Genomic DNA, 179,802 nt, shown 5'->3' with positions numbered 1-179,802 from the left:
CCCGGCAGCCGGAAAAAGACCACCAAAGCATCGCAAAAATCTGAAACCAGCCAAAAAACCAGACCACCACACACGGGGGTGCGCAGCAGCCCAGCAAATCAACCAATCAAAAAACAATCGGTATCAACAAACTTGGCACACTATTGAGTTCTCAAACAACAGACACACCCGACACCACCCAACAACCGTCAGGATCGCTCCGGAGCAACTTTCCAAACTTACCCGAACCACGCAACCAAAGCAAATCAGCCACGCACCCGGCCCCCACCCAACAACAACACGCCACAAAAGCACGCCATAACCAGGCCATTTGAAAGGGGGGTTTTCGCCGCCATCAACACACATCAGCGCCGGCGACTCGAACTACTCTACACACACCCACACCCCCACGCAAATCCACCCCCACACCACCCCAAAACCCCCGCACACACCCACCACACGCGAGCCGGCATCGGTACTCACCCAGCGCGTCGGGGAGCAAATGCAAAACGGCGCCGCACCACCCGAAAGGTGGTGCGGCGCCGTCGAACCCTGAAAGCGTCGGATCCTGGAACCAGGGTGCCTCGTCCAACCAGAGACAGTGCGAACTAATGCATCGCCGCGCCCTCGGTCTTGCGCATCATTGCCGAAAGCACCACGGCGATGACGGAGATCACGGTGGCTGTCAGGAAGGCTGCCTGCATGCCGGCCACGAAGCCGGATGAGGCCGAGACCACGGCGAAGATCGAGACGAGCAGCGCTGTGCCCGCGGCGCCGGCAACTTGCTGGAGCGTGCTCATGATCGCGGAACCGTGCGAGTAAAGGTGCGGCGGCAGCGGGTTGAGGCCGGTGGTGAATGACGGCGTGAACAACAAAGCCAGGCCCAAACTCAGCACTGCGTAGAGGACAATCACCCACCACAACTGGCTGGAAGCGGTGAGCTGCGAGAACTGCCACAGCGTGAGCACTAGCAAGAGTGAGCCTGTCACGGTGAGCGGGAGCGGACCGACTTTGTCGAACAGGCGGCCGACCACAGGTCCGAGCAAGCCCATGGCCAAGCCACCAGGAAGGAGGGCCAAGCCGGTCTCCATGGGTTGCAGGTGCAGGATGTTCTGCAGGTAGAGCGGCAGCAGGATGACGCCACCGAAAAGCGCCATCATGGCCACCACCATGAGGAGCGTGGACACGGTGAACATGCGGAAGTTGAAGGCCCTCAGGTCAAGCAAGGGGGCGTCGGACTTCTGCAGCTTGAGTTGGCGGAACACGAACGCCACCATGCACAACACGCCGACAACCAAGGCGACGACCGGCAGGGCACTGGCTCCACCGTTGCCGCCGATTTGGCTCAGTCCGTACACGAGGCCGCCGAATGCCGGCACGGTCAGGATCACAGAGACGAAGTCGAGCTTCACGCTGCCCTGCTCCCCCACGTTGGTGAGGAACTTGGCGCCGATAGCCATGGCGGCCAATGCCACGGGCAGCACGAAGACGAACATGAACCGCCATGAGAAGTGGTCCAGGATGATCCCCGAAACTGTGGGACCAAGCGCGGGTGCCACCGAAATCGCGATGGTTACGTTGCCCATCACGGCCCCGCGGCGGGACAACGGCACGAGCGTCAGGATGGTGGTCATCAGCAACGGAAGCATGATGGCCGTGCCTCCCGCTTGGACAATGCGGGCCAACAGCAAGACTGAGAATCCCGGAGCCAATGCCGCGAGCAGCGTTCCGGTGCTGAACAGGCCGATCGCCAGCAGGAACGCTGCTCGGGTGGTGAGCCGCTGGAGGATGAATCCGGTGGTGGGAATGACCACGGCCATCGTCAGCATGAATCCAGTGGAGAGCCATTGGACAGTGGGCGGATCCACTTTGAGGTCCGTCATGAGCCGCTGAAGTGCAACGTTCATGATGGTCTCGTTGAGGATCACGACGAATGTAGCCACTAGGAGCGTGACGATGACAGTGACGGACTCGCGCGACATTTTGTCGCTGGCGTGCTCTGTCCCCGCTTGCTGCACGGGTTTGCCGTGCGCGTCAGACGTGATGTCGGTAGACATGAGGATCCCTCGGGTATGGGGTGCGGTGTCCGGCGCTCGGCACCGGTAAAGACTGCAACAGTCTAAGCCGCATACGCATTCCCGTCAGTAGGTTATTCCAAACGTTTGGGCGGGCGAACCCGAACGTTAAGCACTACGAACTCAGCGGCAGGTTGTCGATCAATCGCACGGGACCGACTTTCGCGGCGATGATCGCGAGTCCCTCCCCGCGGAACGGCGTGTCCTGGCAGTTTTCGGCGAGGGGTTCAAGCGTTCCGGGATCGACGACGTCGAAATAGTCCAGGCGTACGAGCGGCTGGGATTCAACGAGTGCGACGGCGGAGTCCAGGTCCAGCGGTTCGCGCGCCAGGGCGCGGGACTCGAGGAGGCGAAGTGCCCGGGACAGCACCAAGGCAGCGTCCTGTTCCGCTTCTGAAAGGAACCTGTTCCGGCTGGAGAGCGCCAGCCCCTCTTCGCTGCGCACAGTGGGGACAGCAACGATGTCTACGGGAAAATTGAGGTCGGAGACCATCCGCTTCACGAGGGCGAGTTGCTGGGCATCTTTCTGGCCGAAGTACGCGCGGTACGCGGCAGCACCGCCGTCGAACGCCGGACCGCCGGGCAAGCCGTAATGGAGCAGTTTGGCGACCACCGTCAGGGCGCCGTCGAAGTGGCCGGGCCGCGAGGCGCCTTCCCACTTCTCGCCCAACGGACCCGAAGTGACTCGGACCAGCGGTTCGCCGCCCGGGTAGACCTCTTCCACCGAGGGAGCGAAGACGAGGTCCACTCCTTCGGCGTCCAGGAGGGCCATGTCCGCCTCGAGGGTGCGCGGATAACGGTCGAGGTCCGCGGCCTCGCCGAACTGCAGCGGGTTCACGAAAATGGAGGCCACCACGACGTCGTTCTGTTCGACGGCGGCACGCGCCAGTGCAGCGTGGCCCGAGTGCAGCGCCCCCATGGTCGGGACCAGTCCCTGCGACGAACCCCGCTTTTCGAGGAGCAGGCGGGCGCTTTCGGCCCGCAGTTCCGCCGCGGTGGTCACAAGCTTGATGGCCATGGTCAGTTTCCTTCCTGTATCCCGGCAGGATCGCCGCCTGGACGGTCTTCGCCGTTGTCCGGCGTGCGTGGATCGTTGAGCGCGTCGGTGATGTCGCTGAACTGGTTCCCTTTGAGCAGCCCGCGGTTGAGCGCGCGCCGGGCCGTCGCGTGCGCCATTGCCCGGTAGGCGGCGAGGACGTCGCCGTCGGCTCCGGCGTCGAGCTCGTTGAGTGCCTCCGCGTGCGCGGCCACAGTGCCCACATCGCCTCGGGCCACGGGACCGGTGAGCGCGGATTCGCCCGACGCCAGCGCGTTTTCCAAAGTGGCGCGCAAGAGCGGACCCAACATCCGTTCGGGCGCCTCGACGCCGATCTGCCCCAGGAGTTCGGACGCCTGCGCCACGAGCGTCACCAAATGGTTCGAACCGTGCGCGAGTGCCGCGTGGTAGATCGTTCGGTCGGCCTCGGCGATGGCGACAGGTTCGGCGCCCATCTCCACCACGAGCGCCTGGGCGATGGGCAGCATTGCGGCGTCGGCGGAGACCCCGAAGGTGCAGTCCATCAGGCGGGTCAAGTCGAGGCTCATGCCGGTGAACGTCATGGCGGGGTGGAGCGCGAGCGGGATTGCCCCCGCGGCGCGGACCGGCTTCAGGATCCCGACGCCGAAACGGCCTGACGTGTGCGCCACAAGCTGGCCCGGCTGCCACGCACCGAGCTTCGCCAGCCCCTCCACAAGCTCGCCGAGGGCGTCGTCCGGGACGGCAAGGAGGACCAGCTCGGAACGTTCGACGATGTCCTGGATTTCCAGGATGGGGACCCCCGGGAGCAGCGATTCCGCGCGCTCCCTGCTCGCCTCTGAGACGGCGGAAACCCCGACGACGGCGTGCTCGGCCGCGCGCAGGGCCGCACCCAGGACGGCACCCACCTTGCCGGCGCCGATGATTCCGACGCCGAGGCGTCCTGGCCTAGCCATGGTTCTTCTCCTCCGGGGTTGATGCTGTCCCTGCGACTTGATGGACAGGCGGAAGTTGGGCCAGCCACTGCTCGCTGGTCTGCCGCTTCCGGGCTTCCCGGGCACTCGCTGCTTGTTGGTCGAACAAGGCAACCGCAAGCTCCGTGGACACTTGGTAGAGCCTGGGCGCCACCGGCCCGGGGGTCGTGTGGAGTACGAGATCCGCCACGCGGAACAACCGGTCCAGCGGGCCTTGGTGGAGGGCCATGGACTGCGTCCGCTGATGCGGGACGATCACCAACTTCCGCCACACGCGCCCGGAGCGCAACAGCAACGCAGTATCCGTGGAAAGGAAGCCATTGCGCCGCCAGCCAAGGGGCGCGAGCGGCCAAGCCCGTTTTGGCGTCGTCACGAAACCTGCGTCCGAATCCAGTCCGGTCAGGCCAGCGGTGAACACCCTTTCGGGGTCCGCGATGCCGGGATCGGGCAAAACGAGCGAAAGCATCATCATCACGTCGGCTTTCCGGCCAACCGGAAGGAGCATGGTCCGGTGCTCACCTTCGCTGCGGTGATGTTCGCCGTAACCGGCGACGTTGACGTGGATCCGGAACCAGCCGAGGAGCCGCCACATGGGAGGCTGGGTGACCTTGAGCGCCTGGATCCGCCCCGGCGGCAGCGTCTGGGCTTGGGTATCCAAAAGCCCGTAACGCATGCGGATCCCATCAGGAGAAATCGCGGCGGTGAAGTTGTATCCCTTGTTGAAGGACCTCCAATAAGCGGTGCCTAGGCCGATGATTGCGGGAATTAAGTAGAGGATGAAGGCCCGGGATTCGGTCAGCACCGAGGCCATGACGGAAGCGACCGCACTCAGGACGATGAAGACGCTCTGCTCGCTGAGGATCAGCGAACCGATGAGCCGACCGGGCGGGATGTACAGCACCACCTGCTCGGGAGCCTCTGGTACCTCCACCGTTTCGGTGCCGTCGGCGATGCCCGCAGCGCGGCCGAGGATCGTGGCGCGGAGTTGCTTGGCCTCCCCAAGCTTCAGGTAGGAGAGGCGCACAGCCGAATGGCCGGCGTCGGCGACCTCGAACTTCAACTCCGCAAGGCCGAAAATACGGGGCAGCAAGGGCTGGACGATGTCGATGGCCTGGACTCGGTCCAGCCTGGCCTGGCGTTGCTGCTTGAACAAGAAACCCGTGTTGACCCGGACATAGCCTTCGGCGAGCTGGTACCGCGTGAAGTACCAGCTGAGGACGAACGATCCCAACGCCAACAAGAGCACGACGCCGCCGCCGGCCAACAGCCAAAGGGTGCGCTCGTTGATCGCGGCACCGATGTTGCCGCGGCCCTGAAGGCTTCTTTCGAAAGTGTCGCGGCCGAAGAAGTAGACGATCGCGACGAGCGCCACCCAGCCCCGCACGAACGGCGACGCCGGGTGGACACGGTGCCAGTCGCCGTCGACCGCGGTCTTTTGCGGCGTCACAGTCCGGCCAGCCTCGCTTCGCCGCGAGCCGAAAGCTGCTCGCGCAAGCGCGCACCTTCAGCCGCGGGGAGGCCCGGCAAGTGGGCCATGGTCCCGGCCGATGCGGTGTGTAGCTTGACCGTGCACAGCCCGAGGATCCGTTCGACCGGCCCGACGGCGACGTCGACGTATTGCATCCGGCCGTACGGAACCACCATTGTCCGCTGGAAGAAAATTCCGCGGCGGATGAGGAGGTCGTCGTGGCGTTCCGCGTAACCGATCGCGCGGACCTGTCGCGGGATCAATGCGAGGCGCCACACGGCGAGCACCACGAAGAAGGCGGGCAGGGCGACAGCGAACCACAACGGCGGCCACGTCCACCACCCGAGTTGCACGAAAAGCAAAGGCAAGCTGACCACGGCGACCAGGATCACGTTGCGGATAGCCCACTCGACGAGCCTCACCGTCACGTACTTCGACGAAACGCGCAACCATTCGACGCCCGGAGGATCAATCGCCGCGGTATGCATATTCGCCCTCACCTTTGGCCTCGCCGTGGCGACGGTCTTGCAGGCCTGTTCCGCCTTCCATGTCCTCCGGAGGGATCCGGCAGAACCGCTCAACGACGAGTCCCACGATGGTCATGACGAGCCCGCCGACGCCCATGATGAGCGCGAGCCAAAGAATTCCTTGGTCGCTGCGAAGGGTCCAGATCCGGAGCTGCTCAATCACGATTCCCACGTGCCAGCCAAGCAGGACGGCGCCGGCATAAGCGCAGGCCTGGGCCAGGATGAGGGTTCGCGCCGCGAGGATCGGGCTAAGGAGGGTCTTTTTCTTGCCATTGCGCCACCGCAGCACGCGGATGCCCATCACCAGGGTGAGCACGGCGATGACGCCCATCGTGACCAGCGCGGACGGCGGAAGGACCGGGGTGGCCATGCCGTAGCGCGTGGTGGCAATGGTGGCCAGCCAGCCGGCCGCGGCAAGGACGACGACGATCATCGCCAGCAGGAGGGGACGCATGGCCTTCATGGTCTACTCCACCGCACCCGTGGCAGCTATGGTTCCCGGCTCGTCGAATCCGTCGAACGGCCGGAGCCCGGGAAAGTCTTCCGCCTTGGCTGCCAGGTCCGCCACGCTTTCGCCGTTCAGACTCGCCGCGGGATCCAGCAGGGCCCAGGGATACAGGACAAACGCGCGTTCCGCGGCGCGTGGGTGCGGCAAGGTCAGCGTTTCGTCGTCGCTGGTGACATCGCCGTACACGATGATGTCCACGTCAAGGGTGCGCGGACCCCAGCGGACATCGCGGACCCGATGGTGCTTTTGCTCGACCTCGTGGCAGTGCTGCAGCAATTCGAGCGGCGAGAGCGTGGTTTCAATCGCGATCACCATGTTGAGGAAGTCCGGCTGGCCGGCAGGCCCGCCCACGGCTTTGGTCTGCACTACGGGCGAGACCCCGAGCAAGCGGATTTCCGGGCCGTCCACGAGGTCCGCGACGGCGGTGGACAGGGTGTCGTTACGTTCGCCGAGGTTGCTGCCGAGGGCAAGGATCGATTTCGTGAAGCGCGAAGTCATGTGCGCTCCCGGTGGACGCTTACAGTGACGTCTCCGAAAGGCACTTCGATGGGAGCCTTCGGTTTGTGGACCGTGACGTCAACGGCGGCAACGTCAAAGCCGTCCAGGATGCCTTCGGCGATCCGCACGGCAAGGGCCTCGATGAGGTTGAGCGGCTCGCCGCTGATGAGGGAGGTGATGAATTCGGCAACTTCACCGTAGTGGGCGGTGTGCTGCAGGTCGTCGGTCTCCGCGGCCTTGGTGAAGTCCTTGTACAGCACCGCGTCCACGACGAACGGCTGGCCGTCCCGCCGTTCGAAGTCGAAGACTCCGTGATGCCCGACGGCGGTCACGCCGGTCAGCGTGATCTTGTCCAAACCGGTCCCTCCCCCTTTGCTCACGGTACCTAGTGCCTGACCCGCGCGGCGACCTTGACCGCATCAAGGCTCGGTCCGACGTCGTGAACGCGCACTGCCCAAGCGCCGTTGGCAGCACTGATGGCCGTAATCGCGGCAGTGGCGTGGTCCCGCTCCTCGGGAGCGGCGGCCTTGCCGGCAACGGTCAGGAGGGTCCCGAGGAAGCGCTTGCGCGATGCCCCGATCAAGACCTTGTGGCCGAGCTCGTCGAGCCTGTCGGCGTACTTGAGGAGCTGCCAGTTCTGCTCCTCGTCCTTCGAGAAGCCGAGGCCGGGATCGATGATGACCTGCTCCGGCGCCACCCCTGCCTCGTAGAGCTTGTCGCGGACTTCCTTGAGTTCCGCGATGACTTCTTCGACGACATCGCCGTAGTCAGCCAGGCTGTTCATGGTTTCCGCGTCGCCGCGGCGGTGCGTCAGGACATAAGGCACCTTGGTGCGTGCCACGAGTTCGACCATTTCCGGTTCGATGCTCAGGCCCGAGACGTCGTTGATGATCGCCGCGCCGGCCTCCAGGGCGGCGCCGGCCGTGGACGCGTGCGTCGTGTCGATGCTGACGAGCGCTCCGGCCTTCACCAGTGCCTGGACGACGGGAATGACGCGGCGCTGTTCTTCCTCGGGCGAGACCGCCTCCGCGCCGGGGCGGGTGGATTCCCCGCCGACGTCGATGATGTCCGCGCCGGCGTACAACATGCGCAAGCCGTGCGCGATCGCGGAATCCGCTGTGGGGTGCTTTCCGCCATCGCTGAATGAATCAGGAGTGACGTTCAGAATTCCCATGACCAGCGTGCGGTCGGCCGGCAAGTCCGCGAAGCGTGCGGCTGGGCGGGGTTTGCGGAGGATAGGCAGGGGGCTCGTTGCCGGTCCCGTGCCTGGGGCTGCTGCGAGGGAATCCATCGTGTTCGTTACCTTCCGAGTATGAGGCTCATGGCTTCGGCACGGGTGGCCGGGTCATGGAGCTGCCCGCGAACCGCACTGGTGACGGTCTTCGCGCCGGGCTTGCGAATGCCACGCATGGACATGCACATGTGTTCGCATTCGACGACGACGATCGCACCCCGGGGTTTGAGGTGGGTGACCAAGGCGTCGACGATCTGGGTGGTGAGGCGTTCCTGCACTTGGGGACGACGCGCATAGATGTCAACGAGGCGGGCCAGCTTGCTCAGCCCGGTCACCTTGCCATCATGCGAGGGGATGTACCCGACGTGGGCTACCCCATGGAACGGCACTAAATGGTGTTCGCACGTGGAGTAGAACGGGATGTCCTTGACCAACACGAGTTCCTCGTGATCGAGGTCGAATGTGGTGGACAAAACGTGCTCGGGATCCTGGTGGAGGCCGGCGAAGACCTCGGCATACGCCTTGGCCACCCGCTTTGGCGTGTCCAGGAGTCCCCCGCGGTCCGGGTCCTCTCCCACAGCGATCAGGATCTCGCGGACGGCCGCCTCGATGCGGGGGCGGTCGACCTTGGTGTGGGAGTGGTGGCCTGCCGGGGATGCCTCCGGATCGCCGGCAGGCGAACCGCCGAAGGCATCACTGAAGTCGTCGTCGTCGATGTGAGTCACAGCAGAAAGCTTAGCCGTGATGCGAAACGTCGGTGCCCGCGTCCGGACCTGCGCCCGCGTCGGGACCCGAGAAGGACTCCTGGCTGCTGACTCCCTGGGGGTGCGGAGGCTGGGCATCCAGGGGTTCCTTCAAGCGGGCTGCCTTTGCCTGCTCCTGTGCCTCGCGCTCGGCCCGCTCTGCACGGCTTTCCACCGGTGGAATCGTCTGCACTGGGCGGGATTCCTTGGACAGCCAGATCTCGCGGAAGTCCCGCTTCCGGACATCCCGGAAGATGTCCGCGATCTCGCCCTGGTTCAGGGTCTCGCGCTCAAGCAATTCAAGGGCCAGTCGGTCAAGGATGTCCCGGTTTTCAGTGAGGATCGCATACGCTTCGTCGTGGGCTTGGTCGATCAAGCGGCGGACTTCCTCGTCAACGATGTAGGCTACCGAGTCCGAGTAGTTCCGCTCCTGCGCCATGTCCCTGCCGAGGAACGGCTCGCCGCCGCCTTGGCCAAGCTTCACGGCGCCGATGCGCTCGCTCATGCCGAACTGCGTAACCATCTTCCGGGCAGTTCCCGTGGCCTTCTCGATGTCATTGGAAGCGCCCGTCGAAGGATCGTGGAACACGATTTCCTCGGCGACACGGCCGCCCATTGCGTAAGCCATCTGGTCCAGGAGTTCGTTGCGGGTGATCGAGTACTTGTCATCCTCCGGAACAACCATGGTGTAACCAAGGGCACGGCCGCGGGGCAGGATGGTGATCTTGGTGACCGGGGCCGAATTGCGGAGGGCAGCCGCCACGAGCGCGTGGCCGCCTTCGTGGTACGCCGTGATCTTCCGTTCCATTTCCTTCATGACGCGGCTGCGCTTCTGGGGGCCTGCCATGACGCGGTCAATCGCTTCGTCGAGCGCGCGGTCGTCGATCAGGTTGGCGTTGGAGCGGGCCGTCAAAAGAGCGGCTTCGTTAAGCACGTTGGCGAGGTCGGCACCCGTATAGCCCGGGGTCTTCTTGGCAACGGCCTTGAGGTCGACGCCGTGGGCCATGGGCTTGCCCTTGGAGTGGACGCTCAGGATTTGCTCGCGGCCCACCAGGTCCGGTGCCTCAACAGTGACCTGGCGGTCGAAACGGCCCGGACGCAGCAAGGCGGGGTCAAGGACGTCGGGGCGGTTGGTGGCAGCGATCAGGATGACGTTGGTCTTGACGTCGAAGCCGTCCATTTCAACAAGGAGCTGGTTGAGGGTCTGCTCACGTTCGTCGTTGCCGCCGCCGATACCGGCGCCACGGTGGCGGCCGACGGCGTCGATTTCGTCGACGAAGATGATGGCCGGGGAATTGGCCTTGGCTTGCTCGAAGAGGTCGCGGACGCGGGAGGCGCCGACACCGACGAACATTTCGACGAAGTCCGAACCGGAGATGGAGAAGAACGGCACTCCGGCCTCACCCGCGACAGCACGGGCCAGGAGGGTCTTACCGGTACCGGGAGGGCCATAAAGCAGCACGCCCTTGGGAATCTTCGCGCCGACTGCCTGGAACTTGCTCGGTTCCTGGAGGAATTCCTTGATTTCCTGAAGTTCTTCGACAGCTTCGTCCGCACCGGCGACATCAGCGAAGGTCACTTGCGGCATGTCCTTGTTGACCAGCTTGGCCTTGGACTTGCCGAACTGCATCACCTTCGACCCGCCGCCCTGCATCCGGGAAAGCAGGAACCAGAAAAGCACGCCCAGCAGCAAGACGGGAACAAGGAGCGAAAACAGTCCGGAGAACCAGTTGTTCTCAACAGGCTGATCCGTGAAACCCTTGGCCGGCGCGGCGTTGGTGACAGCTTTCACTACGTCTCCGCTGCGGGCGGTGACGTAGAAGAACTGGACATTCTTGCCCTTGTCCTGGCCGTCGATGACGAGATCGTCCTTGAGCGTCAGGTCGACGCGGTTTTCGGCGTCGTAGATTTTTGCCTGATCCACTTTGCCGCTTTGCGCAAGCAGCGCCAGGCCTTTATCCGTATCGATGCGAGTGGATCCACCGGGGGCAAGGGTTGCAAATGCCACCAGGAGCAAGCCGACTACGACAACAATCCAGATGCCCGGGCCCTTGAAGAAATTCTTAGCTTTCATCTGTTCGGGGGCCAGCCCCGTCCCTCCTGGTAGTGCTGCACGGCGCATCCTCTGCGCGCGTGTGGTGCTGCGTCAGTTTCTAGCTTTACACCGTTCGGAGTGATTCACGCATAGTAAGGTGCAAAAGTTCCCTCTAGGCGTACACGGAATTGCGCCAAAGCGACCTCTCGTAAAAGTTCCGGAGCCCTGCCGGCGCACATCAGGCGTGTCCGGCGTCGGATCGCCGGGTCTGGCCAAAGAAAAAACGACCGCCCCTCCGGGCGGCCGTTCTCCATTCCGCCATCAATCCGCGGCGGGGAATTACTCGTAAACGTGCGGGGCGAGGGTACCGATGAATTCGAGGTTCCGGTACTTTTCGGCGTAGTCCAGGCCGTAGCCGACCACGAATTCATTGGGGAGGTCGTAGCCGACGTACTTGACGTCGATCTCCACCTTGGCGGCTGCCGGCTTGCGGAATGCGGTGCAGATTTCCACGGAGGCCGTGCCACGGGATTCGAGGTTGGTCTTGAGCCAGGACAAGGTGAGGCCGGAGTCGATGATGTCCTCGACAATCAGGACGTCCTTGCCCATGAGGTCGGTATCGAGGTCCTTGAGGATGCGCACGACGCCGGAAGACTGGGTGCCCGAACCGTAGGAGGACACGGCCATCCAGTCCATGCTGACGTGGCTGTGGAGCGCACGCGCGAGGTCCGCCATGACCATGACGGCGCCCTTGAGCACGCCAACGATCAGCAGCTCACGGCCTGCGTAGTCCTTGTCGATCTGTGCAGCCAGTTCGCCGATTCGTTGCTGGATCTGCTCCTTGGTGTAGAGAACGTGCTTGAGGTCTGCCTGGACGTCGTTTGAATCCACCAATGGCTCCTGTGTTGATGCTCGGGTGCGGCTAGTGTTGGGGCGATGTGTGATGCCGGAATACTAGCTTCCCACAGCCGCCGCCCTCGCGGGGACCAGCGGCCGCATCACGCTCCAGTTCGCTCAGCGAGAGGCGGTAGACGCTGACGTTGCCGGGCAATTGGACGGGACCCGCGGACCCCTGCCTTCGGAGCAGCGCTTCGGCCGCATGGAGCCGACCGTAACCGGGCTGTTGGCCCCCGACGTCGGCCGCCGCCTTGGCGATGACACGGAACCTGAGAGCTGGGGCGAGTTCCCTCAACGCACCTTCCGGGAGCCAGACGCCGTCGTCCGTGCGGTTCACCATTCCCGCGTAGCTTTTCGTGGCAAGCTCCTCCAGGAAATCGGCGTCCTGCTGGAGGATCGCCGCGGTTCGCGCGAGGGATTCGGCAACGCCTGGTCCGAGTTTGTCCTCCAGCACCGGCATGACTTCCACCCGGGTTCGCGAGCGGGCGAAAGCCGGGTCCGCGTTGCTGGGATCGTGCCAGGCTTCGAGTTCCTCGACCTCGCAGATTTCCAAGGTTTCAGTTCGACGAAGGCCAAGGAAAGGCCTCAAGAGCTTCCCCCTGGCTGCCCGCATTCCAGCGAGGGAACGGGTTCCCGAACCCCGGGCGAGGCCTAGCAATACTTGCTCCGCCTGGTCATCCAAAGTGTGGCCAAGCAGGATGAATTGGCAGCCGAGATCCTCAGCCGCGGCATCCAGCGCGGCATGCCTGGCGTCGCGCGCGGCGGCTTCAGGGCCGAACCCTGTTGACGCCACCTCGATAGTCCGCACCTGCACCGGCGACAAACCCAGCTCTTCCAGGATCGCGGCAGTGTGCGCGGCGACCTCGCCCGAGCCTTCCTGCAACTGATGATCGACTACGACGGCGGCAGCGCTCACCGGGTGCCCGTGGACGTGGCCCCGACGGGCAAAGTAGGAAACCACGGAAGCCAGGGCCAAGGAGTCCGGGCCGCCGCTGCAGGCAACCAGGATCCGCTCCGGGTAGCCTGCCGAGGCCAGGGCGTCCTGCACCAGGTTCCGCGCTTTGCCGACGACGGGCGCCAAACGACCGGGCCGCCGTCGTCCGCTGCTCCTTACAATGGCAGGCGCGGGAACGCCAGGCGCGCTGGGATCGGCGTCGGTTCCGGCCGTCACAGACCCATCCGCTCAAGCCACAGCTTGGCGTCGTGGATCTCGGACTCCGTGGGCAAGTGCTCGGCCGATTCCCATACCCGGTTGAGCCCTTCCATTCCGGCCACGGCAACAACAGCGCGGACGAACTTGGCGCCGTCGCTGTATTGGCGCATCTTGGCATCGAGCCCGAGGAGGCTGCGGATGAACTTTTCCATCACTCCGCGGTCCTTGCCCCGCTGGTTGAACCGCTGCCTGATGGTCTTAACCGTGGGGACCAGGGTGGAATCGACGGCGTCCATCACCACGTTCGCGTGGCCCTCCAAGAGGCTCATCACCGCGGTGAGGTGCGAAAGCGAGGCCTTTTCCTCGGGGTTCTGCAACAAGTCCAGGATGGCTCCCCGGCCTGGAATCGCACCTGCGGAACGATCACGCAACGACCGCGCGGCCGCAGTGGCCCGGTCCATGATGGAATCGACGTTGCCGAGGAGGTTGGTGCTAAGCCGCTCGATTTCCTCCAGCATGTGGGTCCGAAGCCACGGCGCGGCAGCAAACTGCACGCGGTGGGTTTGTTCGTGGAGGCAGACCCACAAGCGGAAATCATCGGGATCCACGGCGAGTTCGCGCTCCACGGAGATGATGTTCGGCGCGACCAGCAGGAGCCTGCCCGCCGGCGGGGCCTTGGATTCCGGGGCCAAGGACGCAAAGGGATCGTACTGGCCAAGGACTTTGCTCGACAGGAACGCAAGCACGGCGCCGAGTTGGCTGCCGGTGATGGCGCCGCTCGCCGCCGCGGCCACCGGAGTCAGCGCGGGGCCGCGCCGGGAATCCAGCATTTGCCGGAGGGCAGGTTGGAGCATGACCGCGAAGCTTTGGGTATTGGCTTTCGCCCACGAGGCCCGGTCCACCACCAGGACGTGCGAATCGCGAAGGTCGCGCGCGGCTTCGAGCCGGGTGATCTCGTGCACATGCGGGACCGAGATGTCCGCGCTGGAACGCAGGCTGTCCACTGCTTTGGCGATTTCGACCGGGCTCATTGCCGGGCCTGCGGGAGCGAGCCGGGCAGCCGTGGAAGCGGCCAGCTCCCAGTTGATGAGGGACTGGGGTTGCTGCTGAGTCTCCATACGATCCATCAGAACACAGCGGGCTGTGCAAGTCCCTTAAGTTCGCTCAGCGGCGAACGTCGGGTCGGCTATTGGGCGCGAACACGCACCTTTAAAGGACTTGCGCACCCGGCCCACCGGGTGCCGGCGTCCTCAGTGGGTGCAGCGGTCCGGAACGGGCGCGTTTGTCGGCACGCGCGGCTCGGACGCGAGCCGTCAGCCCGCTTGGCACCCGCATGATGCCAACGCAGTGGCGGACCTGTCCAAGGCTGTCTTGTTTCCCGCGGCCCCCGGCGTCAGTCCGTTCCCGATGAAGGAGAACACCAACAGGCGTCCGTCCGCGTCCACCACGTAGCCGCTCAACGCGATGACCGAATTCAAAGTACCGGTTTTCGCCCGGACCAAGCCGGCGCCTTGGGATGTGCTCGCGTCGCCGTAGCGGTCGCCAAGCGTTCCTGTCAGACCCGCCACGGGGAAGCCCGCCAACGCCGCGCGGAGCCTGGTATCCGGACCGGAGGTAATGGCCCTGACCACGTCCGCGAACTGGCGTGTAGACACTTGGTTGCCCAAGGCCAGGCCGGAGACGTCGGCCAAGTGCATCGAATCCGTGGCGATTCCCGCTTGGGCGAGCTGGGCGCTGACAGCCGCCGTCGCGGCGTCGTACGTTCCCGGTTGTCCCATGGACAGTGCGACCAGACGGCCGAAGGTCTCGGCGAGGTAGTTGTCCGAGGTTTCGAGCATCAAGTCGATCTGCTGGCGGACGGTGGCGGATTCCACGCTCGCGAGGACCTCGGGCTTTCCGGCCGGAGCCTTCGCCCGCTCCACGTCCGGGGCCACCGTGAACCCTGCTGAGGCACCCGCGGCCTGGAGCTTCGCCGCGAACTCCTGCGCGGCGGTCAGCGCGGCATCTTGCGGCCGCGGCCCCGAAGTGGAGTCCGGGCTGGTCCGCGCCGAATTCAAAGCCAGCGGAAAGACCGGAGCCGTTTCGCCCGCCTCGACATCTTCGATCTGCCACGCCGGGTTCAGGGCGGGACCAGTGAACATGGTGTCGTCCAACTGCACAGTGACCGCGCCCTTGACTCCGCGGTCCTGCAAGGCCTTCGCGGCGTCGGCGGCCAAGGTTTCGAGGCCCGCGCGGCCCAGGACCTCGCCGGGTTGCGACGGCCCGGCACCGAGCAGGACGTCACCGCCGGCGCTCAACACGATGGTCGACGGCGATGCCCCAGCCAGGACGCGCGTGCTGAAGCGGGTTTCCGGTCCAATCGCGCGAAGGGCGGCGACGGCGGTGAGCAGCTTCATGTTGGACGCAGGAATGCGGCTCTTGGTGCCGTCGCGATCGAAAAGGGTCTGTCCGGTCAAGGCATCCTGAACGACGCCGGTGAAGTCTCCCCCGCCGTCGGGATTCAGGGCGGCGTTGACCTGCCGGTCGACGCTCGCCGGCATCGGCACGGGCGCCGAAGGATCCAAAGGTGCCACCACTTGGGTCCGGCTCAACTCGCTGGGGACCTGCTGCCATGCAGGAACCTTGGGCGAGGACGCGGAGGAAGGACCGGGAAAGCCGAAGAATCCGGACGCGACGCCGAGCCCCATCGGAACGGCCAAGGCGGCAATGACCGCGGTCAACAAAAGCAATGGCAGGAAACGGAGAATTGCCTTGGATTCTCTATTTCCGGATGTGCGTTGCTTTCCCTGTTTGCCGGCCTTGCCGGGTTCTCCGGGTTTACCGGAATTGCCAGATTTCCCGGCCTTCCGCGGCCGGAGCGCGTGGCTTGCTTCTTGATCCGAAGCGGGCTTTGCAGCCTCTGCCTCGTCAACGCCCTTCATGCAGCTTTAGTCCTCAAAGTCTTGAATGTCCCACCGTTTCAAGAAACTTGGGCCTCTCGCTATATCCTCAATAGTAGTCGGCGGCGTCGGCTGTTCTCCTGCCGCGCCCATGCCAATACCGCCAAGGAGCATTCCATGAAGCACGACGTCACGATCGAGATCCCGAAGGGATCGCGCGTCAAGTACGAAGTTGACCACGAGACCGGTCGCGTCCGCCTGGACCGCGTCCTGTTCACGTCCATGCAGTACCCCACCCACTACGGGTTCTTCGAGAACACGTTGGGCGAAGACGGCGATCCCCTGGACGCACTCGTGCTCCTGCAGGACTTCGACCTGTACCCGGGCGTCATCGTCGAATCCCGCCCGATCGGCGTCTTCAACATGACCGACGACGGCGGTGGAGACGCCAAGGTCCTGTGCGTTCCCGCAGACGCGCGTTTCGACCACATCCAGGAAATCTCGGATGTCAGCGAATTCCTGATCAAGGAAATCGAGCACTTCTTCACGCGTTACAAGGACCTCGAGCCGGGCAAGTGGGTCAAGGCCGAAGGCTGGGCCGACCGCGCAGCTGCCGAGGCCGAACTCGAAGCCTCCATCAAGCGTTTCGCGGCCGAAGGCCACTAACCTTCTCACAAGGCGCCCAGCGCCTTGTGACTCGCACGACTGACTTGTACGACGGCGGCGGGTGCGGTTCCATGTGGACCGCACCCGCCGCCGTCGTTGGTTAATGGCGCTTGCTAATGGGGAGTCCAGAAGCACCTTGGGATTAATTGCTTGAAAGTCGGCTACCTCCCGGCAATGATTGATCAACCATGTTCACGCTGACGATCAACCAACGCGACAGCCGCAGCGACGGAGACCTCGTTCCGCAGTTACTTAAAGACTTGCGGCACATTCCTGCGCGCTTGGACTTTGACCGCTCCGTGGAGGACGAAGTCCAAGGCATCGTCGACGCCCCGCACCAGGCCGTCGAAACGGCCCTCATCGCGTTGCGGACCGGACGGTGGTACGTGGGCATCGGAGTGGGTCCGGTCAACGAACCCCTGCCGAGCCAAATCAAGGACGCCTCCGGACATGGTCTGGTCTACGCACGCCGGGCCGTGGATCGCTTGCGGAGCGGCAAGGAGCGTGTGCCTGTGGCCGTCGAAGGGCCGATTGCCGCCCTGGCCGCCGAATCGGAGGCAGTGTTAAGGCTCTTGGGACACATCGTGCAGCACCGCAGTGTTGCCGAGTGGCGCGTCCTGGATCTGTTGACTCCGGGAGTGCGCGGACAGCAGAAGACCGTGGCCCAGGAACTGGGAATCAGTACCCAGGCCGTCAGCAAGGCACTATCCCGCGCCCAATGGGCCGAGGAACACGCTGCCAGGCCCGCGGCTGCCCGCCTCCTCGCGATGATCCTCGAGGTCTACTGACCGCCGAGGTTTTGCTTGGCTGCCTGCGCCCGGTCCAGCACGTCCGCGGCCGCGGCTCTGACGTTTTGCACGTGTGGCGGCGACGGCGCAGCGGTTCGACAGGAAGCCAACTCCCTGCCTACGTTGGAACCATGAGCCTCAAGCCACAGCTTCGGCGGCTCCTCCCCGCGCTCCGGCAAGCCGCATCGCGACACCATCTCCTTTTTGCCGGAAAAACGGCCCTCGCCGCCGGACTGGCCTGGTATTTGGCGCCGTTGATGCCGGGACCAGCCGCGTCCTACCCTTACTACGCTCCCCTTGGCGTGCTGGTCAGCATGCACCCCACCGTCGTGGCCTCGGCCAAGCACGGACTGCAGAGCCTGCTGGGACTCAGCCTGGGAATCGCCATGGCCTTCGCCGTCACCACGGTAGCCACGCCCAGCGCCTTTTCCGTTGCGGTGGTGGTGGGAATCGGAGTCGTCATCGGCGGCCTTCCACGCCTGGGGGCCGCTTCCGAATGGGTCCCGATGGCGGCCCTCTTCGTGCTTGTCCTGGGCAACTCGAATGCCCCCGGGTTTTCCTTCGGCTACGTCCTCCAAATGGGCATGGGGGTCGCGGTGGGAATACTCATCAATTGGGTGGTCTTCCCGCCCTTGCACCTCGAGGGCATCGATCCGGCAATTGCCGGCCACCAACGCGCCCTTTCCCGGCAATTGCAAGACATGGCGATGGCCATGACCGAATCATGGCCACCCAATCACGAGGAGTGGGCCGGACGCAGCGGTGAACTGTCACGGACCGCGACGGCTGTGCGGACTGCCGTTGGGGAAGCGGAACTAAGCGCCAAAGCGAACCCACGGTCCCGCCGTCGAGCGCGCCGCCTCCCGTCCGACCTGGTGGGCCTGAGGACCGTCGAACGGCTGACCTTCCACGTGCAGGACATCACCGATGTCCTGCAGAGCGTGATCTGGGAGAAGGACGCTGGAACGGTCATCCCGGACGGCGTCCTCGCGAACCTCTCGGGAGCTTTGGAAGCGGTGGCCGGAGTCATCAACGAATGGCGGAACGGCGAAGCCCGGCGCTTGAAAGACCGCATTGCCGAAGCCAAGGAAGGAGTGGCAACGCTAGGCGTTTCGATCACCGAAGCCGCGGCCGGTCAGGCTTCCGTGAACGCTGCCGCCTCGGTGGCCATGAGCCTGCGGCGAATGATCACCGTGATCTCAGAGGCCGACTAATTCAGGCTCAGGGGGTGTCACCCGCTGACCGGATGGATTGCAGGACCAATTAAGTAAGTCTGCTTACTATTTTCTTTCGGCGGGTCTAGGCTCGAAGGTAGATCCATCCGGAAATCGGAGGACCCATGGATCATCGAGCTGCGGGACATCGCCGTCGCCGTCGTCGAATCTGGGGGGCGGCGGCCCTGTCCAAGCCACTTCAGTCGAGAACGGAACCAAACTAGGAGATTCACACATGCACACCATCACGAAGGCTGTTGAGGTCGAAGTTCCTGTATCGGTCGCCTACAACCAATGGACGCAATTCGAATCTTTCCCCCGTTTCATGAGCGGAGTGGAAGACGTCCGCCAGATCGACGATGCCACGCTGCATTTCTCCACCAAGATTTCGGGCGTCAAGCGTGAATACGATGCGCGAATCACCGAGCAGGTCCCGGACACCATCATCAGCTGGGAAAGCCTGGAACAACCCCGCAACGCAGGATCGGTCCGCTTCGACGTCCTCGGTCCGGACCGCTCAGGAGTGAGCGTGACCCTCGAGTGGGAGCCGGAAACCTTTACCGAAAAGGCCGGTGCCGCGCTTTCCGCGGACGAGATGCAAGTGGCCGCCGACTTGGACAAATTCAAAGACTTCATCGAAGAGCGGCAACGCGAGACAGGTGCCTGGCGCGGGACCGTGGGCGGCGTCGCCGTCGAAGGCAGCGGCCCTGTTCATGGCGACACTCTTGGTAGCGGCACGCCGCTGGAGGATGGAACCACCGAGAACGGGACGCCGAACATCTGACACCTATGCGTGGTACCCGGGTCTAGTCGGATTGATGCTCAAAAGCCAAGGCCCGGGCATCATTGTGTTTGGCTTTGGTGCCGGCGCCCATCCAAGTGCGTGCGCTAGAGGAGGCTTCGCAGCACGAGGGCCGCACCGTCGTCGTACACTGACGCGGTGACCTCGTCCGCTACGGCGAGCACCTCCACGGGAGCCTGGCCCATGGCAACGCCGCGGCCAGCCCAAGTGAGCATCTCGATGTCGTTGCGTCCGTCGCCGATGGCAATCGTGTGGTGCGGTTGCGTGCCGAGCCGGCGGCGCAGCTGCTCGAGTGCGCTGGCCTTGGTTACTCCTGCGGCGGCGATATCCAGCCAGGCCGTCCAGCCCACTGAGTACGTCACGCCGGAAAGTCCGATGCTCCTGATGGCCGTCGAGAATTCCTCGGCGGTATTTTCGCTGCTGAACACGACAACACGAACAGCCGTGGCCTCCAGCATGGTCTGGAAGTCGACGCCCATCGCTTCGACCCCGAAACTCGCATCCTGGAAGCGCTCCGTGGAGAGGAAGTTTCCGTTCTCATCCTCGAGCGCGTACTTGGCGGACGGGAGCTGTTCGCGGAGCGCCAAGAGGGCCGGCGCGGGGTCGAAGGTTGCCCTGTGGATGATCGAGTAGCCGTCCTCCAGGCCGGGATCGAGCTTCAATGTCACGCCGCCGTTACTGCAGACGGCGTAGCCCCGGTCCATGCCGATTTGCTCAATGACGGGCAGGGTTGCATTCAAGGAACGTCCGGTGGCGATCAGGACATCGTGGCCGTCTGCAACCACTGCTTTGGCAGCATCCCGAACGTCCGGTGACATGTGGCCGTCGTGGTCCACGAGGGTCCCGTCAACGTCCAATGCGATCATGAGCTTTCGATTTACATTCCGCTGGTCATCGATGCCAGCGACTGAGTTTCCAGTCAAAATAGTCATGCCTCCAGTGAAGCAGACCCGGCAAAGACCAGCTAGGACGAAGGCCACAGTAGCGGATTAACAAGCGGTGAATACTCCGACGTTATCCACAGTGTGGGTATTTACCTGGGCTGGCCTGTCCCCTAGGCCGGGCGCTTGTTTCACATACCGGCGCTCGTGCCACGGGAACGCTAAACAAGCGTCGGCGTCACGCAAGTCGTCAGTCGGAGCCAGGTCAAGACCGGGGGCGCAGGCCGGCACGCAATAGCTTTTGCCGCAGCAGGCCAGGTTGCTCCAGGTCTGCCCAGCTCCACCTCACAAAGGCGAAGGCCAGCGACCTTATGCGGTCTTCCCTGAGCTTCTCCTGGTATACGATTTCCTCGGCGGTCAGACGTCCTCGCAGCTCCTTGTCGACGTATTTGGCCTTGCCGTCGAATTCGCCGACTACGTTTTGCTGCGGCCACCAGAAGTCCGTCCTCGCAACGAATTGTCCGGAATCGTAAATCGTGTGCTGTTGCATGGGCTGCTCGAAATCCAAGAGCTCAAATGCGGCCTTGCTGAACGATTCACCCACCGATTCGGACTTCGCCTGGGCCAATCGGGCAAGACGGTGTGTCCGGAGTCCGGTGGCTTCCGACGAGATTCCGTCGAGTTCCTCGGCGATGCCTGGATGATCGGCGAGGCATGCGTCGCGGTCCAGCGTTCCTTGATCCACCAGGGCCCGGGCGACCCCCTCGGCCACTACAAGGGCCTTGCTGAATGACGATGAAATCATGACGTCGACCGCCGTTTGGACCAAGCTGGTGCATGCAAACTGCCCGGACACCACCGCGTCGACGTCCCGCCGCAGCACATAGCGCATGGGGTAGTTTCCGAGGTTCCGAGCCTGTTCGGCAAGCGCACTTTGTCCGTGCACCGTGAAGGTTGGAGGCCGCCTGCCAGTGATTCGTTCGGAGTCCGTAGCCAGTTCGACGAGCGGAGGCGTCCGCAGTGTGGGAATGCCAAGGACAACCGCAGCCGACTCTCCGTGGAACACCGGCTGTTCGAACGCGAGACCCACTGCCGCGGCCGACCATTCGAATCGCTCAGCGGGCGTGGCTTCGACCCAAACCGAGGTTTCCACGTAGTAGCCGCGCCTCAGCCGAACATAGCGACCCGCCCGGAAACGCCGGTGGATGGACGATGTTGAGCCGCTGAGGGCGAGTCGCTCAGCCGAGACGATGAGCTGGGGCGGGATATCCATGGAATTACTGTCCCCGGATCGATCCGCCGCGTCAGCCCGGAAATTCCCCTATGTGGAGAAGCGGCGCTGTGGAGGGCAGGTCAAACCCCACTCACCACCAAGACTCCGGGGCTTGTTTCTGATCCCGGCGCCTCAAGCACAGGAATCAGAAACAAGCCCCGGATCACCCTAGATAACCGGCAGAACCTCAAGGCCGCCAAGGTACTTCTGCAGTGCTTTCGGGACGTTGACCGAACCATCGGCGTTCTGGTGGTGCTCCAGAATGGCGACAATCCAACGCGTCGTGGCCAAAGTGCCATTCAGCGTGGCAACAGCGCGGGTGCCCTTGGAAACGCCTTCCTCATTGACCACGCGCTCACGGATGTTGAGGCGACGGGCCTGGAACGTGGTGCAGTTGGACGTCGAGGTGAGCTCGCGGTACGCGTTCTGCGTGGGAACCCAAGCTTCGCAGTCGAACTTGCGGGCCGCGGACATGCCGAGGTCACCGGCGGCGGTGTCGATCACGCGGTAGGGAAGCTCGACCTTAGCCAACATTTGCTCCTCCCATGCCAGCAGGCGCTGGTGCTCGGCCTCAGCCTCTTCGGCAGTGGTGTAGATGAACATCTCCACCTTGTTGAACTGGTGGACGCGGATGATGCCGCGGGTGTCCTTGCCATGGGAACCGGCCTCGCGACGGTAGCAGGAGCTCTGCCCGGCGTAGCGGATGGGGCCTTCCGAAAGGTCCAGGATTTCGTCCGCGTGGTACCCGGCCAAGGGGACCTCCGAGGTTCCCACAAGGTAAAGGTCGTCTTCAGCAAGACGGTAGATCTCGGCGTCGTGCTTTACATCGAAACCGGTACCCTGCATGGTCTCCGGACGCACCAAAGTGGGCGTGATCATCGGCACGAAGCCAGCCTCAATCGCTTGGTCCATGGCCATCTGCAAGAGGGCCATTTCCAGGCGGGCACCTACGCCGCGCAGGAAGTAGAAGCGCGCGCCGGACACCTTCGCGCCACGCTCCATGTCGATCGCGCCAATCAGTTCGCCGATTTCCAGGTGGTCCTTCGGCTCGAAATCGGGGAATTCGCGGGGAGTTCCGACAGTCTTGACCACCACAAAGTCGTCCTCGCCGCCCGCAGGAATGCCATCCACGATCAAGTTGGGGATGACGCGGAGCAGCTCTTCCTGCTTCGCCTGCGCGGCATCGGCCTCGACAGACGCTGCCTTCACTGCGTTGGCCAACTCTTTGACCTCAGCCAGCAGGGCTTGCTTTTCCTCGCCCTTGGCCTGCGCCACTTTCTTGCCGAAGACATTCTGCTCCGCACGGAGGCCCTCATAACGGATCAGGGCCGCGCGGCGGTCTGCGTCGGCGGAAATGATCGCGTCCACGATCGACTCGTCGGCGCCGCGGGCGCGCTGGCTGGCACGGAACTTGTCCGGGTTTTCGCTGAGGTCTTTTACGTCGATCACCAGACAAGAGTATCGAATCAGACCGCGCCTCCGCGGATAGCGCACGACGGCGGCCGGCACCTTTCTGCGCACGTCCTCGCGGCGCGGTTGGCGGGATAGGGTTGGACTAGCATGAGCAACTGGATCCTGTACGTGATTCTGGCTGGGGGCGTGGTCTTTGCCGTCTCCAGTTGGTGGGGTGTGCGCCGGCTCAAAGCCAGGCACACCCGCAGTGCCGTGCATGAGGACTCGCACAAGCCAGGACCCGGGCTGCAGAGGGTCGCGGTGGTCCTCAACCCGGTCAAAAGCAAGGCCGAGGAAGCCCGGAAGATCATCCGGGAAGCCTGCCACATCGCCGGCTGGGACGAGCCCAGGTTCTTCGACACCACCGCTGACGATCCCGGGCACTCCCAGGCGAGGGAGGCACTGAACTACCGTGCCGACGTCGTGCTTGTGGGCGGCGGCGACGGAACCGTGCGGGTGGTCGCCGAGGCCCTCGCGCACACGGGGGTGGCCATGGGCCTTATTCCGTTGGGTACCGGCAACCTTCTGGCTCGAAACGTCGATCTCGATGTCAACAACCTGCGCGGCAACGTCGACATCGCCCTCTTCGGCCACCAGCGCTATATCGACACTGCACGGATGTCCATCCACAACGAGCACACCGGGGCCTCGTCAGAGCATGCCTTCCTAGTTATCGCGGGGATGGGCCTGGACGCCGAAGTGGTGGGCGACACCAACGACGACCTCAAGAAGGCAGTCGGCTGGCTGGCTTATACGGAAGCGGGCGTACGCCACCTGCCGGGCAGGCGCAAAAGGGTCAGCATCGCCATGGATGACGAGCCCGAACAATCCCGGAAGATCCGCAGCATCCTTTTCGCGAACTGCGGCCTGATTCCCGGCGGCATCGATTTCATCCCGGGCGCAATGATTGATGACGGCGTCCTCGACGTGGTTGTCATGAGTCCGCGCAGCGCTATCGGCTGGCTCGCGATGTACGCCAAAATCCTGTTCAAGCACAAGCGCAACCTGCCGGTCATGAACTTTTACCGCACCGGCAAAGTGGTCATCCGGAGCAACGAGCCGATGGCAACGCAACTCGACGGCGATCCCGCCGGCGAGGCCACGAAGGTTACAGTCCAGGTTGAGCCGCGTTCGCTGCTGGTTCGTGTGCAGGACCGCTAGCTGTACTGCGTTATTCGCTGTGTTGGGCTTCTTCTGCCGCTTTGCGTTCTGCCGCGGCTTTCGCGGCCGCACGGGCTTCGGACTGCTCGCGGATCATCGCTTGTTCTTCTTCGAAACGCAGGCGATCAGCGCGGTCGGCCTCGTCACCGTCCCAATCCTGGTTGTCCGCCTTGGGCTTCGGGTTGACGATCATTCCCTGTCCGCTGGTGTCGTTCTTATTTCCTGACATGGCCCGCTCCCTCCGTTTGGGGCATGCGTCCATCCTCTATGGATCAAGCAAGCATACGCACAGTTTCAGCCACGCGATAGGGGTTGAAGAGTCAATTATCCAGCGCCTGTGGAATAGGGTCGTGGCTCGATTCCGGCTCCAGAATGCTTCGGACCCAGGCATGGGCCGACGCGAAGGCGGCGTCCGACGTGTGCGGCGAAACGACCGCCTTTTGTTGATCCGCCCGCGCGTAGGAACCCAGGAATCGCGTGGCGGGACTGATGCGGTGCAGGCCCGCGAGGGCGTCCGCGACCCGCGCGTCCGAGGCGTGCCCGTCGGCGTCGATGCTGAAGAAGTAGTGGCCGAGGTACTGCCCCGTGGGGCGGGATTCGATCCGGCTAAGGTTGACGCCCCTTGAGGCGAACTGATCCAGGATCTCCATCAAGGCACCCGGGCGGTCCTCCGGGAGGGGTACGACGACGGTGGTCTTGTCCGCTCCGCTGCGTTCCGGGAGCGCTCCGGGCCGGCTGACGAGGACGAAGCGCGTGACCGCGCCCGGGTTGTCCCCGATGTTCTCGGCAAGCGCGTTTAGCCCCGGCCTTTCGGCCGCGACGAGCGGGGAGCAAATGGCCGCTTCGTAGTGCGCACCGTCTTCGAGGAGCCCGACGGCGGCTGCCGCGGTTGAGGAGCCAGGAACGTATTCCGCATTCGGGATATTTTCATCGACCCACAACCGGCACTGGGCCCACGCGTGGCCGTGCGTGGAAACTCGTCGGATGTCCGTAATCTTCACGCCGGGGCGGGCCACCAGAACGAAAGTGATGGGCACAAGCGCTTCGCGGATGATCCGGAGTTCCGTGCCTGTGGCGATGGCATCCAGCGTGGCCGTCACTCCGCCCTCTACCGAATTCTCGATAGGCACCATTGCCGCATCCGCTCGGCCTTGGCGGACCCGTTCCAAAGCGGTGTTCACGTTGGAGCAGGGCACCCGGTTTGCCTCGGCGGCGCCGGGAACCTGCAGGAGGGCGGCCTCAGTGAAAGTGCCTTCCGGGCCGAGGAAGGTGTAGGTGAGCGCGGACGCCATCAAATATTCCTTAGGAGTAATGCTTCGAGCTAGAGGACGACCGGCTTGAGGCCGTTCTCCGAAACCATTGGCCTGCCGGTTTCCAGCCACATGTCCATCCCGCCGGCCACATTCGTGGCGCTGTATCCCTGGCCCACAAGCCATTGGACAGCGCGGAAGGATCGGCCGCCCGTCCGGCAAATAACGAACAGGTCCTCGTCGGGATCGAGTTCGTCCAGGCGGGCCGGAATCTCGTTCAGCGGAATGTGCAGGGCCCCCACGGCGTGGCCCGCCTCCCATTCGTAATCCTCCCGGACGTCCAAGATCTTCGCGTCAGCAGGAACATCGCCTACGGGCACGGTCTCGAAATCGCTCACATGAGTTCCTTCCAACGGAAATCGGATCTTAATCAAGCCTATCCCCACCTCACGCCGCCCACCGGAGCGAACCCTCGCGGCGTGGGGCGGTCCAATTCTTCCTCACTCCCCCGCCGCAGCATTAGTCTTGGCTAACGATCGCCGTCGCAAGGATGGTGCAAGGACCGCGACCCACCAAGTCAGGAGGCAGCCACATGGCGGCTAAGGAGCGCACCATTTTGGCGACCTCCGGCGGGTATAAATCAGGCCACCGCACCAGGATGGAGTTCGACCTCTTGGTGCATCACGCCGTCGAACTCTCCGGAGTGAGCGGCCGCGCCCCGCGCGTTGCCCACCTCGGTACGGCGTCCGGAGACCAGCGCTGGTTCGCCGCCGAGTTGGACCAGGCTGCCCGGATCTCCGGCTTCGACTTCACCCACGTGAACCTCTTCACCATGCCCAACCATGCCGATCCGGAAGCCCATCTCCTGGAACAGGACGTTGTTTGGGTCAACGGCGGCTCGGTGGTCAACCTCCTGGCGGTCTGGCGCGCGCACGGCTTCGACGCCATCCTCAAGCGGGTTTGGGACCACGGCGTGGTGCTTGCCGGGGTGTCGGCAGGATCCATCTGCTGGTTCGAAGGCGGCACCACCGATTCGTACGGCCCCGAACTGCGCGCGGTCACCAACGGCCTGGGCCTCCTCCCTTACGCCAACGGCGTCCATTACGACTCCGAGCCAGGCCGGCGCCCGCTTGTCCACAAGCTCGTGACCGAAGGCATCCTGGGCGAAACACACTGCACGGACGACGGCGTCGGGCTCGTTTACCGGGACACGAAGCTCGTGGACGTGGTCACCGAGGTCAAGGGCAAGTCCGCCTATCGGGTGACTGCTGCGACCGGCGATTCCGGCGAGCCGATCGCAGTGGAAGAGCAACTGGAGTCCCGCTTCCTTGGCTGAAATCCACGAACTTGGCGCCACCGAGTTGCGCCAAGTCCTCGCCGGAGGCCACGCGTCCGCCGAAGAGGTTACGGAGCACTTCCTGGCGAGGATAGAGCAGCGAAACCGCTCCCTCGGGGCGTTCGTCACCGTGACGGCGGAGCAGGCCATGAATGACGCCCGTTTGGCCGACGCCGCCTACGCACAGCCCAAACGAGACAACCTTCCGCTTCTCCACGGAATGCCGCTGGCGTTCAAGGACCTCACCGACGTCGCCGGCGTGGTGACCACACACGGGAGCGCGGCGCTGGACCGCAGGCCGGCTCCAGAAGACGGCGCCCTCGCGGCAGCGCTCAAAGGCGTTGGAGCCATATCGCTCGGGAAGACCCAGGTTCCGGAGTTCGGGCTGACGGCGTACAGCGAAAACCGCGTCGCACCGCCGTCGCGCAATCCGCACGCTTTGAGCCGGAGCTCAGGCGGTTCGTCGGGCGGGAGCGCTGCCGCGGTCGCCGCCGGACTGGTTCCTTTCGCGCCAGGGACCGACGGCGGCGGTTCCATTCGTATTCCCGCTGCGGCATGTGGGCTGGTGGGCCTGAAACCGGGACGCGGACTGGTGCCTTCCGGTGAGAGTACGGGTGACGCCGCCCGCTTGGTTGTCGCCGGGCCCTTGGCACGGTCCGCCGCGGATGCCGCGCTCATGATGGACGCCTTGGTGCCGCAAGAGCTCGCACCGGAACGCGGCTACCTGGCATCAGTTGGTGAAGCACCTGCGGGCTTGCGCATCGGCGTCAGCCTGGACAGTCCCTGGGACACAACATTCCCTTTCACGGTGGACCAGGATGCGTTGGACGCCCTCGCCACGGGCATCCAACTGCTGACGGCCGCAGGCCATTCCGTGTTCGAGGCAGACATCCGCTACGACAACCGTTATCCGGACGCTTTCACCACTGCCTGGACCGCCGGCGTCGGAAACGCGCGTATCCTCCCGCTGCGTGAAGCCCTGCTGACACCGCTGACGCGGACGTTCCGCCGCAGGGCGCAACAGCGAAGCGCCTCGAAGGTCAATGAGGCCTTGGCATTCCTGCGCCGCTTCGCCCACGACACTGCGGCCCAGTATGCGCAGTGGGACCTCATCCTGACGCCGTCGCTGGCGCAGGCTCCGCGTCCCGTGGGCTGGTTCACGGGGACAGCTTCGGGCGGCGAGGAATGGCCGTCACCGGACTGGCCGGGCGACGCCGACGACGACTACAGAAAACAGTGCGAGTTCGCGCCGTGGTCGTCCATGGTGAACGTATGCGGGCTCCCGGCGGTGACCGTCCCCGTGCATTGGACCGGGCCGGCACCCGGCGAAGGCCTTCCGATGGGGGTCCAGCTCATTGGAAAACCCGGCAGCGAACTCTCGCTGCTGCAGCTCGCAGGGCAACTCGGAGCCTAAAAAATACTGCGACTCACCCCCTTCGATAGTTGCTCCAGACATTCGGAAATATGACAATACGCGTCCACAATGCGAACATGGTGTGAATGAGCACACCTCTGAAAACTGTGAAACCCGCCACAACCCCGGGCGACACGTCATTTTTCGGCCACCCAAAGATGCTGGCCAGCCTGTTCTCCGTCGAAATGTGGGAACGATTCTCCTTCTACGGCATGCAGGGAATCCTTCTCTACTACATGTACTTCACCGCAGACCAAGGCGGTCTCGGGATCAACAAAGCCCTCGCGGCCGGGCTGGTCGGCGCCTACGGCGGCGGCGTGTACCTCTCCACGATCCTGGGCGCCTGGCTGGCAGACCGGATCTTCGGCTCGGAACGGGTGCTTTTCGGCTCCGCCATCATGATCATGGCCGGCCACATCGCCTTGGCGCTCTTGCCCGGCATCCCGGGCCTGGTTGCTGGCCTGGTCTTGGTCGGCATCGGTTCCGGCGGCCTCAAGGCAAACGCCACGGCCCTGGTCGGAAGCCTCTACGGCGAGAAGGACGAACGCCGCGACGCCGGCTTCTCCATCTTCTACATGGGCATCAACCTTGGTGGCTTGATCGGTCCGCTCGTGACCGGCTGGCTCCAGGAAAGCAACGGCTTCCACTGGGGCTTCGGCGCCGCCGCGATCGGCATGGCGATCGGCCTCGCGATCTACGCACTCGGCCGCAACAAGCTTCCCGAAGAAGCGCACCGCGTCCCGAACCCGCTCCCCGACGCCCAGCGCAAACGCTACGGGCTCATCTTCCTGGGCATCGCCGTCGTGATTGCCGTCCTGCTGGTGAGCGGAGCGGTCAACCCCGGCAACCTGGCACGCAGCATCGCGTACGCGGCGATCGCGGCATCGGTCCTGTATTTCACCATGATTTTCCGCAGCAAGAAGGTCACGCCGCTCGAGCGTAAGCGCGTCACGGCGTTCATCCCGCTCTACATCGCCTCGGCGGCGTTCTGGGCACTCTTCCAGCAGCAGTTCACGTTCATCGCCGTGTACTCGGAGGAGAAACTGGACCGCAACCTCTTCGGCTGGGAAATGCCGGCGGCCTGGGTCCAGTCCATCAACCCGGTGTTCATCATCGTGTTTGCCGGCGTGATGGCTGCTCTGTGGACCAAACTCGGTCCGAAACAGCCCGGCTCCCCCATCAAGTTTGCCGCCGGACTCTTCATCATGGGCCTGGCGTTCCTCGCCTTCATTCCCCTGGCAGGCACCGGCAAGACGCCGCTGTTGGCGCTCGTGGGAATCCTGTTCCTCTTTACCTTGGCGGAACTGTTCCTGTCCCCGATCGGACTGTCCGTAAGCACCAAGCTTGCGCCCAAGGCGTTCCACACTCAGATGGTGGCGCTGTTCTTCCTGTCCGTCTCGCTCGGCACCACGCTGGCCGGCATCCTGGCCGGGCTGTACAACCCGGCCAACGAACTGCCGTACTTCCTGGGCGTCGGCGGCACCGCCGTCGTCATTGCGGTTGCTTTGGCAGCGGCGTCCCCGGCCATCAAGAAGTTGATGGCCGGGGTCCGCTAGGGCGGCCCTACAGCGAACGACGGCGGCCGGCGCGTCGGGTGGGAGTCCCGCCCGACGCGTCGGCCGGCGTCGTTATCGCTAGTAGTTGTAGTTATAGCGCGAGGCGCTGGCCGCGAAAATCGCGATGAACACCCAAAAGAGCACCGCTCCGGCGATCCCCAAGTACCCCATCACCAGGCCCGCAATAGCCATGCCCTTGCCTGCCGGTTCCTTCTTGAGGCCCATATGGCCCAGGATCACGGCCGCGATCTGCGGGAGGACAAAGAAACCGAGGCCCACAAAGACGGCGATGCCGCAGCACATGCTCGCAATGCTCAAGCCCTTCGGCTCCACGGGCATGCCGTAGTACGCGGGCTGGCCATAGGGGCTAGCCGGCTGGCCGTACTGTCCTTGCGACGGTTGGGCGTACGGCGAAGCGGGCTGGCCGTATGGATTGGACGGCTGGCTATACGGGCCCGGTCCCCCCGGCTGCTGCGCGTAGGGCGCCTGCGGCTGGCTGTACTGATCCTGCTGGCCGTACGGTGCCTGCTGGCCGTACTGTTCCGACTGGCCGTAGGAGCCGTGCTCGGACGGAGCGGCGAATGGCCGGCTGCCGTATGGGTTGTCGCCCGATTGCGGGGCTGGCGGAACGTACGACGGCGGTTCGTAGCCTTTGGGCGCCTCGTCACCGTGGGTTGCCGCGGCGGATGCTTCGGCGGCGTGGGTTTCGGTGCCGGATGTTTCGTCACCGTCAGGTGCGTTCTCGGGTTTGGCTGGCTGGTCTGTCATGGATTTCCCCCTTGCGAGTCTTTCTGCCCAGCCTACCGCCGGGCGACCAAGCGCATAAGCGCGCGGAATCGCAGTGCGCCAACGTCGTGCCGCACTCCGGTAAACGCGTAGTGAATCTTTGCGGGGATCGCGGAAATACGATGTCACAGGCGTCGCAAAACCCGCATTTCTCTTCAAGCTCGGCGGACCGTCTGGCATGCTGGGTCAATGGCTAGCCGTGCGGGCACAGTTGCCCTTCCCCAGGACCTTGTAGACATCACCGCGCTCCTTGACGCGTACTACGACGTAACGCCGGATCTCAGCGATCCCGCGCAGCGCGTGGCATTCGGAACCTCCGGGCACCGGGGCTCGAGCCTCAAAGCATCCTTCAACGAGGGACACATCCTCGCCATCACCCAGGCGATCGTGGAATACCGCGCGGGCCAGGGCATCACCGGCCCGTTGTTCCTTGCGAAGGACACGCATGGCCTGAGCGAACCCGCCCAGAACTCGGCTTTGGAAGTCCTCGCGGCGAACGGCGTCAACGTGCTCATCGATGCACGGCACGGTTACACGCCCACGCCGGCCCTGAGCCACGCGATCCTCAAGTACAACAGCCAAGTGATGCCGGGGCAGCCCCAGGCAGACGGCATCGTGGTCACCCCGAGCCATAACCCGCCAGCCGACGGTGGATTCAAGTACAACCCTCCGCACGGTGGCCCGGCTGACACGGATGCCACGGGATGGATCGCCAACCGCGCCAACGAATTGCTCGAAAACGGGCTGCGTGGAGTCAAGCGAATCCCCCTCAACGACGCCCTCAAGGCCGAATCCACGGGGAAGTTCGACTTCCTGAGCAGCTATGTGGACGACCTCCCGGCCGTCCTCGACCTCGACGCGATCCGCGCCGCGGGTGTGCGCATCGGAGCCGACCCCATGGGCGGCGCTTCCGTCGACTACTGGGGCGAGATCGGCGAACGCCACCAGCTGGACCTCACCGTGGTCAACCCCACCGTTGACCCGCAGTGGGCGTTCATGACGCTCGACTGGGACGAGAAGATCCGCATGGACTGCTCCTCGCCGTCGGCCATGGCCTCGCTCATCAAGCGGATGTCTGACAGCGCCTCGGGTTCTTTCGACGTCGCCACGGGAAACGACGCCGACGCAGACCGCCACGGCATCGTCACCCCGGATGGCGGGCTGATGAACCCGAACCACTACCTCGCCGTCGCCATCGACTATCTGTACCGCAACCGCAGCGGATGGAATCCCGCGTCTGTGGTGGGAAAGACCCTCGTGTCTTCCTCGATCATCGACCGCGTGGCTGCCGGCTTGGGCCGCAAACTCGTAGAGGTTCCTGTCGGCTTCAAGTGGTTCGTGCCCGGCCTGCTCTCCGGCGAAGGCGCGTTCGGCGGTGAAGAGTCCGCCGGTGCTTCGTTCAACAAGAAGGACGGAAGCGTCTGGACCACCGACAAGGACGGCATCCTGCTCGCCCTCCTCGCCTCTGAAATCACGGCCGTCACGGGCAAGTCGCCGTCGCAGCTTTACAAGGGCCTCACGGACCAGTTCGGCTCGCCCGTTTACGCCCGGATCGACGCCGCCGCGACGCGTGAGCAGAAGGCAGCGCTCGGCAAGCTCTCGTCGTCGGACGTTTCAGCAACCACGCTGGCTGGCGAGGAAATCACGGCCAAACTGACCGAAGCCCCCGGCAACGGCGCGTCGATTGGCGGCCTGAAGGTGGTCACCGAGAACGCCTGGTTCGCCGCCCGTCCGTCCGGCACCGAGGACGTGTACAAGATCTACGCCGAGTCCTTCAAGGGTGCCGATCACCTCAAGCAGGTCCAGGACGAAGCCAAGGCCCTCGTGGACGGCGTGATCTCCTAACCTCCCCCCGAGTTAGGTTTCGGTGCGCCACACCTTCAGGATCCGGCGGATCGTGTGGTTGCCTCCGGGGGCCATGTCCACCAGGGCGATCTGGTCGAGCACGATGGCGTCACCCGGCTTGGGGCGCTTGCCGTCATGGTGCGATATGTGCGGGCGGTAGTGGTCCAGGACGTAGTGCGGCGTCGCCACCTTCCCGCCCACTTGCGCGACGGCGTCGAACAATTCCTCGTGCAGTCCTTGCAGGATGGGATGGCGCTCGACCAGGCTGACCGGGATGGATCCTTGGTGACCGAATCCGTCGTCGGGCCCTATGGTGAGCAGCGTTCCCAAGGCGCCGCGCACCGGCGTCGTGACCAGCTCGCCAAGGCGCTCGGCGACGTCGCCGTCTTTGGAGGGCTCGACGTCGAACCTCAACAGAGTGATGTGCAGAGGCCAATCCGTGCGCGGGAAAACGAGTCCGTCAGCCACCGCTTCGACGAACACCACGAGGATCAGGTTCCGCATAAGGAAAGTTTCCCACCCGCGTTTCCGGCGCTCCATCACCTATACCGGCCTAAACACGATCGCCCGCTCACATGATGTGAGCGGGCGATCGTCGAAAAGGCGCTATGGCTGAGCGGGCGTCAGACCGTGCGAACGACGTCTTCGTAGGCGAACTTCGGCTTGGCTTCGCCCCAGGCGTCCGGGCCCGGCTGGCCGATGTTGACCACGAGGAAGCTCTTCTGGTCGCCCGCCGGGAAGAACTCGGCGTCGATCGCGGCGAAGTCCGCACCGGTCATCGGGCCGGCGGCGAAACCGAGCGAACGGACAGCCAGGATGAAGTAGCCGGCCTGCAGGTGGGCATTGTTGTTGCCAGTGGAGGCAGCAAAGGCGGGGTCGGCGTCGTACATGGCCTTCGGGGCGCCGTAGGCAGGGAGGAACTTGTCCCACTGCTCGTGCCATGCGGCGTCGTAGGAAAGGATCGCGACGAGCGGTGCGGAGGCGGTCTTGGCCTGGTTGCCCCTGGACAGGGATTCGACCAGCTTGGCGCGGGCCTCTGCCGAGCGGACGTAGGTGACGCGCAGCGGCTGGGAGTTGAAAGCGGTGGGGCCGAACTTGGTCAGTTCGTAGATGGCGCGGGCCTGTTCCTCAGTGACCTCGCCGGAAAAGGAGTTGGCGGTGCGGGCTTCGGCAAAGATGGCGTCGACTGCTGCGGCGTCAATCACTGCTTCTTCGTGGGCGATTGTCATTCGCGTACCTTTCGCTGTGCCGCAGCCGTCAGAGGCCGGGCGCTTATGCATTCCATAGTTGCAACTTCAACCTGGCTCCGCCTCTTCCCATGAAGCTGCGTGACGTTCCACACAGCCGAAACAACAGACCGTTCGGGCGGTAAGGTTGCACCGGCTAATAATCACAACTTTCAGGGAAGGCTCCCGTCGATGAGCATGCTCGGAACCAAATGGAAGCTGCACGGAAACGGCAAGACGATCCGTCCCGGGCATGTCGTGGCACCCGATGAGCGGCTCGCGTGGCCGTTGACCATCGGCGTCGGAATGCAGCACGTCGTCGCAATGTTTGGCGCGACGTTCCTGGTTCCCATCCTCACGGGCATGCCGCCCGCCACCACGCTGTTCTTCTCGGGCATCGGAACCCTGCTCTTCCTGGTGATCACCAAGGGCCGCGTTCCCAGCTACCTCGGCTCAAGCTTCGCCTTCATCGCACCCATCCTCGCGTCGAAGCAGCAGTTCGGCATTCCAGGTGCGCTCGGCGGAGTGGTGCTTGCCGGCGTCGTACTGGCACTCATCGGCGCCGTCGTCCAGAAGTTCGGCGCCGAATGGATCAACAGGCTCATGCCGCCCATCGTCACTGGTGCGATCGTCGCGCTGATCGGGCTGAACCTGGCGCCCGCTGCGAAGGCGAACTTCGACAAAGCCCCGGTCACCGCGCTCGTGACACTGGTGTCGATCATCCTGGTGAGCGTCCTTTTCCGCGGAATACTTGGCCGGCTGAGCATCCTTGTGGGCGTGGTGGTCGGCTACCTTACGGCGATGATGCGCGGCGAGGTGGACTTCTCCAAGATTGACGCGGCCGGCTGGATCGGGCTTCCACATTTCCAGACTCCGGAATTCCACGTGGGCGTCATAGGCCTATTCGTGCCGGTGGTCCTGGTGCTAGTGGCCGAAAACGTTGGGCACGTGAAATCCGTGGCTGCGATGACGGGCCAAAACCTCGACGGCGTCTCCGGACGCGCGCTGATGGCCGACGGCGCCGCGACCGTACTCGCAGGGCTCGGCGGCGGCTCCGGCACTACCACCTATGCCGAGAACATCGGCGTCATGGCAGCCACCAAGGTCTATTCGACGGCGGCCTACTGGGTTGCCGGTATCTTTGCCATCCTGCTGAGCTTCTCCCCCAAGTTCGGCGAACTGATCGCGACCGTGCCTGCCGGCGTCCTGGGCGGTGCCGCAACCATGCTCTACGGCATGATCGGCGTCCTCGGCGTGAAGATCTGGGTGCAGAACAAGGTCAATTTCGCCAACCCGGTCAACCTGACCACCGCCGCTGTGTCGCTCATCATCGGCATTGCCGACTACACATGGACTGTGGGCCAGCTTGAGTTCACGGGCATCGCCCTGGGTTCGGCCGCGGCCTTGGTGATCTATCACGGAATGAAGGCGATCACCCGGTGGCGCGGGACCGTGGCGGAGCCTGAAACCGAGACAACAGGGCTGCCTCCCGCGGCGAAGGCAGCAATGAATGCGGCGGCGAAGAGGGCCGGAAAGAGGAAGTAACGCTGAGCATGCTCCCTCTTGGCGCTGAAGGATGGACATATTCGGATTATGTCCGTCCCTCGTGGCCAACGGGGAGCATGCTCCAAGGCGCCCGGGAGCGCCGAGCGGGCGTGCCGGCTCGTTCGCTATGAAAGGCGCGTGCGGACGATCTCGCTGACCGCCTTGCCGTCGAACCGGCCAGCGATACGTTCACTGATCGGCTTCATGATGTAGCCCATGTGGAAAAGGCTCAACTCCACGCCGTCGGCCTTGAGCGAGGCGATGGCTTCGTCAACAATGGACTCGACTTCCTCCTGGGTAAGCGGTTCCGGCAGATACGCTTCAATTGCCTCGGCATCCGCGATCTCCATCGCCGCGCGCTCGGTCTCTCCCGCTTCCTCGTAAAGGCGGGCGACCTCGTGATACTGGGCGGCTTCCTTCTGCAGCATGGCCGTGATCTCGACGTCGTCAAGGTGGATAGGCTCCCGGCCGGCTTTCTCACGAGTGTCAATCTCGCTAAGGACGTTGCGAGTGGCATTCAATGCGATGCGGTTGCCATCCTTCATGTGGCTCACGACGTCTGCGTGCAGCCGCTCTTTCAAGGTGGACATGGTGTGCTCCTCGATTCGATGATGCCGTGCTGGCCGGCTGCCAGCCCGGCAGGCGGTGACGGCGTCCCTAGGGGGTCGTCGCATCGTAGGTGCATGGCAGAAGTCAGAGCCATACTTGTACATTCATTATCTGCCCGGCGGCGGGAATCGGTGCCTGCCCGAGCGCTGAGCATGCTCCCTGTTGACGTTAAGCGATGGACATATCCGGATTATGTCCGTCCCTCGAGGCGAAGGAGGAGCATGCTCCGGGGGTTAGGCGCCTTCCAGGACTTGGCTCGTAGCCCACGCGAGGTATTTGGCGGCATTCGCCACGGCGTCGGCGGCGTCGGGCACGCCATCGCGGCGCTGTGCGACGTCCAACAACTGCGCCGCGGCCACCACTCCGTGCTCCGCGAGCTCTTCGGGGGTCACCAGGATCCTGCCAGCCACCACAATCACCGGGATGCCGCGCCCACGGGCCAAATCGGCGAGGCCAATCGGCGCCTTCCCGGTCAGCGACTGCGAATCCATGGACCCTTCACCCGTGATCACGAGGTCCGTTCCGTCAAGTTGCCCGGGCAACCCCGTCAATCCGGCGACGAGCGCGAATCCGCCTTCCAGCGACGCCTGCGCGAACGCGAGGAACGACGCCGGGAACCCACCCGCCGCTCCGGCTCCCGGAACGTTCACGTCCTCGCCGGACACTTCCCGCAAGAGGGACGCCCAGTTGCGGAGCCCGGCGTCGAGCAGTTCCACCGCGTCCCCGTCCGCCCCCTTCTGCGGGCCGAAAACATGCGCCGCGCCGTTGCTTCCGAAGAGCGGATTACGGACGTCGACGGCGATCCGGAACCGCACTGCCGACAGTCGCGGATCCAGCTCCGTCACGTCGAGCGAAACGACGTCGGCGAGCGAGCCGCCGCCGAGCGGAACCACGTTGCCTGCGGCGTCGAGGGGCTTGAGTCCGAGGGCACGCAAGGCGCCGCTGCCGCCGTCGGACATGGCCGAACCACCGACACCGAGCACGATCTCCGTGGCGCCGGCGTCGAGGGCCGCGACGATGAGCTGGCCGCAACCGTAGCTGTGGGCGCGCAAAGAGTTCTCCGGGGTCGGTTCCATGTGGGCCAGTCCGGAGGCCTGCGCGGTCTCGATGACCGCAGTGCCGCCGCCGGAAGCATCCTTGCGGAACGCCCACGCCGCCCCGACGGGCTTCAGGATCGGCCCGACAACCGCATTGATCCGCTCTTCATAGCCCGCGGCCACCGCGGCTTCCAGGGTTCCTTCGCCACCGTCGGCGATGGGGAACTGGGTGACCACGGCATCGGGATACACCCGCAGTGCCCCTTCCGCGATGGCCGACGCCGCTTCGGCTGCCGTAAGTGAACCTTTGAACTTGTCCGGGGCGATCAGGATGCGCATGATCCAATCCTGCCAGCGGAACTATGCTTTTTCGCAGACGGTGAGCTTTTTGCGACTTCTTGACCTGGAGATGTCGAAAACAGCACACGCCGTTCGTATAAGGGGTGAGGCGCAGGCAAGGTACCCGCGCCACAACCCAAGGAGGAACAGTTATGTCACGCTACCTGCTCAGCATCTACCAGCCCGACGGTCCCGTTCCGGAACCCGCTGTTCTGAACAAGATCATGGCGGACCTCGACGTCCTGAACCAGGAAATGCGCGACGCCGGGGCGTGGGTCTTCACGGGAGGCCTTCACCCGGCGGATACAGCCACCGTGGTTCGAGTGAAAGACGGCGAAGTCCTCACAACCGACGGTCCCTTCGCGGAGGCCAAGGAACACGTCGGCGGCTTGTGGGTGATCGAAGCTCCGGATCTGGACCTGGCGTTGGAATGGGCGCGAAAGGCCGCGGAGGCCACCACCCTTCCCATCGAAGTCCGCCCGTTCGCCGGCTACCGGGAGTAGTTCCGCCGTGGTCCATATTTCCGAGATCGGAGAAATATTCCGTCAGGAGTATGGACGCTCCGTGGCAGTGCTGGTCCGTGTCCTGGGCAGCATCGACGCAGCCGAGGACGCGGTCCAGGACGCATTCGCGGAGGCGGTTGCGCGCTGGCCGGACGCCGGGTTGCCGCCTAGTCCAGCCGGATGGATCATCACGACGGCCCGGAACCGGGCCATCGACCACTTGCGCCGGGAGGCGAGCGGCCGGGACAAGATAGCCCGGTCGGCTCTCCTCCGGAGCGAAGACGCCGCGCTGAACGAAGAGACTGTGTTGATCGAAAACACTGTGGAGGCGGACGCCGTGGAGGACAACCAACTGCGGCTCATCTTTACTTGTTGCCACCCGGCCCTAAACCGGGCTGCACAAGTGGCTTTGACGCTCAAGCTCCTGGGCGGGCTGACCACCGCCGAAATCGCCCGCGCGTTCCTGATTCCCGAGCCCACCATGGCCCAGCGCCTGGTCCGCGCGAAGGCGAAAATCCGCGACGCCCGCATCCCCTACCGGATCCCGAGCGGAGCTGAGCTGCCCGCCAGGCTGTCATCAGTGCTGGCCGTGGCCTACCTCATCTTCAACGAGGGATACGCGGCGAGTTCCGGCACGGGTCTGGTGCGCGAGGATCTATGCCGCGAGGCGATCCGCCTCGGACGGCTCATCGTGGATCTCATGCCGGACGAGCCGGAGGCCAAGGGATTGCTGGCGCTCATGCTCTTGCTGGATGCCCGCCGGCGTGCGCGGACAGGTCCCGACGGCGGCCTCGTCCTTCTCGCCGACCAGGACCGGAGCCTGTGGAACAGCGAACTGATTGCAGAGGGCCAATCGCTCGTGCGTCAATGCCTGAAGCGGAATATGCCGGGACCCTACCAAATCCAAGCAGCCATCAACGCGGTGCACGGCGACGCCGCCACCCTGGAAGAGACGGATTGGCGCCAAGTCCTCGCGCTCTACGAGCAGCTCCTCGCCGTCGAGCCGACGCCTGTGGTGGCCCTGAACCGGGCCATTGCCCTCGCGGAGGTGGACGGACCAGCGGCGGGGCTTGCCGCCGTCGAGCGCCTTGAACTGGGGAGCTACTACCTGTTCCACGCCGTGAAAGCGGAGCTGTTGCGGCGGCTCGGCCGCACCAAAGAGGCGGCGGCCGCCTATCTCGAGGCGCGGGAACGCACGGACAACGACGCCGAGCGCTCGTTCCTGGAGGCGCGCGCCAAGGCCCTCACCACCACTGGTTCCGGTCCTGGAGGACAGTCTTCAGCCGATCCGCCCGGTCCGTGACCAAGCCGTCGACGCCGAGGTCGAGCAACCTGTCCATCTCGGCGGGATCGTTGATTGTCCAGACATGTATCTGTAGCCCCAAACGGTGCGCCCGACGCACAAAGCGCGGCGTCACAACAGGGAGGGATCCGTACCGGGCAGGCACTTGGAGCGCATCGACGTCGTGCATGATCTTGAGCAGCCAGGGGTCTGGAAGCAGCGGCCCGAGCAGCACGAAAAGTGCGTTGAACAGAATGCCCGCGGATGAAGCCGTGCGGCGGCTCAGCAAGCGCAGGACGGCCCGCCGACGCCGGTCGGAAAAGCTCGCGATCAACACTCGGTCATGTGCCTGGAGCTTTTCGACCACCCCGGCGAGCGGTTCCACCGTGTGCCAATCCTTGACGTCGATATTGAGCCGGGCTTGGGGGAATTCGGCCAGGACATCCGCCAACAGGGGAATGCTTTCCATGCCCTTAATGCGTGTTTTGGCGATATCGTCGGCGGCAAGGTCGGAGATGGTGCCGTGGCCGTCCGTGACGCGGTCCAAGGTTTCATCGTGAAAGAGCAGGACGGTGCCGTCCGCCGTTGTGCGGGCGTCGGTTTCCAGGTGCGTGAATCCGAGATCGAGGGCTGCCTTGAAGGCAGCAGCCGAGTTTTCCAATCCATCGGGCGAAAACCCCCGATGGGCGAAGGCAAGCGGTCCGGTCCGGCCGTCAGATCGGGTGAAAAAGGGCAAGTTCTGGCTCACACGGGTAGCGTAACCTGCCGCCGCAGAGCCATCGGTCAAGTCAGGATTCCTGCGGGACAATCTCCACGCCGTCTCCGCAATGCACCAGCGTGCGTCCGCGTCCGCCGTCGAGGTTCACCCAGACCACGGTGTGGTCAACGGAAACGGCGTCCACCTGGCCCGGGTTTTCGAAGCCGGGCGCGATCGTGACGCGTACGCGGTCGCCGCGGCGCAATTGCTTCCAATGTTCGGCCGGAATGGCACGGCGAACGGGGGCGTCGGACCACCCCGTTGTCTTCCTCTTGGCCATCGTGTCCCCCTATGGTCGAATTCGGCTACTGCTTGAGCCTAGGGGGACGAGTTGAACGGAAGTTGGACTGAAGCTGTGTAAACGGTTGCGGTCCTGCGCGCCGCTCAGACCCGTAGCGCGGCGAGCTTTGCCTCGAGGATCTGGGCCACGCCGTCGTCGTCGAAATGGGGTGCCTGCTGCCCGGCGGCGCTAATTGCCTCAGGGTGGCCGCTGGCCATCGCGTAGCCGTCGCCCGCCCAACGCAGCATCTCGACGTCGTTGGGCATATCGCCGAAAGCCACCACGTCAGCGGCGCCGATGCCCCTGGACGCCGCGAAATCGGCCAGGGTCACGGCTTTGTTGATGCCGAGGGCGGACATCTCAAGGAGTGCGGTCCGCGGGGCTGAGTGGGTGGTCGCCACGAGGTGCGCGACGGCGGGCTGCACCTGGGCGAGGAAATCGTCCGGGGTGCCGGTCCGGGTGACGGCGAGGAACTTCACGACGGCGTCATCCGCTGTGAGCGTCTCCGTCAACGGCGCGGGGGTGAACTCGGCCAGGAGCTCGCTGGTCTCGTTCTCGATGAAGCCCGGTTCAAGGTGGAATCCGGTGAGGGTTTCCGTAGCGAACAAGGAGTCGGGGCGCAGGTCCTTGATGATCCGACGCGCCTCGAGCACGGATTCGAGGCTCAAGGTCTTCGCGGAAATCAGCTGCTCGGCCTCAAGGTCCCACACCACGGCGCCGTTGGAACAAATGACCGTTCCAGCGTGCCCCATCTGCTCCCGCAGCGGGTAAAGCCACCGCGGAGGCCTGCCCGTCACGAAAACAACCTCGATCCCGGCATCCCGGCAGGCATGGAAAGCGCGGATGGTGCGGCTGCTGATCTTGCCGTCATGGCCAAGGATGGTTCCGTCAATGTCACTTGCTACGAGCCGCATTATGTCAGTCTACGTGGGCTCTGGGGACGGCCCCGCGCCGAGGCCCCCTAGCGGCGTTCGAAGCGGCCCGTGATGCTCGCGCGGCCGACGCTATGGGATGCCAGCTTCCCCACAAGTGCGTCCAGGGTCGCACCGGCGCCAAGGCCAAGGTCCTCTACATCCACGGCGTGCACGGCCACGATGTACCGGTGCGGACCGTGCCCGGGCGGAGGCGCGGCGCCCAAATAGCCGGCGAATCCGGCGTCGTTCTTCAACTGGAAGGCACCCGCAGGCAGGTCCGGACCATTCTCCACGCCCGCGCCCGCCGGCAGAGAATCGATTCCAGCAGGAACGTTGACGAGGGCCCAGTGCCAATAGCCGCCGGCCCTGGGGGCATCGGGGTCGAAGACGGTGAGGACAAAGCTCTTGGTGCCCGCGGGCGCCCCGCTCCAGCTCACGTGGGGCGATTCGTCCTTGCCGCCAGCTACGCCGAACCGCTTGCTGGTTTGCGCAGGGCTCAGCGTGGCTCCGTCCTTGAGCGATTCGCTCGTGATGCCGAAGGACGGCACCTTGGGGAGGTCTGCGTAGCTCATGGCTGCCTTTCCACGTTGGCCTCGGGTTCTGGCTGGTTGAGCGCATTGAGTTCGGCGCGCGTAGGCGGGTTAGCACCGGGTCGGGAGACCGTGACGGCGGCGGCCCGCGCTGCATGGTCGAGTATCCCTTCGAGGATTCCAAGCGAAATTCCGCGGAGTTCCTCGCGGTTCTGCGCGCCTGCGAGTCCGTGGTCGACGACTGCCGAGAGGAGGGCCGCCATGAACGAATCGCCGGCGCCTACAGTGTCCGCAACCTCCACTTTCGGGGCGCGGATGCTTGCCTCGCCGGCCGCGGTGACGCCCCAAGGGCCCTCCGCTCCCCTCGTGACCACCACGATCGCAGGCCCGCCATCGCCGCCCAGCTTCAGCCAGCGTCGGGCGGATTCGAGGACGTCGACGCCGGGGTAGAGCCATTCGAGATCCTCGTCTGACGCCTTCACGACGTCGGCGAGGGCCACGAAGCGCTCCACGTGGCCGCGTGCATACTCCCGGTCCTCGATGATGCTGGGCCGGCAGTTGGGGTCGAAGCTGATGGTGGCGTTCGGGTGGGCGTGCTCGACGGCGGCAAGGACTTCCCCCGCACCTGGCTCCAACATGGTGGCAATGGAGCCGGTATGAAGGAGCGACGTCCCTTGCAGCATGAACGGCAACCGCGCCGCGAGCCCGGGAAGCTCCCAGGCGAGTTCGAACGTGTATGTGGCGGCGCCGTCGTCGTTCACCAGGGCGGTGGCCACGCTGGTCGGGTTCTCGTCGGGCGGCAACGGAACCATGACGGAACTTGAGCGCAAGTGCGCTGCGATCGAATCCCCGTACGTGTCCTTGCCGAAACGGCCGATGAACTGGACCGGATGGTCCAGCCGGGCGAGTCCCACAGCGACATTGAGCGGACTGCCGCCCACATGGGCTGTTACCCCCGAGGGTCGCTGGACCACATCAACCAGAGCTTCACCTATGACTGTCAGCATGGGACAACTCTGCCACGCGAATGTGTCACGCGTCTCGCGATGACCGTCGGTGACTTGCACGCCATACTCAGACGAGCAGGCGCTGCACCAATTCCCGGCATTTCTTGTATGCGACGGCCCTGGGGTCGATCAGGTCGTAGTGGTTCCCCGGCACCTTAAGCAGTTGCGCGGCTCCGCCGGAAGCCGTAGAGGCCGCAACGTAGGCCTCGGACTGGCTGCACGGGACGTCGTCGTCCGCCGCGGCGTGGACCGCAAAGATCGGCACCTTCAGCGGAAGCGAGCTCATGGGGTCCGCGTATATATGCCGTTTCGGGTATCTTACGGAATCGCCGCCCATGAGGTTGTCCACGGCGCCGTTACTCAAGTTGAGGCGCTCGGCATCCGCAAGGTTCAACAGCCCGGATTGACTCACGACGCCGGACAGTTTCACCGCCGTGCCGTTCTGGTGCCGGTGGATTTGCCGATCGGCGTCGGCGGCCCCGATTCCGGACAGCTTCTCGCGACCAGCCGCCCACACTGCAAGGTGACCGCCCGCGGAGTGGCCCAGCGCCACTACTTTGTCCAGGTTGAGTCCGTGCGTTTCCGCGATCTCGCCAAGGTGGTCGATTCCCGTCAGGATGTCTTCGAATGTGTGCGGCCAGCCCCCGCCGTTGCCGGCCCTGCGGTATTCGAGGTTCCATGCGGCGATTCCGTGTGCGGCGAGGTCCTTGGCGATTGGCTCACCGAGTTCAGCGCCGTATTGAGAACGCCAATATCCTCCGTGGATCACCACCACCACGCCATCCGTGCGACTGCGGTGTGGTCCTTGCGAGTTGTCCGGCGCGAACAGTTCGCCCCATTGACTCGAGTGCTCGCCGTAGTAGTACTTCTGCCGCTTCATCGTGTCCTCCTTTGTGCCGAGCCTATCGCGAAGGACAGGACCCGGGCGGGAGCCGAACCCGTTCGCGGGCCGCACCGCCCGCCTCCGGAAACTGTCGGCCCGCCCCCGTAAGCTTGGAGGCATGGCTAGCAATTGGGACAGCTTGGATCCTCAGCTGCGCGAATCCGTACATGCGAATGTTGAGCTCTACGAACGCGTCCGGCCTGCCTTGAAACTCGTGACGCGCGACGTCCTGCTGACCCTCCGGGACATGCTCAAGGACAGTGAATCGGTTCCCCTTTTCGTCACGGGACGCACCAAGACGGTGGAGTCCTTCCGGGAGAAGATTTCCCGCACTGAGGTGCCCCTGGACGGCGGTCCGCGGGTGCTGAAGTTCCCTGACCCCTTCCGCACGTTGAACGACATGGTGGGCTTGCGCGTTATCACCAAGCTTCCGGCCGAAAACGCCGCGGTGGCCAACCTAATCAAGCGCCAGCGCCAGCTTTTCGATTGCCGCGGTGACCGAGAGAAGGACATCGGCTCCATCGAGTCCGGTACTTACGGATACTCCAGCCGGCACCTCATCCTCCGGACCATCCAAAACGAATCCGTGAGGGCCTACCAGCAGGTCTTCAATCCGGACATTCCCACGAATGGCAGCTACTTCTTCGAATGCCAGATCCGCACTGTGTTCGCCCACGCCTGGAGCGAGATCGAGCACGATATCCGCTTCAAGGCCGTGGACCCGCGCGCTTGGACGCCCCACTTCGATCGCCAGTTCACGGCTACCGCGGCCATGCTGGAAACAGTGGAGAGCGCTTTTGCCGACCTCCACGAACGCTACGAAGAGGTCCGCGGCTATTGGGACCTCGAGGGCGAAGGCTCCATGCCGCTCACTCCCAATCGCGTTCGTGACGTCTGGCGTACGCTTCTCCCCCATGTTGACCGTAAAGTCGATGATGACTGGGGATGGGCTGCGGAGCTCCTTGCGGCACACGGACTGAACAAGACCGTCGAGCTTGCCGGGCTCCTGAGCGCCAATCGGATTACCGAGGTCCGCAAAGCCTTGGACCACCGTTATTCCCCCGGGCCGGACCGCCTCCTGGACGACCTCCTGCTGTGGCAGTACGGCACCGAACACATCGAGCTCACCGCCGAGGCCCCCGACGTCGTCCCCCACCCCCGGAGGGACAGCCTCCAGCGGCGGCTCAAGCAGATTGAGCGGTATCGCCTGACCAAATAGCAAAGCTTGCGTTGATTCCCCGGCGCTGATCTCGTAGAAATGCCGGTCATCTGACATATTCATCTGCAGCGGGTCACGGATTGGAAGCCCGCCCTGACGTGATGCCACGATGGAAGAATGCTTGAGGCAACAACCAACCCCAGTGAAACCGAACGGGAAGCCCACATCGCGAACCCTGCCCTGGCCGCGGAAGCCAAGGTCGCCAGGATCGCCGTCACGGTGTTTCCGCTCCTCGTAGTGCTGGCAGGCGTGGTCGGCTTCCTCATCCCGGATACCTTCAAGCCATTGGCACCGAGCGTGCCTTACCTCCTTGGCGTGATCATGTTCTGCATGGGCCTCACCCTCACGCCACCCGACTTCGCATCAGTTGCCAAGCGGCCCTGGGCTGTGGTGCTTGGCATCATTGCCCACTACGTCATCATGCCCGGAGCGGGTTGGCTGATCGCGGTCGCGCTCAACCTTGAACCGCAATTGGCCGTGGGCTTGATCCTGGTGGGCTGTGCGCCCTCCGGAACCGCTTCCAATGTCATGGCGTTCCTGGCCAAGGGCGATGTTGCGCTGTCCGTTGCCGTCGCGTCCGTCTCCACGCTCATTGCGCCGATCGTGACGCCGTTGCTGGTGTTCTTCCTGGCCGGTTCCTTCCTGAATATCGACGCTGGCTCAATGGTCCTGGACATCGTCAAGACGGTGCTCCTCCCGGTCCTCGGAGGCCTGGCTGCCCGTCTCTTCCTCAAGAAGCTCGTCAACAAGGTTCTGCCCGCGCTTCCCTGGGCGTCCGCCGTCGTGATCTCCCTCATTGTGGCCGTCGTGGTGGCCGGAAGCTCGAGCAAGATCGTCGCCGCAAGCGGCATCGTGTTCCTGGCAGTGGTGCTGCACAACGGATTCGGGCTGGGGCTCGGCTACCTCGTGGGCAAGCTCGGCCGGCTCGACAGCAAGGCCCGCCGCGCGCTTGCCTTCGAGGTTGGCATGCAGAATTCCGGCCTCGCCGCCACGTTGGCCACGGCGCACTTCACGGCGTTGGCCGCGCTGCCGTCCGCGGTGTTCTCGCTCTGGCACAACGTCTCGGGCGCAATCGTCGCTGCCTGGCTGGCGCGGAAACCGCTCAAGGACAGCTAGCGGCTATGGCCTGAACTGCCACGGCGCCGCAATCGTGGTCCCGGCGCCGATGGTCCTGCCGGCGAGCCGGTCCAGCAACAAATTGACCGCACCTTCGAGGGCTTCGCTGGCCGGAGCGGCAACAGCGGCCTCGGAATTCGCGCCGGGCGCCAGGACATCGAAGCCGGCCGGCTGCATCGCATCCGAGATAACCACCTGAGCGACGCCGCGCCGCGCCAGTTCGCCTACCGTCAGGTCAAGAAGGGTGCCGGGCGGGAGGGTGCCGACGATCGCGCCGTCGGCACCACCTGAAAGCATGAACCTGCGCCACCCTTCGCCGAGGAGGATTACCGGCTGGTAGCCGTGCTCGGGCAAGATGCGCGCCGCGGCAGAGGCCAGGGCGCGGTCCCACGGCCACTCAAGGTCGCCAATGGCGATGGCCACGAGGTCGGTCTTACCGCGACGCATTCCGCGGGCCGCCTGGTTGGGCACGTAACCCAATTCCTTGGCGGCCGCCTGGACACGCTCCTGGGTTGCTTCGCTGATGCGAGTGGTTCCGCCGTGGCGCCCGGACAAGACGTAGGACACGGTCGTGAGGGAAACTCCGGCGCTTTTAGCGACGTCCCGGATTGTCGGTTTCGCTCCCATGGCCTAGCGCCTGCCTTTCTTGCGGGAACCCTTGCCGCGTCCCTTGTCCGGGTTGGGGGCGTACCGTTGCGCGACGGCCGGCTTCTTGCCTGCTCCCGCTCGAGCCCCGCCGCGCCGATCTGCCGGTGGGGACTTTTTCGGTTTCTCCTGCCGGGCCGAAGGTTGGCGCGAGCTTTGTGCAGTGCGGCCCCGGACAATCCCGATGAATTCCTCGATGACTTCGCTCGTGGAATCGCTGGGCCAAGCCAGTCCGATCTCCGTTCCGACTGCCCCGGTCAAGCGTCGGGCCACCGTGTCCTTGACGTTGAAGTGCCTCGCGACAGGCATCGGCAGGATCACCAGGCCAGCCCCGGAAGCCACCACCTGCAACGCCATTTCCGGGCCGCCCATCTCGGCGACATCCAGGAAATACTCTTCTGCGAGGTCCTCAAGGGCCACTTCCTCAAACACCGAAATCTCGTGGCCTTTCGGAGCCACTACGCCTGGTTGTTCTTCGTAAAGCGGGATGACGTGGAGGCCGTCGCGGTCCACCGGCAGCCGGACGAAGCTGAGGTCCGCCGAACCGTCACGCAAAACCTCAAGCTGCGCGGCGTCGTCGCACATGAAGGACTGGAGCGGAACGTGGGGCATGCGCTCTTCCCAGCGCCGGATCCACTTTCCAGGAGTCACGCCGGCTACGTACGCGAAACGCAATCGCGGCTGCTCCGGCATTCCAGGCGCCTCGGGAAGCTCGGGCACCTCGGGCACCTCGGGCAGGGATTCTTGATCGGCAGGCACCAGATCACAGTACCGCGCCCCCGCCAGCGCATAGGCACGGCGACAGGCTGGTCTATGCGGCGTACACCTGCACAGCTGTTGCCTTCACCACAAAGTACACGTGCGACCCCGGCCCGAGCCCCAATTCGGCGGAAGCCGCGGGAGTGATGTCTGCTGCGAGGTCGCCGGCGCGGACCCGGATGTGGTCGCCGTGCGGTTCGAGGTCGGTGATGGAAACCGGGAACGAGTTCCGCGGGCTGCCGTGCGCGGCGTCCGGGAAAACGGAAACGGCCGACGGCGGGAAGGCGGCTACCCCGGGCCGGCCCGGTTCCGCTTCCTCGTCAAGGAGGCCGGCGACATGCAAGCTGCCAACTTCCGCGCCGGCCGGCGTCCTAAGGCCATCCTCGGTGACGGTTCCAGCCAGGAGGTTCACGCCGGCAAGGCCCGCCGCGAAAGGGCTACGCGGACGCCGGAACACCTCCTTGGTGGCACCTTCCTCAACAATCCTGCCCTTTTCCATGACGACCACGCGGTCCGCAAGCATGAGCGCGTCCAGGACGTCGTGGGTGATGATCAAGGCGCGCCGCCCTGTGAGCACCCTCTTGAGGAGCCTGCGCAAATGCGGCGCCGCATGGATGTCCAGCGCGGACATCGGCTCGTCGAGCAGCAGCAGTTCCGGGCTTGCCGCGAGGGCCCGGGCCACGGCCACGCGCTGTGCCTGGCCGCCCGATAACTGGCCGGGTTTCCTTTCGGCCAATTGGGCGACGTCCACTTCGTCGAGCCAGTGGCGTGCGACGTCGCGGGAATAGGCGCGGGAGGCCCCTGCGCTGCGCGGACCGAAAGCGACGTTGTCCAGGACGCTCAAGTGCGGGAAGAGCAACGGCTCCTGGGCGAGCAAGGCCGTCCCGCGAAGGTGCGGCGGAGTCCAAACCCTGTTGCCGCCGTCGAAGTTGAACAGCACCCGCTCGCCAAGGCGGGCCGAACCGGCGTCGGGCCGCAAAAGGCCGGCCGCGACGGAGAGCAGGGTCGATTTTCCGGCCCCGTTGGGACCGAGGATCGCTACGGTTTCCGCCTGTCCCAGACTCAGGGACACGTCCAACTTGCGGTCCCGGAGGGTGGCGTCGATGTGGAAGGTCATACGGCCGCCTCCACCGGCGTTGTAGCGTGGCGCGGCCGCCGGTAGGACAGCCCGACCACGATCACCGCTACCGCGACGAGCACCAAGGAAAGCGCGACGGCGGCGTCCGGGTCGGTCTCCCGCTGCAGGTAGATTTCCAGCGGCAAGGTCCGTGTGACGCCTTGGAGGCTCCCTGCGAACGTCAGCGTGGCGCCGAACTCGCCCAGGCTGCGGGCGAAGGACAGCACCGCACCGGAAGCGACACCAGGGAGGACCATGGGCAGCGTCACGCGCCTCAAAATGGTGGTAGGACGGGCGCCGAGCGTTGCGGCCACAGCCTCGTAGCGGTTGCCGGCCGTTCGCAGTGCGCCTTCGAGGCTGACCACCAGGAACGGCAAGGCGACAAACGTCTGCGCCAGGACAACGGCCGTCGTCGAGAACGCTATCTGGATGCCCGCGAGCTCAAGGTCCTTGCCCAACAACCCCTGGCGCCCGAAGGTGTAAAGCAGCGCGATCCCGCCCACCACCGGCGGCAGGACCAACGGAAGGAGGACGAAGGCACGGAGGAAGCGTTGCCCGCGGAACGGCCTGCGGGCAAGGACAATGGCCAAGGGAATACCGAGGATCAGGCACAGGGCCGTGCTGGCCGCGGATGTCTTGAGGCTGAGGCCCAGGGCCGTGAGCGAGGACTCGGACGTCACCAAGGGGATGAATTGGGTCCAATCGACCTTTAACACCATGGCGGCCAACGGCAGCAGGACGAACAAGCCGCCTACTACCGCCAGGCCATAGATCCACCGTGGAATCCCGCTGTAATTCAAAGCGCCGGCATCCTTCCCGCCGTCCGGTCCAACTGGGCCAGCCAGCCCAGTGAACCAGTCTGCCCTGCCCTGCTAGGGCGCGCCGAATCCGGCATCGCCAAGGACCTTTTTGCCCTCGCTTCCAGTCACCAGGCTGATGAAGGCCGCGGCCAGGTCCTTATGCTTGCTGGTGCCGACCGTCGCGATCGGGTAGGTGTTGACGGCGTTGCTGGACTCAGGGAACGGGATTCCCTTGACCTTGTCTCCCGCGCCCTTGACGTCGGTGACGTAGACCAGGCCGGCGTCGGCCTCACCCGACATCACTTTCCCCAGGACGTCCGTCACCGAGGACTCCTCGCTCACGGGCTTGATGGTGGTGCCGGTGGCCTTTTCGACGCTTTGTGCCGCGGAGCCGCACGGCACCTGGCTGGCGCACAGGACAACCTTCACGCCGGGCTTCGCGAGGTCCGCGAAGGACGAGATCGACGCCGGGTTGCTCGGCGGGACGGCGATGGTCAGGACGTTCGTGGCGAAGTTGGTCGCCTTGCCGTCGACGAGCGAAGCGTCTGACAGTTTGGACATGTTCTTCGTGTCCGCGGAAGCGAAGACGTCAGCTGGCGCTCCCTGGGTGATTTGCGTGACCAGGTCCGAGGACCCGGCAAAGCTCAACGCCACCTTGGTTCCGGGGTACTTGGCCTCGAATTCGGAGGCAAGCTTGGTAAATGTGGCCTTGAGCGAGGCCGCGGCATAGACAGTGACCGTGCCGGACAACTGCGGCGAGGCGCTTGCGGCAGGGCTTGTTGCCGCTGCGGTACTTCCGGCTCCGATGCTACCGGCGCAGCCCGCGAGGCCTGCAACCAAGCTCCCTGCTGCCAACAACACCCCGATATTCCTGCATGCAATCTTCACGTGATGCTCTTTCCTTGCGCGGTTTCAACAATGACTGTGGTTGCCTTCACGACGGCCGTGGCGACGGATCCGAGTTCGAGGCCAAGTTCCCGGACGGCTTCGCTGCTCATGAGGGAAACCACCCGGAAGGGACCGCATTGCAACTCCACCTGCGCCATCACCGTGTCCACAGTGATGCCCGTGACCAGGCCGACGAAGCGGTTGCGTGCCGAGCGGCCCACTTTGCTGGGATCCTCGGGAAGGGCGGCTTGCTCGCGCGCCAAATGGGCAAGCTGGAGCCCGTCCACCACCAAGCGGCCCGATTCGTCCTTCGTTCCGGTAAGCGAACCGTGATCGATCCAACGGCGGACGGTATCGTCGCTGACGCCGAGGAACCTGGCGGCCTCGGAAACTCGGATATGCGGCATGGATTCATCCTAGAACCTCATATGCGTTTAAAACCCTGTCAAAGCTCCGCAAAACAGTATGTGACCGAGCATCCTCGGGCGACGGGGCCCGCGGCTTGTCGGCTGGTCTGTGAATGCGGCGGATACCCTTGAACCATGACCTCAGCAAACTCCCAGTCCATGAAGCCGGCCACCGCTGCCAAGAAACTGGGTATCTACCTGCCTGCCACACCCCAGGAGTTCCAGGATTCCGCCATTACACGCGCCGAATTCGCGGAACTGCAGGCGAACGCGCCCGAGTGGCTCGCCGAACTTCGCAGGACAGGCCCGCACCCGCGTCCCGTCGTTGCCCAGAAGCTGAACATCTCCATTGGCGGCCTCGCCCGTGGCGGCATCACCGATCCCCTTACAACTGCGCAGATCTCGGAATTGCTGGCGAATCCGCCGCAGTGGCTCGTCGTCGAGCGTGCCACCCACGCGGCCGTCCGCTCCGAAGCCAAGCGCATTAAGGAAGAGGCGGCCAAGAAAGCCGCCGCGAAGGAAGCCAAAGCGAACGCCGCGGCCAATCGCGGCCGCGGCTAGCCCCTAGCGGAGCACTCGCCTCCAGGCTTTTCGCGGCGCATACTGAATCTGAGAGCGGTACGCACTCGCTTGGAGGTGGTCCGGTGTCCGCCACGCCTGGAATCCAGCTGACGGCCTGGGAGATCGGGCTGTGGGCTTTACTGCTGACGTGCGCGGTCGCGCTGACGGTCCAAATGCTCCGCAAGGGCCTTGCAGAAGCAAACTCCGACGCCGGCAGCTCGCCCGGGGCGCTCGTCCTCCATGGTCGGGATCTTCAGCGGCAGGAACTCGACGATCCGGAAGCGGTCAGCGGAGCCGTCACGGAACCGGACGCCCTCTTCTGGAACACTTTCGCCGGGCTCGTGGTGATTGTCCCGGCGGTTCTGATCCCCGCTTTGGCTTCACCCGCCGTCGGGCTCTTATTGCTTGCCCTCGCCGTCGCCGCAGCCGTGGCGGCCTTCTCCGGTGGCCGGAAACTCGAAGAGATACGCCGGAACAGGCCGGAGAACCGGCCAGGGTTCGCGCGGACGGCTGCGCAACACGACGCCCTCGTGGCGCGTTGGCAGGAATATGAGCTGGATCCCGGCAAGAGCATCGATTTTCCGGAGATGTGCGACGCCCGGGTTCCACAGACCGCGGCGTTGGTTCGCGCCCTCCAAGAGGCCGAACGCTGCCGCTCCACCCCCGGAACCGACTATCCACGCGCCGTCGAGCAACTGGCCGCCGCGATGGTGGCTGCGGAGGCAGCCGCGGGAGTCCAGGCCGGGCTGGCGCGTTAGACCCGTTAAAAGCTGAGGTCCCGCTCCTTTCCGACGAGGAAAGGAGCGGGACCTCAATCGTGAAATGCTAGGCGACCGGTACCGGAGACACGAGGTTGTTCGCCGTCACGATCCGGGCCGCCGTCGCCCGGCCCATGCGGACCGCACCATCAACGTGCTGGTAGCCTTCAGCCGCCAGGTCCGAGGACGACCAGTAAATCGGTCCGACGTTGGCGTGCTGGTCCTTGCCGTAGCGGTGCAGGCCGCCGAGGTCGTAGCTGGCCGCGTAGGCACCGCGGGTCCATTCTTCGGAACCCCAGTCGGACTCGTAGTAGACCTCCGCATCCAGGGCCTTCTCGCCGAGGAATCCTGCGATCGACTCAAGGATGGCCTTCTTGCGGTCTTCGGCGCTCAGTTCGAAGACGGCGTCCGCCTTTTCGTCCGAGACGAAGCCCACCAACGTGCCGCGGGTATCGCCATAGTTGGTGTTGTCGTAGACCTCCTGGACCAGGGCGTCAGCGCCGAAAGCGGTGCCGGACAGGCCGTCTTCGCGCCAGAACGGGGTGTCATAGACGGCGTGGACCTTGATGACCAGGCCCAACGACTGGTGCTGGTGCATCTGGTGCTGGCGGCGCGGGAGCGGCGGGTTGAAGGACACTCGCGAGTACAGGTTCGGCGGGACCGCCATGATGACGAAGCGGGCGTTGACGGTTGCGCGCTCGGACTCGACGCTGACGCGGTGGCCGCCTTCACCGTCTTCCTGCCAGTTGATGGTGCGCACCGGGCTGTTAAGTACGACGTCGTCACCGAGTTCCGCTGCGATCAGCAAGGAAACCTGCTGCATGCCACCGATGACGCGCTTGTCCAGGATGAAGTCTTCGTCCGTGAGGTTGGAGAAGGAACCAGCCGAGGCCGCCATCAGCACTGCCTGGAGGGCCGAGAACGCGTGGGCCGGCTTAGTCAGCATGCCGCCTGCGATGAAGAGGCCGATGTTGTTGCAGGCTTCCTCGTCCGTGGAGTTCCGGCGAAGCCAGTGGTGGAAGGAAATGGTGTCGAGCTCGCGGGCCTTTGGGTGTGCCCAGGGCTCCTCGGCGCCGATCTCCGCAGCGAGGCCGTCCAGGATCTCCGTGAGCTTGTCCATCTCAGCCGCCGTGGTTTCACTGACGGGGAAGGAAGCGCCGGTGTAGCGAATGCGGCTGCCGTCAGCTCCCATGTATACGGATTCGCCATCGCGGTAGCGGGAGTACATTTTCAGGCCGAGCTCGTCCAGGAGGTCCATGAGGGCGGTCTGGTCCGGGGAGACCCACTGGCCGCCGATTTCGAGCATGGCGCCGTCGATGGTGTCCGTCCACGTGCGGCCACCGACGCGATCGCGGGCTTCGAGCACGGCGACGCTGAGTCCGGCCTTCTTCAGTTCGCGTGCTGCAGTCAGTCCGGAGGGGCCGGCACCAACAATGACGACGTCGCGATCAAGGTTCAACATGATGTCCTTTCTGGGGCCGCCTCCATTGGCGGACCAATAAATGAATGACGTTCATTTATCTCCACTGTAACTGGATTAGCCGTGGCTGTGAAGACCCCAATGGAATAATGCTGGGACAAGCCACATGAAAGGTCCGCAATGCCCGCACCCTCCCCCGCTCCCGGCGAAACCAAAACGCGCCGCAGGGCAGGCCGACCCATGGCTGCGATCCTGGACCAGGACGGAATCACCGCCGCGGCGCTGGAACTGATCAGCAAGAAAGGCTACGACGGCCTCACCATGGCCGCGCTTGCCCGTTCCCTCGGCGTCGCACCCTCAGCCCTCTACAACCACGTGTCTTCCAAGGACGAGGTCCTCAAACTGGTTGAAGAGGACCTCATGTCCAAGGTGGACTTCGGGGGTTTCAGTACATTGCCGTGGGAAGACGCAGTACGCCAGTGGGCCTACTCCTACCGGGGCATCTTCGCGAAGCACACTCCATTGATCTCCGTGATCGCGGTCCTCCCGGTCACCGACGCCCCGCAGACCCTCGCCATGTATGAAGCTGTCACGGAGGGATTCCTGCGGGCCGGGTTCCCGGAACAACAAATCATCCCGAGCATCGTGGCGCTCGAAGCCTACATTTTCGGTGCCGCCTTCGACGCCAATGCGCCTGCGGACATCTTCGACTCCGGCAAGCTGGCCGAATCGACGCCGCACTTCACCTCGGCGGTCCGAAGCCTGGGTCCCCAAACGGACAACTACCCTTCGGACCTCGCATTCAGCATGGGTTTGGATGCCCTGATCGCGGGCCTTGGAGCGCTGCGGGCGTAGTTGTCGGCTTCCGCGCTCGGCACTGCCTCGCGTTCTTGACCCTCTTTGGCTTCAGAAGGCGCTTCCAACACGCCATTTCGACGCCGGAGCGCGGCAAAAGGGGTCAGGAACCGAAGGGGGGTGGCTAGTTAAAAGCAAAGAACCCCGGCCTCAAAGACCGGGGTTCTTTTTCGATTGCGTGCGCGAGGGGGGATTTGAACCCCCACACCCTTTCGGATACTGGCACCTGAAGCCAGCGCGTCTGCCGTTCCGCCACTCGCGCGCAACTTCTTCCGTCAAGGGCTTGACCCCTGCGAAAGCAGCGAGATCAAGCATAACGGACAATTACTTGAAAACACCAATCGACCGGTCAGGGCACGAAAAAATCCTTGAATCCCGGCTGGTCACCGGGCCAGCGCCACGCTCCCGAATCCCGCGAAATCTCCGATCGAACGATCCGCACGAGCGAACTTTTCCCGAGTGCCGGGCGTTGTGGAATAAGGCCATTCACAGTGTTGCCAAGTAGTATCGGGATTGAGGACAGCCTCCACGCGCATGCTTTGGCCAACGCGGGGATTCACCCCGGCTTCTCATTGTGGACGGTCAATGAAATGGAAGGAGAAGGACCATGGGCTTGCTCGACAGAGTTGAACGCAACATCGAAAAGGCCGTCCGCGGCGTCTTCTCCACCGGATCGCGGGCCCGCGTAGAGCCGGTGGAGATTGCAAGCAGGTTGCGGCGGGAACTGGACCATCAGTCCATCACCATCGCCGCCGGCCGGACCTTGGCCCCCAACGTTTTCGAGGTCCTCCTCAGCGATCAAGACTTCGGCCGCGCCCAGGAGTGGGGAACTCCCCTGGCCGAGGAGTTGTGCGACGTCGTCATCCAGCATGTGCGCAGCCAGGGCTACACGCTGCAAGGCCCGGTGCGCATTTCCTTCCGGCACGACGACGCCCAGCGCGAAGGCCACTTCGAGATCACGTCAAGCACCTCGAAATCGAGTGACGCCACACCCCCACCGCCGCCGCGGCCGACCATTCCCGCTGCGCCCAGCCGTGAACCTACCCGGCTCCAGCCGGTCCTGGACATTGGTGGACAGAGGTATTCCCTCAATGCGCCATCAATCGTGCTTGGCAGGTCTTCTGAAGCAGACATCCTGGTGGACGATACCGGCGTGTCACGCAAGCACTTGGAAATCCAGACGGTGTCCGGCGTCATCCGCGCCGTCGACCTCGGTTCAACCAACGGAAGCTACGTCAACGGCCACAGGGTGAATGGCAGCGTCGAATTGACCGACGGATCCACCATCAGCATGGGACGGACCAAGATCATTTTTAGACTTCTCTCCTTGCCCTCCGGCGGGCGCCCGTGAGCGACATCAGCGAACTCACCATCACTGCCCTCCGCTTCGGCTTCCTGCTCTTGTTGTGGGTCCTGATCTTCAGCATCGTTTCCACCATGCGCCGCGATCTCGTGATTGGCCGGAAGGCCGCCATGGGAACTCCTACCGCACGGGAAGTCCGCAAGCACCCGGAACTCGCGCCCGCGCCACCGCAGCCCGTGAAGCAGCAGGCGCACCAGCTCGTCGTCGTCGAAGGTCCGCTGAAGGGAACCTCGGTTCCCTTGGCCGCCAGCCCGATCCTCCTGGGCCGCGCCCAAGAGGCCACGCTGGTCCTTGAAGACGACTATGCCTCCGGACGCCACGCACGCTTGTTCCCGCAGGGCAGCCGCTGGTTCATCGAGGACCTCGGCTCGACGAACGGCACCTACCTCGCCGACCAGCAGTTGACCCGCGCCCTGCCGGTGGAGCTTGGCGTCCCCGTGAGGATCGGCAAGACGGTCATCGAATTGAGGCCGTAGCCGGTGGCTTCCCCCCAAACGACCGAAGGCAATGCCTTGCCTCCGGAGAAACCCCTGATCATGCGCTATGCCGCGCGGTCCGACGTCGGGCGTATCCGCTCGAAGAACGACGACTCCGCCTACGCAGGGAAGCATCTTGCCGTGGTCGCGGACGGCATGGGCGGCCACGCCGGCGGCGACGTCGCCTCGGCTTCCACAGTGCTGGACATGATCCACCTCGATCACGATACCTATCCGGATGGCGCCGAAACTGTCCTCGCGGATGAGATCCAGACTGCCAACTCCCTCCTTTCCGAGCTTGTCCACGTTGACCCGAAGCTCGCGGGGATGGGCACCACCGTCACGGCGTTGTTGCTCGAAGGAAAGCAGCTCCACTTCGCCCACATCGGCGATTCCCGGGCGTACCGCCTGCGCAACGGCAAATTCGAACAGATCAGCGTGGACCACACCTTTGTCCAGCGGCTGATCGACGAAGGCCGGCTGCGTCCCGAGGAAGCCGAAACCCACCCCCACAAGAACGTGCTCATGCGTGTCCTGGGGGACGTCGACGCGAGCCCGGAGCTGGACCTGGACGCCCTCGAGGTCGAGGTCGGCGAACGTTGGCTCCTCTGCTCCGATGGACTCAACTATGTGCAGGGTCCCGTTGTGGAGCAAGTAGTCCGCGAGACCCGGGATCTTGCCGAATGCGCCGAGCTGCTGATTGAGCTGACACTCGCCAACGGCGCGCCGGACAACGTCACCGTGGTGCTCCTGGAAATCGTGGAAGAGACGGCGGACGACCTCACCACCGCCGCCGTCGACGTCGTTTCCCCGGAAGCGCCCGAGACCCTCCACCCGGCCCCGGTCGCCAAACCAATTCACGATAAGGGCGCCGCACCGAAGCTTCCGCGGGGCCGCGAGGCGAGGACGCGCCCGCCAGCCGCGGAACCGGATTTAAAAGCGCCCGACGCCGGAACCCGGCTTCCCGGCGCATCCGCACCAGGTTCTGCGGCAGGAGCTTCCACATCTGGTGCGGCGGCTACCGGCGATGCCGCGAAAGCCAACGGATCAGCAGAGCCCCCGACAGCCACTGACCCCCACCTCGGGGAGCATCTATCGGCCGAGATCCTCCGGGAAGAACTCGCGAGCCGCCCGCACGAATTGGTCGGCGCTGCCGCAACCGCTGCAGAGACCGGATCGATCCCCACGATCGCCGGGCGCAGTGTTGCCCGTCGCGCCGCGACCGTCCTGACGCACAAAGCCGAACAGGACCGCCTGGAATTCCAACCGGTGCCCACACGGAAGCGGCGTTGGTTGACGCTGGCCATCGCGGCGGTGCTGGCCATCTTCGTCGTTGCCGGGCTGTGGGTCGGCTATGCCTGGACCCAGACGCGCTACTACGTTGGAGAGTTTGACCAGCACGTGGCGATTTACAACGGTATTTCGCAGAGCCTCGGCCCGTTCCAGCTATCGAAAGTGCAGACGGTCACCAACATCCGCATGGACTCGTTGCCGGAATACACGCAGCAAAGCGTTCGGCAGACGGTTGCAGCTCGCGATCTCGCCGATGCCCAGCAAATCGTGAAGAGCCTCCAGAACAACGGCACTACAGGACTTCCCACGCCCTGCCCCACAAACACGGGTGTGCCGAGCCCAAGCCCGTCCGCGACGAGCGCGGCGCCAAGCCCGGCACCTTCCGCCGCACCCACGTCCTCTCCGACGTCCACGCCAGTCCCCACGTGCGGAGGGACGCGATGATCGAGAACCTGGCAATGCCCAAGCCGCGCCGGAATGTTGAACTCGTCCTGCTGATCCTTGCCTTGGCGGTAGGAATCGGTGCCAGCTCGATGGTCGGCCTCAACAGCCCCGCAGCCTTCGACGGCGATTTCTGGTTCCAGTCGAGCCTCCTGGTAGTGGCTGCGCTGGCGTTCCACCTGGTCCTCCGCTTCCGCGCAAAATATGCCGATCCGGTTATGCTTCCGATCGTGGTCGCCCTGAACGGACTCGGCCTTGCACTCATCCACCGCATGGACCAGCCGGGCGAGGACACCGGAAACAACCAATTGCGCTGGACTTTGCTGGCCATGGCAGTAGCAATCGCAGTGATCTGGCTCTTAAAGGATCACCGGGTCATCCGGCGCTTCACGTTTATTTCCCTGGCAGCCAGTGCGGTTCTCCTGGTGCTGCCGCTGGTTCCGGGAATTTCCGCGGGTGAGGTACTAGGGGCGAGCGTGTGGATCCGGATCGGTCCCATGACTTTCCAACCGGGCGAGGTCGCAAAGATCACGCTGGCTATATTCTTTGCCGGGTATCTTTCCTCCAATCGGGACTTGATCCTGCTTGTCGGCCGGAAGGTCGGCCCAATGCAGTTTCCGCGCTTCAAGGACCTTGGACCCATGATCACGGCGTGGCTCGTGAGCATCGGAATCCTCGTTTTCCAGCGGGACCTCGGTACTTCCGTCCTGTTCTTCGGGCTGTTCATCGTCATGATCTACGTGGCGACGAGCCGCATCAGCTGGGTGGTCATCGGACTCGCGCTGATCGTGGGTGGCGGGTTCCTGGCATCGAAGGCCTTCGCGCACGTCGCCTTTCGCCTCGACAGCTGGTGGAACGCTTTCACCCCGGAAGTCTTCGGACGTTTCCCCGGTGGCAGCGCCCAGATCGTCCAAGGGCTCTTCGGCATGGCCGACGGCGGACTGGTCGGCACCGGTCTTGGCCAAGGACGGCCGGACCTCGTGCCTTTTGCCAACAGCGACATGATCATTGCGCTCATTGGTGAAGAACTTGGCTTGATCGGGCTCTTCGCCGTGGTGCTGCTCTACCTGATGCTCTTCACGCGCGGGTTCCGGGCAGCGCTCGGCACGCGTGATGCCTTTGGCAAGCTCCTCGCTTGCGGTCTTTCCTTCGCCATTGCGCTCCAATGCTTCGTGGTGGTCGGTGGAGTAACGCGCCTCATCCCCCTCACAGGACTCACTACTCCGTTCCTGGCCGCTGGCGGTTCCTCGCTGCTTGCGAACTGGATCATTGTTGGCTTGCTGCTGATGATCTCCCACACCGCACGCGGACCTGTGGACACAACGCCCATTACCCATGCCCCGACCTTGGCGGTGAAGACCCCGTGAACCATTCCATACGCAATTCGTGGATGGCCGCAGTTGCCATGTTCGCCCTACTCTTCGGCGCCATCAGCTATGTCCAGGTCATCGGCGCCGGCGACCTCAACGACAATCCGTGGAACCAGCGTGCCGTCCTGGCCAATTACTGCAATGACCGCGGTGCCATCATCGTGGGCGGAAAGCCGATCGCCGAATCCGTGCCGGGTGACGAGTCTTGCAAGTTCCAGCGCCAGTACAGCCAGCCGGAGCTCTACGCCGGCATCACGGGATACTTCTCGCGGTCATACGGTTCCACCGGACTCGAGCAGCAACTCAGGGACGAACTGGCCGGCAGTTCGGACCAACTGTTCCTTGATCGCGTAAGCCAGATCTTCCTCGGCAGCCAGCCGAAGGGCGCCTCCGTGGAACTGACCATCGATCCGGCGATCCAGAAACTCGCCTACGATCTCATTCCGGACGGCCAACAAGGCTCGATCGTTGTGACCAACCCGAAGACCGGCGCCATCATCGCCATGGTCTCCAAGCCGTCCTACGATCCCAACCTGATCGCCACCCACGATCCCGCCAAGGAAAAGGCCAGCTACGAGCAGCTCAACCAGGTTCCCGGCATCAACCTGAACCAGTCCGTGAGCGGACCAACTGGCGCCTTGCTGGCTCCCGGCTCGGTGTTCAAGCTGGTGGACACCGCAGCTGCCCTCAACTCGGGAAAGTACAACAAGGACAGCGTGCTGCCCAACCCGGACAGCCTCCCGCTGCCCGGTTCCAGCGCCTCACTGCCGAACTATGCCGGCGGAAACTGCTCTGTCCGTAGCACCGCGGACTTCGCATTTGCCTTGGAGCAATCCTGCAACACGCCGTTCGCCAGCATCGCCTTGGACCTCGGCCAGAAGGCCATCGCCGACCAAGCCAGCAAGTTCGGCTTCGGACAGGACTTCGGCGACCAGCTCAAGCTCCAGTCCGCGGTCAGCGTCTTCCCCACGAACCTTGACCAGGCCGCCCTCGCCCAGTCGGCGGTCGGACAACGCGACGTCAAGGCAACACCGCTCCAGATCGCTATGATGACGGACGCAATCGCCAACAACGGCGTGCAAATGAAGCCAGAGCTCATCAAGACGGTCCGGGCTCCGGACCTGCGGGTCATCAGCGAACCCAAGCCTGAAACTTTGCGGACTTCCACATCGCCCGATATCGCCAAGCAGATCACAGAGTGGATGACCGACGTCGTATCGAAGGGTATCGCCAGCGGCGCCGCAATTCCCGGCGTCGACGTGGCTGGAAAGACCGGAACAGCACAACTGGGGGATTCCGGTTTGAACAACTCATGGTTTACCGGGTTCGCCCCGGCCAATGACCCGCAAGTGGCCGTCACCATCGTCATGCAGAACGTTGACGTATTCACCGGCGCAAAGCTAACCAGTCCGAACGCGAAGAAGATTTTTGAGGCGGTGTTGAACAAGTGAGACCTACGTCAGGAATCACCCTCGGCGGCAGGTTCCAGCTGACCAGTCGTATTGCGATTGGCGGCATGGGAGAGGTCTGGCGCGCGAAGGACCAGATCCTTGGCCGGATCGTCGCCATCAAGGTGCTCAAGGAGGAATACACCGGGGATCCCGGATTCCTCCAGCGTTTCCGCGCCGAGGCCCGCCACACTGCGTTGCTCAACCACGTGGGAATCGCCAACGTCTTCGACTACGGCGAGGAAGACGGCTCCGCCTATCTGGTCATGGAACTGGTACCAGGACAGCCTTTGAGCAGCATCCTGGAGCGGGAACACGTCCTGTCGCCGGACCGTACCCTCTCCATCATTTCGCAGACCGCACGGGCGCTTGCCCCTGCGCACGCCCAAGGCCTTGTGCACCGCGACATCAAGCCGGGCAACCTGCTGATCACCCCGGATTTCCGCGTCAAGGTCACCGACTTCGGCATCGCACGCCTCGCCGACCAGGTTCCGCTTACGCAAACCGGCCAGGTCATGGGCACTGCGCAGTACCTGGCTCCGGAACAAGCAACCGGCCAGACCGCCACGGGCTCGTCGGACATCTATTCCCTCGGTGTGATCGGCTACGAGTGCCTCACGGGACACCGTCCGTTCTCCGGCGAATCCCAGATCGCCATCGCCTTGGCCCAAGTAAACGATGCGCCGCCGCCATTGCCCGAGAGCCTTCCGACGCCGGTGCGCGCGCTCCTCATGTCCATGCTCGCAAAGGATCCCAAGAACCGTCCCGCGGACTCCATCAAGCTCACGGAAGCGGCCGAAGCCATCCGTGAAGGCGATATCGCCGCTGCGCACGCCGCCGTACCGGGCATGTTGCTCTTCGAATCCGCCACCGGTCCCATCACCGCCCCGACGGGCATCACCACCGCCCCGACGGGCGTCGTCTCCTCGCCGTACGGCCGGGAATCGCGGACGACGTCGACGTCGGCCCTTCCGGTGGTCGGCGCGGCGGCGGCCGGCGCGGCGGCAGCTGGAGCGGCAGGCGAGGGCGGGAACGCCCTTGCCAGGGCCAACGCCTTGGCCGCCGAACGCAGCCTGGAACAAGCTGACGAGCACGAGCAGTATGTCCGGGAAGAGGAGTACCAGCCGGAACCTCCGCGCAAGAAGCGCAGTCCGTGGACTTGGCCGCTCGTGGCCTTGATCATCCTGCTGCTCTTCGCGTTGGTCGGCATCCTCTTGTCCCAATCGGGACTGTTCTCTCCGAGCAGCCCGGCGACGACCATCTCGACGACGCCGCCGCAGACGGTGTCGAGTGCGCCACCGACGTCGGAAACACCGACACCCACCGCCACTTCGCAGAGCCCGACGCCCACAGAGACCACTCCGGAAGCCATCAACCTGATTCCGGCGCAGTACAAGGGCCAGCCGTACGACAAAGTGCGGTCGGACCTCAACGCGCTGGGCCTCGTGGTCAACGGCGTGCCGGTATTCGATCCTTCCCCGGCGGGCACGGTCATCGACATCAACCCCTCCGGTCCCGTGACCCCGGGAACAACGATCGATGTGAGCTACTCGAAGGGTCCACAGATGATCACCGTGCCGACCATCGGCACCGGTGCCACCGAATCACAAGTTCAAGCAGCGATTGAAGGCGCCGGCTTGCGTTGGGTCACGGGCAGCACCGTCGACGGAGCAACGGGACAGGCCCCCGGAACGTTCGTCAGTTCCGACCCCGCCGCGGGCCAGAAAGTGGCTGCCGGTTCGGTTGTGACGTACCACCTGTCCAAGTCGGGCGCGTCTCCCTCGCCCAGCAAGTAGGTCATTATGCCAAGCGGACGTTCCACCCCTGCCCATAGAGAGGACAGCACCCCCATGACAAACCAGCGCGTCCTCAACGGGCGGTACGAACTCGGTGAACTGCTCGGCCGTGGCGGAATGGCGGATGTCTATAAAGGCACCGACACCCTGCTCGGCCGGACGGTTGCGGTGAAGCTGCTCCGTGCCGACCTCGCCCGCGATCCCCAGTTCCATGCCCGGTTCAAGCGGGAAGCCCAAGCGGTGGCCGCCCTGAACCATTCATCGATCGTGGCCATCTATGACACCGGCGAGTACACGATGTCCGGTGGTCCCGGCGATGACGTCCGCGTCCCGTACATCGTCATGGAATTTGTTTCCGGACGTACCCTCCGGGACTTGATCCGGGCTAATGAACTGGACATCGACCAATCCATCGAGCTCACCCTTGGCGTCCTCGGGGCCTTGGAGTACAGCCACAAGGCCGGGATCGTCCACCGCGACATCAAGCCGGCCAACGTCATGGTCTCCATTGACACATATGCCGTCAAGGTAATGGACTTCGGCATTGCCCGGGCCATCGCGGATTCGGCGGCGACCATGACCCAGACCCAGGCCGTGGTGGGGACAGCGCAATACCTTTCGCCCGAGCAAGCCCGGGGTGAAACCGTGGACGCCCGCAGCGACCTCTATTCGGCGGCCTGCTTGCTGTTCGAAATGCTCACGTCGCGGCCACCGTTCACCGGCGACAGCCCTGTCTCTGTCGCTTACCAGCACGTTCGCGAAATTCCTGAAGCGGCCAGTACCTTCAACCCAGGGGTTTCCGAGGCGCTGGACAGCGTCCTCGCCAAGGGCCTGCAGAAGGATCGCGCCGACCGTTTCCAGGACGCTGCCGCCTTCCGCCGTGCCTTGCGCGCTGCCAAGAACGGCATCGCAGTACCGGCAATCGGAACAGGCCAGGACGGACAAATGGCCGACAACGCCACCCAGCTGATTCCCGAAAGTGAATTGGGTCGTGGTTTGGCGGGCGCCGAATTCTTCGACGGCGCCGACGCCACCATGATCGCGCACCCGTCCGGTCCGCGGGACCAGGACACCGTTCTGGACTACCCGGCCAGCGATCAAGAACCAGAGCCCGACGGCGGCATGCCGCTTGGTTTCACCCCTGAACGCGAGCGGACCGCCCGGCAGAAGTCCCGCCGTCGTGCGTGGGCTGCAGTACTGGTCATCCTCACGCTTCTGGTCCTGGCCGGCGGCGGACTCTGGCTCTACGTCACGGTCAACCAGAAGCCCGCGCCTCCGCCCACGGTCGCAATACCCCAGGTAGCCGGCATGAGCGAGGCCATGGCCTTGCAAGCGCTGTACAGTGCGAGCCTCAGCCCCGAGTCACGGACAGTTCCGAACGATACCGTCGCCAAAGGGAACGTCATCAGTACGGACCCGGGCGTGGGCACGCAGGTGGCACAGAATTCGCACGTCATCCTCAATGTTTCGAGCGGGCCGGCTTCCGTGACCATACCGGCGAGCATCAACGGACTTACTGAGGCAGCCGCCCGCGATCTCCTGCGCCAGGCAGGACTTGTCGGCGGATCAAGCACCTTGGCTAACAGTCCCACGGTTCCGGCCGGTTCCGTTATCAGCACCAAGCCGGCTTCCGGGGCCGTGGTGGCAACCGGCAGCACCGTCGATCTGGTGGTCTCCACCGGGAAAGTGTCCGTACCGCAGCTTGTCGGCTTGAGCGTCGCGGACGCGACGGCCTTGCTCAAGGACAACGGGCTGGTGATTGCGGTCACCGAGCAGGAAAACTCGCAGGTGGCACCTGGAACGGTGACCAACCAGAGCGATGCTTTCAAGTCCTTGGTGGAGCAAGGCAAGACCATCAACGTGGTGGTTTCCAAGGCACCTGCCCCGACGCCGACCCCCACTCCGACGCCGACGCCAACTGACACGCACGGCGGCGGGCGTGGCGGTGGCTCAGGCGGAGGCTAACCGCCCTGGTAGCGGACGGCCGGCGCCCCCAGCGCTGGCCGTTAGCGCCTCTAGCGTTGGATCAGCGGGCTGAGCGTAGCCGCACGGGCGGCGGCGCCGGACATGCCGAGCGACTCCAGCCAGTTGCCCAACATCAGGTACCCGCCTTCGGTTAGCACCGATTCGGGGTGGAACTGAACCCCGCACAAGGGGGCGGTGCGGTGCTGCAGGCCCATGACCACTCCACCGGCTGTTTCGGCGGTGATTTCCAGGACATCGGGGATCGTGTCCCGTACGGCGGCCAGCGAGTGGTACCGGGTAGCCGTCACCGGCGAGGGAAGCCCGGCGAAGACGCTCTTGCCCTGGTGTTCCACCGGCGAGGTCTTTCCGTGCATCAGCTCAGGCGCGTGCGTCACGGTTCCGCCATAGGCTTCCGCCAACGCCTGGTGTCCCAGGCACACACCGAACATCGGCTTATTGTTTTCTCCGCACCATTTGATGAGTTCGATGCAGACACCGGCTTCGGCAGGAGTACCCGGGCCGGGAGAGATCAGGACGCCGTCGCGGACGTCAGCCAGCTCGATAGCTTCAGCGAGGGTCACGTCGTCGTTCCGGACCACGGTGGTTTCCGCGCCGAGCTCCTGCAAGTAGCCCACCAAGGTGTAAACGAAGCTGTCGTAGTTGTCCACGACGAGGATTTTTGTTGTGCTCATGGCTGCTTTGCTGAACCAATCGTTGAGTCGGTGAAAGTGGTGAAATGTGACATCCAAGGGAACAGGAACTGAACCATCAGGACGAGCGCGCACGCCACGAGTGCCGCTGAGGTCAGGATCCGCACCCACAAGGGCCCGGGAAGGTGCTTGAAAATCCAGCCGTACATTGCCTAGCCCTTTCCCTGCGTCTTGGCGACCTGCTTGGCGATCTCCTGCGGAGGGCCTGCCGACGCAGGTTGCCAGCTCTCCAGCAGCGAATACGCGATGATTCGTTCCTGGGCGCCGAAGCGCGGATTGCAGCTGGTCATAGTGAGGTAGCTTTCAGTTGGCGTCGCTCCCGGCTGGGTGGGGACGGGTAGGAGGACGTCGGTCCGGGAAGGCAACACGATCTCGTTGTTACGGAAGACGTACGTGTAATAGCCGTCCTGGGTTTGTACGTAGATCTTGTCCCCGGGAACCAGCAGGTGGATGTTGTCCAGCACGGCTCCGTGCGTCTGCCGGTGTCCCGCGACCGCGAAGTTCCCGGGCGCACCGGGCATGCTGGTGCTTGGATAGTGGCCAAGACCCAGGGTGTCCAGGATGTCGGAGCCGGTTCCCTCCATGATGGGCCGGGAATAGTCCGCTCCGAAACGGGGAATATACATAATGCCGATCATGCCGCCGTGCGCAGGGGCAGGCGCAACCACAGGCTTTCCGTAGTCGGGAGCACTTGCTGTGGTGGGGGCGGGCGGAGTGACAGGACCCGCGAAGTCCTTGGCGAACCCTTGAATGGCCTGGCTCTGCTTCGCATCGGCTTCGACGTTGGTCCACCACAGCTCATACGCGACGAAGAGCAATAGCACGAGGCCCGCGGTGAGGAGGAGTTCGCCAAAAACCTGGACCACCTTGCGCACGACGTCGCCAGTGGTCCGGTTTTTCTTCCGCCGTGCCGAGCGCCGCCGCCCGGAACCTCCGGCACCCGTCCCATTGCCGTCGTCGGGCACGGCAGCGGCGTGCTCCGTCTGCTGCTGCGCCACTGGATCTCCTCTTCACCGGCGCGGACGTCCGACGACGAGCCGCCGCCGAAATCCCGCTAGACTTGAGTGCTAGTACGAACCCGGAATTGCCGCGCCGAGACCGCTGGAATTTTCCTTCCTGCAGGATATCAAGCCGACGCGGCCTTTCATTCAGCCGGCCAAGGAGGATCCGTGCCCGAGTCGAAGCCCCGCAAGAGGACCCCCCGTCCCAACGAGGCAACAACAACTCACCAGTACAAGCCGAACCCGGTTTGGTACAAGCCGGTCATGTTCGGCCTCATGATCATCGGTCTGTTGTGGATCATCACGTACTACATCACCAGCGGCCAACTGCCCATTCCGGCATGGCAGTCCTGGAACATCGTGGCGGGCTTCGGAGTCGCAATCGTCGGCTTCCTAATGACCACTCGCTGGCGTTCCTAGGAACGTTCCTCAGAGACGGGCTCACATTTCGGCCGCCTGGATCGTCTACTAGGCATGAGTACCAGGCACACCACCATTGATTCGCCCTTGGGCCGGCTGACGCTGACAGCCCAGGGTGAACTGCTGACGGGGATTTTCTTCGAAGGTCACTGGCATATGCCGCCTCCGGAATTCTTCGGCGAGCCCACCGGCGCCGACGACCCCGTCTTCCGGCAAGCCGCCTTAGAGCTTAACGAATACCTCGACGGCCAAAGGACGGCGTTCGACGTCCCCTACAAGGCGTCCGGCAATCCGTTCCAGGAGAAGGTCTGGTCGCGCCTTGAAAGCATTCCGTATGGGGAAACCGTCAGTTACGGCGAACTGGCCAAGGAACTCGGCGACCGCAACCTTTCCCAAGCAGTCGGCTCTGCCGTGGGCCGCAATCCGCTGAGCATCGTCATACCCTGCCACCGGGTGGTCGGGCACGACGGGCGGCTCACTGGCTATGCGGGCGGCCTCAAGAACAAGCGGTTCCTCCTGGAGCTAGAGGAGCCCGCGGCCGCAAAGGAAAGCAAGCTTTTCTGATGGAGCGCAAGAAGCCGTTCGAGGTGCTCGTGAAGGATCACGGGCCTACGGTTTTGCGCGTGTGCCGTGCGCTGCTTGGCGCCCACGACGCCGAGGATGGCTGGTCGGAGACCTTCCTTTCGGCGTTGAAGGCTTACCCGGAGCTTCCGGTTGACGCCGACGTCCAAGCCTGGCTCGTCACCATCGCCCATCGAAAATCGATCGATATCCTGCGGGCCCGGAACCGCCGGCCCCTTCCTGTCGACGAGCTGCCAGTGCGCCCGTCCGGATTGGGCATCCCGGGCGACGGCCACCCGGAGGTGCTCGACGCCGTCGGGCACCTCCCGCCGAAACAGCGCCAGGCCGTCGCGTACCACTACTTCGGCGGGCTCCCTTATAAAGAGGTCGCCGCGCTCCTTGGCGGAACTCCCGAGGCCGCGCGCCGGGCGGGTGCCGACGGCGTCAAGGCCTTGCGGTCCCTCCTTGTCGACAATTCCTTGAAGGACGGTTCCCGATGACCCTCGACCATAGCGACGCGGAGATCGCGGCGCTCCTCAGTTCCCTGGATCCGGAGGATCCAGCTGTCATGTCCCGCCTCCACGATCGCCTGGCGACGGCCGCCGCCGGCGAGCACACCCTCGATATCGCCTACCGGACAGTAGACTCGCCGCTTGGTCCGTTGCTGCTCGCCGCAACGGAACGCGGAATGGTGCGGGTCGCATTCGCCGCGGAAGACCACGACGCCGTGTTGCAGCGCCTCGCGGAGAAGCTCAGTCCGCGGATCCTGCGGTCCGCGGCCCGGCTGGATCCGGCGGCCCGCGAACTGGACGAGTACTTTGCCGGAAAACGCCGACTGTTCGACTTGCCTCTGGATCTCAGCCTCTCGCGTGGATTCCGCCTAAGCGTCCTGCAGCACTTGCCGCACATCGCATACGGAAGAACCGAAAGCTACGCGGAAGTCGCCCTCGCCACCGGAAGTCCACGGGCAGTGCGCGCCGTCGGCACGGCGTGTGCCACCAACCCGCTGCCGGTGATCGTGCCTTGCCACCGGGTGGTCAAATCCGACGGCTCGCTGGGAAACTACCTTGGCGGGATCGATGCCAAACGCACCCTGCTTGAGCTCGAGGCAGCATGAGTTCGGAGTGGATGGAACCGTTGTTTCCGCTTGAGGTCCCTGAAGCGGACGACGCCGGACCACGCGTCATCGCTCCCGGCGCGGTCCATGTCCCGGGCTGGCTGAGCCTTGAGCAGCAACGGTGGATCGCTGCCCGTTTCGTCGAGTGGACCCAAGGTCCGGTCCCGCTGCGGGCAGCTATGCTGCCCGGCGGGCACCCGATGTCCGTCCGAACTGTTTGCTTGGGCTGGCATTGGCAACCGTACATGTACACACGCGAGGCCTTCGACGTCAACGGCCGGAGGGTCCTGGACTTTCCCGACTGGATGGTGAGGCTGGGACGCAAGGCGCTTTTCGAGGCGTACGGAGACGAAGGCGAAGCGGCGAACTACGCTCCGGACACGGCCCTTGTGAATTTCTACGACGATGCCGCGAAGATGGGCATGCATCAGGACAAGGACGAAAAGTCCCGGGCGCCGGTAGTGTCACTCAGCATCGGGGACAGTTGCGTCTTCCGGTTTGGGAACACGGCGACCCGCAACAAGCCGTACACGGACGTCGAATTGTCTTCGGGTGACTTGTTCGTATTCGGCGGCGCCTCCCGTTTCGCGTTCCATGGCGTCACGAAAGTGCTTCCGGGTACGGCTCCTGAGGGCTGTGGATTACCCGGAGGCCGGATCAACATCACGATGCGGGTCACTGGAATGTCGTAGGGCCGAGGCACAATATCAACACCACCCCTGTCCGAAGCCCTGAACCGGTGGACGAAGCCCTGACCCCGTGGAGGAATCAATGACCCCGTCCGAGAACGGCGCCATCATCGGAGATGACGGGCTTGCCAGGCCGCCTTGGGCGTCCACCGATCCGCTCATGCGTGAGTACTACGACCATGAGTGGGGCATGCCGGTGCGCGACGAACAAGGCCTCTACGAGCGCATCAGCCTCGAAGGATTCCAGGCCGGACTTTCATGGGCAACCATCTTGCGCAAGCGGGAAGCCTTCCGGACCGCCTTCCTGGACTTCCATCCGGACAGCGTCGCTGCATTCTCCGAGGCAGATGTGGAACGGCTCATGCTCGACCCGGGAATCGTGCGCAACCGCCTCAAGATCCGCGCTGCGATCACTAACGCGAAGGCGACCATTGCCTTGCGCAGCGAGGGCGGATTGGTGGATTTTGTCTGGTCCTTCCAGCCGGATTCAACGCCGGAACCGCTGACTTTCGCCGATCTCGCCACCCAGTCGCCGGAGTCGGTCGCGCTTTCCAAAGCCCTCCGGAAGAAGGGCTTCGCATTCGTAGGTCCCACCACCATGTATGCGTTGATGGAAGCCATCGGCATCATCGACACCCATTTCGTGGACAGCCATCGCCGTGGCAGCTCGGGCGTCTGGACCTGAGGTGTCCCCACACCCTGTCCACAGAAGTGCGTAACTTTATCCACAGGTGTGGACAATTCATGTGGACATCCACGGAGTTGGGGAGGAAATCCCCGGCGTTGAAGTGGAAGGGTGCCTTATCCCCCACGGGTGTGTAGTTATACCCAATGTGAACAACGCTGTGGATAGTGTCCGCAGGTTCATGGAGAGTTCATCGCGCAGGGATTGAGAACTTCAATTCGGGCTTGGCCGACCACCGCGAAGCTTCCTTCCCGGCCACGTCCAGATTGGGGGTCTATCATGGCCCACTGAGCCAAGGATGGGCCCTGCCTGCCTGAATTCCATGAAAGAGGACCACGATGAGCCAGCAAGCCGTTGAGGCGAAGCCCCGCCGGAACGTGGAGTTGGTGCTGCTGATACTGGCGCTTGGTGTGGGCATCGGAGCACTTGCCATGACCAATGTGGACAAGAAGCAAGCCGTGGACGCCGGGTTTTGGATCCAGTCCGCGACCTTGACGGCGTTGGCAGCGGCTTTCCACATTGTCCTGCGGTTCCGGGCACGGTACGCGGATCCGGTGATCCTCCCGATTGTCGTCGCACTGAACGGCCTTGGCATAGCGATGATCCGGCGGCTCGATGCCTCCACAGGTAGCTCGGCCGGCACTAACCAAATGACGTGGACCATCGTCTCGGTATTGGTAGCCGGCACCGTCCTATGGCTGTTGAAGGATCACCGGATCCTTCGCAGGTACACCTTCATTTCGCTTGCGGTCAGCGGCGCCCTTCTCATCCTTCCCCTCGTCCCCGGGATATCCGCCGGCGACATCAATGGCGCGAATGTCTGGATTCGCCTTGGACCCCTGCAATTCCAGCCGGGCGAGATCGTCAAAATCACGCTGGCCATCTTCTTCGCAGGGTATTTGTCGTCCAACCGCGACTTGATCCTCCTGGCGGGACGGAAGTTCGGCCGCCTGCAATTTCCGCGCGTCAAGGACACCGGTCCGATGATCACTGCCTGGGCGGCGAGTGTTGCGGTGCTGGTCTTCCAGCACGATCTCGGTATGTCGATCCTGCTCTTCGGCTTGTTCCTGGTGATGATCTATGTGGCCACGAGCCGCGCCAGCTGGCTGGTCCTGGGGCTCGTGCTGATTGTTTTAGGCGGATACGCCGCGGCGAAGATCTTCTCCCACGTGGGCCTACGTATCGACGCTTGGGCGAACGCCTTCGATCCACAAGTCTTCACCCGTTTCCCTGGTGGCAGCGCCCAGATCGTCCAAGGCCTTTTCGGCATGGCCGACGGCGGACTCATCGGCAAGGGGCTGGGCCTCGGAAGCCCCGACCTTGTTCCGTTCGCCAACAGCGACATGATCATCGCGTCCATGGGTGAAGAGCTCGGCCTGGTGGGGCTGTTCGCCATTGTCTTGCTGTATCTTCTGCTGTTCACCCGCGGCTTCCGGGCCGCGTTGGGCATCCGGGATGCCTTCGGGAAGCTCCTTGCCTGTGGGTTGTCCTTCTCCATGGCCCTTCAGTGCTTCATCATCATTGGCGGCGTTACCCGCCTCATTCCCCTCACGGGACTCACCACACCGTTCCTTTCCGCAGGCGGTTCCTCCCTGCTCGCCAACTGGATCATCGTGGCGCTCTTGCTGCGGATCAGCGACGCCGCCCGGCGGCCGCAAGCTGTTGCCCACAGGGCTGAACAAGTCGCTGCCTAAGCCAGTTACACACTTAACAACAGGCGCCTACCCACAAGTTATCCACAGTTGGGGAAAAGGTGTGGTCAATCGTCGGTACTCCGGCGGAACGGCGGGCCCTGGACGGGGATCGGTAGACGGGAACTACACACATGTGAGTTATTAACAGTGTTGATAACTCTGTTGATATAGCAGTTCAGCCGCAGCTGATGCCGAAGTTATCCACACAGCACCGAAAATGTGACGCCTTATCCACTTACCAACAGGCGTGTGAGCAAAAGTTATCCACAGGTGTGGACGTTAATCCACAGAAGGACCCAAAGTCCTGAAATTCCGGGCGAAAACCGGATCCTAGGCATGAACTACATGCCTGTAAGTTACTCACACTGTGGATAACAGTTGTGGAAAACACTTGGAAAAGGCCTTGGCAGACGGGATGCAGGGCCCGCGTGCGGGCAGCGGAGCATGTCCAGCGCGAAATGCGGGGAGAAAAAATGCGCCCGCTGCAGACAGCGGGCGCAAGGGACTGGCCCTGATGGGGCCACGGGGAGCTAGCTAGCGGTTATCCGCAGGGCAGTTACCGCAACTAAAAGCACGGCGACGATGACCATGCCGGCCGTCTGGAGCACGGCTTGCCGGGGACCACGCGGAGTGAGGGCCATGACTGCCCCCGAAAGGGCTCCCGTCACCAGGCCACCCAAGTGTGCCTGCCACGCGATGCCCGGGATGACGAAGCCGATGACGCCGTTGATGACAATGAGGATCCACAGTTGCCGCGTGTCCCCACCACGGCGGGCCTGGATCACCAGCAAGGCGCCGAAGAGGCCGAAGATCGCGCCGGAGGCACCTTCAACGAATACCGGCGGCGAGAAGGGTGTCAGGAGCAGGAATCCCACCGATCCGCCAATGGCGGACAGCAAGTAAACGGCCAGGAAGCGGATGCGGCCCAGGACGGGTTCAAGAACCTGGCCGAAAATCCACAGCATGTACATGTTCAGGCCAATGTGCAGGATGAAGCCCTGTGAATGCACAAAGGCGGAGGTCAGCATCCGCCAAGGCTCGAAATCCTGTGGCTCCATGAACACTGACGCAAACGCGAGCTGGCTTTCCACCACTCCGCCGGGGATCAGCCACTGCAGGGCGTAGACCAGGACGCAGAGTCCGATGATGAGGTACGTCGCCACAGGGCGACCGGACCGCAAGGTGCCGCCATAGGCGGAACGCGGCGTCGGCGTCGAACGCTTCAGTTCGTTGACGCAATCAATGCATTGGAACCCGACGGCGGCCGCCCGCTGGCACTCCGGGCATGCCGGACGCCCGCAGCGCTGGCACCGCACATAGGAAGGCCTGTCCGGGTGCCTGGGGCACACCGGGACACCTGCAGACGGCTCTACCGCCGGGATTCCGTAGCTCATTGCTGCCCGTTATAAGGAATCAGAGCTGGACGACGTCGATGCTGTTGATGACGACGTCCTCGACGGGACGGTCGCCCATGCCGGTGCGAACCGCCTCGATGGCGTCAACAACCTTCTTCGACTCTTCGTCAGCAACCTCGCCGAAGATGGAGTGCTTGCCGTACAGCCAATCGGTGTTGACCGTGGTGATGAAGAATTGTGAACCGTTGGTTCCCTTGCCCATCTGGATGCCGGCGTTGGCCATGGCCAGCTTGTACGGGGCGTTGAAGTTCAGTTCCGGGTGGATCTCGTCGTCGAACTTGTAGCCCGGGCCGCCGATGCCGCGGCCGAGGGGATCGCCGCCCTGGATCATGAAGTCCTTGATGATGCGGTGGAAGATGGTCCCGTTGTACAGCGGGGTTCCGGTCTTGTCTTCGCCGGTTTCCGGGTGGGTCCAGGACTTTTCGCCCGTGGCCAGGCCAACGAAGTTAGCGACCGTCTTGGGCGCGTGGTTACCGAACAGGTTAACCACGATGTCGCCGAGGCTCGTGTGGAAAGTTGCTTTTGCGGTTGCATTGGTCATAGCGCCATTGTTTCATGCACGGCCAGCCGGAAAGCGGCCGGAACAGCGGTTCCGCGATGGGTGAAATCTTCCCCGAATCCCCTGGATGAATAGCCGGTGCCGGTCAAGCGACGTAGGCTAACAACAAACGAGCATGTTTATCGGGAGGTAGTTGTGAAGAAAACGGACCGGATTGCCCGCGAACTTGAACACACCGTAGTGAACGGTGTCGAGAATGCCAAAGACTGGGCGACGCCGCGAGTCGAAGCAGCAGTGAGCTGGGCTGTTCCCCGAATCCAGCACGGCATCGATACCGCTTCGCCGAAGCTCCAGGAAGGCCTGAAGTCGGCTGCCTCCAACCTTGCCGACGGCGTCGCCACCGTGACTCCGCGGCTCCAGGAAGGGATCGCGAACCTCGCACCGAAGATCCACGACGCCGTCGAAGACGCCTCGCCCAGGATCCAGGAAGCGCTCAACAAAGCAACGCCGGCGCTGGGACACGCCCGGGACAAAGTAGTTGAGGAATATCTTCCGAAACTTTCCGAGCAACTCGGTCAAGCGTCCGTCGCGGTCCACCACGCTCTCGAAAACGCACCTGCCCAGGTTGATGCGGTTGCGCAGAAACTGGTGGACTCGGGAGTAGTGCACACCGTGCAGGAGCAAGCACAAGCAACGGGCGCGCAACTGAAAGCCGCGGCCAGCGAAGCCACCAAGGCCGTCTCGAAGGAACTCTCCAAGCCGCAAAAGCCGAAGAAGCGCGGCTTGCTGATCTTCACGGTTATCGCAGCGGCAACTGCCGCAGGAATTGCGGCGTGGAAAGCCAGCCGCCCGGTGGAGGATCCTTGGAAGACCCCGTCTCCCGTCACGCCGTCGACGGCTGCTGAAGGCGCGCAAAAGGCCGCTGCAGCCGTGAAGGAAACCGCCGAGGTTGTTGCCGACAAAGCCGACGACGTCGCCGTGAAGGTAGCGGACGCGGCGCAGGATGTAGCTGACAAGGCGAAGCACGTAGCCGAGGACGCCGGCGAATCGGCGGCCAAAGTAGCCACGGACGCCAAGACGGCCGTGAAGAACATCGCCGCGAGCCTGCACAAGGACGAAAACCACAACGACGCTCCGAAGGACGAAACCCCGCAGGGCTAGGACCTCGGCGAAAGTCGTTGAAGCAATTTTGAAGGGATTCCGGTTCGCCGGGATCCCTTCAATTGTTTGGCCGCGCGTCACCGGCGGCTTCCTCGGGGGACACAAGCCGGATGCTAGATTTGTCCGTGATGCTAGCCGATAGATCTTCCGTAGATGTTGCCAGCGCAACTGTCGCACCCCTGAAGCCGAGCGTTTCGATCGTCATCCCGGCGTTCAACGAGGAAAGCGTCATGCGGCAGTGCCTCATCGCTGCCATCTACCAATCGGTACCTGCGGACGAAATCATCGTCGTGGACAACATGTCCACTGACCACACTGCACAGATCGTCCAGCAGATGCAGTTGGAGTATCCGGAGAGCCCCATCATCCTGCTCAAGCAGGATTTGGCGCAGGGACTCATCCCCACAAGGAACTTCGGCCTCAACAGCGCCACCTCAGAGGTCTTGGGCCGTATCGACGCCGATTCCGTCCTTGAGCCGGACTGGGTTGAGCAGGTCCAGAAGGCGTTCTCTGACCCCTCCGTGCAGGCCGCGACAGGCCCGGTGGTCTATTACGACATGCCTATGCGTCGATTCGGCCTCAAAGCCGACGACAAGATGCGGCAACTGATGCTTCGCCTGGCGAAGCACCAGTACCATTTCCTGTTCGGCTCCAACATGGCGCTTCGACGCTCTGCTTGGGAAACCATCCGCGACGAGGCGTGCTTGGACGAAAAGGATGAGATGCACGAGGACATCGATTTGTCCCTGCACCTCGCGGACCACGACCTCAGGGTCCAGTACTGGCCGCAAATGGTTTCAGGGATGTCGGCCCGCCGCCTTGAAGACTCGCCGCGGGACTACCGCTACTACGTCACCCGGTTCGATCGGACCTACAAAGCGCACAACGTCAAGAAGATGGCATTGAAGGCCCCCATGGTGGTGTTCTTCTCGGTCTACTTCCCGGCCAAGCTGCTCAGGGCGTTCCATACGGCCAACTCGAGCCAAGGCGCCCGCCGCGGCGGCCAGTAGGCCCCCTGGGCTTAGTAGTCGTCAGTCGGTTCCCAACTCGGCGATCGAACCCTCGCCGCTCCCGGCGGCCTTGCCGCGCCGCTGGCCAATGACGACGACGGCGAGCCCGCCCAGGATGAGCGCAAGGCCCACGTACGTCCCGGCAGGCAGCGTCTGGTGGAGGAACACGCCGGCAAGAAGGGCGGCACCTGGAATCTCGAGCAGGATGATCATCGAAACAAGCAAGGGACTCATGGTGGCCAGCAAATGGTTGAAGGCCGTATGCCCCACGAGTTGCGCGCATACGGTGATGGCCGCGATCCCAAGCCAGCCTCCGGCGTCGAACCCTGTGAGCGGCTGGCCGCCAGCAAGGGCCAAAACGGCAACAATGGCGGCGCAAATCCCGTAGCAAATCGTGGTGTACGTGCCGACGCCCATGCTCTGGCGGGCCTTGCCTCCGGCCATGGTGTAGAGGCCGGCCAACGCACCGCCGGCGATGGCAAGGATGTCGCCAAGCAGGGCTGTGGGAGAAGTTCCCATGTCGAAGCCCGTAATGGCCGCTACGCCGCCCAGCGCGATGCCCAGGCCCAACAAGACGGGCCAGCGGTGTTTCGTCCCGCGGAAAAGCTGGAACACGGCAATCCATGCCGATTGCAGGCACACCAACGCGGTAGCGGCCGCCACGGAGGTCAGGCTCAGCGCAGTGATGAAGCAAGCGAAGTGAAAGGCCAGCGCTACGGCCGCAACGGCCGACCACGTGAACTCGTAACGGGTGATTTTGCGAAACTGCCGCGGTTCCCGGATGAGGACCGGCGATGCCATGACGACGGCGGCGATGGCGTTGCGCCAAAAGGCGATGGCAAGCGCCGTGACGGACGTTGCGCCCAGCGTTGCTGCGATGAGGGGTCCGGATGATGCGACGCCGAGCACGCCCAAAGCAGCAACAATGAAGTTCACATTCCAACCTTAGCCACGTGACTTAACGCAAAGAGTCCCGATCATTACTGACCGGGACTCTCCCTTATGGTGGAGGCACGGGGACTCGAACCCCGAACCCCCTGCTTGCAAAGCAGGTGCGCTACCAATTGCGCCATGCCCCCATAAGAAGCAACCCATCCATACTACCCCAGTTCCGTTGATGGTTTTACCATCTCCGGACCGGGCGCCTTAGCTAGTCAACCGTATCGGTTGCTTTGCTCCAGACTGTTTTCCGGGCTTCGGATTCCTGCACCTTTTTGTAGAGCAGGACGCCTGCGACTGCCGCTGCGACTACGAGCAACTTCTTCACATGCACCCCGTTCCGATTCAGTTACCTGAATCTTGAGCAAAACCTGTGCAGGTTCCGTGGGCGTACCAGGACTTGAACCTGGGACCTCTTCGTTATCAGCGAAGCGCTCTAACCGCCTGAGCTATACGCCCCGATACCTCTTCGGGCCGAGACATGACTCTACAGCACATCCCGGCCCGATCTCAAATCGAGGTATTTCGGCCTTTGTTTCCCAGCAGTTTGCCCCGATTTTCGGCCTTTTGGGCTAGTCGTCGGTGAGGGTCACTCCGATGCCGCCAACGAGCGTTGCCGAAATGTTATAGAGCACGGCGCTCAGCATGGAGAGTGCGGTCAACAGCACCACGTTCACCACCGCGATGATGGTGGCGAATGATGCCACCTGGCCCAAGGAAGCAACCTTCTTGAGCTCGAAGCCGCCGCTTTCCGAGCCGGCCAAGGTGCCCAGGAGGGAGTCCACCTGGTTGAAGATGCCGGTGAGGTCCAGGACGGTCCAAAGAACAATCGCGGCGATCACGGTCACGATGCCCAAGGCAACTGACAGCAGGAACGCCATCTTCAACACCGACCAAGGATCAACCTTGCTGACCAGGAGACGGGCACGGCGGACTTTCGCCTTCGGCGCCGGCTTCACGAGCCCGGGCGTTCCGGGAGCGGGACGTTGCTGGCCCTGCATCGGGCGTTGTCCTGCCGCTACGGGCCGCTGCTGACCCTGGACCGGACGCTGGGCACCCGGGGCGGCCGGGCGCTGACCGGGAACCGCGGGACGCTGTCCGGGAGTCCGGTCACCACCGGCTCCGGTTGCTCCAGGCGTGGACCCTGCGGGCCGCTGTTGCGGACGAGCAGGCGCACCTACCCGCGGGCTGGCCGAAGGCTGCCGGAGTCCTCCGGGGACGCCCGTGCTCGGCTTGGGATATGAGTCCGAATTGCTCACTCGTTACCTCCGGTGTTGTCTTCATTAAGCTCGACGCCGGACCCGTTGCCGGATCCCGCGGCTGACTCCGATTCAGCCGTTTCGGTCGCCGCATCGGCGCCGTCGTTTGCAGCCAACGTTACGTCATCGACCGCCCCGGACGTGTCTCCAAGGGGATTTTCGACACTATTGACAGCGCTGTCGTCACCTGAAGGGTGACCTGTTCCGTCGCCGTGTTCGCCGTCGGAATCCTCGTTATCGAGGCCTCGTTCGCTATTGCGCGCCACCTCGATGATCCGGTCGTTCTTGTCCGGCTTCGCGAAAATGACGCCCATGGTGTCGCGGCCCTTGGCCGGGACACCGGCCACCGCGGAACGGACAATCTTGCCGCCCTCCATGACCACCAGGACCTCGTCCTCTTCGTTGACGATCAGCGCGCCAACAAGGTCACCGCGCTCTTCGGCCAGCTTGGCTACCTTGATGCCGAGCCCGCCGCGGCCTTGGAGCCGGTACTCCTCGACGGCGGTGCGCTTGGCGTAGCCGCCTTCGGTCACCACGAACACGAAGGAGCCGTCCTGGACGACGTCGGCCGCGAGGAGTTCGTCGTCTTCACGGAACTTCATGCCGGTCACGCCGGAGGTGGCGCGCCCCATCGGGCGGAGCGCTTCATCGGTTGCGGTAAAGCGGATGGACTGGCCCTTCCGGGACACCAAGAGGAGATCATCTGTTTCGGACACCAGTTGGGCCGAGACGAGCTCGTCCTCGTCGCGAAGGTTGATCGCGATGACGCCGGCGGTGCGGTTGGTGTCGTAATCTTCCAGTCGCGTCTTCTTGACCAGGCCGCTCTTCGTCGCAAGCACCAAGTACGGAGCTTGCTCGTAGTCACGCAGGTCAAGGACCTGGGCGATGTGCTCGTCGGGTTGGAACGCCAGCAGGTTCGCGACGTGCTGGCCCTTCGCGTCACGGCCGGCTTCGGTGAGTTCGTACGCCTTCGCCCGGTACACGCGGCCAAGGTTGGTGAAGAACAGCAGCCAATGGTGGGTGGTGGTGACGAAGAAGTGCTCCACGACGTCGTCGCCACGCAGTTGCGCGCCCTTGACGCCCTTGCCGCCACGCTGCTGCGAACGGTAGTTGTCGCTGCGGGTGCGCTTGACGTACCCGCCGCGGGTGATCGTGACCACCACTTCTTCTTCAGGAATGAGGTCCTCGACGGACATATCGCCGTCGAAGCCCATCAGGATGTGGGTACGCCGGTCGTCGCCGTGCTTGGCGACAATTTCAGCCAGTTCCTGGCTGATGATTTCCCGCTGGCGCTGTTCGGAGGCCAGGATCGCGTTGTATTCGGCAATCATGGCTTCCAACTCGGCGTGCCGGTCCTGGATCTTCTGCCGTTCCAACGCGGCCAAGCGGCGGAGCTGCATGTCGAGGATGGCCCGGGCCTGGAGTTCGTCGATCTCCAGCAATTGCATCAGGCCGTCACGTGCGGCCTCGGTGGTGTTGGAAGCACGGATGAGGGCGATGACTTCGTCCAGCATGTCCAAGGCCTTCAGGAGGGCGCGCAGGATGTGCGCTTCTTCCTCGGCCTTGCGCAAGCGGTAACGCGTACGGCGCGCAATGACGTCCATCTGGTGCGCTACCCAGTGGCGGATGAACGCATCCAAAGTCAAGGTGCGGGGAACGCCGTCGACGATTGCCAGCATGTTGGCTGCGAAATTTTCCTGAAGCTGCGTGTGCTTGTACAGGTTGTTCAGCACAACCTTGGCCACGGCGTCGCGCTTGAGGACAATCACGAGCCGCTGGCCGGTACGGCCCGAGGTTTCGTCGCGGAGGTCGGCGATGCCCTGGATCTTGCCGTCCTTGACGAGTTCGGCGATCTTGATCGCCAGGTTGTCCGGGTTGGCTTGGTACGGAAGCTCGGTAACCACCAGGCAGGTGCGGCCCTGGAGTTCTTCCACGTTGACCACTGCGCGCATCGTGATGGAACCGCGGCCAGTGCGGTACGCGTCCTCGATGCCCTTGTGGCCGAGGATCGTTGCTCCCGTGGGGAAGTCCGGTCCCTTGATCCGCAGGAGGAGAGCCTCAAGGAGCTCTTCGCGCGTGGCGGTCGGGTTGTCCAACGCCCACTGGACACCGTCGGCCACCTCGCGGAGGTTGTGCGGCGGAATGTTCGTGGCCATACCGACGGCGATACCCGAGGAACCGTTGACTAGCAGGTTGGGGAAACGCGCCGGCAGGATGGTGGGTTCCTGGTTCTTGCCGTCGTAGTTGTCCTGGAAGTCGACGGTTTCCTCGTCGATGTCGCGGACCATTTCCATGGCCAGTTGGGCCATCTTGGTTTCCGTGTAACGGGGTGCTGCCGCACCGTCGTTACCCGGGGAGCCGAAGTTTCCTTGGCCGAGCGCCAGCGGGTAGCGCATGGTCCAGTCCTGAATGAGGCGGACGAGCGCATCGTAGATCGCCATGTCGCCGTGCGGGTGGTACGTACCCATGACGTCGCCCACGACGCGCGCGCACTTGTTGAAGGCGCGGTCCGGGCGGTACCCGCCGTCGAACATCGCGTACAGCACGCGCCGGTGGACCGGCTTCAGGCCGTCCCGGACGTCCGGAAGTGCGCGTCCGACGATGACGGCCATGGCGTAGTCCAAGTAGGACCGCTGCATTTCGGTCTGGAGATCAACCTGTTCAACGCGGTCAACCAGCACGTCGCCTTCAAGGATCGGCTCCACGGGGCCGGCAGAATCAGCGGGAACCTCAGGTGTTTCGTCACTCATAATTCTATGTTTTCCGTTTCAGGTATATGTCAGATGAGGAATATTTAGCGGCTAACAAGCCCTAGATATCGAGGAATCTGACGTCCTTGGCGTTCTGCTGAATGAAGTTCCGGCGGGATTCAACGTCCTCGCCCATCAGCACGGAGAAGGTCTGGTCGGCCGCGAGGGCGTCGTCCATTGTGACCTGCAACAGCGTGCGGCGGTCCGGGTCCATGGTGGTGTCCCAGAGCTCGGTGTAGTCCATTTCGCCAAGGCCCTTGTAGCGCTGGATGCCATTGTCCTTGGGGAGCCGCTTGTTCATCGCGGCGCCCCGGGTGATGGTTTCGTCGCGTTCGCGGTCGCTGTACACGTAGTCGTGCGCCGCGTTGGACCACTTGATGCGGTACAGCGGGGGCTGCGCCAGGTAGACGTAGCCATTTTCGATCAGAGGACGCATGTAGCGGAACAGCAACGTCATGAGCAGCGTGGTGATGTGCTGGCCATCGACGTCGGCATCGGCCATGAGCACAATCTTGTGGTAGCGCAGCTTCGAGATGTCGAAGTCCTCGCCGATGCCCGTGCCGAACGCCGTAATCATGGACTGGACTTCATTGTTGCCAAGGGCCTTGTCCAGGCGGGCACGCTCCACGTTCAGGATCTTGCCGCGCAAGGGCAGGATGGCCTGGGTTTCAGGATTGCGCCCGCGCTTGGCCGAGCCACCTGCGGAGTCACCCTCCACCAGGTAGACCTCGCAACGCGACGGATCTTTCGACGAGCAGTCGGACAACTTGCCCGGCATGCCGAAGGATTCAAGCGGGCTCTTGCGACGAGCGTTGTCGCGTGCCTTGCGGGCAGCCATCCGGGCCTGCGATGCCTGGACGGCCTTGCGAATGACGTCGCGGGCCGGGCCGGGATTGCGTTCCAGCCAGTCGCCCAGCTGGTCGGTCACCACGCGCTGCACGAATCCCCGGACTTCCGAGTTGCCAAGCTTCGTCTTGGTCTGGCCCTCGAACTGGGGTTCGGACAACTTAACGGAAATGACCGCCGTCAGGCCTTCACGGATATCGTCACCCGTAAGGTTGTCGTCCTTTTCCTTGATGATGGTCTTCTCGCGCGCATAGCGGTTGATGAGCGACGTCATGGCCGCGCGGAAGCCCTCTTCGTGGGTACCGCCCTCATGGGTGTTGATCGTGTTCGCGTAAGTGTGGACGCTTTCCGAATAGGCAGTGGTCCATTGCATGGCGATCTCGACCGCCATGTTCCGATCAGTATCTTCGGTTTCGAACGCGATGACGTCCTCGTGGACGACTTCGACTTTCTTGTTCGAGTTCAAGTACTTCACGTAGTCGAGGAGACCGTCGTTGTACTGGTAAACAACCGTCCGGTGTTCGGCAGCTACTTCTCCCTCAGTGGCAACCGCATCGAGGTCGAGGTCGTCGTCCTTGCTTGCCACGGGACGCTCGTCCGTGAGGGTGATGCGCAGGCCCTTGTTGAGGAAGGCCATCTGCTGGAAGCGTGCCCGCAGCGTTTCGAAATCGAAAACGGTGGTCTCGAAGATAGTGGGATCCGGGTAGAAGGTCTGGGACGTCCCGGTCTCATCCGTTGCTTCGCCCTGGACGAGTTCCCCTTGCGGCTTGCCGCCGTCCGCGAAGGACATGCGCCAGACGTGCCCCTGGCGGCGCACTTCGGTAAGCACACGACGGGACAACGCGTTGACGACGGAAATACCCACGCCGTGGAGGCCGCCGGAAACTGCGTAGCCACCGCCGCCGAACTTGCCGCCGGCATGCAGGATGGTCATGACCACCTCTACGGTGGGTTTCTTCTCAGTCGGGTGGAGGTCAACCGGAATGCCGCGGCCGTCGTCCACGACCTTCACGCCGCCGTCGGCCTGCAGGGTAACTTCAATGTGGCTGCAGTAACCGGCAAGTGCCTCGTCCACTGAGTTGTCCACAACCTCATACACCAAGTGGTGGAGGCCGCGTGGACCAGTGGATCCGATGTACATACCGGGGCGCTTGCGCACAGCTTCGAGGCCCTCAAGGACTGTGATGTCGCTGGCCCCGTATTCCCTGGCCTCCGCGGGCGTATTCGCCTTGTGGGCGGTCCCGTTCGCTGGATCTACTGCCAAGGTCTCTGCATTGTCGTTGGCCACAGGCGCTTTCGACTCCTCTGTACTCGATGGTTGCCGGCCGTCACCGCACACCGAGGAGCGCGCCCGTCGACGCACACCACAGGGATACGGCAGCCGCCAACAGGGACGTCACTGCTAACGCCGCCTACTCCGCGACTGGCTGAACCGCTTCTACCTTCCTTTTCAGCGGAACCAATCGATGTTCACCGGCGCCCAGTTGTCTATGCCGATTCTATCGTGACAAATCGCAGATCCTTGCAAAACCCGTCCCATTCTGGAAGGAAAGTACCTGTAGGAGGCCGCTGGCCCCATCTTCAAGCCATCCGAAGAGCACCCACTGGGGAGCTATACGGCTTGGGGAGGTTTCTCGCGCCTGCGCGCCATTTGCGGAAATCCGATTAGAAGCGGTTCCTTGCTGCCTTCGGGACGCTACCCGTAGGTATCGCGGGGGCCTCGTCCATTGACGCTGCGGTTGCCTTTCCGCCAGCTCGGCGCCGCCGGTGCGAGCACTTGGATAGTAGTCACAACGCCTTCGCCAAGTTCCCGGCTGAACAGGTCCAGGAGGCTCGAGCTCAAGAGGCGCAACTGTGTTGCCCACGCGGTGGAATCGCAACGAACGTGGAGGGTGGTATCGGTAAAGCTCTCCGGCGTGCAGTGGGCGGAGATTTCCGGGCCGACCAAGGCGTCCCACTCCGCCATGACGGACCCGACGGCGACCGGAGACGTCCAGCCCCGTTCGGCAACCAGCCGGCCAACTACTTTTCCCAATCCGAGGGGATCGCGGCCATTGCCATGGAATTGGCTGAATCCACGGGTGTCCCGGATGCCTTGCCGTTTGGGGGCGCCACCGGTTTTGGGTGCGGCGCGGCGGATTTCACCCCGCGCCGCCGCGGCTTCGCGCATTCGGTTGAGCGCCGATTGCGCAGCGTCGATCTCGTCGGGATCCCTCCCCGGCTGGAGTCCGCCGGGGCTATCCTTCTCCATCAATGCCTCCAGGCACAACCTTCACCCGCCGGCCGGCCAATTCCTCGGGAATGTCGGCGTCGACGGCGGCCGTCACCAGTACCTGTTCGGCACCGGCCACTATCGCAGCCAGTTTACGCCTGCGCTGTACGTCCAGTTCGGCGAAGACATCATCGAGGATCAGGATGGGGGCAGAACCACCGGTCCGGGTGTCGTCAAGCATGACGTAGTAGGAGGCCAAGCGCAGCGACAGGCACATTGACCAGGTTTCGCCGTGCGAGGCGTAGCCCTTGGCCGGGGCTTGCCCCAGGACCAGTTCAAGTTCGTCGCGATGAGGACCCACCAGGGAAATGCCGCGCTCCAACTCCTTTCGGCGCGCGGCCGCGAACGCTTGGACGTAACGCTCGGTGAGTTGCTCGACGGAAAGTGCGCGAAGGTCCTCAGCCCCCTCCGGAACAGCAGCGGGGCGCTCGGCGGGACCGCCGTCGTCGTCCAGGACGCCTTGGATCGTGGAACGGTAGATGGCCCCGGCGTCCTTGGACCCGTCCGTCAGTTGGGCATAGGCATTTTTGAGGTGCGGGCGGAGTCGTTCCAGGAGCTCAAGCCGGGCGTGCAGGAGTTCCGCGCCGGCACGGGCCATGTGCTGGTCCCAGACATCGAGGGTTGCCTCGTGGGCCGAGGTGAATTTTCCGGTCCGGACGGATTTCAGCAAGGCATTGCGCTGTTTGAGGACGCGGTCGTAATCGCTTCGGGTAGCGGCGTGCATCGGCATCAGGCTGACCAGGAGTTCGTCGAGGAATCGCCGCCGGTTGGACGGATCGCCTTTGACCAACGCCAGGTCTTCAGGGGCGAAAAGCACTGTGTGGCAGATGCCCAGGATGTCGCGGGCCCGCACCGGATTTCCGCGGTTGATCCTGCCACGGTTGGCGCGGCCGGCATTGATTTCGAGTTCGATCACGGTCGATTGTTCGCCGCGGACGAGCTTCGCCCGGATCATCGCGCGCTCCGCTCCGAAACGCAGGAGCGGAGCGTCCGTGCTGACGCGATGGGAACTCAAAGTGGCCAGGTACCCGATGGCTTCCATCAGGTTGGTCTTGCCGATGCCGTTGGATCCCACCAAGACCGTGACGCCCGGGCCCAGCTTCAGGTCAACCTGCGCGTAGCTTCGGAAGTCGGTTAGTGAAAGGTGTTCGAGGTACACGCGAAGAGGGCGGCCGGGCCTAGCCGGCCGGACGGGTGGCGTGTCCGCCGAACTGGTGGCGCAATGCCGAGACCATCTTCATGGCCGGGGAGCTATCCTCGCGGGAAGAGAAACGCGCGAACAGCGCAGCAGTAATGGCCGGCGCGGGGACCGCGTTGGCGATGGCTTCTTCCACGGTCCAGCGGCCTTCGCCGGAGTCCTCGACGTAGTCGCCGATGGAGGCCAGGCCGGGGTCTTCATCCAGTGCTTTGACCATGAGGTCCAACAGCCAGGACCGCACAACCGTGCCCTTTTGCCACGCACGGAACGTGCCCGGAAGATCGTCGACGATGTCCTTCGCCGCAAGCAGTTCGTAGCCTTCGGCGTAGGCCTGCATGAGTCCGTATTCGATCCCGTTGTGCACCATTTTGGCGTAGTGGCCGGCTCCGACACCGCCAACATGGACGAAGCTATCGGCGCGTTCGCCTTCAGGACGGAGGGCATCGAAGACCGGCATGGCGAGCTCGATGTCTTCTTCGGAGCCGCCGGCCATGAGTCCGTAGCCGTTCTGCAAACCCCAAACACCACCGGAAACACCGCAATCAGCGAACCGGATGCCCTTGGAATCAAGGAAAGCTGCGTGCTTCTGGTCCTCGGTGAAACGGGAGTTGCCGCCGTCGATCACCATGTCTCCGGGAGAAAGCTTTTCACCGAGTTCATTGATGACGCCGTCCGTGATTTCGCCGGACGGAACCATGACCCAGACCAATCGCGGAGCAGGAAGCGCCGCGACGAGTTCGTCGATGGACGTGACGTCGGCGACGTCGGGGTTGCGGTCAAAGCCGGTGACCTCGATTCCGCCGTTCCGCATGCGTTCACGCATGTTGAAACCCATTTTTCCAAGGCCGATCAGTCCGATGTGCACAGTGTGAACTCTTTTCTGCGTTGGTGGTGTGGTGGTGACCCGACTAGTTGCTAGTTGGGCAAGCGTACGGGCATCACGAGGTAGCGATAGTCGTCCTGGTCATCGCCGTCGGCTTCAGCCTGGGCAGTGATCATCGCCGGCTTGGGTGCCGTGGTGAAGGAGAAGCGCACGAACTTGGTTTCGATGACACTCAAGCCCTCGATCAGGTAGTGCGGGTTGAAGGCGACCGTGATGTCTTCGCCACTGAGCTGGGCTTCGAGTTCTTCCGAGGCCTGCGCGTCTTCACCTGTACCGGCGTCGAGGTTCAATTGGCCCTGGGAGAATGCCAAGCGGACGGGAGTGTTCCGTTCCGCCACGAGGGATACACGACGAACAGCCTCAACGAGCTCCTGGGTCTGAACAGTTGCGTGGATGGGCGTGGAATCCGGGAACAGTGACCGGATCTTGGGGTAATCGCCATCGACCAGGAGCGAGGTGGTGGTGCGGCCGCCGCTCTCGAAACCGATCAAGCGGCTGTCATCATCGGCCAGGGCGAGCTGGATGTCCCCGCTGCCGCCAAGGGTCTTGGCTACTTCGTTGAGGGTCTTGGACTTGACCAGTGCGCTGGTGGAAATTCCCGGATTGACCGGCTTCCAGGGCACTTCCCTCATGGCGAGCCGGTAACGGTCCGTTGCGAGGAGCGTGATGACGTCGTCCTCGATCTCCATGCGGACGCCCGTGAGGATCGGCAAGGTGTCGTCCCTGCTTGCCGCGATGATGACTTGCGAGACGGCCTTGGCGAAGGAATCGCCTGGCAAAGTTCCACTGACGGTAGGGAGTGCCGGAAGCGGTGGATACTCGGTTTCCGGCATGGTTGCCAAGTGGAAGCTGCTTCGACGGCACGTGAGTGTGACTTTGCTTCCGTCTGTTTCGATTTCCACGGGAGCCGAGGGCAGACTTCGGCAGATATCGGCAAGAAGGCGCCCGGAGACCAGGATTGTTCCCTCTGTGGTGATGTCTGCGGGAATTTCGAGGCGCGCAGAGGTCTCATAGTCGAAGCTCGAAAGGCTCACGGTTCCGGCTTCTGCTTTGAGCAAGAGGCCTGAGAGGACCGGAACGGGCGGCCGCGGAGACAAGGACCGGGCTGTCCACGTGACGGCTTCTGCCAGGACGTCCCGCTCGACTCTGAACTTCACGGAAGGGTTCCGCCTTTCATTGCTGCTGCCAGTGCTTCACCGGAAACTCCCCAGGAGCCCCGAAATCGAGCGTCCGGAACGAGGGCGCTGCATGGTCCGCTGGGAACGAACTACAAAACAGCGCCGAGGATGGACGCGTTGCAGACAGCTTAGCGGGAACTTCGGGCATTAACCCATCCCCGCAATGCTGCCCGCCCGGTTCCAAGCAGCCAGCGGCTGCATCGTGGGTCCGGAGGAACGAGATTGTTATTTGAGGGATTTCAATTTTTTGGGATTAGTAGTGTTAATAACTGCTGTGGAAACTGTGGATAACCGCCTCCTGCCGCGCGGTTCCGCGGTTAAGGCCTGTTCACGATGTGTGGGTGGGAGGGGTTTTAAACAGGGTGTGGACGTGGATAACCCCCAAGCCCGTTTTTAACGATCCACAGACGGCTTAAGGGTTTTAAGCCCATTAACCGCGCTTGTCCCCTTAAGTATCCACAGGCTTATCCACATGCGCCTGTTAATAAGGTATGTAGAGTCGGTTCAGGAATCGCGTTGCTGCTGTTTGATCCGGTTGGTCAGCTCAGTGACTTGGTTGTAAATCACACGGCGTTCTGCCATCAGCTCGCGGATCTTGCGGTCAGCGTGGATCACTGTGGTGTGGTCGCGGCCGCCGAGTTCCTGTCCGATCTTCGGAAGGGACATGTCCGTCAGTTCCCGGCACAGGTACATCGCGATTTGCCGGGCGGTCACCAAAGTCCGGGTACGGGACTTGCTGCACAACTCGTCCATGCTGAGCTTGAAGTACTCGGCCGTTTGCTTCAGGATCTGGTCGGCAGTGATTTCCTGGGCGCCGTCGTCGGTGATCAAGTCCTTCAGGACCATTTCAGCGAGGGCCACATCCACCGGTTGGCGGTTGAGGCTCGCGAAAGCGGTCACGCGGATGAGCGCGCCTTCAAGTTCGCGGATGTTGCTTGAGATCTTGGATGCGATGTACTCCAACGCATCGTCCGGGGCGGACAGGCCTTCGTTTTGGGCCTTTTTCCGGAGGATCGCGATACGGGTTTCGAGTTCCGGAGGCTGGATGTCCGTCAGCAGGCCCCATTCGAAGCGGGACTTCATGCGGTCTTCGAATCCCGCGAGTTGCTTGGGCGGGAGGTCCGAAGTGATGACAACTTGCTTGTTGTTGTTGTGGAGGGCATTGAAGGTGTGGAAGAACTCCTCGAGCGTCCGGTCCTTGCCTGCCAGGAACTGGATGTCGTCGATCAACAGCACATCGACGTTCCGGTAGGTGGTCTTGAAGCTCGCACCTTCGTCGTCGCGGATCGAGTTGATGAAGTCGTTGGTGAACTCTTCGGAATTCACGTACCGGACGCGGATCCCGCTGTACAGCCGGCGTGCATAGTGTCCGATCGCGTGCAAAAGGTGCGTCTTGCCGAGTCCCGAGTCGCCGTAGATGAACAGCGGGTTGTACGCCTTGGCGGGAGCTTCGGCCACCGCGACGGCCGCGGCGTGGGCGAACCGGTTGGAGGAACCGATCACGAAGGTGTCAAAGACGTACTTCGGGTTGAGGCGGCCGAATTCGTGCGACGTGCTTGGCGGAGTGGGCTGCGGCTTCGGCTCTGCGGACAAGTCGTTCTCGGAAGAGAGTACGACGGCGGGTGCCGGCTCTTCGTGGATCGGCACCAAATCCGTGTCGACGTCGATGGCGCAGCGGATGTCGTCGGAGAAGACGTTGCGAAGGGCGTCGTCGAGGGCGTCCTTGACCTGGGTCTGGAGGACTTCGCGGGTCAGCTCGTTAGGGACGGCCACCAACAAGGTGGAACCGATCAGGCCCTGCGCCTGAGCGAGGATGACGAAACCACGTTGCCTTGGCGTGACCCGATCGTCTTGTTCCAGCAGGCTCAGCACCCTACGCCAGGAACTTCCGACCGTGTTGGCGTGGTTGGCGTCGTCTACCGTCATCAATTGGTTCCCTCGGGTGTTTGCTTGCCTGGATTACGGCAGCCGAAGGGTCCAAACCAGAAGTGGATTCCGAACCGAATCCACAGGGTTATGCACAGTCCGTGGATAATCGGCTACTGAGCCACTCTAGGGTATGGATTCCCCAGAAGATAGCTGGGAAGAAGGTTGTGGATAATTACACCGTTGTGGTTCTGGATCCGGACTTGTGAGCCACTTCATCCACAGGCTGCCAAGGGCACTTAGCCACAGTTGGGGATAGCGGTCGCAGCGTTTCCCGGTTTGACCCGGAGGCTCTTTTTGCCCTAACGTTGTGAAGTCCTATGTGTCCGCTTTTCGACCATTCGCACCTCCGGTACAACCGGCGTCGGGTGGCAGCAGATACACAAATAAACTTAGCGTCGGCCAGTTCTTCCCCTTTTGATCGGGTGGGCGCACCTTTGATCCACTGGAGTAACTAACGTGAGCAAGCGGACTTTTCAGCCGAATAACCGCCGTCGGGCCAAGAAGCACGGCTTCCGCCTTCGTATGCGCACCCGTGCCGGCCGCGCCATCCTGGCCGCCCGCCGTGGCAAGGGCCGCGCCGCACTGTCGGCCTAATTACCTGACTCGTCGGCCGGTCTCTCAAGCGAGTCTCTAGGTGCTAGCCACCCAAAACCGTCTTAGGACTTCAACCGACTTTTCAACAACTGTACGTTCCGGCGTCCGCAATGGACGCCGGAACTTAGTGTTATATACGGCATCTATCGGTGCCGGGGAACCGAGCCGCATTGGCTTCATTGTTTCCAAAGCTGTCGGGAACGCCGTGACCAGGAACCTCGTTAAGAGGAGACTGAGAGAAGCAGGTGCTTTGTCCCTTAAAGGGCATGGCACGGGACTTGCTGTAGTTGTCCGGGCCTTGCCTGCGGCCGCGACAGCCAGCTGGGACCAACTGCTGACGGATTACAACGCCGCATTGGCGGTGACGACGAAGCGGCTTGGCGGATCCTTTCCCCCGGCGGCTTCGCCGACCAAGGTCACCACAACGGAAGGGACACCGCGTGCATGAGCTGAGCTCCGCCGTCGTCCTCTTCTTTCGAACCGCCCCGAGGATTCTCGGAACATTTCTCTGGGAGCTGCCCCGGAACATCCTCATCATCCTGTTGAAGACGTACCGCCGCATTATTTCTCCCTTGTACGGCCAGGTGTGCCGTTTCTTCCCCTCCTGCTCGGCTTATGCCCTCGAAGCGGTGACGGTGCATGGCGCCGTCAAGGGAAGCTGGCTGGCAATGCGGCGCCTCGCCCGCTGCCACCCCTGGAACGCCGGCGGCGTGGACCACGTCCCCGCCGGACATCGTCACTGGCCCGAAGGCCAGACGCCCATGATTGTTGTGCTGAACAACCCGGACCTGTTCCTGGCTGTGCGGTCTGATGAGGACGGCCGCCCGACGGCGGCCTGAGGAAATAGGGAATACGTATGGACATCTTTGGAACAATTCTGGCCCCGTTCAAGTGGCTAGTATCGGCCATCATGCTGGGGTTCCACGACGGCCTGAGCTTCATTGGCCTGCCTCCGGAGAACGGTTGGACCTGGACGCTGTCCATCATTGGTTTGGTGTTGGTGATCCGCGCCGCCCTGATTCCTGTGTTCGTCAAGCAGATCAAGGCGCAGCGAGGCATGCAGTTGCTTCAGCCCGACCTGAAGAAGATGCAGCAGAAGTACAAGGGCAAAACGGACCAGCTCTCTCGCCAGGCCATGGCCCAGGAGCAGATGGCCCTGTACAAGAAGCACGGCACCAACCCGTTCTCCGCGTGCTTGCCCATGCTGATCCAGATGCCGTTCTTCTTCGCCCTGTTCCAGGTGCTTTCCGGTATCACCCAGGCACGCCAGGCGGGCCAGGGCATCGGAGCGTTGAGCCACGAACAAGTGGTGCAGTTCGACGAATCCAGCATTTTCGGCGCTCCGCTTTCCGCATCGCTGCTCCACGGCGGACCCGCCGGCACTGACCAGGTGGTCGTTTCGGTCCTGTCGATCGTGATGATCCTCGCCATGACCGCTTCGCAGTTCATCACGCAGAAGCAGATCATGGCGAAGAACATGTCCGAAGAAGCCATGGCCAGCCCGTTCATGCGCCAGCAGAAGATGATGCTCTACGTACTGCCGGTGGTCTTCGGCGTGGGTGGCATCAACTTCCCGATTGGTGTCCTCATTTACTGGACCACCACCAACTTGTGGACCATGGGCCAGCAGTTCTTTGTCATCCGCCGCATGCCGACGCCGGGATCCCCGGCCGCGAAAGCACTCGCAGAGCGTCGCGCTGCGAAGGGTCTGCCTTCCCTCCCGCTTCTGGGCGGCAAGAAGGACGAGGACGTTGCCGGCGAGGTCGCCGCCATCGAGCTCAAGACCCAGCGCATTCAGCCACAACGTAAGAACAGGAAGAAGAAGTAATGTCTGTTGAAAGCACTGAAGAGGCAACGGCCGCTGGCGCCACCGAGGAAGTGGCCGCGGCTGAAGTCCACACCGCGGAACAACCAGGCGCAAAGAGCTCCTCTGTGAGCCGCCTCGAGGAAGAGGGCGACGTCGCCGCGGATTACCTCGAAGAGCTGCTGGACATTGCCGACATCGATGGCGATATCGACATCGAAATCCGTAACGGGCGTACCTACATTTCCATCGCGGCCGAAGACGATTCCGAAGGGCTTGAGAGCTTGGTCGGGCGCGACGGCGAAGTCCTCGAAGCCCTTCAGGAACTGGCCCGCCTGTCCGTCCTGTCCGCCACCGAGAACCGCTCGCGGCTTGTCCTGGACATCAATGGCTACCGAAAGGAGCGCGCGGGCGACCTCCAGCAGATCGCTGAAGACGCCGTCGCAAAGGTGAAGGAGACCGGAGCTTCGGTTTCCCTCGAGCCGATGAGCGCGTATGAGCGCAAGATCGTGCACGACGCCGTTGCGGACTTGGGCTTCGTTTCGGAGTCCGAAGGTGAGGGCGCTGGCCGTCACATCGTGGTCTCGGCCGACTAACGGATCATGGTCGACATCACTCCAGCCGAACTGCAGGCGGCAGAGAAGATATTCGGCGACCGCTTGGACCTTGCCCAGCGGTATGTCGAGCACTTGGCGACGTCAGGGACCGAGCGTGGCTTGATCGGTCCCCGCGAAATCCCGCGCCTCTGGAGCCGGCACGTCCTCAACTGTGCTGTCATCGAATCGGCCATCGCCCATGGGAGCCATGTGGCCGACGTCGGCTCCGGGGCAGGACTGCCGGGCCTGTGCTTGGCGATCGCCCGCCCGGACCTCGAGCTCACGCTTATCGAGCCGCTCGAACGCCGGGTCATCTGGCTCCAGGAAGTGGTGGACGATCTCGGCCTGGACAACGTGACAGTCATGCGCACGCGTGCCGAGCTGGCCGTGGGTATGGTGAACGCCGACGTCGTGACCGCGCGTGCTGTCTCTGCGCTGACCAAGCTTGCAGGATTGACCATTCCATTGCTCAACGGCAAGGGCGAAGTGGTTGCCATCAAGGGTCGCAGCGCGGCCGAGGAGATTGAGAAGGCAGCCAAGGTCATTCGCAAGCTCGGCGGGGTGGAAACATCGGTTGTCGTGTGTGGGCAGGAACTGTTGGAGGAACCTACCACAGTGGTGCGTATTGTCGTCAACAAGCAGGGGAAGATCGCTTAGCCTCGGCGCTGTGTCCCGCGTGTCCGCGGCCGAGCGGTTAAGCTAGAGAACGGCAGCTAGAGCCGAATGAGAGTGAGAGTTGACAGTGGGCAGTAGCGAAACCTCCACGCAGCGGATCCCGCCATTTATTTCCCTGGGGTCTGCGCGGGCAATGGCTGCACCCTCGGCGTCATTCGAGTCCGCGCTTATGCGCACTAATTCGGTTACAAACTCGGCCGTTTCACGTGAAATGTTGATCGTGGAAAGCGATAACGTCATGGACTCCATCGACGATTCCAGCCCGATTGCCCGTCAGCTCGCGAATGAAACACGGCGCCGTGAGCGCCTGGTGGGCCGCGAGCTTCCCAAGCCCCAGAAGACCCGGATCTTCACTGTTTCCAACCAGAAGGGTGGGGTTGGAAAGACCACCACCACGGTGAACATCGCGGCCGCCTTGGCGTCGGCGGGACTCAACGTTCTGGTGATCGACATCGACCCGCAGGGCAATGCCTCCACCGCCTTGGGTATCGAGCACCACGCCGACGTAGACAGCATCTACGACGTCCTGATCAACGACCTTCCGTTGGGCGACGTCGTAGCAGCCTGCCCGGACATCCCGAACCTCATCTGCGCACCAGCCACCATCCACCTTGCCGGCGCTGAGATCGAACTGGTTTCCTTGGTCGCCCGCGAACAGCGTTTGCGCCGTGCCATCGATGTGTACGCGAAGGAACGCGAGAAGAACGGCGAAGGCCGGCTCGACTTCATTTTCATCGACTGCCCGCCGAGCCTCGGCCTGCTGACGGTCAATGCGTTCTGCGCTGCGAGCGAGGTACTTATCCCGATCCAGTGCGAGTACTACGCATTGGAAGGCCTCAGCCAGCTGCTGAAGAACATCGAAATGATCCAGAAGCACCTCAACGCTGAGCTGGTTGTCTCCACGATCTTGCTGACGATGTACGACGGCCGAACCAACCTGGCCGCGCAAGTAGCATCTGAAGTGCGTCACCATTTCCCCAACCAAGTCCTCAGTGCCGTGGTTCCGCGATCCGTGCGTATCTCCGAAGCTCCGAGCTATCAACAGACGGTCATGACTTACGACCCGTCATCCAGCGGCGCGTTGTCCTACATGGAAGCCGCTGCGGAAATCGCAGAACGCTAGACTTTCTGAATCACTGCAACATCCTTGGCGGACTCGACTCTTGCCATTCCATCGGAGGGACATACTCATGAGTGAAAAGCGACGAGGCCTGGGTAGGGGTCTTGGGGCTCTCATTCCCAGCTCCGCTTCGACGGGTGCATCTGGCAATGTGGCTTCGCCCTCGCGACCGGTGGACTTGTTTTTCCCTGAGGCACGAAAATCGACAGAGGTGCCCGACGCATCGGGCACCAACATCATCACTGGCGCACCTTCGCGCGCCGCTTCCGCAAAAACGACGACGGCGGAAAAGACTCCTGCGTCTACGGCACCTTCTGAGGATGCTCAGGAAGTCGTTGCGTCCAAGCGGGTTGGAACGAAGACTGCGTCGAAGTCGAATGGTTCTAAGTCGAGCGGTTCGTTGACACCTGGGGCCGTTACTCCGCCGACGGCCGCTGTGGACGCCGCGGCTAGCGATACCGTGTCTGATGAGGTCCAGACGGAGACGCCTGGAGTTGAGTTGGTGGAGGTTCCGGGCGCCCGTTTCGCGGAAATTGCGGTCACCGACATTCACCCCAACCGCAAGCAGCCTCGAAGTGTCTTCGATGAGGACGACATGGCGGAGCTGGTTCACTCTGTCAAGGAAATCGGCGTTCTCCAGCCAATTGTGGTTCGTACTTCAACCGAAGAGGGTAGAGAACCTTACGAACTGGTCATGGGTGAACGCCGGTGGAGGGCAGTTCAGGCCGCCGGGCTCGAAACGATCCCCGCGATCGTCCGAGATACCAATGATGACGACCTCCTGCGCGATGCCCTGCTTGAGAACCTTCACCGAAGCCAGCTGAATCCCTTGGAAGAGGCCGCTGCGTACCAGCAGCTTCTGGAGGACTTCGGTACCACCCATGAGCAGCTCGCCGATCGGATTGGTCGATCGCGGCCGCAGGTATCGAATACCCTGCGTTTGCTCAAGCTTCCTCCGCTCGTTCAGCGCCGGGTAGCAGCCAGCGTACTTTCGGCTGGCCATGCACGTGCTTTGCTCGCACTTCCTGACGCTGCTGCTATGGAACGGCTCGCGCAGAAGATTGTTGCTGAAGGTATGTCTGTTCGTGCCACCGAGGAAGCCGTGGCCTTGTACCAGGATTCAGGCGCCCCGCAGAAGAACAGCATTCCGCGTCCCAACGCACGGCATGAGCGCTTGGATTACCTTGCTTCCTCGCTTTCGGATCGCTTGGACACCAACGTGAAGATCACTTTGGGCGCACGCAAGGGACGGGTCAGCATTGAGTTCGCGAGTGTCGAAGACTTGAACCGGATCATGGGCGTGCTGTCCCCCGGCGCGGAGGGTTAGGTTCGAGCTTCGGGTTCTGAAGGGGTCTGCTTCCTGATGGGGAGCAGACCCCTTTTTGCTTGTCCGTGTTATGGGGTGCGCCTGTTGTGGTACGGAGTTTGTTGGGGTGGATTGGGTCTATCTGTTCGGGCTAAGTTTCAGGTCCCGCTGCCAGCTTTGGCGTGTGCATGGTTGCCAGGGATTGAGCGCTGAGCGCGGTGTCCACGGATTGTTCAGTAAGCGGACTGCTCGGTGCATTGGTCGAATTCTCGCGGGACGCATGGTGCGTGGACACTTGGGTGTTCGCAGGCGTACTGGCTTTAGGCCTGAATTAGCATTTCCCGGTACCGTTCGGACTCCTGGTTTCCGTCAGTTACAGCGGGGCGGTTTTGATGAATTGGTGCTTCGCGATAGTGGGATGGTTGCCCCGGTAGTAGCCGACGGCAAAGCTATTACACAGGGTACTTTGAGGCTGGCGATCTGGGAGTGTCTTTGCGCGGTCTCCGTGAAGGCTTATCTCCTCCATAGTGTTTTTGTATTCCTTATGTCCCGTAGCGACAGGCTATCCTTTCTGAGCCTCGCCGCTTTCCGGCTGCGCGCCACCCTTTACGGATGGGCTTGTGACTACAGCGATTACCGTCATCACCACTCAGCATCTGGGCTTTTCAGGTAAGTAATCGCTCTCGCTGGTTTTTGCATAGGTCCGTCCACTTATGTTTCACGTGAAACGACTATAGGTATCGGCGTCAATTTCGGTGTCGCTCCAGTCGACATGGGTGGTTCCTATTGTTCGGTGTGGAAGGTCTGTAACTTCCGTGTCTTTGTTTCAAGCCAAGCCATGGGACATGGGATCGGGCTCTCCGAGTGAATCCCGGAACTAGGAGCCGATAGAATCGTGGTGCGTGCTGGCGGTTCCATTCTTCGATTCGTGGGCGACTCCGTTCATACTCTGTTGCGGAGGTGGTAAGCCTTCGCAGACTCAAGGGCGGTGTTGTTCTTAGGGGCCGCGAGGTCTGATCGGCTAGGCCGCTACGGTCGAAAGAACGGAACCAGGAAGTGCCAGAGCGGCGTTCACCGTTCGTTGACGTTCGTTCATCAGTGCAGGCCGGCGACGTTTCACGTGAAACAACGAGACACGCTCTGGTTGGTGTGGCAGTGATCCACCACTTCCCTGTCCACGTTGGACAGCCGAGTGAGTGATCGGCTGCGGTGGTTCTGGAGAAGGCTGTGAGGCTGGCCGCGATTGTGGAATGTTCGCTGGTTCCCCCGGGACGAGTCCGCAGGGCAACAGTTGCTTTTGTTGATAGTCCAGTGGTTCTCAATGTTTGCGCTAGGGAAGGATGTCGGCATTGTTGTAGCAGTCTTCTGACCTTGACGCTGCAGTCTGGGCACCGGCGGTACTCAAGGCTCTTCTCTTCGGATCAGGCAACTAGCTATTCCGGGCTACTGATGGTTGGTTGGAATGTTTCACGTGAAACAAGACGCCAGATATTCAGCCTATGAACCAAGCCTGTGAGCCATCGCTAGCTCGCCCCCTTAGGACAAGGGCTGAATTTTCGGGACGACTGTGTGAAGTACCCCGGAGTGGGGGCTAGATGGCTCGTGCCTACATATGAAGCAGCTGTCTTCTCGTGCCCCCGATGCGAGTGTTTCACGTGAAACGGAACGGGTCTGTCCATGTTCGAGGCGCGTGGTACCGCAGATGACCACTTCGTTCGTGACCGTGGAGACCGCTGTCCGCTACGCTGCATGATGAGCCCAGTAGACACATGCTCGTGTTCGCCCTTGGCTCCACTTTCTCGATGATGGGTGCAAGTGGGTCCTTTGTAAACTGTACCAGGTGGTTTACTCGAAAAGACTGAGAGTGAACTTGCAGATAGATGGTGGAGTGACGAGCCCGATTCGAGATCGAAATGCTGGTTAGTTCCTTAGCTAAGTCCACCTTCGGGCGGCTAGTAGCGTGAAGTGACACTGTTCTTGGACCGTGAATTACCAGCGGAGAAGCATCCTCGCCCATGTTCTAGCCATCGCTCGTATTGGAGAGTGAGCTGTCTACGCTGGCGCGCTTCGCAGGACAGCGTAGTGATGTCGGAGTTATTCGAAAGCCCTGTCCAGGTGAAATTGCGATCTACAGGTTCGGATCGGCCTTGCCTGCTACACGCTGATGCGAGTTTAGTCGCTGACCTCTCGACTCCAGAACGACGGAGTCTGACCAACCACTGGTCCCCCAGTTTTCGTACGTGCTGGACTGATGCTTCCTATGCCCCGGTCTGTCTGCAGCAGTGGGCTGGTGTTTAGCTGTAGATGTGTACATGTACGGTGTCCGGCAGGTGCTCCGGCTCGGCGTGAAGTTCACCCGTTGAGCGCTTACTACGACATACTCTCTAGCTGTCTTAGGAGGACTGTCTCGGCGTGAATCGCTGGGGTGCAGATGGTCTAGTCCCATGCATCCACAGAGGTGGGTGAAGCACCATGGCTATGCAACCAGGACAAAACGGTTCCCCTACTCGTCACGGCCTTTAGCTACGCCGCCGTCGCCGCGGCGTAGACGTGCTCGATTGTCCCCTCATCTGGAATGTTCGCAGATTCTTTCGTTACCAATGGGCAGGGGCGCACTGGAATCCTCCGCTGCCGTCCGGTCGGACTTCCCCGGGAATTACCTTTCGAGCCATTGATGAGGCTCTACTTCCTCAGTCTGGATATCCCCCCTTGGTGGGTAGTGGCCTGTAGTCGTGCCAAACAGACCGGAGCTGTGCCCTATGGGGCGTTTGATTATTCCTCAATCTGTTGACCTGGCTTGCCATCCGAAATTGAGCTTAGGCGTTTTCGCTTCTACTCCCGAGAACGTAAATCCTTATGCCGCGGCGGCGTCATCTGCGTGTTCCTTCTCTGAATTGGATGACCGCTATGGCGCCTCGCTATCAGCGAGGCGTGGTGAGGATATGCTGGCAAATCGACACCGTATGGATAGTTGAACTACCTCAGCGTTACTCGCCTCTGCATCTGTTTGGCCCTTCGGAGGCGCGGTAGAGGGAAGTGTTACTCGATCCTGGATCGCAGAGAGTGCTGGATCTAGCTGTGGATAACCTTGGGGACCACCGGTGGATATCGCTGTGGATAACTTTGTTGATAAGGATGCGGCTTCCATCGCTCGGTGCGGGGGCTGGTTTGGCGCAAGAGATTGGCCGCACTCCAGCAGTCGGACGACTGAGACAGTCCGTGTCCGTGTTTCACGTGAAACCGGGAGAACCGCGGTCGGAGGCCGGATTTGGTCGATTTAGCGCGGTATATCGCGAGATTTGGCCAACTGAGGCACCTCTCTGCTGTCAGCAGGCTAGGCACCGCGACTGCCTGCCGGGTCTGTTCATGTACATGTAGATTGCCGGTGGGGCTTGCAGCTCCAGTGAGGTAACTTATCCTCAGTTTTGCCAGTGGATATCGCTGTGGATAACCTTGTGAATAACTCTCTTCGCACCAGTGGATAACGTTTGTGTGAAGTGCCTCATAAGGCGTCCGGGGTGCGACGATGCCTTCGGAATAAAGGGTCAGAATCGGCTTGTTCTTTAACGCTCTTACCGGGCATAACTTTTCCTAGACGATCTGTGGTGAGCGAGGAGAGGGCGTTTCACGTGAAACAGCCCGCGTAGTGCCGTCTTGGTTTTGCCCGTAATGCCTATGGGGTGGAGTCGATTCAAGGCTTGGTGTGGTCGCCATATCCGGCCACTCTATTACGCTCGCGTGAGTAAGGGTGGACACGCTAAGCTATCGGACCGTACTCGATCGCCTGTGTATGCTGGCGAACGAGCCGGCAATGGGATACGCCACGGCAGTGAATCCTTTGGTGTAGTCGGCGGACTCCTAAGCTCTCCTGCAGTTCACTATGAGTAGCACTCGACCTAGGGTGTCCCATCCTGGAACGAAGTCCTGTGCTCGGCGTCAGCGGTTGCCGGTCATTAAAAGGCTTTCCTCGCGAGCAAATGGAGGCAAGGGTGCTGCGAAGGCATTCCCCTGGTGAGGCCGCGCCTATTACATGCTGAACATTAGCCAGATCGTCCGACTGTGGACGCCGGCAAATGTGTGGCGACGGGTACTCCACAGCGCTACCCGAAAGTGAGCCGCCGAACCAATGCCGCTTACTCCTTGCCTGTATGACTTGTGGCACTAGCCCCAATCGCATTCGAAGGAAGCTGCTCGGAAATGTCCTCGCTGGCACTGAGGGTCGCCGGACGTGACGGAGTTGGTTGGCATGGCGCTGTAGCATGAATCGGGCACTGAGAAGCAGGCGCCTCGAGGCATTACCGGAGCCGGTGCGGAAGTGTCTTCTGGGTGCGCCGCGATATCTTGTGGTAGCCAGTTGATGTATCCCGTGGACTTTCTCCCGGCATCCGACATCGCCGGTGCCTTCGCCGTTCCCATCCCGGCGGAACTTGTACGGAGCTATCCGACTAGAGCTGTCCTGGTCGAGGATTCTGTAGAAGTGCCTTCTGCGGCCACTGTCAAGAGCCTACGGAGGTGAAAGCGCTCAGGGCCGTTCGGTTGAATGGCGAGAGCAGGAAGCTCTGTTGGGTGGTGCAGTTCTTTAGTGATGGCAAGTTTGCGTTTGGCCCTGGACCGAGTCTTTGGTTCGTGTTTTGCCATAATCCACTTCTTGTTACCGCATTTGGTTTGCCGACGACCCAGCCATAGACGCAGTTGCTTCTCTCCTTCTAGTGAGCTCTTCATTGGCGCCCTGCATGGCATCGCGACATCAAACGCCGCTCTCTCACAGGGGGGGCGGTCCCCAGCTTCGCCCAATTGGAATTCCGCCCACGAGGTCTATGGGTGTTGCTTCCTGACGAACCGCAACAAATAGTAGAGCGCCGTGTGGATTAGAGGATGGAGGGTCTCCTTGAGGACTAGGTCACGCATCCTATTCGCACCACACTGCTTGTCGCGGTGCTACGGATTCTCACAACTGGATTTCGGGGTAGAAAATTTCGGATGAGTCACGATGCACCGGCCTGAATAGATCACTGACATTACATGGCCCGGCCAATTGGCAGTTCCAGTCAACATGCAACAACGGAAATTATTGATAGTTAAGTATCGAATAGAGGAACTGCCCTTTCGCGTACATTGGTCTATCCCGGCGGTAGAGTACCGAACCTGGGACACCTGCACCGTCGCGGAAGCTCCCTCGATTAGCACGGAACGCAGCGCCAAAGGATCTGTCGCTCCTCGGACTCGTGTGCGATGGACTGAAATTGGACGGCCGGCAGCCTATCTATCGAGTGGCGTGGTTGCTCCCATGGTCAGTGTCCAGCTGTACACCCACCGGATAGGAATGCGCCGTGCATGTTCAATTGATAGAAGTACCCCGTAGGCACGCTCCCCGCGGAATGACCCCGATGGACATGCTCCCTGGAGCGGGAGACATGGGAGTAAGTCCGGTAGGAGTGGTGCTCGATGAGCATGCTCCCTATACCGGGAGATATGCGGACATGCTCGGTTGCAAGCGCTGGCCGATGGGCATGCTCCCCCGGGTGGCGGATTCCCAATGTGTTGCTTCTCCCCTTTGGGCGAGGAGTTGCAGCCGTTTGGGAAGGTTAGCGTTCTCGTTGTTGCCGGCACATCCTGGGTGCCGGGTGGTTTGGTGAATTGCACGACCTGGTCGTACAGATCCGCGACCAAAGGAGTCCGTCCACCACCCGCACGCCCGCTGGCCTGTTCCGTTTCACGTGAAACATCCTGGCCGGGTCCGCTGGCTATCATGCCGCTGGTCTGCGAAGGGAGTGTTGTGCAGAACGAAGGCCGTTGGGAGTCGTACCCCAGGAAGGGGCGGATGCCGGGCTGCTGCTTGCGAACCGGCGATTCGGGTCATTGCTCGACAGGCGGGCACAGTAGCGGGCCTGGATGGTTGCGCGCCTTGGTCCTGTGCTTCCTCGAAGAGGAGCTATTGGTACTGGAGAAACCGGTCAGAAATCGCGGAGAGTACCGCGGCGACCGTTGGCTTGCGGCGTAGTTGCAATTGGCTATCCGGTCTCTACGCCTACCCCTGCCTGTCGTGTTAGCCGCGAAATGGCTGAGCGATAATTGGCACCCGGAAGTCGAACCCTCTTGGACCACATACGAACGCATTCTGGCGGATTGAATGTCGTAGCAACGATGGTATTTCTCGCAATGCACTGGCCACGCCATCTCCGCGTGAGCCTACGTTCTGACATCCCCCAGAGACGCAACCACCGGGAAAGAAGTCAGGGAAATGAGACCATTGAGTCGATGCCCGATCGCCAATACAACGGGGGCGATTCTCCTGTTGGAGGCTAGAAGCCACAGAAGCGTTCGCCGCCGGCTCCAGTCTCGTCGCCGGTATCGACCCCCGGATAGTGTTTCACGTGAAACACACGCGTGCCCGTTTCACGTGAAACATCGCCCCACTGCCGACGGCCTTCACAGCAAGCCTGCTCTCAATCTCGCAGCAAGCTCGATGATGCCCAAACAAAGACCAGCCGGAAAACGAGAAAGCCGGTGGCCACTGCTTCAGGTGCAGCGACCACCGGCTGAGAGTCACGAAGGACCGCCCGCGAATTCAAGCGAGAGGCACTCGTCTTTCCTTAGGAAAGGACCGACTCGAATTCCTTCTCGAAGAACTGCTTCGGCTTCGCGCCGATCACGGTGCTCTTCACTTCTCCCCCGCTGAACAGATAGACAGCAGGAATCGACGTGATGCCGTATTCGGCGGCGATTGCAGGGTTGTCGTCGACATTCAGTTTCACGACGTCCACCTTGTCACCGTACTCGACGGAGATTTCGTCCAGGATGGGACCCAGCTTGCGGCACGGGCCGCACCACTCTGCCCAAAAGTCCACGATGACCGGCTTCTCAGCGGCCAGGACGTCGGTGCTGAAACTGGCGTCGGTTACGTCTTTAGCGTTGCTCATAGTTCTTTCCCTTCGAATGGATGGCGATTTTGCCGATCAGGCGTGCAAGTCTGCGAGGTAGTGTTCAACGTCCAAAGCCGCGACGCATCCCGAACCGGCTGCGGTGATGGCCTGACGGTAAGTCGGATCGACAACATCGCCGGCAGCGAAAACGCCCTCGATGCTCGTCTTGGAACTCCGGCCCTGGACTGCAATGGTGCCTTCCGCAGTCAGTTCCAGCTTGTCCTTCACAAGATCAGTGCGGGGATCATTTCCGATGGCCACAAAGACTCCAGTGACAGCCAGTTCAGAGACTGATCCATCAACCAGGTTCTTGAGCTTAAGACCTGTCACCTTGTCCCCGCCGATGACGTCCTCGACTGCCGAGTTCCAGACGAAGTTGATCTTCTCGTGGGCTTGGGCACGATCGCCCATGATCTTGGAAGCCTTCAGGGTGTCGCGTCGGTGGACGACCGTTACGGACTTGGCGAACTTGGTGAGGAACAGTGCTTCTTCCATGGCTGAGTCACCGCCACCAATTACCGCGATGTCCTGGTCCTTGAAGAAGAAACCATCGCAGGTTGCACACCAGCTCACGCCGTGGCCAGAAAGACGCTTCTCGTTTGCCAGGCCGAGCTCGCGGTAAGCAGACCCGGTCGAGAGAATCACAGCGCGTGCCTTGAAAGTCTCCCCCGTCGCGATGGTGACGGTCTTGATATCGCCCTCGAGGTCGAGGCTGGTGACGTCCTCGAACTGGATCTCGGTTCCGAAGCGCGCCGCCTGCTTTTCGAAGTTCTCCATGAGATCCGGTCCCATGATGCCTTCGGGGAACCCCGGGAAGTTTTCGACATCCGTAGTGTTCATCAGTTCGCCACCGGCAGTCACGGAACCGGCGATGAGCAGCGGGTTCATGTTGGCGCGTGCCGTGTAGACAGCGGCCGTGTAACCGGCAGGCCCGGAGCCTACGATAATGACATCACGTACCTGGGACGCGGTGTTTTCTGCGTTGCTCACTGTTGGGTGAACCTCTTCCTTAGTCGATGCACCGGATTGTCGCGGCCGGCCACATGGCACAACCCCATGGCGGCGTCGAATATTCCGGCGTTTCCGGGGACCCTAATATCCACCACCATTCAGGGTACCTTCTGGCGGCGCAGGGCATCGCAGGAGGAAGGCTCCGTTACCCGAGTTGACGATAGGTAACTATTGAACCGTGATCTCAGCAAGGCGCAGTCCGTAACCGTAACGCGTCTTGGGCGCGGTCAGTTTGGGCAAGGCCTTGATGGAAATGATGACGTACTGGGCGTTGACCGGAGTGCTCAATGGCATGGTGAGTTCCTGCGAGGTGAAGCTGTTCGTTCCCACCAACTGTGCTCCATCCAATGACGGTTGATTGCTGGTGTAGACGCTGATGTTTCCACCAGAAGCACCCAACTGATTCAGGGTGACGGACTTGACCTGGGCAGCTGACTTGAGTTTGACGAGGAGGGAAACGCCATCGGGCGCGAGTCCGCCCCAGTCAGGGGTGGCGAACTCCATGTCTGACCAATAGCTCGCGGTATTGCCGTCGTAAGCCTTGACCAGGTCCTTGTCATAGGTAGCGGCGAAGTCGAAGTTACCCAAGCGGGTAACCGTGTCGATGACAGGCGGAGCGGCGACGGGAGCTGACGATGTGGTGCTGCTCGGCGGCGCGGAATCTGTTTGTGGACCCGCTACGGTTTGCTTGGCCGCGGGCGCTCCCCCGGGGATGAGGTTGCCGAGGTTGGTCACGGCCAAAATCAAACCAACGATGAGAACCGCGGCCAGAACGCCACCCACGAGCCAGCGGAAAGACTTTGGTTCACGGACGGGCTCTTCGTCGTAGTATTCGTCCTCGTCGAGGGGGTCCGCCTGCGTACGGGCAGTGCTCGGAAAGTTCGAGGCGTTCCGGCTGTATCCGCCAACCGCGCCTCCGGTCGCGCCACTGTGCGCAGCCTCTTCGTTGACAAAGCCATAGTCTTCTTCGGACCAGAGCGAGACCTTGGACTCCTGGGGAGCACCGTATCCGGCGTTCGCCGCGGCCTCGTGGGTCTGCTCAGCGGGCCGCGAAGACGGCGGAACCACCGGAGATGCCTTGACCGCCTGCGTCGCCGGTCCGTCTTGAATCTGCTGAGGTGCCGTGTTGCTCGGCTCTTGGCGGGACGCGGGCTCTGCCGGAACCCGGGGAGAAGCTTGCGTAGGCGCGTTCGCGGACGCGTTCGCAGCTGGCGACGAAGCCTGCTCATCCTCGGCGTTTGATTTGCCTGTGCCCTTCACAGCCGCAGCAGCAGCGGCGGCGGCAGCCCCGGCCCCCGCGGCAGCAGCGGCGAGGCGGGAACCAATACCGGGTGACGACGTCGGACGCGCCGGCGGCATGGGAGGAACCACCGGGCGGTGGGGGTCGCGCGCGGGCGCGGGAGCAGGGGGTTCGTCCTCGACGTGGGAATCGTCGTAGGTGATGTACTCGGCCTCGTGCTCGTCTTCGTCATACAAGCCGTCGTAGGTTTCGGGTTCATGTGAACGGGCGTGCCCGAAGATCTCGCTGCCCAGCGTGTCCGTGAAGAACGGTTCCACGTACGGCTGGTGGGTGGCCACAACGAGGTCCAGGAGGTCTGGAGCGCTGCTGTGGTTGGTGATGAGGTACGTGGTGCTGTCGCTCACGCCCAGATCGAGGATCTGGACGTGGCCGGGCCGTTCGCCTGTAGCCACCTCACGGGCGCTCTGGGCCACCTGGTCGGCGTTTCCCGGGCCTGCCACAAGGATGCTGACGGGCCTGTTGAGGACCTGGTCCACGCCATCGAGCACCAGATCTTGGTCGTGCGAAGTCAGCACATTGGCTGTGACTTTGTAGCGGCCACCAAGTACTGATCCGACATCGATCGGGTGGGACACGGGTTCCTCCTAGACTGTCCGGAAGCTGCGGGTCCTGTATACGGGATCCGGCCAGCCGGGTGACCCGTGGTCTGCAACTACCTGTATTACTTTCTGATCCTATCGGATAGGGCCGTTCCGACCCCCGGTTTGCGCGGACACCTCATCTTTTTCTGCGGCTTCCGCCACGGAAATACGGGTTGTTTCCCAGCGTGCCCTGATAGGTCCTGCGGCCCGGCAACGGGATGCCCGGCCGGCTAGCGCTGCCCTTCGCGGTGCTGGGAAGCTCTTCGTCCGGCAGGTACGTCTTTTCGACGTCGGACCAGGCATCCACCGATCCGTGGCTGTCGCCGCCGCCCTGCGCGTGCGCGACGTCCCACGATCCGTCGTCGGCCGGAACGGTCTCCAAGGCGGGTCCGGCGCGGAACGACGCGGCGTCGAACTCGCCCGAGATACGCGGAATGAGGCCGGTGTCATCGGACACTGTGGCGCGTGCCGCCGTCGTCGGCTGGCTTCCGGCAGCGGCGGGCGCCGGCGCCGCGCCGCGACTCAGCCGGCCGAGCAGCGGCCTCAAAAGGTCGCGCAACTCGGTGACGTGGAAGACGCGCAGGAGCAAGAGATAGGCCACAAGCATGACAGGCCCGACGACGACCAAGGTCACCAAAGCGGCGAGCCGGCTGCTCCAGGCGAAACCGTTGGCGTTGTAACTGCCAAGGAGCCACAGGGCCAAGGCGCCGGCAATCGCGGAACCGAGGGCCGCGTAGCCCATACGGATGTAGGAATTCGCGATCCGGGGCCCGTCCACGTGGCCGAGGAGGCGACGGAGGAACCAGACACTGATGACCACCGAAAGGATGTTGCCAAGCGTGTACAGGACGGCGATCGCGAAGATGATCTTGTTCACCGGGAGGAACTGGATGATGAAGGCGCCCACGACGTTCAAGAGGGCAAGCATGAGCTGGATGTAGAACGGAGTGCGCGCGTCCTCGTTGGCGTAGAAAACGCGGGACATCATGAAGTTGGCGCTCATGAACGGGGTGCTCAGGGCGAGGATCGTGAGCGTCTGGGCCAGCATGACGCCGTCCTGGGGCTTGCCGCCCGAGAAGAACATGCCCATTGGTCCCGCCAGGGCGAAAAGCGCAAGCGCGCCGAAAACTGTCGCAACGGCCATCGTCCGCAGGCCGTGGGAAAGCGCCTCGCGGAGTTCGGCTTTGTTCCCGGCCTGGGAAGCACGGGCCATCCGGTTGAACAGGACCGTAGCGAGCGACAACGCGATGATGGAGTGCGGCAGCAAGTAGAGCTGGCTGGCGACTTCGAGGACCGCGTTACCGGGGAGGCTGGCAGCGGCCGGGTCCTGCGCCTGCGCGAGGCGGAGCCGCTCGGAGCCGGGAATGGTGGCGATCCTCATGACATAGAGGAACGCGAGTTGCCCGACGGCGGCAGTCATGAGCGTCCAAGCGCTCAGCTTTGCGGCCTGGCCCAGTCCCACGCCCCTCCACCCGAAACGCGGCCGGAGGCCGAGCCGCAGCCGCAGCACCGGGACGAGGAGGATCGCCGTTTGGGCGACGACGCCGATCGTCGAGAAGCCGGCCACCAGGAAGGTCTGGAACGGCCCCCAGTTGTCCAAAGTGTGGGGGTTGGTGTTGTTGGCGCCGAGGATCCAGATGAACATGCCCAGGCCGACGATCGCCACCACGTTGTTCAGGATCGGCGCCCACATGGCCGGGCCGAAAGCACCATTTGCGTTGAGCACCTGGGTCAGGAGGGCGTAGAGGCCGTAAAAGAAGATCTGCGGCAGGCAATAGAACGCGAACGTGACGGCCAGGAATTTCTGCTGCGGCGAATAGTCCTGCGTGGTGAGGTCGATGACGATCGGCGCCGCGATCGTGACGAGGGCCGTCAGCGCCAAGAGGACGATGACAGCCAAGGTCAGGAGCCGGCTGATGTAGTCCGCGCCGCGGTCCGGTCCCTTGCTGGCCTTGATGATCTGCGGCACGAGGACAGCGTTGAACACACCGCCGGCAACGAGCAGGAAGATCAGGTTAGGCAGGTTGTTGGCATTGATGAACGTGTCATTGACGGTCGATCCCAAGCCCAGGGCAGTGCCGAGCATCCAGGTCTTGGCGAAGCCGAGGAACCGGGAGACGAGCGTTCCCGCGGCCATGACGGCGCTGGAACGGGCCTCTCCGGACGGGGCTGGCTGGGTTGATTTGGCGGCAGACATTGTCATTATCGTCCCATGAGCAGGGCCTTCTGTTGCGTCAAGGCGATGGCCGGGGACGCGTCAGAGGTGTTCGGGCAGGACTTCTCGGGCGAGATCGGCGATGCGGCGTTCATTAGGGAAGGACAACTTGCGGGCCAGGTCCTGGAGTGGAACCCACGCTGCGTCGATCGCTTCTTGGTCGGGATCGTTCTCGATGGTCAGCTTCCCGCCCGTTGCCTGCAGCAGGAAATGGTGCACGGTTTTGTGGACGCGATGCCCGCTTACGGTGAACCAATAGTCGATACTGCCAAGGGGTGCCAGGACATTGCCTTCGATTCCGGTTTCTTCGGCGATTTCCCGAACCGCGGCTTCCTCGTTGTTTTCCTTGCCCTCGGGATGACCCTTCGGCAGGCACCACTCGAGCCGGCCACCCCTATTAAGGCGCGCGATGATCGCAACCCTCAATTCGCCGTCGGACGTGTCCACTACGACGCCGCCGGCGGAGACCTCTTCAACCGTGGGCAGCGCGGCCTGTACCGGGTGCGGAGCGGGCGCGACGTGGGCACCGATTGCCGACGGCAACGGTGCGTTCGTCCTCCTGCCAGGAGCACTCGGAATCGGGTTGGCCATGAAGTCCACTCTAACGACTCTTGCCCGTTGGTGATGACCGGGACATGGACTCAGGGTGACCTGCGAATGGCGTGTTGGCGTGATCCCGGTGCTGTGATCGTCGTCATGACGAGGATCCGGTGTGATGGCGCCCTGAAATCTGACAAGCTTAAGGAACTATGGCGCAAGTATTGGACAGTTCTTCGGTCAATTTCCAGATGGACCCGGTGGTCTTGGACCTCGGTCAGCGGTTCGTGGACGCCGGATTCGAACTGTCACTCGTCGGTGGTCCGGTCCGGGACCTCTTCCTTGGACGCGTCTCCCCCGACCTCGATTTCACCACGGACGCCACTCCGGACCAGACGCTCTCCGTCATCAAGAGGTGGGCCGACAACTATTGGGAGATCGGCCGCGCCTTCGGAACCATCGGGATGAAGAAGTCAGGCTTCCAGATCGAGATCACCACCTATCGCGCGGAAGCCTACGACGACGATTCGCGCAAACCCGTTGTGGCCTTCGGCTCCTCGCTCATGGACGACCTCCTCCGCCGCGACTTCACAATCAACGCGATGGCACTCCGGCTGCCGACCCTCGAACTGGTCGATCCCTTTGGCGGCGTGCGGGATCTCCACGCGGCCGTCCTGGCGACCCCCGGAGCCCCGGAGGCCTCCTTCTCGGACGATCCCCTCCGCATGATGCGCGCGGCGCGCTTCGCCGCGCAGCTCGGCGTCGCAGTGCACGACGACGTTCGGCTCGCTATGTCCGAAATGGCGGAGAGGATCAAGATCATTTCGGCCGAACGCGTGCGGGAAGAACTCGTCAAGCTCATCAATGGCGCACACCCGAGGGCCGGCATCGACCTCCTGGTGGACACGGGCTTGGCTGAATTCGTCCTGCCTGAGGTTTCCGCGCTTCGCCTTGAATCCGATGAACACCACCGGCACAAGGACGTCTACCAGCATTCCCTGCAGGTCCTGGAGCAGGCGGCGTCGCTGGAGACCGGTCCGGATGGTCCGGTACCAGGTCCGGATTTCGTGTTGCGTTTCGCCGCGTTGATGCACGACGTCGGGAAGCCGGCGACGCGCCGATTCGAACCGGGCGGTGCGGTGAGCTTCCGCCACCACGACATGGTGGGTTCGAAACTGACCGCAAAACGCATGAAGGCCTTGCGCTTCGATAACGACACCATCAAGGCCGTGGCCCGGCTCGTGGAATTGCACATGCGTTTCTACGGATACGGAGACGCAGGCTGGACCGACTCCGCTGTCCGCCGCTACGTAACGGATGCCGGTCCCCTGCTGGAACGCCTCCACAGGCTGACCCGGTCCGATGTCACCACGCGCAACCAGCGCAAAGCCGAGCGGCTTTCCTTTGCCTACGATGACCTTGAGCAACGGATAGCCGCGTTGGCCGAACAGGAATCGCTCAACGCCATCCGACCCGATTTGGACGGCGCCCAGATTATGGCATTGCTGGGCCTCAAGCCTGGGCCCGTGGTTGGCCAGGCCTACAAGTTTCTGCTCGAAGAACGCATGGAGCACGGTCCGCTGTCCCGCGAGGACGCCGAGTCGAAGCTCTTGGCGTGGTGGGCAGCGCAAGCCGAGACCGCCGTCGAACTTTCAACCGAACCGGCCGCCGACGCCACTGGCGGCTCCCCCGAACCAGAGGAGTCCTAGGTGAACCTTCCAAGCACGCACGCACGGCCACAGCTCTGGATTATGCGCCATGGCGAGACCGAATGGTCCAAGAGCGGTCAATACACGGGACTGACCGACCTTCCGCTGACCGTGGAGGGCGAACAGCAGGCCGTGGAAGCACGGAAAGTCCTTGAGGGCATCGATTTCGATCTCGTCCTGACCTCTCCGCTGCGGCGCGCCCGGCGCACCGCGGAACTCGCCGGCTTTCCCGATGCCGTCCACGAACCGTTGGCTGTGGAATGGGATTACGGCGACTATGAAGGCATCAGCTCCGACTTGATCCGCAAGGACAACCCGAACTACCGCATCTGGACAGACGGCGTCCCCAACGGGGAGACCCTTGAGTCCGTGGCAGCCCGGGCGGACAAGATCATCGCCCGCGTCCGCGAATCCGAAATGGATAACGTACTGATTGTGGCCCACGGCCACTTCTCCCGTGTGCTCACGGCCCGCTGGCTTGAATTGGATGCCATCGAGGGTCAGCACTTCCTCCTGGGAACGGCCAAAGTCTGCACCCTGGGATGGGACAAACGGACTCCCGTTGTTCTTCGTTGGGGACTCTGAGGAAATTAATTTCTAAATTCGCCGTAATTTGCTGGTCAAAACCGCGATTCATGGTGTAGCTTTATTCCTGTTCCCCGAGATATAGGGGAACGCGTCCAAGCAGAAAAGGAGGTTGGGAAAATGATTACTTTGACTAGCGGATGGAAGATGACCATTGCTGGCACCCCGGCCTTCGCTGCTCGACGCCGTTTTCAGGCCTAGCGTTTCCCGAATTGTGCTTCCGCCCCTTCTGTGAAGGGGCGGAACGACACGCCCTCGGGCGCTCCAGTCGCCTTTCACTGAGCGGTTTCACGCAATTGATGCGGTGCGTAGCTTCCTCATAGTTCGGAACCAGCTTCTTGTTGGGGACGTCTGCCTCATGGACGGCAGATGCCTTATGCTCCGGTGTTTTCCGCCTCTTTCGTGAAATCCGCTTAATCAGCCATTAATTGCCGGGCATTTTCATGCCCTATTTTGCCTTTCGAAATTTCGGGGCTTATTTGTCATGCCTAAATTCCGGCAATTTCTTCAACCAGGAAGGGGGTGAAATCTTGGCCAAGCGCCTCAAAGACCTGTTGGTGTTCAACGGCAGGCCCGTCGAGAAAGACCGGACACTGTTCAACGGACAGTTGCTGGACCAGCGCAGGGAAGACGTCTTCGTAGTCCTGCACCAGATGGGCATCATCCGCTGAACGCCCCCACCCTTGACCCCAACACAAGAGGAGGGACTGATGGCAGACATCGGAACATTCGCCTCGGAAGCCCACGCGGCTGCGCGTGGGCTTCCGCCTTTTAATGAGTGCGGGGCAGGGTTGCGCGGCGGGGCTGGCGGGCGACACCCCGGTTGAGCTTTGACGCTAAGCTCGAATTCATGCAGGAGACGAAGCCACAGATCCAGCAGAAGCGGCCGCGCTTCGTTGTCCCGAGCCGAAGTGACTCCTTGCTCGGCAAGTTCACGGAGCTGATCGGTGGCCCGCTGGGAGGGCATTCCTCCCCCGGGTCTGTCTCCCCCGGCCTCTTCACAGTGGAACGGGTGCTGGTGATCCTCACAATCGTTGCCGCGCTGCTGTCGATCCTGATCAAGGGGTACTGCCGCGTCAATGGCTGGCACAGTCCCCAAGAATTTTACGCCACCTGCTATTCGGACTTCCCCGACCTCTTCGCAACCCGCGGACTTGCCAATGGCCAGTTCCCGTTCTTCGACCAACAGGTCTCCTTTGAATATCCGGTCATCACAGGACTGATTGCCGGCCTCACTGCGTGGCTGGTTCCCGGCCATGGTGCAAGCAGCGAACGGATCGTCGGCTATTTCGATGTGAACGCGACCTTCATCGCGGCCCTGTGGATCGTGGTGGTGTTAGCCATGGCACGGATCAATCGAGGCCGGCCCTGGGACGCGGCAATGGTTGCCCTGGCCCCCGGAATCGTGTTGGCCGGGGTCATCAATTGGGACATGTGGGCCGTAGCGTTCCTGGCTGTGGCAATGTACTTCTTCGCGAAAGAGCAGCTGGTCCTTGCCGGAATATTCATAGGCCTCGGTACGGCAACCAAGCTATACCCGGTGCTGTTCCTTGGCGCGGTCTTATTGTTGGCCTTGCGCAGCGGCAGGCTCCGGATCTTCTTCGTCACCACGATTTCGGCCGTTGTTTCCTGGCTGGCCGTGAACGTCCCTATTGCGGCCATAAACCCCGGCGGTTGGCGATACTTCTTTGATTTCACGCAGGACCGTCCGGCCGGCTATGGATCGTTGTGGTTCTCGTACAACCTCGTAGCGGACCGGCTCCGCCTAACGTCCCTGAGTCCAGAGGCCGTCAATGCCCTGGCAATGAATATGTTCCTTGTGGCATGCATCTTGATTGCTGTTTTGGCCATGACCGCGCCGCGACGCCCGAGGCTCGCCCAGTTGACGTTCCTGGTTGTGGCTGCGTTCATCCTGAGCAACAAGGTCTATTCACCCCAATACGTGTTGTGGCTCATTCCCCTGCTCGCCTTGGCGCGGCCGCGCTGGCGGGACTTCCTTCTGTGGCAGGCCGCCGAAGCGCTGCACTGGACTGCGACGTGGATGTACTTGGGGCAAACCACCAGCAATGGACCGGCGCAAAACAATATAGATATGCCGTATTACGTCATGGCCGTCCTGCTACATATGGCTGCAACGGCATATTTGATGTTGCGGGTTGCTTGGGACATTTGGGAACCGGACATGGATCCGATCCGGAGCCAAGGCGTGGACGATCCGCATGGCGGTGGATTCGATGGCACCGTGGATTGGCTTCGCGTGGATCTCGCGAATCCGTCGACGTCGGTATTGCCGTGGCGACCGACCGTGAGCGCCACCCAAGGCGAGGAAAATCGCGATGGCTGATGTCGCCGTCGTCGGCTCCGGTCCGAACGGCCTCGCGGCCGCGGTTGTCATGGCCCGCGCGGGACTCATGGTTCGCGTGTACGAGGCCGCCTCCACCATCGGCGGGGGAACGCGCACCGCCGAATTGCTCGAACCGGGCCATCTCTACGATGTCTGCTCGGCCGTCCACCCGATGGCTCTCGCGTCGCGCTTTTTCCGCGATTTTGAACTCGAACGGCGCGTCGAGCTTAGCCTGCCGGAGGTGCAGTACGGGACACCTCTCGACGGCGGCCGGTCGGCCCTCGCTTACCGCTCGCTTGAACAGACTGCGGCAGAGCTTGGGCCGGACGGGGCTGCCTTCTCGCGCCTCATGGGGCCGCTGGTGGAACGTTTGGAGGGAATCCTCGATGTTTCCCAGAACCAGCTCCTACGGATCCCTGCAGATCCTTTTGCTGCGCTTCGGCTGGGGCTGGCAACCCTTGAGCAGGGTTCTCCTTGGTGGAACCGGCGATTCAAGGGTGAGGAGGCGCCAGCCCTCCTGACAGGTGTTGCGGCGCATACAGTGTCACCTCTTCCGTCCCTTGCAGCCGCGGGCGCCGGACTCCTGCTCAGCGCACTTGCCCATGCCGGCGGGTGGCCGATTCCGGTGGGCGGATCTGTGGCAATAGCAGAGGCCATGGCCAAGGACATCGAAGCGCATGGCGGGATCATCGAGACCGGGGTGACAATCGACTCCCTGGACCAGTTGCGCCCGGCAAAGGCCATTCTGCTGGACGTCGCTCCCCCTGCGCTTGTTCGCATTGCCGGAGCAGCTCTTCCCGACCAGTACAAGCGCTCCCTGGAAACATTCCGTTTCGGGAATGCAGCGTGCAAGGTGGATTTCATCCTCTCAGGACCAGTCCCGTGGGCTGCTCCGGGGCTGGACCGCGCCGGGACAGTGCACGTCGGCGGCACCCGGGCAGCCATGGCAGAAGCCGAAAATCTTGTGGCCGCGGGGCGCCATCCGAAGAAGCCCTATGTCCTCGCAGCCCAGCCTTCCATCGTGGATCCCGGGCGTGCCCCTGCCGGCCGCCACATTCTCTGGACCTATTGCCACGTGCCTAGGGGCTCGAACTTTGACATGGCTGAAGCCGTGATCTCCCGGATTGAGGAATTCGCGCCCGGATTCCGGGACGTCGTGGTCGGCTGGAAGACGACTACCGCAAACGACCTGGCCGATTACAACCCGAATTACCGGGGTGGCGACTTCGGAGCGGGCCGCTTGGACGTCCGAGGACTGATCCAGCGGCCAGTGATTTCAGGTGTGCCATGGCGGACGCCTCTTCCGGGCGTGTATTTGTGCTCCTCATCTACGCCGCCCGGGCCTGGAGTGACCGGAATGCCCGGATACCACGCCGCGAAATATGCCTTGACGGACATATTTGGCCTTGAGGTACCCGAGCTCGGCTTGACTCCTCAGCCCGGGGGCGTAGGGCGGGGTTAGTTCGCCGCCGTGAAGCGGGTGCGGCGGTAGGCAGGGGACTCGATTTCGTCGAGCATGGCGACGGCGTAATCCTGGCTGGAGATGCTGTTGCCGGCGGGGGTGTCCTTCGCGGTGGTGTACTTGCCTGTGCGTTCGCCCGGCTGGATGAGGGGAGCCGGGGCGAAGACGGTCCAGTCCAGGGAATCGGGAGCGTTCTTGACGGTGGCGAACGCCTTAGCGGCCGTGGTGGCTTCTGCCTTGTACGCTTCGGGGAATTCGGGGGAGTCGAGGAGACGGACACCGTCGATTTCCAAGGTGCCGGCGCCGCCAACGATCATGAGGCGCGTGCCCTCGGCATTGCTGTAGGCGGTATCCATCGCGGCGAGCCACTCCGCGTGGTCTCCGCCGGTGCGGCTGGGCCCGGTGGCGAGGATGACGGCGTCGTGCTCTTTCGCGATCCGGGCGAACGTTGCAGCGTCCGACTGATTGGCTGCCACGGACGTGGTTCCGGCGATCTCAGCGCCGCTCCGGGAGATGGCGGTGACCTCGTGGCCGCGGGTGAGGGATTCGTTGACGATCTGGCTGCCGACCATGCCCGTTGCGCCGTAAACTGCGATTTTCATGACTCTCCTTTGGGTTGCTATCCTTGTAATACAAGACGGTATCTATTTGATACTGATAGCTTCAAAGGAACTTAGTTACCTCATGGAAACCAATGCACTGCCGGCAAACATCCTGGATCCCGATTGCCCGTCCCGGGTCATCTTCCAGCGCATAGGAGACAAGTGGGCTTCGCTCGTCGTCCAGGTCCTGGCTGCGGGGCCGGTCCGCTTCTCCGAGCTTCGCAAGATGGTCCATGTGGTCACTCCCAAGGTCTTGACCCAAACGCTGCGGACCCTCGAGCGCGACGGGCTCATCACGCGAACCGTCTACGCCCAAGTGCCGCCGCGCGTGGACTACGAGTTGAGTGAATTGGGCGCGTCCCTCCTGGAACCGCTTACTTTGCTGCGCCAATGGGCCGAGGACCACGTCCCAAGCATTCTCGAAGCCCGGGATGCCTACGACGACGCCCAGGACGCCGGGATTCTCAACCCTTGATGCCAGCCTCAGTCAAGGCTGGCACGCTCAGTCGTCCATCGCGCATTGTCGCAACGGAATCGGTGAGCGGCAGGAATTCGGTGTCGTGCGTGACCATGACGGTGGCCGTCTCGAACTCGTCCGTCACCCGACGCAGCAGTTGCACGATCTCTTGGCTCCGCTCGTGATCCAGGGCCGCGGTGGGTTCGTCGACGAGCAGCACGCGCGGTTGACCCATGAGTGCGCGGGCAATGTTGACCCGCTGGCGCTGTCCCCCGGATAGCTGATGTGGTCGCTTGTTGAGCGACGGACCGAGCCCGACGACGTCGAGCAGTTCCGCGGCACGCCTGCGCGCCGCTGCGGCGGGCTTCCCGCTGAAGTGATGGCTAATGATCAACTGCTCGACGGCGGTCAGCGACGGCAGGAGGTTTGGTTGCTGGAAGACAACGCCAATCTTTTCTCGACGGAGGGAGGTGAGCTCGGCGTCCGTGAGGCCCGTTGTATCCGTGCCGTCGATGGAGACAATCCCGGAACTGGGCCGCACAAGGGTGGCTGCGACCGCCAGTAGTGAGGATTTTCCGGAACCCGAAGGACCTACGAGACCGCAGAAGGACCCCGGATCTACGCGCAGGTTTACTCCGTCCAGGGCCTTCAGTGTGGACTCCCCATCCGGATATTCGAGGGTGACGTTGACGAGATGCAGGGCCGGGATCATTTATATACCTTTCAAGGAATTCTTAGCGTACGCGTGATGCAGGTTTAGTTGCCGCCAAGGGCGATGAGCGGATCCACCCGGATGACACCCCGGACGGCAAGCGCCGCGCCGGCAAGTCCCAAAGCCACGATCCCGGCGATCGGCACAAGCGTCGTCAGTGCGTTCACCATGAACGGGGCGGCTTGGGCAGCGAAGATGCCGCCGATCACGCCTATTCCGCCGCCCAATCCCGCCCCCGCCAGGAGGACAATTCCGGCCTGGACCAGAGCGTCCCGGATTATGTATGTGGATGAAGCGCCCATAGCCTTGAGCACCGCGATGTCGCGAGTGCGCTGGACAGTCCACACGGTCAGGAAGGCAACAATGACGAGGGCGGAGATGCCGTAGAGGAAGGCCTGCATCAACATGAGCGAGCCGTTTTCGCTCTTGTAGGACCCGAGGGCTTGGAACGATCCGCTCGGCGTTGCGCTGACCGTGCCGGCGGCCGCGTTGGCGGCGTTGACGTCAACGGAGGATCCGGCGTCGAACGTTATCGCCAGGACGGTTCCAATAGATTCTCCGGAAGGAATATGCGCGAGCTTTTGCCAGGTGGCGCGGGACGTCCAGACTACCCCGGTGTGCGAGTACCACTCGTCTTTGACGATCGCGGAAACGTTTAGGACGGTGCCCCCGACGGCTGCTTTGCTCCCGGCAACCAGTGAGAGTTCCCGTGCGAGGGACTCCCCGACCGCCACTTCGCCGTCTGCGACATGAACAGGTGGGATGCCGCCGTCGGCGCCGAAGACGGCAACATTGGCGGTACCCGCTGCGCTGCCGGAAGAGTCGAGGGACTGTAAGCGCGTCTGCGTGATGCCAAGTGCTTCGGCCGAAGCAATCCCGGGGCGATTTCGCCAGGTTTCGAGCTGGTCCCCTGAGACCTCCGATTCCGTATAGGACGCCTTGGCCACTCCGCCTGCCGGTGCGCCGAACACGATCTGTTGGGCCGGAAGGGCGGCGATGGCGGAGGTCGATTGGTTGCCGAGCCCGGCCGTCAGTCCGGAGAGCATGACCAGGAGGAGCGTGATCAGGGCGACGACGCTCCCCATGAGGGCAAAGCGGCCCTTGGCGAAGCGGATATCGCGCACGGCGAGAAACATGGAGGTCCTTTGGTTCGGTTTGTGGTCTTGTTCCAACTCTCGCGGCCGGCCGTAATCGCCGCATCGGGGAGGAGGTGGATCCGTCGGCGCGCCTTGGTTGACCCGTGGATCAACCTTTTGGTTGATTACCGCCCGGGCTAGGGCGAATCCGGGCAAATCTGTCACTCAGCGGGATTAGGCTGAGGATCATGCCCAGTGGCTCCTCCACCATCCTGCGTGTCCTGCGCGTCAGCCTGCACGTCGGCTTTGCAGTCCTTCTGCTGGTCGCGGTCCTCAGGCTTGCGATGGCGGGTCTCTCCCCGCTAGCCATCGGTGCGGGCTTGGCCGGCGCGGTTCTGCTTGCCGCCGTGTATTTGGTGGGGACCGTCCTCGAGAAAAGGCATGCCCTCAACCCCGAGCGCTTTGATCCGAAGCCGTACGCGCGGTGCTGGCTCGCCACGGTGTGCGGCTTGTGGCTCGTTTTGGTGCTTATCAGCCCGGATTTCGCGTGGATCGCCTTTCCGTTGTTCTTCCTTCAGCTCCATGTGTTGCCGCGGCGCCTCGCCTTGCCCGCAATCGCGGCCAGCACGGCACTCCTGATCGGCGCCCTATGGTTCCACAACCGCGGCGCCGGGGCGGACGCCTTGCAGCTTCCCGCAGTCCTTGGGCCTGTGCTTGGAGCCGCGTTCGCGGTAGTCACTGGATTGGCATACAGGGCGCTTTATGTCGAGGCGGACAACCAGAGACTCGCCGCCGAGGAGTTGCGGCGTACCCGCGCCGAGTTGGCGCGTAGCCAGCACGACGCCGGAATGCTGGCCGAGCGTGAACGCCTCGCCCGCGAGATCCATGACACGTTGGCCCAGGGTTTCTCAAGCATCATCCTCATGGGCCGTTCGGCTGAGCAGGCACTCAACGCTGGAGACAACACGGCGGCGCGCGACCGCCTCCGGACTGTCCAGGAAACCGCCGCCAGCAACTTGGCGGAGGCACGGAACTTCGTCCGCGGACTTCGCTCTCCGGACCTTGTCGACTCCGGCCTGACGGACGCTTTGCAGCGGCTTTGCGCGAAGACCGAGGCAGAGGCGGCTGCACGTGGAGCGGCGCTGCGTTGCCGTTTTGAACTCCAGGGCACGCCGGTTCCGCTCCCGAATCCGCACCAGGCCACCCTGCTGCGCGCTGCACAGTCCCTGCTCGCTAACGTGTGGGCTCACGCCCACGCAAGTACCGCCGTCGTTACCCTTTCATTCTTGGAATCCGAGGTGACCATGGACGTGTTCGACGACGGCATAGGCTTCGATCCGGCCGGAACCGCGGCTGCGGAATCGCGGGGTGACGGAACCGGCGTCGGACTTGCAGCCCTGCGCGAGCGGCTCGCGGCCTTGGAAGGAACGCTGGATGTGGAGTCGGCGCCAGCGGAGGGGACCGTGGTGGCTGTCCGGCTCCCACTCCTGGTCGCTCCTGAACGCGGTTCGGTACAGGAGGCATCCGGTGAATATTAGGGTCCTCTTGGTGGACGACCATCCCGTGGTGAGGGCGGGCCTCCGGGCGATGCTCGCCGGCTTCCCGGGCATCGACGTCGTGGGAGAAGCGTCCGACGGCGGTGCGGCCTTGGTGGAGTTGTCGAAGCTACACGTCCTGGGTGAACCCGTGGACCTCGTTCTTATGGACCTTCAGATGGGTTCGGGCATGGACGGTGTGACCGCGACAGCGAAGATCAAGGCTGGTGAAGCAGGTACTCCCCCGCCACCCGTACTGATCCTTACCACCTACGACAACGACGCCGATATCCTCGCCGCGATCGAAGCGGGCGCGAGCGGTTACATGCTCAAGGATGCACCGCCGGACCAGATCCGCCAGGCCGTGGTGTCCGCGGCTGCGGGCCAGACGGCACTGGCGCCCGAGGTGGCCGCCCGGCTCGTGGGGCGGATCCGGAATCCGATGCCCGTATTGAGCGGGCGTGAAGTCCAACTCGTGGAGCTCCTCGCCACCGGTATGAGCAACCGGGCTATTGCGCGAAAATTGTTCATCTCTGAGGCGACGGTCAAGACGCATCTGGTGCACATATACGCCAAGTTGGGCGTGGACAACCGCACGGCGGCAATTGCGGTGGCCACGCAGCGTCGGATCATTAGGGGGCAGTGAGGTCCTGGCGGTGGTCGATTCCAGCCAAAGCGTCAGTCCCCTCGGCATTCCCCGGAGTGGACCTGCCCGGCACGGCCTTCGGCCGTGCCGGGCAGGGTAGTTTCAGTTCCAGATCGACTTGAGGTGCCAACCCTGGAGGGTATCGAGGGTGGCAGTCCCGCCGTCGGCGAAGAGGCTGACCCCCGTGCTCGTGGCGTCCGGGAAGATCTGGTCGGTGAGGGTGACCTGCCCCTGGTCTGCGTAGACCTCCACGGAGGAGGCGTCCACGATGACGTGGAGCGTCACCCCGCCCTGGTCAAGGGCCAGCGGGGCGGTCTGCCTTCCGGGGAAGGTGGAGCTGAAGTCCACTTTCCCGGAGTGAGTCCGGTCGATATAGACCTGGCCGCTGTGGGTGTCGTAGCCGATCTGTGTGTACTGGCCATTTCCGGCGCGCACGTTAAGCCCGAAATTCGATGCTGTGCTTGCGGTGAGGTGCGCGGTGAGGTCCAGGGTTTGGCCGCTCGCGGGGAGTGCAGTCGTCGCGTTCGAGGCCGTCACGCCCTTGGCATTGATCGCGGGCCCGTCCCGGAGCGTCGCGAGCGCCTGTACCGGTTCCTGGGCCAGTTCCACCTTGCCGTCGATGGTCTTCAGGGATAGGGTGCGCGGCAATGTCTCGGCGCCCTTCCAGGGGTTGGTGGGGATTTGGCCTGCGTAGGCCCAATTGCTCATCCACGCCACACCGATTCGCTGGCCGTTGGGCGTGTTGTTCCAGGTGTTGAAGGCGTAGAAGTCTGCACCGTAGTCGACCCAGTGGGCGCGCTGGACGGCGTTCAGCGCTGGGGCGTCGCTCTGGCTGAAGTCGTCGGCGAGGATGTGTCCCCATCCTCCGCTGTTGTGGTCGACGACCTGGATCTGGGCCTGTTTGCCGATGAGGTCGCTGAGGTCCCATGAGGCCCAGTCGAGGTCCTCGCTGTTGGCACCCGTCGTGGAGCGGACGACTTGTCCATCGACGACGAGGTTGACGGAGGTCTGGGTGTCGAAGGGCTTGGCGGGGGCGTCGGCGAGGACGATGTCCCCAACCATGAGGTGTCCCCATCCGGTGGATCCGTCGTTCTGGTCGACAACCTGGATCTGGGCCTGCTGGCCTTGGTACTGGCTCACGCCCCAGTTCGTCCAGGCGAGGTCGGGGGCGTTGTTGCCGGTGGTGGTCGCGACGACCCTGCCACCGACGATCAGGTTGACTGCTGTCGGGTTCGCCTGTCCCCACGGATGGTTCCCGCCGGCCACCTGCAGATCGATGTAGGGACTATTGATTGTGAAGGTCGGCGAGGTGATGGTTCCGGTCCCGGCATCGCCGTCGGGGGCGTACGTGTCGAGGGCCTTGGGGCCGAGCTGGTTCGGCAGACTTTCGGTGGAGGGCCCGGAATTGGCGAACGAGCCGGTCGCTGTCCAGCCGGCACCGTAGGTGGTTCCGGAGAAATCGTCGAAGACCTGCCCTGACGGCAGGGTGCCGAAGGGGACGGTGTCGGCGATGTAGGGGTGGTTTCCGCCGCCGACGCGGAAGTTCAGATGGGGCTTGCTGATCGTGAACGTCGGCGAGCTGAGGGTGCCCGTGGACGCGTCGCCCCCGTTGAAGCTGTTCACGACGTAGCTGTCTGGGAACCCGGTGACTGCCTGCTGGTTTGGCAGGGCGCCGGTTGCGGGCGCGGTGCCGAACGCAGTGCCGCTTGTTGTCCAGTTCCCGTAGCTGCCGGATTCGAAGCTGTCGAGAGGGGTACCCGTGGGTGGGGTGTAGGTGGCGGGCTCGTCCGGGGTGAAGGTTGTGCCGTCGAATTGGCCCACTATGTACTGCACGCCGGTGCTGCCTACGCTGACGCTGAGCACCCACTTCAGGTTGTTCGGGTTCCCGTCGACGGGCAGCTGGTAGAGGTCTGGCATCTCCCACACCCCCGTCGTCGCGCCCGAAGGGCCGAAGTCGCTTACGTGGGACCAGTTCTTCAGGTCGGGTGAGCGGTAGAAGGAGACCTTGTGCTGGTCGGAGAGCGCGATCACCATCATCCAGCTGTGGGCCGGCGCGTACCAGAAGACCTTGGGGTCGCGGAAGTTCTGTGACTTGAGGTCCAGGACCGGATTTCCGGAGTACCGGGCCCAGCTCTTCCCTTGGTCGGTGCTGTAGGCCAACGACTGCGTCTCGTCCCCATTAGCCATCTGGCTCGTGTACATGGCAACCATCGGCGGGTTCCCGGGTGTGCCGAATCCGCTCGTGTTGTCCTTGTCCACGACCGCGCTGCCGGAGTAGAAGGCCGCGCTGCCGGGGTCGGGCTGGGGCCCTGTCACGGGGATGTCCTGCCAGTGGACCAGATCCGTGCTGGTCGCCGCCTGCCAGCTGCCGTAACTGTAGAGGTAATAGCGGCCGTCCCGGTAGACCAGGCCGTTGGGATCGCCCATCCAACTCTGGGGAAGGGTGAAATGGACCTGGGGCCTGTAGGGCTCGCTGTAGGACGGCCCTGACGCCGGGCTGCCCGCGGCGGTGAGCGCCGGCAGGGCCAGGCCGGCGGCGATCGCCATGGCCGCCGTGGCCATCGCCCTGGGTTGTCGTTTCGAGGGGAACACGTGGATCCTCCTTGCTGAAGAGGGGAAAGTGCCAGAACTTCGGTTGCCGTGGGGCGGAATCTCTTGTTGCTTCTCCGGCGCCTGCGCGGGAGAAGCGCCCGCAGTGCAACTCGCGCTGATATTTCGATTAATCAGCCTCTCAAAGTGTGGGGTATGCGGAGCCGGGAGCGCAAGAGGGGGGCTGCTGTTCTTCCCTAACGCCGGGAGGGGGGCGATGCGACCGAGGCGCGTTCGATGAGTTCGCCGCGCACTTCCTGCACCCCCGGCGGAGTCTGCCCTTCGATGAGGCCCAGGAGCGCCCGCGTGGCGATCTCTCCCAGGCGGTAGTGCGGAAGGCTGACGGTGGTCAGGGCCGGGCGGATCCGATCCGCGAGCTCCTCCTGGTCGTCATAGCCCACGAGCGACAGGTCCCGCGGCACGGCCAGTCCGAGGGCCTGCGCCGCCAGCAGGGCCCCGAGCGCGATGCGGTCATTGCCGCAGAGAAGGGCAGTCGGCCTCCTGGGTGCGTCCAAGACGGCGATCGCCCGGTCGTAACCGGAGTCGATCGTGTAGGGGCCGTAAAGCACCGGGCTCCCGCTGGAAGACAGGCCAGAGGCCTGGGTGTGCTCAATGAAGGCCGCCACGCGCTCCCGGGTCGCCCACAGATGTTCGGCGCCGGCCAGGTAGACCACATCGCGATGCCCGGCATCGATAAGGCAGCGGATGGCGAGGCCGCCTCCGTGCCTCTCTGCCGGGACCACCGCCGGAAGCTCGCGCGATGCCGCGCTGGGAAAGCAGTTGACCAGCACTGTTGGTACCTCTCCGGTCTCCGGAGGCACGTCCACTCCGCGTACGTACGTGGCGGCGTAGAGCAGGCCGTCGACCCGCCGGTCGAGCAGCCCGCGCACCGACCTTCCCTCGACGTCGGAGTCCCCCATGGTGTTGACCAGGAACACGAGCCTGCCACTGGCCCAGGCCACGTCGTGAGCGGCCCTCACGATCTGTCCGGCGAAGGGCGACGTGGCGATCTCGTCGGTGATAAGGCCGAGCGTCTGCGTCCGCTGCAGCCTCAGCTGACGCCCTGTCATGTCCGGGCGGAATCCGAGCTCTTCGACGGCAGCAAGAATCCGGGCCCTCGCCTCCTTCCCGATGCGCGCCTCGGGCCGTTCATTCAGTACCTGGGAGACCGCCGCAGGGGACACGCCCGCGGCCCGGGCTACGTCCCGCATCGTCGGGCGGCGGCCTTGGCCCTGTACCTTGGACAACTATGCCTCCCGAGCGCCGAACGAGGTGTGCAACAGGCCACAAGGGGCCGGCTGGCGAAGGAATCCCCCAGCACTACTACCCTAGTTCCATGCGCCCCGTGCACCCGGATCCGCCAATGCCACCATGAGGGACGTCGGCGCGCTACGCCAGTGCGCGTTCGCGGAGCTCGAGCCGGGCGAGGTCGAATCCCCCGTCCTGGGCGAATACGCCGATGCGCCCGCTGGTGCGGTCGTAGAGCCGGGCGCTCAACGCGACCTCTCCGTCGACGACGGCGACGCAGATGTCGCTGTCGAGGTGGATCTCGATCCGGTGGAGGCCGGGCGCGAGCTGCACGGGACGTTCGAGCTCGACGGCGTGCGGGACGTCTCCTTCGATCTGCCACTGCTCGTCCCCGGTGCGGCCGCGGGGCCACCGATCCAGCACGAGCCGGTTCCGCTGTGGCTCGAGGCGCAGCGCGTACCCCTGCTCCCCGTCGTCGGAGGCGCGCAGGAGCACGCCGCACGCTTGCGAGCCCGGGTGGATGTCGAATTCGGCGAGGATGAGCGTCTCGGTGGGCAGGAGCGGGCCGAGCCATGCCTTGTACCGGTCGGCCGCGCCGGCACCCGGTCGCGCGTGCGACCCGTCCGTCGGGCTGAGGTCTCCGGCAATGTCTGTCGATTGGCTGTAGAGGTCCTTCACAGAGGTCGGCAGGTCGAAGGCCAGAGACCCGTCGGGCCGCTGCCGGGCCTGCAGGACAGACATGGTGCCGGCCCACTGCCAGGGGGAGCCGTCGCGTTCGCCGGCCTTGGTGGCGATCCATCCGACGAAGTAGCGTCCGCCGTCGAGCTCGACGGTCTTGGCGGCGTAGAACGCCCGGCCGTCGACGCTGTCGTCCGCCGGTGCGCGCCATGGCCCCTCGGGTGAGTCCGCGATGCGGTAGCGGGTGCAGAAGGAGTCCGAGAACTCCGAGTATACGAGGTACCACCACTTGCCCCACTGGAACACGTCCGGGCATTCCTGGGTGATGAAGCGGTGCGGCTCCCAGAGGGGCTCCGCCTCCCGCCAATGGACGAGGTCTTCGGAGACCAGGCGCGCCACGAGCCCCGATCGGCGGTAGGGGGCGTCCAAGCGTCTTGCGGCGAGCAGCATCTGCCACGGCTCGCCCGGCCTGGTGCGGAAGACGAACGGGTCGCGCCAGTCTCCCGGCGCGTACCCCTCGGGGGCGCCGAAGTCCCATTCCGGATGCTTCGACCATTGGGCGGGGTCATCGTCGGAGGTGGCGTGGCAGACGACCTGCGCGTCGACCTGCGAGCCGTCCTGCTGGACGCGGATCCGGGGATTGTGCCCCGTGTAGAACAGGTGAAGCTGCCCGTCGTCGTCGGTCACGACGCTGCCGGTGTAGCAGTCGAAGTCACTGGCGGCGCGTCCCCCGGAGGGCAGCACCACGCCGCGGTCCTCGAATCGTGCGAAGTCGGAGGTGGTGACGGTTGCCCAGGGCATCCCGGCCTCCCGTTCCGTCGGGGCGGCATCGGGGCGTTCGTCGAGCAGGTAGAACAGCCAGGCCACGCCGTCGTGCTCGAACGGTATGACGTCTCCGACATAGCCGGCAGCAGGCCGGAAGTGGGTGCTCTCTGAAGTCATCGGTGTCCTTCGGGTCGTGGGGCTCCGAGAGATCCCCTGCTGATGTATTCACAGGCGACGAGATGCCGGCCGGCTGGTGCCTCCTGGCCGAGGAGCAGGCTTCCTGCTTCGAACCCCATCCGCTGGTGAGGGAGCGCCACTGTGGTGAGCGGCGGGTGCATCTGGTCGGCGAGGTCCGGCTGGTCGTCGAAGCCGACGATGCTGATGTCGTCCGGGCAGCTCAGGCCGGCCGAATGGAGTGCCAGGAGCGCCCCGACGGCCATCCGGTCGTTGCCGCACACGAGCGCGGTCGGACGGTCCCCGGCCAGGATCTTGAGGGTCAGGTCATAGCCCGAACCAACGAGGTAGGTGCCGTACGCGCGGCTGACTGATGCGGGGTCGAGCCCGGCCGCGAGGGCAGCGTCGTCGAGGCCGCGCGCACGCTCCATGCAGGCGTAGTCGTCCTGGGGGCCTCCGAGGAATGCCACGCGCCGGTGGCCCGCGGCGAACACCGCGGCTGCGGCGTCCCGGCCTCCCTGGTACTCGTCGGCGAGGACGATCGCCGCGTCAGACCTGTTCGACGGCCAGCAGTTGACGAATACCATGCGCGTGTCCTCCGGCGCCTCCGCGGCCCGCACGGGCTCCGCCCCGGGGGCGGCGTAGACCAGCCCTGCGACACCCTGCGCAAGCAGCCTCTCCACCGCCGACTTGCCTCCGTCGGGCATCTCGGCGGTCTCGACGACGAAGCACACGTATCCGGACGACTGGACGGCCTGCTGCACACCGAGGATGATCTGGCCGGCGTAAGGCTGCGAGACGACCCGGTCGGCGATCACCCCCACCGTGAAGGACCGGTTCGAACGCAGGGACTGCGCGGCCCGGTTGGGCTGGAAGCCCAGCTCCCTGGCAGCCTCCAGCACCCGGACCCGCGTCTCGGCGGCGACCGAGACGTCCTGCCGGTCGTTGAGGACGAACGACACCGTCGGCTGGGACACGCCCGCGCGACGGGCGACGTCCTTCATGGTCACGCGGCGGGACTGCTTTGCACTTCTTCGGCTCTCCATCGACCCTCCCTCGAACCTCAGTATGCCAGATGCAAATACGTATTGGGGAATTTTCCCAATACGTATTGTGCGAGCCCTGCCGCGCGGGTACGGTGGTGCCGTCAATACGTATTGGCCGGGCGGAACCCGGCCAGAACTAGCTCAGAGCGGAGCGGGAAACAGTGAACACGTTCGACCCTTCCATCAATCGGCGCACCCTGCTGAAATTCGGCGGCGCCGGACTCGCCGCTGCCGGACTAGCCTCCTTGGCGGCATGCTCCTCGGCCGCCGGGAGCGCATCGTCCGGCGGCACAATTAAGATGCTGTTCTTCGGCCAGCAGAGCGCTGCCACCGCACTGCAGAACGCGCTTCAGCCCCAGATCAGCCAGCTGGACAAGAGCGCGAAGCTGGAAGTCACGGGCATCAACGGCACCGACTGGAACGACTTCCTCGCGAAGGTGCTCACGCAGATCGCGTCCGGGTCGGCGCCCGACATCGTCAGCGTCGCCACCGAGGGCCTGCAGCTCATGGCGTCCAAGGACCTGCTGATCCCGCTGGACAGCTACGTCACCAAGGATCTGTCGTCGCTGCAGAGCTACTTCGACGACACCCATCCGGCGCTCCTTGAGTCGATGATGTTCCAGGGGCATCTCTACGAGCTCCCGGACAGCTTCAACGCGGGCAGCATGTTCTACAACACCTCCCTTGTACAGCAGGCGGGCCTCAGCGCGCCGACCGCAGGGTGGACGATGGACGACTTCCACAACTACGCCACGAAGATCTCCCGGGCGGGCGGCAACGTCAACTCCTTTGACTGGGTCGTGCGCCTGTGGGGCAGCTGGACCTCGTTCCTGTACGCCAACAACGGCAACCTCCTCGAGGAGGGCAAGTACACTGGCGGCGACTGGCTGTGGTCCAAGGCCTACGCGAACCAGCCGTCCGCGGTCGCCGGCCGCGGCGGCGGCTGGAAATGGGGAACCCCGACGGCGAATTCCGCGGCCGCGGTCGAGGCCCTCGAGTACGTCATCGACCTGCAGCGTTCCGGCCTCTCGCCCTCGCCCGACGTCGGGGGCGGGGCGACCCTGCAGGGCCTGTTCTCCTCCGGCCGCATCGGCATGACGATCGGCGGCGGCTTCTGGGCCGGCGGACTCCACAACGCGGGGATGAAGGACGGCAGCTTCGAGGTGCAGAAGTTCCCGACGTGGAAGAGCAACAGGTCCCTCTTCGGTGCCGGCGGGTACGGCATCTTCAACTCCTCGAAGAACAAGGATCTTGCCTGGGAGATCGTGAAAATGATGGTCAAGCCGGAGAGCTTCGACCTGATCTTCCCGGGCAACGTCACAACGCCTGGCCGCAAGTCCCTCATGACCGCAGACCGGTATAAGACCACGGGCCCGACGAACTGGTCTGTCTTCTACGACCAGCTTGACGGATCGGTGCCGATCTCGGCCCCGCCGTACTACAACGCGCTTGCGACGTCCCTGAACCAGCGCACCACCCAGGCGATCTCCTCCGGAGACGCGAAGGCGGCGCTGGACGGCATGCAGTCCGACTTCGAAAAGGCCGCGGCAGGCTCCTAATGGCAACCCAGATTCAAAAGCTGAAACCCGCAATCGCGCCGCCGCGCCCCAGCGCCCGTCGCCCAGGGGCGCTGCGGGGGGCACGCCGCGAGGGGATCTTCGGGTTCTTGATGATCTCCCCGGCCGTGGTGTTCGTGGCCATCTTCACCTTCATCCCGATCATCGCCTCCCTGGTGCTGTCCTTCGTGTCGTGGGACGTGATCACCCCTCCCAAGTTCGTCGGCCTGGCGAACTACGCACAGCTGGCCCAGGACCAGTCCGTGCTCCGATCCTTCGGAGTCACCCTCGTCCTGGCCGTCGCCATCGTCGTGCTCCAGCTGGTTCTCGGCCTGGGCCTGGCGGTGCTGGTCAACCAGAGGAAACACGCGTGGTCGAAGGCGTTCTTCCGCACCACGTTCTACCTGCCGCTCCTGGCCTCCACGGCGGCCGTGTCGATCTTCATGGGGTACATGTTCGATGCCAAGTTCGGCGTCATCAACTACTACCTCAACCTCCTCGGCGTGCCGTCGGTTCCGTGGCTCACCAGCCCCGTGGGCGCGATGGTGACCATCGTGGCCGTGACGGTGTGGCAGCAGGTCGGCTTCACCTTCGTCATGTTCGTCGCGGCGCTGATGTCGGTGCCGCGGGAAGTGCTGGAGGCCGCCGCGATCGACGGCGCCGGCCCGATGCGGACCCTGTTCCGGGTGAAGATCCCGCTGATCAGCCCGTCGATCCTGTTTGCCAGCGTGGTGGCGATGATCAACGCGATGCAGCTGTTCGACCAGCCCTACATCATGACCAAGGGCGGGCCGGGCACCGCGACCACGACAGCGACGATCACGATGTACCAGTCCGGCTTCGAGAACCTTCAGTTCGGGTACGCCTCGGCGATCGCGATCGTGCTGCTGCTGATCATCCTCGCCATCACGGGCCTCCAATTCATCGCCGCACGGAAGCTGGTGTTCTACCAATGACAATCCAAGTTACTGCCGGGCGCCGGCCTGCGTTCAAGATGGGCAGCCTCATCGGCATCGTCGTGCTCGTCATAGCCGCGGTGTTCGCCCTAGGACCGCTGCTGTGGACGCTCACGACCTCGCTGCGCACCCCTGCCGAGGCCTTCACGAACCCGCCCGGGTGGCTGCCGCTGCAGCCCGACTTCAGCAACTACAGCGCCGTGTTCTCGCAGATCCCGATAGGACAGTTCTTCTTCAACAGCACGATCGTCACTGTGCTGATCGTGGCCGGGCAGACAATCACTTGCACCCTGTCCGGGTACGCGTTCGCGATGGTCCAGTTCCCGGCGAAGAACACGATCTTCGCCATGTTCCTTGCCACCATGATGGTCCCGCTGCAGACGATCATCATCCCGGTCTTCGTGATCGTGAACGCCCTCGGCTTCTCGGACAACCTCGCCTCCCTGATCATCCCCGCGCTTGGCAGCGCCTTCGGGACATTCCTGATGCGCCAGTACTTCATGCAGATGCCCAGGGAGCTCGGCGAGGCGGCCCGCATCGACGGGGCGTCCCACTTCCAGGTGTTCCGGCTCGTCTACGCGAGAATGGCCAGCCCGGCCGTCGCGACGCTGGCGATCCTGAACTTCTCCGGATTCTGGGCGGAGTTCTACCGGCCGCTGATCTTCCTGCGGTCGCAGGACAACTTCACGCTGCCGCTGGGCCTGGTGGGACTCCAGGGGAACCTCGGGACCGGATCGATCTCGGTCGTCCTCGCCGGGGTCGTCCTCGCGATGATCCCAAGCGTGCTCCTGTTCATCTTCGCTCAGCGCTACTTCATCGAGGGCGTCACCGCAGGCTCCTTCCGCTGACCCAAACGCGGCGTACTAACCGACGGCGTGGACCTTGACCGCACCGTGCCTCCAGGCTCCACGCCGTGGGCGAGCCCGGGCCCTTCCCCGCTGAACAATCTGAAAGAAGACCATGACCGAACCGACTTCGCCCCCTTCCTTCGGCGAGGAAGCCTACCGACCCCAGATCCACTACACGGCCGCCGACACGTGGATCAACGACCCCAACGGCCTTGTCCATGCCGGCGGGCTCTACCACCTCTTCTTCCAGAACAATCCGTACGGAAGGGACCACGCGAACATGTCCTGGGGGCACGCGGTCTCGTCCGACCTTATCCACTGGAGCGACCGTCCGGTCGCGATCCCGTGCGACGACCAGGAACAGATTTTCTCCGGCAGCGTCGTGGTCGACGAGGGCAACACGAGCGGCTTCGGCGGCCCTGGCAGACCTCCGCTCGTGGCCGTCTACACGAGCGCGTACGCGGAGGACTCTCCGCACCACGGGGTCCAGGCCCAGTCGCTCGCTTACAGCCTCGACGGCGGCGACACGTGGGCAAAGCACGACGGCAACCCGGTACTGGACCGGAACTCGCGCGACTTCCGCGACCCAAAGGTGTTCCGCTACACCGGCCCTGCCGGGTCGTACTGGGTCATGGTTGCGGTCGAGGCGGTCGAGCGGAAGGCCGTGTTCTACCGCTCCGACGACCTACTCACCTGGAGCCATCTGAGCGACTTCGAGTCCAAGGGCAAAGTGGGGCATATCTGGGAATGCCCGGACATGTTCCCCCTCCCTGTCAACGGGGACCCGGCCGACGTGAAATGGGTCCTCATCATCAACTTCAACCGCGAGGAAGGCCAGGGCGGCTCCGCCGCGGTCTACTTCCTGGGCGACTTCGACGGCACCACCTTCTCTCCCGCCTCCCACGGCGAGTCCGCGGACGACGGCGCTGCTGATACGGAGTACGAATGGCTCGACTTCGGCCGGGACTACTACGCGAGCGTCTCGTACAACAACGCCCCCGAGGACCGCCGCATCCTCGTCGGGTGGATGAACAACTGGGACTATGCGCGCAGCCTGCCAACCTCCCCCTGGCGCGGCGCCATGGCCCTTCCCCGCGAGGCCGCCCTCCGTGCCCGGGGAGGCCGCCTCGTCCTCGAACAGCGCGTCGTGCCCGGACTCGAATCCTCCGGCCCCAAGCAATCCCTGGGCTTGCTCGATGTGCCCGAGGGCGTTCGCTCCCTCCCGCTGGAGTGCGGCACGGAGCCGTGCCTGATCGAGGCGACATTCGACGCTGGCTCCGCCACGGAGTTCGGGTTGGTATTCCGGCAGGGGGGCGAGGAAGGGACACGGCTGGTCTACGACGTCGAACGCGGCGAGCTCACGCTCGACCGACGCGCGTCCGGGGCCGACCTCCATCCGCTGTTCCCGTCCGCCGACCGGGCCCCGGTCGGCCTGGTGGGCGACCGGCTGCGCCTCCGGATCTACCTGGACGCAGGCTCGGTCGAGGTCTTCGCCCAGCGAGGTGAGGTGACCTTTGCCGAGCAGATCTTCCCCGATCCCTCGAGTACCGGCCTCTCGGTGTACGCTGCCGGCGGGACCGCGCATCTGATAGGGCTCACATCCACCCCTCTGACGCCTGCCCCCGTCGTCCGCGAACGCCGCCCCACCCACGCCTTGGGCCTGTCGCACAGATGAGTAAGTCCTATCAGGTCCTGCCGCGCTCCGATCAGGGCAGTCCAAGGAAGTCGCGCAGCCAAAGGTCGATGGACTTCATGGTGGCAGGGTCCGCGATCACCAGGGCTGGCCGGTGCCCGGCCTGTTCACTGCCTTTTGAGGGATTGAAGTTGACCCAGACCATCTGGCCGCGTTCCAAGTCAGGCATCGGCCGGGCTGTCGCCGGACGTCTCGTCCCAGAGTCGCGTCTCCTGTGCATAGGTGTCGTCCTCCGGGAGTCGTCCATATGCCTCCCGGATCGCCTCGAAGCGGCGTGAACGCTCATAGCCGTCCAGGAGTTCCGTCAGCAGGGCGGCGGCAGAGAGCCCCCGTTCCCCGGCGTCGTGGTTGATTCGGTCGCGCAGCTCGTGCGGGACCTTGATGGTCGTAGCAGACACGAGACCCAGCATATTCCAGGGCTAGAGCAATTGAGTATACATATTGGTATACCCCGACGGTCTGCCGCTCGCTCTTTTCTCGCGTCGACCCAACCCTGCTCCAAGATTTGAGAACAATAATTCAAATGAGAAAAATTTCTTGATTTTTCCACCCGCCGATCCTAGGCTTAATCCAGAAGTTTCGGCGCCCGGCAGAGAGGCCTGGGCGACTCCGCATGCTGCGACGAAAGGATTCCGATGGAGACCACGCTGTTCGATGTCCATAGCCTCAAGGGTCGGCTTGTTGCAGGAACAGGGAGCCATTGTCCCGTCAGTGGCATTTGGGCTCCGGCGGGGGAGAGGGACGCCGATGTGCGGGTGTTGGAAGGCAGCATCATGCCAACCCACCGCAGTGCAGCGGTGATCTGGCAGTTCGTCGCGGGCTTCAGGCGCAATGACCTACGTCGCTGAAGCGCGGCCGCGCCGCGAAACGATTCCGGCCAAACGCCGACTCACTCCGCTTGAGCTAAGGCTCGCGGAATCGAGGGCTTCACGTGCCCGCGCGGACAGCCTCGTCCGTAGCCTCCTCAATAAGCGTAACGAAACGATCGCCGCAGCCCTCGCGGACAAGGTTTCCTTGTCCGCCATTTCCACCGTGGTTGGAATACGGGCGGCCGACGTCAAGCGCCTCGGCGGGGCGTACCGGGACCACCACTACCCAGGGGCCGAGCCTGCGGTCCACCTCGCCCGCTTGGCCGCCATAGTCCGTCAGATGGACGAAGCGCTGGAACATAAAGAGTCGTGCTTGCGGCGCTTGCGCGGCGACGCGTTGAAAGGCCTTCAATCGGGCCTCATGGATGTTTTCAGGATCGCGGCACTGACGTCGCTGCCCGCTGAACGGGTCCGCGAGCTTATCAGGCCCGCGACGGGTCCTAGGCCCGGTTCCGGTCCTCGCTCCACCCGGTGAGGGCACCCTTCAGGGCAGAAACCAGCCTGCTTGTCACTTGGTCCTTGTTGAGGCCCACGGTATTGATCAGGTCGAGGATTTCACGGGGGTCGAACAAGATATTCCAGAGGAACATCGCTTCGTCGCCGATAGGCGGCAACCCTAATTCTTCGCAGGCTTCGCGCAAGGGGCGCTCCAAGGCGTCCGCCTGGACCGTCAGGTAGAAGGCGCCTTTCCGCAGGCGGGCCAAGTAGCCTTCGCCGGAACGGGTGTACAGCATGGCCCCGCCATGGCGGGTCACCAGGTCAACCCATTTGCGGCTCACGATCGTCAGGAGTTCCACGCCGGAGGCGTCCTGCTTCAAGCTGAAGTCGCGTAGCTTTTCGCCGACGCCGAAGCGGTATTCGGCCAGGATGTCCTCTACTGAAGCGAAATGCCGGTACGCCGTAGCGGAGGAAATTTCCGCCTGCTTGGCGACGTCGGTCATGCTGATCGGTCCCCGACGGGACGCAAAAAGATGTCCCGCAGCCTTGACCAGTTCCCTGCGGTTGCGCTGTGTGTCACTACGCATTGATGGCACCCTTTCTTCACCTCCTAGCTTAGATCCTGGACCCGGACCACCCTGCCAGGGCCGCCGTCAGGGTCCGCACCAACCGGGCGGACGCGTGCTCCACGGACAGTCCCAGGCTCCGAATGAGATCGAAGACTTCCCGGGGGTCGAAGAACCCGTTCCACAGGAAAAGGGCTTCGTCTCCGGGGTAGGGGATGCCAAGTGCTTTGCAGGCCTCTTCCAACGGCCGCTCGAGGGCTTCCGCTTGCACCGTGAGGTAGTAGGCGCCGCCGCGAACGCGGGCTAGGTATCCCTCGGCCGAGCGGGTGTGGACCATGGATTCACCATGTTGGACCACGAGTTCAACCCATTTCCTGCAGACGGCCTTAAGTAGCTCGAGTCCGCAGCTTTCCTGGGCCTTGGTGAATTCGAGGAGTTCGCGGCCGACTTCGAAGCGGTAAGCGGCGAGAATGTCGTCCACTGACGCGAAATGACGGTAGGCAGTCGCCGTCGATATTCCCGCGGCGGACGCGACGTCGGACATGGTGGCCGAACGGCCGGCTCCGAAGAGCCGGCCGGCGGCAGATACCAAAAGTGACCTGTTGCGTTTCATGTCCACCCGCAGCCCGGCCGGGGCATCGGCGAGGGTCATGCGGGCTACGCCAGGGCAGCGAGGCCGGCCGCGATCCGCTCGACACCGAGCCCGATTGCCTCCGCGCTGGCCGCGTAGGAGAGCCGAAGGTGATGTTCGCCGTGCCGTCCGAATTCGCTGCCGGGGCGAACGGCCACTCCGAACTCGCGCAGGTGCGCCACCATCTGCGCCGCGGGCATGTCGACGTCGTACTTCGGGAAGAGGTAGAACGCGCCTTCCGGGGAGCTGACGGTGAGGCCGGGAATCCGGCTGAGCCCTTCGAACATGAGCTCGCGGCGGACAGCGTACGAGGCGTGCATGCGTTCGATGTCCGGTCCGCAGGTCTTGAGCGCGGTCAGCGCGGCGAGCTGGACGGCGGTGTTCATGGAGCCGTTGAACGTGTTGTGGACGCGGGCCGCCGAGGCAATGACGTCCGAAGGACCCCACAAATAGCCGACGCGCCAGCCCGTCATGGCGTAGCTCTTCGAGAACGTCTGGCAGTAGATGGTCCGGCCGGCCAGTCCTTCGATTTCAAGGGCGGAAGTGAAGGGCTCGGGCGTGTAGACGAGGTCGCTGTAAGCCTCATCGGAAAGGACCAGGGTGTCTGTGCCGGCCACCATGTCCGCGAGGGCTTCCAGCTCGCGCCGGGAGTGGACGATTCCGGTGGGGTTGGACGGGTTGCAGAAGACAAACATCTTCGCTCCGTCCAAGGCATTGGCAAGCGCTTCAAGGTCCCAGTGGAGGTCGTCAGCGAGGGGAACGGGCACGATGGTGCCACCGGCCATGCTGACGAGGTCCGCGTACAGCGAATAGGTGGGATTAGGAATGACCACCTTGTCACCGGGGTTCACGATTCCGAGGATTGCCGCGGAGAGGCCGGCGGTGCCGCCTTGGGTGATGAGCACGTCGCTGGGGCTGGCCACTCCGCCGAGGAGCCGGCCGATACGGGCAGCCAGCTCCTCGCGAAGCACCAGCTCGCCGAGCAACGGCGAGTAGTGGGTATGCCCCTCTTCAAGGGCACGGGCAGCAGCTGCGCGCACCTGCTGGGGGGTGTCGAAATCCGGTTCGCCCATGGCCAGGGAAACGAGGTCGCCTTTGGATTGCGGCTGTTGGACGCGTAGGGACGTCCGCTGGACCCGCAGCACAGCCTCGGAAGGCTGGAAGGTGGCGACGGCGGTGGAGGGTTCGAGGGTCATGACAGTCCTGCTTCGGGTAGGGGGGTGGACGGGGGCGCCGCTTGGGGACCTGTATAGGTGCCGGGGTTTCATGGCCGGTCCTCCGCGGGAGCGCCGGCCCAGCGGCTGATTTCGAGGTCGCCCGAGGTGTCCCGTTGGATGGTGGGCGCGATCACGAGCTCCTGGACCACGGTCCGCTGCGGCAGGGTTGCTACGAGGTGGATGGCGCGCGCAACGTCTTCGGGCTGGACCATGGCGTCGCGTTCTTCCGCCCGCGGTGGCCGGGCACGGTTGTCCAGGATGGGGGTGGCGGTTTCGCCCGGGAGGATGGTGATGGCGCGCAAGCCTTCGTTGCGGAAGGTGTTGTGCAAATAGGTCATGAAGTTCCGGACTGCGGCCTTCGCGGCTCCGTATGCGGCGCCGCCCAGCAGGTTGGGATTGACGGCTGCCAGCGACGATACAGTGATGATGGTGCCGGTGTTGCGGGCGAGCATTCCCGGAAGGACAGCTTGCGTGAGCAGGTAGACGGCGTTGAGGTTGACGTCCAGGACCTGGTTCCATTCTTCCTGGCTGATCCACCTGACGTTGAGGACCTTGCTGGCGCTGCCTGCGTTGTTCACCAGGATGTCTACCGGCCCCAAAGTGTCAGCGACCCACGCGACCAAGGCATCGACGTCGTTCTTTGACGAGACGTCCGCGCTGCGCGCGTGGGCCGTGCCGCCGTCGTTATTGATCTCCGCGGCGAGTTCTTCCAGGACGGCGAGGCGGCGACCGACCAGGACGACGCGCGCTCCCTCGGACGCCAGAAGCGACGCCGTGGAGCGCCCCATACCTGTTCCCGCGCCGGTGATGACGGCGACTTTGCCTTCAAGAAGTCCCATGGTTCCGTTCCTGGAGTTTCGTAGATGGTGCGATTCAATTCACATATGCGAAAAGTTTCTCATTTGTTTGACGTGCTGGTCAAGTGCTATTACGGCCGTGGTTCAAGCCGCGGCGGGGGCCGGAACCGGGATCGCGCCGTGCGGCAGGTCGAGCGCGCCGAACAGGCTCTGCACCCGCTCTTCCAAGGCATGGAGCAGCCGTTGGGCCTCGTGGTGGCTCTCCACGGCGGCGTCATTGGCTACCCACCGGAAGGCCATCCGCTGGCCCGGCCTTGCCTGGCCCAGCATGGGCAAGGACGCCTTAGTCGCGAAGGCGACGATCGGGTAGCCGGCCGTCAGGGTTCGGTAGCGCCCCAAAATAATGAGCTCGTCCCCGTGCGGGATCTCGAAGGCCCCGATCGGAACGCCGTGCGAGACGATTTCGCCCAGGCCCTCGGGATGCACCACCGGCCCATCCAAACGCAGGCCAACGTGGTTCGACTTCGCCGTCACCGTGTATTCGCGGGAAGCGAGCAGTTCCCGGATTCCCGGCGCGGCGTCTGTTTCCGGACCCTCCACGATGTCCACGGTCCACACCGGCTGCTCGAACGAGGGGATCGGCACCGGCAACCGGAACAAGGGCTGCGTGAGGAAAGGATGCTCAAAACCGGTGTAGCGCGTCAGCAACTCGAGGCGCTGGCCGGCCGATATCTGTTGTGGAAAGCCCATGCGGGCCTCCGGGGAGGCACTTCCCATGAAGCGCTCGGTGACCAGCGTCCCGCCGAATGCCAAGTAGTTGCGCATTCCGTGACGGGCGTTGCCGATGACCACTCGCGCGTTCGCCGGGATGCACACCGGTTCCCACATCGGCACTTCGTTGCCGTTGACGGTGACGTCGGCAGGTGTTCCCGTGACCGCGATCAGTACCGGTTGGGAGGTGTCGAAGGCGAACCGTCCGCCCATCATTTCGACGCTCGTGGCCGCGCGCGGATTGCCCACCAGGATGTTGGCGACGGACGCCGAGTGCTGGTCCGCCGCTCCGCCACAAGGAACACCGAGGGCCTCGGACTGTTCCCTGCCAAGGTCCTGGAACGTGGCCAGCCACGCATTCTCGCGGACCTCCAGCGTGACGCTGCGTTCAGCGGCGGACATCAGTTTTCCCTTTCGGTGGCGGTTGCGGACGACGCCGGTGCTGCCGCGGACTGCCCGCGGGCCGCGCGGAGGAACTGCCCCTGCAGTTTTTCCCACTCGCTTTCGGGAACCACGCTGAATTGCACCGTGTCTCCGGGCTTGTACGAGGTAGGCGGATTTTCCCGGATATCGCAGATGGTCAGGGGAGTGCGCCCGATGACTTTCCACCCTGTTGGGCCCGGGAAAGGTTGGATGATGGCGTTGGTTCCGGCCACCATCACGGAACCGGCATCCACGTTGGTCCGGGGCTCCCGGCAACGGCTGACCTGGCCCGGAAACTGCACCCGACCCATCATGGGAGCCATGGCCGAGGCAAGCAGGTTGATCGAGAGCACCGAAGCTTCCAAGTGGCCCAGCACGGCCTCCGGGCTGATGCCCAGTTCGGTTGCAACATCCGCAAGATCCGGCGCGAAGGCCTCGTTGACCACCATGGGGATGACGAAATGCTCGCTGCCGTGGGCGTGTCCTGCGGTCCCGGCACCGCTGCCAGCTGCGGCGAGCCGGACGGTTTGGGCCAACTGGTCATGGCTGATTGCGAGGCAGTCGAACTCCACAAGGAGCGAATCTACGCCGGCCACCACGTCCAGCAGCCCGTGCGGCTGCACTTCGAGGAGGATTTCCCGCAACCTTCGGCTGCCGGCCTGGCGCGCTTCGTCGTCGTCCGCGGCCACGCTGACCATGAGCGCCGAGTCGCCGAAAGGGACTGCCTTGACGTCGAGCGGTTGCCGGGGCTGTCCGGGCGCTGGTTGCGTACTCATGGTTCCTTGGACTTGTTGTGCTGGAGGGTGGACAGGGACTGTTTAGACGGTGGCCAGGCGGGCCTTTTCGGCCAGGACCTCCTGCAGGCCGGTCGCCTTGATACCGGCTTTTTCCAACGCGGCGCGGAGGGCGGTGCCGTTCTCGAGGACCTGCGGGTGGTCGCCGTGGAGGAGTACGACGTCGGCATCGTGGCCGAGGGGGACAACCTTGCCGGTGACGGCGCGAACGGTGCCTTCGGTGACCACCTGCACCACGCGACGGCCGATTTCCTCGGGGTCGTGCAGGAGGGCGCCTTTGGTGTTGCGCGAGACGGGCATACCGTCCTCGCCGTAGCCACGGTCCGCAAGGAACACATAGCCAACCTGGAGGCCGCGCTTGCGGGACTCATCTGCCAGCAAACCGTTCTGGCAGATCACGATGTACGAAGGATCGTAGGCCTTGATGGCGTCCGTGATGGCGCGGGCGTGCTTGGCGTCGGTCTGGGCGATGCTGCCCATGCGGCCGTGGGGGGCTACGTGGCTGATCTTGCCGCCGTGGATCCGGGCAAAGGCGTCCAACGCGCCGATCTGGTAGAGCACGTCCGTGCGGATCTCCTCTTCGCTGGCCTCGATGAGGCGGCGTCCGAAGCCCACGAGGTCCGGGTATCCGGGGTGCGCGCCCAGTTCGATGCCGCGCTCGACGCACGCCTTGACCGTGGCGTCCATGACGCGGGGGTCTCCGGCGTGGAAGCCGCAAGCGATGTTGGAAGCGGTGACCAGGCCCAGCAAGGCGTCGTCGTCGCCGATGGTGTAGTTTCCGTAGCTTTCGCCGAGGTCTGCGACGACGGCGACAGAGTTGATGCTCACAATGGCTCCCAGGTTTCTTGGTTGTGGTTGCTATGCTCCGACGACGGCGGCCAACCGGCAAGGGCGGCAGGCCGCCGTCGTACGCGTTTTATTAGTGGGTGCGCAGCGGCTGGCCCTTGGTTTCCTTCAGGAAGAAGACCGTCGCGAGGGTAATGACCGACGCTGCGATCGAGAAATATCCGGGAATCATCGAGTTTTTGGTGGCGCTGATGATTGCGGTCATGACGAGCGGTGCGCTGCCGCCGAAGATGATGGTGCTCACGTTGAAACCGATGCTGTAGGCGCTGTAGCGGACCGTCGTCGGAAACAGCTCGGTGAGCACCGTGTGGACCACGGCGGCGTGGCCCGAGAAGGCCAGTGCCATCATGACCGCGCCGATGGAAGCAAGGGTCATGTTGCCTGTGGTGATCATGAGGAAGGACGGGTAGGAGAGCACCGCCGTGCCGACCGCGGACCAGGCGAGGATGGGCTTGCGGCCGTAGCGGTCCGAGAGCCGCGCCATGATCGGGATGGCGATGATGATGGCAACGAGGCTGGCCGCGGTGACGAGGAGGGCGCCGAGCATCGTGAAGTTGTTCGCACCGAGGGAGGTCTTGAGGTACGTCGGCATGTAGGCGAAGAGCAGGTAGTAGCCGGGTCCGTTGACCGCGGGGAGGAAGATGGTCAGCGCGATGGCGGCGAGGTGCTTCTTCGACGTGAAAACGGTCTTGAGCGGATTGCGTTCGACGACGTTGCGCTCACGGAGGGCTTTGAAGTGGGGTGTGTCCTCCATCTTGGATCGGATATAGAAGCCGATGTAGCCCAGTGGCAGCGCCACGATGAACGGAATCCGCCAGCCCCAGCCGCTCATGTTCGCGTCGCCGAGGGTCGTGATGAGGATCGCCGAGAGGGTGCTGCCGAAGAACAGGGCGAAGAATGAGCCGACCGCGATGAAGCTCTGCGCGAAGTTGCGGTGGCGGTTGTTGGCGTATTCGCCCACGAACGCCATTGCGCCGGCAACCTCGCCGCCCGCGGAGAAGCCCTGCAGGATGCGGAACAGGATCAACAGGGCCGGGGCGGCCCAGCTGATCACCGAGGACGAGGGAATCAGGCCGATGCAAGCCGTGGAGGCGGAAATGAGGAGCAAGAGCACGGCGAGCAGGTTCTTGCGGCCCAGCCTGTCGCCGAGGAAGCCGCAGATGAGGCCGCCGAAGGGTCGGGCCAGGAAGCTGACCAGGAAGCCGACGTTGGTCAGCAGGAGGGATCCGACATCTTTGGAGCCCATGATGTTCACGGCAAGGTACGTGGTCAGGAGCCCGTAAATGCCGTAGTCGTACCACTCCACGAAGGAGCCCATGGTGCCGGCGAAAGTAGCCTTGCGCACCATCTTGCCGTCGGCGGTGACGACCTTTATCTGTGCGGTGTTCAGGTTCACTGATTCCGTCGATGAATTAGACATTGGGTGGTTCTCTCAGTTTAGGTCCCGTGATTGGGGATGGAAGGTGGTGGGTTAGCTGTACTCGCGGGTGATTTCTGCGGTCATTTCGGCTTCGTGGATCGCCACGGCCTTCACGAGTTCAAGGATTTCGGCCGCACGGGCCTGGGGGATGACCACGACGCCGTCATCGTCAGCGGCGACGATGTCACCGGCGGCGCACACGATGCCGCCGATCGCGACGGGTTCACCGATCACGCCGGGGCCGTTCTTGAAGGGTCCCGCCGGGGTGGTGCCGCGTGCGAAGACTGGGAATTTGATGGAAGTGATGGTTGCTCGGTCCCGGATGTAGCCGTCGATGACCGCGCCGGTGGCTCCGGCAGCCTCGAAACGCTGCGAAAGCTGTTCGCCGACCAGTGCGCGGTGCTCGTGGCCGAAGCCGTTGATGACCACGATGTCGCCGGGCTCGATGTAGTTCAATGCTTCGATGACGGCGGCGTTGTCGCCGGCCGCCCCCAGGACCGTCAGGGCCGAGCCCACGCAATGCGCTCCCGCCCAGACGGGGTTGATGTTGCCGTCCACCAGGCCAAGGCGTTCCATGGCGTCCCCGATGTTGGCCACCGGGAAGGCCTCGAACGCGCGGACGAGTTCCCTCGGCGGCCGGGTCCACTCTGCCTTGCGGACTGTGAGTTCGAGGGTCGTTGCCATTGTTCCACCTTTGCTTGGTCCGGGGTTCCGGAGGGGTTGACGCCTTGAGACGGCAATCACATATGAGAAAAGTTTCGCGTTTTATTCTTCGTTCGTCAAGACCCCGATATTTCGCCGGTGTAAAAGGTTCCCACTGCGGCGAATCGCGGGAACTTGAGCTTCGTCGACTTCGATAGGGTTTCAGCGTGAGCACCACGAGCAATCCAACCGACGGAACTCCCATCGCCTTCGACGCGGCGGGTGAGGGTCCCGCCGTCGTACTCCTCCACGGTTCGGCGCTTTCACGCGCGATCTGGCGCGGACTCGGGTACGTCCAGGCTCTCGACGGATTTACAGTGGTGCGCGTGGATCTCCGGGGTCATGGGCGGAGCGGCAAGCCCTATGACCCGGAGGCGTATCGAATGCCCCTCGTTATCGAGGACGTGCTTGCGGTGATGGATGCCGTGGGCGCGGAGCGGGCGCACGTCGTCGGGTATTCGTTCGGGGCGCGCGTCGGCTTTGCCCTTGCGGCGGCCGCTCCCGCGCGGATCGCAAGCCTCGCGACGCTTGGCGGCACCTACCGATCGCAGCGCGGCGAGGTCGAAAAGGTGTTCTTTTCCGGGTATCTGGACGCGATCCGCTCGGGTGGCATGACGGCGTTCGCGGACGGCTTCGCGGCAGCCGGGAACGTGCTGGACCCGGCGAGCCGCGCGGCGTTCCTAGCGAACGACGCCGGTGCGCTGGCTGCGTATTTCGAGGCCACCGAGGCGGGGGAGGGGCTGCCGGAGGCGGTTCTCGCGCAACTCGCGCTCCCTGCGCTCCTTTTCGCCGGGACGGGCGACCCGCAGCGGCTTGAGCAATCGAAGCGCGCCGCGGAACTCATGCCCAATGCCCGCTTTGTCGAACTGCCCGGGCGTTCCCATGCTTCAACACTTTCGCCGGCCGGACCGGTGCTTGAAGAACTGGTTCCGTTCCTGCGCGGGAATGCGGGGCTCGGTTCCCGCTAGTGCGAGAGCCCGGCGGCGGTTTCCGTGAGGCTCTTCCCCTTGGTCTCCGGTGCCAACCACTGCGAGAGGGCGGCGCCAACCAAGGCGATGCCGGCAGCAATCAGCATGGACACCGCGGGGCCGAGGTTCGCCATCGACCACGGCAGCAGGAATGTGCCGGTTCCGGCGCCGATCCGGCTGACCGCGGCCGCGAATCCGGTGCCGACGCACCGGACCTCGGTGGGGAAGACCTCGCCCGGATAGACGCCTGTCAGTGTGTTGTACATGGCGTTGAAGAACGAGAATGCGAGGAACAAAGCCAGCACGATGACCGGGGGCGCCCCGCCCCACAGACCGATGACCGCGAGCAGCGCAGCGCACACCCATTGCGGCGGTACGGTCAGCACGCGGCGACCGGCCTTGTCGATTAACAGGACCGTGAGAATCACCGCCGCGAGGGCGACTGCGGAGAGGCCCACCCCGCCTGCCAAGCCGCCGCTCAAGCCGTATTGCTGAAGCACGGTGTCGGCGAATGTGGCGATCGCGAAGTACGGTGCCACGGCGCAGAACCAGAACATCGAGACAAAGAGCGTCGCCCGCCAGTACTGGCTCGAGAACAGCATCCCGAGCGTGCCTTTGCGGGTGTCTTCGTGCTCGACGTCGGACATTTCCGCGGCATGTTGCATGTACTTGTGCGCGACGGCTTTGGCCTCGTCCGCGCGACCCTGGTTCCACAGCCAACGCGGCGACTCGGGAAGGCCGAACCGGGCCAGGAACAAGACCACCGCGAGCAGTGTGCTCGTGCCCAGAATGGTGCGCCACCCTAGGCTCGTGGCGTTGACCAGCCAGTAGCCGAGTGCATACGCAACCATGAAGCCCGTGTACCAGGCAACCAAGGTGACGCCCATCAGCCGTCCGCGCAGGTTGGCCGGGGCGAACTCCGACATCAGCGGCCAGCCCACGGAGTACTCCATGCCGATGGCGACGCCCATCAATAGCCGCACCACGAACAGCAAACCAGGCGAATCGACGAAGAATTGCATGCCCGAGGCAATTACGAAAAGCGCCATGTCCATCAGGAATAGTGGCTTGCGGCCGAACTTGTCGGCGGCCCACCCGCCAATAGGGGAACCGAAGAAAATCCCGAACAACGGGCCGGCTGCGATCAACCCTTCCCAGACCGTCGACAAGCCCAGATCGGCTGTCAGGCTGCCGGCCACCGGACCGACGATCCCCAGGATGTAGCCATCCAGGAACATCCCCCCAGAGAGGACAAAAATCATCCTCCACATAAAGAGCCGCTTGAAAGCGGTTGCCTGCGCCAAAACCTCAGCCATTGTTCCTCGACTTAGAACGGGCGGCTTTTCCTCCCTCTATGGTGACTTCTTATCCCGGTCAGGGGAAGGGTGACTTTCTGCCGGGCGGATATCATTTAATGGTCAATTATTAATATCCAACGAAATAATCCGGAAGGATCCTCGTGGAACTCCGCCAGCTCCGCTACTTCCTGGTGGTCGCGGAAGAACTGCATTTCGGCCGCGCCGCCGAACGCCTGCACATGACCCAGCCACCCCTGACTGTCGCGGTCCGTAGGCTCGAGCACGAGCTCGGCGTACAGCTTTTCGACCGCACTACGCGCCGCGTGTCGCTGACCCCGGCAGGTCAAGCCTTCAGGGACCGCATCCAGTCCGCCGTCGCGGATCTCGACGGCGCTGGCGGGGAGGTTGCCGACGTCGCCGCCGGGAGGAGCGGCAAGATCAGGGTCGGGTTCGTCAGCTCGGCGAGCTACACCACGGTTCCCGAAGCCATCCGCACCTTCCGGCAGCAGCGACCACGCGTGGACCTGGTCCTGAATCCCCTCACGAGCGGTGAGCAGATCGAGCAACTATTGGACGGGAACCTGGACCTGGGGCTCGTCCGCGACCCGGGCGACATCCCCGGCTTGGACATCGAGTTGCTCGGTACTGAAGACCTGGTGGTGGTCCTCCCGGAAGCGCACCCCCTGGCAGGTTCCGCGGAAATCCGCCCGCAAGACCTCGAGGGGGAGCCGATGATCCTCTTCCCCTACCGGCTTATGCCAGGTTTCGTGTCGCGGGTCCTCCGCGTCTTCGAGTCGCTCCCGACGCCGCCAACCGTGGTTCAGCAGGCGATCCACCAGGAAACCGTCCTCGGCCTTGTCGCGGCCGGCTTGGGGATCTCGGTGCTGCCGGAATCGGTCCGGAGATTCAACATGCCCGGAGTGACCACGCGGCCGCTGGTGGGAAGGCCGCAGACCGAACTGCATGTAGCCCGCGGTCCGGGAAGGCACCCGGCTGCGGATGACTTTATTGCTTGTTTGAAAGGCGGAACCTTGGCGGCCTCGTGAGCTTGCGGCGGCTGCTTACTGAGGGACGTCTGTGACAGGTGTGACCAACGTGATTTCCGAGATAAATGTTGCGCAGGTCACATTAGCTGCCTATGCTGGGGAGGCTGCAGCGTGGCAGCGAACCGATGAAAGGCAGTGTATTGGCCAGCGACAGGCTCTCCGTGGTTGTTCGAGTCGACCTCGACGGCGAACAGATCCAGATAGCAGCGACGGGTCATGTGACCTCGTCAAGCCTTCAAGGGCTTTACCCCATCGTGCAGCGCACCAGCCGCCTCGCGGATGGCCTCGGCATCGAGGTGGACCTGTCGCGTGCCCTTGTTGACCCGGACGCGCTGGAACAACTGGAAGGCTACGCCAGGATCCACGAGCTTCCAGTCAGGGTCGAATACGCGCCGGCGGACGACACCGTCGCCATCCTGCCGTCCCGCATTGGAGATTCCAGTACCCTCGGGGCCGGACGGGCCGCCTGAACCACTTGGGCAGAGCGACAGGCCTCACAATGATCTACGCGCGGCATTTCCTTTGAGCAGGTCCTCGGCGCGGGCAGGGACGAGCTGTTGGAGAAAGCCCAGCGGCTCCGGGGCTTGGATCCTTGCCGCTGCTGCCGCCACCGATTCAAGTGCTGCTGCCGCAGTCTGCCTCGCGTCGTCCGGATCCATGCCCCAGGCTGACCCCTCGCGGACTAGGTGTTCAAGAGTGATGTAGCTCAGCCTGATCTGGCCGGCGATAGCGTGGCCGGCATTGTTGCTTGGTGCGTACAGCAGCAGCGTAGGTGCTACATCGTAAAGGGGCGCCAATTGGACCTCGCCGCCGTCACGCAGGATGAGGGAGTAGTTTTTGGAATGGGCGTCTCCATTGCCTATAAGCACGTTAAAGCTGACAGCCCGGAGAAGATCACGGCGGAATTCGGTCTCGTCGCGGGTGTGGGAACTGGCGGCATCCACCAGTTTGGTTAGCCTGGATGGCGGCGTCGAGGATCCCTCGTACTTCGCCGCGCTAGTCAGCGCGAGGGCCTGGGTGAAGTCCTCTTGATGGAGGCGGGTTCCATCAGGCGACCTGTCGAAGCGTTCAACGACGATGGCGCGGCGGGATCCGAAATCCGTCAAGTGCGCATTGGCGGCCGGCAGCCCTGCAATTGATGCTGTTTTCAATGCCCAGTCTTCCGAGGCGAGCAGGTCCGGAATGGTCGACTCCAACGGATCAGGTTTGATGATGTGGGTTGAAACCGCGCCGCGGACCGGCCATGCCCAACCGTCCCGATCCTGCGTGAGGAGCACTTTGGACTGGACTCCGCCGAGAGATGCCGTGACAAGGAAATCGTCCGGCAGGTCCCACGTTGGCAAGGACTCCACTACCGCTGTGACTTCCTCAGCCGTCATGGAGGCTGCGTCACCATGCCGTTCCGGTGTTTCACCGGGCGTTAGGACCTGGACAGCGCCCGCGCATTCTGACCCCAACACGCGAAGCAATCCGAAGGCGTCAGGGGCGGCGAGCCCATTTTCTCTGGCCAGGTGGGAGCGCACTTGGCCCTCGGGCAGTAGCCCGTCAAAAAAGTTATAGACCTGCGCACCGTCGATTCGGCTGCGGTTCAAGGGCAACGAAAGGGACAGCAAGATCGATCCGGCGCCATATTCCGCCAGAACTTCACGGTCGTACTGGAAGGATAGGCGAAGACCGCTTCCCTTCAGCTCACCGATGCGCCTGCCGCGCAGGAACACGTCCAACGTTCTCTGGGCGCTCATGGCCGAACCTGCAGCTTAGAAAACCGAGGAATAAGAGCGACATCCCTACCCAGCGCTCTGATCGCCTGCATGGCCACCACCATGGATACCGCTTCGCCCGCTTCCAAGCGGACGATTGTGCCGCGAGCCACCTTCAGTCGTTCCGCCAGATCCTGTTGTGTCAGTTCGGCTTCTTTGCGGGCATCTGCGATTGAGTGCCCCAACGAGACGGCATCGACGGCCCGGTAGAACGGTGTTGGCTCCAAATGTTCCATATATCGATCATATAGCGAACTACGCGAAATGATCGATATATGGAACATTTGGAGATATTTAGGCGATGTTCAATAAATTGAACATTCCACCCTCCAAAGGGGGTACCCGCGCACCCTCCCACCGGCAGGCAATCCCGAATACCGTGAATGGCATGGTTACGGAACTGATCCTTAATAACGGTGTCACCATGCCCGCCCTCGGCTTGGGCGTCTTCCAGAGTCCACCCGAGGAGACGACGGCGGCCGTCCGGGCCGCGCTCGATACTGGCTATCGGCACATCGACACTGCCGCGGCCTACGGCAACGAGAAAGAAGTCGGCGAGGGAATCCGCCAATCCGGGGTGGACCGCTCCGAGGTATTCATTGAGACCAAGATCTGGGTGAGCGATTACGGCTACGAGAACGCCCTGCACGCTTGGGACAAGGCCACCGGCAAGCTGGGCACAGACTATCTTGACCTTTTCATCCTCCACCAACCCGCCCCCGACCGGTTCGACAAGACCATTGCCGCGTACAAGGCCTTGGAGTCGTTGCTTGAGGACGGGCGTGTGCGGGCCATCGGCGTCAGCAATTTCATGCCCCATCACCTGGAGCAACTACTTGCCGAAACCACGATTGTCCCGGCCGTGAACCAAGTCGAGGTCCACCCCTACTTCGCCCAGCGTGACGTCCAGGCGAAGGACTCCGAACACGGCATCCTGACCCAAGCGTGGTCACCGATCGGCGGCATCACCTTCTACCCAGGCTGGGGCGAGAACCGGCGCAACGTCATGGAAGATCCGGCGATTGCCGCCGTCGCGCAGTCCTACGGCAAGTCACCCGCCCAAGTGATGCTGCGCTGGCACCTCCAGCAGGGCCGCTCCGCGATTCCGAAGTCCACGAATCCCGCTCGCATAGCCGAGAACTTCGATGTCTTCGGCTTCGAGCTCAGCGCCGACGAACTCGCCGCGATCGACGCCTTGGATACCGGTGTGCGCAACGGACCCGATCCGGACGTAGCCCGTCCGGAACGATTCGCGATGGTGATCCCGGAAGCCTAAGAAACGCGGCTAGCTTCGGGTCGAACGCCGGACTACCAGGCGCGGGGGCACGAGGATTTCCGTGCCGGCCAGTGGCATGGCGTCGTCCGAAACTAGCCACGACGCCGCTACCCGTCCGATCTCTTCGGCGCCGGTGTCCACGGATGTGAGGCTGATGGCTTCGATCCCGGCGAGGAAGGTGTTGTCGTAACCGGTGATGGCGACGTCGTCGGGAATGCGAAGCCCGCGTTGGCTGGCCGCGTTCATCGCGCCGAGCGCCACGAGGTCGTTGACGCAAGCCAGCGCCGTGGCGCCCGGCCGCCGATCCAGCACACGCTGGGCCGCGAGGAACCCGCTTTGCTCGTCGAACTCGGCGGATTCCACGTGGATGTTCTCTTCGAGCCCGAACTCCGTCATGGCATGCGCATAAGCCTCGGCGCGGCGCTGGCTGGCGGGGCCGCCGGCCCCGCCCAAGTGCGCGATTTTCGTGTGGCCAAGTGACACGAGGTGTTCGACGACGGCCCGCATCCCGAGCTCGTTGTCGCTGCGGACCGACGCGGCCCGGGGGAGCTCGTCGATGGCGGCCGCCGCGACGACAATCGGAATGTCGGGGCGCAGTTTTTGGAGTTCCGAAACGTCCGGAGTCACCCCCACCACCAACAAAGCCGAAGCGTTGAGGTCTTCGAAAGCGTTGACAATGCGCCGGTCGGTTCGAGTGGTGCCGTCACGGTCCTGGATGACTGCGCTCGACATGAGGCCGTACCGGCCGGCCGCATCCAGTTCGGTGCGGACGGTGTCCACGATGGTCGCGAAGAGCGGGTTGTGCAGGTTCGAGACGAGGATTCCGATGAAGCTGCCCTTGTAGGCAGAAAGTGAACTAGCCACCCAGTTGGGCCTGAAGCCGAGCCTTTCGGCGGCAGCGTGCACCCGACGTCGGCGTTCCGGGCTGACCTTTTCCGGCTTGCGGTAGACGAGCGAGACCAGCGCCTTGGAAACATCGGCCTCCACGGCGACGTCGGCCATGGTCGCCCTCCGGGGGCCTTCGGTCATGTCTCTCCTCAGCTGGCACAATCTCCCGCAGTCGCGCGAGTTTTGCGTGCCGGCCATTGCCGGCACGCAAAAGGTCACACAAAGGATATCGGCCCCGGAACTCAGGCGAGCCGGCGCTTGGTTTCTTCCAGCATCCAGATGGAGTTCTCGCGGGCTTTCTCCTCCTGCGAGAAGACCGCGACTGTGGCAATGCCGTCGAAGTTGACGCGTTTGAGGGCGGCGAAGAAGCCGTCCAGGTCTACTTCGCCTTGGCCGTAGGGCAGGTGTTGGTGCACTGTGGCGTTGGTGTCGGCCGGGTTGAGGAGGTAGCGGCGTCCGCCCGAGGCGCGGTAGTCGAACGAGTCGGCGAGGTGGAGGTGCTTGAGGTCCGGCCCGGCGTACTCGACGATGGTCGCGGGATCGTGGCCTTGGTAGAAGGTGTGCGGGACGCAGTACAGGAATCCGACGTTGGGGGAGTTGAGCCCGCGGATCATGCGCACGGCTTCGATGCCGTCCTCGATGAAGTCGTCCGGGTGTGGCTCGATGTTGAGCTTGATTCCTTCCTTCTCGAGGCGGGGCAGGAGGACTTCCATGGATTTGAGCCATTGGGCTTCGCTGCGTTCGCTTTGTTCCGGACGGCCGGAGCATTCGGAGTTCATCTGGTCTACGCCGAGTTCGATGGTGATGTCGATGGTGCGCTGCCAGGACCGGATGGCTGCCAGGCGTTCGTCTTCGTCGGGGCTGGACCAGCGAAGGATGGGGAGCACTGAGGCGATTTTGACGCCTGTTTCCTTCAGGGCCTTCTTCAGTTGCTGGATGAGGTCATCGTTCGCCCGCGGGTGCAGGTAGAACGGGAAGAAATCGTCCCGCTGGGAGAATTCGATCCATTCGTATCCGAGGTCAGCGACGGTACGGACCATTTCCGGGATGGGGAGGTGGCGGAAGGGCAGGGGGTCGAGCGTGATTTTCATGGGTGTTTCCATAGGGACTGGCTGGGTTCCGTGATACCGACGGCGGCGCGCAGCGTCTGTGCGGCGATGGGGATCGATTCTTCGCGGGGAAGGTCCCAGTCCTCGTTTTCGATGCACACGGCACCGTCGAATCCGGCTTTGCGGACGTTTGCCAGGAAATCGGTCCACCATTGCACGTCGTGTCCGCGGCCGGCGGCGACGAAATGCCATGGCCCGTCCTGCGGGGGCTGGGTGGTGAGGTACCGTCCGCCGAGGGGCTGGGGGTTCTCCTCGGGTGGAATGTAGCTGTAGCGGTCGTCGAGGACGCCCCATTCGGCGATGTTTTCGTGGACCAGGACGGTGTCCTTGGCAGCGACGTGCCAGATCCGTCCGGCGAACCGTGCGGCCATGCGGTTGGGATCGATGCCTTGCCAGAAAAGGTGGCTGGGGTCCAGGTTCACGCCCAGGTAGTCCGATCCCACGGAATCGATGAGCCGCTCCAGGGTCGCGGGGCTGTAGCAGAGCATGTGCGGGTGGATTTCGAGGGCCAGCTTGACGCCATGGTCTTCGGCGAACGCCGCCGTTTCCTTCCAATACGGAAGGGCGACGCTCCACTGGTATTCGCGGACTTCCAGGAGCCCGCTTTCCCACGGGACGAGCGACCACGTGGGAAGTGTCGCCCCCGGTCCGGAACCTACGCTGCCGACCATGGCATTGAGCCGGTCCAGGCCAAGCTGCGAGCTCAACACAATGGCGTCGCGCAGGTCCTTGCGGTGCGGAACATGGACTTCGGGATCCGGGTGGAGGGGATTGCTGTTCGCATTGAGGATGGCGAGATTAACCCCGCTTTCCGCGAATTGCTGGAGGAATTCCTCGCGCATTGCGGGGCTTTGGACGAGGGCTCCCGGATTGCAGTGCCCGTACGGATTGAAGCCGCCGGCGGGCACCTCCGCGTCCGTGATTCCCCAGTTCCGCGCCTTGTCGAGCGCGTCCCGGAGGGAGTGGTCCATCAATGATGCGAGGTAGAGGCCGACCCTCATCGGAAGGATTTCTGGTTCATCGAGCGTCCTTGCTTCGGTAGCGGCGGGTAATTCTGCGGGTTTATGAATTGAACTTTAGATCGGTCTAAACATTGCTGTCAATATGTCCTATCATGTGAATGTGCTGGAATTCCCGGCATGCAGACCAGGCCGCCAACGGCGGCGGAACGAAGGAATGTTCGATGACGATCAGCCCCACCACCGACACCACGCGCAGGCTCCGCGTCGCCCTCATCGGGGCCGGCCTGATGGCCAAGTCGCACACCCTCGCCTACGGCGCCCTCCCCACTCTTTTCCCGGCACTCGGTGCCGCGCCCGAGCTCAGCGTGCTCGCCGACGTCGACGACGCCCGCGCAGAATCCGGAGCGCGCCAACTCGGTTTCTCCCGCTGGACCAGCGACTGGCGCGAGGCCGTCAACGATCCCGAGGTGGACGTCGTCGACATCGTCACGCCCAACTGGCTCCACTACGAAGTGGCCATGGAAGCAATCGCCGCCGGCAAGCACGTCTACTGCGAAAAGCCGCTCGCGATCACCGCCAAAGAAGCCCGCGCCATGTGGGAAGCTGCCCGGGAAGCCGGCGTGAGCACGGTCGTCGGGTTCTCCTACCTCGGAAACCCCGGCGTGCAGCTCATCAAGCGGCTTATCGACGACGGCACGCTCGGTGACGTCTGGAGCATCAAGGGACATTTCGTCGTCGACGCCAACGCCGATCCCTCCCTGCCACGCACCTGGCACTACGAACGGAGCAAAGCCGGACTGGGCGCCCTCGGCGACATCGGATCCCACGTCATCTCACTCGTCCAGGCGCTCGGCGGCCCCATCACGCGCGTGTTCGGCGACCTCGCCACCGTGGTGCCGCAACGGCCTGAGGCGTCCGGCGCCCTTTCCTACGGTTCAAAGGCCGCGGCGGACGCGCCTTTGCTTCCGGTCGAAAACGACGACGTCGCCACCGTCCTGGGGCGGCTCGCCAACGGTGCGTCCGTGGTCATCGAAGCAAGCCGCGTCGGCAACGGACACCCCTTCGACCTCGGCGTCGAGGTGTTCGGCTCGAAGGGCTCCGTGCGCTTCTCCCAGCAAGACTCCTACAAAGTGGAGCTGTTCCTGCGGGGCGAGGAACCAGCCGTCTTCCCCGGCACCACGACAGTCACGCTCGGCCCCGGCCACGGCGACTACGCCGCCTTCTGGCCCTTCCCCGGCGTCACCCTCGGCCTCCACGAACTCAAAGCCATCGAAATCCGCAACCTCTTCCAAGCAATCCTTGACGGAACACAGGCCTACCCTTCCTTCGAGGACGGCTGGCGCGTCACAGAAGTGCTCGAAGCGGCCGAACGGTCCAGCCGTGCCGGGGCTTGGGAGAACGTGTCACATTAGTGTCTGCCCGAGAGGGCATAATGGCGCGGGTGGGGAAAACCAAGAATATTGTCCTGGGGCTCGCGGCCCTGCTGATCGCCGCTTCATTGTCCGCTTGCGATGACGGCCGAGCCGGAGCCGAGGGGGCGGCGAAGCAGCTCGCGTCGTCCCTCGCAGCGCTCGACGTCGGGACCCTCGCCGTGGAGGGCAAGGACGCCGCCGCGGCGAATGAGCAGATCAAAGCCGTGTTTGCCGCGCTCGACCCGGCGAAGCCCGCCGTCGAAAGCGGAGCGGTGAAGCTCGACGGGGACAAGGCCACCGTTCCGCTCAATTACACGTGGAAGATCGGGACCGCGGAGTGGAAGTACTCAGCGGAAGCCAGCCTGAAAAAGTCGGGGGACAAGTGGGCCGTGCAGTGGGCTCCGGCGCTCTTGGAGCCGGAACTGAAGGATGGCGAAATCCTGGAAAAGACGGTCGCTTCGCCGTCCCGGGCGGACATCCTCGGGGCAGGCAACGCCAAGCTGGTCACGTACCGTCCGGTGGTTTACGTCGGGGTGGACAAGACCCAGCTCGGATCGGCGGACCCTGCCGCTTCCGCGTCCAAGGTGGCCCAGCTGGTTGGCGTGGACGAAGCCGCGTACGTCAAGCAGGTCCAGGCGGCAGGTCCGCAGGCATTCGTCAGCGCCATCACGCTGCGCGAGGACGGCAGGACCATCACTGACCAGCAGATCGCGGCAATCCCCGGTGCCCGCGGTGTCCCCGACACCCTTCCGCTCGCGCCGTCGCGCACGTTTGCCCGCGCCCTCCTTGGCACCGCGGCCGAGGCAAGCGCCGAGCAAATCGAGAAGGCCGGGGGTGCGCTCAAGGCGGGTGACGTCGTCGGGAGCGGCGGCCTGCAGGAGCAATACGACGCCCAGCTCCGCGGACAAGACGGGGTCACCATCCAAACCCGCCCGCAAGGCATGACCGACGAGCAGCTCAAGGCCGCTAAGCCGGACCCGCGACGCCGGCTTTTCGCCGTCGACACGAAAGCGGGCGAACCGCTCAAGACCACCCTTGATCCGCGCCTGCAACAGCTCGCCGAGGACACCTTGGCGGGGGTCGGTCCGGCGTCGGCAATCGTGGCGCTCCGCCCGTCCACCGGCGCTGTGCTCGCGGCCGCTTCCGGCCCGGGCAGCAACGGCTACAACACTGCCATGCTGGGCCAATACGCTCCGGGTTCGACGTTCAAGATGATCGATTCCCTCGCCATGTTCCGCAACGGCATGACGCCGGACTCGAAAGTCGAATGCACTCCGACCATCACTGTGGACGGCAGGACCTTCAAGAACGCCGAAGGGTACCCGGCGTCCTCCTTGGGCTCCGTGACCTTGCGGGACGCCTTTGCGCACTCCTGCAATACGGCGTTCATCAGCATGCGCGACCAAGTCAGCCAAGCCCAGCTCGAATCCGCGGCAACATCCTTGGGTGTGGCGGTCGAGGCCCCGAAGCTCGGCGCCAACGCTTTCCTGGGCTCCGTGCCTGGGAACGCCGACGGCACTGAACACGCAGCGTCCATGATCGGCCAAGGCAAGGTGCTGCTGTCTCCGCTCGCCGCGGCCGTCATGGCCGGGTCGGTGGCACGTGGCGCGCCCGTGTCGCCCCAGCTTGTGTTGAATCCCGGCGCCGGTTCGCCGTCAGCGAGTGCTTCGGCAAGTCCGGCGGCAGGCGATTCAGCCGCGGCGTCCGGTTCGCCGTCGTCGACTCCCTCTTCGCCCGCGGCCCCGCCGTCGGACAAACCGATCACCGCTGCCGAAGCAGGCGCGCTCAGCGACATGATGCGCGCCGTCGTGACGTCGGGCCACGCCGGGTTCCTCGCGAACGTTCCTGGCGCTCCCGTTGGCGCGAAGACCGGGACGGCGGAATTCGGGCAGGACAACCCGCCAAAGACGCACGCCTGGATTGTCGCCGTTCACGGCGACCTGGCAGTAGCCGTGTTCGTGGAAGACGGCGGACTGGGAGCGACAACCAGCGGACCCCTGCTCAAGTCGTTCCTGACGGCGGCCGGCTGACCTAGACAAGGGTGCCCGCCGGGTGCACACTTAATTCAACGCCTGTTGAATTAGTTTCGGGAGTTGCCATGGAGCAGTTCGAAAGCACCACATGCGTCATTGCGGGCGGCGGTCCGGCCGGAGTGATGCTCGGGCTCTTGCTGGCCCGGGCCGGCGTCGAGGTCACCGTCCTTGAGAAGCACGCCGACTTCCTGCGCGATTTCCGCGGCGACACCGTCCACGCGTCCACCATCCGGCTCCTGGACGAATTGGGGCTCGGCGAAGGATTCCGGGCCCTGCCCCAAAGCAAGCTAGGGAATTTCAGGCTGCCCACCGCTGGGGGAGAAGTCACCCTGGCCGACTTCGGGCGCCTCAAGCCACCGTACGACTACGTCGCCATGGTGCCGCAATGGGATCTCCTCAATTTCCTGGTGGACGCCGCTCGCCACGAGCCGCAATTCACCCTCCGCCTGAACACCGAGGCCACGGACCTGGTGTACGACGGCGGCCAGGTCGCCGGCGTCGTGTACCGAACCCGGGACGCGGCAACCGGAGCCGAGACGGGAACGGGAGAGTTGCGTGCCCGGCTGACAGTAGCGTGCGACGGCCGCAGCTCCGTGCTCCGGCAGAAGGCGGGGCTTGTTCCCCGCGAGTTTCCCGTGCCGTTCGATACGTGGTGGTTCAGGGTTTCCCGGAATCACAACGAACAAGCGCAACTGGCCTCCATCACACCGCGATTCTCTGGCAGCGACGTGCTGCTGAGCCTCACCCGCAAGGACTACTACCAAATCGCCTACATTGCGGAGAAAGGCAAGGACGCCCAATTGCGGGCTGAAGGAGTGGAGAGCTTCCGAGCCCGCGTCGCCCGGATCCGCCCGGACCTTGCCGACCGCGTTGACGAAATCGGGTCCATGGACGATCTCCACATGCTGGACGTCAAGCTCAACCGGATCGGCCGTTGGCACAAACCAGGCCTCCTCCTCATCGGCGACGCAGCCCACGCCATGTCCCCGGCCGGTGGCGTCGGAATCAACTTGGCCATCCAAGACGCGGTCGCCGCTGCCCAACGCATCGCAGGCCCGCTCCTTCGGGGCACTCTGAGCGAGGCCGATCTTGCTTTGGTCCAAAAGCGCCGCTGGTTCCCCACCGTGGTGATCCAGGCCGCCCAACTGCTCATTCAAAAGGTGGTCTTCGGCCCGGCCGTCAAGGGCCAACTGGCGGCTCCGCCGAGTCGGCTGTTGTCCGTCGTCAGCCGCGTTCCCTGGCTTTCGAAACTTCCGGCGCTCATGATCGCCTTCGGGCCGCGTCCCGAGCACGCACCTGAATTTGCGCGCAGGAAGGCCCCGTCGAGCGGAAACCCGGCGTGACCAGGGGACGCCGGCCCGGCCAAGTGAGTAGCCGAGAGGCCGTCCTGCGCGCAGCCCGCGAAGAATTCAGCCGCAAAGGCTACGACGCCGCAACGGTCCGGGCCATCGCCGCTCAGGCGGGGGTGGATCCTGCCATGATCAACCACCATTTCGGGACCAAGGTACAGTTGTTCATGGCCGCCCTCGAGTTGCCCGTCGACCCGAAGGAACATGTCCTGGCCATCCTCGACGGTCCCTCGAACGGAATCGGCGAACGATTGCTGACCCGCTTCCTGACGGTGTGGGACTCATCGGCGGGGAAAGCCGGCGTCGCGGTCTTGCGCACAGCCATGCAACACGAGTGGAGCGCGTCGCTCGTCCGCGAGTTCATCGTCAACCGGGCCATCAGTCCCCTCCTGACGGGTTTGGGCGTGCCCGCGGACGAAGCCGCCTGGCGCGGAAACCTCGTGGCGTCGCAGCTTTCCGGACTCATCCTGACCCGGTACCTCATCAAACTGGAGCCGCTCGCTTCGGCGCCGCACGCCGTCGTCGTCCATGCCTTGGCGCCGACCATCCAGCGCTACCTCACCGGTCCGGTGGGCACGGCGCAGGATCCTCGCGAGTGAGCCGCCGCGGGCAACCCGCCTGTGGTCCATGGGAAGATTGAACGTGTGGCCCATATTGACGTTTCCGGCATCGACTACTTCCTCTCCGACGGCACCCAGCTGCTTAACGGTGTGACCTTCAAGGTGCCGGACGGCAGCAAAACCGCGCTGATCGGGCCGAACGGAACCGGAAAGACGACACTTTTCAAGATCATCGCCGGCGATCTCACGCCCGATGAAGGCGTCATTGGCCGCTCCGGCGCCATGGGCATCATGCGCCAGTTCGTCGGCCAGGTCCGCGATGAATCCACCGTGCGGGACCTCCTCGTCTCCGCCGCGCCGCCCGCCCTCGCCGCGGCCGCCAAGGCGGTGGACGACGCCGAACTCGCCATGATGGAGTACGACGACGAGCCCACCCAAATGCGGTACGCCCAAGCGATCGTGGACTGGGGCGACGCAGGCGGTTACGACGTCGAGACCGTCTGGGACGAGGTCTGCATGGCAGCGCTGGGCCTTCCATTTGACCGCGCGCAGCACCGCCCGGCGTCGAGCCTTTCAGGTGGCGAGCAAAAGCGACTGGTGCTTGAAGCGCTGTTCTCCGGACCGGATGAACTCCTGCTCCTCGACGAACCGGACAACTACCTTGACGTTCCGGGCAAGCGCTGGCTTGAAAACAAGCTCAACGAATCCAAGAAGACTGTGTTCTTCATCAGCCACGACCGCGAGCTGCTCAACAACGCCGCGGGGCGCATCGTGACGCTGGAACCCGGAATCAACGGCGCCGGCGCCTGGGTGCACGGTGGCGGATTCGGCACCTATGTTGACGCCCGCGCGGACCGCAACGCGCGCTTCGAGGAATTGCGTAAACGTTGGGACGAGGAGCACGTGAAGCTCAAGGAACTCGTCAACATGTACAAGACCAAAGCCGCATTCCGGTCCGACATGGCCAACAAATACCAGGCCGCGCAGACCCGCCTCGCCAAGTTCCTGGAAGCCGGTCCGCCCGAGGCGCTGCCGCTCGAGCAAAACGTCAACATGCGCCTGCGCGGCGGCCGGACGGCGAAGCGTGCGGTGGTTGCCGAAAAGCTCGAACTCACGGGTCTCATGAAGCCGTTTTCGACCGAAATCTGGTTCGGGGACCGCGTGGGCGTGTTGGGCTCGAACGGCTCGGGCAAGAGCCACTTCCTGCGTTTGCTTGCGTCCGGGGGAACCGATCCGGAGCGCGAGCACCTGCCCGTTTCCGACGTCGAGATCGCCGAAGTGCCGCACGAAGGCACCGTGAAACTCGGAGCCAGGATCCGTCCGGGCTTCTTCGCGCAGACCCACTCGCGCCCTGACCTGATGGGCCGGACACTCCTGGATATTCTGCACCGTGGCGACGAACACCGTTCGGGACTGGGCCGCGAAGCAGCGTCCGGCGCGCTCGATTCCTACGGGCTCGTCGGCTCGGCCGAGCAAAAGTACGAGTCCCTTTCCGGCGGCCAGCAAGCCCGCTTCCAGATCCTGCTCCTGCAGCTTTCCGGCGCGACGCTCCTGCTGCTGGACGAACCGACGGACAACCTGGACCTCCACTCGGGCGAGGCCTTGGAACGCGCCATCGATGCGTTTGAGGGAACGGTACTCGCCGTCACCCACGACCGCTGGTTCGCGAAATCATTCGACCGCTTCCTCGTCTTCGGCTCCGACGGCAAGGTCTACGAATCCGCCGAACCCGTCTGGGACGAGTCTCGCGTTGAGCGGGCTCGCTAAGTCCCGGTAACGATCGGCGCGGCACGCGCGTCGCGCCGTCCCAGGACGCTCGCTCACGTTTGGTGGGTTTTTTCGGCACGCTCACATGCCCGACGGCGGCCCGCCCGGATCTGCGCGAGCGTTCCCGTTTTTGCGTCCAGACGTGAGCGACGGTCGGGTTATGGGGCATCGGACGTGAGCAGGTGCCCGACGGCGGCGCGGGACTTCCCCAGCGACGCAACGATGTGTACGATCGTACGCATGGCTGATTACTTCGCAGGCGACCCCCGCACGAACCGTGAACGGATGCTCGCCGGGGACCTCTATATCTCCGACGATCCCGAAAGCGCCAAGGAATCGCAGCGCGCTGTCGTCCTCCAGTCGAAGTACGCCGCCGCCTACGTCGAGGATCCGGACGGTGCCAGGCTCATCCTCGAAGAGCTCCTGGGGAGCCTTGGCGATGAGGCCCACATCAAGCCGCCGCTCTACGTTGATTACGGCACCTACATCACAGTGGGCGCGCGAACTTTCATCAACTACAACCTGACCGCCCTGGACGTTGCCCCGATCACTATCGGGGAAGATTGCCAGATCGGCCCGAACGTCCAGCTCCTCACGCCGACCCATCCCGTGGAACCGCAGCCTCGCCGGGACCGGCTGGAAGCGGCAGAACCGATCACCATCGGAGACAACGTCTGGCTCGGCGGCGGAGCGATCGTACTTCCGGGAGTGAGCATCGGGGACAACTCGGTGATTGGCGCGGGCGCCGTGGTGACCAAGGACATTCCCGCCAACTCGCTGGCTGTCGGGAATCCGGCCCGCGTCATCCGGGAGATTTGACCGTGGCTTCCCGGCGCTTCGATCCGGAACGCAGGGACAGGATCATCGACGCCGCCCTCGACGTGATCGCGGCCCAAGGCGTCGCGGGCGCTTCGCACCGCAAGATCGCGGAGCACGCGGGCGTTCCGCTGGGCTCGATGACGTACCACTTCGTCAGCATGGACGAACTCCTGACGGAGGCGTTCAGGCGCTTCGCGAACTCGATCGCCGACCGCTTCGATCAGCAGTTCGGTGAAGCGGCGGACGTCGACGGCGCCCGGCAGGCTGTGGTGGACTTGATCCACCTCGATTTGCTGGATTCACAGCGGGACTTGGTCCTGACGCACGAGCTCTATACGCTCGCCGCCAGGAAGCCGGTGTTCCGCCAGATCACCCGCGACTGGATGGCCCGGAGCAGGAGGGCTCTCGGGCTGCATTTCGACCCGGAGACGTGCAGGATGCTCGATGCCTTGATCGAGGGACTCTTCATCCACGCCGCCCTTGACACCGAACCGCATGACCGGGCCACAGCCGTCGAGGCCGTTGCCCGCATCACCACCCCGATCAAAACCCGTCCCGCACGGGAAACCAAAGAACCGAACCTGACGTGAATACCTCTGTGGAAGTTGTGACCGTATGACCACCAGCACCAAAACCGTCCAAAAAGTGAACGCCGCCGCAATCGCCACTTTCCTGGTCTTCGGCATGAACGGTCTGGTCTTTGCCAGTTGGGCGGCCCGCATTCCTGCCGTGATGGAGGCGTTGAACCTCGGCTCGGGGCAGATGGGCACCCTGTTGCTGTGCACCGCCGTCGGGTCCCTTGTGGCGCTGCCGTCCGCAGGCTGGGTAGTCGGCCGGATCGGTACGGCTCACACCATTCGTTCCGCCGGAATGCTCGTTGCAGTCGCGGGCACCGCCGTCGCCTTCTCGCTCATGGCCGGTACCGTCGCGGGGACCGCTTTGGCGTTGTTCTTCTTCGGCGTCGGGATCGGCTTGTGGGATGTCTCGCAGAACATCGAAGGGGCCGACGTCGAACACCGGCTCGGGCGCACCATCATGCCGCAGTTCCACGCGGCTTTCAGCGGGGGCGCCTTTGTGGGCGCCTTGATCGGCGCGTGGCTTTCGGAGATCGGGGTCGGGCTGCCGGAGCACTTGCTGGTGATCGCCGGCGTCGTCGTGGTGTTGATGCTGATCGCGCCGCGCTACTTCATGCCCCATGTGGCCCACGCTGTGGCGTCCGACGGCGCCATGGCGGCCCCCAAGGGCCCCTCGGCCTGGCGGGACTCCCGCACGCTGCTGATCGGCGTCGTTGTCCTCGGCGCGACCCTCACGGAAGGCGCGGGGAACGACTGGATCGCCAAGGCGACGGTGGATGGCCTGGATGCTTCCGAATCGACCGGCGCCCTCTTGTTCGCGTTGTTCGTGGCCGCGATGACTTTGATGCGGTTCCTCGGTGGGCGCGCGATCGACCGCTTCGGGCGGGTTGCCGTGCTTCGGGCCAGCATGGCTGCCGCGGCCGTGGGGCTCGCGCTCTTCGTCTTTGCGGGCAACATGGTTGTCGCGGCGCTGGGTGCCGCACTGTGGGGTATCGGCGCTGCCTTGGCGTTCCCGATGGGCATGTCCGCTGCCGCAGACGATCCGAAGCACGCTGCCGCGCGTGTCTCGGTTGTTTCCACCATCGGCTACATCGCATTCCTCGCCGGTCCGCCGCTCCTCGGATACTTGGGCGACCACACCGGAATCCACATGGCTTTGCTGGCCATCGGCGTTCCGATTCTGATCGCCTTGTGGTTGGCCGGCGCCGCGAAGCCGCTCGTTAAACAGGACTGACTCGCAGCCGTCGCCTCAAAGCGACAACTGCGAGCCAGCCGGCGATTAATGGCCTACGGCGCAGACGTAGCCGGTGCCGAGGGAATGTTGCTCGGCGAGACACCGTTGGTGGCGGCGCCGCTCGGCCGGTTCCGGCCCTGGCCGTTTTGTCCGTTGAAGTTCTGGAACTGGCCGCGGCCCCGGGTGGGCCGCGCGTCCATGGCTTTAGTGACGCCGACGCCGGCGAAGAACCCGACCACAATCAGCAGCACGGCCACGAGGATCTGCGTCAGACGACCCATCTTGAAGCGCTTCTTGGGCACGAACGGCTCCGGCGATTGACCGAACGACTGGGGAGCCTGCGGCCGTCCCCAACCCTGGTCGGAGGCGGGTTCGTGTCCGGTGGCGTTCAGGACGGTTGTCGGCTGTCCGCCGTAAGGCGGCAGCGGCTCGGTGGGGTTGGACGAACCGGGTTCCGGTGCGGAGTAGGACATGTGAATCTCCTGTTTGGGGTTTCGTTGAGTTGAGGGGGCTATTCGTAGCGAAGGGCATCGATCGGGCGGAGTTTCGCCGCTTTGTTCGCGGGGTAGATTCCGAAGACCAAGCCGATGGCGGCGGAAACGAGGAACGAGAGCCACACGGTCCACCACTGCACTTCGGGCTGGGTGCCTAGCACGGGGAACGCGCTGCCGATGTAGCCTCCGGCGATGCCCAAAAGCCCGCCGATGAGTGAAATGATGAGCGACTCGATGAGGAACTGGCTCACGATGCTGCCCCGCGAGGCGCCGATCGCCTTGCGGATGCCGATTTCTCGGGTCCTTTCGGTGACCGTGACGAGCATGATGTTCATGACGCCGATGCCGCCGACGAGGAGCGAGATGCCGGCCACGGCTCCCAGGAGGATGGTCAGGGTGGCCGTCGTTGTGGTTGCGGTGGTGAGGATCTGCGCCTGGTTCCGTACCTGGTAGTCGCGGTTGGCGGACGTCACGTTGTGCCGCGCGTCGAGGATCATCTGGATCTCGTTCTGCGCCTGGTTCATGACGTCGGCGGATTTCGCCTGGACCGTGATGGACGAAAGCGACGGCGAGTAGCCGGTGAACTTGTCCTGCGCGGCGCTGTAGGGGATTACCACGATGTCGTCGGGATCGTTCAGGCCCGAGGAACCCTTGGAGGCGAGCACGCCGGAGACCACGAAGTTCTGCCCGTTGAGCGCGATCGTCTGCCCGACGGCGGAGTTCACCTGGTTGCCCACGAGGTCCTGCGCCACGGTGTTGCCGATCACCGCCACCTCAGTGCCGTTGGTCGCGTCGCCGTCGCTGAAGTAGGAGCCGGCCGAGAGGGCGTCGTTGGAGATGGAGAAGTACGACGGCGTGGTCCCCACGAACGTCGCGACCGCGTGGGTCGCGTCCTGGAAGGTTGCCGTGACGTTCTGGGCGGTGACAACGGGAGCCGTGCTGGCGACGTCGGGCGCCATGACCGGATCGGTCAACGCGGCCATATCCTGGAGCGTCAGGTTGGTGCTGCGGGAACGCGTACCCGTAACGGCCTGGCCGCCGCCCGCGGACCGGCCGCCCGCCGTCGTCTGCCGGCTCACGGTGAGCACGTTGGTGCCCAGCTTGCCGATCTGCGCCTTGATCGCGTTGGACGTGCCGGCACCGACTGCCAGCAGGATGATGACTGACGCGATGCCGATCAGGATGCCCAAAGTGGTGAGGATCGAGCGCATCTTGTTGGCCATGACCCCCGAGAGGGCGAAGCGGATGGATTCGGCGATCATCATAGCGGCACCGCCGTCGCGAGCGGGTGCGCATTGACGTCGCGGAGCCGGTGGTCCTCGATGATGTGGCCGTCCTGGAAGCGCACCACGCGGTTGGCCCGCGCGGCGACGTCGGACTCGTGCGTGATCATGACGATGGTCCGGCCGTTGGCGTGAAGGGACTCGAAGAGGTCCAGGATTTCATGGGACGACTTCGTGTCCAGTGCGCCCGTCGGTTCGTCGGCGAGGAGCAGGACAGGGTTGGTGACGAGGGCCCGCGCAATGGCTACTCGCTGCTGTTGGCCACCGGAAAGCTGTGAAGGCTTGTGGTCCGCGCGGGCTGCGAGGCCCACGGAATCCAGCACTTCCAAGGCGCGCTCACGGCGCTCCTTGCGATGCACGCCCGCGTAGGCGAGCGGCATGGAGACGTTGTCCACGGCGCGGGTTCGCGGAATCAGGTTGAAGTTCTGGAACACGAAGCCGATTTTCCGGTTACGGATCTGGGCCAGTTGGTATTCGTCCAGCGTTCCGGTGTCGATCCCGTCCAGGTGGTAGGTGCCCTCCGTGGCTCCATCAAGGCAGCCGATGATGTTCATCATGGTGGACTTTCCAGAACCGGAAGCGCCGATGATGGCAACGAAGTCGCCGCGCTCAATGGAAATGCTGACGGAGTCCAAAGCGCGGACTTCGGCTTCTTCCTTGCCGTAGATCTTGCTGACGGAGTCCAGGTGGATGACAGCGTTGTTCACGGCTGGTTACCCGCCGTTTCCACGTGCGCCGCTGAACGCGCCGCCGCCTGCGCCGCCCGCGCCACCGAATCCGCCGGCCCCGCCACCGGTTCCGCCACCGAAGCCTGTCCCGGTCCGACCGGTTGTGGTGCTGGTGTCCAAGGTCGAGGAAACCACGGGAAGTTCAATCTGGTCGCCCGCGCTGAGTCCGGTGAGGACCTGGGTCCGGCCGTTGTCCGTGATTCCCGTGGTGATGGTCACCGGCGTCGACGTTCCGTTCTTGAGGACGTTCACCGTTTGCTTGGTTCCGGTAGTGGTGATCGCCAGCGAAGGCACGTTGAGCGCATTCTTGGCGGTGGCCGTCGTAACGGAAATGTTGGCGCTCTGCCCCAGGCGGAGTGCCGCCGGAGGGTTCGTGATGGAGATGGTGACCGGGTAGCTGACCACGTTGTTGGTGGTGGTGGCGTTCTGGGCGATCGCCGCGATGGTGCCGGTCACAGGGGCTGCCGAAGCGTCGGTCTTCAGTGCCGGGAAAGTAAACGTGGCTGCATCGCCGACCTTCATTGCTGCGATGTCGGACTCCGCGAAGTTGGCGACGACCTGCAGGTGCGCGGTATCGCTGATCGTAATGAGTCCCGACGACGACCCGCTTGCGCTGCTCGAGGAGCTGCTGCCGCTTGAGGATCCGGATGCCCCGGTCGAGCCGGTCGAGCTGGAGCCCGAGGAACCCGAGCCGGTGCCCGCGTTGCCTCCGACGACGGCGTTGACGGCCGTGACGGTGCCCGCCACGGGGGCGGCGAGGGAGCAGGAGGCCAGGTTCTTGTTGGCGGTATCCACGGCGATCTGGGCCGACGTGGTGTTGGACGTCGCCCCTCCGGCGTTTTGCGCTGAGTTGAGCGCCGTTTGGGCCGAAGCGAGCTGTTCTTTGTCCTTGAGCGCCGAGCTTGCCTGGGCGTTCGCTGCCTGGCTCAAGGCCTGGTTGTCCTTGGCCAGCTGGGCCTGGGCGGCGTTGAGGGCCGTCTGCGCCGGCTGGCTGGTGGGCTGGGCACTTGCCGTTGCCTGTGCGGCCGTGACCGTAGCGGTGTCGTTATTGACCGCGGTCTGGGCGGCCGAGACAGCGGTGGCCTGCTGGCTGGCATCGAGGTCGGAGGTTTGCTGGGCGTTGGCCAGGCTTTGCCGGGCGGATGCCACCTGGTTGCTTGCCGACGCTGCCTGCTGGTTCGCCTGCGCGGTCGCCGAATCCAATTGGGCCTGAGCGACGGATAGTGCGTTCTGGGCGTTGGTGGGATCGATAGTGACGAGAACCTGGCCGGCAGTGACTTGCTGTCCAATCACTGCGGACACGCTGGCGATCGGCCCAGTGCAGTTCTGTGCGTTGATGACGGTGGTGCTTGCGGGGGAGACGTTGCCGCTCGCCGTGGACACAGCACTCAGGTCGGCCCCGCTCACCGCGACGGTTCGGGCTGTGGTGTCGGAGGCAGTCTGCGGAGCGCCGTTCAGCACGAAGAAGGCGCCGGCGGCAATGCCGACAACGGCCACCCCGATGCCGCTGTTGATGAGTTGAGGCTTTGATAACATGCCCCGAACACTATGGTGGTTCGCTTGGAACACGCCGAGTGAAAGCTGATGGTTTACCCAGTGTGACACGCTGCCCGGAGATAGGCTTATGGGATGCTAAGCAAGCTGCGATTGGGCCGAAGGGGCTTAACTAGCGTAGCGCAACTCGATCGGGCAGCCGTTCGTGCCGTGTCGCGCTTGCCGGAAGGCCGCCATGACGCGATCCTCAGGAACCTTTCCGCCGCTGCCACAAAGGGCAAACTTTGGTTCGCCTTCGCGGGCGTCCTGGGGACAATTTCCGGCAAGCCCCGCAACGCCGCGATCCACGGCCTCATGGCCCTTGGCATCGCTTCGGCAGTGACCAACCTGGGTTTCAAGACACTCCTCCCGCGAACGCGGCCGCTCCCCGAGCACCTTCCCGCATTCCGCTTCGTCCAACCGCAGCCCACCAGCTCATCCATGCCTTCGGGGCATTCGGCGTCGGCCGTCGCTTTCACGCTCGGCGTGGCGATGGTGCATCCCGGCCTCGGTGCGGCGCTTGCTCCGCTTGCTGCGGGCGTGGCGTATTCCCGCGTCCACACCGGCGCGCACTGGCCTTCCGACGTCGTGCTCGGATCGGCGATCGGCGCGGGTGCCGCGTTCCTCACCCGGAAGTGGTGGCCGGTCCGGCCCCCGGTTCCGGTAGCGGAGCGCACGCCGGCGGACGCCCCCGCGATCGACGACGGCGCGGGGCTTAGTATCGCTGTCAACGCCCTCGGCGGGTCCTACTCACCGGCGACGGAAACCCGGCTGCGGGAAATATTCCCCAAGGCGCATATTAAGGTCATAGCGGGCGACGATGACGTCGAGGAGGAAATCCGCGCCGCAGCCCGAAAGCCCGGAACCAAGGCCTTGGGCGTGTGGGGCGGCGACGGTACGGTGGGCACGGCCGCGGCTGCCGCCGTCGAGCACTCATTGCCGCTCTTGGTCCTTCCGGGAGGAACGCTCAACCATTTCGCCCGGGATATCGACACCCGGGTCCTCGATGAAGCGGTCAACGCCGCCAAGGCCGGCACCGCCGCGTGGACCGATTTGGGCCACGTGACCGCGGGCCGCGGCCTGGACGGCACGCATGAGGTCACCGAACTCACCATGCTCAACACGGCGAGCATCGGCGTCTACCCCAACCTGGTGCGCCGGCGGGAACACCTCGAGCACGCCCTGGGGAAGCCGCTCGCCGGAATCATCGCGGGGCTGCGCACTTTCGGCGCGGCAACCCCCACGACGCTCCGGATCAATAACGTCCCCCACAAACTCTGGATCCTCTACCTGGGCCGCGGACGCTTCTATCCGCGCGACGTCGCACCGCTCACGCGCCCGGTCCTCGACGACGGCGTCCTGGACATCCGCATGGTCACCGCCGACGAACCATTTGCCCGGCTTCGGCTGCTGTGGGCTGTCTTCACGGGGACCACGGGCACCTCCAAGGTGACCCACCTCAGCGAGGCGGTGCGGCTCAGCATCGAGACGGATGGCGAACCGCTGGTGGTGGCGGTCGACGGCGAGCCGCTGGCAGGTGTGCGGACCGCCGAGTTCAGCGTCCGGCGTCGGGCGCTTCGGGTCTATACGCCCCTTTCCTGAGGCCCGTAATCGGCCTTTTATTGGGCCCGTTATTGCGCCGGATTCCGGCGGCGTCATCCGGAGGGATTACCCTGACCGGACCCTGAATCATCCCTGAGACCGGCGAATTCGCCTGCGCCGATGGTTAGCGTTGTACGTACAGTCAACACTTAGCTGCAGCAAGCGGAGGGAACGCTTCCATGATTGAAGCAAAAGGCTTGAGGAAGGTCTACGGCGCAAAGACAGCCGTGGACGGAATCAGCTTCACCGTACAGCCCGGAAAGGTCACGGGCTTCCTTGGCCCGAACGGCGCCGGCAAATCCACCACTATGCGCATGATCATGGGCCTCGACCGCCCCACATCGGGCGACGTCACCATCAATGGGCTCCACTACTCCCAGCACAAGGCACCCTTGCACCAGGTAGGGGCACTGCTCGACGCGAAGGCCGTCCACACGAGCCGCAGCGCCTACAACCATTTGCGCGCCATGGCCGCGACGCACGGCATCCCCAACGCCCGCGTGGACGAAGTCATCGAAATGACCGGCCTCACCGCAGTTGCCAAGAAGAAGGCCGGCGGATTCTCCCTCGGCATGGGCCAGCGCCTCGGCATCGCCAACGCGCTCCTCGGCGATCCCCAGACGCTCATCCTCGACGAACCGGTCAACGGGCTCGATCCCGAAGGCGTGCAGTGGGTCAGGAACCTCGCACGCTACCTCGCCGGCCAGGGCAAGACGATCTTCATTTCAAGCCACCTCATGTCCGAGATGGCCCAGACCGCGGACCACCTCATCGTCATCGGACGCGGCAAGATCATCGCCGATACCTCGGTGGATTCGCTGATCGAAAGCCAGTCCCGCAAGCGCACCTTGGTCCGCACCTCCGAGACCACCCGCCTGTCCGAGCTTTTGGCCCGCGACGGCGTGCGCGTTGAGCAGAACGAACGCGAAACCCTCGAAGTCTATGGCGTGGAGCCGATCCGCATCGGCCAGCTCGCGCTCGACAACCGGGTCCTGGTCTACGAACTCACTCCGCTCACGTCCTCCCTGGAAGAGGCCTACTTCCAGCTCACCAAGGACGAGGTTGAGTACCACTCGCACATCAGCGGCGGACCCGCAGCTCCGGGTGGTCCCGGCGCGTCGGCCGTCCCGGACGGGGCAAGCCCTGCCGGAGTCGCCGCCAATTCCTCCGCCACCATGGAAGGTATCCAGTCATGAGCACCGCAACCGTCAGCAAGAAGCATGCGGGCCCCTCGGCCGGGACCCACGGCGTCAATTTCTTCCGCGTCCTGAACTCCGAGTCCATCAAGTTCCGGACCCTCATGAGCACCAAACTCCTGATGTGCTTGACGTTCGTGGCGATTGTCGGCATCGGCTTTCTGTCCGCGCTGGTCCGCTGGAACTTCATCAACCAGATGGTCACCGTGGGCCGCCAGGGGCACAAGGAATCGGTGCAGCAGGCAGTCCAGTCCTTCCCGGCAGGATCGGGATTCGACCTCTACAACCTGCCGAACGCAGGCCTCAACATCGGCATCCTGATCATGGGATCCCTGGCCGTGCTGTTCATCGCCTCCGAGTACGCCACGGGCATGATCCGCTCCACCATGAACGCAGCTCCGGACCGGCTGTCCACGTTCGGTGCAAAGGCGCTGGTCCTGGTTGTTGTGTCCTACGTTCTGTCTATCGTGGGCGGCGTCGTGACCTTCCTGATTGCATCGCCCATGTTCGCCAACTTCGATCTCGGCTTGGGTTGGAACACGGACGGCGTCATCTATAGCGTCTTCACCGGCGGCCTGTATGTCTCCGGCGTCGCGTTGATCGGACTTTCGCTGGGAACCCTGCTGAAGAACCCGGCCGGCGGGATCACCATCCTGGTCGGCATCATGTTCGTGCTTCCGTTCGCCGGCCAGTTCCTGGCCTTCGCGCCCGGTGACTTCTGGAAATACGTCCCCCAATACCTGCCGAGCGAGGCAGCCGGACGCTTCCTGTCGATCGGCCACGTGGACGGCACCCTGGACCCTTGGGCGGGCGGGCTCGTGTTCCTTGGATACGTCATCCTGTTCATGGTTCCGGCCCTCATTGCGCTCAAGAAGCGCGACGTCTGATTAGCCGCCTTGGCCAGCCGACCCCGGCATGGCCGCACTAGGCTCAACCCATGAGTGAAGAGTTGCCAGCGCAGGACGCATCGGCCCACGTGGCCGATGCGTCCTTTGCTGAAATCACCCTGCGCCGCCGCGGCAGGATCCGCCGCTACCTGTTCGAACATCCGCGGGTCATGGACGCCGTGGTGGTGCTTTGCTATTCGCTCCTGGCGCTGCCCACGTTCGTGGGAGCCATCTCGGACGGCAAGTGGCTCGCGTCCGTCCTGCTCGTGGCCATTGCGGCCATCCTTTTCTTCCGGCACCGGTTCCAGCTCAGCGTTACCGCTGGGGTAGCCATCCTCGAAGTTGCCGTTACCTTGCTTTATCCATGGGGCTCGAACGTCTCGGCCGGCTTGTGGTTCGCGCTCTACGAGGTAGCGGTGTCGCGGCCGCGGACTTTCGCGCTGACGATTCTCGGCGCCGCGAGCCTGCCGTTGACCTTGGTGTACCTGTTCATGTGGATCAGCCCGGTAGTGCCGTCCGGCGCAGAGCAGGTTCCGGAGAATTTCCACCTCATCAGCAACATCACGGCCGCGGTCAGCATTGTGTTGTCCAACCTGATCGCCACCGGAATCGGGATTTCGGTGCGGCAGCGCCGCGAGCACGAAAGTGAAATCCGGGCGTGGGCCGCACGCACCGCGCGCTTGGGTTCCGTCACGGAACGGAACCGGATCGCCCGGGAAATGCACGACGTCGTTGCCCACTCGCTCACGGTGATGGTCAGCCTTTCGGACGGGGCCGCCGTCGTGGTCAAGAAGGATCCCGCCCGCGCGGGTGAGGTGTTGGGGGAACTTTCGCGGACCGGCAGGACTGCGTTGGCGGACATGCGGCGCGTCCTGGGCGTGTTGCGGGACGATTCGGGCGGTCCGGCACCTTTGGAGCCCACGGTTTCCGCCCATGACTTGAGCAAGCTGCTGGACGGTTTCCGGACGGCCGGGCTGCCGGTGCACTATTCGCACACGGGTCCGGCGCTTCCGGAAGACACCGCCTTCCAACTCACCGTCTACCGGATTGTCCAGGAGTCCCTCACCAACGTGCTGCGGTACGGGAGGTCGTTGGGGCAAGTGGATGTGCAGATCGTCCGCGAGGGTGACCTGGTCACCATAGAAGTGCGCGACGACGGCAAAGGCTCGCTCGAGCCGGGCACCGAACAAGCGGCTTTGGGTACCGGACAAGGCATCGCGGGGATGCGTGAGCGGGCGGGAATCTATGCTGGTTCGGTGGACGCAGGCCCGGGCCCCAAGGGCGGATGGCGGGTCCGCGCAGAGCTGACATGGAACGGCGACAAGGGGAAGACGTGACAGGCAACGCACCAATCAAGGTCCTGCTGGTGGACGACCAGCCGCTGCTGCGCATGGGATTCCGGCTCATCCTCGAAGGGGAAGAAGACCTCGAGGTGGTGGGCGAGGCCTCGGATGGCGCCGACGCGGTGGCGAAGGTCGCCGAGCTTGAGCCTGACGTTGTCCTCATGGACGTCAGGATGCCCGCGATGGACGGAATCGAAGCAACCCGGCGCATCACGGCCTCTGAATCCGCTGCCAGGATCATCATCCTGACCACATTCGACCTCGACGAGTACGCCTTCTCCGGACTTCAAGCGGGCGCTTCGGCGTTCCTGCTCAAGGACGTCGCGCCGTCGGAATTGGTCCACGGCGTCCGGCTCGTCGCGAGCGGCGACGCCGTCGTGGCTCCGCGGGTGACGCAGCGGCTCCTTGAGACCTATGTGCGCGGCGGCAAAGTACCTGGCCATGTCTCGGCTCCGGCGCGCGATCCCCTGCTCGAAGAACTCACGCCCCGCGAAACCGAGATCCTGGAAGCGATTGCCAGCGGGTTGTCCAACGCGGAGATAGCGCACAAGTTCTTCCTGTCCGAGGCCACCGTGAAAACACACGTCCGGCGGATCCTCACCAAACTTCATTTGCGCGACCGCGTCCAAGTGGTGGTCTATGCGTACGAAACGGGACTCGTGATTCCGAGTAATCCGGACTACTAGACTCGGAGCCATGCCTTCGAACTCCGCTGTAGAACACATCCAGGACCTCGGCGCGTACGTGAGCGCGTCGCCGTCGAGCTTCCACGCCGTGCACGAGGCCGCGCGGCGGCTCGACGCGGCCGGCTTCACCGCGCTGGACGAGCTTGAGCCGTGGGGTGGCGGGGCAGGCAGCTTCTACGTCATCCGCGATGGCGCCCTGATCGCGTGGGTGACGCCCGAAGGCGCAACCCCGGCCACCTGCTTCAACATCCTCGGCGCACATACCGATTCGCCGTCGTTCAAGCTCAAGCCCAAGCCCACCACAGGGAAGTTCGGTTGGCTCCAAGCCGGGGTGGAAGTCTACGGCGGCCCCTTGCTGAACTCCTGGTTGGACCGCGAACTCCGCCTGGCCGGACGCCTGGTGATGCTCGACGGAACCCAGCACCTCACCGCCACGGGCCCGCTCCTGCGCTTCCCTCAACTGGCCATCCACTTGGACCGGGCCGTCAATGATGGCCTCACGCTGGACAAGCAACACCACATGAATCCGGTCTTCGGCCTGGGCGACCCTGAATCCACGGACGTCCTTGGAATCCTGGCCGCCTCCGTCCCGGGCGCGTCCGTGGATCCCAGCGGGATTGGCGGCTACGACATCGTGGTGGCGGATACCCAAGCGCCGGAGATTTTCGGTGCCAACGGCGAGTTTTTCGCCTCGGGACGGCTCGACAACCTCTCGTCCACGCATGCCGGACTGACCGCGTTGATCGCGCACTCCAACGCTTCGGTTGCTGGCCCCATCGCCGTGCTTGCCGCCTTCGACCACGAGGAAATCGGCTCCGCTTCCCGCTCGGGTGCATGCGGACCGATCCTTGAAGACATCCTGACCCGGATCTCAGACGGCCTCGGCGCAACCGTGAGCGAACGGCGGCAGGCCCTGTCGGCGTCGTTCTGTGTTTCCGCGGACGCCGGCCACGCGATCCACCCCAACTACCCCGAACGGCACGATCCCGCCAACCGCCCCATCCTCAACGGCGGACCGCTCCTGAAGATCAACGCCAACCAGCGCTACGCCACGGACGCAACCGGTGCGGCATTCTGGGCACGGCTTTGCCGCGAGGCGGACGTGCCGTACCAGGAGTTCGTCTCCAACAATGACGTCCCGTGCGGCTCCACCATCGGACCCCTCACGGCGACGCGCCTGGGGATCCGGACGGTCGACGTCGGAGTGCCCCTCTTGTCCATGCACTCGGCGCGTGAACTGTGCGGCGTCGACGATCCGCAGCGCCTCGCCGCGGTGGCGGAGGTGTTCTTCCGGACGGCTGTCTAGCTCGCGCTGCTGTTTAGCTGGCGCTGGTGTCTAGCTAGCGAGGCTTACCACGAGGTTGATGGTGGTCGCCAGGATTCCGACGCCGAAGACATAGGCGAGCAGGCTGTGGCGCAGGGCGGCGGAGCGCATTTCACGAGTAGTGATCGACGTGTCCGAAACCTGGTACGTCATGCCCAGGCTGAACGCCATGTAAGCAAAATCGGTGTACTGCGGCGGCTGGTCCTGGTTGAAACTAATCCCGCCCGGCGGGGTCCGGGTGTAGTAGATCTCGGCGTACCGCAAGGTGAACAAGGTGTGGACCAGGATCCATGAAGCCGTCGCGCCGCCGAGGGCCAGCAGGGCGAGCATGAACTTGTCGATCCCGTGTGCATCCTTGGCGCCGAGCATCACCAGGACGAAGGCGGCGAGGGAGCCGATCGCGGCCAGCAGGATGAGCAGATCGGAGGTGGAGCGCCGCGGATCTTCTTCCGTCGCGTGGCTGGCTGTCTGGTCGGCCTTCATGGGCGTTATGGCGGTCCACACGGAAACGTTGTAGACCGCGGCAGCCACGGCCCAACCGGCCGCGGGAGCATAGATCCACTGGCCCCAGATTCCGGTGGCAACCGCCGTCGCGATTCCGGCGACAATCATCACCAGGAACCGCAATTGCGCGCGCTTGGCACGGGCCGACTTGGTACTTGCGTTCTTCTGTGCGGCGGCGTTCATAGTCCGATCATGGCACGCTTGGCGGCCGCCCGCTTAGGCACCTTGGCGCGGTGCGAACATGATGATGGCGACGCCCAGGAGGCAGATGATGGCGCCGACGACGTCCCAGCGGTCCGGCCGGAAGCCGTCCAGAAGCATTCCCCAGGCGAGCGATCCGGCGATGAAAACTCCTCCGTAAGCGGCGAGGATGCGCCCGAAGTGCGCGTCCGGTTGGAACGCCGCGACGAATCCGTAAATCCCGAGGGCCGCGATCCCGAGCCCTGCCCACCACCAGGGTTTGGCTTCCCTGACCGATTGCCACACGAGCCAGGCCCCGCCGATCTCGGCGACAGCCGCGACCACGAAGAGGGCAATGGATTTGAGGATGGTCATGGGTTCAGTCTGCCTGAGGCTCGAAAGTTATCCACATACGCCAAGTCGGCCGTTCCGCCTGCCCGACACGCCGAATAGGCTTAGACGCGGGGAATGCACTAAGATATTGAAGTCTGTGCTGCGTCCTGCTTCCGATTTGGGAACGGGTCGCGCGCACTGTTCATCGCAAATGAACCTCCTGTTACGGAAATGCCGTAACCGCTTAGCCCAAAGGAGGTGGGTTCACATATGCGTCCTTACGAATTGATGGTAATCATCGACCCCGAGGTCGAAGAGCGTACCGTTGAGCCGTCGCTTCAGAAGTTCCTCAACGTCATCACCAACGATGGTGGAACCATCGAAAAGGTTGACATCTGGGGCCGTCGTCGCCTGGCTTACGACATCAAGAAGAAGTCCGAAGGTATCTACGCTGTGGTGAACTTCACCGCCAAGCCGGAAACCGCCAAGGAACTTGACCGCCAGTTGGGTCTCAACGAGACCATCATGCGCACCAAGATCATCCGCCCCGAAGACCAGAAGGTTGTTGCTGAGTAATTTCAGCTCCAGGCTTTCACTCTTTATCCACGCAGGAACGAACAAGGAGGCAGTAGATGGCAGGCGAGACCACTATCACGGTCATCGGTAATCTCACCAATGACCCCGAGCTGCGGTTCACACCGTCGGGCTCGGCAGTAGCGAACTTCACCATCGCTTCTACTCCCCGGACCTTCGACCGCCAGTCGAATGAGTGGAAGGACGGGGAAACCCTGTTCCTCCGCGCATCGGTATGGCGGGAAGCAGCTGAAAACGTCGCCGAATCCCTCACCAAGGGCATGCGCGTGATCGTTTCCGGCCGCTTGAAGAGCCGTTCTTACGAAACCAAAGAAGGCGAGAAGCGCACCGTTATCGAGCTCGAGGTTGATGAAATCGGCCCGAGCCTGCGTTACGCCAACGCAAAGGTCAACCGCACCCAGCGCTCCGGCGGGGGTGGCCAAGGTGGCTTCGGCGGCGGCAACAGCGGTGGCTTTGGAGGCGGTTCTGGTGGAAACCAGGGCGGCAACTCCGGCGGAAATTGGGGCGGCGGCCAGTCCGCACCGCAGGACGACCCCTGGTCTACACCGGGCGTCAGCAACGCGGGCGGATGGGGCAACGGCCCGGATTCCGAACCTCCCTTCTAAACATTCACTAAAGTTCGACGCCGGGACCCGCCGGAAACTGCCGCGAGGCAACCGGGTGGTTGCCGCCGTCGAACACCACCATCCCGTGGATCAACTCCACGGGCTCCATAGAAAAGGAGCTCCACGATGGCTAAGGCTGAACTCCGTAAGCCCAAACCAAAGTCCAACCCCTTGAAGGCCGCTGACATCACTGTCATCGACTACAAGGACGTAGCATTGCTGCGCAAGTTCATCTCCGACCGCGGAAAGATCCGCGCCCGTCGCGTCACTGGCGTCACGGTGCAGGAACAGCGCAAGATCGCCCAGGCAATCAAGAACGCCCGCGAAGTTGCTCTGCTGCCTTACTCCGGCGCTGGCCGCGGCTAAGGAAGGGATTAACTAACATGGCAAAGCTCATTCTGACCCACGAAGTAACCGGTCTCGGTGCTGCTGGCGATGTTGTCGAGGTCAAGGACGGTTACGCACGTAACTACCTCCTGCCCCGCGGCTTCGCCCTGACTTGGACCAAGGGTGGCGAGAAGCAGGTTGAGTCCATCAAGGCTGCCCGCGCCGCTCGCGCCCACGCTTCGATCGAAGCTGCACAGGCCCAGGCTTCGGCTCTGTCCTCCAAGAAGGTCAAGCTCGTAGTGAAGGCCGGCGAAACCGGTCGTCTCTTCGGCACCGTCAAGCCGGCCGACGTCGCTGCTGCTGTTGAGGCTGCTGGCCTCGGCGCCATCGACAAGCGCAACGTTGAACTGCCGAACCACATCAAGTCTGTTGGTTCGTACCAGGCCAACGTCCGCCTGCACGAGGACGTTTCCGCCGTGATCGACCTCGAGGTCGTCGCAGGAAAGTAGCTCGAACTGCTCGAAGGGCCCTTGCTTCCGGTTTCCGGAGGCAAGGGCCTTTTGCTTTTGTCGCCGGTGATAGCCTTCACCGGTGAACCATGAACCCACGCGCATCCGGCCCTTTTCGCAGGTAGACGTCTTCACGGACGAGCCGTACCTCGGCAATCCGCTCGCCGTCGTCATCGACGCTGAAGGGCTCAGCACGGACCAGATGCAGCACTTCGCCAACTGGACCAATTTGTCCGAAACCACTTTCTTGCTGCCGCCGAGCGATCCGGAGGCAGACTACCGCGTCCGGATCTTTACCGGGAGCGAGGAATTCCCCTTCGCTGGACACCCGACGTTGGGTTCGGCCCATGCTTGGCTTGAGGCCGGGGGCGTGCCGAAGCAGGGCCAGGTCCTGGTGCAGGAGTGCGGCGCCGGCCTGGTCAAAGTAAAGCTCGACGGCGGTCGCCTCGCCTTCGCCGCTCCGCCCCTGACCCGCTTCGAAGGCGTGGATGAGGCAACGTTGGAGCAGTTGGCCGCGGGACTCCGCCTGCCCAAAACGGCGCTCCTGGACGCTTCGTGGCTGGTCAATGGCCCTCAGTGGATTGGCGTGCTCCTCGACTCGGCCGAGCGGGTTCTTGGCCTCGAGCCGGACTTTGCCGCGATGGGTGAGTTGAAAGTCGGGGTCGTTGGGCCGCATGAGCCGGGCTCCGCCGTCGACTTCGAAATCCGCACGTTCATTCCCGGCGATGCCATGGTGGAGGATCCGGTGACGGGCAGCTTCAACGCCGGTGTTGCCCAATGGCTGATCGGCAGCGGACGCGCGCCGGCGCGGTATGTCGCGGCGCAGGGCACTGTGCTTGGCAGGGCGGGCCGCATTCATGTCAGTGCCGAGGGCGGCGAGATTTGGGTGGGCGGCAGTGTGTCGACGTGCATCGAGGGTACCGTTCGGCTCTAGGGAATAAAGCAAGCGGGCCGCCAGTTTGGGGATATAGATGCAAATGCATGTACTCTGGAGGTGAAGCCCAGAGTCGCCGATCAAGAGGAGATCGCCATGGAGACCCGCCGCATTACCGTTCTTTCCGCCGGACTTGGCGTCCCGTCGTCGAGCAGGCTCCTTGCCGACCAGCTCGCCGCGGCCGCGAAGCGCCACTTGGGCGACGCCGGCTACGAGGTGCGCGTGGACGTGGTCGAACTGCGGGACCTGGCAGTGGAGATCGCCAACAATTTCGTGACCGGTTATGCTGCGCCGCGCCTCGCTGAAGTGATCGCCGGCGTCGAGGATTCCGACGGCATCATCGCCGTCACTCCCGTTTTCAGCGCATCGTACAGCGGGTTGTTCAAGTCCTTCATCGACGTCCTCGACCCCAAGTCGCTCGACGGCAAGGCGGTCCTGCTCGCCGCTACCGGCGGAACTGACCGGCACCAAATGGTGCTCGACTACGCCATGCGGCCGCTTTTCACCTACCTGCGAACCCGCATGACGCAGACTTCCGTTTTCGCCGGTCCGCAGGACTGGGGAAACACCGACGACGGCGGATCCCCCTTGTCGGTGCGCGTGGACCGGGCGGCCGGTGAACTCGCCCAACTCCTGCGCGGAGAGCAGCCGCACCGCAAAGCCGACCCGATGGAATCCTTGCCCTTTGAGCAGCTCCTCGCGGGAATCACAGCGGGACGCTAGGCGCTGGTTTGGCGCACGGGGAACTAGTCGTCCAGGAGCTCGAGGAACTCGCGGGCCTGTTTCATGCTGATATCTGAATGCTTGGTCAGGGCCAGGGCGGCTCCCTCGATATCGCCGCTCTTGGCCAAGGTGCGGATTCGCCCGTAGATCTCGTCATTGAGCATGTTGCTGCTTACCTCGCGGGTTACGTCGCCCTTGCTGGCGATGGCCCGGTACCGGTACGAAAAGTGCTCGGGCTCGTCGTCGTCGGGCACCAGGTCCTGAGGGGCGGGTTCGGGTCGCCGGAAGGGCTGCGGGTGCGCCGCGAGGGCGCCGACGGCGTCACGCGAGGCGCGCAGTCCCTCTCCAGTAGCGCCGAGGTACAGCTTGATGGCCGCCATGGCCTGTCCCTGGGCGATCAGCGAATAGAGTTGGCGGTGCTGGTCCTCGCTCAGCTTCGCCGCGGCCTCACGGGCCAGCTCCACCGGATCCACAGGCGTTCTGGAGGAGGCCGCATTGCTGCGCCGTTCGGTTGCGCGGCGGGACAGCACGCGGCTGACCAGCAGCACACAGGCAATCACGGCCAGCAGGATGAGGACCGGGACGATTAGGGATTGCATGCGCTAAAGCCGATCTACGTAGTTCTTGGCGGTCGATAGGTCCAAATGGGTTTGTTGCCGAAGTAGCTTGATGGCTTGGATCTTCTGCCCGTTACGGACCATGCCCTGAAGCTGCAGGGCGAGCTGAGGATTCAACTGTCCGTTGGGAAGGATGGGACCGTTGTAGCCGGCCAGGCCGCTGCCCGGACTGATCCCGGCCTGATGGCCGCCCAGCGTGGGCTGCTGGAGATTCTGCTTCGGCCTGGTCGCGGCGTAAACGCTGGCCCGCGCGGCGGTGGCCCGCTGGACCTGCGCCGCTTGGTGCGCGGCCGAACGTGCAGCGAGCTCGCGCTGGTAGCGTTCGGCGTCGGACAGTCCTGAGTTGCGCGGTTTGAGTGCCGCCGTCAGGGCCCACAAAACCGCCACCAGGATGACAACGGGCGTTGCCACCAATAGCACATCCCCCATAGTGAAACCCATACTTAGAGCTTATGCCAGAACGTAGTTATCCACAGCACATTCCTGCGGAAGGATAGCTTGTGAGAGCACAGTGTCAAATTTGGCGGGCATTTGTGGCCGACATCACTTTTTCGGCTTGTTTTTGAGGTATTTGCGGGATGAATGGGCTCCCGGGCGCAGTTTCCGTGGCAGTTCCTGTGGATGAGCCGGAGGCAGAAATACTTTTGTTCCACATGGGGTGGAGAATGTTTCCCCAGCTCAGGGGCTGGTTCTTGGAAAAAGAATTTCCCTTTCCACAGGTAAGTGCACAGACTGTGCACAAGTATCGGTGTGTATTCCACAGTTTATCCACAGGCCCGGCTTGGTGGGGAGGAAAAGCGGGGATAACGTATCTGGGTACCTACTTCAGGTACCTGGAAAACCTCTTTTTCACTAGTTCGACGCCACCGCGTTGACGATCAGCGACGCCTCGCGAGGCGTCGCTGTGGATAACTTGTGGAAAACGGGGAAATCCTTATTTTGTCGGTACTCCACCCCAAACTTGGACCAGCCGGCAATCATCGTGCGAAGGACCCAGCCGCGTCAAGGCCGGGGCTGACGCACCGCCGGGAATAGATATCTGCCGCGGTACACATGGAGGTCGGCTTGTCAGTTACGCACTTGGATTCGATTGAGGGCGGCCGCGCATCGGAAGCGAGCCGGAAGCCTCCTCAGGATATCCCCGCCGAACAGTCGGTCCTCGGCGGCATGATGCTGTCCAAGGATGCCATTGCCGACGTCGTGGAGATTGTGCGTGGCCACGATTTCTACCGCCCGGCCCACGAGACCATTTACGAGTCGATCATTGATCTCTATGGACGTGGAGAACCCGCCGACGCCGTCACGGTGTCCGACGAGCTCACCAAGCGCGGCGAGATCAACCGGATCGGCGGTCCCGCTTACCTGCACGAGCTCATCCAGACCGTGCCGACGGCAGCCAACGCAGGCTACTATGCCGAGATCGTTGCCGAGCGCGCTGTCCTTCGCCGGCTCGTCAATGCCGGCACGAAGATTGTCCAGATGGGCTACGGCCAGGACGGCGAGGTGGAAGACCTCGTCAACCAGGCCCAGGCCGAGGTCTACGCCGTCGCCGAACGCCGCACCGCGGAAGACTATGTGGCGCTCAAGGACGTCATGGAGTCCACGGTGGACGAGATCGAGGCGTCGGGCCACCGCGGTGAAGGCATGACTGGTGTCCCCACGGGCTTCTATGAACTTGATGAGCTTACGCATGGGTTGCACCCGGGCCAGATGATCGTCATTGCCGCGCGCCCCGCCGTCGGTAAGTCCACCTTCGCGCTGGACTTCGCCCGCTCGGCCGCCATCAAAAACAACCTCTCCACGGTGATGTTCTCCCTCGAAATGGGTCGGAACGAGATCGCCATGCGCCTGCTGTCCGCTGAGGCAACCATCGGCCTCCAGGACCTCCGGAAGGGCACCATCAAGGACGAGCAATGGTCCAAGATCGCCACCACCATGGGCCGCATGAACGATGCTCCCCTGTTTATCGACGACAGTCCGAACATGTCCCTCATGGAAATCCGGGCCAAATGCCGCCGCCTCAAGCAGCAGCACGACCTCAAACTGGTGATCCTCGACTACCTCCAGCTCATGAGTTCGGGAAAGAAAGTCGAGTCGCGCCAGCAGGAAGTTTCCGAGTTCTCCCGTGCCCTCAAACTGCTGGCCAAGGAACTCCAAGTTCCGGTCATCGCGCTCTCCCAGTTGAACCGTGGTTCCGAGCAGCGCCAGGACAAGCGCCCCATGGTTTCCGACCTCCGTGAATCCGGATCCATCGAGCAGGACGCGGACATGGTCATCCTGCTCCACCGCGAAGACGTGTACGACAAGGAATCGCCCCGCGCCGGCGAAGCCGACATCCTCGTTGCGAAGCACCGCAACGGTCCCACAAAGGACATCGTGGTTGCCTTCCAAGGCCACTATTCGCGGTTTGCGAACATGGCGGGCGAAACAGGCGGCGGCGGCGGGTTCTAGGCTGGGTTCTCTCGCGGGAACGGTTGCCTCATCGGACGCCGTGCCTCATCGGACGCTGGGTGTCATCGGACGCCGAGTGTGAAGAGGTAGCCGAACCAGGCGAGGTATCCGAGCATGTACGCGAGCGTGTAGGGCCACCGTGTGGTCAGGCGGTGCGGGGCTTCCTGATCGGCGTGGCGGCCGGTGCCCGCGTACCCGAAAAGGCGGACGTCGGGGCGCTTTACGCCGTACATTGCCACAGCCGCGAGCAGGAGTTCGGATGCCGACACGGCGAGCAGGGGATAGCCTTTCCCTCCGTTCACCAGAGGCAGCACAGCGGTAAGGATGCCCTGTGTCGCCACAAGTCCGGCGTTGATCTTTCCGAGCCGTTCGTCGGCCGCTCCTCCTACTTTGAGCATGGGGAACCTGTACCGGCCCCAGTAAGCCATGGTCAGCCCAAACACCACCATGGAAGTGACATGGAGCGGCGTCAGCATGGCGAAGTCCCCTGTCCGCATGGGGTGAGTCTAAGACTGGGCGGCAGGGGAGGCCATCTTCCGTCGTCCGTGCGCGAAAGTCCCGGGCGAAGGGTTGACCATTCCCGCATGACGGGTTTTAGCCTGTTGGTACGAAACGGTGTGAGCAGGAAATCCGTGGCGTTCCAAGAAGGAGAGGTCTACCGTTGTCCCGATCCCGTGAACGACCTGATCCCAGGGCAGGGCTGCCCGCCATCTGGGCTGATGGATTTGGCCGGGCCAGCATCCGATCCGTCCAGGCCCTGACCGTTGCCGCGTTCGCTTGGGCCGTCCTCTGGGCCCTGACCCGGGTGCCGTTGGTCGTCATCCCCGCCACGATCGCCGTCATCCTGTCTGCGGCTATTGCGCCCGCTGTGCGATGGCTCGCCAGCCGCGGTCTGCCAAGGGCCTTGGCCGTCGCGGTTTCATTTCTGGCCATCCTGGCAGTCTTCGGCGGAGTCGTTACCGGCGTGGTGTTGCTCATCCGCAGCCAGTGGACGGATTTGAGGATGAAAGCTGTTGCTGGCATCGACCAGTTGCACAACTTCCTCAACAACGGGCCTTTTCCGGTGAGCGATCAGCAGCTCAACGCGGCGCGCGAGTCGGTGCAACGGTTTTTCACGTCGGCTGCCTTCGGAACCGAGGCACTCAACGGGGTCCGGACCGTCGGGGACATCCTGGTTGCGACAGTCCTCATGGCCGTGACCTTGTTCTTCCTCCTGAAAGACGGAGCAATGATCCGGGGCTTCCTGATCGGCTTCCTACCCGCCAACCACCGTGCCAAGGCTCACCTGGCGGCCGACCGCAGCGCCGTCGTCTTAGGTGGATACGTCCGCGGAACAGCGCTCGTCGCGGCCACCAACGGCCTCATCGTGACGGTCGCACTCCTGATTCTGGGGGTCCCGCTGGCTTTGCCGCTGGGTGTGTTCGTGTTCATCGGCGGGTTCATACCGATCGTCGGCTCGACCGTCGCCGGCACCGTAGCGGTTGCGGTGGCACTGATCTCCAACGGGCCGGTGACGGCGGTGATCGTTCTGGCCGTCATTGTTGCAGTGAACCAGCTTGAGCACCATTTCCTGCAACCCGTTCTGATGGGCAAAGTACTGAGTATCCACGGCCTGGCAATCCTGCTGGCCCTGGCCGCCGGGACGATACTAGCCGGCGTCATCGGGGCGTTGCTCGCAGTCCCGATCACCGCCGTCGGCTGGACCATCTTCAAAACACTGACCGGCCGCGAACCGGACCCCGCGACGACGGACCCGCCCCCGGAACCAGCAGATGCGTGAGGTCGCTCGGAAACGTGAAAAGGGGTGGGTGTTTCCCGGAGGAAACACCCACCCCATTCCTATGATGCTGCGTGGCGGTTGCGTCAGCTCTTGGAGCGGCGGCGGATCACCGCTACCGAGACCGTGCATGCTGCCAGCACGCCGGCGCCTGTCAGCCCCCACAAGATAATGTTCGAGTCAGCCGCGCTGTTCGCCTGACTCGTTGCTGCTCCGGCGTCGGTGATGCTGGAGACCGAGACGAGGTTGGAATTGCCCTTGCCTTTGCCGTTGCCATTACCGGGATTGTTATTGCCGTTGTTCTCGCCGTTGTGGTTACCGTTATTCACGGAGACGCGTGCGGAACGGGTATTGCCGGAAGTGGCCCCGACGGCGGTGATCATGTAATTGCCGGCGTTCGGGAAGGTGATGTTGGTAGAGAAAGCGCCGCTGGAGCCGGCGGTAACGCTAAGGGCTGCCGGTGCGGAGCCCTTCGGTCCGCCGGTCTTTTCGAATGTGATGTTGACGGTTTCGCCCGGAACGTATCCGCTGCCCGAGAAAGTTACGGATGCGCCGCGGTTTATCGTGCCGTCGGAAACGGTTCCCCATTCATTCCCGGGAGCCGGGTAGCTGTCTGCCATGGCTGGAGCGGTGCCAGCAAAAAGAATTGTTCCCGCAAGGGCAAGTGCTGCAATGGATTTTTTCATTTGTCCCCCTGAACAAATTTATGAAATTCACCTGACGGTGACGAATTTAATTGTCATGCGATAAATTGCCGAAATTCCATACCTAGTGTCGCGTTTCTGAAGTAGTTAAGCGGTTGGCTTTTGCGAGGATTTGTTCGGGGGTTTTGGTCCAGACGAACGGGTGGCATCGGTCGTTCCAGCCGGTGATGAACTGGCGGATTTTCTGGTTGAGGTCTTTGACGCTTGTGAAGACGCCGCGCCGGATGGCCTGCCGGTCGATGATGCCGAACCAGACTTCGACGAGATTCAGCCAGGATCCCGAGGTAGGAGTGAAGTGGACGGTGAAGCGGGGATGGGCCGCAAGCCATGCCTTGACTTCGGGGGTCTTGTGCGTGGCGTA

General features: G+C 63.6%; 172 protein-coding genes, 3 tRNA genes and 1 pseudogene. 80 read left to right on the top strand and 96 right to left on the bottom strand.

Translation table 11 applies throughout. The features are described from left to right. Nucleotides 1-587: 587 nt before the first annotated feature. From E1809_RS08850 to dacB, 15 genes are all read right to left on the bottom strand, one after another. The gene (locus tag E1809_RS08850; protein ID WP_133203856.1) at nt 588-2,036 is read right to left on the bottom strand and encodes a DHA2 family efflux MFS transporter permease subunit; all 1,449 of its coding nucleotides are present in this window, start codon (nt 2,034-2,036) and stop codon (nt 588-590) included. 133 nt (nt 2,037-2,169) lie between these two features. Further along, entirely contained in the window at nt 2,170-3,072 is a 903-nt protein-coding gene (gene panC, locus E1809_RS08845) for a pantoate--beta-alanine ligase (RefSeq protein ID WP_133203855.1), read from the bottom strand. A gap of 2 nt (nt 3,073-3,074) precedes the next feature. Further along, nucleotides 3,075-4,025 (bottom strand): Rossmann-like and DUF2520 domain-containing protein, encoded by a 951-nt coding sequence (locus E1809_RS08840; RefSeq protein ID WP_133203854.1) that lies wholly within the window; start codon nt 4,023-4,025, stop codon nt 3,075-3,077. Next, nucleotides 4,018-5,490, bottom strand: coding sequence for a PH domain-containing protein (locus E1809_RS08835; protein ID WP_133203853.1), 1,473 nt, complete (start codon nt 5,488-5,490; stop codon nt 4,018-4,020). The genes E1809_RS08840 and E1809_RS08835 overlap by 8 nt, the downstream gene beginning before the upstream one ends. Beyond that, nucleotides 5,487-5,999 carry a PH domain-containing protein gene (locus tag E1809_RS08830; protein ID WP_133203852.1) on the bottom strand — a complete coding sequence of 171 codons (513 nt, stop codon included), beginning with the start codon at nt 5,997-5,999 and terminating at the stop codon, nt 5,487-5,489. The genes E1809_RS08835 and E1809_RS08830 overlap by 4 nt, the downstream gene beginning before the upstream one ends. After that, nucleotides 5,980-6,501 (bottom strand): DUF3180 domain-containing protein, encoded by a 522-nt coding sequence (locus E1809_RS08825; protein ID WP_133203851.1) that lies wholly within the window; start codon nt 6,499-6,501, stop codon nt 5,980-5,982. The genes E1809_RS08830 and E1809_RS08825 overlap by 20 nt, the downstream gene beginning before the upstream one ends. 3 nt (nt 6,502-6,504) lie before the next feature. Continuing rightward, nucleotides 6,505-7,044, bottom strand: a complete 540-nt coding sequence (folK, locus tag E1809_RS08820) for a 2-amino-4-hydroxy-6-hydroxymethyldihydropteridine diphosphokinase (protein WP_133203850.1) — start codon at nt 7,042-7,044, stop codon at nt 6,505-6,507. Further along, entirely contained in the window at nt 7,041-7,400 is a 360-nt protein-coding gene (gene folB, locus E1809_RS08815; RefSeq protein WP_133203872.1) for a dihydroneopterin aldolase, read from the bottom strand. The genes folK and folB overlap by 4 nt, the downstream gene beginning before the upstream one ends. 29 nt (nt 7,401-7,429) lie before the next feature. After that, on the bottom strand, nt 7,430-8,335 hold the full coding sequence (gene folP / locus E1809_RS08810; protein WP_133203849.1) for a dihydropteroate synthase: 906 nt from the start codon (nt 8,333-8,335) through the stop codon (nt 7,430-7,432). 8 nt (nt 8,336-8,343) lie between these two features. After that, nucleotides 8,344-9,003 (bottom strand): GTP cyclohydrolase I FolE, encoded by a 660-nt coding sequence (gene folE, locus E1809_RS08805; RefSeq protein WP_133203848.1) that lies wholly within the window; start codon nt 9,001-9,003, stop codon nt 8,344-8,346. Nucleotides 9,004-9,013: 10 nt separating this feature from the next. Then, on the bottom strand, nt 9,014-11,095 hold the full coding sequence (gene ftsH, locus E1809_RS08800) for an ATP-dependent zinc metalloprotease FtsH (protein WP_133203847.1): 2,082 nt from the start codon (nt 11,093-11,095) through the stop codon (nt 9,014-9,016). Nucleotides 11,096-11,395: 300 nt separating this feature from the next. Next, on the bottom strand, nt 11,396-11,947 hold the full coding sequence (gene hpt, locus E1809_RS08795; protein ID WP_133203846.1) for a hypoxanthine phosphoribosyltransferase: 552 nt from the start codon (nt 11,945-11,947) through the stop codon (nt 11,396-11,398). 31 nt (nt 11,948-11,978) lie between these two features. Continuing rightward, nucleotides 11,979-13,001 carry a tRNA lysidine(34) synthetase TilS gene (tilS, locus tag E1809_RS08790; RefSeq protein WP_133203871.1) on the bottom strand — a complete coding sequence of 341 codons (1,023 nt, stop codon included), beginning with the start codon at nt 12,999-13,001 and terminating at the stop codon, nt 11,979-11,981. 119 nt (nt 13,002-13,120) lie between these two features. Continuing rightward, nucleotides 13,121-14,233, bottom strand: coding sequence for a zinc-dependent metalloprotease (locus tag E1809_RS08785; protein WP_133203845.1), 1,113 nt, complete (start codon nt 14,231-14,233; stop codon nt 13,121-13,123). A gap of 186 nt (nt 14,234-14,419) precedes the next feature. Then, nucleotides 14,420-15,793 carry a D-alanyl-D-alanine carboxypeptidase/D-alanyl-D-alanine endopeptidase gene (dacB, locus tag E1809_RS08780; protein ID WP_235835523.1) on the bottom strand — a complete coding sequence of 458 codons (1,374 nt, stop codon included), beginning with the start codon at nt 15,791-15,793 and terminating at the stop codon, nt 14,420-14,422. Nucleotides 15,794-16,162: 369 nt separating this feature from the next. Here dacB and E1809_RS08775 point away from each other — a divergent pair, with 369 nt between their 5' ends. The 4 genes from E1809_RS08775 to E1809_RS08760 all read left to right on the top strand — a co-directional run bounded on the left by E1809_RS08775 (nt 16,163) and on the right by E1809_RS08760 (nt 19,437). Further along, nucleotides 16,163-16,651, top strand: coding sequence for an inorganic diphosphatase (locus E1809_RS08775; protein ID WP_133203843.1), 489 nt, complete (start codon nt 16,163-16,165; stop codon nt 16,649-16,651). Nucleotides 16,652-16,839: 188 nt separating this feature from the next. Next, nucleotides 16,840-17,439, top strand: coding sequence for a hypothetical protein (locus tag E1809_RS08770; protein ID WP_133203842.1), 600 nt, complete (start codon nt 16,840-16,842; stop codon nt 17,437-17,439). Nucleotides 17,440-17,570: 131 nt separating this feature from the next. After that, nucleotides 17,571-18,653, top strand: a complete 1,083-nt coding sequence (locus E1809_RS08765) for an FUSC family protein (protein ID WP_133203841.1) — start codon at nt 17,571-17,573, stop codon at nt 18,651-18,653. Nucleotides 18,654-18,888: 235 nt separating this feature from the next. Continuing rightward, complete coding sequence (locus tag E1809_RS08760) at nt 18,889-19,437, top strand: SRPBCC family protein (protein WP_133203840.1); 549 nt, start codon at nt 18,889-18,891, stop codon at nt 19,435-19,437. Between the two features lie 104 nt (nt 19,438-19,541). Here E1809_RS08760 and E1809_RS08755 read toward each other — a convergent pair whose 3' ends face one another. The 3 genes from E1809_RS08755 to serS all read right to left on the bottom strand — a co-directional run bounded on the left by E1809_RS08755 (nt 19,542) and on the right by serS (nt 23,058). Continuing rightward, nucleotides 19,542-20,387 (bottom strand): HAD family hydrolase, encoded by an 846-nt coding sequence (locus tag E1809_RS08755; protein ID WP_133203839.1) that lies wholly within the window; start codon nt 20,385-20,387, stop codon nt 19,542-19,544. Between the two features lie 214 nt (nt 20,388-20,601). Then, entirely contained in the window at nt 20,602-21,609 is a 1,008-nt protein-coding gene (locus tag E1809_RS08750) for a hypothetical protein (protein ID WP_133203838.1), read from the bottom strand. A gap of 168 nt (nt 21,610-21,777) precedes the next feature. Next, nucleotides 21,778-23,058 (bottom strand): serine--tRNA ligase, encoded by a 1,281-nt coding sequence (gene serS, locus E1809_RS08745; protein WP_133203837.1) that lies wholly within the window; start codon nt 23,056-23,058, stop codon nt 21,778-21,780. 111 nt (nt 23,059-23,169) lie between these two features. Between serS and E1809_RS08740 the strand changes: the two genes are divergently transcribed. After that, nucleotides 23,170-24,222, top strand: a complete 1,053-nt coding sequence (locus E1809_RS08740; protein ID WP_133203836.1) for a diacylglycerol/lipid kinase family protein — start codon at nt 23,170-23,172, stop codon at nt 24,220-24,222. Nucleotides 24,223-24,232: 10 nt separating this feature from the next. On the opposite strand, the gene E1809_RS08735 is transcribed toward E1809_RS08740, so the two are convergent. The 3 genes from E1809_RS08735 to E1809_RS08725 form a co-directional block, all read right to left on the bottom strand. After that, nucleotides 24,233-24,451, bottom strand: coding sequence for a hypothetical protein (locus E1809_RS08735; protein WP_133203835.1), 219 nt, complete (start codon nt 24,449-24,451; stop codon nt 24,233-24,235). A 91-nt stretch (nt 24,452-24,542) separates the two neighbouring features. Beyond that, nucleotides 24,543-25,514 carry a prephenate dehydratase gene (pheA, locus tag E1809_RS08730; protein ID WP_133203834.1) on the bottom strand — a complete coding sequence of 324 codons (972 nt, stop codon included), beginning with the start codon at nt 25,512-25,514 and terminating at the stop codon, nt 24,543-24,545. Nucleotides 25,515-25,543: 29 nt separating this feature from the next. Beyond that, nucleotides 25,544-25,870, bottom strand: coding sequence for a rhodanese-like domain-containing protein (locus tag E1809_RS08725; protein ID WP_133203833.1), 327 nt, complete (start codon nt 25,868-25,870; stop codon nt 25,544-25,546). A gap of 194 nt (nt 25,871-26,064) precedes the next feature. Here E1809_RS08725 and E1809_RS08720 point away from each other — a divergent pair, with 194 nt between their 5' ends. The 3 genes from E1809_RS08720 to E1809_RS08710 all read left to right on the top strand — a co-directional run bounded on the left by E1809_RS08720 (nt 26,065) and on the right by E1809_RS08710 (nt 29,778). Next, nucleotides 26,065-26,808: a Type 1 glutamine amidotransferase-like domain-containing protein gene (locus E1809_RS08720; protein WP_133203832.1), complete on the top strand. Its 744-nt coding sequence runs from the start codon at nt 26,065-26,067 to the stop codon at nt 26,806-26,808. Beyond that, nucleotides 26,801-28,222, top strand: a complete 1,422-nt coding sequence (locus tag E1809_RS08715; RefSeq protein WP_133203831.1) for an amidase — start codon at nt 26,801-26,803, stop codon at nt 28,220-28,222. The genes E1809_RS08720 and E1809_RS08715 overlap by 8 nt, the downstream gene beginning before the upstream one ends. Nucleotides 28,223-28,308: 86 nt before the next feature. Beyond that, on the top strand, nt 28,309-29,778 hold the full coding sequence (locus E1809_RS08710) for a peptide MFS transporter (RefSeq protein WP_133203830.1): 1,470 nt from the start codon (nt 28,309-28,311) through the stop codon (nt 29,776-29,778). A 78-nt stretch (nt 29,779-29,856) separates the two neighbouring features. Here the strand turns inward: E1809_RS08710 and E1809_RS08705 are convergent, their stop codons facing one another. Next, nucleotides 29,857-30,546 (bottom strand): DUF4190 domain-containing protein, encoded by a 690-nt coding sequence (locus E1809_RS08705; RefSeq protein ID WP_133203829.1) that lies wholly within the window; start codon nt 30,544-30,546, stop codon nt 29,857-29,859. Nucleotides 30,547-30,753: 207 nt separating this feature from the next. Here E1809_RS08705 and pgm point away from each other — a divergent pair, with 207 nt between their 5' ends. Beyond that, the gene (gene pgm / locus E1809_RS08700; protein ID WP_133203828.1) at nt 30,754-32,409 is read left to right on the top strand and encodes a phosphoglucomutase (alpha-D-glucose-1,6-bisphosphate-dependent); all 1,656 of its coding nucleotides are present in this window, start codon (nt 30,754-30,756) and stop codon (nt 32,407-32,409) included. A 12-nt stretch (nt 32,410-32,421) separates the two neighbouring features. Here pgm and E1809_RS08695 read toward each other — a convergent pair whose 3' ends face one another. Next, nucleotides 32,422-32,913, bottom strand: a complete 492-nt coding sequence (locus E1809_RS08695; RefSeq protein ID WP_133203827.1) for a 2'-5' RNA ligase family protein — start codon at nt 32,911-32,913, stop codon at nt 32,422-32,424. A gap of 119 nt (nt 32,914-33,032) precedes the next feature. After that, entirely contained in the window at nt 33,033-33,638 is a 606-nt protein-coding gene (locus tag E1809_RS08690) for a malonic semialdehyde reductase (protein WP_133203826.1), read from the bottom strand. 189 nt (nt 33,639-33,827) lie between these two features. Here E1809_RS08690 and E1809_RS08685 point away from each other — a divergent pair, with 189 nt between their 5' ends. Further along, nucleotides 33,828-35,180 carry a uracil-xanthine permease family protein gene (locus tag E1809_RS08685; protein WP_133203825.1) on the top strand — a complete coding sequence of 451 codons (1,353 nt, stop codon included), beginning with the start codon at nt 33,828-33,830 and terminating at the stop codon, nt 35,178-35,180. A 125-nt stretch (nt 35,181-35,305) separates the two neighbouring features. Here E1809_RS08685 and E1809_RS08680 read toward each other — a convergent pair whose 3' ends face one another. Both E1809_RS08680 and E1809_RS08675 read right to left on the bottom strand, forming a co-directional pair. Then, nucleotides 35,306-35,770, bottom strand: coding sequence for a GatB/YqeY domain-containing protein (locus E1809_RS08680; protein ID WP_133203824.1), 465 nt, complete (start codon nt 35,768-35,770; stop codon nt 35,306-35,308). Between the two features lie 252 nt (nt 35,771-36,022). Further along, nucleotides 36,023-37,165, bottom strand: coding sequence for a glycerate kinase (locus E1809_RS08675; protein WP_133203823.1), 1,143 nt, complete (start codon nt 37,163-37,165; stop codon nt 36,023-36,025). 152 nt (nt 37,166-37,317) lie between these two features. Between E1809_RS08675 and E1809_RS08670 the strand changes: the two genes are divergently transcribed. Both E1809_RS08670 and E1809_RS08665 read left to right on the top strand, forming a co-directional pair. Then, the gene (locus tag E1809_RS08670; RefSeq protein ID WP_133203822.1) at nt 37,318-37,668 is read left to right on the top strand and encodes a YciI family protein; all 351 of its coding nucleotides are present in this window, start codon (nt 37,318-37,320) and stop codon (nt 37,666-37,668) included. A 7-nt stretch (nt 37,669-37,675) separates the two neighbouring features. Further along, complete coding sequence (locus tag E1809_RS08665) at nt 37,676-38,971, top strand: RNA polymerase sigma factor (protein ID WP_133203821.1); 1,296 nt, start codon at nt 37,676-37,678, stop codon at nt 38,969-38,971. Here E1809_RS08665 and E1809_RS08660 read toward each other — a convergent pair. The 6 genes from E1809_RS08660 to E1809_RS08635 form a co-directional block, all read right to left on the bottom strand. Further along, complete coding sequence (locus E1809_RS08660; protein WP_133203820.1) at nt 38,913-39,698, bottom strand: glycerophosphodiester phosphodiesterase family protein; 786 nt, start codon at nt 39,696-39,698, stop codon at nt 38,913-38,915. The two genes, E1809_RS08665 and E1809_RS08660, sit on opposite strands and share 59 nt — an antisense overlap. A 40-nt stretch (nt 39,699-39,738) precedes the next feature. Continuing rightward, nucleotides 39,739-39,987, bottom strand: coding sequence for a hypothetical protein (locus E1809_RS08655; protein ID WP_133203819.1), 249 nt, complete (start codon nt 39,985-39,987; stop codon nt 39,739-39,741). Between the two features lie 104 nt (nt 39,988-40,091). Next, the gene (locus E1809_RS08650) at nt 40,092-40,901 is read right to left on the bottom strand and encodes an HAD family hydrolase (RefSeq protein ID WP_133203818.1); all 810 of its coding nucleotides are present in this window, start codon (nt 40,899-40,901) and stop codon (nt 40,092-40,094) included. Between the two features lie 47 nt (nt 40,902-40,948). Continuing rightward, nucleotides 40,949-41,473 (bottom strand): YbhB/YbcL family Raf kinase inhibitor-like protein, encoded by a 525-nt coding sequence (locus E1809_RS08645; protein WP_133203817.1) that lies wholly within the window; start codon nt 41,471-41,473, stop codon nt 40,949-40,951. Next, entirely contained in the window at nt 41,470-42,438 is a 969-nt protein-coding gene (locus E1809_RS08640; RefSeq protein WP_133203816.1) for a carbohydrate kinase family protein, read from the bottom strand. Before E1809_RS08640 ends, E1809_RS08645 begins: the two co-directional genes overlap by 4 nt. Nucleotides 42,439-42,505: 67 nt before the next feature. After that, nucleotides 42,506-43,318 carry an alpha/beta hydrolase gene (locus E1809_RS08635; protein ID WP_133203815.1) on the bottom strand — a complete coding sequence of 271 codons (813 nt, stop codon included), beginning with the start codon at nt 43,316-43,318 and terminating at the stop codon, nt 42,506-42,508. A 121-nt stretch (nt 43,319-43,439) separates the two neighbouring features. Between E1809_RS08635 and E1809_RS08630 the strand changes: the two genes are divergently transcribed. Together E1809_RS08630 and E1809_RS08625 are read left to right on the top strand one after the other, a co-directional pair. After that, complete coding sequence (locus E1809_RS08630) at nt 43,440-44,540, top strand: GTP pyrophosphokinase (protein WP_133203814.1); 1,101 nt, start codon at nt 43,440-43,442, stop codon at nt 44,538-44,540. Between the two features lie 117 nt (nt 44,541-44,657). Beyond that, complete coding sequence (locus tag E1809_RS08625; protein WP_133203813.1) at nt 44,658-45,656, top strand: bile acid:sodium symporter family protein; 999 nt, start codon at nt 44,658-44,660, stop codon at nt 45,654-45,656. A gap of 3 nt (nt 45,657-45,659) precedes the next feature. Here E1809_RS08625 and E1809_RS08620 read toward each other — a convergent pair whose 3' ends face one another. From E1809_RS08620 to E1809_RS08595, 6 genes are all read right to left on the bottom strand, one after another. Further along, nucleotides 45,660-46,283, bottom strand: coding sequence for a LacI family DNA-binding transcriptional regulator (locus E1809_RS08620; protein WP_133203812.1), 624 nt, complete (start codon nt 46,281-46,283; stop codon nt 45,660-45,662). 3 nt (nt 46,284-46,286) lie between these two features. Further along, on the bottom strand, nt 46,287-46,994 hold the full coding sequence (locus E1809_RS08615) for a LysR family transcriptional regulator substrate-binding protein (RefSeq protein WP_133203870.1): 708 nt from the start codon (nt 46,992-46,994) through the stop codon (nt 46,287-46,289). Between the two features lie 118 nt (nt 46,995-47,112). Continuing rightward, nucleotides 47,113-48,177 carry a sulfate/molybdate ABC transporter ATP-binding protein gene (locus E1809_RS08610; protein ID WP_133203811.1) on the bottom strand — a complete coding sequence of 355 codons (1,065 nt, stop codon included), beginning with the start codon at nt 48,175-48,177 and terminating at the stop codon, nt 47,113-47,115. Next, nucleotides 48,174-48,977, bottom strand: a complete 804-nt coding sequence (locus E1809_RS08605; protein ID WP_133203810.1) for an ABC transporter permease — start codon at nt 48,975-48,977, stop codon at nt 48,174-48,176. Before E1809_RS08605 ends, E1809_RS08610 begins: the two co-directional genes overlap by 4 nt. 72 nt (nt 48,978-49,049) lie before the next feature. Continuing rightward, on the bottom strand, nt 49,050-49,865 hold the full coding sequence (gene modA, locus E1809_RS08600; protein WP_133203809.1) for a molybdate ABC transporter substrate-binding protein: 816 nt from the start codon (nt 49,863-49,865) through the stop codon (nt 49,050-49,052). Next, nucleotides 49,862-50,272 (bottom strand): TOBE domain-containing protein, encoded by a 411-nt coding sequence (locus E1809_RS08595; RefSeq protein WP_133203808.1) that lies wholly within the window; start codon nt 50,270-50,272, stop codon nt 49,862-49,864. Before E1809_RS08595 ends, modA begins: the two co-directional genes overlap by 4 nt. 135 nt (nt 50,273-50,407) lie before the next feature. On the opposite strand from E1809_RS08595, the gene E1809_RS08590 reads away from it, so the two are divergent. Together E1809_RS08590 and E1809_RS08585 are read left to right on the top strand one after the other, a co-directional pair. Further along, entirely contained in the window at nt 50,408-50,833 is a 426-nt protein-coding gene (locus E1809_RS08590; RefSeq protein WP_133203807.1) for a DUF5997 family protein, read from the top strand. 83 nt (nt 50,834-50,916) lie between these two features. Further along, nucleotides 50,917-51,591 (top strand): hypothetical protein, encoded by a 675-nt coding sequence (locus E1809_RS08585; RefSeq protein ID WP_133203806.1) that lies wholly within the window; start codon nt 50,917-50,919, stop codon nt 51,589-51,591. Nucleotides 51,592-51,658: 67 nt separating this feature from the next. On the opposite strand, the gene E1809_RS08580 is transcribed toward E1809_RS08585, so the two are convergent. Further along, nucleotides 51,659-53,053 (bottom strand): flavin monoamine oxidase family protein, encoded by a 1,395-nt coding sequence (locus E1809_RS08580; RefSeq protein WP_133203805.1) that lies wholly within the window; start codon nt 53,051-53,053, stop codon nt 51,659-51,661. Between the two features lie 138 nt (nt 53,054-53,191). Between E1809_RS08580 and E1809_RS08575 the strand changes: the two genes are divergently transcribed. Beyond that, nucleotides 53,192-53,866 (top strand): TetR/AcrR family transcriptional regulator, encoded by a 675-nt coding sequence (locus E1809_RS08575; protein ID WP_133203804.1) that lies wholly within the window; start codon nt 53,192-53,194, stop codon nt 53,864-53,866. A gap of 179 nt (nt 53,867-54,045) precedes the next feature. Here E1809_RS08575 and E1809_RS08570 read toward each other — a convergent pair. After that, nucleotides 54,046-54,128, bottom strand: a tRNA-Leu gene (locus E1809_RS08570). A 345-nt stretch (nt 54,129-54,473) separates the two neighbouring features. Here E1809_RS08570 and E1809_RS08565 point away from each other — a divergent pair. From E1809_RS08565 to pknB, 7 genes are read left to right on the top strand one after another with little or no spacing between them, the layout of a single operon-like run. Further along, the gene (locus tag E1809_RS08565) at nt 54,474-55,217 is read left to right on the top strand and encodes an FhaA domain-containing protein (protein WP_133203803.1); all 744 of its coding nucleotides are present in this window, start codon (nt 54,474-54,476) and stop codon (nt 55,215-55,217) included. A 5-nt stretch (nt 55,218-55,222) separates the two neighbouring features. Beyond that, complete coding sequence (locus E1809_RS08560) at nt 55,223-55,705, top strand: FHA domain-containing protein FhaB/FipA (protein ID WP_133203869.1); 483 nt, start codon at nt 55,223-55,225, stop codon at nt 55,703-55,705. 3 nt (nt 55,706-55,708) lie between these two features. Beyond that, nucleotides 55,709-57,442, top strand: coding sequence for a PP2C family protein-serine/threonine phosphatase (locus tag E1809_RS08555; protein WP_374102679.1), 1,734 nt, complete (start codon nt 55,709-55,711; stop codon nt 57,440-57,442). Beyond that, the gene (locus E1809_RS08550) at nt 57,439-58,806 is read left to right on the top strand and encodes an FtsW/RodA/SpoVE family cell cycle protein (RefSeq protein WP_133203802.1); all 1,368 of its coding nucleotides are present in this window, start codon (nt 57,439-57,441) and stop codon (nt 58,804-58,806) included. The genes E1809_RS08555 and E1809_RS08550 overlap by 4 nt, the downstream gene beginning before the upstream one ends. Next, nucleotides 58,803-60,260 carry a penicillin-binding transpeptidase domain-containing protein gene (locus E1809_RS08545; protein ID WP_133203801.1) on the top strand — a complete coding sequence of 486 codons (1,458 nt, stop codon included), beginning with the start codon at nt 58,803-58,805 and terminating at the stop codon, nt 60,258-60,260. The genes E1809_RS08550 and E1809_RS08545 overlap by 4 nt, the downstream gene beginning before the upstream one ends. Beyond that, nucleotides 60,257-62,053, top strand: coding sequence for a protein kinase domain-containing protein (locus E1809_RS08540; RefSeq protein ID WP_133203800.1), 1,797 nt, complete (start codon nt 60,257-60,259; stop codon nt 62,051-62,053). The genes E1809_RS08545 and E1809_RS08540 overlap by 4 nt, the downstream gene beginning before the upstream one ends. 54 nt (nt 62,054-62,107) lie before the next feature. Continuing rightward, on the top strand, nt 62,108-64,018 hold the full coding sequence (pknB, locus tag E1809_RS08535; protein WP_133203799.1) for a Stk1 family PASTA domain-containing Ser/Thr kinase: 1,911 nt from the start codon (nt 62,108-62,110) through the stop codon (nt 64,016-64,018). Between the two features lie 50 nt (nt 64,019-64,068). Here the strand turns inward: pknB and E1809_RS08530 are convergent, their stop codons facing one another. After that, nucleotides 64,069-64,710, bottom strand: coding sequence for an aminodeoxychorismate/anthranilate synthase component II (locus E1809_RS08530; RefSeq protein ID WP_133203798.1), 642 nt, complete (start codon nt 64,708-64,710; stop codon nt 64,069-64,071). A gap of 170 nt (nt 64,711-64,880) precedes the next feature. Continuing rightward, the gene (locus E1809_RS08525; RefSeq protein WP_235835522.1) at nt 64,881-65,603 is read right to left on the bottom strand and encodes a class E sortase; all 723 of its coding nucleotides are present in this window, start codon (nt 65,601-65,603) and stop codon (nt 64,881-64,883) included. Nucleotides 65,604-65,897: 294 nt separating this feature from the next. Here E1809_RS08525 and E1809_RS08520 point away from each other — a divergent pair, with 294 nt between their 5' ends. From E1809_RS08520 to E1809_RS08490, 7 genes are all read left to right on the top strand, one after another. After that, nucleotides 65,898-66,149 (top strand): cell division protein CrgA, encoded by a 252-nt coding sequence (locus E1809_RS08520; protein ID WP_133203796.1) that lies wholly within the window; start codon nt 65,898-65,900, stop codon nt 66,147-66,149. Nucleotides 66,150-66,203: 54 nt separating this feature from the next. Next, nucleotides 66,204-66,713 carry a methylated-DNA--[protein]-cysteine S-methyltransferase gene (locus E1809_RS08515; RefSeq protein WP_133203795.1) on the top strand — a complete coding sequence of 170 codons (510 nt, stop codon included), beginning with the start codon at nt 66,204-66,206 and terminating at the stop codon, nt 66,711-66,713. Continuing rightward, on the top strand, nt 66,713-67,210 hold the full coding sequence (locus E1809_RS08510) for an RNA polymerase sigma factor (RefSeq protein WP_133203794.1): 498 nt from the start codon (nt 66,713-66,715) through the stop codon (nt 67,208-67,210). Before E1809_RS08515 ends, E1809_RS08510 begins: the two co-directional genes overlap by 1 nt. Further along, nucleotides 67,207-67,827 carry a methylated-DNA--[protein]-cysteine S-methyltransferase gene (locus E1809_RS08505; protein ID WP_133203793.1) on the top strand — a complete coding sequence of 207 codons (621 nt, stop codon included), beginning with the start codon at nt 67,207-67,209 and terminating at the stop codon, nt 67,825-67,827. The genes E1809_RS08510 and E1809_RS08505 overlap by 4 nt, the downstream gene beginning before the upstream one ends. An 11-nt stretch (nt 67,828-67,838) precedes the next feature. Next, complete coding sequence (locus E1809_RS08500) at nt 67,839-68,519, top strand: alpha-ketoglutarate-dependent dioxygenase AlkB family protein (protein ID WP_374102684.1); 681 nt, start codon at nt 67,839-67,841, stop codon at nt 68,517-68,519. A gap of 79 nt (nt 68,520-68,598) precedes the next feature. After that, nucleotides 68,599-69,201 (top strand): DNA-3-methyladenine glycosylase I, encoded by a 603-nt coding sequence (locus E1809_RS08495; RefSeq protein WP_133203791.1) that lies wholly within the window; start codon nt 68,599-68,601, stop codon nt 69,199-69,201. Between the two features lie 338 nt (nt 69,202-69,539). Continuing rightward, complete coding sequence (locus E1809_RS08490; protein WP_133203790.1) at nt 69,540-70,895, top strand: FtsW/RodA/SpoVE family cell cycle protein; 1,356 nt, start codon at nt 69,540-69,542, stop codon at nt 70,893-70,895. A 530-nt stretch (nt 70,896-71,425) separates the two neighbouring features. Here the strand turns inward: E1809_RS08490 and E1809_RS08485 are convergent. Both E1809_RS08485 and E1809_RS08480 read right to left on the bottom strand, forming a co-directional pair. Next, nucleotides 71,426-72,289, bottom strand: a complete 864-nt coding sequence (locus tag E1809_RS08485) for a rhomboid family intramembrane serine protease (RefSeq protein WP_133203789.1) — start codon at nt 72,287-72,289, stop codon at nt 71,426-71,428. A gap of 19 nt (nt 72,290-72,308) precedes the next feature. Then, nucleotides 72,309-72,851: a peptidylprolyl isomerase gene (locus tag E1809_RS08480; protein WP_133203788.1), complete on the bottom strand. Its 543-nt coding sequence runs from the start codon at nt 72,849-72,851 to the stop codon at nt 72,309-72,311. A 153-nt stretch (nt 72,852-73,004) separates the two neighbouring features. Here E1809_RS08480 and E1809_RS08475 point away from each other — a divergent pair, with 153 nt between their 5' ends. Both E1809_RS08475 and E1809_RS08470 read left to right on the top strand, forming a co-directional pair. After that, the gene (locus E1809_RS08475) at nt 73,005-73,970 is read left to right on the top strand and encodes a hypothetical protein (protein WP_133203787.1); all 966 of its coding nucleotides are present in this window, start codon (nt 73,005-73,007) and stop codon (nt 73,968-73,970) included. A gap of 128 nt (nt 73,971-74,098) precedes the next feature. Beyond that, a complete protein-coding gene (locus E1809_RS08470; RefSeq protein ID WP_133203867.1) occupies nt 74,099-74,980 on the top strand; it encodes a glycosyltransferase in 882 nt (293 codons plus the stop codon). Nucleotides 74,981-75,001: 21 nt separating this feature from the next. On the opposite strand, the gene E1809_RS08465 is transcribed toward E1809_RS08470, so the two are convergent. From E1809_RS08465 to dnaA, 12 genes and pseudogenes are all read right to left on the bottom strand, one after another. Beyond that, nucleotides 75,002-75,916, bottom strand: a complete 915-nt coding sequence (locus E1809_RS08465) for a DMT family transporter (RefSeq protein ID WP_133203786.1) — start codon at nt 75,914-75,916, stop codon at nt 75,002-75,004. 67 nt (nt 75,917-75,983) lie between these two features. Next, nucleotides 75,984-76,059 (bottom strand) — tRNA-Ala (locus tag E1809_RS08460). A gap of 71 nt (nt 76,060-76,130) precedes the next feature. After that, entirely contained in the window at nt 76,131-76,247 is a 117-nt protein-coding gene (locus E1809_RS27370) for a DLW-39 family protein (protein ID WP_215279579.1), read from the bottom strand. 57 nt (nt 76,248-76,304) lie between these two features. Beyond that, nucleotides 76,305-76,378, bottom strand: a tRNA-Ile gene (locus tag E1809_RS08455). A gap of 113 nt (nt 76,379-76,491) precedes the next feature. Next, on the bottom strand, nt 76,492-77,178 hold the full coding sequence (locus E1809_RS08450) for a DUF3566 domain-containing protein (RefSeq protein ID WP_133203785.1): 687 nt from the start codon (nt 77,176-77,178) through the stop codon (nt 76,492-76,494). After that, nucleotides 77,175-79,928, bottom strand: coding sequence for a DNA gyrase subunit A (gene gyrA / locus E1809_RS08445; RefSeq protein WP_133203784.1), 2,754 nt, complete (start codon nt 79,926-79,928; stop codon nt 77,175-77,177). Before gyrA ends, E1809_RS08450 begins: the two co-directional genes overlap by 4 nt. A gap of 61 nt (nt 79,929-79,989) precedes the next feature. Beyond that, nucleotides 79,990-82,062, bottom strand: a complete 2,073-nt coding sequence (gene gyrB, locus E1809_RS08440) for a DNA topoisomerase (ATP-hydrolyzing) subunit B (protein WP_133203783.1) — start codon at nt 82,060-82,062, stop codon at nt 79,990-79,992. A 408-nt stretch (nt 82,063-82,470) separates the two neighbouring features. Continuing rightward, nucleotides 82,471-83,025: a DUF721 domain-containing protein gene (locus E1809_RS08435; RefSeq protein ID WP_133203782.1), complete on the bottom strand. Its 555-nt coding sequence runs from the start codon at nt 83,023-83,025 to the stop codon at nt 82,471-82,473. After that, nucleotides 83,012-84,205 carry a DNA replication/repair protein RecF gene (recF, locus tag E1809_RS08430; RefSeq protein WP_133203781.1) on the bottom strand — a complete coding sequence of 398 codons (1,194 nt, stop codon included), beginning with the start codon at nt 84,203-84,205 and terminating at the stop codon, nt 83,012-83,014. The genes E1809_RS08435 and recF overlap by 14 nt, the downstream gene beginning before the upstream one ends. 19 nt (nt 84,206-84,224) lie before the next feature. Further along, nucleotides 84,225-85,136: pseudogene (gnd, locus tag E1809_RS08425) on the bottom strand (phosphogluconate dehydrogenase (NAD(+)-dependent, decarboxylating)); the annotation flags it as partial. Nucleotides 85,137-85,159: 23 nt separating this feature from the next. After that, nucleotides 85,160-86,284 carry a DNA polymerase III subunit beta gene (gene dnaN, locus E1809_RS08420; RefSeq protein WP_133203779.1) on the bottom strand — a complete coding sequence of 375 codons (1,125 nt, stop codon included), beginning with the start codon at nt 86,282-86,284 and terminating at the stop codon, nt 85,160-85,162. A gap of 525 nt (nt 86,285-86,809) precedes the next feature. After that, complete coding sequence (dnaA, locus tag E1809_RS08415) at nt 86,810-88,231, bottom strand: chromosomal replication initiator protein DnaA (protein WP_133203778.1); 1,422 nt, start codon at nt 88,229-88,231, stop codon at nt 86,810-86,812. 459 nt (nt 88,232-88,690) lie between these two features. On the opposite strand from dnaA, the gene rpmH reads away from it, so the two are divergent. From rpmH to E1809_RS08375, 8 genes are all read left to right on the top strand, one after another. Next, on the top strand, nt 88,691-88,828 hold the full coding sequence (rpmH, locus tag E1809_RS08410; protein ID WP_133203777.1) for a 50S ribosomal protein L34: 138 nt from the start codon (nt 88,691-88,693) through the stop codon (nt 88,826-88,828). Nucleotides 88,829-88,868: 40 nt separating this feature from the next. Beyond that, the gene (rnpA, locus tag E1809_RS08405; protein ID WP_133203776.1) at nt 88,869-89,276 is read left to right on the top strand and encodes a ribonuclease P protein component; all 408 of its coding nucleotides are present in this window, start codon (nt 88,869-88,871) and stop codon (nt 89,274-89,276) included. 1 nt (nt 89,277) lies between these two features. Continuing rightward, nucleotides 89,278-89,667: a membrane protein insertion efficiency factor YidD gene (gene yidD / locus E1809_RS08400; protein WP_235835519.1), complete on the top strand. Its 390-nt coding sequence runs from the start codon at nt 89,278-89,280 to the stop codon at nt 89,665-89,667. A gap of 17 nt (nt 89,668-89,684) precedes the next feature. Beyond that, nucleotides 89,685-90,656 (top strand): membrane protein insertase YidC, encoded by a 972-nt coding sequence (yidC, locus tag E1809_RS08395; protein WP_133203774.1) that lies wholly within the window; start codon nt 89,685-89,687, stop codon nt 90,654-90,656. Further along, nucleotides 90,656-91,228, top strand: coding sequence for a Jag family protein (locus E1809_RS08390; protein WP_133203773.1), 573 nt, complete (start codon nt 90,656-90,658; stop codon nt 91,226-91,228). The genes yidC and E1809_RS08390 overlap by 1 nt, the downstream gene beginning before the upstream one ends. 6 nt (nt 91,229-91,234) lie before the next feature. After that, nucleotides 91,235-91,885, top strand: a complete 651-nt coding sequence (gene rsmG / locus E1809_RS08385; protein ID WP_133203772.1) for a 16S rRNA (guanine(527)-N(7))-methyltransferase RsmG — start codon at nt 91,235-91,237, stop codon at nt 91,883-91,885. Nucleotides 91,886-91,970: 85 nt separating this feature from the next. Then, nucleotides 91,971-93,026, top strand: coding sequence for a ParA family protein (locus E1809_RS08380; RefSeq protein WP_235835516.1), 1,056 nt, complete (start codon nt 91,971-91,973; stop codon nt 93,024-93,026). A 67-nt stretch (nt 93,027-93,093) separates the two neighbouring features. Beyond that, a complete protein-coding gene (locus E1809_RS08375) occupies nt 93,094-94,350 on the top strand; it encodes a ParB/RepB/Spo0J family partition protein (protein WP_133203771.1) in 1,257 nt (418 codons plus the stop codon). Nucleotides 94,351-100,922: 6,572 nt separating this feature from the next. Here E1809_RS08375 and trxA read toward each other — a convergent pair. The 5 genes from trxA to E1809_RS08350 form a co-directional block, all read right to left on the bottom strand. Further along, entirely contained in the window at nt 100,923-101,249 is a 327-nt protein-coding gene (gene trxA / locus E1809_RS08370) for a thioredoxin (RefSeq protein WP_133203770.1), read from the bottom strand. A 36-nt stretch (nt 101,250-101,285) separates the two neighbouring features. Then, nucleotides 101,286-102,242 (bottom strand): thioredoxin-disulfide reductase, encoded by a 957-nt coding sequence (trxB, locus tag E1809_RS08365; RefSeq protein WP_133203769.1) that lies wholly within the window; start codon nt 102,240-102,242, stop codon nt 101,286-101,288. Nucleotides 102,243-102,431: 189 nt separating this feature from the next. Next, nucleotides 102,432-104,138: an ABC transporter substrate-binding protein gene (locus E1809_RS08360; protein WP_133203768.1), complete on the bottom strand. Its 1,707-nt coding sequence runs from the start codon at nt 104,136-104,138 to the stop codon at nt 102,432-102,434. Between the two features lie 142 nt (nt 104,139-104,280). Continuing rightward, nucleotides 104,281-106,341 carry a murein biosynthesis integral membrane protein MurJ gene (gene murJ, locus E1809_RS08355; protein WP_133203767.1) on the bottom strand — a complete coding sequence of 687 codons (2,061 nt, stop codon included), beginning with the start codon at nt 106,339-106,341 and terminating at the stop codon, nt 104,281-104,283. Between the two features lie 60 nt (nt 106,342-106,401). Then, a complete protein-coding gene (locus E1809_RS08350) occupies nt 106,402-106,902 on the bottom strand; it encodes an NUDIX hydrolase (protein WP_133203865.1) in 501 nt (166 codons plus the stop codon). Between the two features lie 206 nt (nt 106,903-107,108). On the opposite strand from E1809_RS08350, the gene E1809_RS08345 reads away from it, so the two are divergent. From E1809_RS08345 to E1809_RS08330, 5 genes are all read left to right on the top strand, one after another. Further along, nucleotides 107,109-108,605: a CCA tRNA nucleotidyltransferase gene (locus E1809_RS08345; RefSeq protein WP_133203766.1), complete on the top strand. Its 1,497-nt coding sequence runs from the start codon at nt 107,109-107,111 to the stop codon at nt 108,603-108,605. Nucleotides 108,606-108,647: 42 nt separating this feature from the next. After that, nucleotides 108,648-109,190 carry a histidine phosphatase family protein gene (locus tag E1809_RS08340; protein WP_133203864.1) on the top strand — a complete coding sequence of 181 codons (543 nt, stop codon included), beginning with the start codon at nt 108,648-108,650 and terminating at the stop codon, nt 109,188-109,190. Between the two features lie 530 nt (nt 109,191-109,720). Beyond that, a complete protein-coding gene (locus E1809_RS26610; RefSeq protein ID WP_165962254.1) occupies nt 109,721-109,861 on the top strand; it encodes a hypothetical protein in 141 nt (46 codons plus the stop codon). A 179-nt stretch (nt 109,862-110,040) separates the two neighbouring features. After that, the gene (locus E1809_RS08335; protein WP_133203765.1) at nt 110,041-111,534 is read left to right on the top strand and encodes a glycosyltransferase family 87 protein; all 1,494 of its coding nucleotides are present in this window, start codon (nt 110,041-110,043) and stop codon (nt 111,532-111,534) included. After that, entirely contained in the window at nt 111,527-112,996 is a 1,470-nt protein-coding gene (locus E1809_RS08330) for a phytoene desaturase family protein (RefSeq protein WP_133203764.1), read from the top strand. Before E1809_RS08335 ends, E1809_RS08330 begins: the two co-directional genes overlap by 8 nt. Here E1809_RS08330 and E1809_RS08325 read toward each other — a convergent pair. After that, the gene (locus E1809_RS08325) at nt 112,993-113,598 is read right to left on the bottom strand and encodes an NAD(P)-dependent oxidoreductase (RefSeq protein WP_133203763.1); all 606 of its coding nucleotides are present in this window, start codon (nt 113,596-113,598) and stop codon (nt 112,993-112,995) included. The genes E1809_RS08330 and E1809_RS08325 overlap by 4 nt on opposite strands. 82 nt (nt 113,599-113,680) lie before the next feature. On the opposite strand from E1809_RS08325, the gene E1809_RS08320 reads away from it, so the two are divergent. After that, nucleotides 113,681-114,073: a winged helix-turn-helix transcriptional regulator gene (locus E1809_RS08320; protein ID WP_133203762.1), complete on the top strand. Its 393-nt coding sequence runs from the start codon at nt 113,681-113,683 to the stop codon at nt 114,071-114,073. Here E1809_RS08320 and E1809_RS08315 read toward each other — a convergent pair. After that, entirely contained in the window at nt 114,063-114,767 is a 705-nt protein-coding gene (locus E1809_RS08315; RefSeq protein WP_205754139.1) for an ABC transporter ATP-binding protein, read from the bottom strand. The two genes, E1809_RS08320 and E1809_RS08315, sit on opposite strands and share 11 nt — an antisense overlap. Before the next feature lie 44 nt (nt 114,768-114,811). Next, nucleotides 114,812-115,903, bottom strand: coding sequence for an FtsX-like permease family protein (locus E1809_RS08310; RefSeq protein WP_133203761.1), 1,092 nt, complete (start codon nt 115,901-115,903; stop codon nt 114,812-114,814). Nucleotides 115,904-116,091: 188 nt separating this feature from the next. Here E1809_RS08310 and E1809_RS08305 point away from each other — a divergent pair, with 188 nt between their 5' ends. Together E1809_RS08305 and E1809_RS08300 are read left to right on the top strand one after the other, a co-directional pair. Further along, nucleotides 116,092-117,381 (top strand): sensor histidine kinase, encoded by a 1,290-nt coding sequence (locus E1809_RS08305; RefSeq protein WP_133203760.1) that lies wholly within the window; start codon nt 116,092-116,094, stop codon nt 117,379-117,381. Then, nucleotides 117,371-118,024 carry a response regulator gene (locus E1809_RS08300; RefSeq protein WP_133203759.1) on the top strand — a complete coding sequence of 218 codons (654 nt, stop codon included), beginning with the start codon at nt 117,371-117,373 and terminating at the stop codon, nt 118,022-118,024. The genes E1809_RS08305 and E1809_RS08300 overlap by 11 nt, the downstream gene beginning before the upstream one ends. 102 nt (nt 118,025-118,126) lie before the next feature. Here E1809_RS08300 and E1809_RS08295 read toward each other — a convergent pair whose 3' ends face one another. The 4 genes from E1809_RS08295 to E1809_RS08280 form a co-directional block, all read right to left on the bottom strand. Further along, a complete protein-coding gene (locus tag E1809_RS08295) occupies nt 118,127-120,616 on the bottom strand; it encodes a glycoside hydrolase family 32 protein (protein ID WP_133203758.1) in 2,490 nt (829 codons plus the stop codon). Between the two features lie 194 nt (nt 120,617-120,810). Then, nucleotides 120,811-121,860 carry a LacI family DNA-binding transcriptional regulator gene (locus E1809_RS08290; protein ID WP_133203757.1) on the bottom strand — a complete coding sequence of 350 codons (1,050 nt, stop codon included), beginning with the start codon at nt 121,858-121,860 and terminating at the stop codon, nt 120,811-120,813. 142 nt (nt 121,861-122,002) lie between these two features. Then, nucleotides 122,003-123,481, bottom strand: coding sequence for a glycoside hydrolase family 32 protein (locus tag E1809_RS08285; protein WP_133203756.1), 1,479 nt, complete (start codon nt 123,479-123,481; stop codon nt 122,003-122,005). Further along, nucleotides 123,478-124,524 carry a LacI family DNA-binding transcriptional regulator gene (locus tag E1809_RS08280; protein WP_133203755.1) on the bottom strand — a complete coding sequence of 349 codons (1,047 nt, stop codon included), beginning with the start codon at nt 124,522-124,524 and terminating at the stop codon, nt 123,478-123,480. The genes E1809_RS08285 and E1809_RS08280 overlap by 4 nt, the downstream gene beginning before the upstream one ends. Nucleotides 124,525-124,685: 161 nt before the next feature. Between E1809_RS08280 and E1809_RS08275 the strand changes: the two genes are divergently transcribed. From E1809_RS08275 to E1809_RS08260, 4 genes are all read left to right on the top strand, one after another. Next, nucleotides 124,686-126,083, top strand: coding sequence for an ABC transporter substrate-binding protein (locus E1809_RS08275; protein WP_205754138.1), 1,398 nt, complete (start codon nt 124,686-124,688; stop codon nt 126,081-126,083). Continuing rightward, nucleotides 126,083-127,036 (top strand): carbohydrate ABC transporter permease, encoded by a 954-nt coding sequence (locus tag E1809_RS08270; protein ID WP_205754137.1) that lies wholly within the window; start codon nt 126,083-126,085, stop codon nt 127,034-127,036. The genes E1809_RS08275 and E1809_RS08270 overlap by 1 nt, the downstream gene beginning before the upstream one ends. Continuing rightward, the gene (locus tag E1809_RS08265) at nt 127,033-127,884 is read left to right on the top strand and encodes a carbohydrate ABC transporter permease (RefSeq protein ID WP_133203754.1); all 852 of its coding nucleotides are present in this window, start codon (nt 127,033-127,035) and stop codon (nt 127,882-127,884) included. The genes E1809_RS08270 and E1809_RS08265 overlap by 4 nt, the downstream gene beginning before the upstream one ends. Nucleotides 127,885-127,996: 112 nt before the next feature. After that, nucleotides 127,997-129,559 carry a glycoside hydrolase family 32 protein gene (locus E1809_RS08260; protein WP_133203753.1) on the top strand — a complete coding sequence of 521 codons (1,563 nt, stop codon included), beginning with the start codon at nt 127,997-127,999 and terminating at the stop codon, nt 129,557-129,559. A 31-nt stretch (nt 129,560-129,590) separates the two neighbouring features. Here E1809_RS08260 and E1809_RS08255 read toward each other — a convergent pair whose 3' ends face one another. Continuing rightward, nucleotides 129,591-129,746, bottom strand: coding sequence for a type II toxin-antitoxin system PemK/MazF family toxin (locus tag E1809_RS08255; RefSeq protein WP_133203752.1), 156 nt, complete (start codon nt 129,744-129,746; stop codon nt 129,591-129,593). Next, nucleotides 129,739-129,975: a hypothetical protein gene (locus tag E1809_RS27045; RefSeq protein ID WP_205754135.1), complete on the bottom strand. Its 237-nt coding sequence runs from the start codon at nt 129,973-129,975 to the stop codon at nt 129,739-129,741. Before E1809_RS27045 ends, E1809_RS08255 begins: the two co-directional genes overlap by 8 nt. Before the next feature lie 433 nt (nt 129,976-130,408). Here E1809_RS27045 and E1809_RS08245 point away from each other — a divergent pair, with 433 nt between their 5' ends. Further along, complete coding sequence (locus tag E1809_RS08245; RefSeq protein WP_133203751.1) at nt 130,409-130,921, top strand: hypothetical protein; 513 nt, start codon at nt 130,409-130,411, stop codon at nt 130,919-130,921. Here E1809_RS08245 and E1809_RS08240 read toward each other — a convergent pair. From E1809_RS08240 to E1809_RS08200, 9 genes are all read right to left on the bottom strand, one after another. Beyond that, entirely contained in the window at nt 130,887-131,471 is a 585-nt protein-coding gene (locus tag E1809_RS08240; protein ID WP_133203750.1) for a TetR/AcrR family transcriptional regulator, read from the bottom strand. The two genes, E1809_RS08245 and E1809_RS08240, sit on opposite strands and share 35 nt — an antisense overlap. Before the next feature lie 28 nt (nt 131,472-131,499). After that, on the bottom strand, nt 131,500-132,102 hold the full coding sequence (locus E1809_RS08235; RefSeq protein ID WP_133203749.1) for a TetR/AcrR family transcriptional regulator: 603 nt from the start codon (nt 132,100-132,102) through the stop codon (nt 131,500-131,502). Between the two features lie 5 nt (nt 132,103-132,107). Next, complete coding sequence (locus E1809_RS08230; RefSeq protein WP_133203748.1) at nt 132,108-133,277, bottom strand: pyridoxal phosphate-dependent aminotransferase; 1,170 nt, start codon at nt 133,275-133,277, stop codon at nt 132,108-132,110. A gap of 68 nt (nt 133,278-133,345) precedes the next feature. Continuing rightward, nucleotides 133,346-134,137, bottom strand: coding sequence for an SDR family oxidoreductase (locus E1809_RS08225; protein ID WP_133203747.1), 792 nt, complete (start codon nt 134,135-134,137; stop codon nt 133,346-133,348). A 102-nt stretch (nt 134,138-134,239) separates the two neighbouring features. Next, the gene (locus E1809_RS08220; RefSeq protein ID WP_133203746.1) at nt 134,240-135,268 is read right to left on the bottom strand and encodes a 5-oxoprolinase subunit C family protein; all 1,029 of its coding nucleotides are present in this window, start codon (nt 135,266-135,268) and stop codon (nt 134,240-134,242) included. Continuing rightward, a complete protein-coding gene (locus E1809_RS08215) occupies nt 135,268-136,065 on the bottom strand; it encodes a 5-oxoprolinase subunit B family protein (RefSeq protein ID WP_133203745.1) in 798 nt (265 codons plus the stop codon). Before E1809_RS08215 ends, E1809_RS08220 begins: the two co-directional genes overlap by 1 nt. A 42-nt stretch (nt 136,066-136,107) precedes the next feature. Further along, nucleotides 136,108-136,911 (bottom strand): LamB/YcsF family protein, encoded by an 804-nt coding sequence (locus E1809_RS08210; RefSeq protein ID WP_133203744.1) that lies wholly within the window; start codon nt 136,909-136,911, stop codon nt 136,108-136,110. 91 nt (nt 136,912-137,002) lie between these two features. Beyond that, nucleotides 137,003-138,349, bottom strand: coding sequence for an MFS transporter (locus E1809_RS08205; protein ID WP_133203743.1), 1,347 nt, complete (start codon nt 138,347-138,349; stop codon nt 137,003-137,005). Between the two features lie 51 nt (nt 138,350-138,400). Continuing rightward, entirely contained in the window at nt 138,401-139,033 is a 633-nt protein-coding gene (locus E1809_RS08200) for an RraA family protein (RefSeq protein WP_133203742.1), read from the bottom strand. A 185-nt stretch (nt 139,034-139,218) separates the two neighbouring features. On the opposite strand from E1809_RS08200, the gene E1809_RS08195 reads away from it, so the two are divergent. Beyond that, a complete protein-coding gene (locus E1809_RS08195; RefSeq protein WP_133203741.1) occupies nt 139,219-140,019 on the top strand; it encodes an alpha/beta fold hydrolase in 801 nt (266 codons plus the stop codon). Here the strand turns inward: E1809_RS08195 and E1809_RS08190 are convergent. Next, nucleotides 140,016-141,335, bottom strand: coding sequence for an MFS transporter (locus tag E1809_RS08190; protein WP_235835514.1), 1,320 nt, complete (start codon nt 141,333-141,335; stop codon nt 140,016-140,018). The genes E1809_RS08195 and E1809_RS08190 overlap by 4 nt on opposite strands. A 143-nt stretch (nt 141,336-141,478) precedes the next feature. On the opposite strand from E1809_RS08190, the gene E1809_RS08185 reads away from it, so the two are divergent. Together E1809_RS08185 and E1809_RS08180 are read left to right on the top strand one after the other, a co-directional pair. Continuing rightward, the gene (locus tag E1809_RS08185; RefSeq protein WP_133203740.1) at nt 141,479-142,363 is read left to right on the top strand and encodes a LysR family transcriptional regulator; all 885 of its coding nucleotides are present in this window, start codon (nt 141,479-141,481) and stop codon (nt 142,361-142,363) included. A 140-nt stretch (nt 142,364-142,503) separates the two neighbouring features. Further along, nucleotides 142,504-142,833: a hypothetical protein gene (locus E1809_RS08180; RefSeq protein ID WP_235835513.1), complete on the top strand. Its 330-nt coding sequence runs from the start codon at nt 142,504-142,506 to the stop codon at nt 142,831-142,833. A gap of 24 nt (nt 142,834-142,857) precedes the next feature. Here E1809_RS08180 and E1809_RS08175 read toward each other — a convergent pair whose 3' ends face one another. Both E1809_RS08175 and E1809_RS08170 read right to left on the bottom strand, forming a co-directional pair. After that, nucleotides 142,858-144,105 (bottom strand): type II toxin-antitoxin system HipA family toxin, encoded by a 1,248-nt coding sequence (locus E1809_RS08175; RefSeq protein WP_133203738.1) that lies wholly within the window; start codon nt 144,103-144,105, stop codon nt 142,858-142,860. Continuing rightward, nucleotides 144,102-144,359: a helix-turn-helix transcriptional regulator gene (locus E1809_RS08170; RefSeq protein ID WP_165962253.1), complete on the bottom strand. Its 258-nt coding sequence runs from the start codon at nt 144,357-144,359 to the stop codon at nt 144,102-144,104. Before E1809_RS08170 ends, E1809_RS08175 begins: the two co-directional genes overlap by 4 nt. 152 nt (nt 144,360-144,511) lie before the next feature. Between E1809_RS08170 and E1809_RS08165 the strand changes: the two genes are divergently transcribed. Beyond that, on the top strand, nt 144,512-145,399 hold the full coding sequence (locus E1809_RS08165) for an aldo/keto reductase (protein ID WP_133203736.1): 888 nt from the start codon (nt 144,512-144,514) through the stop codon (nt 145,397-145,399). 9 nt (nt 145,400-145,408) lie between these two features. On the opposite strand, the gene E1809_RS08160 is transcribed toward E1809_RS08165, so the two are convergent. The 3 genes from E1809_RS08160 to E1809_RS08150 form a co-directional block, all read right to left on the bottom strand. Then, a complete protein-coding gene (locus E1809_RS08160; protein WP_165962252.1) occupies nt 145,409-146,428 on the bottom strand; it encodes a LacI family DNA-binding transcriptional regulator in 1,020 nt (339 codons plus the stop codon). Nucleotides 146,429-146,529: 101 nt separating this feature from the next. After that, the gene (locus tag E1809_RS08155; RefSeq protein WP_133203734.1) at nt 146,530-147,378 is read right to left on the bottom strand and encodes a sugar phosphate isomerase/epimerase family protein; all 849 of its coding nucleotides are present in this window, start codon (nt 147,376-147,378) and stop codon (nt 146,530-146,532) included. Continuing rightward, nucleotides 147,375-148,397, bottom strand: a complete 1,023-nt coding sequence (locus tag E1809_RS08150) for a sugar phosphate isomerase/epimerase family protein (protein ID WP_133203733.1) — start codon at nt 148,395-148,397, stop codon at nt 147,375-147,377. Before E1809_RS08150 ends, E1809_RS08155 begins: the two co-directional genes overlap by 4 nt. Nucleotides 148,398-148,579: 182 nt before the next feature. Between E1809_RS08150 and E1809_RS08145 the strand changes: the two genes are divergently transcribed. The 8 genes from E1809_RS08145 (at nt 148,580) to E1809_RS08110 (ending at nt 158,107) form a co-directional block, all read left to right on the top strand. Continuing rightward, the gene (locus E1809_RS08145) at nt 148,580-149,770 is read left to right on the top strand and encodes a Gfo/Idh/MocA family protein (RefSeq protein ID WP_165962251.1); all 1,191 of its coding nucleotides are present in this window, start codon (nt 148,580-148,582) and stop codon (nt 149,768-149,770) included. A 29-nt stretch (nt 149,771-149,799) separates the two neighbouring features. Continuing rightward, nucleotides 149,800-151,800 (top strand): penicillin-binding transpeptidase domain-containing protein, encoded by a 2,001-nt coding sequence (locus E1809_RS08140; protein WP_133203731.1) that lies wholly within the window; start codon nt 149,800-149,802, stop codon nt 151,798-151,800. A gap of 68 nt (nt 151,801-151,868) precedes the next feature. Then, the gene (locus E1809_RS08135; RefSeq protein WP_133203730.1) at nt 151,869-153,146 is read left to right on the top strand and encodes an FAD-dependent oxidoreductase; all 1,278 of its coding nucleotides are present in this window, start codon (nt 151,869-151,871) and stop codon (nt 153,144-153,146) included. A gap of 23 nt (nt 153,147-153,169) precedes the next feature. Then, nucleotides 153,170-153,751 carry a TetR/AcrR family transcriptional regulator gene (locus tag E1809_RS08130; protein WP_205754134.1) on the top strand — a complete coding sequence of 194 codons (582 nt, stop codon included), beginning with the start codon at nt 153,170-153,172 and terminating at the stop codon, nt 153,749-153,751. A 45-nt stretch (nt 153,752-153,796) separates the two neighbouring features. Then, nucleotides 153,797-155,479 carry an ABC-F family ATP-binding cassette domain-containing protein gene (locus E1809_RS08125; protein WP_133203728.1) on the top strand — a complete coding sequence of 561 codons (1,683 nt, stop codon included), beginning with the start codon at nt 153,797-153,799 and terminating at the stop codon, nt 155,477-155,479. A 240-nt stretch (nt 155,480-155,719) separates the two neighbouring features. Further along, on the top strand, nt 155,720-156,298 hold the full coding sequence (locus E1809_RS08120; RefSeq protein WP_133203727.1) for a sugar O-acetyltransferase: 579 nt from the start codon (nt 155,720-155,722) through the stop codon (nt 156,296-156,298). A 2-nt stretch (nt 156,299-156,300) separates the two neighbouring features. Next, on the top strand, nt 156,301-156,888 hold the full coding sequence (locus E1809_RS08115) for a TetR/AcrR family transcriptional regulator (RefSeq protein WP_133203726.1): 588 nt from the start codon (nt 156,301-156,303) through the stop codon (nt 156,886-156,888). Nucleotides 156,889-156,913: 25 nt separating this feature from the next. After that, entirely contained in the window at nt 156,914-158,107 is a 1,194-nt protein-coding gene (locus tag E1809_RS08110; RefSeq protein ID WP_133203725.1) for an MFS transporter, read from the top strand. Nucleotides 158,108-158,160: 53 nt separating this feature from the next. Here the strand turns inward: E1809_RS08110 and E1809_RS08105 are convergent, their stop codons facing one another. Genes E1809_RS08105 through E1809_RS08090 form a run of 4 tightly spaced genes read right to left on the bottom strand, consistent with a single transcriptional unit; the run spans nt 158,161 to nt 162,148 of the window. Beyond that, entirely contained in the window at nt 158,161-158,580 is a 420-nt protein-coding gene (locus E1809_RS08105) for a hypothetical protein (protein ID WP_133203724.1), read from the bottom strand. A 38-nt stretch (nt 158,581-158,618) separates the two neighbouring features. Further along, entirely contained in the window at nt 158,619-159,866 is a 1,248-nt protein-coding gene (locus E1809_RS08100; protein ID WP_133203723.1) for an ABC transporter permease, read from the bottom strand. Next, nucleotides 159,863-160,591 (bottom strand): ABC transporter ATP-binding protein, encoded by a 729-nt coding sequence (locus E1809_RS08095; protein ID WP_133203722.1) that lies wholly within the window; start codon nt 160,589-160,591, stop codon nt 159,863-159,865. Before E1809_RS08095 ends, E1809_RS08100 begins: the two co-directional genes overlap by 4 nt. A 6-nt stretch (nt 160,592-160,597) precedes the next feature. Next, nucleotides 160,598-162,148 carry an efflux RND transporter periplasmic adaptor subunit gene (locus E1809_RS08090; protein ID WP_133203721.1) on the bottom strand — a complete coding sequence of 517 codons (1,551 nt, stop codon included), beginning with the start codon at nt 162,146-162,148 and terminating at the stop codon, nt 160,598-160,600. Between the two features lie 93 nt (nt 162,149-162,241). Between E1809_RS08090 and E1809_RS08085 the strand changes: the two genes are divergently transcribed. From E1809_RS08085 to E1809_RS08060, 6 genes are all read left to right on the top strand, one after another. Beyond that, complete coding sequence (locus E1809_RS08085) at nt 162,242-163,747, top strand: bifunctional phosphatase PAP2/diacylglycerol kinase family protein (RefSeq protein WP_205754133.1); 1,506 nt, start codon at nt 162,242-162,244, stop codon at nt 163,745-163,747. Nucleotides 163,748-163,926: 179 nt separating this feature from the next. Beyond that, nucleotides 163,927-164,943: an ABC transporter ATP-binding protein gene (locus tag E1809_RS08080; RefSeq protein ID WP_133203720.1), complete on the top strand. Its 1,017-nt coding sequence runs from the start codon at nt 163,927-163,929 to the stop codon at nt 164,941-164,943. Continuing rightward, complete coding sequence (locus tag E1809_RS08075; RefSeq protein ID WP_133203719.1) at nt 164,940-165,830, top strand: ABC transporter permease; 891 nt, start codon at nt 164,940-164,942, stop codon at nt 165,828-165,830. Before E1809_RS08080 ends, E1809_RS08075 begins: the two co-directional genes overlap by 4 nt. A 50-nt stretch (nt 165,831-165,880) precedes the next feature. Then, nucleotides 165,881-167,167, top strand: coding sequence for a sensor histidine kinase (locus tag E1809_RS08070; RefSeq protein ID WP_133203718.1), 1,287 nt, complete (start codon nt 165,881-165,883; stop codon nt 167,165-167,167). A 53-nt stretch (nt 167,168-167,220) separates the two neighbouring features. Beyond that, the gene (locus E1809_RS08065) at nt 167,221-167,859 is read left to right on the top strand and encodes a response regulator (RefSeq protein ID WP_407921056.1); all 639 of its coding nucleotides are present in this window, start codon (nt 167,221-167,223) and stop codon (nt 167,857-167,859) included. Nucleotides 167,860-167,869: 10 nt separating this feature from the next. After that, on the top strand, nt 167,870-169,165 hold the full coding sequence (locus tag E1809_RS08060) for a M18 family aminopeptidase (RefSeq protein ID WP_133203716.1): 1,296 nt from the start codon (nt 167,870-167,872) through the stop codon (nt 169,163-169,165). A gap of 30 nt (nt 169,166-169,195) precedes the next feature. Here E1809_RS08060 and E1809_RS08055 read toward each other — a convergent pair whose 3' ends face one another. Both E1809_RS08055 and E1809_RS08050 read right to left on the bottom strand, forming a co-directional pair. Next, entirely contained in the window at nt 169,196-169,870 is a 675-nt protein-coding gene (locus E1809_RS08055; RefSeq protein WP_235835510.1) for a DUF1345 domain-containing protein, read from the bottom strand. A 33-nt stretch (nt 169,871-169,903) separates the two neighbouring features. Next, nucleotides 169,904-170,242, bottom strand: coding sequence for a YnfA family protein (locus E1809_RS08050; RefSeq protein ID WP_133203715.1), 339 nt, complete (start codon nt 170,240-170,242; stop codon nt 169,904-169,906). A 228-nt stretch (nt 170,243-170,470) separates the two neighbouring features. Here E1809_RS08050 and rpsF point away from each other — a divergent pair, with 228 nt between their 5' ends. The 6 genes from rpsF to E1809_RS08020 all read left to right on the top strand — a co-directional run bounded on the left by rpsF (nt 170,471) and on the right by E1809_RS08020 (nt 173,892). Continuing rightward, a complete protein-coding gene (rpsF, locus tag E1809_RS08045; RefSeq protein WP_133203714.1) occupies nt 170,471-170,776 on the top strand; it encodes a 30S ribosomal protein S6 in 306 nt (101 codons plus the stop codon). A 56-nt stretch (nt 170,777-170,832) separates the two neighbouring features. Next, the gene (locus E1809_RS08040) at nt 170,833-171,399 is read left to right on the top strand and encodes a single-stranded DNA-binding protein (protein WP_133203713.1); all 567 of its coding nucleotides are present in this window, start codon (nt 170,833-170,835) and stop codon (nt 171,397-171,399) included. A 126-nt stretch (nt 171,400-171,525) separates the two neighbouring features. Beyond that, nucleotides 171,526-171,765 (top strand): 30S ribosomal protein S18, encoded by a 240-nt coding sequence (gene rpsR, locus E1809_RS08035; protein WP_003800144.1) that lies wholly within the window; start codon nt 171,526-171,528, stop codon nt 171,763-171,765. A gap of 17 nt (nt 171,766-171,782) precedes the next feature. Further along, nucleotides 171,783-172,235 (top strand): 50S ribosomal protein L9, encoded by a 453-nt coding sequence (gene rplI / locus E1809_RS08030; RefSeq protein ID WP_133203712.1) that lies wholly within the window; start codon nt 171,783-171,785, stop codon nt 172,233-172,235. Nucleotides 172,236-172,317: 82 nt separating this feature from the next. Then, entirely contained in the window at nt 172,318-173,169 is an 852-nt protein-coding gene (locus E1809_RS08025; protein ID WP_133203711.1) for a PhzF family phenazine biosynthesis protein, read from the top strand. A 96-nt stretch (nt 173,170-173,265) separates the two neighbouring features. Beyond that, nucleotides 173,266-173,892 carry an FMN reductase gene (locus E1809_RS08020; protein WP_133203710.1) on the top strand — a complete coding sequence of 209 codons (627 nt, stop codon included), beginning with the start codon at nt 173,266-173,268 and terminating at the stop codon, nt 173,890-173,892. Nucleotides 173,893-173,915: 23 nt separating this feature from the next. On the opposite strand, the gene E1809_RS08015 is transcribed toward E1809_RS08020, so the two are convergent. After that, nucleotides 173,916-174,491, bottom strand: coding sequence for a hypothetical protein (locus E1809_RS08015; RefSeq protein ID WP_133203709.1), 576 nt, complete (start codon nt 174,489-174,491; stop codon nt 173,916-173,918). Nucleotides 174,492-174,494: 3 nt separating this feature from the next. Next, entirely contained in the window at nt 174,495-174,950 is a 456-nt protein-coding gene (locus E1809_RS08010) for a hypothetical protein (protein WP_235835509.1), read from the bottom strand. 624 nt (nt 174,951-175,574) lie between these two features. Between E1809_RS08010 and dnaB the strand changes: the two genes are divergently transcribed. Next, a complete protein-coding gene (gene dnaB, locus E1809_RS08005; protein ID WP_133203708.1) occupies nt 175,575-176,960 on the top strand; it encodes a replicative DNA helicase in 1,386 nt (461 codons plus the stop codon). Nucleotides 176,961-177,022: 62 nt separating this feature from the next. Here the strand turns inward: dnaB and E1809_RS08000 are convergent, their stop codons facing one another. After that, complete coding sequence (locus tag E1809_RS08000) at nt 177,023-177,457, bottom strand: hypothetical protein (protein ID WP_133203707.1); 435 nt, start codon at nt 177,455-177,457, stop codon at nt 177,023-177,025. 164 nt (nt 177,458-177,621) lie between these two features. Here E1809_RS08000 and E1809_RS07995 point away from each other — a divergent pair, with 164 nt between their 5' ends. Then, nucleotides 177,622-178,740 (top strand): AI-2E family transporter, encoded by a 1,119-nt coding sequence (locus E1809_RS07995; protein ID WP_235835508.1) that lies wholly within the window; start codon nt 177,622-177,624, stop codon nt 178,738-178,740. Nucleotides 178,741-178,823: 83 nt separating this feature from the next. Here E1809_RS07995 and E1809_RS07990 read toward each other — a convergent pair whose 3' ends face one another. Together E1809_RS07990 and E1809_RS07985 are read right to left on the bottom strand one after the other, a co-directional pair. Then, complete coding sequence (locus E1809_RS07990) at nt 178,824-179,423, bottom strand: hypothetical protein (RefSeq protein WP_133203705.1); 600 nt, start codon at nt 179,421-179,423, stop codon at nt 178,824-178,826. Between the two features lie 82 nt (nt 179,424-179,505). After that, nucleotides 179,506-179,802: transposase (locus E1809_RS07985; RefSeq protein ID WP_205754049.1), on the bottom strand; the 297-nt coding region annotated here is incomplete at its 5' end.

Origin of the sequence: Arthrobacter terricola (assembly GCF_004354015.1) — a bacterium.
GTDB lineage: Bacteria > Actinomycetota > Actinomycetes > Actinomycetales > Micrococcaceae > Arthrobacter > Arthrobacter terricola.
This window is presented reverse-complemented; position numbering and strand designations above follow the sequence as displayed.

Coding starts and splice junctions, on each gene's coding strand:
- E1809_RS08315 (WP_205754139.1), bottom strand. CDS start 114,767: ATGATCCCGGCCCTGCATCTCGTCAACGTCACCCTCGAATATCCGGAT.
- E1809_RS08120 (WP_133203727.1), top strand. CDS start 155,720: ATGGCTGATTACTTCGCAGGCGACCCCCGCACGAACCGTGAACGGATG.
- E1809_RS08625 (WP_133203813.1), top strand. CDS start 44,658: ATGCTTGAGGCAACAACCAACCCCAGTGAAACCGAACGGGAAGCCCAC.
- E1809_RS08020 (WP_133203710.1), top strand. CDS start 173,266: ATGGAGACCCGCCGCATTACCGTTCTTTCCGCCGGACTTGGCGTCCCG.
- E1809_RS08500 (WP_374102684.1), top strand. CDS start 67,839: ATGGAACCGTTGTTTCCGCTTGAGGTCCCTGAAGCGGACGACGCCGGA.
- E1809_RS08685 (WP_133203825.1), top strand. CDS start 33,828: ATGAGCATGCTCGGAACCAAATGGAAGCTGCACGGAAACGGCAAGACG.
- E1809_RS08200 (WP_133203742.1), bottom strand. CDS start 139,033: ATGGCAACGACCCTCGAACTCACAGTCCGCAAGGCAGAGTGGACCCGG.
- E1809_RS08265 (WP_133203754.1), top strand. CDS start 127,033: ATGACAATCCAAGTTACTGCCGGGCGCCGGCCTGCGTTCAAGATGGGC.
- E1809_RS08145 (WP_165962251.1), top strand. CDS start 148,580: ATGACGATCAGCCCCACCACCGACACCACGCGCAGGCTCCGCGTCGCC.
- E1809_RS08010 (WP_235835509.1), bottom strand. CDS start 174,950: ATGGGTTTCACTATGGGGGATGTGCTATTGGTGGCAACGCCCGTTGTC.
- E1809_RS08390 (WP_133203773.1), top strand. CDS start 90,656: ATGTCTGTTGAAAGCACTGAAGAGGCAACGGCCGCTGGCGCCACCGAG.
- E1809_RS08550 (WP_133203802.1), top strand. CDS start 57,439: ATGATCGAGAACCTGGCAATGCCCAAGCCGCGCCGGAATGTTGAACTC.
- E1809_RS08330 (WP_133203764.1), top strand. CDS start 111,527: ATGGCTGATGTCGCCGTCGTCGGCTCCGGTCCGAACGGCCTCGCGGCC.
- E1809_RS08100 (WP_133203723.1), bottom strand. CDS start 159,866: ATGATGATCGCCGAATCCATCCGCTTCGCCCTCTCGGGGGTCATGGCC.
- rsmG (WP_133203772.1), top strand. CDS start 91,235: ATGGTCGACATCACTCCAGCCGAACTGCAGGCGGCAGAGAAGATATTC.
- E1809_RS08515 (WP_133203795.1), top strand. CDS start 66,204: ATGAGTACCAGGCACACCACCATTGATTCGCCCTTGGGCCGGCTGACG.
- E1809_RS08615 (WP_133203870.1), bottom strand. CDS start 46,994: ATGCCGGAGCAGCCGCGATTGCGTTTCGCGTACGTAGCCGGCGTGACT.
- E1809_RS08695 (WP_133203827.1), bottom strand. CDS start 32,913: ATGCGGAACCTGATCCTCGTGGTGTTCGTCGAAGCGGTGGCTGACGGA.
- E1809_RS08480 (WP_133203788.1), bottom strand. CDS start 72,851: ATGACCAATGCAACCGCAAAAGCAACTTTCCACACGAGCCTCGGCGAC.
- E1809_RS08775 (WP_133203843.1), top strand. CDS start 16,163: ATGAAGCACGACGTCACGATCGAGATCCCGAAGGGATCGCGCGTCAAG.
- E1809_RS08170 (WP_165962253.1), bottom strand. CDS start 144,359: ATGGAACATTTGGAGCCAACACCGTTCTACCGGGCCGTCGATGCCGTC.
- E1809_RS08245 (WP_133203751.1), top strand. CDS start 130,409: ATGACCTACGTCGCTGAAGCGCGGCCGCGCCGCGAAACGATTCCGGCC.
- dacB (WP_235835523.1), bottom strand. CDS start 15,793: ATGGGGCTCGGCGTCGCGTCCGGATTCTTCGGCTTTCCCGGTCCTTCC.
- E1809_RS08530 (WP_133203798.1), bottom strand. CDS start 64,710: ATGAGCACAACAAAAATCCTCGTCGTGGACAACTACGACAGCTTCGTT.
- E1809_RS08070 (WP_133203718.1), top strand. CDS start 165,881: ATGAGTGAAGAGTTGCCAGCGCAGGACGCATCGGCCCACGTGGCCGAT.
- E1809_RS08040 (WP_133203713.1), top strand. CDS start 170,833: ATGGCAGGCGAGACCACTATCACGGTCATCGGTAATCTCACCAATGAC.
- rpsR (WP_003800144.1), top strand. CDS start 171,526: ATGGCTAAGGCTGAACTCCGTAAGCCCAAACCAAAGTCCAACCCCTTG.
- E1809_RS08060 (WP_133203716.1), top strand. CDS start 167,870: ATGCCTTCGAACTCCGCTGTAGAACACATCCAGGACCTCGGCGCGTAC.
- pheA (WP_133203834.1), bottom strand. CDS start 25,514: ATGGCGTCCGCGCTCACCTACACCTTCCTCGGCCCGGAAGGCACTTTC.
- E1809_RS08055 (WP_235835510.1), bottom strand. CDS start 169,870: ATGAACGCCGCCGCACAGAAGAACGCAAGTACCAAGTCGGCCCGTGCC.
- E1809_RS08335 (WP_133203765.1), top strand. CDS start 110,041: ATGCAGGAGACGAAGCCACAGATCCAGCAGAAGCGGCCGCGCTTCGTT.
- pknB (WP_133203799.1), top strand. CDS start 62,108: ATGACAAACCAGCGCGTCCTCAACGGGCGGTACGAACTCGGTGAACTG.
- E1809_RS08595 (WP_133203808.1), bottom strand. CDS start 50,272: ATGCCGCATATCCGAGTTTCCGAGGCCGCCAGGTTCCTCGGCGTCAGC.
- E1809_RS08635 (WP_133203815.1), bottom strand. CDS start 43,318: ATGAAGCGGCAGAAGTACTACTACGGCGAGCACTCGAGTCAATGGGGC.
- E1809_RS08750 (WP_133203838.1), bottom strand. CDS start 21,609: ATGGATATCCCGCCCCAGCTCATCGTCTCGGCTGAGCGACTCGCCCTC.
- E1809_RS08495 (WP_133203791.1), top strand. CDS start 68,599: ATGACCCCGTCCGAGAACGGCGCCATCATCGGAGATGACGGGCTTGCC.
- E1809_RS08325 (WP_133203763.1), bottom strand. CDS start 113,598: ATGAAAATCGCAGTTTACGGCGCAACGGGCATGGTCGGCAGCCAGATC.
- E1809_RS08690 (WP_133203826.1), bottom strand. CDS start 33,638: ATGACAATCGCCCACGAAGAAGCAGTGATTGACGCCGCAGCAGTCGAC.
- E1809_RS08305 (WP_133203760.1), top strand. CDS start 116,092: ATGCCCAGTGGCTCCTCCACCATCCTGCGTGTCCTGCGCGTCAGCCTG.
- E1809_RS08610 (WP_133203811.1), bottom strand. CDS start 48,177: ATGACCTTCCACATCGACGCCACCCTCCGGGACCGCAAGTTGGACGTG.
- E1809_RS08065 (WP_407921056.1), top strand. CDS start 167,221: ATGGGATTCCGGCTCATCCTCGAAGGGGAAGAAGACCTCGAGGTGGTG.
- E1809_RS08220 (WP_133203746.1), bottom strand. CDS start 135,268: ATGTCCGCCGCTGAACGCAGCGTCACGCTGGAGGTCCGCGAGAATGCG.
- E1809_RS08710 (WP_133203830.1), top strand. CDS start 28,309: ATGAGCACACCTCTGAAAACTGTGAAACCCGCCACAACCCCGGGCGAC.
- E1809_RS08075 (WP_133203719.1), top strand. CDS start 164,940: ATGAGCACCGCAACCGTCAGCAAGAAGCATGCGGGCCCCTCGGCCGGG.
- gyrA (WP_133203784.1), bottom strand. CDS start 79,928: ATGAGTGACGAAACACCTGAGGTTCCCGCTGATTCTGCCGGCCCCGTG.
- E1809_RS08000 (WP_133203707.1), bottom strand. CDS start 177,457: ATGCGGACAGGGGACTTCGCCATGCTGACGCCGCTCCATGTCACTTCC.
- E1809_RS08735 (WP_133203835.1), bottom strand. CDS start 24,451: ATGTCAGGAAATAAGAACGACACCAGCGGACAGGGAATGATCGTCAAC.
- ftsH (WP_133203847.1), bottom strand. CDS start 11,095: ATGAAAGCTAAGAATTTCTTCAAGGGCCCGGGCATCTGGATTGTTGTC.
- E1809_RS08590 (WP_133203807.1), top strand. CDS start 50,408: ATGACCTCAGCAAACTCCCAGTCCATGAAGCCGGCCACCGCTGCCAAG.
- trxA (WP_133203770.1), bottom strand. CDS start 101,249: ATGAGCAACGCTAAAGACGTAACCGACGCCAGTTTCAGCACCGACGTC.
- E1809_RS08165 (WP_133203736.1), top strand. CDS start 144,512: ATGGTTACGGAACTGATCCTTAATAACGGTGTCACCATGCCCGCCCTC.
- E1809_RS08565 (WP_133203803.1), top strand. CDS start 54,474: ATGGGCTTGCTCGACAGAGTTGAACGCAACATCGAAAAGGCCGTCCGC.
- E1809_RS08830 (WP_133203852.1), bottom strand. CDS start 5,999: ATGCATACCGCGGCGATTGATCCTCCGGGCGTCGAATGGTTGCGCGTT.
- E1809_RS08345 (WP_133203766.1), top strand. CDS start 107,109: ATGGCGCAAGTATTGGACAGTTCTTCGGTCAATTTCCAGATGGACCCG.
- yidC (WP_133203774.1), top strand. CDS start 89,685: ATGGACATCTTTGGAACAATTCTGGCCCCGTTCAAGTGGCTAGTATCG.
- E1809_RS08225 (WP_133203747.1), bottom strand. CDS start 134,137: ATGGGACTTCTTGAAGGCAAAGTCGCCGTCATCACCGGCGCGGGAACA.
- E1809_RS08280 (WP_133203755.1), bottom strand. CDS start 124,524: ATGGAGAGCCGAAGAAGTGCAAAGCAGTCCCGCCGCGTGACCATGAAG.
- E1809_RS08675 (WP_133203823.1), bottom strand. CDS start 37,165: ATGCGCATCCTGATCGCCCCGGACAAGTTCAAAGGTTCACTTACGGCA.
- folK (WP_133203850.1), bottom strand. CDS start 7,044: ATGACTTCGCGCTTCACGAAATCGATCCTTGCCCTCGGCAGCAACCTC.
- folP (WP_133203849.1), bottom strand. CDS start 8,335: ATGGATTCCCTCGCAGCAGCCCCAGGCACGGGACCGGCAACGAGCCCC.
- E1809_RS08785 (WP_133203845.1), bottom strand. CDS start 14,233: ATGGATCGTATGGAGACTCAGCAGCAACCCCAGTCCCTCATCAACTGG.
- E1809_RS08580 (WP_133203805.1), bottom strand. CDS start 53,053: ATGTTGAACCTTGATCGCGACGTCGTCATTGTTGGTGCCGGCCCCTCC.
- E1809_RS08050 (WP_133203715.1), bottom strand. CDS start 170,242: ATGACCATCCTCAAATCCATTGCCCTCTTCGTGGTCGCGGCTGTCGCC.
- panC (WP_133203855.1), bottom strand. CDS start 3,072: ATGGCCATCAAGCTTGTGACCACCGCGGCGGAACTGCGGGCCGAAAGC.
- E1809_RS08155 (WP_133203734.1), bottom strand. CDS start 147,378: ATGAAAATCACGCTCGACCCCCTGCCCTTCCGCCACCTCCCCATCCCG.
- E1809_RS07990 (WP_133203705.1), bottom strand. CDS start 179,423: ATGAAAAAATCCATTGCAGCACTTGCCCTTGCGGGAACAATTCTTTTT.
- E1809_RS08310 (WP_133203761.1), bottom strand. CDS start 115,903: ATGTTTCTCGCCGTGCGCGATATCCGCTTCGCCAAGGGCCGCTTTGCC.
- E1809_RS08135 (WP_133203730.1), top strand. CDS start 151,869: ATGGAGCAGTTCGAAAGCACCACATGCGTCATTGCGGGCGGCGGTCCG.
- pgm (WP_133203828.1), top strand. CDS start 30,754: ATGGCTAGCCGTGCGGGCACAGTTGCCCTTCCCCAGGACCTTGTAGAC.
- E1809_RS08085 (WP_205754133.1), top strand. CDS start 162,242: ATGCTAAGCAAGCTGCGATTGGGCCGAAGGGGCTTAACTAGCGTAGCG.
- E1809_RS08760 (WP_133203840.1), top strand. CDS start 18,889: ATGCACACCATCACGAAGGCTGTTGAGGTCGAAGTTCCTGTATCGGTC.
- E1809_RS08650 (WP_133203818.1), bottom strand. CDS start 40,901: ATGCGGCTCGTAGCAAGTGACATTGACGGAACCATCCTTGGCCATGAC.
- E1809_RS08470 (WP_133203867.1), top strand. CDS start 74,099: ATGCTAGCCGATAGATCTTCCGTAGATGTTGCCAGCGCAACTGTCGCA.
- E1809_RS08015 (WP_133203709.1), bottom strand. CDS start 174,491: ATGCAATCCCTAATCGTCCCGGTCCTCATCCTGCTGGCCGTGATTGCC.
- E1809_RS08630 (WP_133203814.1), top strand. CDS start 43,440: ATGGCTAGCAATTGGGACAGCTTGGATCCTCAGCTGCGCGAATCCGTA.
- E1809_RS08655 (WP_133203819.1), bottom strand. CDS start 39,987: ATGGCCAAGAGGAAGACAACGGGGTGGTCCGACGCCCCCGTTCGCCGT.
- rplI (WP_133203712.1), top strand. CDS start 171,783: ATGGCAAAGCTCATTCTGACCCACGAAGTAACCGGTCTCGGTGCTGCT.
- E1809_RS08105 (WP_133203724.1), bottom strand. CDS start 158,580: ATGTCCTACTCCGCACCGGAACCCGGTTCGTCCAACCCCACCGAGCCG.
- E1809_RS08575 (WP_133203804.1), top strand. CDS start 53,192: ATGCCCGCACCCTCCCCCGCTCCCGGCGAAACCAAAACGCGCCGCAGG.
- E1809_RS08705 (WP_133203829.1), bottom strand. CDS start 30,546: ATGACAGACCAGCCAGCCAAACCCGAGAACGCACCTGACGGTGACGAA.
- E1809_RS08505 (WP_133203793.1), top strand. CDS start 67,207: ATGACCCTCGACCATAGCGACGCGGAGATCGCGGCGCTCCTCAGTTCC.
- E1809_RS08205 (WP_133203743.1), bottom strand. CDS start 138,349: ATGTCTAATTCATCGACGGAATCAGTGAACCTGAACACCGCACAGATA.
- E1809_RS08175 (WP_133203738.1), bottom strand. CDS start 144,105: ATGAGCGCCCAGAGAACGTTGGACGTGTTCCTGCGCGGCAGGCGCATC.
- E1809_RS08320 (WP_133203762.1), top strand. CDS start 113,681: ATGGAAACCAATGCACTGCCGGCAAACATCCTGGATCCCGATTGCCCG.
- E1809_RS08755 (WP_133203839.1), bottom strand. CDS start 20,387: ATGACTATTTTGACTGGAAACTCAGTCGCTGGCATCGATGACCAGCGG.
- E1809_RS08825 (WP_133203851.1), bottom strand. CDS start 6,501: ATGAAGGCCATGCGTCCCCTCCTGCTGGCGATGATCGTCGTCGTCCTT.
- E1809_RS08110 (WP_133203725.1), top strand. CDS start 156,914: ATGACCACCAGCACCAAAACCGTCCAAAAAGTGAACGCCGCCGCAATC.
- E1809_RS08485 (WP_133203789.1), bottom strand. CDS start 72,289: ATGAGCTACGGAATCCCGGCGGTAGAGCCGTCTGCAGGTGTCCCGGTG.
- E1809_RS08340 (WP_133203864.1), top strand. CDS start 108,648: ATGCGCCATGGCGAGACCGAATGGTCCAAGAGCGGTCAATACACGGGA.
- E1809_RS08150 (WP_133203733.1), bottom strand. CDS start 148,397: ATGAGGGTCGGCCTCTACCTCGCATCATTGATGGACCACTCCCTCCGG.
- E1809_RS08680 (WP_133203824.1), bottom strand. CDS start 35,770: ATGTCCACCTTGAAAGAGCGGCTGCACGCAGACGTCGTGAGCCACATG.
- E1809_RS08255 (WP_133203752.1), bottom strand. CDS start 129,746: ATGCCTGACTTGGAACGCGGCCAGATGGTCTGGGTCAACTTCAATCCC.
- E1809_RS08190 (WP_235835514.1), bottom strand. CDS start 141,335: ATGGCTGAGGTTTTGGCGCAGGCAACCGCTTTCAAGCGGCTCTTTATG.
- E1809_RS08435 (WP_133203782.1), bottom strand. CDS start 83,025: ATGGAGAAGGATAGCCCCGGCGGACTCCAGCCGGGGAGGGATCCCGAC.
- E1809_RS08645 (WP_133203817.1), bottom strand. CDS start 41,473: ATGAGCTACGCAGACCTCCCCAAGGTGCCGTCCTTCGGCATCACGAGC.
- E1809_RS08670 (WP_133203822.1), top strand. CDS start 37,318: ATGTCACGCTACCTGCTCAGCATCTACCAGCCCGACGGTCCCGTTCCG.
- E1809_RS08375 (WP_133203771.1), top strand. CDS start 93,094: ATGAGTGAAAAGCGACGAGGCCTGGGTAGGGGTCTTGGGGCTCTCATT.
- E1809_RS08765 (WP_133203841.1), top strand. CDS start 17,571: ATGAGCCTCAAGCCACAGCTTCGGCGGCTCCTCCCCGCGCTCCGGCAA.
- E1809_RS08740 (WP_133203836.1), top strand. CDS start 23,170: ATGAGCAACTGGATCCTGTACGTGATTCTGGCTGGGGGCGTGGTCTTT.
- E1809_RS08510 (WP_133203794.1), top strand. CDS start 66,713: ATGGAGCGCAAGAAGCCGTTCGAGGTGCTCGTGAAGGATCACGGGCCT.
- E1809_RS08240 (WP_133203750.1), bottom strand. CDS start 131,471: ATGCGTAGTGACACACAGCGCAACCGCAGGGAACTGGTCAAGGCTGCG.
- dnaA (WP_133203778.1), bottom strand. CDS start 88,231: ATGACGGTAGACGACGCCAACCACGCCAACACGGTCGGAAGTTCCTGG.
- E1809_RS08850 (WP_133203856.1), bottom strand. CDS start 2,036: ATGTCTACCGACATCACGTCTGACGCGCACGGCAAACCCGTGCAGCAA.
- E1809_RS08260 (WP_133203753.1), top strand. CDS start 127,997: ATGACCGAACCGACTTCGCCCCCTTCCTTCGGCGAGGAAGCCTACCGA.
- E1809_RS08230 (WP_133203748.1), bottom strand. CDS start 133,277: ATGACCCTCGAACCCTCCACCGCCGTCGCCACCTTCCAGCCTTCCGAG.
- E1809_RS08490 (WP_133203790.1), top strand. CDS start 69,540: ATGAGCCAGCAAGCCGTTGAGGCGAAGCCCCGCCGGAACGTGGAGTTG.
- E1809_RS08080 (WP_133203720.1), top strand. CDS start 163,927: ATGATTGAAGCAAAAGGCTTGAGGAAGGTCTACGGCGCAAAGACAGCC.
- E1809_RS08720 (WP_133203832.1), top strand. CDS start 26,065: ATGGCGGCTAAGGAGCGCACCATTTTGGCGACCTCCGGCGGGTATAAA.
- E1809_RS08770 (WP_133203842.1), top strand. CDS start 16,840: ATGTTCACGCTGACGATCAACCAACGCGACAGCCGCAGCGACGGAGAC.
- E1809_RS08640 (WP_133203816.1), bottom strand. CDS start 42,438: ATGCTGACAGTCATAGGTGAAGCTCTGGTTGATGTGGTCCAGCGACCC.
- E1809_RS08215 (WP_133203745.1), bottom strand. CDS start 136,065: ATGAGTACGCAACCAGCGCCCGGACAGCCCCGGCAACCGCTCGACGTC.
- E1809_RS08285 (WP_133203756.1), bottom strand. CDS start 123,481: ATGACTTCAGAGAGCACCCACTTCCGGCCTGCTGCCGGCTATGTCGGA.
- E1809_RS08840 (WP_133203854.1), bottom strand. CDS start 4,025: ATGGCTAGGCCAGGACGCCTCGGCGTCGGAATCATCGGCGCCGGCAAG.
- E1809_RS08270 (WP_205754137.1), top strand. CDS start 126,083: ATGGCAACCCAGATTCAAAAGCTGAAACCCGCAATCGCGCCGCCGCGC.
- E1809_RS08090 (WP_133203721.1), bottom strand. CDS start 162,148: ATGTTATCAAAGCCTCAACTCATCAACAGCGGCATCGGGGTGGCCGTT.
- E1809_RS08235 (WP_133203749.1), bottom strand. CDS start 132,102: ATGACCCTCGCCGATGCCCCGGCCGGGCTGCGGGTGGACATGAAACGC.
- E1809_RS08620 (WP_133203812.1), bottom strand. CDS start 46,283: ATGGGAGCGAAACCGACAATCCGGGACGTCGCTAAAAGCGCCGGAGTT.
- murJ (WP_133203767.1), bottom strand. CDS start 106,341: ATGTCTGCCGCCAAATCAACCCAGCCAGCCCCGTCCGGAGAGGCCCGT.
- E1809_RS08160 (WP_165962252.1), bottom strand. CDS start 146,428: ATGACCGAAGGCCCCCGGAGGGCGACCATGGCCGACGTCGCCGTGGAG.
- rpsF (WP_133203714.1), top strand. CDS start 170,471: ATGCGTCCTTACGAATTGATGGTAATCATCGACCCCGAGGTCGAAGAG.